The organism is Bradyrhizobium sp. SZCCHNR1043 (assembly GCF_032489675.1).
GTDB lineage: Bacteria > Pseudomonadota > Alphaproteobacteria > Rhizobiales > Xanthobacteraceae > Bradyrhizobium.
The window spans coordinates 113,414-327,510 of the sequence record NZ_JAUEYN010000010.1; the positions used below are offsets into that span (position 1 = coordinate 113,414).

Consider the following 214,097-nt stretch of genomic DNA (forward strand, 5'->3'; position numbering starts at 1 on the left):
GACAGCGACGTCTACTTGCCGATGAACTTGACGCCGACCGAGGCGCCGCGGCGCCACACCACCTGGCACTGGCGGCCCGTTCTTGCGTCGCGCGCGAAGGCGAGCCGGATGGTCGCCGGCAGCGCCGCCGCGTCCTGCAGGGTCAGCTTGGCGCCGGCGCTGGAAATGTCCTGAACCAGGCAATGGCGCACGGCGAACCCGCCATCCAGCGTGATCCACGCCGGCTGCTTCATCGATTTGCGGGCTTCCCGCTTCTTGGGCGCGGCCATCATCCTGCTCCTGCTTCGCCCGCTGCAGTACGGCAAGGACCCTAATGGACGGTTGACCGGACCACGTACTCGCCTGCGGTGCATGAGCGCAGACCTCGCGCCGACCGCATCTCGACGCGGACCGTGGATTTCAAGATCGGGGGATGGGTAAGGAAAGCCGGCGCGGAGTGGCGCTCCCTAGCGGAATCGAACCGCTCTCTCCACCGTGAAAGGGTGGCGTCCTAACCGATAGACGAAGGGAGCAATACGCACGATGCCAGAGGGCACGAGGCCCCGGTGCCATCGCCGCTTGCACGTTTCGGTAAAACCTTCAGCAAATCAGTCGCTTGAGGCGGTGACCTGCGAGGTCGGCTGAACCACCGACGGTGATTCCGTGCCGCGCGCCGAACGTATAGAGGCGTTTCGCCGGCCGGGCAAGCCACCCCTCGGCGGTCTTTCCGCGCCTCCTCCGGCCATGCTCAACGCGCCGCAAACAGCGGGGAGATGCCGTCCGTGTCGATGTAGACCACGCCCTCCTCGACCTTGACCGGATATTGCGCCAGCGCGCTCTCCGGCGGGTGGAGCGGCGTACCGGTGAAAGCATCCCACGTCCAATTGTGCACGGGGCAACTGAGGACGCGGCCGTCGAAGCCGGCCTCCTCCATCGGCGCCGCCGTGTGCGGGCAGACGCCCTGGAACGCCTTGAGCTCGCCATCGTCGGGCCAGGCAAGGATGATGAGCTGGGCGTCGGCGATGACGAGGCGCATGCCGCCTTCGTCGATGGTGTCGGCCTTGCAGACGCGGGTGAACATTCGCTGGCCTCATGCTCCATTGCGACCATCGCAATCGAAGGACCACGAGCAAAACTCGTTCCGCGGACCGCGCTGTACCCCGCGAGCCCGACAAGACCGTGGCACCCTTCTTGCTGCCTGCCCTGCAGATCTGGTCGAACGAGCCGACGTGTCGCAAAGGCGACAGACCGCTCGGCGGCGAGTTGCGGCGGAGTGCGACATGACCGACATGACCGAGCTGAGAACACGCAAGGAGCCGCTCAATCTCGCCATCGTGCATGTCGATCCCGACGCCTTCATCGCCAACCTCATGGGCTGGCTCGAGATCACCGCCTTCATCAAGGCGCAGCGCGCCGGAGAGGCCACGGTGCCTGCAGACGGCAAGACACCCGCATTGTCGGCGGCGCAATTGCAGAACGGCGGCGTCCACGAGGTCGGCAACGACGCGCTGTTCGCCTTCGCGATGACGGCGTCGCTGAAGGGCGACAAGGCCGCGGTCGACAAGGTCGAGACCGCCTTGCTCGATGGCATGGGCAAGGATTTTCCCGGCTCGTTCGCGCTGTGGCACTTTCGCGCCACGATCGATGCACCGACCACGCTCGACGATTTCGTCGGCCAGGCCGGCAAGAAGATGCTGACGGGCGATCTGCCGCCACCGCCACTGCGCGCCAAGGAATATTGGAGCGCCGGACTGCGCTTCTTCGAGAAGGCGCGCAAGTCGAACTTCGTCCACGAGATCATGTATCCTCTGGCGAAATGGACGCGGGCGCGCTGGACCGAGACGGCGGAGAAAGGCGTCGCCTTTCTGCATCACATCGAGGACAACGTCCCGGTGCTGCGCGAGGTGCTGGAGGAGCCGCGAAACGACCAGGCGTTCATCGCCAATGTCCTGCTGAGGCTCGCGCCCGCGGTCGATATGGAATTGAATGAGGAATATCAGGGCTTCCTGCGCTCGCTGGCACGGCGCAACTGACGCAAGGGTGCGGTGTCAATTCCAGCTGACCCGCCCACGCAAAAAGGCCGGCGGGCGTTACGCCGCCGGCCTCTTGTCGCGACTGCCGGCTCCGGCCGTCCGGTTCCGTCGCATTCCTGGGGAATATGCGAACAGGGTCGCGCGATCTGGTTAATGACAGGTTAACGCACGTATACCGGAATAACCACGATCCTGAGCTCTACAACCATGATCCCGGGTTTGCGTTCCGGCCATGAAGCAGCGCGAGGACCATCGAGCGGCGAGATCGGACAAGACCGTCAGCTCAGTTGCAAGGTGCGCTTCGTCTCACGGCGCAGCGCCTGCTCCTGGCAGCCCGACAGCCGGACGAGCTCCTGGGGATACATGTCGTAGCCGTGGCTGCCAAAGGCACTCTGCTGCGCCATCGGGACCTGCGCAGGCGTCCGGGCCGCGTCTGCCCCTCCCCCTGCATTCGACGAACCTCGGACCGGATCGAGCCCAGTGTTCAAAGCGGCCATAGCCAGCTCCGCGAAAGAGTGCCTGCCCCGGCTGGAACTATAGTCCACCAGCCACGGGGCGCAATTGGGCAAAACGCCATCAGCCGGCGGTGGCGCGCGCCTGCTCCGCCTCCTGTTCCCAGCGCAGGATGGTCCGCTCGAGATTGTGGAACTTCTCGGCGACGTCGCCGTCGAACAGCGGGTCCTTGCGGTCGGACATGCGGGCATCGATGTCGGCCCAGTCCTCCGCGCTCAGGGCGCGCAGCGCCGCGGGAAACAGCAGGGTCTCCTCCTTGCGCAGGTGCTCGCGCTGGCTGTCGATGAACTGGTGCACGGCGGCATGAAAGCTTTCGCGCAGGATCTCCTGGTCCGACAGCACCGCGTTCACGGCGTCGGCAAAGCCGCGCAGCCGCTGCGCCTCGGTCTCGTGCTCGTCGTCGACGTCGCCATAGGCTGCGGCCGCGGCAGGGTCGCGCTCGCGCAGCTTGTCGAAGATCATCTCCTCCTTGGGATGATGACAGCGCTGCGGATAGTCCTCGAAATAGGCGATGATGCTTTGCAGGATGTCGTAGTTCGGCCGCCGATTGTGATCGAACAGCTCCAATTCGTGCTCGAGCACCGACAGAAGCTTCTCGAGATTCTCGTGCTCCTGCAGCAGCGCTTCGATGATCCTAGCCATGGCCGCCCTCGCCTGTGCGCCGGCCGGGCCCTGCCGAACCGGCATTTTCCCTGAACACAAAAGACTACGCCCGCGCGAGCGCGGGCGGCATTGCGGCAGATCAAACTGACTGGCCGATGTGACAGGTCAGCGGGACGGGCTCACTCCGCGGCCAGCGCCTGCGGCGCCCGCGCAAGGCCGAGCCGGTCCCAAACGTCGACCAGCGCCTCGGCCAGGGCGTCGATCAGGCCGTCATCATGGTAGGGCGATGGCGTGATCCGCAGCCGCTCCAGGCCGCGCGGCACGGTCGGATAGTTGATCGGCTGGATGTAGATGCCGTGCTCGGACAAGAGCAGGTCGGACGCCGTCTTGCACTTCTCGGGATCGCCGACATGCACCGGCACGATGTGCGTGTCGGACGGCATGACCGGCAGCCCGGAGGCGTTCAGCACGGCCTTGAGTCGGGCCGCCCGATCCTGATGCCGGTCACGCTCCCACTGCGAGGTCTTGAGGTGGCGAATCGCGGCGGTCGCGGCGGCGCAGACCGGCGGCGGCAAGGCGGTGGTGAAGATGAAGCCCGGCGCATAGGAGCGGACGGCATCGATCAGATTGGCATTGGCGGCGATGTAGCCGCCGAGGCAGCCATAGGCCTTGGCGAGCGTGCCTTCGAGGATGTCGATGCGGGCCATCGCGCCGTCGCGCTCGGCGATGCCGCCGCCGCGCGGGCCGTACATGCCGACCGCATGGACCTCGTCGACGTAAGTGAGCGCGCCATAACGCTCGGCGAGATCGCAGATCCGGTGCAAGGGCGCGACATCCCCATCCATCGAATACAGGCTCTCGCAGACGATCAGCTTGGGCCGGTCGGGATCGGCCGCCCGCAGCAGCTCCTCGAGATGGGCGAGGTCGTTATGCCGCCAGACCTGCTTCTCGCTCCCGGCCTTGCGGACGCCCTCGATCATCGAATTGTGGTTGAGCGCGTCCGACAGCAGCAGGCAGTTCGGCAGCAGTTTTGCGATGGTCGAGATGCCGGTCTCGTTGGAGACGTAGCCCGAGGTGAACACCAGCGCCGCTTCCTTGCCGTGGAGATCGGCAAGCTCGCGCTCGAGCTCGATCAGCGGATGGTTGGTGCCGGCGATGTTGCGGGTGCCGCCGGCGCCGGTGCCCATGCGCGCGGCGACATCGACCATGGCGCCGATCACCTTCGGATGCTGGCCCATGCCGAGATAGTCATTGGAGCACCAGATCACGACGTCCTTCGGCCCCTCCGGCGAATGCCAGATTGCGCGGGGGAAACGGCCGGCGAGGCGCTCCAGATCGGCGAAGACGCGATAGCGCCGTTCCTGGTGCAACTGGTCGAGGGCACGCTCGAAATAGCTGTCGTAGTTCATCACCTGATCCGTCCTTCCCCTGCCCGCGTCCCGAACCTGCGTTCCGGCGCGCCCTTGGAGGCCTGTTCGGGGTCGGACCAAAGCGCAATCCGGCGCGTCCTTCGTTGATCCAGATCAGGGATCGCGCACGATGCCGGGCATCCGGATGCCGCTCGCCGCGGTCCGCGACGCCCCCCGGGAGGCGTTCAGGCGCGCAGCGGGTTCTCCGCATCGGCAACCTCGAGCCGCAGCGGCGCACCGGTGTCGAGGAAGGCAGACAGAGCTGCCTCGTACGGCGCGGGGTCGAGACCGCGCGCGGAGAGCCATTGCGGCTCGTAATAGGTTTGGCGATAGCGCTCCCCGGAATCGCAGATCAGCGTGACCAGTGAGCCCCTCTGTCCATCCTGCCGCATCTCGGCCGCCAGCCGGCACAGCGCCAGGAAATTGGTCCCGGTCGAGCCGCCGACCGGCCGGCGCAGCCGCCGCGTCAGCACGTTCATCGCCGCGACCGAGGCGGCATCAGGCACCTTCATCATGCGATCCACGACCCCCGGCACGAAGGATGGCTCGCAGCGCGGACGGCCGACGCCCTCGATCAGCGACGGCCGTTCGCACGTCCGGGCGCTGTCGCCGTTGCAGAAGGCGTCAAAGAACGCGGAATGCTCGACATCGGCGACGCACAGCCGCGTCGGGTGGCGGCGGTAGCGCAGATAGCGGCCGATCGTCGCCGACGTGCCGCCGGTGCCCGCGCCCATCACGATCCATTCCGGCAGCGGGCAGCGCTCGCCCTGCAGCTGGTTGAAGATCGACTCGGCGATGTTGTTGTTGCCGCGCCAATCGGTGGCACGTTCGGCGAACGTGAACTGGTCCATGTAATGGCCGCCGAGCCGGCTCGCGAGCGCAGCCGCCTCGGCATAGAGAAACCGGCCGTCATCGATGAGATGGCAGTTGCCGCCGTAATGCGTGATCGCGGCGATCTTCTCCGCCGAGGTGGTGCGCGGCATTACCGCGTAGAACGGCACGCCGATCATCTGCGCGAAATAGGCTTCCGATACCGCTGTCGACCCGGAGGAGGCCTCGACCACGGGCGTGCCTTCGCGGATGTGGCCGTTGCACAACGCATAGAGAAACAGCGATCGGGCCAGCCGATGCTTGAGGCTCCCGGTCGGATGGGTCGACTCGTCCTTCAGGTAGATGTCGATGCCCGCGAGCGCGGGCACGATCAGCCGGATCAAGTGCGTGTCGGCGGTCCGGCACTGGTCGGCCTCGATGGCCGACACGGCGTCGTCGACCCAGCCACGGCGATAGCGTGGACCACGGGCTCTGTCGGAAGCTGACCAAGGCGGCGAATTCATCGCGGCAACCGACCATGATCCCTTCGCCACATCAAGCCCGCCCGGCCGCCCATGCCGAGCAAGCTGGGGGCAAATAGCGGTTCGGCGCCAGCCGCCGAGCCTTGGCGCCGCAACGGAGCGAACGGCTTCGCATTTGCATCAGCGGAAAACGCTCGCATCGCTTGCAACTCATGGAATGCACGCGTGAATTTCGGAAGAATCTTTTGAATGACGGCGGGAATGGTCAAATATTTGCACGCTTTTGCGACCAAGCTGGGCATCATCGAACGGCACGACCGAGTCGAGCCTGCATCACGGGCGACCCACGCCTGCTCCGAGGGGCACCATGAGAGTTCTTTCGATTGTTCTGGTTGCGTGCGCGATCAGTCAGGCCGCTCTCGCTGAAGGTCTGGAATGCCGGCGTGTGGCCGACCCGACGCCACGCTTGAGCTGCGTGGAAACGCCGACGACCGCCCAGGCGCCAACCACCTCCCGCACCGACGCCTGGACCCCGGTCGAGCCGCGCCAGGAGGCCCCGGTGCGCGGCGGCGAGGCGACGGCGCCGAGAACCTCCCGGCCCCGTTGAGGCCAGCCGGGCGGCAGCCGACCGCGGCTGCACTCGGCCCTGCAACGGTCTCTCCCCAATCGAGCACCAGGGCGCGGTTCTTTCCCTTGAAGGGCGGCTCATTCTGCCGACATGTAGATCTTGCCGTGCGGCCACGGACCGATGTCAAATCCACCCCCGCGCGGGCGGTGGAGGGCCGGTTCGGCTCCGCCGCATTGGATGATCGGAGACCATGGCTTACTTGCCATCGCAAATGAACCTGCTCGAAGCCCTCGCGACCGTGATCGGCACCGCGGCGATCGCTCCCGCGCTGCTGATCCTCTGGCTGGTGGTCGCCGCCGGTGACAATTCAGGCCCCCCGCTCAAGATCTGGACCGCCTTCCTGCTCGGGGCAGCCAGCGTGCTGCTGCTCGGCATTGTCAGGATGCCGTTCCAGCATGTCGGGCTGACATTGGAGAATCCCTGGATCGCCCAGGCGGTCCGGGCCCTGTTCGGCGTCGCCTTGCCGGAAGAGCTCGCCAAGGTCGCGGTGATCGCCGCGCTATGGTCGCGGCGCCGGCAGGTCGGCAACGCCATGGACACGGTGTTCTATGGCGCGGCCGTAGGCCTCGGCTTTGCTGCCTATGAAAATCTCGCTTACCTCGTCCAGCATGCCGAGATGTGGCGCTCGTTGGCGGTGCTGCGCAGCGTGCTCACCGTGCCGTTTCACGGCGCGCTCGGCATCATTGCCGGTGCCTATCTCGCGATCGCCCGCACCAGTACGGCGCTCGGCGCCAACCGCCACAATCGCGAAGGGGCACGGCTGTCGAGCTGGGCGCTGGTGCTGGCCGCTCCCGTGATGCTGCATGCGGCCTTCGACTATCCATTGCTGTTGCTGCAGCGGGCGTCGACTCTCGACACCGCCGCGCGCCTCTGGCTCGGCGGCGTCAGCGTGCTGATCGGGTTCTCCTCGATCGGCCTCGCCGTACGGCTGGTGCGCCGGGTCGCCCATCACCACACGCCCCGCACCGAGGTGGCGCGGGCAAGACTGAGCCAGCTGCGCAGGATGTGGGCGCTGCTGCTGCTCGGCGGCGCCGCCGGCTTCGTCGGGCTCGGATTCGTGCTGACCTCGATTCGGCATTGGCTGCTCAACCCGGACCGCAACGTCGCCGGCGTTCTGGTTCCGCTGGGCCTCACCGCGATCATCGTCGGGATGGCCCTTCTGATTGTCACGACGACGATCTATGTTTTCGGCCGCAACCGGATGCGGACGACGGCATAATCCCGGCCCCGCCGCGCCATCAGAGCAACGAAACGCGCATCACGCGCTTGTCCCGGCCGTCGTTCCTCACCATCTGCGTGGGAAGGCGGACGCGGCATCCAGCCCGTGACCTTGCCCGGAGTGACGATCATGACCCTTCCGCAGGATACGATTCCGCCCGAGCTCGAGCGCATGAGGTCGCAAATGGGCGCAGCCGTGCGCACGCATTGGAAGGCCTTCCTGATCGAGGGCATCCTGCTCGCCGTACTCGGCCTGCTTGCGATGATCCTCACCCCGCTGGCAAGCCTTGCGGTCACGATCTTCCTCGGCTGGATGTTCCTGATCTCGGGCATCACGGGGCTCGCGCTCACCTTCTGGGCCCGCGGCATGCCGGGCTTCTGGTGGTCGCTGTTGTCGGCGGTTCTCGCCATCATCGCCGGAATCATTCTGGTGGCGCAGCCGGTTCAAGGGACGGTAACGCTGACCATCGTGATCGGCGTCTATTTCCTCGCCGAGGGCGTCGCCACCATCATGTACGCGCTGGAGCACCGCCGCGAGCTGTCCGGGCGCTGGTCGTGGCTGGCAATCTCGGGCGTGGTCGACATCGCGATCGCCGGCATCATCATTTCCGGGCTGCCGGGCACAGCGTTGTGGGCGATCGGTCTGCTGGTCGGCATCAACCTGCTGTTCGGCGGGCTGTCGATGATCGGCATGGCGCTCGCCGCGCGCAACGGCTGACGCCGGGGGACTCGATTTTCGGGATGACAAGCGGCCGCGCGGCCGCTATAGGATGGCCATGATCAACGCCGCCACCAGCTTCTATTGGTACTTTAGCTACGACAGCTCGCTGGCGGCGGGAGGATCGCGCTCAATCTGACACATTGCAGCAAGATATCCGAACGAGCCGCCAGAACCTGGCGGCTTTTTTGTTGCCGGCAGGTGCCCATCAAGACACCCAGGAGCCCGCCATGCTGAGCACCACAGACGATCTTCGTATCAAGGAAATCAAGGAATTGAGCCTGCCGGCGGAGGTGATGGGTGAAATCCCCCGCACCCTCACCGCGACCCGTGTGGTGATGGCGGCGCGCAACGCGATCCACGCCATCCTGACCGGCAGCGACGACCGCCTGCTGGTCATCGTCGGCCCCTGCTCCATCCACGATCCCGACGCGGCGATCGACTACGCCGGCCGCCTCGCCACCTTGCGCGAGCGCCTCGCCGACCGCCTCGAAATCGTGATGCGGGTCTATTTCGAGAAGCCGCGCACCACCGTTGGCTGGAAAGGCCTGATCAACGATCCCGGCCTGGACAATTCCTTCGACATCAACAAGGGCCTGCGGCTCGCGCGCAGCGTGCTGTCCGCCGTCAACAATCTCGGCCTGCCGGCGGGATGCGAATTCCTCGACATGACGACGCCGCAATACATCGCGGACCTCGTGGCCTGGGCCGCGATCGGCGCGCGCACCACCGAGAGCCAGATCCACCGCGAGCTGGCCTCAGGCCTGTCGTGCCCGGTCGGCTTCAAGAACGGCACCGACGGCAACATCCGCATCGCCGCCGACGCGGTGAAATCGGCCGCTCATCCGCATCATTTCATGGCGGTGACCAAGGGCGGCCGCTCGGGCATCGCGGCGACCACCGGTAACGAGGACTGCCACATCATCCTGCGCGGCGGCAGCGGCCCCAATTACGACGCCGCCCATGTCGAGCAGGCCTCGGCCGAGCTGATCAAGTCCGGACTGCCGGCGCGGCTGATGATCGACACCAGCCACGCCAATTCGAGCAAGAAGCCGGAGAACCAGCCGCTGGTCGCCGCCGACGTCGGACGCCAGCTCGCCGCAGGCGAGCAGCGCATCATGGGCGTGATGATCGAGAGCCATCTCGTGGCGGGTCGGCAGGACGTGAAGCCGGGCGTGGCGCTGACCTACGGCCAGAGCATCACCGACGGCTGTATCGGCTGGGACACGACGGTGGAGGTGCTGGAGCAGCTCGCCGAAGCCGTCGCCGCCCGGCGTGCGGCGCATCGCAACTCCCCGCGTGAGCGCTCGGCGTAGCACTCACGACCGATGAGCGGCGCGCGTCGGGCGCGCCGCAGGTCGCGCTCAGCAGCCGCGGCAGATGCCCTTGATCTTGCGATCGAGCTCGCGGTCTTCCTTGGTCATGCCGCTGAATGAATTTTCTTCGGCCTGCTCGGCCTTGGGCAAATCGCTCGGGCGGACCTGGCGGTGACCGACCGGCGCCTGCGGCGGCATGCCGCTCTTCGATCCGGTGCCGGCGGATGAGCCGCTGCCGCTCTGCGCCAGCGCGATGCCATCAGTCACGACCATCAGGAGCCCCATCGCGATCGCAAGTCTCTTCATGTTGCTCCTCCGTGTCAGCGGAATCGGCAGGACACTTCATCCCGCGGCGGGCGGATAGAGGTGCGCCTCGCCGCAATAGTCAATCACACGATAGCGCGTTTGCGCACCTGCCGCATGATCCTGCTCAACAGTTTCATCGGCAGTGAGGTATTGCGGCCCCACCGGCGCCTTGCCGTAGCCGCCGGGAATGTCGAGCACGTAGTCGGGCTGGCACAGGCCGGACACCCGGCCGCGCAGCGCTCGAATCAGGGCCTGACCTTGCGCCAGCGTGGTCCGCAGATGCGCCGTGCCCGGCGCGAGGTCGCCATGGTGCAGGTAATACGGCTTGATGCGAATCTCGACGAAGGCGCGCATCAGCGCCTCCAGGGTCGCCGCATCGTCATTGACGCCGCGCAGCAGCACCGACTGGCTGACCATGGGAATGCCGGCATCGATCAGCCGCGCGCAGGCCGCCTGAACCGCAGGGCTGAGCTCGCGCGGATGATTGGCGTGCAGCGCGACCCAGGTCGCGGCGCCCGGCACCTTCAGCGCCTCGACCAGCGCCGGCGTGATGCGCTGGGGATCGGCGACCGGCAAACGGGTGTGGATACGGATGATCCTGACGTGATCGATGCCGGCGAGATCGGCCATGATCTCCTTCAGCCGCCGCGGCGACAGCATCAGCGGATCGCCGCCGGTGAGGATCACCTCCCAGATCTCGTCATGTGCGCGGATGTAGTCGAGCGCCGCGCGATAGGCCTCCTCCGACAGCGCATTGTCCTTGCCCGGCCCGACCATCTCGCGACGGAAACAGAAGCGGCAATACACCGCGCAGACATGCACGAGCTTGAGCAGCACGCGATCGGGATAGCGGTGCACGATGCCGGGCACCGGCGCATGCGCGTCGTCGCCGATCGGATCGCCGCGCTCGCCGGGCGCCGCCTTCAGCTCGTCCATGCTGGGCACGAACTGGCGCGCGATCGGATCGTTCGGATCGTCAGCGTCGATCAGGTCGGCGAGATGCGTCGTCACCGCCACCGCATAGCGCTGCGCCACGCGCGCCAGCGCCGGCTGGTCCGCCGCGTCAGCCAATCCCTGCGCGACGAGATCCTCGGCGCTGCGCAATGTCGTCGGACGTTCGACCCTGTTCATCGCTCACCTGCCGGCGGCGTCCATACCACCTGGTCGATCCTCGTGGCGCCGGCCGCCAGCATCACCAGGCGGTCGAAGCCAAGCGCCACACCGCTCGCCTGCGGCATCGCGGCCACGGCGGCGAGGAAGTCCTCGTCGAGCGGATAGCGGTCGCCATAGCGCCGCTCCTTCTCGGCCATCTCCTGCTCGAAGCGGCGGCGCTGCTCGGCGGCGTCGGTGAGCTCGCCAAAGCCATTGGCGAGCTCGACGCCGCAGGCGTAGACCTCGAACCGTTCGGCAACGCGCGGGTCCGCCGCCACCCGCGCCAGCGCGGCCTCCGGCGCCGGATATTCATATAGCACGGTGAGGCGTCCCTGCCCGAGATGCGGCTCGACGTGCTCGACCAGCACCTTGCTGAACAGGTCCGACCAGGTGTCGTCGTCGCTGATCCGGATCTTGCCAGCGGCGGCCTGCGCCAGCGCCGCACGGTCGCCCGCGCCGTCGCGGATGGTCGCCAGCAGGTCGATGCCGGCATGGCGCTCGAACGCGCCGGCAACCGTCAACAGCTCGGGCTCGGCGAAGGGATCGGCGGTGCGGCCGCGAAAGGCGAACTGCCGGATTCCCGTCGCCTGGGCCGCGTGCGCGATCACCACGACCGTGTCGGCCATGATCGCGTCATAGGGCGCCTCCGCCCGATACCATTCCAGCATCGTGAATTCCGGCAGATGCAGGTCGCCGCGCTCGCGGTCGCGGAACACGCGGGCAAACTCGAAGATCCGCCGCTCGCCGGCCGCCAGCAGCTTCTTGCAGGCGAATTCCGGCGACGTTCGGAAATACCGCCGATGGCGGGTTCCGTCCGGCCTCGTCAGGTCGGTGCCCGGCGCGTGCAGATGGGTCTCGTTGCCCGGCGACACCTGCAGGATGCCGGTCTCGACCTCAATAAAGCCCTGCTCGTCGAACCAGGCCCGCAGCGCGCGGATGATGGCGGCCCGGGCGAGCAGGAACGGCCTGATGTCGGCGTGCCGCTGCGGCGACCACCAGGGCGAAGGCGCGGGCTCCCGGGACATCAGGGGATCGCCCGTTCGGGCCGCAAAAGACTGGCAACCCCGGACAAAATCAGTATGTTGCCGCCCGAAACCGCATTCCGCGTCGCGTGGCGCCCCGGCCCAGTCCGGCGCCCCTTTTTCAGTGTCAGGAAAACAGCTTTGAAAGTCATCGCCAGCTCTATTCGCAAGGGTAACGTCATTGAGCAAGATGGAAAGCTCTATGTCGTCGTCACCGCCGAGAACATCCATCCCGGCAAAGGCACTCCGGTCAGCCAGATCGAAATGCGCCGAATCAGCGACGGCGTGAAGATCTCCGAGCGCTTCAAGACCACCGACCAGGTCGAGAAGGCGACGATCGAGGAGCGCAACTTCACGTATCTTTACGAGGATGCCGACGGCTTCCACTTCATGAACCCGGAGACCTACGACCAGGTCCAGGTGCCGAAGGACGTGGTCGGCAACCAGGCCGCCTATCTCCAGGAGAACATGACGGTCAAGCTGTCGATGCACGACGTGGTCCCGGTGGCGATCACGCTGCCCCAGCGGGTCACGCTCGAGGTCGTCGAGACCGAGCCGGTCACCAAGGGCCAGACCGCGTCGTCGTCCTACAAGCCGGCGGTGCTCTCCAACGGCGTTCGCACCGGCGTGCCGGCGCACATCACGGTCGGCACCCGCATCGTCGTCATGACCGAGGACGGCTCCTACTGCGAGCGCGCCAAGGACTGAGACATCTCGAGGATCTGACGCCGGGGGGCGCGGGGGGATTTGGGGGCACGGGTCATCACACTCATCGCCGCCCTGGCGGCGATCATCACGCTGGCCGCGCCGTCCACGACGCGCGCGGCCGATGACTTTGCTCCGCCCGCCCTCACCATCAACCGCGCCGACTGGCGCGCGGCGCTGGACCAGCTCCGCTCCGAACTCAACGCGGCGCCCGAGGTCGCCGCCGACTCCGCTCTGTCCGCGCACCGGAGCAGCGTTTCGGCCGGTGATGCGCGGCGCAGGCCCGCGCTGGTCCAGCTCAACGGCGTGACCTCGACCATCTTCACGGGGATCGGACGCAGTCCGGTCCCCGTTTTGCTGCCGTTCGACGCCACCGCCTATCTCGCCTCGCGCCGCAGCGCCGCCATCGCGGCGCGCGGCCTGCCGCGCTATCAGGCCGACTTCCAGACCGACCTGTTCGATGCCGGCCCGTCCGGCTACGACGCGGTGTTCTCGCTGCCGCCGGAGGTGACCTCCGGCCTGCCGTCGCGCGTCTTCGCAAAACCGGTCGAGATCCAGATCACCGGATCACTCCTCACCTACGAGGTCGCCGATCCCGCCGGCGGCAAGGGCGAAGGCGTCAAGGCGCTGTCAGCGCAATATCCCGATCTGCGCCGCTTCATTCGCGAGGGCTATGTCCGCTACGCCTTCACGCGCTTCGGCGTGCCCTATGTGGTCTCGATCCAGTGCCTCGACAGCGCGCCGCGGCCGCGGCGGCTCGCCTGCCGCGAGGCCTATCCCATCGCCGAGCGCTTCCTCAAGGCACTGCGCATCGCCGGCGGGCAGCCGTCGCGCATCCCGCCGGAGATCGCGCCGCTCGCCGCCGAGCGCCCGGTCACGCTGGATGCCGATTTCACCTATCGGCCCGTTGGCGACATCGTCGCCAACAGCGGCGGACGCGGCCAGAGCGGGCGGGCCGACCGCACCGTCTATTCGCAGATCCGCTATCCGCTGGATGCGCCGGCCTATGTGCATTCGCAGTCGTTCGGCCGCCGGCGCGCGAGCGACAAATTCGACCAGCCGTGGAGCCAGTATCCCTGGCGCGACAATTTCTGCGAGGCGCGCAGCTTCAACGTCGGCCAATGCGCCAGCGGCTTCGGCCATCAGGGCCAGGATCTCAGGCCCGGTGCCTGCCCGGTGCGCCGCGACGGCGCCGACGGCTGCAACCCGTGGCGGCAGCGCGTGCTCGCCGTGCGCGACGGCGTCGTGATCCGCTCAACCCGGCAGCAGGCCGTGACGGTGCAGGTCAACAGCGGCACCGAGCACGTCCGCTTTCGCTACATGCACATGAATCCCGCGGCGATGGATGCCGACGGCCTGCTCAATGGCCGCAGCCTCCGCGAGGGCGAGCCGATCGGCGTGGTCTCGAACTATCTCGACCATCCCAACGGAACCACGCGCCATCTGCATTTCGACGTCCAGCTGTTCACGCGCGATGGCTGGATCTGGGTCAATCCCTACGTGACGCTGATTACAGCCTATGAGCGCCTGATCGGCGGCCGCGGCCGCGAGGTCGGGCTGGAGGAGATCGCCGCGTCGCCGCCGTCGCCGACCGGCGCACTCGGATCGTCGCCGCTCGGACCTGCGGCCGACGCCGCCGCCGTCGCGCGCGACCGGAACTGATCACCGGCGGACCCGGAACCGGAGCCGACCGCTCCGGGTTGTCTGGCCACGGAGGATCGCAGATGATGACAGCCAACCCGCATCGCAGAGCCGGACCGGCGCTCGTTTCAGCCGCGATTGCGCTGCTCTGCGTGGGGGCGCTGACAATGCTGGTGCGCGACCGCTGGCATCCGCCGGAGATCAAGTCCGCCGAGGCGGCACGGCATTCGACGACCGGCCAGGTCGCCCGCGCCGCCGGCGCGCGCGTGATGCCGACCGACCCCACCCTCGCGGTCGAGCCGAAGCCGGAAGGCCCCAAGCGGGCGCAGCCGGCGAATCCGTTCTGAGCGTGGCACGCGTGCTTATTAGTTCGAGCTGATTGCAAGCGGCATCTGTCTCGGCGAGATACGAGACGGGGAGACAGTCAACAGTCACGCCGACCACTTGTCCTCTTCGCGACGATGCTCCTCGGCATTGAGGCGGTCCGCAATCTCTTGCGCCATCGCCTCGTTCTTGGTCGTGGCGATCGGCTTGCCGTCCTGGCGCTGCACGCGCTCCTTGTCGGCTTCCAGCGGAAAATCCTCCGGCTTGAGCGGTTCGTCCGTCCCGGTCATGCGCGCCTCCTCTACCTCCCGCGCATAACCCGCCGGGCCGTGCCGCGGTTCCAGGCAACTCAGGACGCCGCCCGCGCCGGCCGCTCCGCCGGCGTCCAACGGAACGCGACGCCGTAGCGATTCCAGAGATTGATCACGCCGATCGCCGACGTCAGGAACACCAGCTCCGTTTCGGAGAATTCCGCCCGGGCCTGCGCATAGACCTCGTCGCTGACGCCGCCCTGCAGCGTGGTCAACGCCTCGGTGAAGGCCAGCGCCGCGCGCTCGCGTGCCGAGAATTGCGGCGCCTCGCGCCACACCACGACGAGATTGATCTTGTCGGCGGACACGCCGAGCTTCTCGGCCAGCAGCACGTGATGCTGTACGCAGAATGCGCAACCGTTGATCTGCGACGCCCTGATCTTGACGATCTCGAGCAGCTGCTTGTCGAGGCCGGCCTTGGCAGCCTGCTGACTCACCGCAAGGATGGCATCGTACAGCTCCGGCGCCTGGCTCCGGAACGTGGTGTACTCGCTGCGCGCATGTGACATGGTCTGTCTCTCATGTTATCAGATATCTGATAACTTATCAGGGCTCTGATGATATGCGCAAGGCACCGGAATTGACGACCTCGCGAGCGTCGCGAAAGGCAGCCCCCGCAAAGGCCGGCCCCGCGCGTCGGCCGAAGACAGCGGCCCGCCCGCCATCGCCCGGCGAGGGCAAGCGCGGCGAGGACGGCTACCTCGCCTATTTGCTGCGCCAGGCACAGGCCGCGGCGCGGCTATCGCTCGACCGCGCGCTCATCGCGACCGGACTGACCCATCCGCAATTCGTGGTGCTGACGATGCTCAAGGCCTATCCCGGGCTGTCCGGCGCCGACCTCGCCCGCGTCGCGCTGCTGACGCCGCAGACCGTCAACGTGATCATCGGCAATCTCGAACGCGACGGCGCCATCCAGAGAGCACCGCATCCCGTGCACGGCCGGGCGCTGCAATGGACCCTGACCCGGCACGGCCTCGCTCTGCTCGCCAAGGCCCGGCGCCGCGCCAGCGCGCTGGAGCGGCGACTCGCCGGCGACCTGAGCAAGCGGGACCTCGCGACCATCCGCCGTTGGCTGGCCCGCATCGCCGCCGAGCTCCACCAAGCGTGAAAGTTCCGCCCGTTCCGGGCTTTGCCGCCGGCCCGCATCAGCGGGTAGACTGCCCTCCATGACCCAGTCCGATTCACAGCCCGATACGATGACCCGCCGCGCCCTGCTCCGCTCCGGCATCGGTGCCGCCGCGCTGCTCGGCCCCGCCCTGGCGGCAGCGGCTGCCCCGGCCGAGTTCGAGGCTTGGCGCGACGGCTTTCGCGCCCGCGCGCTCGCCAAGGGCATCTCGCCGGCCACCTGGACCCGGGTCATGGCGCGGCTCGAGCCCGACATGACCGTGTTCAAGGAGTTGCGCAACCAGCCGGAGTTCAAGGAGCAGCTCTGGCAGTACATCAACCGTCGCGTCTCCGACTGGCGCGTCATCAACGGCAAGATCGCGCTGCAGAAGAACGAGGCGCTGTTCGCCCGCATCGAGAAGGACTTTGGCGTCGAGCGCGGCACGCTGCTGGCGCTGTGGGGCGTCGAGTCCGCCTATGGCGATCCGCTGGTGCAGCAGAACCACATGCGCCCGGTGTTTCCGGCGCTCGCCGCGCTCGCCTGGAACGAGCCGCGCCGCAAGGCCTATTGGGAGACCGAGCTCACCAACGCGCTGAAAATCGTCGATCGCGGCTGGAGCACGCCGGAGGAGATGCGCGGCTCCTGGGCCGGCGCGATGGGCCACACGCAATGGATGCCCGAAGTCTGGCTCAACGTCGGCTTCGACTATGACGGCGACGGCAAGATCAACCCGTTCGGCCGCCCCGACGACGCGCTCGGCTCGACCGCGCGCTATCTCGTCAACCGCGGCAAATATCACCGCGGCGAACATTGGGGCTACGAGGTGCGCGCGTCCGGCAACATGTCAGGAGGCCGCAGCTACGCGGCCTGGCAGGCAGCCGGCATCACCCGCGCCGACGGCCAGCCATTCCCACAGCCCAATGCCACCGCGCAGCTCTGGATTCCGGTCGCGGGCGGCCCCGCCTTTCTGCTCGGCCCGAACTTCTATTCGGTGAAGTCCTACAATCCGGCGATGAGCTACGCGCTCGCGATCTGCCATCTCGGCGACCGCATCCTGGGCGCCCCGCCGTTCCTGCAGCCCTTCCCCGGCTCCGAGCGTGCGCTGACCTTGGCCGAGGTGCAGGAGATGCAGAAGCGCCTGACCGCAGCCGGCTTCGACACCGGCGGCACCGACGGCCGCGTCGGCAACGACACCATGAAGGCGATCCGCGACTTCCAGGCCAAGGCGGGCCTCACGCCGGCCGACGGCTATGGCGGGCTCAAGGTGCTGGCGAAGCTCCGGCAGGGCGGGTAATCGCAAAGATGATCGTGTGGCATTCTTCCCCGAACACGATTGCTGAGAATCATATTTCGATCTTAGCTCTTGCAGAGACTGCGGCCGCTATTTGCCTGAGCATCTACCTCTATTCTGATGATGGTCATGCTGCGCACTTAATTGCACTAACTGCCTTGTCGCCAGCGGTGCTACTCCAGACCCAACGCTCAAATCAGCGCGCACTGCGATACGCGATCGGTCTTAATCGTTGGTTGACTAGAGCGTTCCATGCTGCATTCCCCAAGGAGTTTCCGAGTAGCGCATCTGTCGGCAAGTCTACAAGCCTCATGCGACTGCTGCTTCTCGGCATAGTGTTCCTCCTTCTCGAGATCTACATATTCGCTCTCTATTTCGTTTTCTGCACCTGTCTTGTCGCGCTTCTAATATCTGCAAGAGCTTTCGCTACTCTTCTTGAGCTAACTTTGAGGCCGATGGGGGCGATAGCCGCTGTACCTGACAACTGGCGGAAGATTGTTCTCTGCACTGACTTGACGACTCTACCTGAGCTGGCACCCGGAATAGAGGGGCTTGCGACGTTTTCAGAAATTTTTATTGTACGGTTTTCCGACGTTCCCCTTGAGCCTTCACTAGGTCGAGCAAGGCAGGCCGCGGGACTATTCTATTTGCTGATCTTTGTTTACGCGCCGGCCAGTGTCTATCGCTGGTCAATCAAAAGCACTTCGTTGATTTGGAGTCCGCTACTGTGGGCGTTCCGGCCTATACAGGCAGAGGAAGATCCTCTGCAGCTTGCTGAGCAAATTCAGGTCCTGACTGTCTACAGGATATCGCGGCTTTACTCGGCTGGGATATTGTTTCTTTTTGCAGCCAAACTCTATCTACTCTTGGCGTGGTCCTCTTTGAAGGAGCCAGCACAAAGCATCCCAGGTTGGGACACAATAGCCCACTATCTAGTGCCAGAGGCCATTCCAGGATGGCATATTGCCGCCGCCACGAATGCCGCTCTAACATGGCTAATCTTCTTAAAGGCCGAACGCTACACACTGGACCGAGCGCAGCATGAACGCTCACAGCTCTCTAACATACGCGTTTTCTTCGCTATCTCATTTACTACACGAAACCTTCTCACTATCTATACTGCGACCTGCACCCTATATCTTACAATCACTCTGGCTACGGCAATCGACGTCAGCAAGATTCGCATCATCGGATTTCCTTGGTGATACGAAGCTGCACGCAAGCGGACCGCAAAGCGGTGCAATCATGTCTTGCACCATTTTTACGCTAGGACCTTGCCGCCTTCGCAAGTCACTTCTTTAATCAAGCAGATCGCTGTTTTCCTCCCCTAGCCCGCCCATGCGCGCCCGTCACCACCTTCACACGAATGCGCACCGAGCCGCCTTTCGGCTGCTCCTCGATCTCGAACGCGCCGGTCTTGCGCACGAGATCGCTGAGCTTGCGGCAGCCATAGGTGCGCGGATCGAAGTCGGAGACCAGGTTGGAGAGCTGCTTGCCGACCTCGCCGAGCGCGACCCAGCCGTCCTCGCTTTCCATCTGCGTGATGACGTTCTTGATCATCGGCGTCGCCGCGGTGATGGGCAAAAGAGACTTGGGTGCCGCAGCCGTATCGGCGTCCTTGCTGGTCGCGGCGTCGCTGCGCAAATTCTCGGTGTAGATGAACCGGCGGCAGGCCTGCCGAAAGCTCTCCGGCGTCTTCTGCTCGCCGAAGCCGAACACGTCGATGCCCTGCTCGCGGATGCGCGCCGCGAGCCGGGTGAAGTCGCTGTCCGAGGACACCAGGCAGAAGCCGTCGAACCGTCCGCTGTGCAGCAGGTCCATCGCGTCGATCACCAGCGTGATGTCGGAGGCGTTCTTTCCCGTGGTGTAGGCGAACTGCTGCTGTGGCACGATGGCGTGTCTGGCGAGCGTGTCGGCCCAGGGCCTGGAGCGCGGGCTGGAGAAGTCGCCATAGATCCGGCGCACGCTCGCCTCGCCGATCTTGGCGATTTCCTCGAACAGCCCGTCCACGATCTTGGCCGAGGCATTGTCGGCATCGATCAGAACGGCAAGACGCGGCGAGCGAGGTTCGGACGGCATCGGATAGTCCTCAAAGTTGGCCCAGTTCTCATTCCCTTATACGCGCCCTTATACGCGGGCCGACATCCAGCCGAATGATTTTCTTGAGACGAATGGCAAGACCACGGGATGCGCAACCAGGCACTCCGCGAGTCGCGGCACGGCTGGCTGGGTGTGCGGAGACCGGCCGCTGACGCTCCCTCCGTTCGTACACGAACAAATTTGGGTTCCAGGCCTGTTCTGACGGTTGTTTTCACCTTCTCTTAATTTGCCTCGCACAACGATGCGGACGACCCAACGATGGGATCTGCGGCAGATGATGAAGGAAGGCACCTATTCGGCCTGGTTCAGGACCCCCAAAGGCCAGGGAACCGGCATCGTCGAGCTGGTGGGCGGCAAGGTCTGCGGCGGCGATACCGTGCTGAGCTATGCCGGCAGCTACGAGACGCATGGCGATCGGTTTACCGCCATCATCAAGACGAAGCGTCACGCGCCGGGACAGCCGTCGCTGTTCGGCCCCGACGAGCTGACGCTCAGCCTCGAAGGGTGCTGCAGAGGCACGCCCGTCACGTGCTCCGGCTATGCCGCGGAAGCTCCCGACGTGCCGTTCGAGGCGCTGCTGCTGTTCTCGGCGTCCGACGACGCCGCACCTCCGCAAACGCCCCGGCCGACGCCGAAATTCAGTCCCGATCATCTGCCGAAGCCGTCCTGGCGCTGAGCTGTCGCGGTTGTCGAGGAGCCCTGTGTCGCGCGCTGCGACCCGATCCCACGGAGGCTCGATCTCACCTGCTGAGACGTGATCCGATCTCAGATCGAGCGCGATCGCCATCGCATGCTCCTCACGGCACCGACGCGCTGATCCTGCTCACGAGATCGAGGACGCGCTGGGTTCGGACGCCATGCGGGTTGACGGCGAGATCGACCAGCTCGACCAGCACCAGGCGCTTCGACGGAACGACGACGACCAATTGCCCACCATAGCCATTGGCCAAGAAGGCGCTGACGCCCGGACTGCCCTTCGTGTACGTCCACCAGAGATAGCCATAGCCGCGTTCAGGCTGCTCGGTGTCCGACAGCCGCGTCGTCGATTCCGTCACCCAATGAGCCGGGATCAGCTGGGTCCCGTTCCAGCGTCCGCCGTTGAGATAAAGCACGCCGAACCGCGCGAGGTCGCGTGCGCTCATGTGAAACACGTAGGCGGGATGAGAGGACGAGTCCTCCTTCTGGTAGTGACCATCCTTCGTCGAAAAATCCTCCATGCCGAGCGGCCGCGCGATCCGCGTCTCGAAGCTTTTGAACACGTCGCCCAGGGATTGCCGATAGATCGTGCCGAGCGCATTGAAATCCCAATTGTTGTAGTACCAGAAGCTGCCAGGCGGATGGCTTCCGCGGGCAGGCCGGAGGTCCTTCATCCGCGGCGTCTCGTAGGCCGCGAGATGATAGACGCCGGAACGAGCCATCAACAATTGGCGAACCGTCGCGGTCTTCTCGGTCGGCGACAGGGCGTCGGGACGATCGTCGATCGCAAGTTCGGCAAGGGTGCTGTCGAGGTTGATCCGGCCCTCCTCGACCGCCAAGCCGTACAGGGCGCTGATGAGGCTTTTGCGCTCGGACCGGATATTGACCTTGGCGCCGATGTCACCCGACGACGCAATGATCTCGTCGTCTCTGACCACCATGATCGCCGTCGGCTTCTGCGCGTCGGCGAACTGCTGAACCTCCTGCGAAATCGCCGCGGTCCAAGGCTTTTCGCTGGGGTTTGCTGTCTGCCAGTGCAGGCCCGGTTCGGCATGCGCCCACGGCAAGCACAGCAACAGCACCACGAAGACACCAGACAGATATTGCATCGAACACCCACATTGTCGGACAGCCGCCCTCGTCGCGAAGATGACTCAGTGCGCCAAGATGGCAAATTGGCAAGAACGAGCGGCAGGTTGCAACACCGACGTCCCGTCGCCGCGTGCTCCTCAACGCCACAGCAAGCGAACGTCATGTCTCGCAGCGATGTCAGTCGGATGACCGAAACCGCTTTGGGAGGCGCAAGATTTCGCTTGCTTTTCTTACGAAAATCGGAAATTATATGACGGTCCCGTCCTCATGAGAGGGACGCTTCGCGATCGTCACGAACGTGGAGGATGGGATGCGGTGGCCGCGATCGTGTCGCAGCGTGCTCGATGTACGCGGACGAACGGCAGGTTGCGGACGTGAAATCGCGTGGTCCTGGCGCCCCGATGCTGGCGCCAAGTCTTTGGGGGATGATGATCCCGGAGACGACGGTGGCTATCAAGCCGAACACCGGGGAGATCGCGTATAAGCGTTAAGACCTCCGCGCAGGGAATGCCGGTTGAAACGGCTTTGCCTGTGGTGACTGCCGCCTGCTTTTTGTTTGCAGGCGGGCCATGGGTGAGGCCTTCACCCGGCATTCCCTGCGCCCTCTCTTCTCTAAGGATGAGGGTCTTGATCCAGCATCACTCGGGCGCAGATGCGCGGCGGGATTACAAAGACTTGCCCTGTAATCACGCGACGGCCCCCCGCACTCCGCTGTCGTCCCGGCCTCCGCGCGGTGTTGGGGCCGCTACCTGATCATCGCCGGTCCATGATCCGGCACGGCGACATCGAGCACGCGCAGTTGCACGCGCTCGACTCCCTGGTAGCGGTCGACGGTGAGCGTGCCGGCGACGTGCAGGATCTGGCCGCGATGCTGAACCAGCGCGTTGCCGAGCTTCTGGCCAACCGAGCGGAATGCGATGGCGTTCACCATGGCGCCGTCACCGGACTTGAAGCGCAACTTCAGATGCGCCTGCCCGACCTCGTCGGCATAGACCAGTTGATGCGATGGCAGCGCCACGATCGGCTCGGGATTGCCGCTGCCGAACGGACCGGCGCGATTGAGGGTCGCGACCAGCTCCGGCGTCGCGGCGCGCGCGCTGATCGCGCCGTCGATCAGGATCTCGTTGACGTGCCGTGCGTCGGCGACGTCGGCGGCGAGCGCGCTTTCGAGAAAGGCGCGAAACTCGGCCAACCGCTCCTTGCGCAAGGTGACGCCGGCGGCCATCGCGTGCCCGCCGCCCTTCATCAGGATGCCCTGCTCCACGGCATGGCGGACGGCCTTGCCAAGATCGACGCCCGGAATCGAGCGGCCCGACCCGGTGCCGATGCCGCCCGGCTCGAGCGCGATCGCAAACGCCGGCCGGGCAAACTTTTCCTTGAGCCTGGACGCGACCAGCCCGACCACGCCGGGATGCCAGCCCTCGGACGCCGTCACGATGACGGCGCCCTTGTCCTCCAGGCCGAGCGAGGCCAGCGCCTCCGCTTCGGCCTGCGCTTCGGCCTGCTGCTCGATGACGCGGCGCTCGCTGTTGAGGCGGTCGAGCTCGGCGGCGATGCGCGCGGCTTCGGAGACGTCGCTTTCCAACAGCAGCCGCACGCCGAGATCGGCGCGGCCGATGCGCCCGCCGGCATTGATGCGCGGTCCCAGCATGAAGCCGAGATGCCAGGCTTCGGGCGGACCGTTGAGCCGGGCGACATCCATCAGCGCGGTGTGCCCAACATGGTCGCGCCGGCGCATCGCGATCAGGCCCTTGGCGACGAACGCGCGGTTGAGCGCGATCAGCGGCGCGACGTCGGCGACGGTGCCGAGCGCGACGTGATGCAGCATGCTGAGCAGATCCGGCTCCGGGCGCGTGCTGCTCCAGAAGCCGCGGCCGCGCAGCTCGCGATTGACCGCAACCAGCGTGACCAGCGTCAGGCCGACCGCGGCGAGATAGCCGAGGCCGGAGAGATCGTCGGGCCGGTTCGGATTCACCAGAGCGTTAACCTCGGGCAGGTCCTCGCCGCATTGATGGTGATCGATCACCACCACGGACATGCCGAGCCGCCGCGCCTCCGCCAGCGGCTCGAGGCTGGTGGTGCCGCAGTCGACCGTCACGAGCAGCGTCGCGCCCTTGGCCGCGAGCGCGCGGATGGCGTCGACGTTCGGGCCGTAGCCTTCGAAGATGCGGTCGGGAATGTGGATCAGCGGATCGAGCCCGCAATGGCGCAGGTGCCAGGCGAGCAGCGCCGCCGAGGTCGCGCCGTCGACATCGTAGTCGCCGAAGATCGCGACCTTCTCGCCCTTGACCGCGGCGTCGGCAATGCGCTCGGCCGCCGCCTCCATCTGCGTCACCGTGAACGGATCCGGCATCAGCTTGCGGATGGTGGGATCGAGGAAGTCGTTGACTTGATCGAGCTCGACCTCACGCCCCGCCAGAACCCGGGCCAGCATCTCCGGCAGTTGATAGCGCTGCACCATCGCCAGCGCCCGCGCCGCACCGCGCGCATCCAGCCGGTCGCGCCACAATTTGCTGGTCAGCGACAGCCGCACGCCGAGAAACGCCTGCGGGGCGCTCAGGGGCAGTGCAAGGGCGGATGGTGCCATGACGCGCGGGGCCTCGCTTGCAGCGCAGCGATTCGAAACGGACGCCGTCGAATCTACAGCAACTGGCCTGCCTCAGCAGGTTCCATCCATGAAACCCACCAGAATCGTCCCAGAACTTGGCGGAACTCACAGGAAATTAGGGAAATGCCGCCCATATACGGCTGGTTGCCTAAAATTCGAGCTGCGTTCAATGGAGTGCATTAAACAGCCGTTAGGCGAACTCCGTAACATTTCAATCAATTATTACGTCCGATTTGTCCGCCCTCTTCGTGCCGACCAGGAGGCCGGCAACATGGAGTTCATTGCCGATGCTGACCGCGCCCGAGTTGAAGACGCAGCCCTCCGCCGCTCCGGCACAAACGACTCCCAAGGATGACGAGACCGACGTCTCGGCGCTGATCGCCCGGCTCACCGGCGAGGTCAATCAGATCGCCTGCGAGAAGACCAAGTCGATCCAGCAGATCACCAACCAGATGAAGATGCTGGCGCTGAACGCGCTGATCGAGAGCTCGCGGGTCGGCGCCCAAGGCGCGGGCTTCGCCGTGGTGGCCCAGGAGGTCCGCGCCGTCGGCCAGCTCGTCGAGACCATCGCGCGCGAGCTGGAAGGGCAGCTCACGACCCGCACGGGCAATCTGAAGAGCTCGATCGAGCGCATGACCGAGCGGGCGCGCGGCGAGCGCATGGTCGACCTGGCGCTGAATGCGATCGAGCTGATCGACCGCAATCTCTACGAGCGGACCTGCGACGTGCGCTGGTGGGCGACCGATTCGGCCGTGGTCGATTGCGCGGCGGACCCAGACGCCGCGCGCGTCGCCCATGTCTCCGATCGGCTCGCGGTGATTCTGTCGGCCTACACCGTCTATCTCGATCTGTGGCTGTGCGATCCGAGCGGCAAGGTGATCGCCAACGGCCGCGCCGACCGCTTCAACGTCGTCGGCCAGAGCGTCGCCGACACCAAATGGTTTCGCGAGGCGCGTGGACTGCGCTCGGGCGACGACTACGTCGCCGGCGACGTCGAGTGCCAGCCGCTGCTCGGCAACGCCCAGGTCGCGACCTATTGCGCCTCGGTCCGCGAGGACGGCAAGGCCCATGGCAAGCCGCTCGGCGTGCTCGCCATTCATTTCGACTGGGAGGCCCAGGCGCGCGCGATCGTCCAGGGCGTCCGTGTCAGCGAAAGCGACAAGGCCCGCGTGCTGCTGGTGGATTCGAATCTGCGCGTCATCGCGTCCTCGGACGGCCAGGGCATTCTCAGCGAGCGGGTGTCGCTGAAGCTCGATGGCAAACGCAGCGGCTTCTATCAGGACATCTCCGGGCGCATGGTCGCGTTCCACGCGACGCCCGGCTACGAGACCTACAAGGGTCTCGGCTGGTACGGCGTGATCGTGTCGGATGCGTGAGGCAGGAGGATCAGCAGCCCAGCCGGTCGGCGATGCCGCCGAAATCATCGGCGACGATATCCCAGGCGCCGGTGGCCTCGAAATCGCGGCTCTGCAGCGGGCCGTATTCGGTGGGGCGGGCGACAAAGGCGGTCTTGAGGCCGTAGCGTTGCGCCGCCTCGAGATCATTGTTGTGCGCGGCGACCATCATCACCTCGCCGGGCGAAAGGCCAAGGAGACGTGCGGCACCGAGATAGGTCTCGGGATCGGGCTTGTAGTGCGCGAACAGCTCTGCGGAGAGCACGAGGTCCCAGGGCAGACCCGCAAACTTCGCCATGTTGGTGAGCAGCGCGACATTGCCGTTGGAGAGCGGCGCGATGATGTATCTGGATTTCAGCCGGGTCAGCCCGGCGACACTGTCGGCCCACGGATGCAGCCGGTGCCAGCCGCGGGTGAGATGATCGAGATCGGCTTCGGTGAGGCTGGTGATGCCGAGCTGCGCGACCAGCGTCTCCAGCGAGCGCCGGTGCAGCACGTCGAGGATGACGTAGCCGCGCTCCGGATGCCTCCGGACCTCGTCCATCGACCCGACATAGAGCCCGCGCCAGCCATCGACCAGTGCGGTCCAGTCACCCTGGATGCCGCGGGTCTTCGACCACGCGGTAAAGTCGTTGATCAGGCTGGTGCGCCAGTCGACGACAGTGCCGAACACGTCGAACACCAGCGCCTTGACCATGGACAGATCGGACATGCTGAGCCGCTCTCCAATTTCGTCATTCCGGGATGCGCGCAGACCCGGAATCTCGCGCCACGGTCTCGAGATTCCGGGTTCACGCTCCGCGTGCCCCGGTACGACTGTGCTGGATCAGTCGAGGTGGAATTTCGCCAGCTGGCGGTGCTCGGCGCGGATGTAGCGCACCGTGCCGGTGACCGAGCGCATCACGACGGTCTCGGTCTCGATGACGCCGTCCTTGCGGAACTTGACGCCGGAGAGCAGCGAGCCGGTGGTGACGCCGGTGGCTGCGAACAGACAGTCGCCGCGGGCCATGTCCTCGATGCCGTAGATCATCTTGGGATCGCCGACGCCCATCTTGTGGGCGCGCTCGCGCTTCTCCTCGGTGTCGAGGATCAGGCGGCACTGCATCTGGCCGCCGATGCAGCGCAGCGCCACCGCGGCCAGCACGCCCTCCGGCGCGCCGCCGGTGCCGAGATACATGTCGACGCCGGTGTTGTCGGGATCGGCGCAGTGGATCACGCCGGCGACGTCGCCGTCGGTGATCAGGCGTACCGCAGCGCCGGTCGAGCGCACGCCCTGGATGATATCGGCATGGCGCGGGCGGTCCAGCACCAGCACCGTGATCGCGCCCGGCTCGACGCCCTTGGCCTTGGCGAGCCGGCGGACGTTGTCGGCAGGCGTCGCGTCGATGTCGACGACGCCCTTGGCGTAGCCGGGGCCGACCGCGATCTTCTGCATGTAGACGTCGGGAGCATGGAGGAGCGTGCCGCCATCGGCCATCGCCATGGTCGCGATCGCGCCGGGCATGTTCTTGGCGCACAGGGTGGTGCCCTCGAGCGGGTCGACCGCGATGTCGACCCTGGGGCCGGCATTGAGGCCGACCTTCTCGCCGATATAGAGCATCGGCGCCTCGTCGCGCTCACCCTCTCCGATCACGACCGTGCCTTCGATCGGCAGCTTGTTGAGCTCGCGGCGCATCGCATCCACGGCGGCCTGGTCGGCCGGCTTCTCCTGGCCGTGGCCGCGCAGCCGCGCCGCCGATACCGCCGCCCGTTCGGTCACGCGCACCAGCTCCAGCGTCAGGATGCGCTCGAGCAGCAATTGTTGCGGGACAGAAATCTGCGTCGACATCGGTCAACTCCTCAAGACGTCACGGCGGACATCCGCCATCAAAATCTACCGCTCGCACGCCGCCCCCCTGGGCGGCAGCCGGGTCAGGCGGTCGGCACGAATGGCCGTTCCCCGCCTGTCTACTCTCCCGGTTTGAGCATGAACCTATACCAAACGCCACGCGTTTGTTTGAGCAGGGACAAGCGGTTCCCTGTGCATCATGCGCTAGTTCTTCTCGATCCGGATCACCTGGGGCTTGCCGCTGATGACCTTGTCGCGCTGCACCGCCTGGAGCGCGCGATGCACGGCGTCCTCGTGGGTCGCGTAGGTGATCAGGATCACCGGGACCGGAGCGGACTTGCCGGCGGTCTTCGCCGGCTCGCTGCCGTTGGGATGGCGCTGCACGATCGATTCGATCGAGATCTTCTGCTCGGCGAGCCGGGTCGCGATGGTCGCTGCCGTGCCGGCATGGTCGCGCGCCATCAGGCGGATGTAGTAGCCGCCCTCGTGCCGCTCCATCGGGGCCTTCTCGGTCGCCTGCAGCTTATCGACCGGCCGTCCGAACGGCGCCGCGCGGATACCGCGCGCGACATCGGCGATGTCGGCGACGACCGCGGAGGCCGTGGCGGCGCCCCCTGCTCCCGGACCGACCAGCGTGATCGGCGGGATACCGTCGCCGTCGATCGTGACCGCGTTGGTCACGCCCATGACCTGGGCGATCGAGGAGGATTTCGGCACCATCGTCGGATGCACCCGCTGCTCGATGCCCTTGGCGGTGCGCACGGCAACGCCAAGCAACTTGACGCGGTAGCCGAGCTCGGCGGCCGCGCGCAGGTCCTCCGGCGCGATCGAGGAGATGCCTTCGACATAGACGGAGTTCTGCGCCACCTGGGTGCCGAAGGCGAGGCTCGCCAGAATCGCAAGCTTCTGTGCGGTGTCATGGCCGTGGATGTCGAAAGACGGGTCAGCCTCGGCATAGCCCAGGCGCTGGGCATCCTTGAGGCACTCGTCGAACGACAGCCCTTCCTGCTCCATCCGCGTCAGGATGTAGTTGCAGGTGCCATTCAGGATTCCATAGACGCGGTTGATGCCGGTGCCGGCAAGCCCCTCGCGCAGGGTCTTGATCACCGGAATGGCGGCACCGACGGCCGCTTCGAAGTTCAGCGCGCCACCATGCTTCTCGGCCGCCTTGGCGAGCTTCAGGCCATGCTTCGCAATCAGTGCCTTGTTGGCGGTCACCACCGACTTGCCGGCCTTGAGCGCGGTGTCGATCGCCGACAGCGCGGGATCACCCGCGCCCCCCATCAGCTCGACCAGGCAGTCGATTTCGGGATCACCAGCCAGTGCGATCGGATCCTTGGCCCATTTGATCCCGGACAGATCGATGCCGCGCTTCTTGGCCTTCGACCGCGCCGTCACGGCAACGACCTTCACCGGGCGTCCCGTCCGCTCGGTGAGCACGCGCCCCTGACGCTCGATGAGACGAACGACCTCGACACCCACGGTGCCGAGGCCCGCGATGCCCACTCTCAGGGGTGCGACCATGGAATCAAAGAACCTGTCGAAAGGAAAATACGGGAGGGTTCAACGCCGGTTGGCGATGGGAACGACGTTGTGCAACGTTTCGATCCCGCTTTCAAGGAAGCGGCGGACGCCGCGCGCGGCCTGCCGGATGCGCTGCTCGTTCTCGACCATCGCGATGCGGACATAGCCCTCGCCATGCTCGCCGAAGCCGACGCCCGGCGACACCGCCACGCCGGACTTCTCGACCATGAGCGTCGCGAACTGCATGCTGCCGAGGCTCTTGAACTTCTCCGGCAAAGGCGCCCAGGCGAACATCGAGGCCTCAGGCGACGGGATCTCCCAGCCGGCCCGGCCGAACGCCTCGACCAGCGTGTCGCGGCGCTTGCGATAGACGTCGCGCATCTCGCGGATGCAGTCGTCGGGACCGTTCAGGGCAGCCGTGGCCGCGACCTGCACCGGGGTGAACGCGCCGTAGTCGAGATACGATTTCACGCGGGCGAGCGCTGCGATGATGCGCTCGTTGCCGACGGCAAAGCCCATGCGCCAGCCGGCCATCGAATAGGTCTTGGACATCGAGGTGAACTCGACCGCGACGTCCATCGCGCCGGGCACCTGCAGCACGGACGGCGGCGGGTTCTTGTCGTCGAAATACACCTCGGCATAAGCGAGGTCCGACAGGATCAGGATCTCGTGCTTCTTCGCGAATGCGACGAGGTCGCGATAGAAGTCGAGGCTCGCGACATAGGCGGTCGGGTTGCTCGGATAGCAGACGATCAGCGCGAGCGGCTTCGGGATCGAATGGATGATCGCGCGCTCGGCTGCCTCGAAGAACTGCGGCGTCGGCTCGGACGGCACCGAGCGGATTACGCCGCCCGCCATCAGGAACCCGAAGGCGTGGATCGGATAGCTCGGATTGGGACAGAGAATGACGTCGCCCGGCGCGGTGATCGCCTGCGCCACGTTGGCAAAGCCTTCCTTGGAGCCGAGCGTCGCCACGATCTGGGTGTCGGGATTGAGCTTCACCCCGAAACGGCGATCGTAATAGGCGGCCTGCGCCCGGCGCAGCCCGACGATGCCGCGCGAGGCCGAATAGCGGTCGGTGCGCGGCTTGCCCAGGGTCTCCTTGAGCTTCTCCAGCACGTGCGGCGGCGCCGGCAGATCCGGATTGCCCATGCCGAGATCGATGATGTCGGCCCCGGCGTTCCGCGCGGCCGCCTTGGCCCGGTTGACCTGCTCGAACACGTAAGGCGGCAGACGGCGGATGCGATAGAAATCTTCCATGGGTCTCTCGGCTCCGGCAACCGGGGGCGGATTCGCCAGCAGAGCTGGCGCTGCGGCGACGCGGGCCATGCATTGAAACCGGTGCTGGATCAGGAGTTTAGCACGGGCTCGCGGCTTGGCTGGCAACGACACGCGGAGGTGTTGATGGCGGTGTTTTATCATGGCCGCCGCGCCACGCCAGACAATTACGCCGCTCAGAGCGGCCGATCTCCCAGCCCTTGGTCACCTGGCCGATCATTTGGGCCTGGTGGTGGTGCCCGCCGAAGCCTGGCGGTCACGCGCCGCGAGCAGCTCCTTTTCGATCTTGGCGCGCTCCTGCGGCGAAATGATCGGCGCATCGCGGTCGCGCGGCACGTCGTTGACGGGCAGATACCCGCCCGGCTCCTTGGGTCGGGCGACCGCATCCGCGTCGAGCGACGGCATGTCCGCGATTGGACTGGAGCACCCGGCAAGCGCGAGCGCGCCGAACACAACGAGCCCCGCAACAAGGGCGCGCCGTCCCGACCTCCAGCCTCGCCCCTGCGTCCCCACGCGCACGTCCCTCGGTCCCCAACATCCAGTCAACGGTCCCCAGTCCGACCGCAGCGCGGCGCATTTTGCCGCAGTACAACCAATTGTCACTCGAAACGTTACCGGCTTGAACAGGAATTTCATCCAGCTACGTGATCAACATGTCGGAAGCGAGAGATTTTTTCGCAACGCAACAATCAGAAATCGAATTTGTCGCAAACTCGCGGATTATTGATCTCGCGCGGTGACGAGACGGTCCCGACGCGATAGTGTGATCGAGCCATGACCGACGTTCAGAACAGCAGCAATCCAGAAAAAACATTCGATGCGGAAGCGTTCGCGATGAACATCGCGAAAGCCATGGAAAGCAGCGGCAAGGCGCTCTCGGCCTATCTGAAGCCGCGCGAGACAGGCGAAGTTCAGGACCGGCCACCGACCGAATTGACCGAGGTCGTCAAATCCTTCACTGCCGTCGCCGACTACTGGCTGTCGGACAAGGAGCGCGCCAGCGACATCCAGACCAAGATCGCCAAGGGCTATCTCGATTTGTGGGGCTCGGCCTCGCGCCGTCTCGCCGGCGAAGACGCACCCCCGGCCATTTCGCCCTCCCCGCGCGACAAGCGCTTCGCCGATCCGGAATGGAAGTCGAACCAGTTCTTCGATTTCGTGATGCAGGCCTATCTGCTGACGACGCAGTGGGCCCAGGACCTGGTCCACAATGCCGAAGGCCTCGATCCGCACACGCGCAAGAAGGCCGAGTTCTACGTCAACCAGATCATCAATGCGCTGGCGCCCTCGAATTTCGTCCTGACCAATCCGGAGGTGCTGCGGCAGACGGTGGCGTCGAGCGGCGACAATCTGGTGCGCGGCATGCAGATGCTCGCGGAGGACATCGAAGCCGGCAAGGGCTCGCTGAAGATCCGCCAGTCCGACCCGGGCAATCTCGAGGTCGGCGTCAACATGGCGACGACGCCGGGCAAGGTGATCTTCCAGAACGAGATGATGCAGTTGATCCAGTACGCGCCGACGACCGAGAACGTGCTGCGCACGCCGCTGCTGATCGTGCCGCCCTGGATCAACAAGTTCTACATCCTCGATCTGCGCCCCGAGAAATCCTTCATCAAATGGTGCGTCGATCAGGGCCTCACGGTGTTCGTGATCTCCTGGGTCAATCCCGACAAAAAGCTTGGGACCAAGACCTGGGATGACTACATGAAGGAAGGCCCGCTCACCGCGATGGACGTCATCGAGAAGGTGACGGGCGAGATGAAGGTGCACACGCTCGGCTACTGTGTCGGCGGCACCATGCTCGCGACCACGCTCGCCTGGCTCGCCGACAAGCGCCGCCAGCGCGTGACCTCGGCGACGTTCCTTGCCGCACAGGTCGACTTCACCCATGCCGGCGATCTGCTGGTGTTCGTCGACGAGACCCAGATCTCGGCGCTGGAGCGCGACATGCAGGCGTCGGGCGTGCTCGAGGGCAGCAAGATGGCGATGGCCTTCAACATGCTGCGTTCGAACGACCTGATCTGGTCCTATGTCGTCAACAATTACCTGAAAGGCCAGGCGCCGCAGGCGTTCGACCTGCTGCACTGGAACTCGGACGCCACGCGGATGTCGGCGGCGAACCATTCCTACTACCTGCGCAACTGCTATCTGGAGAACCGGCTGACGCAGGGCACGATGGTGCTGGATAACACGCTGCTGGATCTCTCCAAGGTGAAGGTGCCGGTCTACAACCTCGCCACCCGCGAGGACCACATCGCGCCGGCCGACTCCGTGCTGTACGGCTCGCAATTCTTCGGCGGGCCGGTGAAGTACGTGCTGTCGGGCTCCGGCCACATCGCCGGCGTCGTCAACCCGCCCTCCTCCGGCAAGTATCAGTACTGGACCAACGACCAGATCCACGACATCTCGCTGAAGGACTGGATCAAGGGCGCGCAGGAGCACAAGGGCTCCTGGTGGCCGGACTGGCGCGAATGGCTGAGCCAGCTCGATCCGGAAGAGGTTCCCGCGCGCGGCGTCGGCAGCGAGGCCTATCCACCGCTCGAGGATGCGCCGGGCTCCTATGTCCGCGTCCGCGCATAGCGTGATCCGCCGCGATTGACTATAACCGCTCCGTCCCGCCGGGACGGGACGGGAATCAGTTGAGGGGATCTCGATGACGCGCGAACTGTTCTGGCTGACGCTCACGGTCATTCTGACCGGCCTGCTGTGGGTTCCCTACATCCTGAACCGCTGCCAGGTCCGCGGCCTCACGGGCGCGATGGCCAACCCCTCCCGCAACGACAAGCCGCACGCGCCGTGGGCAACGCGGCTGATGTTCGCGCACGACAATGCGGTCGAGAACCTCGTGATCTTCGCGCCGCTGGTGCTGATCCTCAACGCGATCGACTATTCGACCAAATGGACCGTGCTCGCCTGCGCCGTCTATTTCTGGTCGCGGGTGGCCCACGTCATCGTCTACGCGATCGGCCTGCCCGTGTTCCGGACGCTGGCGTTCGTGGTCGGCTTCATCGCCCAGGCCATCCTGGCGCTCGCCATCTTCGGCTGGCTCTAGGCCGATCTGCTAGGGCAGATTGTCCCGCAGAAAGATATCGATGCGGATGCGCTCCTGGTCTGGACTGATCGGCTCCCCCGAGCAGTGCGCGAGCAGAATGCGCGCCGCCGAGCGCGCCTCGTGGCCGGGGTCCTGGTTGATGATGGCGTCCAGCGTTCCGCGGACCAGGAACCGCCGCGTGTGCTGGGTCAGCTCATGGGTGATCCAGACCACATCCCGGGCGCGGCCGGATGCCTCGAGCGCGTCGGCGATGCCACGGTTGCCGGCGCCGCAGCAGTAGATGCCGCGCAGATCCGGATGGCGGGCGAGCAGCGCGGCGGTCAGCTCCCGCGTGCGCTCGCTCTCATCGCGGCCCTCGATGGCCGGAAGCGCGAGCAGGTTCGGGTACTCGCTGGACAGGATCTGGTGAAAGCCGAATTGCCGCTCGGCATGATCGCGCAACGACAATGATCCCGCGATCACGGCAACCGTCCCCTCGCGGCCGCCGAGGTAGCGCCCCATCAGCGTGGCCGCCGTCCGTCCCGCGGCAGGGTTGTCGATGCCGACATAGTGCAGGCGGCGCGAGCTCGGGGCATCCGAGACCAGGGTCACCACCGCGACGCCGCGCGCGGTGAGCTCGTCGATCGCGGCGCGCACTCTGGGGTGATCCAGCGCGATGACCGCAACGCCCTGATAGGCCGGCGACAGGTTCTCCAGCGCACCGGCCAGCACGTCAGGATCGAACACGTCGACGTGGAGGATATCGATGAAGCCGCGCTGGCCGGCCAGCCACTCTGCCGTGCGCTGGACCTGCTCGGTCAGGATGGTCATGAAGCTGTTGCCGCCGGTCGGCAGCACGAAGGCAAAGCGGAAGCTCTGCCCGCGCGCGAGCCGTGCCGCTGCGACGTCGGCGCGATAGCCCAGCTTGGCAACAGCGGCCTCCACCCGGGCAACGGTCTTGGCACGCACGCCCTCGCGCCGGTTGATGACGCGGTCGACGGTGGCGAGCGACACGCCCGCCGTCCGCGCGACGTCCTCCAGCGTGGCCCGGACCGGTAACGGGTTCGCGTCAGCCGTCACTCGCGCGCCGCCCATAGCATGCCGCGGGTCATCAACGTCCGGATCTCCGGCACGTCGAGCTCGTAGGCACGGTGGCCGAGCGAGGAATAGAACACCCTGCCCGCGCCGTAACGCTTCTTCCAGACCACCGGCATCACTACCCCCTCGATCCATGGGGCGTGCTCTCCGGTGAAGGTCGTGGTCGCCAACACCTCGTTGGCCGGATCGACATGCATGTAATACTGCTCGGAACGGTGCTCGAAACTTGTCAGGCCCTTCATGATGGGATCGTCCGGCCTGGTCAAGTCGACCCGGTAGTCGATGATGTTGCCGGGATGGGCGACCCATTGCCCGCCGCACAGGAACTGGTAGTCGACCGAATCGCGGAAGGCATCGCACATGCCGCCATGATGGCCGGCGAGCCCGACCCCGCTGCGCACCGCCGCGCAGAGATTGAGCGCTTCCGCCTTCTCGATCTTGGACATCGTGTAGATCGGGATGATTAGCGACAGATCGTGGATCGCAGGATCTGCGAACGCGGCCGTTGTGGTCTCGATCCGCACCTCGAAGCCTTCCGCCTTGAGCCAGCCGCGGATCATCGAGGCACAGAGATCGGGGTCATGTCCTGGCCAGCCGCCCCATACAATCATTGCCTTGCGCATGTCTCTGTCCTCAGTCGATCTGTCCGGTGTCGCGTCCAACAGGCAACATCGCCGGCCGCTCCACGCGGCTCTCGATCCTGACCCGCCGGCCTTCGTTTGCGGAGGTCTGGAACGCCTCCATGACCTCCAGCACGTGGAAGGCGAGCGCACCGCTGGCCCGATGCGGCCGGTCGTTCACGATCGCGGTCGCCATATCGGCCACGCCGATGGAGCGGAACTCGCCGTCGACGTGACCATGCGTCAACGGCATCGTCTGCCAGTCCCCGCCGGTCTTGGCGACCTGGACCTCGCCGCCGAAGCGGTTCGGGTCCGGCACCAGCATGCTACCCTCGGCGCCATAGATCTCGATGGGCGCGTGCCGGTGCTTCGGAACGTCGAAGCTCATCGTGACCGAGACCACCGCCCCGCTCTCGAACTCCAGCGTGCCCGCGACGTGGGTCGCGACCTCGACCGGGATCAGCGTGCCGTTCATCGGTTGGCTGGTGACAAGGCGCTCTGATCGCGGGCGCGCCGTGGAGCCCATGACGCTCGCGACCGGGCCGAGCAGTTGCACGAGATCGGTGACGTAGTACGGGCCCATGTCGAGCATCGGCCCGCCGCCGCGCAGGTAATAGAAGCCCGGGGCCGGATGCCAGCGCTCATGGCCGGGACAGCCGAAGAACGCGCTGCCCGCCACAGGCCTGCCGATCGCGCCGTCGTCGATCAGCTTGCGCGCGGTCTGGTGGCCGCCGCCAAGGAACGTGTCGGGCGCGCAGCCGACCCGCAGGTTCTTCTGCGCGGCAAGCTCGATCACCTTGCGGGCTTCCGCGACGTCGATTCCGAGCGGCTTCTCGGAATGCAAGTGCTTGCCGGCATTCAGCACGGCGAGACTGACGTCGGTATGGGCGAGCGGCACGGTGAGATTGATGACGATCTCGACGTCGTCGCGCTTCAGCAATTGATCGACCCGCATCGCCGGCAGGCCGAAGGCTGCGCCCTGTCGCTCGGCTGCGTCGCAGCGCATGTCGGCGAGCGCCTTGATGTCCAGAACGGGGAAGCGCTGGGCCGCCTTCAGATAGGCGGTGCTGATGTTGCCGCAGCCGATGATGCCGATGCCGACTTTTCTCATTGTGGTCTCCGTGAGGTCCCGTTCATCCCTTGACCGCGCCCGATGTCAGGCCAGCAACGATGTGCTTCTGCGCCAGGAGGAACAGAATGATGGTGGGCAGGATGGTCAGGGTGATGAAGGCGAGGATCAGGTGCCACTCGGACGAATACTCGCCCTGATAGACCATGATGCCGAGCGGCCATGGATACAGCGCATCGGTGTTGAGCATCACGAGCGGCAGCAGATAGGCGTTCCAGCTGTTGACGAAGGTGATGGTGCCGACCGTCGCCAGGATCGGGCGCGACAATGGCAACGTCACGTAGCGGAAGAATTTTATATAGCTGCAGCCGTCGACCAGCGCGGCCTCGAGCAGCTCGTAGGGGATGTCCTTGAAGAAGCGGCGCAGCAGCAGCACGCTCATGGCGAGGCTGAAGGCGACCTGCGGCAGCGCGACGCCGAAATAGGTGTCGAGCAGCCCGAGATCGCGCACCTTGATGAACAGCGGCAACACCGCGGTCGCCGCCGGAAACAGCAGGCCGAGCGTCAAATAGCTCAAGAGCATCGAGCTGCCGTAGAATCGGACATGGGCAAAGGTGAAGGCCGCCATCGAGGCGACGATAAGAGTCAGGACGACCGTCAGCGTCGAGATGATCAGCGAATTGCGCAGCAGCTGCCAGTAGCGCCCGGACAACAGGATGTCGGCATAGTTCTGCCACTCCCAATGCTGTGGCAGGCCGAACGGGTTGACGCGCAGCTCCCCGAGCGACTTGAAGCCACCGAGCAGCGTCGCAAGCAGCGGCACCAGCACGAAGATGGCGACGATGGCGAGGAACGCTGCCTTGAACAGCACGGCAGGATCGAACGGCGCCCTGGTGGCCTCGGCACTATTCATCGCGCATGAACCATCGCTTGTAGGTGAAGGCAAAGGTCACGCAGATCACGAACAGGATGACGCCGATGGCGCTGCCGTAGCCGACCCGCATGCGGGAGATGCCGTTGTTGTAGAGAAAGCTCACCATCGTATTCGAGGAGTCGGCGGGTCCGCCGCGGGTCAGCGGCATGACCAGGTCGAACAGCTGCAGCGAGCCGACGATGGCGAAGAACACCGAGAGCCGGATCGTCGGATGGAGCAAGGGAATGACGATGTGGCGCAGGCTCTGCGACCGCGTCGCACCGTCGATCCGGGCGGCCTCGATCAGGCTCTTGTCGATGCTCTGCAGCGCGGCGATGAACAGCATCATGTGGAAGCCGAAATACTTCCAGACGATCACGATCAGCACTGCCAGCATCGCCGTGTCGGTCGAGGCCAGGAGATGCGGCGGGTCGGCGCCAAAGCTGCGCCAGATCGAGGCGACCAGGCCGTAATCGCCGTCATAGACGAAGCTGAAGATCAGCCCGGTCGCGATCTCGGCGAGGATATAGGGCATGAAGAACAGCATCCGCAGCGCCAATGCGCCGCGGAACCGCTCCGCAAGCATCAAGGCCAGCGTCAGCGCAAGCGGTAGCTGGACACAGAGCGAGACCGCGACGATCAGACCATTGTTGCGAAGCGCGAGCCAGAACGCGCGCGTCTCCAGCACGAAACGATAGTTGTCAAAGCCGATCCAATGGGTCGGCCTGCCAAACCCATTCCAGTTGAAGCCCGAGTACCAGGCGGCCTCGCCGATCGGCAGCACCACGAACAGCGTGAACAGCAGCAGCGCCGGCGGCAGGAACAGGATCAGGACGGTGAAGCGGCCGTCCCAGCTCGGGCCACGCACCGCGCGAGACGAGAGCGATGCCGGCGACACATCCATCGCCGGCGAGCCCGCGAATGGCCTTGCCACGTCAGTTGCCCTGCTTCCGCGCCGCCTCGATCGCCTTGGCGGCGTCCTGCGGGCTCATGCTGCCACCCGCGATCTCCGCGGAGACGTCGTTGACGACGCGACCGACCGAGGGGCCGAGGCTCTGGTCATAAAAGTTCTGGTGATAGTTCGACTTCGCCAGATTGGACGCGATCTGCTTCATGAAGGAGTTGTTGAGGCCGGCTTCAGCGCCCTGCACCACCGGGATGATGAAATTCCCTGCCGCCAGCCGTGTCTGCACATCTTTCGAGATGAAGTACTTCAGGAAATCGACCGCTTCCTTCGGCGAGCCCTTGGTGACCAGCCAGCCGGTGATGCCGCCGAGCGTATCCGTCGGCGCCCCCTTGCCGCCTTGCACGACCGGAAAATCGAACCAGCAGATCTTGTCTTCGCTCAAGCCGACCTTGTCGGCGGCGAGCGCCCGCTGGAGATTGTAGACGGAGCTGATCGCGAGCGTCATCGCCGCCTTGCCATCGCCGAAATAACCGAGCGCCTGTGGATTCTTGAAGCCAAGAAAGCCGTTCTGGAACGGCTGCAAATCGACGAGCTGCTTGAACAGCTCGCCTGATTTGACGAAGGTGTCGCCGGCAAAGCCGCCATTCTCGCCGCGCAGCGCCGCGTCGAATGCCGGCTTGCCGCCGATGCGCACCGCAAGATGCGTCCAGTAGAAGTGCAGCGGCCATTTGTCGGCGCCGCCGACCACGATCGGGGTCACGCCGGCCGCCTTCAACGTCTTTACGGCGCTCAGCAGATCGTCCCAGCTCTTGATCGCCGTGGGATCGACCTTCGCCTTGGCCATCAGCTCCTTGTTGCAGACGAAGCCGACCTGCGAGAGCGAGATCGGAAGGCCGTAGACGTGGCCGCTATCGGTGAATGCCGCGAGCGCCGCCGGAGTCACGCTGTCGCTGTAGCCTTTCACCTGCTCGGTGATGTCCTCGAGCACGCCAGCCTCGATCTGCGCCTTCAGAACCCCGCCGGCCCAGCTGTAGATGATGTTCGGGCGGTCCTTGGATTGCAGGATGGTCGGCAGCTTGGCCTTGTAGGCCTCGTTCTCGAGGAACTGCATCTCGATCTTGACGCCCGGATGCGACGCCTCATAGGCGCGGGCCACCTCCTCCCAGATCTTCACCTGGGCCGGATTGACCTCGATATGCAGCCATTTCACGGTCGTATCGGCGCTCGCGGCGTTGGCCCAGAGCAGGCATGCGGCAGCGGCGAGTCCCAGCTTCGCGAGCAGTCTCATCAGAAATCCTCCCAACCGTCTTTTTTGTTGCGGTAATCCTGTCCTCATTTTTTGAGGTACGCAACTGAAATTCTGACCGAGCAAACCTCAAACGTGTTCGCATTTGCGAACAGCTTCACGAGCAGACAGAGAGATTGCTAATTGGACTGAACAAGAATCGGCGGGCAGCCGCGCGCGCCTTTCGCCTGGAAAATGCGGAGCGGACGTCTGCCGCACCGCGAAGGATCTGCTGGAGATCGCCTGACGCTCAGGTGCAGCGCGCCTTGAAATCGGCGGCCACCAGTTTTGCCATCACGTCGTTGAGATGCGCCTGGTCGCGCGTCTCGATCACCAGCTCCAGCAAGGTCGCCTTCGCCGGCAGGTCGGAGAACGTGCGCTGGTGCGACACCTCGATGATGTTGGCGCCTGCGTCCGCCAGCAATGTGGAGACGGCAGCAAGCTGTCCGGGACGATCGACGATGTCGATCGACAGCTGCGTCAGCCGCCCCTCGCGCGCCAGCTCGCGGGTGAGGACAGAGGCGATAAGCCGGGTGTCGATGTTGCCGCCGCTCAGCACAAGCCCGACATTGCGTCCGGCAAACTGCGCGGGGTGCGCGAGCACGGCAGCGAGACCGACGGCGCCCGCGCCTTCGACGACCGTCTTCTCGATCGAGATCAGGGTGGCGAGCGCCCGCTCGATCTGCGGTTCGGTGACGAGCAGGATGTCGTCGACGAGATGGCGGATGATCTCGGTCGTGATCCGGCCCGGCGATTTCACCGCGATGCCCTCGGCGAGCGTGTCGCCGCGCATCGGTAGCTGACTGCTGCGGATGGCGTTGTACATCGACGGATAGAGCTCGGCCTGAACGCCGACGATGCGCAAGCCCGGCTTGATCGCGCGCGCCGCGACTGCCATGCCGGAGATCAGCCCGCCGCCGCCGATCGGCACCACGAGCGTATCGAGCTCGGGGACCACCGCGAGCATCTCCAGCGCCACCGTGCCCTGCCCCGCGATGATCAGCGGATCGTCGTAAGGATGGATCATGGTCATGCCGAGAGCCGCGCCATGCTCCCTGGCGAACGCGCCCGCCTCCTCCAAGGTGGCGCCGGAAATCACGACCTCGGCGCCGTGCCGCCTGGTGTTCTCCACCTTCACCATCGGCGTGCCCACCGGCATCACGATGGTCGCGGGAATGCCGAGACGCCGCGCGTTGTAGGCGACGCCCTGCGCGTGGTTGCCGGCCGACATCGCGATCACGCCGCGTTCGCGCTGCTCGGCGGACAGCGCATTCAGCCGGTTCAGCGCGCCGCGCTCCTTGAACGAGGACGTGAACTGCAGGTTCTCGAATTTCAGCCAGATGTTGCATCCGCAGATCTCGCCGAGCGTCCGGCTCTGGTTGCAGGCGGTCGCGAGTACGGCGCCGTGGATGGTCGCCGCGGCGGCTCGCACATCGCTCACGGTGACGGGCAGCGCATTCAGATCGGTGGGGGTCATGGGTCTGCCCATTCCTCAGCGTGCGTCGTTGCACAGCGCGGCCGGCGGAACGCCGGCCGTCGCATGATGTTGCCGATCGTGCCGGGCGCTTCCGCGACCGGATGATCCAGATCGATCTCAGCTGCCGAGATCGGGCAGCCCGAGCATCAGCCGCATGTTCTGCACGGCCGCGCCCGACGCGCCCTTGCCGAGATTGTCGAGCCGCGCCACCAGCACCGCCTGGTGATGCTTGTCGCTGGCGAAGACGTAGAGCTCGAGCTTGTTGGTCTCGTTGAGCGCCTCCGGCTCCAGCCGGCCGCTCTTGGCCGCCGCACCATCGAGCGGCATCACCGAGACGTATTGGCTGCCGGCATAGTGCTTCGCCAGGGCGGCCTGCAGGTCTGAGCCAGACGGCTTGCCCGGCAGCGTGTCGAGCTGCAGCGGCACCGAGACCAGCATGCCCTGCCGGTAGTTGCCGACCGAGGGAATGAAGATCGGCCGCCGGGTCAGCCGCGAATAGAGCTGCAGCTCAGGCAGATGCTTGTGCTCGAGGCCGAGACCGTACAGCTCGAAGTTCGGCGCGGTGCCATTCTCAAAGGCCGCGATCATCGTCTTGCCGCCGCCGGAATAGCCGCTCACCGCGTTCACCGTGACGGGATAGTCCTGCGGCAGCAGGCCGGCATCGACCAGCGGCCGCAGCAGCGCGATGCCGCCGGTGGGATAGCAGCCGGGATTGGAGACCTTCCGTGCATTCCGGATCTTGTCGGCCTGGTCGGCGGCCAGTTCGGGGAAGCCATAGGCCCAGTCCGGCGCGACCCGATACGCGGTCGACGCGTCCAGCACCTTCGGCGCGGCATTTCCCATGCCGTCGATCAGCGCCACCGTCTCCTTGGCCGCATCATCCGGCAGGCAGAGGATGACGAGATCGACCTCCGCCATCAGCGCCCGCTTGGCCGCTGGATCCTTGCGCTTGTCCTCGGCGATCGTCTTCACGACGATGTCCGGCTGGTGCCGGAGCCGCTCGGCGATTCCCAAGCCGGTCGTGCCCGAGCCGCCGTCGACGAACACGGCGCGCGCCGCAGCCCCGGAGGCGGTGTGAGCTTTCGGCAAGTTGCTATCGATCACGGTCATGACACGCTCCTTGAGGGGTGGGTTCCGCCGGCAAAGGCCTGGGGCCGCGCCTGCCGCATGAGAGACGATATCTGTTGCGAGCCGATGTCGGGCCGCTCGCCGAGCCGGGTTGCGACCGCCGCATAGTCGGCTTCGGACTTGTGCTGGTTGAGCTTGAAACTGCCTTCGACCTGGTCGATCGTCATCACGATGCCGACGATCGCCTTGCGCATCGCCTCAAGCCGGCCAGCGCTCATCTTGTCCGAGGTCCACGGCGTTTTCGGCAACAGCCTTTGCTCGAACTTGGCACTGACCGCATCCACCTGCTCTGCGAGTTCCGCCTCCGACAGGATGCGTGCCGGGCCGGTCAGATGTACTGCCTGATAAAGCCAGGTCGGCACCTGATCGGGCGAGACGTACCAGTCGGCCGACACATAGGCATCGGCGCCGTTGACGGCGAGCAGCCACGGCGTCGCGCCGTCGGCGAGCTTCGCCAGCGGATTGCCGCGGGCGACGTGGAAGAACGCCTGCGGCGTGCCGTCGTTGAGCGCCCCGAGATGAAACGGCACGGAGGACGCGATCGGCTTGGTGCCGTCCGACGCGCACACCGTGCCGAAGCCGCGCGCGTCTGCAAAGCCGAGGCTCGCGGCGCGATCGGGCTTGAAGGGTGGTGGCGTGTACATCGGAAACTCCTGCTGGACGAAGGAGCCGCCTGATCAATCGCGCTGCAAGGAGAAAGTCTGCCGCGGGATTCGGATCCGGCGGCAGGGGCTGTGATCTAGACGCAGATCATCGCCCGTACCGCGGGGGTACGACGGCGCATTTCGGCGATCATGTTGGTCGCTGCGTTGATCATGGGGGCAGGCCTATAAGGCCGCCGGGTTCCTGCGTCAAGCTCGCAAGTCGGCCCGGTTCCCGTTTTTAGGGCTGGCATCAGACCGCATGCCACAGCCATTCCATGATGCGCCCGATGATGTCGCCGAACAGCAGCAGCACCGCCGACCACACCAGCGCCGACACGAAGTTGGCGATCTGGAACACCATGTAGGGCATCTCGAAAATGCCCGCCGCCAGCGGCACCGATGCACGCAACGGGCCGAAGAACCGGCCGATGAAGATGCTCGGCACGCCCCAATCGCGCACGAAGGCCTCGCCGCGCGGAAGCATCTCCGGGTAGCGCGACAGTGGCCACATCTGGGCGACACGATCCTTGTAGCGGTAGCCGAACCAATAGGAGAGCCAGTCGCCGAGCGCGGCGCCGATGCCCCCGGCCAGCCATATCGGCCAGAAGCTGATCCCGGTGGCGCCGATCAGGGCGCCGATCGCGACCAGGGCGCCCCAGGCGGGAATCAGGAGTGAGACAAAGGCCAGGGACTCGCCAAAGGCAAGCAGCAGGACGATCGGAGCAGCCCAGGCCTGATGGTCGCGCACGAAGTCGGCAACCGCGCGGCCAAAATCTTCCATCTGCTCGACGCCTTTCTGCTCCGGGGCGCTTAAGTGCTTGAAGGCCTTCGCGGTTCCCTGGCGCAGACTGGTACGCCACCGAACCCGCCCACTTCAAGTCACAACAACCGGCTGAACCGCGTGAACAGCGTCGATCCGGCGATCGGAACCGGCCAAGACGTGGCGGGCCGGTGAACGTCGTTGTTTCCCGGGTCATTGTTTTATGCCGGTCCATGGCATAGTCAGGCCCAACGATTCGTTCCATCTTGCGCACACGCAACATCAGATTCCATGGGTAAGCCGTTGAAATCAGCTGCAAAAGCCAAGGCCAAGGGCGTCACGGACCCGTTGGCGGCGTTCGCCGCAAAGGGCAAGGCTCCGGCCAAGCCAGCCGCCCGCTCTGCGGGTGCCGAGGGCGATTACACTGCCCGTGACATCGAGGTCCTCGAGGGCCTGGAGCCGGTGCGGCGCCGCCCCGGCATGTATATCGGCGGCACCGACGAGAAGGCGCTGCACCACCTGTTCGCCGAGGTCATCGACAACTCGATGGACGAGGCGCTGGCCGGCCACGCCACCTTCATCGAAGTCGAGCTCGACGCCGAAGGCTTCCTCACCGTGACCGACAACGGCCGCGGCATTCCGATTGATCCCCATCCCAAATTTCCGAAGAAGTCGGCGCTCGAGATCATCATGTGCACCCTGCACGCGGGCGGCAAGTTCGATTCCAAGGTCTACGAGACCTCGGGCGGCCTGCACGGCGTCGGCATCTCCGTGGTGAACGCGCTGTCGACCCGGCTCGAGGTTGAGGTTGCCCGCAACCAGAAGCTCTACCGCATGGTGTTCGAGCGCGGCCACCCGAAGGGCAAGCTCGAGGAGGTCGGCAAGGTCGCCAACCGGCGCGGCACACGGGTGCGTTTCCAACCCGACCCGACCATCTTCGGCGCCAAGGCGACGTTCAAGCCGCAGCGCCTGTTCAAGATGGCGCGCTCGAAGGCCTATCTGTTCGGCGGCGTCGAGATCCGCTGGAAATGCGATCCGTCGCTGCTGAAGGGCATCGAGGACGTTCAGCCCGAGGCGACCTTCCACTTCCCCGGCGGCCTGAAGGACTATCTGGCCGCCGCGATCCATGCCGACACGCTGGTCCATCCGGATATCTTCGCCGGCAAGTCGGGCCGCACCGGTGGCCATGGCGGCTGCGAATGGGCGGTGGCCTGGACCGCGGACGCCGACGGATTCCTGTCCTCCTATTGCAACACGATTCCGACGCCCGACGGCGGCACGCACGAATCCGGCATCCGCAGCGCGCTGCTGCGTGGCCTGAAGGACCACGCCGAGCGCGTCGGCCAGGGCAAGCGCTCGGCCAACATCACCTCCGAGGACATCATGGCGGGCGCCGCCATCATGCTCTCGGTGTTCGTGCGCGAACCGGAATTCCAGGGCCAGACCAAGGACCGTCTCGCCACGGCAGAGGCCCAGCGCATCGTCGAGCAGGCCGTCAAGGACCCGTTCGATCACTGGCTGTCGGGCAATCCGGTGCAGGCGAATCGCCTGCTCGATTTCGTCATCGAGCGCGCCGAGGAGCGTATCCGCCGCCGTCAGGAAAAGGAGACGGCGCGCAAGACCGCGACCAAGAAGCTGCGCCTGCCCGGCAAGCTCGCCGACTGCACCGACGCGGGCACCGAGGGCTCCGAGCTGTTCATTGTCGAGGGCGATTCGGCCGGCGGCAGCGCCAAGCAGGCGCGCGACCGCAAGAAGCAGGCGGTGCTGCCGCTGCGCGGCAAGATCCTCAACGTGGCCTCGGCCGGCAAGGACAAGCTGACCGCCAACGCCCAGCTCGCCGATCTCGTGATGGCGATCGGCGCCGGCACCGGCACGTCGTATCGCGAAGAGGATCTGCGCTACCAGCGCATCATCATCATGACCGACGCCGACGTCGACGGCGCCCACATCGCCTCGCTGCTGATCACCTTCTTCTACCGGCAGATGCGGCCGCTGATCGACGAAGGGCATCTCTACCTCGCCGTGCCGCCGCTCTACCGGCTCACCCATGGCAGCAAGACGTTCTACGCGCGCGACGATGCCCATCGGGACGAGCTCCTGAAGCGCGAGTTCAATGCCAACGCCAAGGTCGAGATCGGCCGCTTCAAAGGTCTCGGCGAGATGATGCCGGCCCAGCTCAAGGAAACCACCATGGATCCGGCCAAGCGCACCCTGCTGCGCGTGGTTCTGCTGGCCGAGGATCGCGACGGCACCGCCGACTCGGTCGAGCGGCTGATGGGGACCAAGGCAGAGGCCCGCTTCGCCTTCATTTCGGAAAAGGCCGAATTCGCCAGCGACGAGCTGCTCGACGTCTAGCTTTTGACCCGATTTCACGCCTCGATTGCAGGTTCCATTCGCTCGCCTGGGCCTGCTTTTCTCTTTCTGTTTCAGTTGTTTACAGAAAGCTAAGGCGTCCCGCACCGCACTTTCCCCTCCGGTGTGGTCAACCGGCAACAGCTTTTGGGCACCAATCGGCTATAGTTCGGGCACATCTGGCGAGGGAATCGCCGCCGCAACCCGGCACCTGCGACATGACGATCTTGGGGAATTGAATATGAAAAAGCTTTTGCTTGCTGCCACTGCGCTGGTTGCGATCACGGGTGCCGCTTCGGCTGCTGATCTGGCGGCTCGCCCCTATGTGAAGGCTCCGATGATGCCGGTGGCGCCGAGCTGGACCGGCTTCTACATCTTCGGTGGTGCCGGCGGCGGCATCTGGGATGCAGACTCGCACACCAACTTCAACGGCGTGCCGGTGACGATCGATCAGCGCGTCGGCGGCGACGGCTGGTTCGGCACAGTCGGCGCGGGCTATGACTGGCAGTTCAACCCGACCTGGGTCTTCGGTGTGTTCGCTGACGGCCAGTTCGGCAGCCTGCGTGGCACCGTGCAGGATCAGTTCGCTGCCCTGACCGGCCGGATCAAGATGGAAACCGCCTGGGCCGCTGGCGCTCGCGTCGGCTACCTGGTTGCGCCGAACGTGCTGTCCTACGTCAACGCCGGCTACTCTGGTTCGCACTGGTCGGGCACCGGCCTGACCACCCTCACCGGCGCGGCGTCCGGCTTCCACACCGACTCGTTCAACCGCAATGGCTGGTTCGTCGGCGGCGGCGTCGAGAACAACCTGAACATCTTCGGCATCTCGGCGCCGGGCTGGTTCATGAAGACCGAATATCGCGCTGCCTATTACGACCGGAAGGACATCGCGGTCCGTACCGACGTCGGCAACCTCGTGACGACCGACTCCGTCAGCTTCAAGCCGTGGGTGCAGACCATCAGCACCTCGCTGGTCTACCGCTTCAACTGGACCGGCCCGGTCGTCAAGTACTGAGCCGAACGCACTCGATCTTTCAATAATTCTGCGAAAAGCCCCGGTTGATCCGGGGCTTTTTGTTTTTGGCTCGGATATTGGCGGCTGGAGCCGCTGGTCATCTGCCGCGCCGGCCGCTAGCCTCCTCGTCACAAAACTTCACAAAAAAGACGGCAGCAGCGTTTCCGATGCTGTGACGCGGTCGATGAGGGAGGAAGTGGCCATGCGGAAATTCCTGATGATCGGCGGCCTGCTTCTGCTCGCCATCGGCCTGCTCTGGGTCGGTCAGGGCACCGGGGTCGTGGCATGGCCGCGGACGAGCTTCATGATCAACCAGCTGCAGTGGGCAGGCTACGGCGTCGGCATGGGTGCGCTCGGCCTGGTGATGATCTGGCAGGGCACCTGCTGATCTCTGACCACAACAATGGAGACACCGCATGGCGGACCGTTTCGACCTGAGGGGCAAGGTTGCGATCGTGACGGGCGGCAACGGCGGAATTGGCCTGGGGATGGCGCGCGGGCTTGCCGATGCCGGCGCTGACATCGCCGTGGTCGGCCGCAACGAAGCCAAGTCGCAGGCGGCAGTTGCCGATCTGGCGGCGCGCGGCGTCAACGCCATCGCTGTCACGGCCGACGTCAGCAACAGGGACGACGTCACCGCCATGGTCGCGCGCGTGACCGGCGAGCTCGGTCGCATCGACATCCTCATCAACAATGCCGGCATGAGCATCCGCAAGCCGCCGCACGTGCTCGAGCTGGAGGAGTGGCAGGAGGTGATCGACACCAATCTCACCAGCGCCTTCCTGTGCTCGAAGGCCGCCTACCCGGCCCTCAAGGCGAACGGCGGCGGCAAGATCATCAACATCGGCTCGATGCTGTCGATCTTCGGCGCCAGCTTCGCGCCGGCTTATGCGGCCAGCAAAGGCGGAATCGTGCAGTACACGCGCGCCTGTGCCTGCGCCTGGGCGCCCGACAACATCCAGGTCAACGCGATATTGCCGGGCTGGATCGACACCGACCTGACGCGCGCGGCGCGCAGCCAGATCGACGGCCTGCACGACCGCGTGCTGGCGCGCACGCCCGCGGCACGGTGGGGTGACATCGACGATTTCGCCGGCATCGCCACGTTTCTGAGCTCATCGGCCTCGGACTTCGTCACCGGCACAGCCATTCCCGTCGACGGCGGCTATTCGATCATGGCGTAGCCGAGGCCTCAGCGACGAAAGCTCTTGATCTCGGAAACGCTGCCGTCACGATAGGCCAACTCCACCGAGACGAACTTCGTCGCCGGCGGCAATTTCAAATAGGGCGTGGCGTTGGATGGAATCGCAATGGGATCGCGCATGTCGCAGCCGGGCATGTTCAGGACCTTGTCCGGCACGGCCGTGTCGATACCGATGCGGACCTCGCGGATCGCGCAGCGATACGACATCAGGTGCGTGTAGTAGACTAGGAGACCGTTGAACTCGCGGAACGACAGCCAGCTCGTCGCCGTCATGTCGAGGATCTTGCGCTGGTCACGCACCAGCGCGGCCTCCGGCTCGAAGCGGATCGGGAACGGTCCCTGCATCTCGCCGGATGCATCGACATAGCGGACCTGGATGGTGCCCGCGGGCGCATCCGCCGACAGCTGGATCGAGGGATTGGGCATGCGCTTGCGCGTGCGCGGATCGAGCACGTCCATGAAGCCGGTCTCGCGAAAGTCCCCTGCCTCACCCATGCGCCAGGAAATACCGAGCGTCGGATCGGCGATCGAGAACGTGACGGTCCAGCCGCCATTGTGGCGCGAGAACATCGCGATCGGCGCGTTCAAGCTTTCGCTCGCCGGAGGGATGCGTGGCGCAGAGACGGGAGGCAGCGCCGCGAGCTTCGGCTGCGGCTCGGCCGGCTTGTCGGCCGCGGCCGGGCCCTTCGCCATGCCGTTGAGAAACACATCGTCGACCATCTGGTCGAAATAGACCGGAATCTGCTTGTGCCGCACGGTCTCGGCGAGTTCGCTGACCAGACGGCGGGTGCGCTGTGCGACCTGCACCAGATTGACGCCGGGCTGCGTCAGCTCCTTGGCGAAGGTGCGCGTGAACACCGAGTTCGGATTGGCGTCATCGTTGGAGAGCCGATCGAGCGCGGTCTGGCGCGGACCGGCCGAGAACACCGAGAATACGCCTTCGGGCAACTGCGTCATCGGGGCCAGGCCACCCCCGCCCGCCACCGCGCGGGTGCCCGAGCGCTCGAACGGATTGTTGCGGCAGGCGTCGAACACCAGGATCGAGGTGCGCGCCTTCTTGTTCTGCAGCCGCTCGATGACGCGGTCCGCGAGGATCGAGGCGTCGCGCACCAGCTCCTCCTGCCCTTCGGTCGCCGCCGGCACGTCGGTCGGCAGCAGGAAGTTCTGACCGGCAATCTCGAAGCCGTGGCCGGCATAGAAGAAGAATGCCGTGTCGCCCGGCTCGACGGAATTGTCGAACGCCAGCAGCGTCTGGCTGAACTGCTGGCGACTGAGATTCTCCGCGACCATGACATTGAAGCCGAGCTGCTTCAGCGTGTCGCCCATCGTGCGCGCGTCGTTGACGGCCTTCTGCAGCTTCGGAACGTAGCGGTAGTCGTTGTTGCCGATCACGAGCGCAACGCGCTTCTCGGCATGCGCGGCGGCCGGCGCCAGAACCACCGCCGCCATCGCCAGCCCGCACGCCAGCCACGTCCGCATCGATCTCATCGTCCGTCCCTGCCTTCATTGCGTGGGCTGCCGCCATCGATAGTCGGCGGCACGCCGCCACCGGTTCATCTCCGAGGCGCCCGCGGGCCGCTCCAACTCCCTGCCGAACACACGCCGCAATTCCGTCGACAATTCGACCAGAGCGCTTTCCGCCAACGGCCGGCCAGAGCTTCGGAGCAGCCGAATACGACAGCTCGACGACAGGTTGCCCGCAAATAATGCAAAAACATTAAGCTTTTTCGGTACTTCGTTCCCCTCTTCCATTGACTTTGCAGGATTCGCCCCTATCTTCCGCAGCAGCGCGGCCGGATCGCATCCGATTCCTGAGAGATTGACCGCAGGTCGGCGTTAGTCAGAAAACCCCCAGCTTCCTTAGAGCATGCCGTTTCGGGGTTGAGCGCGACCACAGCCTTTTACCCCTCGATTCCTAACGGCGGCGTCGAACAGAGGCCCCGTGCCTATCGGCGCGTGACATAGAGGCTCGATGTCTTTTTCCAATCTCGGCTTGTCCGACAAGGTGTTGGCTGCAGTTGCGGCCACCGGTTACACCACCCCCACGCCCATTCAGGAACAAGCGATTCCTCACGTCCTGGCGCGCCGCGACGTGCTCGGCATCGCCCAGACCGGCACCGGCAAGACCGCCGCGTTCGTCCTGCCGATGCTCACGATCCTCGAGAAGGGCCGCGCCCGCGCACGAATGCCGCGCACCCTGATCCTGGAGCCGACCCGCGAGCTGGCCGCCCAGGTCAAGGAGAATTTCGATCGCTATGGCGCCGGGCAGAAGCTCAATGTCGCGCTCCTCATCGGCGGCGTCTCCTTCGGCGACCAGGACGCCAAGCTGACCCGCGGGGTCGACGTGCTGATCGCCACGCCGGGCCGCCTGCTCGACCATACCGAGCGCGGCGGATTGCTGCTCACCGGGGTCGAGCTCCTGGTCATCGACGAAGCCGATCGCATGCTCGACATGGGCTTCATCCCGGACATCGAGCGCATCTGCAAGCTCGTCCCCTTCACCCGCCAGACGCTGTTCTTCACAGCAACCATGCCGCCGGAAATCCGGCGCATCACCGAAGCCTTCCTGCACAACCCGCAGAAGGTCGAGGTCTCCAAGCCGGCCACGACCGCCGTCACCGTGACCCAGTTGCAGGTCCCATCCGGACGCGAGGCGCATCAGAAGCGCGAGGTGCTGCGCAGGCTGTTGCGGAACGCCAAGGATCTCAACAACGCGATCATCTTCTGCAACCGCAAGCGCGACGTCGCCATCGTTCACAAGTCGCTGCAGAAGCACGGCTTCAGCGTCGGCGCCCTGCACGGCGACATGGACCAGTCGGCCCGCACGGCCGCGCTCGATCAATTCCGCAAGGGCGAACTGCCCTTGCTCGTCGCCTCCGACGTCGCCGCACGCGGCCTCGACATTCCGGAAGTCAGCCACGTCTTCAATTTCGACGTGCCGCATCATTCCGACGACTACGTTCACCGCATCGGCCGCACCGGCCGGGCCGGACGGACCGGCACCGCAATCTCGATCGTGGCCCCGGCCGACCAGAAGTCGATGGTCGCCATCGAGAAGCTGATCGGACAGGGCATTCCGACGATCGAGGGCGACTACGAGGTGCAGGAATCCTCGGGCGACGAGGACACGCGTGAGCGCCGTCCGCGTGACGCCTCGCGTCGCGGCAGCCGCGGCAAGGCGCGGGAGCGCGATGCGGCCCCTCGCGAGCGTGATGCAGCCCCGCGCGAGCGTGAGCCGCGGGCGGCAGCGCCGCGCGCCGCACAGGCAAATTCTCCTCGGCCTGCCGCGCCGAGCGCTCGCAAGGAACAGCCTCGTAACGAACAGCCTCGCAATGAAGCGCGGCGGCCGCGGCGCGACCTCGACAACGAGCCCGCTGATCACTCACATCTGCCGGCGTTCCTGCTTCGCCCGGTGAGGGCACCGCTTCCCTGAGCAAGCAAGATTCCGGGCTGTTCCAAATGCGGTCGCCCGGAACGTCGCGTCCGCAAAAAGATCAGCTGCCGCTTCCGTCAGACATGAGACCTAAGTCGACGACAGCGCTGAGCTATCAGCGAGGCGCACACCCGAGCGAACAGCTCCAGCCCGCTTCAGCAAGTTCCCAGAAGCGTCATATGTAGCTTATTGAACATATGAGGTGACGTTCCCGTATGCGTGGCTTGGGCGTATCCGGGACTCTACGGCCGTATTTACCCCTGGTTCACAAACGTCCTTTAGCTTGGCCGGCATTGTTTATTTCATTGCTGTGACGACGGCGACGCGGGCGATTGGGGAGAACCTGTGGTGGTCAATGCGCTTGACGAACACGAACGCACGATAGGCTTCGCCGAAGTCGCGCTCAGCCAGATCAGAACGCTTCGCCATTCGGCCAATCCGCGCAATTACGAGGTCTGGTACGTCTACGCGACGGGCTACAACGCACCGCTGAACGAGATCATCAACGAGACGCTGTCGCGCAACGGCAAGCTGTCGCAGTCCGATCTCGATCAGCTGTACGACTCCTACCTCGCGCAGCTCAAGACGTCGGATCGCATCGACAAGGTCGGCGCGCGCGTCGTCGGCGAGATCGACGACTTGGTGAACATGCTCACCGATGCTCTCGGCAGAACGGCGAGCTACGATGCGAGCCTCGCGGGCGCCGATCAGCGGCTCGCGTCGGCGACCAGCCGCGAGCAATTGGTGGACATCATCGAGGCGCTCACCGATTCGACCAGACAGATGCGCGAGACCAACCGGATCCTCGAAGAGCGGCTGACGCTGTCGAAGGACGAGATCAGCGGGCTGCAGCATAGCCTGGAGGTGATCCGGGCCGAGAGCCTGACCGATCCGCTCACCGGCCTCGGCAATCGCAAATATTTCGACCGGATGATCGAAACGACCGTGCAATCGGGGCTAGCGACCCAACAGCCGCTGTCGCTGCTGATGTTCGACATCGACCATTTCAAGTCCTTCAACGATTCCTACGGACATCTCACCGGAGACCAGGTGCTGCGCCTGGTCGGAATGACCCTGAAGCACGCCATCAAGGGGCAGGACATCGCGGCGCGCTACGGCGGCGAGGAATTCGCCGTCGTGCTGCCGAACACCTCGCTGCAGCACGCGCTGACAGTCGCCGATCACATCCGCCGCGCCGTGACGGCGAAGGAGCTGAAGAAGAAGTCGACCGGGGAGATCCTGGGACGTGTGACGATCTCGGTCGGCGTGTCGCTGCTGCGGGCCGGCGACGATACCGATACGCTGATCGAACGCGCCGACGCCTGCCTCTATGCCGCCAAACGCAACGGGCGCAACAAGGTGGTGTGCGAGAACGATCCCGAATACGCGACGACGACGCGAGGTCGGGTGGCCTGACTGCGACGGTGCCGGCGTTGCCCCGGCAGCAGCATCAACGCGTCCGCGATGATGGCGTGCGGGATTTCTGTCGGCCCGACGCTGCTGTCGCACTGCGCGTCTTGCGACCTGCCGCGGGCGCTTTGCGGATCGTCTTGGCGACCTTCCGCGTCTTGGCCGGCTTGGCCGTTTTCGCCGCTGGCTTGGTCGCACCGGGCTGCACCCCGCCACGTGCCGGACCCTGCTCGCGCCCGCGGCGAGATGCCGCCCGCTTCCTGGTCTGCTTGCTCAGGGCCGCTCTTTGCGCCGCTGCAAACGCATCTCGGGCCCATATCGCGAACTCGTCGGAGTCGTCGAACAGATGCGCCGGCACTTGCCAATACGAGCGCACCGTCATGGTCCGCGCGCGGGTCTCGTAGGAGAACGGCTTGGATCCGGCCTCCTCGAACCTGGCAAAGCTGGTTTCATCAGCACGGAGATAAAGGCCGCTGCGCAGCGCAAGCGCGAAGTTGATGCCGTCGGCGGAGATGCCGAAGCCGGAGAACATCCGCCGGATCGTGACCGGACCGAAACCGGCGAACAGATCGATCAGGAATTCGCGGTCCATCGCACCAGCTCTCGCCAACGCCCCAGTTGCCCGCCTGGAGTTTTCGGTCGAGAGGGTGGCGCGTGTCAATGTCCGCAACGCGACAGCTCCGGTGCCGCCCTGGCTGAAAGCGGACGATCAGACCTCGGCCGGCTTGAGCTGAACCGACTCGCCGCAGCCGCAGGCGCTGATCTGGTTCGGATTGTTGAACACGAACTGCGCCTGCATCTTGTCGGCCTGATAGTCCATCTCGGTGCCGAGCAGGAACAGAACCGCCTTGGGGTCGACCAGGATCTTGACACCCTTGTCCTCGACCACCTCGTCGGTCGGCCGGATATCATGGGCATATTCGACCGTGTAGGACTGCCCGGCGCAGCCGCCGTTCTTGACACCGACACGCAATCCGATGATCTCGGACTCGGCGCGATCAGTGAGCTCACGGATGCGCTTGGCCGCCGCATCGGTGAGCCGCATCACCTGCGGACGGGGCCGCGGCTTGGGCTTGGCGACAGGAGCTGTCGTATTCGTCGTGCTGGTCATGGCGTCATCCCGGCGGGGTATGTGATCCGCCCTTACTATTCAAACTTCGTGCCCGCTCGTCTCACCACATGTTCAGGACGAGCCGGGCCTCGTCGCTCATCCGGTCCGGAGTCCATTGCGGCTCCCAGACGATGCTCACATTGACCACGCCGACCCCCGGAACGCTGGCGATCGCGTTCTCCACCATCGTCGGCAGCTCGCCGGCCGCCGGGCAATTCGGTGTCGTCAGCGTCATCAGGACGTCGACGCTGCGGTCGTCCTTGATGTCGACCTTGTAGATCAGACCGAGCTCGTAGATGTCGGCCGGAATCTCCGGATCGAACACCGTCTTCAACGCGGCGATGATCTCGGCGGAGAGCCGCTCGGTCTCCTCCGGCGGCAGCGCCGACTGCGTTTCGACGGTCTGGGTTTTGACTTCGGCCGTGTCGGTCATGCAAACAATTCCCGCGCCTTGATCAATGCCTGTGCCAGCTGATCAACCTCTTCCCTCGTATTGTACATGCCAAACGAGGCCCGGCAGGTCGCCGTGACGTTGAATCTCTCCAAAAGCGGCATCACGCAATGCGTGCCCGCCCGCACCGCGACGCCCTGGCGATCGATCACCGTCGCAATGTCATGCGCATGCGCGCCCTTCATCTCGAACGAGATCACCGGGCCCTTGCCCTTGGCGGTGCCGATCAGCCGCAGCGAATTGATCTCGCGCAGCCGATCCTGGGCGTAGGTGAGCAGATCATGCTCGTGCGCCGCGATCCGCTCCTTGCCGACCGAATTGACGTAATCGATCGCAGCGCCCAGCCCGACCGCCTCGACGATCATCGGCGTGCCCGCCTCGAATTTGTGCGGCGGATCGCCATAGGTGACCCAGTCGCGCGCGACCTCGCGGATCATCTCACCGCCGCCATTGTAGGGGCGCATGGCAACGAGGTGGTCGTACTTGGCGTAGAGCACGCCGATGCCGGTCGGCCCGTACAGCTTGTGGCCGGTGAAGACATAGAAGTCGCAATCGATGTCCTGGACATCGATTGCGAGGTGCACGGCGGCCTGGCTGCCGTCGACCAGCACAGGGATGCCGCGCGCATGCGCTGATCGCACGACCTCCTTCACCGGAACCAACGTGCCCAGCATGTTCGACATCTGCGTGATCGCGACCAGCTTGGTTTTCGGCGTGAGCAGCTTCTCGAACTCGTCGATCAGGAAGTTGCCGTCGTCGTCGACCGGAGCCCACTTGATCACGGCGCCCTGGCGCTCGCGCAAGAAGTGCCACGGCACGATGTTGGAATGGTGCTCCATGATCGAGAGCACGATCTCGTCGCCTTCACCGATGTTCGGTCCGCCCCAGGAGGATGCGACGAGGTTGATCGCCTCGGTCGCGTTGCGGGTGAAGATGATCTCTTCACTGCGCCGCGCGTTGAGGAAGCGCGTGACACGCTCGCGGCCGCCCTCATAAGCTTCGGTCGCGGCATTGGCGAGATAGTGCAGGCCGCGATGCACGTTGGCGTATTCGCTGGTGTAGGCCTGCGTCATGCGGTCGAGCACGGCGCGCGGCTTCTGCGCCGACGCCGCATTGTCGAGATAGACGAGCGGCTTGCCGTAGACCTGCAGCGCCAACGCCGGAAAATCTTCGCGGATGCGGGCGACGTCGTAGGAGCCGTTTGAGACAGCGGGATGCATGCTCATGCGCGCGCCTCCATCCAGTCCTGGGCGGCGGCGATGACGCGCTCGCGCAGGCCATCATCCTCGATCGCCTCGATCGCCTCACCGACGAAAGCCTGGATCAGCAGCGCCTGCGCCTGCTTCTCGGGCAGGCCGCGGGCGCGCAGATAGAACAGCAGGCTTTCGTCGAGCGCGCCGGCAGTGGCGCCGTGGCCGCAGGAGACGTCGTCGGCGAAGATCTCGAGCTCCGGCTTGCTGTCGGCCTCGGCCTCGTCGGACAACAGCAGCGCCCGCGTCATCATCTTGCCGTCGGTCTGCTGCGCGTCGGGGCGCACGATGATACGGCCCTGGAATACCGAGTGGGCACGATCGTCGAGCACGGCGCGGAAGTTCTCGCGGCTGGTGCAGCCGGGCACCGCGTGATCGACCACCAGCGTCAGGTCGCCATGCTGCTTGTCGCGCAGCAGGTTGACACCGTTGATGATCAGCTCGCTGCCTTCGCCCTTGAGAGTAATGAAGCCCTGCAGACGACTGACGGCGCCGCCTGTTGTCATGTTGAAGATATTGAGTTTCGACCGCGCACCGACCTCGTACTTGGCTGAAGTGATGTTAACGGCGTCCCTGGCATCGCGCATCAGGCGAATGGTGGACAGCGCAGCGTCATCACCGAGGGACACGACCACGGCGTCATTGGCCTGATAGCCTGAGGCACCATCGGCTGCGATCGCGCTTTCGATCAAAGTCGCCTGCGCGCCGTTCCCCACCGAAAGATGCGAGCGGCTGGCACGCGATGCTTGCGATGCTGTCGCGATGTGAATGATCTGCAGCGGGTTCGAGAGCTTTGCACCATCCGCCACGGAGATCAGGACACCATCGGTCGCAAGCGCCCCGTTCAAGATGACCATGGCATCGTTGACGGTCGTTTCCAGCAGCCGCTCGCTGCCGGCGCTCTGCAGCGCCTCGCGCAGCGTGTGAACCTTGACACCATCCTCGGAGGCCGAAATATCCGAGAGCTCCGCCACGAACACGCCGTCGACCAGCACCAGCTTCCGAGCACCGTCGACGGCAACAGAAGCCAGCACGGCTTTGGCCCGCGCCAGCGCCGCCGCGTCCGGCGCGCCTGCCAGCGGCAGCACCTCGCGCATCAGCACACGAAGATCGGTGTACTTCCATTCCTCGATACGACGGTGCGGCAGGCCGGTGCGCTCGAAAGCCGCGAAGGCTTCGCGCCGGATATCAGCCACCTTGCCGATGCCGGGCAGACGGCCCAAAGCGGCAGAGAGCAAGCTGCTCGCCGCCGGACCGCTGTCGTTCTTGACCAAAGCTACGTTCATCACAGATCCATTCACGCAGCGATCAGGCCGCGTCTTCGAACTGGGCGTAACCGGACGCCTCGAGCTCCAGCGCGAGCTCCTTGCCGCCGCTCTTCACGACGCGGCCCTTCGACATCACGTGAACGACGTCGGGCACGATGTAGTTCAGCAGCCGCTGATAGTGGGTGATCACGATCATCGAGCGCTCCGGCGAGCGCAGCGCGTTGACGCCGTCGGCGGCGATGCGCAGGGCATCGATGTCGAGACCGGAATCCATCTCGTCGAGGATGCAGAGCGACGGCTGGAACAGCGCCATCTGCAGCACCTCGTTGCGCTTCTTCTCGCCGCCGGAAAAGCCGACATTGACGCCGCGCTTGAGCATGTCCTGCGGAATGCTGAGCGATTTCGAGATCTCGCGCACCTTCCTGAGGAAATCCGGCGTCGAATACTCCTCCTCGCCGCGCGCCTTGCGCTGCGCGTTGAGCGCGGTGCGCAGGAACGTCATGGTCGCGACGCCTGGAATCTCGACCGGATACTGGAACGCCAGGAACACGCCCTTGGCGGCGCGCTCGTCCGGCGCCATCGCCAGGAGATCCTCGCCCTTGAACAGGATCTCGCCGCCGGTGACCTCATAGCCCGGCTTGCCGGCGATGACATGGGAGAGCGTCGACTTGCCGGAGCCGTTCGGCCCCATGATGGCGTGCACCTTGCCGGCGTCGATCGAAAGCGTCAGGCCGTGGAGAATCTCGCGCTCCTCGACGCGGACCTGCAGATTGTTGATTTCGAGTAGTGCCATAATCTGTTTCCGCTCAACGCTTGCCCTGGAGCAACCGATCGATCGGGTCCGAGGGCGGATGATGTTGATGTCAGCAAGAGCGGGCCGCGCCGCGGACCCGCTCCCATGTGGTCTTAGCCGACCGATCCTTCGAGGCTGATCGAGATCAGCTTCTGCGCCTCGACCGCGAACTCCATCGGCAGCTGCTGCAGCACGTCCTTGACGAAGCCGTTGACGACGAGGCCGACCGCCTCCTCCTGCGAAAGGCCGCGCTGGACGCAGTAGAACAGCACGTCCTCGGAGATCTTGGACGTCGTCGCCTCGTGCTCGAAAGTGGCCGAGGAATTCTTGGCCTCGATATAGGGCACGGTGTGCGCGCCGCACTTGTCGCCGATCAGCAGCGAATCGCAGGCGGTGAAGTTGCGCGCGTTGGACGCCTTGCGATGCGCCGTCACCAGGCCGCGATAGGTGTTCTGCGAGCGGCCTGCGGCGATGCCCTTGGAGATGATCCGGCTGGTCGTGTTCTTGCCGAGATGGATCATCTTGGTGCCGCTATCGACCTGCTGATAGCCATTCGAGATCGCGATCGAATAGAATTCACCACGGGAATTGTCGCCGCGCAGGATGCAGCTCGGATATTTCCAGGTGATCGCCGATCCCGTCTCGACCTGGGTCCAGGAGATCTTGGAATTGTCGCCGCGGCAGTCGCCACGCTTGGTGACAAAATTATAGATGCCGCCCTTGCCTTCCGAATTGCCCGGATACCAGTTCTGCACCGTCGAGTACTTGATCTCGGCGTCATCGTGCGCGACCAGCTCGACCACGGCCGCGTGCAGCTGGTTCTCGTCGCGCTGCGGCGCGGTGCAGCCCTCGAGATAGGAAACGTAGGCGCCCTTGTCGGCGATGATCAGCGTGCGCTCGAACTGGCCGGTGTTGCGCTCGTTGATGCGGAAGTAGGTCGACAGCTCCATCGGGCAGCGCACGCCCGGCGGCACGTAGACGAACGAACCGTCGGAGAACACCGCCGAATTCAGCGTCGCATAGAAATTGTCCGAGGTCGGCACCACGCTGCCGAGATATTTCTGCACCAGCTCGGGATGCTCGCGGATGGCTTCCGAGATCGGCATGAAGATCACGCCGGCCTTCCTCAGTTCCTCCTTGAACGTGGTCGCGACCGACACCGAATCGAACACGGCATCGACCGCGATCTTGCGCGTCTCGGGGCTGCCAGCGCCGGGCACCGGCTCGACGCCTTCGAGGATCGCAACCTCGCGCAGGGGAATGCCGAGCTTCTCATAGGTCTTCAGGATCTCAGGATCGATCTCGTCGATCGAGGAGAGCTGCTTCTTCGGCTTCGGCGCCGAGTAGTAGTAGAGATCCTGGAAATCGATCTTGGGATAGTCGACGCGCGCCCAGGTCGGCTCGGTCATGGTCAGCCAGCGGCGATAGGCCTCGAGGCGCCATTCGAGCATCCAGGCGGGCTCGTTCTTCTTGCCCGAGATGAAGCGGACGGTGTCTTCGGAAAGCCCCTTCGGAGCCTTCTCGGATTCGATGACAGTCTCGAACCCATAGCGATATTGGTCGACGTCGATCCGCCTGACGCGGTCGACCGTCTCTTGTACGGCTGGCATTCCATCCTCCGCTCGCGGTTTCAAGGACCGCGGTGGACATCTTCTGGAACCGTCTTACGACGTTTCCTCGACGAAATCACGCCCTTAGAATCGCTCAAGCACGGTTTCGTCGCCACCTTTAAGTAGGGTCAATGACAGCTTTCGCCAAGCCTGGACGCAACGATCGACCTCCGCCTCCGTGGTGGACCAGCCGAGACTGAGGCGCACCGCTCCCTGGGCCGCTGCGGAACTGGCGCCCATCGCTTCCAGCACATGGGACGGCTGGACCTTGCCGGACGAACACGCCGAGCCGGAAGACACCGCGATCCCTTCGAGATCGAAGCCGATCACGGCCGTCTCGGCCTTGAGCCCCGGTGCGGTGAACAGCGTCGTGTTCGGAAGCCGCGCCGCTTCGGACGAAAATACCGTCACGCCAGCGGTCTGACGAAGGCCCGCTTCCAGCCGGTCGCGCAGCGCCGTGATCCGGGTCAGGTCCACCTCGCGCGAAGCCAGGGCAGCGCCAGCCGCGGCGCCAAATCCGGCAATTCCGGCCACGTTTTCGGTTCCAGCCCGGCGACCGCGCTCCTGGCCGCCACCGCGGAGAACCGGAATCGGCTCCTCCACGCCGGCGCCCAGGACCAGCGCGCCGACGCCCTTGGGTCCGCCGATCTTGTGCGCAGAGATGGTCACAAGGTCCGCGCCCATCTGCTTGATATCGAGGGGTACTTTCCCGAATGCCTGGATCGAATCGACGTGCAGCACGCCGCCCGCCTGGTGCACCATCTCGGCGACTTTCGAAACCGGTTGAAGCACCCCGGTCTCGTTGTTGGCGGCCATGACGGACACCAGCGCCGGCGGCCCGCCGGCCAGCAGGGCTTCCAGGCGGCCGAGATCGACCACGCCGGAGGAGTCGACCGGGATCGTCTGCACCGCTGATGGCGCGAACCGGCCGCCGGCCAGCACCGAGGCATGCTCGACCGCAGACACCAGCAGCCGCTCGACCGGGCCGGCCGGCGCGCGCAGGCCTGGGCTCAAGGCGAGCACATTGGCCTCGGTTCCGCCGGAGGTGAACACCACGCGGCGCGCGACGGTGCCGAGCCCCCGGGCGATCACCTCGCGGGCCTCCTCCGTCAGCCGCCGCGCCTTGCGGCCTTCGGCGTGAACCGACGAGGGATTGCCGACCAGATCCATCGCGGCGAGAATCGCCGCGCGCGCTTGCGGTCGCAGCGGGGTCGTCGCATTCCAGTCGAGATAGATCCTGTCGGCCATGGCTCGTTCTTATCAACTCGGGACACGAACGACCATCGCTCGCCCGCGCCATGATGATGCGCGACGGCCAGCGTGATATCGTCGGGCGCGAGATTGAGATAGCGGGTCCGGTGCCATGAACAAGCTTGTCGGCTCGATGCTGCGTCCGAATGATCGTACCTTCTACGCGATCATGGCCGGGCTCTCGCTCGGCATCGGCGTCGTCAACGCCCTTTCCGCCGCTCACGATGCCGTCAGGCGGGGCGCGGCCTATGATCTGGAAAAGCAGTTGCTGTGGGAAATGACGAGCATTGTCGTCATCATCCTGCTGGCGCCGCTGCCGGTCGCCACCGTTCGTTCCATCCGGCTGGGCCCGGCCGCCATGGCACGTCATATCGCGCTCGCCGTCGCCGCCATCGTCGCCTTCTCTGCGCTTCACATGATCGGCATGGTGACGCTGCGCAAGCTGCTGATGTGGACCGCGGGCGGCGCGTACGACTTCCAGCTCTCCCTTGCCACCATCGTGTACGAGTTCCGCAAGGACGTCATGACGGCGCTGCTCATCGGTGGCACGCTCTGGCTGCACGACGGCTATCGCGCGAGCGCTGTCCGAGAGCCGACACGGCGATCCGAGCCTCCTGCCCCCGCCACGCTCTGGCTGCGCGACGGCGCGAGTCGCATCCGCATCTCGCCGGCCGACATCCTGTGGGTGGCCGCGGCCGGCAACTACGTTGAATATGCCATGGCCGACGGCAGGCGGCATCTCATCCGCGGCACCTTGTCGGCCGCCGAGGCCGAGCTCGCCCGCTTCGCGCTCGTCCGCATCCACCGCGGCCGGCTGGTCAACATGGCCCGGGTCGCCGCGCTTTCGGTCCTGCCAACGGGCGATTTCGGCCTGACCTTCGACAACGGACAATCCGTGCAGGGCAGCCGCCGCTATCGCAGCGCCGTTGCGCAGCTGGAGCAGACGGCGTCGCTGCGCTGAACGGCCGGGCTGCAGACGAAAACGTCAGTATTTTCATAGAATTGCAGGCGCATTCGGATGACGTTCCGCGGCCGCTTCGCCCCGCCGCTGTATCGGCGGCCCGGTCTGTATCCCTGCCGCAGCCGCCTTGCCGGGCGTTGAAAATCCTTGCTTTTTGCCCCGCGCTCCATGCTAGAAGGCCAACTTCCAGTCACGCCAGCGCTGCTCCGTCCAAGCGAACGGATGGCGCTCGATCACCACTTGTCCTGCGGAATTCGTCGGCGAGGCGCCAGATGAAGCTCGGACGAAGTCGGTCGACGCTCTGCCAAGGATTCTCTGATGCCTGAAGTCATCTTCAACGGTCCGGCCGGCCGCCTCGAAGGCCGTTACCATCCGGCGAAGCAGAAGAACGCGCCGATCGCGATGATCCTGCATCCGCATCCGCAGTTCCACGGCACGATGAACCATCAGATCGTGTACCAGTGCTACTATGCCTTCGCGCATCGCGGATTCTCGGTGCTGCGCTTCAATTTCCGCGGCGTCGGCCGCAGCCAGGGCTCGTTCGACCACGGCACCGGCGAGCTGTCGGATGCGGCGTCCGCGCTCGATTGGGCGCAGACCATCAACCCCGAGGCACGCGCCTGCTGGGTCGCCGGCTTCTCGTTCGGCGCCTGGATCGGCATGCAGCTTTTGATGCGCCGCCCGGAGGTCGAGGGCTTCATCTCGATCGCGCCGCCCGCCAATCTCTACGACTTCTCGTTCCTGGCGCCCTGCCCGTCCTCCGGGCTGATCGTGCATGGCGAGCGCGACGCGGTGGTGCCGCCCAAGGACGTCAATACGCTGGTCGAGAAGCTGAAGACGCAGAAGGGCATCGTGATCGACCAGCAGGTCATCCCCGGCGCCAACCACTTCTTCGACGGCAAGCTCGAGCCGCTGATGGAAACCATCACCGCCTATCTCGACATGCGCCTCGCCAATGTGAGGTGAGGTCGGCGCGTCGTTGCAAAGCCCTCGGTCTGTAGGGTGGGCAAAGGCGCGTCCGACACTCCGTCAACGCGGATGGTCGCAACGCGCCGTGCCCACCATCTTCATTTGACGGCTCGGAGACGATGGTGGGCACGCCTGCGGCTTTGCCCACCCTACGAACTACGAACTGCCGCCACATCCTCCGCCGTCATCGTCCGCAGGCGGGTGATCCAGTGCGCCGCGGCTTCTCAGTTCGTCACCGGCGTCTCGGAATACTTGATCGTCCGCCTGCGCGGACGATGACGCTGTGAGTGGAGCCGGCACCTTCCATGACAACGTCGTGCCTCTCTACGCCGCCTGCTTCAACAAATACGCATCGTGCCGCGCGAGGAACGCGCGCAGTAGCTGCGGATAGTCGGCGCTGACCGCCGTCCTCACGCTCGGCCGCTGCGCGAGTTGATCGCGCCACGCCCGAACTTTCGGCGTGGACGCAAAGATGCCGAGATCACCGTACGCATCGAACACATCGAAGTAGCGGAAGATCGGCGCGAACACGGCGTCGACCAGGCTGAAACGCGCGCCGGCAAAATACGGCCCCTCGCCCAGCGCATCCTCGACGCGAGCAAACTTCGCCGTCAACGCCTCGCGCTTGGCGGCGAACAATGCGGCATCCTGCGTCGTCTCCAGGCCCCAGAGATCGCCGAGGATCGCAGAGCCGAACTCCATCCAGGCCCGATGCTGCGCGCGGACCAGCGCGTCCTCGGGATGCAGCCTCACAGCCGGCTGCGTGTCCTCGATGTACTCGCAGATCACGTTGCTCTCGAACAGCGCCACCTCGCCCTGGCCTAAGGGCACCACCAGCACCGGCACCTTGCCGAGCGGCGAGATCTTCAAGAACCAGTCGGGCTTGTTGGCGAGATCGATGTCGATCCGCTCGAATGCGACGCCCTTCTCGGTGAGCGCAATGACGGCGCGTTGCACATAGGGGCAGAGCTTGTGGCTGATCAGCTTCAGGACAGGCGCCATGACATCCTCGGCAGTTTGATGCAGATGCATCAAACTAGATGCATACGCATCGAACTGTCAAGATTCATGCAATTGCATGAATCAAGGGCGCGCAATCACCCCGCCGGTCATCGGAAACGGCACGCCTGTGGTGGTGGGATAGCTCAGCGGCAGGCCCTTCATGCCGCGGACCGCCAGAAAGCCAAACGCCTGGGCCTCGATCGCGTCCGCCGACCAGCCCAGCGCATCGGCCGATTCGACGCTCGCCGGCGCGACACGCTCGCGCAACATCCGCATCATGGTATGGTTGCGGGCGCCGCCGCCGCAGACGATCCAGCTCGCCGGCGGCTTCGGCAGCAGCGGGATGATGCGGGCAATCGCTGCGGCCGTGAACGCCGTCAGGGTCGCGGCCCCGTCCGCCGGCTTCACATCACCCAGCTTCAGCGCGGCAAAATCGTTGCGGTCGAGAGATTTCGGCGGCGGCAGCGCGAAAAAGGGCATTTCCAGCGCGCTGGTGATCCAGGCCTCGTCCGGGTTGCCCTGCTCCGCCACGCGGCCATCCTGATCGAATGCCTGTCCCGTGGTCCGGTGCATGAAGTCGTCGAGCAGCGCATTACCGGGACCGGTGTCGCAGGCGATCAGCACGTCGTCGCCGTCGATATAGGTGATGTTGGAGACGCCGCCGATATTGACGACGGCGATCGGCCCCGCGCGCGACAGCGATTGCGCCAGGGCGCGGTGATAGACCGGCACGAACGGCGCGCCCTGCCCGCCGAAATCGACGTCGGCAGCGCGGAAATCGTGCATCACCGGGATATGGACGGACTTGGCGAGCGCGGCCGCGTCGCCGATCTGCACGGTCAGGCGGCGTTCGGGGCGGTGCAGCACGGTCTGGCCATGAAAGCCGATGATATCGATGTCCTCGGGCTTGAGCCGGTGCTGCGCCAGGAACGCGGCGACCGCCTCGGCATGCGCCACCGTCACGACGCGCTCGGCGTCGCGCACCCGTCCGGGGCGCGCATCGCGCCGCTCGATCTGCACCGCATCGGCGAGCGCCTCGCGCAGCAGGCTGCGCTCCGCGGCGCTATAGGCCCGGTAGCCCGAGGGACCGAGGCTCTTGATCTGCCGCCCATCGGTCTCGATCAGGGCCACGTCCACCCCGTCGAGCGAGGTGCCACTCATGAGGCCAAGTGCGGTCAGAATCATTGCAGTCGAACCTAAAAACCCTGCCCTGCTTGCCAAGTACGGCCGATTTGAGGTCCCGCCCAGGCCGTGCACATGCTTGTACAAGCCCGGCGCATCTTATAATGCCACAACGCCCGTATCCGTGGCATGTGCCTCCCGCACGTCCCCGCGACAAGCGGTCAATACCGTAAACAAATGCTCAGAGTCGCCGACAATGACTGGCTTCAAGTCTGATTTCCTGAACGTGCTGCAGAGCCGCGGGTTCATTCATCAGTGCTCGGATTTCGAGGGGCTGGATGCCCTCGCCGCCAAGGGCCAGGCGACCGCCTATGTCGGCTACGACTGCACCGCACGCTCGCTGCACATCGGCAACTTCCTGACCATGATGATGCTGTACTGGCTGCAGCAGACCGGGAACAAGCCGATCACCCTGATGGGCGGCGGTACGACGATGGTCGGCGATCCCTCCGGCAAGGACGAGACCCGCGCGATGCGCACGGTCGAGGAGATCGAGGCCAACAAGGCGTCGATCCGCGGCGTGTTTGCCAAGGTGCTGCGCTACGGCGATGGCGCCACCGACGCCATCATGCTCGACAATGCCGAATGGCTGACGCAGCTGAAATGGATCGAGATGCTGCGCGACATCGGCCGGCACTTCTCGGTCAACCGCATGCTGACCATGGACTCGGTCAAGCTGCGGCTCGAGCGCGAGCAGGAGATGAGCTTCATCGAGTTCAACTACATGGTCTGCCAGGCCTACGACTTCGTCGAGCTGGCGCGGCGCACCGGCTGCCGGCTGCAGATGGGGGGCTCCGATCAGTGGGGCAATATCGTCAACGGCGTCGAGCTCGGCCGCCGCATGGGCACCGAGCAGCTGTTCGCGCTGACCACGCCGCTCTTGACCACCGCGTCCGGCGCCAAGATGGGCAAGACCGCGCAGGGCGCGATCTGGCTCAATGCCGACCAGTGCAGCCCGTATGATTTCTGGCAGTACTGGCGCAACACCGAGGACGCCGACGTCGTCAAGTTCCTCAAGCTGTTCACCACGCTGCCGCTGTCCGAAATCGAGAAGCTCGCTGCACTGCAGGGCGCCGAGATCAACGAGGCCAAGAAGGCACTGGCCGATGCGGCCACCACCTTGCTGCATGGCGAAGAGGCGGCGCGCACCGCTGCCGAGACCGCCCGCCGCACCTTCGAGGAAGGCGCCATCGCCGAGAACCTGCCGACGGTCGAGGTGCCGCAGGCCGAGCTCGACGCTGGCCTTGGCGTGCTCAACGCCTTCGTCAAGGCCGGCCTCGTCGGCTCCAACGGCGAGGCGCGGCGGCAGATCAAGGGCGGTGGCCTGCGCGTCAACGACGTTGCGGTCACCGACGAGAAGATGGCGCTGACGCCGGCTGCACTGACCAGCGAGGGCGTGATCAAGCTGTCGCTGGGCAAGAAGCGCCACGTGCTGGTCAAGCCTGCATAGCCGCATTCGTTTTTGCCTGCTTGTCAGGGAAGGCCGAAAGGCGCTCCCTGACGGCATGACGATCAGCGCGCCGCGAGAGCCTGCGCAAGCCGAGGAAACCCCGACAGCTCCACCACGAGTGCGCATGGCGTTCGTGGTGCTGGGTCTCTGCTTTGCGCTGTCGGTGATCGGCCGCGGGCTGGGAGAAAGCTTCACCGTCTTTCTCAAGCCGATCTCCGACAGCTTCGGCTGGGATCGTTCCGAGGTCGTCTCGATCTATTCGCTGACGGCGCTCGCCGGCGGCCTCGCCGCTCCGCTGATCGGGCGGCTGTTCGACCACTCCGGACCACGCGCCGTCTATGCGCTCGGCCTCCTGCTGCTTGGTTCAGCGTTCACGGCCGCCGCGCACGCGCAGGCGCTGTGGCAATTCCAGATCAGCATCGGCCTGTGCGTCGGCATCGGCATCGCGCTGATCGGCAACGTCCCCAACTCGATCCTGCTGGGCCGCTGGTTCGGCAAGAAGCTGCCGACCGCGATGGCGGTGATCTATTCCGCCACCGGCGCCGGCGTGCTGATCCTGCTGCCGGGCTCGCAACTGCTGATCGACGCGATCGGGTGGCGCAGCACATATCAGGCGTTCGGTGCCGCCGCCTTCATTCTGCTGGTGCCGCTGGCGCTGCTGCCCTGGCGGCTGTTTGCCGCCGGCGCGCCCCACATCACCAGGCCCGTCGCCGACGAGCTCGCCGACGATGCCTGGACCTTGTCGCGGGCGCTGCGCCATCACGCCTTCTGGGCGTTGTTCTCGACCTTCTTCTTCACCGCCGTTGGCATGTATGCCATCGCACCGCAGGTCGTCGCCTATCTGATCGACACCGGCTTCGCGCCGCTGCAGGCCGCCACCGCCTGGGGCTTCTCGGGCGTGGTGCTGCTGTTCGGCATGCTCGGCGTCTCGGCCCTCGATGGGCTGATCGGCCGACGGCCGTCGGTGCTGTTCTCCTACGCCGTATCGATCGCAGGAATCCTGATGCTGTGGGCGTTGCAATTCTCGCCGAACATCTTCCTGCTCACCGGCTTCGTCGTCTGCTTCGGCAGCATGATCGGCTCGCGCGGACCGCTCCTGTCGGCCACCGCGATGAAGATCTTCCGCGGCAGGCGGCTCGGCACCATCTACGGCACCATCACGATCGGCAGCGGGCTCGGATCCGCGCTGGGATCGTGGAGCGGCGGCGTCATCCACGATCTCACCCACGGCTACGGTGCCGTCATTCTGCTCGCGCTTGTGAGCGTCGTCATCGGCATGATCCCGTTCCTCGTGGTTCCTTCCCTCCGCACGTAGTTGCGGTCGGGCCATCCGCGCACGATGTGCTGGGACGCGCCTGATTGCCGCGTCAGTCCACATAGTGGACTCGGCTCGACAGATCCGCATTCATGATTAGTAAGCAGCTTGATGATAGTTGTTCCGGCAACAACAACGAAGAGGACGCCGTGACACTGCTCAGCCGCATGAAGTTCCGCACCAAGCTTGCGAGCATGGTGATCCTTGCGATCGCAACGGTGATCGCGATCGTGGCCGTCTCCGGTTGGCTCAGCCGCGCGCGCATGCTGGAGGACCGCATCACCCAGATGCATACGGCGGTCGACCTCGTCTACGGCCTCGCGGAGACGCTGCAGACGGAGGTCGCGGCAGGAAAGATGTCGGTGGACGAGGCCAAGAACAAGTTCCGCTATCTTGCGCGTCGGATGACGTTCAACAACGGCCAGGGATATCCGATCGCCTACAACGCGTCCGATTCGGCGCTTCTTCTGAACGCCGCCAACGAGAAGCTGGAAGGCAAGATCCTCGGCACCAAGGACGCCAACGGCGTCATGATCGCCGATGCGCAGATCAAGGCTGCGCAGCAGAAACCCGAAGGCAGCACGACGTCCTATCTCTATCCCCGGCCCGGCCAGACCGAGCCGCTCAGGAAGGTCGTCTTCGTCCGCAGCTTCGCGCCGTGGAACATCGTCATGAGCTACGGGCTCTATGTCGACGACATCGAGGCGGACGTCTATGCACTGCTGATGCGGCTCGCGGGGATCGGCGCGGCGCTGCTCGTGCTGCTCGGCCTCCTGTCCTTCCTGATCTCGCACAACGTGGTCGGCGGGCTGCATCGGCTGAAGGATCGCATGCAGGACATCGCCGGCGGGCGGCTCGAGCAGCCGGTGGCCGAGACCGAGCGTGGCGACGAGATCGGCCGCATGGCCGAGACCCTGGAGGTGCTGCGCAAGACGGCGATCACCGCGCGCATGCTGGAGCAGGAGCAGGCCGCATCCAAGCAGCGCAGCGAAGCGGACAAGCGCGACGCGCTGATTGCGATGGCCGACCGCTTCGATGCCTCCGTCGGCCAGCTCGTCGCCCTGATGGCGTCCGGCGCCGGAGAGCTCGAGGCGACGGCAAAATCGATGACCGGCACGGCAGAGAGCACCAATGCGCGCGCCACCGCCGTCAGCTCCGCGGCGACGGAAGCGAGCTCGCGCGTGCAGACGGTCGCCACCGCCGCGGAGGAGCTGACCTCGTCGATCACCGAGATCAGCCGTCAGGTCGCCCAATCCGCCGAGGTCACCGGACGCGCCGTCGAAAGCGCGCGCCACACCGACGGGATCGTTCGCGCACTGGCCGACGGCGCCAAGCAGATCGAGCACGTTGCCGAGTTGATCTCCAGCATCGCGGGCCAGACCAACCTGCTGGCGCTCAACGCCACGATCGAGGCCGCGCGCGCCGGCGAAGCCGGCCGCGGCTTCGCCGTGGTCGCGGCGGAGGTGAAGAGCCTGGCCAGCCAGACCGCGCAGGCCACGCAGGAGATCGGCGACCGCATCGCCCAGATCCAGAACGCGACCAGGGAAGCGGTCGGCGCGCTCGACGGCATCACCCTGACCATCGAGGAGGTGTCGGCGATCGCCGCGACGATCGGATCGGCGATCGAGGAGCAGGGAACCGCCACGGCGGAGATCGCGCGCAACGTCACCCAGACGGCGCAGGCCACCCGCGAGGTCACCGCCAACATCGGCGGCGTCTCGACGGCGGCCAATGAGACCGGAAGCGCCGCCGGCCACGTGCTGATCGCCGCCGGCAACCTCTCCAAGCAGGCCGAGCAGCTCTCCCGCGAGGTCGACACCTTCCTTGCGGGCGTCAGAGCCGCCTGACCGCTTCGATCCGCCACAATGGCGTCGCCAAACGCTGACGCGGCCAGCAGCGTCAATTGTTCGGCGGCAGCTCCGCCGGCGGGTATTGCTGCCTGCCGGTGTTGAAGTCCATGATCTTGCGCGTGACGCCCGGCAGCATCGCCGAGATCGGATTGATGCGCACCACCGGCTGGCTCGGCGTGCCGACGACCTCGTAGGTCACGCCGAACAGCCCCTCATTGCTGCCGCCGAGGAACAGGCCGACGATCGGGATCTGGTTGAACATGTTGTTCAGCCCGTACAACGGCACGATCGTGCCCGAAGCCCGGACCTGGTTGACGTTGTAGTCGATGCTGCCTTCGATGGTCAGGCCGAGCGTCGGTCCCTTGACCACGCCGTCGCGGATCGAGAGCAGCCCGTTCTGCCGCGTGAACTCCGCGCGCAGCATGGTGAAGGCGATGCCTTGCGAGGCGCCCTGTGCGGCGCCTGAGGCAGCGCGATCCAGCGCCTGCTCACCCCTGACGGTGAAGTTGCGAACGATCGCCAAGCCCTCCTTGGGGCTGGTGTCGGCCGTCGGCGGCTCCATCGCAAGCTCCAGCTCGCCGCCGGCCATCTTGGAATAGGTGTCGGCGAACCGCAGCAGCGCGCCGGCATCATTGGTCACCAGATAGATCACCTCGCGGCCCTGGCGGCGTGCCCGCGGATCGGCGCTGGGCGCCTCGCGGCCGATGCGCAGGTCGGCCGTCACCGGCGTGTCGCGGCCGACCTTTCCGCTCAGATTGAAGCTCTTGAAAGCACCGCCGCGCCTGGAGAGCTTGACGTCGACGCTGCGCAGCGCCTCGCCGTTGAAGCCGGCGACGGCGCCAAGCTTGACCTCGGCGTCGAAGTCGAGGTTCGAGCGCGCCTTGTTCTTGTCGGCGTCCTTGTTGGTGCCCGAGATCGCCGACTTCAGGAAGCCGCGGCCGTCGAACACCTCGCCACGCATCGACAGCTTCAGCACGCCGTCCTGGCCGCGCTCGGCCTTGAGCTGCGTCTTGTCGCCTTCCGACGGCGAATAGGTCGGAAAGTTGGCGTTCATCAGGTCGCCGTTCTGGTCGACTTCCAGCGAGCCCTTGATGGAGACGCCGCCGCCTTCGATGCTGATGTCCTCGAAGCGTGTTGATTGCTGCTTGGCGACAACGTTGAAGGTAGCCTTCCCCGATTTGCCCGGATTCTTCACCCAGCCCGGCAGCAGGTTGTCGAGCTTGAGCTGGGTCAGATCGGCCTCGACGCCGATGCGGCTGTCGCGATCGCTGGAGCCCGCGATCTTGCCATTGAGCTTGAGCGGCACGTTGCCGGTGATCGCGGTGCCCAGATCCATGCCGAGCCGGGCCCGGCTGGCATCGTCGAGGATCGCCTGCATCTTGATGTCGGCGTCGCCCTCGGTCGGCTTGCGATAGTCGAGCGTGGCCGGCTGGCCGTTGATCTTGACGTCGCCCTTCACCTGATAGCCGGCGGTGTTGGCCACGATCTTGAGCGTGTTGGCCTCGAGCTTCTGGTTCATCACCAGCTTGTCGGCGGCAAAGCCGTTGAGATCGGCCGTGACCGCGTAACTGGTGTCGGCCTTGGTCAGTTCGCCCTTGACCGGCATCGCGAGATTGACGCTGGCCTGGAACGTTCCCTTGGTCTGGTTGGGATCGATCGGCATCGACGACAGATCGTTGAGCCGGTCGGAGGCGAGGATCTCGGCGGCAGCGGCGACCTGCCCTTCGACGCGCATGCGTACCCGCGACGGCGACGGCTTTGGCGCCATGTCCGGCACTTCGAACACGACGTCGGAGAAGTTGAGCTTGCGTCCGGCCGGAGTATCCGCGACGCCCTGCCCGATCGTCACCGTCGCGGTGCGGCCGGTGACATGCGCCTTCACGTCGGCATCGCGCACCGACGGCAGGCCGTCGACCGGATGCACGGTGACATTGGTGGCGACGATGTTGACGTCGAGACCATCGTCGGGAATCGGCGGCCCCTTGCGCGGCAGGTTGCGCGTCGGCGAGTTGACCGCGACATCGATCCGCTGCACCGAGCCGCGTTCGATGCGCTCGATGATCCAGGCCCGCACCTCCGGCACGATCAGCGCCGGCCAGATCCGCTTCATCGCCAGCGCGGGCATCGGCGTCGCCGCGAAGCCGAGCTTCAGCCGCGGCTCGCCGGCATATTCGACGCTGCCGGTGCCGGCGACGCCAATCTCGCCGTTGGACACCTCGGCCTGCGTCAGCAGCACGCGCTTGCCCTCGGTGTCGAAGCGGAAGTTGATCGAGATGCGGTTGAAGATCAGCGGCGGCTCGTTTTCGATGGCGCCGAGCAGAATGGTGCCGCCGTTGAGACCCAGCCGCCAGTCGTTTGCGGTGTCGTTCGGCGGCTCGACATTGGCGTTGAGCGTGACGCGGTTGGCGCCCGAGATCACCTTCAACGGCGCGACCAGCACGCGGCGCCCGGCGTCCCATTCCATGCTGATCTCGGCGGAGTCGATCGCCATCGGATAGTCGGGCGTATCGGTGTCGATGATCTTGCCCGCGCCGATGTTGATCTTGCCGCGCAGATAAGTCGGCAGCCCGTCGCGCGCGAGCTCGCCCTTGATCTCGCCGCTCATGGGCAGGTCCGCCATGTAGGTGAGATCCTTGAGGCGCATCGCCAGCAGGATGTTGCTGGTGGAGACCTTGTCAGCCTTGATGTCGACCGTGCGCACGCCGTTGGCCTGCGGCCCGACCAGAATGCGCAGCTGCCACGGCTTGGCGCCCTCTTCGCCGAGGCTCAGCGCCACCCCGCCGCCGGACGGCCGGCGCAGGCTGAGGCTGATGTTCTCGAACGTCCATTTGTTGCCGCGCTGCTGGTCGTCGACGACCAGCACGCCGTTCTTCAACCCGATCTCGTTCAGGTTCTGGCCATCGAGCCCGGTCAGGCTGAGGCTGTCGAGCCAGTCGAGGCCGGCCAGCAGGCCGTTCTGGGGCGCGGCTGGCGCGGCGGCCGCAGGCAAAGTCGAAGTGGTCGGTGCTGACGGCTGCGAGCCGGCCTGCGGTCCCGGCGCATTGGGCGGTGGCGCGGCCTGTCCCGGCCGCGGGAATGTCGGCGGCAGGCCGGCGTCGCGCTTGGAGGCGACGCCCGTCGCCAGCGGCTTGTTGGTCTCACCCGTCGATACGGTGACGGTGCCGTCCGGCGTGATGCGGATCGCAAGCTCGGCGTCGACCAGCTTGAGGCTCTCGGCGCGCAGCTGGCCCATCAGCAGCGCAGCGCCGGACAGCCGCACCTCGGCCTTGGGCGCGCTGGCGACGATGGCGTGATCCTGATCGCGCACGATGATATCGCGGATCCGGACCGCGATCCGGATCCGGCCGGCGCGCTCGATCTGGGTGCCGCCGACCTCGACGGTGTTGCCGTGGCCGATATTGTCCTCGATCGCCGCCGCGAGCCACGGCGTCGCCAGATCGAGGCTGATCGGGCCCGCACCCAGCCGCAGCCACAGGCCGGCGAAGCCGAGCCCCACGAGCAGCATCAGCGATGCCAAGGTGACGACGACCCGCTTGACCATGCGGCCGCCCGGCACACGCGGGCGCGATCCGCCGAATCGACCGGTGCTCTCGCCCGAATCGGACCGCGACAACAGGCGGCGGGCGCGCTGCCCAGCCCTCTCGTCGGGCTCGGCGGCGGCCTCGTACTGGTCGGCCACATCCCAGTCGGCCTCATCCCACTGTTGGCCCTGGGTGTCCGCTTGCAGATGGGGCCGGTGGGGTGATGTCTGTCTTGCCATTGCCTCTCGGTGCCGGCCCCTCGTGTCCGAAACATTTCGTGCCAATCTGGCCTCGGCCAGGTCGGTCGCCGGTGTAGCCCCGCCCGTTCACGCAGCGCGCGTGCTCACTGCCGGCAGGGCCCGATCCCCCAATGATCCCGTCACGCTTCGGCGGGAGCTGTCAACACGCCTGCCGGCGGTACGCCGGCGGCGCGGACGACGCGCGAAATCCCCGTCACCATACCCCACCGCCGTCAGGTTTGCCCACCTGCTCGCGCCAGCGGACCGGCGCCGCTCCACCGCCGGACGAAATTTTTGGTGGAGCGTCTGATCCGGACGGTACGAGAGTCGTCATTGCACTGTGCTCGACTGCGCTGGTGCTCACGCCTGCTGGTAGCCATGATCTTCCCTTCATCGCAAGAGGCGTGATCCCCTGCGCGCCGCGAAGCACGGATGCCAGATCGATCCCGGGACACCGGACAAGAACCGAGATACTTTCATTTTTGAGCCGCCGAAAGCGACGAAAGGAAGGCGTATGTCAAAGGAATCACAAAAGAAATCCTCCAACCCGGCGTCCTACGGGGCGATTGACGGGAACCGGCTTGCCACCGCGGCCAAGAAGGCCACCAAGAAGACGGCCAAACCGACATTGACGAAAGCCGCCAAGACGACCTCCGCAAAGACCGCGACGACCAAAGCCGCGCCCACCAAAACCGGGGCGGCGAAGGCCAAACCCGCGACGCCGGCTGCGGCCGGAACGGGCCTCGCCGAGGGCGCCAAGGCGCCCGCCTTCAAGCTGCCGCGCGATGGCGGCGGAACCGTCTCGCTGGCCGACTATGCCGGCCGGAAGCTCGTGCTGTTCTTCTATCCCAAGGCCAATACGCCCGGCTGCACCAAGGAGGCGATCGACTTCACCCGCCTGTCGAAGGACTTCGCCGCCGCCGGCGCCGCCGTGCTCGGCGTCTCCGCCGATTCGGTCAAGGCACAGGACAATTTCCGCGACAAGCACGATCTCGCCGTGCCCCTGATCTCGGACGAGACGCACGAGATGCTGGGGGCCTACGGCGCCTGGGGCGAGAAGTCGCTCTATGGCCGCAAGTTCCTCGGCATCATCCGAAGCACCATCCTGATCGGCGCCGACGGCCGCGTCGCCAAAGTGTGGCGCAACGTCAAGGTCGACGGCCACGCCGATGCGGTGCTGGCGGCGACGCGCGCGCTCTGAGAATGCGCCTGACGGCGTTGGCGGAAAATTAACCATGCAGAGGTCAAATCGCTCCCGTAAATGACGCCGCTGGAATGACGATCTCCGGCCGGCGCGGGAGTGCCGATGTCGTATCGTTCCGGCCATCACGCCGAATATCCCCAGCACCATCCTCATGATCGCGGGCACGCCCACCACCATCGGCGTGCACCCGTCAGCCATCCGGCGCAGGTCGCGGCCGCATCGCAGGGCGACTACACGCTGGTGCATGCCGGCAAGCAGGTGCGCATCGGCCCCGTGGTGTTCTGGATCGTGGTCGGCACCGTCAGCCTGCTCGGCCTCTGGTCGGCGGCGACCGCGACCTATTTCGCCTTCCGCGACGACGTGCTGACGCGGCTGATCGCGCGCCAGGCCGAGATGCAATACGCCTATGAGGACCGCATCGCCGAGCTGCGCGCCAAGGTCGACCGCGCCACCAGCCGCCAGCTGCTCGACCAGGAACAGTTCGACCAGAAGCTCGACCAGATTCTGAAGCGGCAGACCGCGCTCGAGGGCCGCGCCACCGCGCTGGGTAGCATGCCCGACGTCACCGGCTCGATCCGTCTGCCGGCGCGCGGACCCGCGGCAACCGAGTCGGCGCCGTCCGCGCCAAAACCGTCGCCGATCAGCGACACCGTGATCTTCACCGCGCCGCCGGATCGCGAGGCCCGGCTCGAATCGCGCAGCCCCGTGATGGCGAATGCGCAGCCGAACCCATCGACCAAGCTCGCCGGCGTCGACAGCGTGCTGACGCGGCTGACGCGCTCGCTCGACCAGGTCGAGGCGCGGCAGATCGCGATGCTGTCCTCGGCCGAGGAGACGCTGGAATCGAAGCTGCGGCGGATGCGCGGCGTCATCACCGACCTCGGCCTCGACATGGGTCAGATCGAGGCGGCCGCGCCGAAGGGCGGCATGGGCGGCCCGTTCGTGCCGGTCAAGCTCGGCGCCGAATCTGGTCCGTTCGAGCGTCAGCTCTACCGCATCAGCATCACCCGCGCCCAGGTCGAGAAGATGAACCGCGCGCTGTCGCTGGTACCCTATCGCAAGCCGGTCATCGGCGAGGTCGAGTTCACCTCCGGCTTCGGCGTGCGCTCGGATCCGTTCCTCGGCCGTCCCGCGATGCATACCGGGCTCGACTTCCGTGCTGCCACCGGCGATCCGGTTCGCGTGACCGCGAACGGCAAGGTGGTCAATGCCGGCTGGGCCGGCGGCTATGGCCGCATGGTCGAGGTCGATCACGGCAACGGCCTCTCCACCCGCTACGGCCATCTCTCCGAGATCAACGTCAAGATCGGCCAGCAGGTGAAGATCGGCGACATCATCGGCGAGGTCGGCTCGACCGGCCGCTCGACCGGCCCGCATCTGCACTACGAGACCCGCATCGACGGCGAAGCCGTCGACCCGCAGAAATTCTTGCGCGCGGGGATCAGGTTGAGCGCTGGCTGATCAGCCCGCCACCAGCGCATCCAGAAAGCGCGACAGGTCGTCCCACAGTTCGCCCGGCTCCTCGAGTCCGATGCTGAGCCGCACCAATCCTTCCGCGGCATTCCACGGCCGCACCGTGCGGTCGGCGACCACATCCATCGGCGCGATCAGGCTGTGGGTGCCGCCCCAGGAGGCGCCGATCGCGAACAGGCGGACATGGCCGAGCGCCGGATTAATTCGCGCCGTGAACTCCGGCTTGATCACCAGGCTGAACACCGTGCTCGCGGCCTTGAAGTCGCGCGCGAAGATCTCGTGGCCGGGACAGGACGGCAGCGCCGGATGCAGCACGCGCGCGACCGCCGGCGCGGCCTGCAGGCGCTCGGCGAACTCGCGCGCGACCCGGCCGGAATGCGCCATGCGCACGCCCATCGTCTCGATGCCGCGCAGCGCCAGCGCCGCCTCGTCCGGCGAGACGCCGATGCCGAGCACGCCGAGCACCTCCTTCAGCGCTTTGCGCAGGCCGAGATCCCCAACCGTGATCGAGCCGAGCAGCAGGTCGGAATGACCGCCGACATATTTGGTCAGCGCCTCCACTGCGAAATCGACGCCATGCGCCAGCGGCTTGAACAGCAGCGGGCTCGCCCAGGTGTTGTCGCAACCGGTGAGCACGCCCCGCGCCCGCGCGGCCCGCGCGATCGCCGGCACGTCCTGCACCTCCATCGTGCCCGAGCCCGGCGACTCCAGCCAGACCAGCTTGGTGCTGGCGTCGATGAGATCGGCGATCCCGGCGCCGATCAGCGGATCATAGACGCGATGCGCGATGCCGCGCGAGGCGAGATAATTGGCGCACAGATGCCGCACCGGCGGATAGACGTGATCGGGGATCAGCACGGTGTCGCCGGGCTTGAGCACGGCGAGCATCGTGATCGCGACCGCGGCCTGTCCGGACGGCACCAGCACCGTGCGCTCGCCGCCATGCAGCGCGGTGATCTGCGCTTCCAGCGTCCGTGTCGTCGGCGTGCCGTGCAGGCCATAGGTGTAGCCGTCGAGGCCGCGCGCGGCGCGCCCGGCAAAGTCCTGCGGATCGTCATAGACGATGGTCGAGGCGCGATAGGTGGGAACGGCCAGCGACGTGAAGCCGTCATGCGACACGGCAGGGTGCTGAACGCAGCGGGTGAGATCGTGCATGGACACCTCGTGAGACAATGCGTGCAGCCATCGTAACGCAAATGCGCGAGGTCAGGGGGTCGGTTTCGATAACCGAAACTGGGGAGTGACCGATCCAACTGAGAAGAGGCCCGCCGCTTGGCGAAAGGTCATCTTGGGGCACCGTCATTGCGAGGAGCGAAGCGACGAAGCAATCCAGAGTCGCACTCGCAGCCCTGGATTGCTTCGCTTCGCTCGCAATGACGGCTGATCGACCGCCATAACGGACGCCTATTTCAGCGCCTGTGAGACGCGCCGCAGCGCCTCGTCGAGTTCGGGCAACGCGAGCACGCCAAAGCCGAGACGGAATACCCGCGCCTCGTCGCCAAACCACGATCCCGGACCGACGCGAGTCTCGCGATCGGCCAGCTCGCGATGAAAGCGCGCCACCGCCGCGTCCTCGAACATCTCGCGCCTGAGCCTGATGCAGCACAGCGCGCCCGCATCCGGCCTGATCCATTCGAGCAGGCGGGCATGGGCGGCAACGAAGCCGGCGGTGCGCGCCAGACCCTCGGCAAGATGACGGCGCCGCTCGCCCATGATCCCGTCGAGATTCCGCAGGATCGATCGCGCGATCGCCTCATCGACGACCGAGTTCGATATCGTGGTGTTGAACTTGCCGAGCACGAGCTGTGCGCGCAGCGCCTCGTCCCGCGTGATCACCCATCCGGTGCGGATGCCCGGCGCGCCATGGCATTTCGAGAACGACGCGCAGCTGATGATGCGCCGATCCAGCGCGACGACGCTCGGACGCGGCTCCGCCTCGCCATGCACGGCCTCGCGATAGGTCTCGTCGACCAGCAGGAACGCATCGGGGCAGATCTCGTCCATCGCCGCGAGCACCTCGCGCAGCTCGGCATCGGACAGCGCCACGCCGGACGGATTCTGCGGCGAGGCCAGGCTGACCAGCCGCGTCCGCGCCGTCAGCAACGAGCGCAGGCGGCCGACATCGAGACGATAGCCGTCATCGAAATGCAGCGGCAGGTCGAGAACGCGCAGGCCCACCGACGCAAGCACGTTGCGCGCGTTGGGAAACGCAGGACGTCCGATCACGACCTCCGCGCCGGGCGCGCTGAGAACGAAGGCCGTCAGGAACAGCGCCTGCATGGCGCCGACGGTGGTGATGACGTCGTCAGCGCCGACACCATGTCGCGCGGCGATCAGCTCGCGCAGCTCGGGGTGGCCTTCGGTCGGACCATAGCTCAGCACAACATCCGTCAGCGCGTCGCCGAGCCCGTCCGCGAGCAGGTCGTCAAGCCCAAGATCCGGGCCGATGCTCTCGGCGAGATCGTAGCGGACCGGCTGCGAGGTCAAGCTGATGATGTCGTTGTACGGGAAACGGCTGGGCACGTGCGGCATGGCTGAGCTCCGAGTGATGCGCTCAAGCTACCGCCCGGGGGACTGGGGATGACAGATACAGAGACGCCCGATTGCCACCAGTACAGATTTGCGATTGGATGATCTGTATGGACCAGCGCACCCCGTCTTCGCCGCTCTACGAAGCCCTCGCCGGCCACCTCACGGCGCTGGTCGACGACAACGTCCTGCGTCCGGGCATGCGCGCGCCCTCGGTGCGCGCCTTCGCCGCCCAGCACAGCGTCAGTCTGACCACGGCGGTGCAGGCCTATCGCCTGCTGGAAGATCGCGGCGTGCTCGAAGCCCGGCCGAAATCCGGCTTCTACGTCACGCAGCGGAGCCACCGGCAGCGCGCGCTGCCGACCGCGTCGCAGCCGCCGCAGCGCGCCAACCCGGTGGCCGTCTCCAGTCCCGTCTTCAGCGTGCTCGCCTTTGCCGGCGACCCGACCTATACGCCGCTGGGCTGCGCCCTCCCGAGCGCCGGCCTGCTCGCCGCCGAGCGGCTCGACCGTCATCTCGCCCGCTGCGCCCGCGTCCATGGCCGCCACTACAACATCTACGCCGATCCGCATGGCGATGCCGAGCTGCGCGCGCAGATCTCCGCGCGCGCACTGCGCCTCGGCCACGCCGTGCCGCCCGATGGCGTCCTCATCACCAACGGCTGCACCGAGGCGCTGAACATCGCCTTGAGCGTCACCACCCGGCCGGGCGACGCGGTCGCGATCGAATCCCCGACCTATTTCGGCCTGCTCCAGGTGCTCGAAGCCCGCGGCCTGCGCGCGCTGGAGCTGCCGACCGATCCGACCCGTGGCGTCGACGTCGCCGCGCTCGACAAGGCGCTCGGCGCGCGCCGCGTCGCCGCCTGCCTGCTCGCCTCGAGCTTCAACAATCCGCTGGGCACGCGCACCGACGATGCCAGCAAGGCCGCCATCATCCGCGTGCTCACGCGCCACGGCGTGCCGCTGATCGAGGACGACATCTACGGCGACATCAGCTTCGGCGACGACCGGCCGCGCCCATTCGCCGCGATCGCCCCGAAGGCCGACATCATCCTGTGCAGCTCGTTCTCGAAGACCATCGCGCCGGGCTATCGCATCGGCTGGCTCGCCTCCAACCGCCGCCACGATCAGATCCTTGCCGCGAAGTTCGCGCTGTCGCTGAGCGGCGCGGCCTTGCCGCAGAAGGCGATGGCGGATTTCCTCGGCTCCGGCGGCTACGACGCCCATCTGCGGCGCATCCGCAAGGTGTTCGCCGCCAACATGGACCGCATGCGCCGCACTGTCGACCGCAGCTTCCCCAAGGAGACGCGGATGACCGACCCCAGAGGCGGCTTCGTGCTCTGGCTGGAGCTGCCCGCGGATTTCAATTCCGACGCACTTTATGACCACGCCATCCGCGAACGCATCTGCTTCGTGCCCGGCAGCCTGTTCACGGCGACATCAGATTATCGCAACTGCCTGCGGCTGAGCTGCAGCCACGACTGGGACGCACGCATCGAGCGCAGCGTCGAACGGCTGGGGGAGCTGGCTCATGAGCCGCTCGCCTAGACACCGTTTCCTGAGAGCCGGCAATTGATGGGCGGTGGAAGTCTGGCCGTCTCCACCCTCGCCATGCTCCGCGAAAGCGGAGCATCCAGTATTCCGCGGCAGAAGATGCGAACCGCGACGTCTCGGCGTACTGGATCGTCCGCCTTCGCGGACGATGACAGCGATGGTTCAATCATGGATCTGCGCGAGCGGTCAGTTCAGCCCCGCCTAGCGCTTGGCCGGCAGCACGAACACTTGGCCGGGATAGATCAGATCGGGCCGGCGGATCTGCTCGCGGTTGGCACGGTAGATGACCGCATAGCGCGTGCCCTCGCCGAGCAGGCGCCGGCTGATGTGCCACAGACTGTCGCCGCGCGACACGGTGATCGTCCTGGCGCCACCGCCGCGGGCGGGTGATGCCGCCATGTCCTTGAGGTCGGCCGGCGATGCCGCCGCAAGCTGCGTGCGCGCGCCTGGAGCGCTTGCGCTCGCGGGAGCGGCTGCGCTCCCCTGGCCGGCGGCCGCGGGCAGCGAGGCCGTGGTCAGCGTCTCCGGTACGTTCAAAGGCACTTCCGCGCGGGCCTGAACCGTGCCCGACTTGGCATCCACCTCGTCGAGCCGCAACCGGTCCTTGCTGCCCCAGGCGGCGTCCTTGATGGTCGCCGCGAGACGACCGTCAGCACCGGCAATGGCCGAGCTGACCAGGCGATCGTTGAGATAGAGCCGCACCGTCGCGCCGGGCCGGGCCCGTCCACTGACGCGCAGATTTCCGTTCGGCTCGAAGTCCACGGCCTCTATCGCCACGGCCTGAGGCGTCGCCCCCTCAGGCTTCGACAGCACGCGGGTCGGCTGGTCCGGCGCGATCAACGCGACCGTAGGCGGTTGCTTTCGGGCGTCGACCACGACGGCCACGCTCTGCTTGGATGACACCTCGCGGCCGTCGAGCTGCCGTGACCGCAGGGTCAGGTCGAACGCTCCAGCCGGCAAGGGAGGCGGAACCATGGAGAATTGTCCCGATCGATCGGCAACCGTTTGCGCATGCGGTTCGCCGTTGCGCAGCAGTTCGACGGTCGCGCCGGGCGCGGCCCGGCCTGCGACCACGGTCTCCCCCGAGGGCTCCACGCTGACCACGTCGAACGACGGCTCGTCGCTGTCGAGGGCGGCTGGCGCGACCGGCGCCAACAGCGCTGCCAGACCGCTAGCCTGTTGTCGGGCAGTCGCCAGCGCGGCCGCAGCTTGCTTCGCGCCGCCCGGGTCTGCCGGCTCCTGCTCCACCACCGCGCGGCCCGGAGCCGCTGGGGCAGACGCCGCTCGCGGTGCTGCAGCATCCGTCGGGCTTGCGGCCGACGGCTCACGCTTGAAGATCGAAAGGTCGAGACCGATACCAGGCGCCAGCACGATCGCGGCAGCGCCCGCCGCGAGCGCGGCCACGAAACCGCCTGCCCAAAACACGCCTCGACTGATTCCGGTGCTCATGCGTAGCTCCGTCCTGTTCGCGGCGAACACGGAGACGACGGCTCCGCCAGCAGGATGCTCGGTTCGCCCTTAGCATCATGTTCGCCGAAACGCCATCATTCGGCTGAACGGGCCCATGCTCGGCATGCATCCCCTTTAGCCGAATACCCCCACGCCATTTGCGTCCAAGCGGTTTGGCCGGCGGAGGCGTGAGAGCTACACGGTCTCGCCTCCGCATTTGGCTCATCTCTCTTTGCGCCGCCCGGAGTGTACAAGGTGACCCTGTCGAGGTCGCACCTATGAAACTGGCCAATTCTTTATCGAGGCATGATGCGGGTCTGCCGCGGAACGGACATGGGGATAAGCTGGGCATTTCAGGCTTTCCTGACAGAGAGGGGTTGAGAACATAATAAGAACTTGATATGGAGACGTAAGTACGATTCCTCAAACTAGGCTTGGAAGTGAAAGTAGCTGGCTTATTTGCCGGGGTTGGCGGCTTCGAGCGGGGCTTGGCCGCGGCTGGTCACGAACCAAGTTTGCTTTGCGAGATTTGGGAGCCCGCCAGGGCGGTGCTCGCGACGAAGATGCCGGACGTTCCGCGCCCGAACGACGTTCGTGAGCTGAAGGCGCTTCCTCGAGAGATCGACTTGGTGGTTGGCGGATTTCCTTGCCAGGACCTCAGCCAAGCGGGTCACACTGCCGGGATTGGCGGTGCACGGTCTGGGTTGGTCAGCGAAGTGTTTCGGCTTCTCGATTGTGGGCGCGTTCCCTGGGTCGTATTGGAAAACGTGTCCTTCATGTTGCAGCTAGATAGAGGGAGCGCGATGCGCACTCTGGTCGAGTGCTTCGAAGAACGCGGTTATCGTTGGGCCTATCGTGTCGTAAATTCACTCTCCTTCCTGCCGCAGAGGCGCGAACGCGTGTTATTCGTCGCCACGACGACGGATGTCGATCCGGCAAAGGTCGTTCTGGCAGATGAAGCGGAACCTGGCGTGTTGCCAACCGACCTCGATGCCTACGCCCACGGATTTTACTGGACAGAAGGCATCCGAGGACTCGGATGGGCTCCCGATTCGATCCCCACGTTGAAGAACGGTTCGACGGTTGGTATTGCTTCGCCTCCGGCGATCCTGCTTCCGAGCGGCGACGTGATAACGCCCGACATCAGGGATGCAGAGCGCCTTCAGGGATTTCCGGAGAACTGGACGCGTCCTGCCGAAGACATTGCCCGAGCCTCGATCCGATGGTCGCTAGTTGGAAATGCTGTGAGCGTTCCCGTGGCCAAGTGGCTTGGAAAGCGTCTCAACCGCCCCGGAAATTATGAGATGAAGCGGGATGCAGAAATGCCGGCGAACGGCCGATGGCCGAGGGCAGCACGTTTCGACGGTGATCGTCGGCATGCGGTTCAGATCAATGCGTACCCGAAATGGGAAGAGCGACCAGCTTTGACCGATTTTCTTCGGCATGACGGAAAGCTGTTGTCGGCACGTGCCACGCGAGGCTTTCTTTCGAGAACGGAACGGGCAAAGCTACGTTTTGCCGACGGTTTTCAGGACCGGCTTCGCGGTCATCTACTCCGCATGGAGGCGCGTGAGAACGTGGTTCAGCGAGGCTTTGCAGTCGCTGCGGAATGAAGCGAATACGTCTCACCCCTGAATCTTCTGCCCGGATGGCGCGTATAAGGCAGCGGGGGACCAAGATCGAGACGGAAGTTGCAGTCGTTCTCCGCGAGCTCGGGCACTATTATCGCAAGAACGTAAAGAAGCTTCCCGGAAGCCCGGACTTTGCCAATCGTTCGAGGCGCTGGGCAATCTTCGTCAACGGATGCTACTGGCATCATCATACGAACTGCTCGAAAGCAACGATCCCCAAATCAAATCGCGGTTTTTGGACTGCGAAGTTTCGTGACAACCGGAGGCGAGATGCGCGATCGGTTATCAGTCTTCGCAAGGCAGGGTTTCGTGTGGTCGTCGTGTGGGAGTGTCAGCGGGAACGAATTCGGAACAGACTAGCTAAGGTCCTTGAACCGCGTCGCGTAGATGCCTGAGAGCCGATTGATCATGCTCTCGTAGTGGTAGATGTCGCCTTTTTGAGGCGCTGGGTCTTTTTCCAGTAGTTCGACCGGTCTCCCGTCGTTCGCCATATCAACCACGACGATTGCGATCGCATCGTAGCCTACATCCCCGGCTTTCGAGCGACGCGGAAGCTGCTTAATCTTGCCGATGGCGAGCTCAGCATCTCGTGGCTGTTTGTGGTGGCTCCATTGCGGATCGGAATATCTGTTCTTCTTGTTGAGATCAGGGCTGAGATAGGTCTCTGCAACATTTACCATCGTAAAGGCGACCGCGATTGCCTGATCGCTCGCTCCATGGACCGTGAGGTGAGACGAGTTCAGCTCGTCGTAGAGCCGCGGAAGGGCGCGCTGGTGAGCGGTCATGCAAGCCTTCGCCTCCAGCGCCATCAATACCGAACCAACGGGCGCTCGCGTCAATTCTGGCAACGATTCGAACAATGACTGCTCTTGTGCCGACAATTCGATCTGGCAGTCCTTTGCGTAACTTGCCAAGGTGTGCTTGGTCCTCAGCCCGCCGGGCGTGCAGAGCACGAGGTCGAGATTCTTCTTCCGATCCTGAACGAAGTCCCGCATTTCGTGATTAATACCGAAACACACTGCGCCTTCTTCGACATGTCGTCTCAGGAGCGGTGTCGTTGCCATTAGGTCAAAGATCACGCCCCAACACGCGACCTTGGAGTGGCGATCACTGCGCGAATGATACTGCCAAGCGTTTCCGTAACTATCGGTCAGATTTTCCGACGAGAGCGTTCTGACGAGAATTGCAGGCCCATTCATTATTTGCCTTTCCGCGAAACCACTCTCATACCTGATTCCTCCATCAGGAGCCGCCTGCCAAGAGCAAAGCTGCAAACCAGGGTCTCCGCAACTTGCGGATACGTCCGTGCCCGACACCAATCATGCGCCAAATTCGCGGCTTTCGGCCGATGAGGTGTTCCGGTCGCACAGTCAACCCCAACTTTCCTCTTTCGCTTTTACAGAATTCGTGTATGATCCGGCCATCCCGCCTCGTTGCGAGGGGCGTACGCGTCGTCACGGACGTTGGGGCGGGTTGCGGTGGACGTGGGCTGCGATGCACGACGGGCATGGCCGCTCGCGGACGACGAAGTCGCGTGGTCCTGGCGCCCCGATGCTGGCGCTAAGTTCGTGCCGGTGCCGATAAAGTCACGGCGCGGATGACGGGGGCAAGAAAGCCCGGTCCCCGGGGAGATCGCGTATAAGTTGTTAAAACCATTGCGCAGGGAATGCCGGCTACGGCTTTGCCTGTGGTACCTGCCGCCTGCATTTTTTTCGCAGGCGGGCCATGGGTGAGGCCTTCACCCGGCATTCCCTGCGCCCTCGTTTCGAGGGCTCGCTGCCCGAAGCTCGGACGCTTATGCGTCACGAGGCATTTCGCATGCGGTATCAATTGCTGGTTGTTTGAGGCGGTGCCCAGCTCCCGCCCCACTGCAATGCACAACGCGTAGTCCTACGGTGCCCATCTTTTACGCAACCTTTAACGGATTGGGGCCTCTTGTTAGTTCCAAGGTTGGCATTCCGACACCAAATACGACTGGGCAGCTGGAGTTCATATCCGTGCGCAAGAATCTACCCGTCACGTCCAACGAATACCCGATCACCGACGAGACGCTGATCGTCTCGCGCACCGATCTCAAGGGCAAGCTGACCTATTTCAACGACCAGTTCGTCGACGCCGCGGGCTTTACGCCGGACGAGCTGATGGGCCAGCCGCACAACATCATCCGTCATCCCGACATGCCGGAGGCCGCATTCGCCAACCTCTGGGACACGCTGAAGCAAGGCAAGCCGTGGGCCGGCGCCGTCAAGAACCGCCGCAAGAACGGTGACTTCTACTGGGTGCAGGCGACCGCGTCGGCGATCCGCGAGAATGGCGAGATCACGGGCTACACCTCCATCCGCACCAAGCTGCCGGCCGAGCAGCGCGCCGAGGCCGAGAAGGTCTACGGGCTGCTGAATCAGAACAAGGCGCAGGGCTACGCGATCAGCGCGGGCGTCATCCGCCGCCGCTCGGTGTTCGACCGCCTGTCGCTGTTCACGGGTACGCTCAGGGCGCGCCTGACGACCTTGGCCGCGGTGCTGGGCGTGTTCATGCTGATCATCGGCGCGGCCGGCCTGCTGTCGACCCGCTCCACCAACGTCGCCATGAAGTCGCTGTACGAGGATCGCACGATCCCGCTGGCGCAATTGCTCGAGATCAACGATCGCACCTTGCAGAACATGTCGTCGCAACAGTCCGCGGCGGCGAACGGCAAGGCCGGAAAACCGATCGACGGCATCAGGGCGCTGGTGGACGGAAACAGCGCCAGGATCACCAAGGTGTGGGCCGACTACATGGCGAGCTACCTGACGCCGGAGGAGAAGATCGTCGCCGATGCCTTCGCGATCAGGCGCAAGGCCTATCTGGAGGAAGGCATCAGGCCAGGATTGGCTCTGCTCGAGCAGGGCAAGTTCGACGAGGCGAGCCAGCATATCGCCACCAAGGGGCATGATCTGTTCGAGGCCGCCAAGCACGAGCTCGACAAGCTCGTTCAGATCCAGGTGAAGGAAGGCAAGACGCTCTACGAGGAGGCCGAGAGACAATATCTGGTGGTGCTCGCGATCATTTCGGTGATGATCCTGGCGGGTATCGGAATCGGTGCTACGTTCAGCCTGCAGAGCATCCGCGCGGTGCTGCGGCCGCTCAAGGTGCTCAACGACGCGATGCAGAACATCAGCCAGGGCAAGCTCGACAACCGCATCCCGGTGGAGCGCGACGACGAGCTCGGCGAGGCGCTGCGCAACCTGCAGACCGTGCAGGCGATCGTCCGCTTCAACAGCGAGGAAGTGAAGGCAGTGCAGCACTCGGCCGAGGTCAAGCGCAAGGCCGGAATGAACAAGCTCGCCAGCGAATTCGAAAGCGCGATCGGCGGCATCGTGCAGACGGTATCTTCGGCGTCGTCACAGCTCGAGACGTCCGCCGGCACGCTGACCTCGAACGCGACGCGCTCGCAGGAGCTCGCCACTACCGTGGCCGCCGCGTCCGAGCAGGCCGCGACGAACGTGCAGTCGGTCGCCTCGGCCACCGAGGAACTGACTTCGTCGGTGACCGAGATCAGCCGCCAGGTGCAGGAATCGGCGCGCATCGCCAACGGCGCCGTCGATCAGGCGCGCACCACCAACGACCGCGTCAACGAGCTCTCGAAGGCAGCTGCGAGGATCGGCGACGTGGTCGAGCTGATCAACACCATCGCCGGCCAGACCAACCTGCTGGCGCTGAACGCTACCATCGAGGCGGCGCGCGCCGGCGATGCCGGCCGCGGCTTCGCCGTGGTCGCGTCCGAGGTCAAGGCGCTCGCCGAGCAGACCTCGAAGGCCACCGGTGAGATCGCCCAGCAGATCTCGGGCATCCAGGCGGCGACGCAGGAATCGGTGTCGGCGATCCGGGAGATCAGCACGACGATCGAGCGGCTGTCGGAAATCTCCTCGACCATCGCCGCCGCCGTCGAGCAGCAGGGCGCGGCGACGCAGGAGATCTCGCGCAACATCCAGGAGGCGTCGCGCGGCACCACCGAGGTCAATACCAACATCGTCGACGTCCAGCGCGGCGCCTCGCAGACCGGCTCTGCTTCGGGCAACGTGCTGTCGGCGGCGCAGTCGCTGTCGCAGGAAAGCGACCGGCTGCGGCAGGAGGTCGACCGTTTCCTCGGCAACGTGCGGGCGGCCTGAGCCGCCCCGCGCTCACCGCCCGGTCAGCCGGATCGGGCGGCCCTGACTGATGAAGGCGTAGTGGCCGGCGCCGATGCCGCCGACCATCAGCGCCTCGACGACGGGCTCGGCGATCTCACCGGTCGCGGCCCAGTCGATGACGAAATTGGCGCCCGTGCCGCCGCGGGTGTCCTTGATGGGCACGAAGACCTCGACGGTCGCGAACGGCCTCAAGGCGACGGGCTCGCGCAGATGCGCCTCCACCAGCGTGCCGGCCGTATCGTAATAGTTGATGCGCCGGACGATCAGCGGCCGCTGCTCGGAGGCGTTGTGGATGCTCAGCGTCACCGAGAAATCGGCCTGGACCCGGCCCGGGGTCATCGCGACGCTGGAATAGACGGGGACATAGACGGCGCCCGTGACCGTGACGGGCTCCGCCGGAACTGGCGTCAGCGAGCTCGCGAAAGCGGTGGTCACGTCGTCGGCGGCCTGCGCCGGGCCGGCCGCAGCAGCTGCGATGAGCAGCAGCGCGAATGCGCCGGTCCGGATGTGACAGATTGCGGGTTTCCTTGCGCGGCGGCACGACATAAGTTGCCGCCTCGGGGGTTGCTTCATGCATGAACTGATCGGCGACATCACGCTCTGCATCCTGTTTGCGTGGGTGCTTGGACTGGCAGCGCATAAATGGCGCCAGCCCTCGATTCTCGCTTATCTGGTCGCGGGCTTCGCCATTGGCCCCTTCGGCACCGGCTGGGTCAAGTCCCAGGAGTCGATTTCCGTGATCTCGGAGCTCGGCCTGATCTTCATGCTGTTCATGATCGGGCTCGAGATCGACCTCAAGAAGATCATCCGCGCCGGCCCGGTGATTCTCATCGCGGGCGGCGTCCAGCTGCTCGGCGGCGCCGCGCTCGGCATCCTGTTCTTCGTCGCGATCGGCATGCGGATGGGCGCCGAGAGCTACGACGCACTCTATCTCTGCGTCGCCTGCGCGCTGTCCTCGACCGTCATTATCGTCAAGGTGCTGTACGAGAAGCGCGAGCTCGACACCCTGCCCGGCCGTATCACGCTCGGCGTGCTCGTGCTGCAGGACGTGTTCGCGATCCTGTTCCTGGCGGTGCAGCCGAGCCTCGACGACCTCCATGTCAGCGTGATCCTGCTGTCGTTCGCCCGCGCCGGCACGCTGGTCGCGATCGCCCTGCTCCTCAGCCGCTACGTCTTGCCGCCGGTGTTCCATCGCATCGCGCGTACCCCGGAGCTGATCCTGCTCGGCGCGCTGGCCTGGTGCTTCCTGATCGGCGAGATCGCAGAAAGGCTGCACCTGTCACGCGAGATGGGCTCGCTGGTCGCGGGCGTCTCGCTATCGACCTTCCCCTATGCGCTCGACGTCACCGCCAAGGTCACGACGTTGCGCGATTTCTTCATCACGCTGTTCTTCGTCGCGCTCGGCATGACCATCCCGATCCCGACGATGTCCGTTGTCGGGCTGGCGCTGGTGATCGCGCTGTTCACGGTGGCGAGCCGGCTGCTCACCACGTTCACGCCGCTGTACATGATGCGGCAGGGCCTGCGCGCCAGCCTGCTGCCGGCGCTCAACCTTGCCCAGATCAGCGAATTCTCGCTGGTGGTGATCCAGACCGGAGCCGCCGCCGGTCACCTCAAGAACGGCACGTCGAGCGCGGCGTCCTTTGCCTTCGTGCTGCTCGCGGTGCTCTCGACCTTCGTCATCGTTCGCTCCGATCCGATCGCGCGGCGAAGCATCCCGCTGCTCAAGCGGATCGGTCTGCGCGACCTCGATGCAAGCAAGGACGGCGAGGCCGGCCATGAGGGCGGACACGGCGCCGGACGGCCGATCGTTCTCCTCGGATTCTTCCGCACGGCAAGCGCGCTGCTCAGCGAGATCGAGCGCAACCAGCCGGCGCTGCTGGAGCAGATCGGCGTGGTCGATTTCAATCCGGTGGTGTTTCGCACCCTGTCCGATCGCGGCATCCAGGTGACTTATGGCGACATCAGCAATGTCGACACGCTGGTTCATGCGGGGGTCGGCCAGGCCGAGCTGATCATCCTGAGCATCCCGGATTCGCTGCTCAAGGGCGCCAACAACGAGAAGCTGGTGCGGCACGTCCGCAGCATTAATGCCACGGCCAAGATCGTCGCCACCGCCGACCTGCTCGCGGACGTCAATGATCTCTACGACGCCGGCGCCGACTATGTGACGGTGCCGAGGCTCAGCGATGCGCAGGTTCTGCTCAACCTGATCCAGGACGCCAGCGCCGGGCTGTTGTCGGAGCGCCGCAACGAGGCCGAGGCCATGCTCGCCGATCGCCGCGAGGTGCTGCCATGAGGCCGGCGCGCATCCATCTTCCACAGAATCTCCGATCCCGCTGGACTTGAAGCATGGCAAACACGAACGTTCACGTCGTCGATCACCCGCTGGTCCAGCACAAGCTCTCGCTGATGCGCGAGCGTGACCGCTCGACCAAGGGCTTCCGTGAGCTGTTGAACGAGATCGGCATGCTGCTGGCCTACGAGGTCACGCGCGACCTGCCGCTCGAGCTGGTCGACATCGAAACGCCGATCGCGCCGATGAAGGCGCCGAAGATCGCCGGCAAGAAGCTGACGCTTGCGCCGATCCTGCGCGCCGGCGTCGGCTTCCTCGACGGCATGCTGGCGCTGATGCCGTCCGCGCGCATCGCCCATATCGGCCTGTACCGTGACCCGAAGACGCTGCAGGCCGTCGAGTACTATTTCAAGGCGCCGCAGGACCTGACCGACCGCACCGTGATCCTGATGGACCCGATGCTTGCGACCGGCAATTCGGCCTGCGCGGCGGCCGAGCTGCTGAAGGCGCGCGGCGCCCGCGACATCCGCTTCGTCTGCCTGCTGGCGGCACCTGAGGGCATCGCGCAATTCGAGAAGGAGCATCCGGACATTCCGATCTGGACCGCCGCGATCGACGAGAAGCTGAACGACCACGCCTACATCGTGCCCGGTCTCGGCGATGCTGGCGATCGGATGTTCGGCACGAAGTGATCGTGCGCGAGCGGTTCAGCAGGACGGTCGCGGCGAAGGACGAATGACGCTGAAGATGCGACCATCGATCACCAGCAGCGCACTCCCGATCACCAGCGCACCGCCGATCTCCCGCAACGAGATGCTTTCGCCGAGCACCAGCGACCCGAGCAGGATGGTCGTCAACGGGATCAACAACGTCACCAGCGTCACGTTGGTTGCACCGGAGCGGCGCAGGATTTGGAAGAACACGATATAGGCGAAGGCCGTCGACAGCGCCGCAAGCCCGATGACCGCGAGCCAGGTCTGCAGTCCGGGAATTGGAAGACGCCATGGCTGGTCGACGACAGCGGCGATGGCCAGCATCATCACGCTGGAAGCCGAGAGCTGGAAGGTGGCGGTCGCAAGCGGCGGCGAATGGGCGAGATGGCGGCGCACCAGCAGCGCGGCGATACCGTAGCTGAGGGACGCGCCGAGACCGAACAGAATGCCGTAGCCGCCTCCCGAGCCGTCGAGCCCCGGCCCACCTCGCAGGATCACGACGCCGATGAAGCCTACGACCAGACCCGCTGCCCGCCGGGCCGACAGCCTTTCCTCTCCCACGGCGGCCATCACCACGATCGTGAACAGTGGCGTCGTCGCATTGAGGACGGAGGCAAGGCCGGAGGTGATGAACGTCTGGCCGATCACGATCAGGCAGAACGGCACGACATTGTTGAACAGCGCCACGGCGAAGAACGGTCGCCAGCCGGCACCCCCCTTGGGAAAGCCGAGCCCGCGCAGTCGCAACGCCGGCAGCAGGATCGCGGCCGCCAGCACGATGCGCAGCAGCACCAGGGTCAGCGGCGGCAATTCCTTCAAGGCAAGGCCGTTGAAGATGAAAGATCCGCTCCACAGCAGCGACAGCAGGCCGAGCAGCCACCAATCCCGCGCGTTCATGTTGTCGTTCAGGGATGTCATCACCGCAGCCGCTGTTCGATGTCCGCGCGAACGTTGCAGATGAAGCGGAGCAAGGTCCACCCGCTTTCCGTTGGCGCTGACGCCCGCCCTAGGACGGATCCTTCGGCCGCGAAACCAGCTCGATCATGCGGCCTTCGTCCTCATCAGGCATCGCCGCCTTCGCCCGGGCATAAGAATCCACGGCCGCCTGGGCCATGACCGGACGCTCGCCGAGCAACTCCTCTGCAAGCTGCAGCGCATAGGCTGCATCCTTGTGACGAAGCGCCGCGGTGAAACTCGCGTCGGCGAAGTTGCGCGCGATCATGCGTGGCGCGTGGCGCAGAACTTGCGGGCTCGCCACGACCCCGCCCTTGATCGCCTCCAGCACGAGATGCATGTCGAGCCCGGCCTGCTCGGCGATCGCGAGGCCTTCGGCGAGACCTGCGATCTGCATCGCGCCAAGCAGGTTGTTGATCAGCTTGTAGACTGTCCCGGCGCCCACGGGCCCGAAATGGCGAATGGTCGAGCCGATCGGCGCCAGATACGGCCGCGCGCGGTCGAGATCGGCGGCGTCGGCGCCGACCAGCAAGGTCAGCTTGCCGCTCGCGGCCGCGTCGGGCAGCCCGGTCACCGGGCAGTCGAGATAGGTCACGCCGCGCGCATCCAGCTCGCGCGACAGGCGCAGCGCATGGTCGCGCGACACGGTCGAGCATTCGATCGCGATCGTGCCGACCCGCATGGTGGCCGCGGCGCCATCCGGCCCGAGCCACACCGCGCGCGAGGCGTCGTCATCAGCCACCATCGTAACGACCGCATCGGCATCGATTGCCGCATCAGCTGGCGAGGTCGACCAGCGCGCGCCGCGCGCGATCAGATCCTCCGCCTTCGCCCGGCTGCGATTCCAGACCGCGACGGAATAGCCTGCGTCGAGATAACGACCGGCCATGCCATGGCCCATGCGCCCGAGCCCGATGAAGGCAACGCGCGCCACGCTCAATCGACGTCCTCGATCGCAGCGCCTGGCGTCGTGCCGAACGCGCGCTGCGCCAGCGTCGCCGCCATGAACTCGTCGAGATCGCCGTCGAGCACGCCGGCGGTGTCGGACGTCTGCACGCCGGTGCGCAGATCCTTCACCATCTGATACGGCTGCAGCACGTAGGAACGGATCTGGTGACCCCAGCCGATCTCGGTCTTGGCCGCCTGGTCGGCCGCCGCTTTCTCCTCGCGCTTCTTCAACTCGATCTCATAGAGACGTGCGCGCAGCATGTCCCAGGCCTGAGCGCGGTTCTTGTGCTGTGAGCGACCGGCCTGACAGACCACGGCAACGCCGGTCGGGATGTGCGTCAGCCGCACCGCCGATTCGGTCTTGTTGACGTGCTGGCCGCCGGCGCCGCCCGACCGCATCGTGTCGACGCGGACATCGGACTCCTTGATGTCGATCTTGATGCTGTCGTCGATGACAGGGAAGATCTGCACCGATGAGAACGAGGTGTGGCGCCGCGCATTCGAATCGAACGGCGAGATTCGGACCAGGCGATGCACGCCGGCTTCCGTCTTCAGCCAGCCATAGGCGTTATGGCCGGAGATCTGGATGGTCGCGGACTTGATGCCGGCTTCTTCACCCAGCGATTCTTCGAGATACTCGACCTTGAAGCCGTGGGTCTCGGCCCAGCGCGTGTACATGCGCAGCAGCATCTGCGCCCAGTCCTGGCTCTCGGTGCCGCCGGCGCCGGCATGGACCTCGAGATAGGTGTCGAACTTGTCGGCCTCGCCGGACAGCAGCGCCTCGAGCTCGCGCCGCGCGACCTCCTTCTTCAACTCCTTGAGCGCATTCTCGGCTTCAGTGACGACCCCCGGATCGTTCTCGGCCTCGCCGAGCTCAATCATCTCGATGTTGTCGCTGAGCTCACGCTCGACCTTGCCAATGCCGGTCAGCGAATCCTCCAGCGAGGTCCGCTCCTGCATCAGCCGCTGAGCTTTTTGGGGGTCGTTCCAGAGATTGGGATCTTCGGCGAGCTTGTTCAGCTCAGCGAGCCTTGCCGTCGATGTCTCGACGTCAAAGATGCCTCCTCAGCAGCCCGACCGACTGCTTGATCTCTTCTACGATTTTCTCGATTTCGGCGCGCATGTCGCTCTCTTCAGGCCACGGCTCGAAGCGCCGCAGCATCATCTCTCACAGGGGGATGTAACGGCGCTCGGCGCAAAGCGCAATCGCTCTGCACCGCACCAGCACAGTTTCGCCGGTCTAGTAGAGGCTACCGGTACCCGGACGGATGATGAAGCTGCCCGCATCAGGCTGGCCGCCGCCCTGCGACGGCATCACACGTCCATCGGCGTCGGCGACACCGATGACCGAGTAGTTGTCCGGCGGCGCCGTACCAGGCTTGAACGCCTCCATGATGGTACGGCCGCCGTCGCCCGGGCTCGCCCGCATGCCGGTCTTGGCGTCGACACGCACCAGCTTGATGCCGGCCGGGATCTTGAAGGGCGTGGCCGGCTTGTCGGCCAGCGCGAGCTTCATGAAATCTTTTGCGATCGGCGCGGCCAGATGACCGCCGGTCGCGGCATTACCCTTACCGAGCGGCCGCGGCTTGTCGTAACCCATGTAGATCGCGACGGCGAGGTCCGGCGAGAAGCCGACGAACCATGCGTCCTTGGCCTCGTTGGTGGTGCCGGTCTTGCCGGCGATCGGCTTGCCGACCTCCCTGAGCACGGTTGCCGTACCCGCCTGCACCACACCCTCGAGCATCGAGGTGATCTGATAGGCGGTCATCGAATCCAGCACCTGCTCGCGGCGGTCGACCAGTTGCGGCTCGCTCTGATTCTTCCAGCCGTCCGGCGCGTCGCAGCCGCGGCACTCGCGGGCATCATGCTTGAAGATGGTGTGGCCGTAGCGATCCTGGATCCGGTCGATCAGCGTCGGCTTCACCCGGCGGCCGCCATTGGCCATCATCGAATAGGCCGTGACCATGCGCATGGCCGTGGTTTCACCCGCACCGAGTGCGTAGGACAGGTAATTCGGCAGTTCGTCATAGACTCCGAACCGTTTGGCGTACTCGGAAATCAGCGGCATGCCGACGTCCTGCGCCAGACGCACGGTCACCGTGTTCAGCGACAGGCGCAGCGCGTTGCGCAAGGTCGTGGGCCCGAGATACTTGCCGTTGGTAAAGTTTTCGGGGCGCCAGACCTGGCCACCCTGCCCCTGGTCGATCTCGATCGGTGCGTCGACGACCTGGGTCGACGGCGTATAGCCGTTGTCGAGCGCTGACGAATAGACGATCGGCTTAAATGACGATCCGGGCTGCCGGTAGGCCTGCGTTGCCCGGTTGAACTGGCTCTGGTCGAAGGAGAAGCCGCCGACCATCGCGAGCACACGGCCCGTATTCGGATCCATGGCAACCATCGCGCCGGACACTTCGGGCAGTTGCTCGAGGCGATACTGGCCTTCGACCGGATTGCCTTCCTTGTACAGCGGATCCGCATAGATCACGTCGCCCGGCTGCAGCACCTGGGCGACCGACGTCGGCACCTTGCCACGGCCATTGGCCGTCGCAGCCCGCGCCCATTTCACGCCGTCGAGCGTGATCAGGCCAGTCTGGCGCTCCTTGCTGACGGCGCCGCCGAGCTCCCGCGGCGGCTGGAATCCGATGCGGGCGGACTGGTCACTGGTCTCGAGCACCACGGCCATCCGCCACGGTGAGATGTCCGAGAGCGATTTGATGTCCGCGAGCTTCACGCCCCAATCGCCCGAAGTATCGAGCTTGGAGACAGGCCCGCGATAGCCCTGCTCCTGGTCGTACCTCACGAGTCCGGCGACCATGGCCTTGCGCGCCATGACCTGGATCTTCGGATCGAGCGTCGTCCGGACGGACAGGCCGCCCTCGTAGAGCTTCTTCTCGCCATAACGCTCGAAGATGTCACGGCGCACTTCCTCGGCAAAATATTCACCTGCAAAGATGTGGGCGCCGGTGTTGCGGCTCGCGATCGTCAGCGGGTCCTTGCGCGCCTTGTCGGCGTCGGCCTGCTTGATCCAGCCGTTCTCAAGCAGACGATCGACGACGTAGTTGCGGCGCTCGATGGCGCGGTCGCGATTCCGGATCGGATGCAGGCTGCCCGGCATCTTCGGCAGAGCCGCCAGATAGGCGGCCTCGGCCACCGTCAGCTCGTTGACCGACTTGTCGAAATAGACCAGCGACGCCGCGGCGATGCCGTAGGCGCCGGAGCCGAGATAGATCTCGTTGAGATAGAGCTCGAGAATCTTGTCCTTCGAGTAGGTGCGCTCGATGCGCATCGCCAGCAGCGCTTCCTTGATCTTGCGGGCGAACGACACCTCGTTGGTCAGCAGGAAGTTCTTGGCGACCTGCTGCGTGATCGTCGAGGCACCCTGCGGGCGGCGATTCGAGCCGAAGTTCTGGGCGTAGACCACGGCAGCGCGCGCCATGCCGGTGAAGTCGATGCCGCCATGCTCGTAGAAGTTCTTGTCCTCGGCGGCGAGGAAGGCGTTGATGACGAGCTTGGGAACCGCCTGGATCGGCAGGTACAGCCGACGCTCCCGGGCATATTCACCGACCAGCGAGCCGTCGGCCGCGTGCACGCGCGTCATCACCGGCGGCTCATAATCCTGCAGCTGGGAGTAATCAGGCAGGTCCTTGGAAAAATGCCAGATCAGGCCGGCCGCTGCTGCCACACCGACCAGGAACAAGACGGTACCGGCCGCGAACAGGAAGCCCAAAAACCGCACCAGAAAGCGCATCGGCGAATATCCGTTCCAACTCTTGTTTCGTCTCTCGGCTCGGACGCGGCGCACCCACGGGCGCTACCGCCAAAAATCACACGGTCGGCTGCAATGCCGCGTGACCCATGCCAGAGAAACGCACGGTCAAGCCTATCACAAGTCTGCCGAGAAGGAATCTTCACTGATTCCGGGTGCCTCGCAGCACGTTTATAGGGATGTTGCTGTGGCCAAACTAGGGCTTTGCGCGTACCGGCCCCGGCTTGTCCGGCCTGTCGGGGCCCGCATTGGCGATGCGCTTGGCCAGAAAGGCATCGATCGCCCGCGCCATTGCGTCCGCCGTGCGCGACCGCCATGCGTCGGAGACCAAGTTTCCCATATCGCCCTTATTGGAGACATAGCCGAGTTCGACCAGCACGGATGGCACGTCGGGCGCCTTGAGCACGCGGAAACCGGCCGATTTGAGCGGACGCTTATGCATATGCACCGCCGTCTTCATGTCGTTCATCAGCAGACGGGCGAACCGGTTGGAAAACGTCCGCGTTTCCCGGCGGGCCAGATCGATCAGGATGTCGGCCACGTCAGCCGGCTCCTCCGTCAGATTGACCCCGCCGATCTGGTCGGCGCGGTTCTCGGCCTCGGCCAGCCGTTCCGCCTCGACGTCGGACGCCTTGTCGGACAGCGTGTAGATGGTCGCGCCCTGCGCAGTGCCCTCACCTCGCGGCAGCGCATCGGCGTGGATGGAGACGAACAGCGCCGCCGACTGCTTCTGGGCGATGCGGACCCGGTCTCCGAGCGGGATGAAGGTGTCGTCGTCGCGGGTCATGACCACGCGGAACTTGCCCGACCGCTCCAGCCGGTCGCGCAGCGCCTGGCCGAAGGCGAGCACCAGATTCTTCTCCGGCACCTCCCCGCCCTGTGTGCCGTAGTCGACGCCACCATGACCGGGGTCGATCACGATCACGGGCCGGGTGTCCGGCGGGCCATCCGTCGGAGGGGGGGCGATGGCAACCGTGGTCGGCGGCGGCCGGACTGCCGGCGGCGCAGGGTTTCCTGCGACAGCGACCGACGCCGTCGCCGAACTCGAATCGGCAGGCCTGGCGGCAAGACGACTGTCGCTGCCGATGGCGCGGGCGAAGGTCGCCTCGTCGACCTCCTCCAGTTCGAGCACCAGCCGCGGCGGCTGACCGTTGGCGGCATCAAGCACCGTGGAGTTGGCGATTCGGGCCGGGCCGGTGAGATCGAACACGATGCGGGACCCACCGGGCATCACCATCCCATAGCGGAACGCCTTCACCAAACCCCGGCCGCTGGTCCCGGCTCCGGTGGGCAGATGAAAGCTGACCTGGGGCAGGTCGACGACGACGCGATAGGGTTCGCTGAGCAGGAAGGCTCGAAACGGCACCGTCCGGTCGAGATCGAGCACGAATCGAGTCTGTCGGGAATCGCCGGCGACCCGCGCATCGGTGGCGATCGGGAACCCGGGCCCGACCACGGCAGGCGGCACCTGGCCGACCGGCCCACTCTGGGCGCGGGCCGGAATGACGGCCGCACATAACATTTGCGTGACGCACAGCGACGCGCATCCCAGCAAAGAAAGGTAATTCGCCCGGCCAGCTGCCAAATCGATGCCTCCGCGGGATGGTCTTACCGCAACCAATCCCAGGGGTTAACCGCCAAATTTTGTCATTTTCGTTAAAGGCCACCGATTGTTGCGGTTCCGCGACGCTTCGCTTGCGCGACCTGACCATTCCTCGTATGTACGAAGGGCTGAAGGCTAATCCTTACTGCCGGTTGTGTCGCGTTCAACCTCCCGGTGAAACGCCGGAAGCTTCGTGATCGAGGTGCTCGGTATCGGGTCCTCGATCGTCGCGGAGATTCCAGCGCCTTTCCGACGCTCCACCAAAGCCTGCGCGATCCCGCGCGGCCGCAACGGAGAGCCGGTCACGAGCCGAGTGGCGCCTGTCAGGCGCCTCCTCGCAGAGACCGCCCGGGCACCAGGTCAGACACGGTATAGCCTGATACCGCACCCGTGACAGGGTGGGTATTCGATCCAGGCAAGCGTTTCGGCGCAATCTGGCCTTCGGCAACAGAGCAAGGCGGCACCCGCTGCCGCCCACGTATTCCAGACGGGCCGACGCTTGATGCGCCAGACTGAGTTGCCAACCATGACCAGCGGACGATCCGCGCCGATGCGGGGCCAGACCCCTGCCCGGCCAATCGCCCCGCCGGCATCAGGGTTGGCGCGGCGCGACCAGCTGCGTTTAGGCCTTCCCCTCACCCCCGAATCAGGTGGACCGTCGCGTCATCCGACAGCGCGCCACGCGCTCGCGGCCAATCGCGCCCGTCGCCTCCAAGAGTTCCAATATGCCCAACAAGATGTTGATCGATGCTACCCACCCGGAAGAGACCCGGGTCGTTGTCGTCCGCGGCAACCGCGTCGAGGAATTTGATTTCGAAACGGCCCAACGCAAGCAGCTCCGCGGCAACATCTACCTGGCCAAGGTTACCCGCGTTGAGCCCTCGCTGCAGGCCGCTTTCGTCGAGTATGGCGGCAACCGCCACGGCTTCCTGGCCTTCAGCGAAATCCATCCGGACTATTATCAGATCCCGGTCGCCGACCGGCAGGCTCTGATCGAGGCCGAGGAGCGCGCGCATCGCGAAGCCGAAGAGGAAAGCGAGAACCGCTCCAATCGCCGCCGCAACCGGCACCGCAGTTCGCGACGCCGCGGCAGCGGCGAACGGGTTCAGAGCGAGATCGTCGAGGCCGCCGAGGCAGGCCTCCCTGCCCAGACCCAAGGGCATGAGGCCGACCACGAGGCGCATGAGCACCACGCCTATGCGCAGGACGATCAGCCGCACGCCGACGCGACCGATCCCAGCGAGGCGCAGGGCTTCTCCGAGGGCCCGGTCAAGGCCCAGGGTCAGGACGCGCCGGGCGAAGCTCACCACGGTGCAGCCGACGAATCGCGCGACCAGGCCGACGAGCCGCATGATGCCGTCGCCGCGCAGGACCGTGTGGCGGCTGCGGAACAGCCCGCCGGCGAAGCCGCGGACACCGCGGTCGCGCAGAACGGCGACGCGACCTCTGCCGAGGCGGCCAGCCCCGCTGTCGCCGCCGAAGAGCACGACGAAGAATATGACCATGCAAGCCATGATCATGACGAGCATGGTCATGACGACCATGACGATCACGATCACGACGAACATGATCACCACGATGACGGCGCGCCCGTAGCCGAGCATGACGGCAACGGCGTCACGATCGTGCCGGGCGACGACAACGGCGCCGAATCCGGGTCCGGCGACCACGAGGACGACGAGGACGACGGCGAAGAGATCGAGGAAGAGCTCGTTGAATCCGTCGGCGGCGATGACGTGCTGGAAGAAGTGCCTGAGCGCACCTTCCGCCCGCGCCGCCAGTACAAGATCCAGGAGGTCATCAAGCGCCGCCAGGTGATGCTGGTGCAGGTCGTGAAGGAGGAGCGTGGCAACAAGGGCGCGGCGCTGACGACCTATCTGTCGCTGGCCGGCCGCTACGCCGTGCTGATGCCGAACACGGCGCGCGGTGGCGGCATCAGCCGCAAGATCACCTCGGCGCAGGACCGCTCGCGGCTGAAGGAAGTGGTGCAGGACCTCGACGTGCCCGAGGGCATGGGCGTCATCCTGCGCACCGCCGGCGCCAACCGCACCAAGCCCGAGATCAAGCGCGACTTCGAATATCTGCTGCGGCTGTGGGAAACGGTCCGCGACATGACCTTGAAGTCGCAGGCCCCGACCCTGGTCTACGAGGAAGGCTCGCTGATCAAGCGCTCGCTGCGCGACCTCTACAACAAGGAGATCGACGAAATCCTGGTGGCCGGCGAAGCCGGCTATCGCGAGGCGCACGACTTCATGAAGATGCTGATGCCGACCAACGTCCGGGCGGTGAAGCAGTATCGCGACGGCCAGCCGCTGTTCTCGCGCATGGGCGTCGAGAGCCAGCTCGACGCGATGTTCTCGCCGACCGTCCAGCTGCGCTCGGGTGGCTACATCGTGCTCAACCAGACCGAAGCGCTGGTCTCGATCGACGTGAACTCCGGCCGCGCCACGCGCGAGCATCACATCGAGGACACCGCGCTCAAGACCAATATGGAGGCCGCCGAGGAAGTGGCGCGCCAGCTCCGGCTGCGCGACCTCGCCGGGCTGATCGTCATCGACTTCATCGACATGGACGAGAAGCGCAACAACCGCTCCGTCGAGCGCAAGCTGTCGGACTGCCTGCGGCAGGATCGCGCGCGCATCCAGGTCGGCCGCATCTCGCATTTCGGCCTGCTGGAGATGTCGCGCCAGCGCATCCGCGCCAGCGTGCTGGAAAGCTCGACCGAGCCGTGCGCGCATTGCGGCGGCACCGGCCACGTGCGCTCGGTATCCTCGGTGGCGCTGCAGCTCTTGCGCAGCCTCGAAGAGACGCTGATGAAGGGCGCGACCCACAACCTCGTGGTCCGCACCCGCACCGAGGTGGCGCTCTACGTGCTCAACCACAAGCGCGGCCATTTGCGCGACCTCGAGAACAGCTTCAAAGTGTCGCTCGCGGTCATCGCCGATCCGACTGTGAGCGGCCAGCAATCCTTCATCATCGATCGCGGCGAGCAGGTGCATACGCTCGAGGCCGCCAAGGCGCTGCTCGCGGCGCAGGCCTCCGCGCCGCCGCTGGTGGCCGAGGAAGTCTTCGACGACGAGGAGACGTTCGACATCGAGACGGAATCCGAGGTCGAGACCGAGGAGACCGAAGGTCTGTCCGAGGACGCGGCCGACGGCAGCGCTGCCGACGGCGAGCGGGACGGCGCGCGCCGCAAGCGGCGACGGCGCCGGCGCGGCCGCGGCGGCGAGACCCGCGAGGGCACGCTGCCTGAAGGAACGGCCGGACTGCAGCCCGCAGAGCCGGGCCTTGCCGCCGAGCAGTCAGCCGAGGACTCCGACGGCGAAGACGACGAGTCGGAGGAACAGCCTGCGTTCGCCCAAGGCGAGCAGACGGATCAGCCTGGCGGCGAGCGGCGTCCGCGCCGGCGTGGACGCCGCGGCGGTCGCCGTCGGCGCGGTGGCGCGGAAGAAGGTCTCGCCGCGTCAATCGGCGACGAGCTAGCGCCGGCTTCGGCATCGGAGGCAGAAGCCGCCGTGGCCGATTTCGACGGCAATGGCGCTTCCCGCCACGACGAGGAAGAGCCGGCCGAACCCGCGGCGCCGGTCCATGCGGCGGCCGCAGCCGAGGCCGACGAGCCCATCGCTGACGCCTCCGTGCCCGTGCCCCAGGCTGCTCCTCGACAACCCGAAGTGCAGCAGACCGAGGCTCCGAAGACGGAATCCGAGAAGACCCCGCGCCGTTCGACGGTTCGCGAGAAGGTCAGCTTCCTCACCGAGCCCAGGCCCGAGAGCGCGGTTTCGGCCGTCAACGTCGCCGAGAGCAGCGCGCCCGCTCCGGCTGTCGACGTCGCTGCGTCCGAGCCGGTTGCCACCGAGCCGGCGGCCACCGATTCCTCGTCCCCTGCGGCCCCGCGCCGGGCCGGCTGGTGGTCCCGCCGTTTCGGTGGCGGGCAGTAAGCCCCCCGCTTTCCGACGCTTCAATGCAAAGCGCCCGGCCAGATGGCCGGGCGTTTTCATATGACGTTCTTCCATGGCACCGAATGCGCCGACCGGCGCCGACTTCATGACGATGGCGATGACGCCGAACACCGCATGCGCTGTACCGTCGATCACGTCCCGCGGCCGCTGACCGCGCTCGCCGCGCGCCATCAGCGCGAAGCCGAACGGGATCGCGAACGGCAGCACCTGCAGGATGTCGCCGCGCGCCAGCGCGCCGACGCCCTGCCCGCCCTACGCGAGCCAGCGGGCGATCCGGGAGGCGGCCTCGCGCATGTCCTCGGCCGAACGCGCATAGGAAAAGCGCACGAAGCTGCGGCCGTGGATCGGATCGAAGTCGACGCCCGGCGTGGCCGCAACATGGGTCTCCTCCAGCATCCGCTTGGCGAAGTCGAAGCTGTCGGAGGTGAAGTCGGACACGTCGGCATAGAGGTAGAACGCGCCGTCGGCCGGCAGAAAGCGGGTCAGGCCGGCCTTCGGGAAACCCTCGATCAGGATGCGGCGGTTCTCCTGATAACCGTGCTTGATGGTCTCCATTTCGGTCCGGCCGTCGAACGCCGCTTCCGCAGCGATCTGCGACAGGGTCGGAACCGAAATCGCGAGGTTCTGCTGCAGACGTTCGATCGGCCGCGCCAGCGCATCCGGCACCACCATCCAGCCGATGCGCCAGCCGGTCATGCAGAAGTACTTCGAGAACGAGTTGATGATCAGGGCCTCGCTCGACAGCTCCGCCGCCGTCACCGCCGGAAACGCGTAGTCCAGACCGTGATAGATTTCGTCGGAGATGAAGCGGATGCCCGCATCGCGCGCGGCTGCGATGACGCCGCCCAGCGCCTCACGCGACATCATGGTGCCGGTGGGATTGGCGGGACTTGCCACCAGCACGCCCTTGAGCGGCGTCTTGCGGTGAACGGCAAGCAGCGCCTCGCCGGTCAGGGCGTGACGGTTCTCCGCCGTGGTCTCGATCAGCACCGGCTCGCAGCCCAGCGCCGTCAGGATGTGGCGATAGGGCGGATAGCCAGGCACGGTCACGGCCACGCGATCGCCGGGCTCGAACATCGCCAGGAACGCGAGGATGAATCCGGCCGAGGATCCCGTCGTGATCACGATCCGCGCCGGATCGATCTCGCAAGCGTGCGTCTCGCGATAGTGCCGCGCGATTCGCTGTCGCAGCGACAGCAGGCCGAGCGCCGAGGTGTAATCGATGCGTGCCTGATCGAGCGCAGCGTGCGCGGCCGCGATGGCCGCTCGCGGCGCAGGCGCCGCAGGTTGGCCGACCTCCATGTGGATGACATGTCCGCCGCCCGCCTCGATCCGCTCGGCCGCAGCCATCACGTCCATCACCATGAACGGCGGAACATTGCTGCGCGCGGACGGCGCCGTCAGGTTGGCGATCCGCTGTTCCAATGTCGGTATCACTGTCGCATCCACCATCGATATCTGCTATTGACCCCGGCTGTTCGGACCCGCTCCGTGAACCGGTCGAGGTCAGCCCGTGGGCCTCATTCGCCGCAGATGAGCCGCATTCCGCCGTTTGGTGGGCAATAGCCCGTCTCGAGCCTCGCGCCAATTGCAAAGATCGCCTGATGTCGCTCCGTATCGTGCTTCGCAAGAAACTGTCCGGCGGGCTTGCCGCGGTCGTCGCTGCGGCCGTGACGCTGGCGCCGCTCGCGCCTGCGTCGGCGCAGCAAGGCAAGGGACCGCCGATCCTGCGCGACACCGAGACCGAGGTCCTGCTGCGTGAATATACGCGGCCGATCCTGCGCGTCGCCGGACTCGAAAAGCAGAACATCCAGATGGTCATCATCAACGATGCGTCCTTCAACGCGTTCGTTGCCGACGGCCGCCGCATCTTCGTCAATTACGGCGCCATCCTGCAGTCGGAAAATCCGAACCAGCTGATCGGCGTTCTCGCGCACGAGACCGGCCATCTCGCCGGCGGCCATCTCGCCAAGCTGCGCCAGCAGCTCGCCACCGCCCAGACCCAGATGATCATCGCCACTATTCTCGGCGCCGGCGCCCTCGCCGTCGGCGCCCGCGGCGGCGGCAGCGGCCTCGCCAATGCCGGCGCCGCGACGCTGTCCGCGCCGGGCGAGGTCATCCGCCGCTCGCTGTTGTCGTATCAGCGCCAGCAGGAGGAGAACGCCGACCGTGCGGGGGTGAAATTCCTCACTGCGGCAGCGCAATCGCCGAAGGGCATGTACGAGACGTTCAAGCGCTTCACCAATGAGAGCCTGTTCGCCGCACGGGGCGCCGACCCCTATCTGCAATCACATCCGATGCCGGCCGATCGCGTCGAGGCGCTCGAGGGCCTCGCGCGCCAGAGCCCTTATTGGGACAAGAAGGACGACCCCGCGCTGCAGCTCCGCCACGACATGGTCCGAGCCAAGATCTCGGCCTTCATGGAACGGCCGGACACGGTGGCACGGCGATATCCCTTGTCGGACACCAGCCTGCCCGCCCGCTACGCCAGGGCAATCTCCACCTACCTGCATGGCGACCTGCGCAGCGCCCTGAGCCAGATCGATGCCCTGATCCAGGTGCAACCCAACAACGCCTATTTCTACGAGGTCCGTGGCCAGGCCCTGCTGGAGGGCGGCCGCCCCACTGAGGCGATCGCCCCGCTGCGCAAGGCGGTGCACCTGTCCAATAACGCCCCGCTCATCGAGATGTTACTTGGTCAGGCCTTGGTGGCATCCGAGAACAAAGCCTACACTGACGAGGCGATCTCGATCCTGCGCGCGGCAGTCGCGCGCGAATCCGAGGCACCGCTCGGCTATTCCCAGCTCGCGATGGCCTATGGCCGCAAGGGCGACTATGCGGAGGCGGATCTCGCCTCGGCGCAGGCCGCCTTCCTGCGTGGCGACAACAAGACGGCGCGCGAGCTTGCCTCGCGTGCGAAAACCCGCTTCGCGGTGGGGTCGCCGGGCTGGGTCAAGGCCGACGACATCGTCACGGCAAAGCCGCTTTCCGGCCAGTAGTGTGTCGGACAGCGGGGGTTGGCGCCCGTTGAAGTTTTGAATTACTGCTATCATCCGATCCAGAATATCAAGATACCGATCACGACCATCGACAAGGACCCGATCATTTGACCCAGAGGACCTCCTTCATGCCGTCAGTCCGCACGCTCATTCCCGCGATGTTGCTCGCGCTCTCGCTCTGCGGCGTGCCTCAGCTCGCGTCGGCGGAGAGCTTCTCCGACAGCCAGCGTGGCGAGATCGAGACGATCGTTCGAAACTACCTGATCGCGCATCCCGAGGTGCTCGAAGAGGCGATGGCCGAGCTGCAGAAGCGCCAGACGGCGGCCGAGGCGGCCAAGCACGAGGCCAGCATCAGCAAGAACGCCGAGACGATCTTCAACTCGCCGCGCGGTGTCGTGCTCGGCAACAAGGATGGCGACGTCACCTTCGTCGAGTTCTTCGATTACAATTGCGGCTACTGCAAGCGCGCGATGGCCGACATGATGGACCTGATGAAGAGCGACCCGAAGCTGAAGGTCGTGCTCAAGGAATTTCCGGTGCTGAGCCAGGGCTCCGTCGAGGCCGCGCAGGTCGCGGTTGCCGTTCGGATGCAGGCCCCGCAGAAATATCTCGACTTCCACCAGAAGCTGCTCGGCGGCCGCGGCCAGGCCGACAAGGCCCACGCGCTCGCGGTGGCCAAGGAACTCGGCCTCGACATGGCCCGCGTCGAGAAGGACATGGCAAGCCCCGAGGCCAAGGCGACGATCGAGGAGAACTTCAAGCTCGCCGAGGAGATGGGCATGAACGGCACGCCGAGCTACGTGATCGGCAAGCAGGTCGTGATCGGCGCCGTCGGCGTCGAGGGCCTGCGCGAGAAGATCAGCACGGCCCGCTGCGGCAAGGCGAGCTGCTGAGCATATCTGTCAAAGCGTCTCGCCATCACGAGATCAATCGAAGGCCGGCTGTATCAGCCGGCCTTCTGCTTTTGCCGTGAGCCGGTGAAGAAGCAAGAGACCGGTGGCGCCGCCGCCCTCGCCTATCCCGTCAGCTTCATGCCGAGCCGGGTTCGAAGTGCCTCGCGGATGTGGCCGCGTGCAATCGCCTCGGCCCGATCGGGATCGCGGATCGCGATCGCCTCGATTAGCTCACCATGCTCGGCCGCGGCCGTTGCCTGACGTCCTTCGGCCGCAAACGTTGTGGTTCCCAGCAGCGCTGTCGCCACATGCATGTCCTCGAGGGCGGCATCGAGATAGCGGTTGCGCGCGGCGCGCTGGATCGCACCGTGCATCAGCCGATTCAGCCGCGCGAGCTCGACGGCGTCGCCCTCCCCACTGACGAAGCGCGCATGAATGTCGCGCAGCGCCGCGATCTCGGCCGGCACGGCATACTGTGCCGCGAGCCGGGCCGCAGCGCCTTCGAGAATCTCCCGCATCGCGTACAGCTCGAGGATTTCATTCTCGTCGAGACTTCGCACGATCAGGCCGCGGCCACCAGCCGGCTGCACCCACCCCTTGGCCACCAGCTTGCCGAAGGCCTCACGGACCGGCGTGCGGCTGACGTTCAGCTTCTGGGCGACCTCGTCCTCACGCAGTCGATCGCCGGAGCGATAGAGGCCGTTCTCCAGCGCATGGCACAGCGCACGAAATACCGCCTCGCCGAGAGAGACGTTGTCACGATCGATGGTGAGCGATGGCGATTCCGAGGACATGGGGTCACTGTCTCACAACCTTGTTCCGAACAATAGTATCTCTTGCATGTGTCCGTATACAATAGTATACGAACACATGCCTCCGCAGCCGGCACTTCAGCACTGTCCATCATCGCTAGGCCGACGGCTGGCATGCCGATGGCGTGGCTGTGCGGACGCACGCCGATCCAGGGCCTGCCGCCTTGCGTTCGCAAGGGCCTGCGATGACTGATCAGAGCGATATCGTCGACCATCCCGTGACCTACGACGTCGTCGTGGCCGGCGGCGGCAACGCGGCCCTCTGCGCCGCCATTGCGGCACGGCGAGCCGGGGCCTCGGTCATCGTGCTGGAGGCCGCCTCGAAGTTCTATCGCGGCGGCAATACGCGCCACACCCGCAACATGCGCTGCGCCCACGACGCGGCGACCGCGACGTTGAGCGGCCCCTACACCGAGGACGAGTTCTGGGACGATCTCCTGCGCGTCACCGAAGGCCAGACCAACGAGCAACTGGCGCGCCTGATGATCCGCGAGTCCAAGGACATGCTCGACTGGATCGTCGAACAAGGCGTGCGTTTCCAGCCCTCGCTCGGCGGGACGCTGAGCTTAGGACGGACCAACTCGTTCTTCCTGGGCGGCGGCCGGGCGATGCTCAATGCGCTGTATCTCACCGCCGAGCTCCTCGGCGTCGACGTGCGCTACGAGGCCGAGGTGGTGGGGCTGGAGATGGACGACGGCCGCTTCCGCGCGGCGATCGTGCAGCACGGCAACGGCAGGATGCGCATCGGCGGCAAGGCGCTGGTGGCGGCCGCGGGCGGCTTCGAATCCAACATCGACAAGCTGGTCGAGGGCTGGGGTGAGATCGCCCGTAACTTCCTGATCCGCGGCACGCCTAACAATCGCGGCGCGGTGCTGGACATGCTGCTCGGCGCCGGCGTCGACAGTATCGGCGACCCGACCCAATGCCATGCGGTGGCGATCGATGCGCGGGCGCCCAAATATGACGGCGGCATCATCACGCGGCTCGACTGCGTCGTGTTCGGCATCGTCGTCAACAACAACGCTGAGCGATTCTACGACGAAGGCGAGGATGTCTGGCCGAAGCGTTACGCCATCTGGGGCCGCCTGGTCGCGACCCAGCCGAACCAGATTGCCTACATCATCTTCGACGCGAAATCGGCGAACCTGTTCATGCCATCGCTCTACCCCGCGATCGAGGCGGCCAGCATCACCGAGCTCGCCGGCAAGCTCGACCTCGATCCCGACAAGCTGACCACCACCGTCGCGCAATTCAACGCATCGGTGCGCGACGGCAGCTTCAATCCCGACATCCTGGACGATTGTCGCACCGAGAACTTGGCGCCGCCCAAATCGCATTGGGCGCGCCGTCTCGATTCAGCGCCCTTCTACGCCTATCCGGTCCGGCCCGGCATCACCTTCACCTACCTCGGCGTGCGCGTCGATCAAGCGGCAAGGATGATGATGAAGGCCGGCGGGCCAGCCGACAACATGTACGCCGCCGGCGAGATCATGGCCGGCAACGTGCTCGGCCGCGGCTATGCTGCGGGCATCGGCATGACGATCGGCAGCGTGTTCGGCCGCATCGCGGGCCGGGGAGCAGCGACACATGCAGCGCAGTGAGGCGTTGACCGAGGCGGATCGGCTGATGACGATCTGCAATTCCTGCCGCTATTGCGAGGGCCTCTGCGCCGTGTTTCCGGCCATGGAGATGCGCCGCGCCTTCACCGGCGGCGACCTCAACTATCTCGCCAATCTCTGCCATGCCTGCGGCGCCTGCTACGTCGACTGCCAATTCTCGCCGCCGCACGAATTCGACGTTCGCGTCCCGTCCGTTCTGACCCGGGTACGGCACGAGAGCTACGCCGACTATGCCTGGCCGCGCGCGCTGGCGCCGCTGTTCAGGCGCAACGGCCTTGCCATATCGCTCATCGCGGTCATCAGCATGGCCGCGTTCGTCCTCGGCTTCGTGGCCTTCAACGATCCCGCCGCGCTGTTTGCAAGCCGGCACGGCCCGGGATCGTTCTACGCGCTCATGCCTCACAACACGATGGCGCTGTTGTTCGGCGCCGCCTTCCTGTGGGCCATCATCGCCATCATCATGGGCGCTCGGGCCTTCTGGAATGACATCGGCGAGCCGAGCTCGACCCTGACGCGCTCACGTCCGCTGCTGCGCGCCGTTCGCGACGCAGGCAGCCTGCGCTATCTCGATGGCGGCGGCGTCGGCTGCTACAACGAGGATGAGCGGCCGCGCGACACCCGGCGGTTCTATCACCATCTGACGTTCTGGGGCTTCGTGCTCTGCTTCGCATCGACCAGCGTCGCGACGCTCTATCACTATCTTCTGCACCGCGAGGCGCCCTATCCGTTGTGGGATCTACCCGTCGTGCTCGGCACGCTCGGCGGAATAGGCATCGTGGTCGGTCCGCTCGGACTCTACGCCGCCAAGCGCAGGCGTGAGCCGGCGATGATGGACGGCGGCAGCCGCGGCATGGATGTCGCGTTCTTGGCGATGCTCGTCCTCACCGGCGCGACCGGACTCGCTCTCCTCGTGCTTCGCGAGACCAGCACGATGGGCGTGCTGCTCGCGGTCCATCTCGGTGCGGTGTTCGCGATCTTCATCACGATGCCCTATGGCAAGTTCGTGCACGGCCTCTATCGATTCTTGGCGCTCCTCCGCTACGCGCGCGAACGTCACGGCGCGTAGCTCGTGCGAGGTCGCCATCAACGCGCAACTGATCGCCGTCGTCATGCAGCATTCATGACCCTGAGCATCCGTTCATAAAGTTGCGATCTGCGACATTTTTCCGGAACGATCGGAGACGCACGGAACGACTCCTACCTCCTGCCGTTGTCGGCGCGGGCAGTGCCAATACGAGGAGGATAGAGGATGACCAATCGCTTGATGGTATCAGTTGCTGCAATCGCGCTCCTGGCGGGTGCAGGTTTTGCTCATGCGCAGAGCGCCGGCGGTGCGGGCGGGGCAGTTGGACAGTCCGGCGGCATGAACGCGCCCGGCGGCACGATGCATCGCGACAGCGCCTCGCCTGCGGCCGGCGGCGCGTCCGACATGCGCTCCAGCCAGTCGGATCAGAAGTCTGGTGCGACCAAGGGCCAGCGCGCCGAGGAAGGCATGAAGGGTCCGACTGCCAAGGGCGCGACCTCCGAGAGCGACAAGGCGGGCTCCAAGAGCATGAAGGCCGAGAGCCGCGACAGCAAGAGCGGCACCAGCACGAACGCCGAAACCAAGACCGGCAGCGACCGGTCGCAGACCACCACCGGACTGGCCGGCGCCGGCGCCAAGCTCACGACCGAGCAGCGCACCAAGATCACCAGCGTGATCCGCAGCCAGCGCGTCGAGCCGGTGACCAACGTGAACTTCAACATCGCGGTCGGCACCCGGGTGCCGCGCGACGTTCACTTCCACCGGCTCCCGGCCGAAGTCGTGACGATCTATCCGGAATGGCGCGGATATGACTTCATCCTGGTTCGTGAGCAGATCATCGTAATCGATCCTCGCACGCACGAGATCGTCGCAGTTCTCGACGCCTGATCCCGACCAGGCAGGCGATGAGGACATGGGGCGGGCAGCAATGCCCGCCCCATTCTATTGCGCAAATCTATTGCACAAAGAGCACGCAAGGGCGATCACACGCAGCCCCGTGTAGCCCGGTGGACAAACCTGGTTAATCAGCGATTTCGCACACTTAAGACGGTTTTTTCGTGTGACGGACCAAGCCTCGAACGGCCGGCCTGGCTGCCGAAAGGCTTCCCCTTGGCGGCTTTGTTACCTATAACGCCGCCCACTGCCGCCACACCGCCGGGATGGGAATGGCCGACGCCGCTCACAACACGATCTATGTCCTCAACGGACCCAACCTCAACCTGTTGGGCACCCGCGAGCCGGAGACCTATGGCCACGCCACCCTCGCCGACGTGGAACGGCTCTGCGTCGAGACGGCTGCCCGCTTCGGCCTGGTGGCGGAGTGCCGGCAGTCCAACCATGAGGGCGTGCTGGTCGACTCCATCCATGAGGCCCGCAGCCGCGGTGTGGTCGGAATCATCCTCAATGCCGGCGCCTACTCTCATACCTCCATTGCCCTGCATGACGCGCTGATGGGGGTGAAGATCCCCACCGTTGAAGTGCACATCAGCAACATCCACGCTCGCGAGAGCTTTCGGCACCATTCTTTCACCGCGAAGGCGGCGTTTGCCTCGATCTGCGGCTTCGGCATCGACGGCTACCGGCTCGCGATCACTGGCCTCGCCGCCAAGATCGGCGCCAAAGCCGATACGCAGACCGACATCTAGCGCAAGCCTGACGTCACAGTCCTCACGCCACCCAACGTTCCGGATCAGATCATGGCGCCCCAGCCCGACGACAAGACCATCGCGAAATCCGAAGACAGCCAGCTCATTCGCGAGCTCGCAGCGCTGCTGGATGAGACCAGCCTGACCGAGATCGAGCTGGAGCGTGCCGGCCTTCGCATCCGCGTTGCCCGCAACGTGACCGTTGCGGCGGCCGTCCATTCGTCCATCGGAGCGGTCGCCGCTGGCGTTCCCCTGGTCGCAGCTGCGACGGCGGCAGCCGCCGGCGCGGACCTGTCCAAACATCCCGGCGTGGTGCCCTCGCCCATGGTCGGCACCGCCTATTGGGCGCCCGAGCCCGGCGCCAAGCCGTTCGTCGAGGTCGGCTCCAAGGTGTCGGTCGGTCAGACCCTGATGATCATCGAGGCGATGAAGACGATGAACCAGATTCCGTCACCGCGCGCCGGGACGGTGACGCAGATCCTGGTCGAGGACGGCCAGCCCGTTGAGTTCGGCGAGCCGCTGGTGATCATTGAATAATTGCGAGTAGCGAATGGCGAATAGCGAATAGCCGTCCGTTCCCTATTCGCTACTCCCTATTCGCTACTCGCCACTCGCGCCCGAGGCACCATGTTCGACAAGATCCTCATCGCCAATCGCGGCGAAATCGCCCTTCGCATCCTCAGGGCCTGCAAGGAGCTCGGCATCTCCACCGTCGCGGTGCATTCCACCGCCGACGCCGATGCCATGCATGTCCGCCTCGCCGACGAAAGCGTGTGCATCGGCCCGCCGCCGTCGAAGGACAGCTATCTCAACATCCCCGCGCTGCTCGCCGCCTGTGAGATCACCGGCGCCGACGCCGTGCATCCCGGCTACGGCTTCCTCTCGGAGAACGCGCGCTTCGCCGAGATCCTCGCCGACCACAACCTGCACTTCATCGGACCCAAGGCGGAACACATCCGCCTGATGGGCGACAAGATCGAGGCCAAGAAGACCGCCAAGCGGCTGGGCATTCCGGTCGTTCCCGGCTCCGACGGTGCGGTGACGCCCGACCAGGACGCGATGGCGATCGCCAAGGAGATCGGCTTTCCGGTGCTGGTCAAGGCGGCCGCCGGCGGCGGCGGCCGCGGCATGAAGGTCGCCCACACCGAGGCGGACCTGCAACTGGCGCTGACCACCGCGGCCAACGAGGCCAAATCCGCGTTCGGCGACGCTTCGGTCTATCTCGAGAAGTATCTGCAGAAGCCCCGCCACATCGAGATCCAGGTGCTCGGCGATGGCCGCGGCGGCGCGATCCATCTTGGCGAGCGCGACTGCTCGCTGCAGCGGCGCCACCAGAAGGTCTGGGAGGAAGGCCCCTCGCCGGTGCTCGACCCGGCCAGCCGCGCCAAGATCGGCGAGACAGTCGCCAAGGCGATGCAGGAGCTGAAATATATCGGCGTCGGCACCGTCGAATTCCTCTATGAGGACGGCGAGTTCTACTTCATCGAGATGAACACCCGCATCCAGGTCGAGCATCCCGTCACCGAGATGATCACCGGCATCGACCTCGTGCTGGAGCAGATCCGCATCGCGGCCGGCGGCGACCTGCCGATGACCCAGGACCAGGTTGTCATCAACGGCCACTCCATCGAGTGCCGCGTCAATGCGGAAAATCCCGTCACCTTCCGGCCATCGCCGGGCAAGATCCTGCAGTACCATCCGCCGGGCGGCCTCGGCGTCCGCATCGATTCGGCGGTCTATCAGGGCTACGTGATCCCGCCCTATTACGACTCGCTGGTCGGCAAGCTGATCGTCCACGGCAAGACCCGGGTCGAGTGCCTGATGCGGCTGCGGCGGGCGCTGGACGAGATGGTCGTCGACGGCATCGAGACCACCCTGCCGCTGTTCCGGGCGTTGGTGCGCGAGCCCGCCATCATCGATGGCGACTACCACATCCACTGGCTCGAGCAGTATCTCGCCGGCCAGAACGCGGACTGAGCAGCACCTGAAGAATCCCGCGGCCCGGCGGGAACTCTTCGGTCTGCACGACGTTCTGCTCTGTCGGCGGTTCCGCTGAGGGGGCAGGTATTTCAATCGGCATGCGAGTGAGCGGTGGCGCCTGAGATCAGACAGAGGCGCACGCTAGGACAAATCCTGCTGTTGTCGGCGGGATTCCTGGTGCTGGTCGTCGTCAGCACGGCCTCGGTGCTGCTGGTCAACAAGGCCCGCAGAGACAGCGCCTGGGTGGTGCACACCATCGAGGCGGAGAACCAGATCAATGCGCTGCTGCTCGAGGTCCGCCGCGCCGAGAGCGGCGCCCGCGCCTACCTGCTGACCCAGGGCCCGGATTTTCTCAGAGATCACGAAGCCGCCGTTGCCGCGATCCGGCCCGTGCTCGACAAGCTTGCGACGCTCCTCGCCGACAACCAGGCTCAGGTGGCGAACCTCGCCAGATTGCGCAGCATCATCGAGACCCGATTGGCGCAATTCGACCGGGAGAAGGCTCTCGTCGCGTCCGGCGATCTTCCCAGTGCGGTGGCCCTGGTGCGCGATGCCGCATCGATCGACAGCAGCACGACCATGCGTACCACCGCCGAGGCGATGCGCACCGAGGAGGAACGCCTGCTGGCGGTGCGAACCACCAATGCCGACGAAAGCCAGCAGCTCGCGACCATCGTCACTGTCGCCGGTTCGGCGCTGGTCGTCCTGCTCGCCGTCATCTCGCTGCTCCTTGTGCGCCGCTCGACCAGCGCCCGCGACGAGGCCGAGGCCAAGCTGCGCGAGAGCAACCTCAACCTCGAAGCCACCGTCGACGAGCGTACCGCCGACCTGCGCGAGGCCAATGAGGAGATCCAGCGCTTCGCCTACATTGTGAGCCACGATCTGCGCTCGCCGCTGGTCAACATCATGGGCTTCACCAGCGAGCTCGACGAGCTGCGCAGCGACATCTTCCGGCGCATCGCGGCGCTCGCGCGCGCGGTGTCCGACGCGCCGCCGCCGGCCGAAGGCACCGAGCCGGAGCTGGAAGGCGCCGACAAGCAGCTCTCGGAGGATTTCTCCGAGGCGCTGGGCTTCATCAAGTCCTCGATCGCAAAAATGGACCGGCTCATCACCGCCATCCTCAATTTGACCCGCGAAGGCCGCCGCGAGTTCGTGCCGGTGCGCATCGACACCCGCGAGCTGATCGAGGGCATCGTCTCGACGCTCGCGCATCAGGCTGCGGAAACCAACACCACCATCCGCGTGGAGCCGCTGCCCGCCATCGTCAGCGACCGCCTTGCGCTGGAGCAGATCTTCTCCAACCTGATCGACAACGCGATCAAATATCTGAAGCCCGGCGTTGCCGGCGACATCGCCATTCGCGCCCGCACCAAGCTCGGTTTCGCCATCTTCGAGATCACGGACAATGGCCGGGGGATTGATCCCAGGGATCACCAACGTATCTTTGATCTGTTCCGCCGCGCCGGGACCCAGGACCGTCCGGGTCAGGGGATTGGATTGGCGCATGTCCGTGCGCTGGTGCGCCGGCTCGGCGGAACCATGTCGGTCGCGTCGGAGCTCGACCAGGGCAGCACGTTCACCATCACGCTCCCGATCAACTGGAACGCCTCAACTCGGAACTCAGACCGATGACCATGCCCGTGACGATCATCATGATCGAGGACGACGAAGGCCACGCCCGCCTGATCGAGCGCAACATCCGCCGCTCGGGAGTCAACAACGAGATCAAGCCGTTCACCAACGGTACAGATGCCGTGAAGTATCTGCTGGGTGCTGACGGCACCGGCCTCGATCACAAGGGGCAAGCATTGCTGATCCTGCTGGACCTGAACCTGCCGGACATGACCGGCATCGACATCCTCAAGATGGTCAAGCAGAACAGCTTCCTGAAGAGCGCGCCCGTGGTCATCCTGACCACGACCGACGACTCGCAGGAGATCAAGCGCTGCTACGAGCTCGGCTGCAACGTCTACATCACCAAGCCGGTCAACTACGAAAGCTTCGCCAACGCCATTCGCCAGCTCGGTCTGTTCTTCTCCGTCATCCAGGTTCCGCCCGCCGCATGAGCTCCGCCGCCCCCACGCTGCTCTACATCGACGACGACGCGGCGCTGGCGCGGCTGGTCGAGCGCGGGCTCAAGCGATTGGGCTTCACGGTGGAACACGCCGCCGACGGCAGCTCGGGCTTGCAGCGGCTGGAGCGCGGCGGGATCGACGTCGTTGCGCTCGACCAGTACATGCCCGGCTTCGACGGGCTCGAGACGCTGGAGCGCATCATGGCGCTGCCCGAACCGCCGCCGGTGGTGTTCGTCACCGCCTCGCAGGATTCCAAGATCGCGGTCACGGCCCTGAAGGCGGGCGCAGCCGACTACCTCGTCAAGGACGTGCAGGGCGAGTTCGTCCCGCTGCTGCAGGTCGCAGCCGAAGGCGCGGTGCGGCAGGCACGGCTGCAGAAGGCCCGCGACGAGGCGGAGGCCGAAGTGCGGGCGTCACGCGACCGCTACGCGGCGCTGGCGGCCGAACGCGAGGTCCTGCTGCGCGAGGTCAATCACCGCGTCGGCAATTCGCTGCAGATCATCGCCTCGCTGCTGCATCTTCAGGCCAACTCCAGCACCCAGGACGACGTCAAGGCCGCGCTCACCAATGCGATGGGCCGCGTCGCCGCCGTGGCGCAGGTGCACCGCCGGCTCTACACGTCTCAGGATCTCAAGAGCGTGCTGCTCAACCAGTATCTGGATTCGCTGCTCGACGACCTGCGCCGCTCGGCCGAGGGCAACCGGATGTCGCGGCTGACCCTGAAGGCGGAGCCGGTCGAGATCGACCCGGATCGCGCGGTCGCGATCGGCATCGTCGTCAACGAGCTGGTCATGAACGCGGTCAAATACGCCTACCCCGATGGGCCGGGCCCGATCCATGTCGAGCTGAAGCTTGCAGGCGAGGACATCGTGCTGTCGATTGCCGACGACGGCGTCGGCCTCAACGCAACCAGCGATCCGCGCTCGACCGGAATGGGCCAGCGCATCGTCAGCGCCATGGCGACCAAGCTCGATGCCACCGTCGGCCCCGATCCGAGCCATGCCGGCACCAAGATCGTGGTCCGCTTCCGCCTCGAAAAAGATGCTCCCAAGCCCGCGGCTGCTGGGGTCGGCTGAGAGCCGACGCAGGCGGCACGCGACCATCGCGCACCCGACGTCGGCCTGCTATGCTGATCCCATGAATACGCGCGACTCTGCAGCGTCCGAGATCACGCCCGAGGTGCTGCTGCGTGCCTATGCCTGCGGCATCTTCCCGATGGCCGAAAGCGCCGACGACCCGACCTTGTTCTGGGTCGAGCCGGAGCTGCGCGGCGTCATTCCGCTCGACGGCTTTCGCGTCGCCTCGCGCCTTGCGCGCACGGTGCGATCGGACACCTTCACCGTGACCGTGAACCAGGCCTTCAAGGCGGTGATGGATGGCTGTGCCGAGCCGCAGCCCGGCCGCGAGGACACCTGGATCAACAAGCGTATCCGCGAGCTCTACAGCGGCCTCCACGCGCTCGGCCATTGCCACAGCGTCGAATGCTGGCAGGATGGCGAGCTGGTGGGCGGCCTCTACGGCGTCAGCCTGGGCCGCGCCTTCTTCGGCGAGAGCATGTTTCATCGCACCCGCGACGCCTCGAAGGTCGCGCTGGTGCATCTCGTCGCGCGGCTGATCGCAGGCGGCTTCGAGTTGCTCGACACCCAATACGTCACCGAGCACCTCAAGACCTTCGGCGCCGTCGAGATCCCGCGCCGGCGCTACACCGTGCTGCTCGAAAAGGCCCTGAGGGGACCGGCCGCCAATTTCGCCAGGCTGGCGGTCGATCGGCCGATGCCGGGTACCGAAGCATTGGCGATCATCGCCGCGCGCGGCTGAGACCCGCTATCTGAACACTCCGCCGAACGGTCCGCCCGCCTGGGGCGGCGGCGGTGGTGGCGGCACCTGCTGGGTCTGATATTGCTGCGGCGGCGATGGCGGCCTGGGAGCCGCCTGCCTCTGCTGCGGCGGCCGCTTCTGTGCCGGCTGCGCCGTGGGCGTGGGCTTCTGATCGGGGGCTGCGCTGACCACCGTGGTCTGCGGCTCTTTGCAGTCGACCAGCCAGATGTCGTAGATCGGGTGCTCGACGCCGTGCAGGCCGGGGCTGGCCGCGAACATCCAGCCCGAGAAGATGCGCTTCACCTCGCCCTGCAAGGTGATCTCGTCGACCTGCACGAACGCGTCGGTGTTGGCGGCCTCGGTGGCCGGCCTCGTGTAGCAGGCGTCGGTCTTCACCCGGAGCGCGCCGAACTGCACGGTCTCGCCGATGTCCTCGTCGAAATTGATGATGCGGCCGGTGATCTTGTCGAGCCCGGAGAAGCTCGCCTTCTTGTTCACGATCTTCTGCGCCGGCGGCTCGGTCACGACCTCGTCGCCCGGCTGGATGGTGGCCGGCGTCTGCGGCACCGCGCCGTTCGGCGGGATCGCCGCATTCTGGGGTGCGCCGCGAGCCGGTGCCTGCCGCTGACCGGGCGCAGCCTGGCCGGGCGGCGGCACGGCCGCGACTGGGGGATTGTTCTGTGGCAGGATCGTCGTTCCCGGCGGCGGCGCCAGCGGCTGGGATTGGACCGGGCCCGGCAGGGCGGCGCCCTGCCCTGGCGGCGGACGGGTCGGCGCCGGCAGCACCCGGCCCTGCGGCAGCTCCGGGACCTCCTCCTCTTCCTCGGGAGGCGGAATTGGCTCGCCACGGCGCGGAATGTTGCCCGGCGGGCGCGGAACGGGATCGGAGAAAATGGTACCGATCTGCGCGCGCGCCGGCACGGACAGCGTGAGGGATGTGGCGGCCAGCAATGCCGCGATACCGGTCAGGACGATTGTTCGGTGCATCTCGCGCGGCTTTATCAGGCGAATCGGGGTTCGGGACAATCAAATCGCGTCATGACCCATCCGCCGCTCTCGATCAGCCCTCCCGTTAACATGTCGAATACGGCGGGGGAAGGGCGAGCTGCCAGCGCTCCGCGTGCTGGTCAGCCGGTTCATCCAATGAGATAGTCGTGATCAAGAGCCGGATCGGAACCGGCGTCAAAGGGAAGGAAACCGATGTCTGATTCGATCCGTCTCGACGGCCGAGTGGCCGTCGTTACCGGCGCGGCCGGCGTCATCGGCGCCGCGACCATGCGGCTGCTGGCCGCACGCGGTGCCCGCATCGTCGCGGTGGACCGGCGCGAGGCCGATCTCGCCGCCGCGACGGCCGCCCTGCCCGCAAGCGCCGAGGCGCTCGCCGTGGCCGCCGACGTCACCGACGAGGACCAGGTCGCGGCTTATGTGCGACAAGCGTGCGATCGGTTCGGCACCATCGACGTGTTCTTCAACAACGCCGGCATCGAAGGCGAGATCAAGCCGATCACCGCCTATCCGCTGGAGGCGTTCCGTCGCGTGCTCGACGTCAACGTCGTCGGCGTCTTCCTCGGCCTCAAGCACGTGCTTCCGGTGATGCTGAAGCAGAACCGCGGCTCGATCATCAACACCGCCTCGATCGCCGGCCTGATCGGCTCGCCGCAGATCGCCGTCTACAGCGCCAGCAAGCACGCGGTCATCGGCTTGACCAAGAGCGCGTCCTGGGAGTGCACCGGGACTAATGTGCGTGTGAACTGCATCTGCCCCGGGCTGATCGAGAGCCGCATGCTGAGCGCGATCATCGAAGGGCGCAGCGGCGCCGCGGTTCCGGCCGACAAGGTGGTCGATCGCGTCCCCGCACGCCGACTCGGCCAGGGCGCAGAGGTCGCCTCGATCGTCGCCTTCCTCGCCTCCGACGATGCCAGCTACGTCTCCGGCGCCGCCTACACCGTCGATGGTGGCCGCACCGCCGCTTGACGTCCCCTCAACGCACAGGTCGATTGCAATGCCCGTTCAGCTCGATGCCGATGCCGCCGCCGTCTACAAGGCGTTCCAGGAGGGCGGTCGGCCGGCCTATGAGACGCTGACACCGCAGGAGGCGCGGGACTACTATCTGGCCGCGCGCGTCGTGAGCAATCCCGAGCCGCCCGAGCTTGCGGACGTCAAGGACCTCGCCATCCCTGCCCCGCATGGCGCAATCCCGGCACGGCTCTATCGGCCAAGGGCGGTGCGGCAGACCAACGGTCTTGCGCCGGGATTGGTGTTCTATCACGGCGGCGGCTGGGTGATCGGCAATCTGGATTCGCATGACGTGGTATGCCGCGCGCTGGCGCACGAAGGCGAACTGATCGTGATCTCGGTCGACTACCGCCTCGCGCCCGAGCACAAGTTTCCGGCTGCGGTCGACGACGCCGTCGCGGCCATACGATGGATCGCCGACAATGCCGCCGCGCTCGGCATCGATGCCGCCAGGCTCAGCGTCGGCGGCGATTCCGCTGGCGGCAATCTCGCCGCCGTCGTCGCACTCTCGGCGCGTGACGGCAACGGCCCGAAGCTCTCAGGCCAGGTGCTGATCTATCCGGCCACCGACTTCACGATGAGCCATCCCTCCCACAGCGAGCCCGAGACCAGCGTGCTGCTGACGCATTCGGTCATCCGCTGGTTTCGCGACCATTATCTCAACAGCGTCGCCGACATTCACGATTGGCGGGCCTCGCCGGCGAAGGCGGGAAGCCTGGTGGGGCTACCGCCCGCTTATGTGCTCACCGCCGGCGCCGATCCGCTGCGCGACGAAGGCGACGACTACGCGCGGCGCCTGCGCGAGGCCGGCGTGGCGGTGACCTACCGAACGCATCCCGGCCAGTTCCACGGCTTCTTCACGATGGGCAAGCTGTTGGACCAGGCCAATGTCGCGGCGCGCGACATCGGCGTCTGGCTGAAGCAGCTCGACCGGCCCGGCGGCATCTGAGCGTTACCGCGCTGAGCTCAGAACGCAACGACCCGCGAGTTCGCGGGTCGTGCTCACATGCGGCCGAAGTCGTCTCGTGTGAGATCGGCTTGCTCGCGCTCGAGCAGCAGCTACATCCCGTGCAAGCCGGGCGGGACGACTGGACAGCTCACATCTCATTCCTCGCAGCAGGAGACTCCCGCATGAAGACCGTGAACCTCGCCGACAAGCTGAGCCAATTCTCAGGCCATTGGGACCCGCACGTGATCGCGGACTACAACGACAATGACGTGATGGTCGTGAAGTTCATGGGAGAATTCCCGTTCCATAAGCATGACACGACGGATGACTTCTTCCTGGTCCTGGAAGGCGAGATGGAGATGGACATTCAGGGACAGCCTTCGCGGACGGTGAAGGCCGGCGAGTTGTTCGTCGTCCCCAAAGGGGTCGTCCACCGGCCGCGCGCGGCCAAAGAGGTCAAGGTGCTCCTGATCGAACCCAAGGGCGAACCGAACTCCGGCGACTCCGACAGGGTGCCCGCGCCCAAGCCGCGCATCTGACTCGCCGGAAGACGTCAGAGCTTCGGGACTCCGCGAGCTTGAGATATCATTCAGAGCGGACAGGTGAGCAGGATGAACATTGAGCCAACTCTGGAGATTGCGCTGGCTTGGTTCAAGCCCGAAGAGTGGGAGGATATCAGGCGGATCTGTCCAGATCTGCACGACACCTACGAAGAATGGCTGGCCAGCGCTCAGGAGGTCATCGACACGATCGGCAGTCGCTCGGACGAGCGGATCGTGAAAGTGATCCTGACCGCGGCCGAGCTTCGGAAATGGCAACGTGCGACCGGGCGCAAAGTCGATGGCAGGGTTCGCTCACAGCTTGCCGCCAGGGGCGGCGCGCAAGATCCGCAACGAGCCCCCACAGCCGGCTCCCGAGCCCCGTTCTGGCTCAGAAGGCGGTCGCTGACGTTTGTCGCTCAGTTCGCTCAGTTCGCTCAGGCGGGCCACGGCAAGTTCTGAGGGCGCAACGGCCGCCCATGCAGCGGACGAAGCGGAGCATCGCCGAAATGTCCGCTGTTTTTGCGCTGCAACCGAGATAGTGTCCCGTCGCCCCGCAAGGACGGCTTGTGGCCGTCTGGCAGGCCCCTCCTCCGATAGGATCGCCCCGATGTTCGACCGCTTGACCCGCCAGCCCGATGATCCCCTGCTCGCTCTGATCGGCATCTTCAAAGCCGATCCGAGGCCGGACAAGGTCGATCTCGGCGTCGGCGTCTATCGCGACGAGGCCGGCCATTCGCCGATCTTCCGCGCTGTGAAAGCTGCGGAGCGCATCATCTGGGAGAGCCAGGACAGCAAGAGCTATGTGGCGCCGGAAGGCGACCAGCGCTTCCTCGACCTGTTGTGGTCGCTCGTCGGCGGCCCCGCGCCATCGGTCCATGCCGCAGGCGTGCAGACTCCGGGCGGCTCGGGCGCGCTCCGCCTCGCCGCCGATCTGATCCGGCAGGCCGGCACCGGCAAAATCTGGCTCGGCCTGCCGAGCTGGCCCAACCACGCCGGCATCTTCGCCGCGGCGGGGCTCGAGGTCGAGACCTATCCATACTTCGACGTGCCATCGCAGACCCTGCAGCTCGACAGCATGCTCGACGCGTTGCGGCGCGCTCAGCCGGGCGATGCCGTCCTGATCCATGCCTGCTGCCATAACCCGAGCGGCGCTCCCCTCAGCGCCGACGACTGGACGCGGATCACCGCCATGATCACAGCGCGCGGCCTCGTGCCGCTGATCGATTCCGCCTATCAGGGCTTCGGCGCCGGCATCGACGGCGATGCGGCCGGTCTGCGGATGCTGATCGCGGCCGCCCCCGAGGCGCTCGTCGCAGTGTCCTGCTCGAAGTCGTTCGGACTCTATCGTGAGCGCACCGGTGCTCTTTACGCCGTCGCGGCATCGCAGGCGGCGGCCGACACCGCGCGCTCCAATCTCGTCGCGATCGCGCGCACCAGCTATTCGATGCCACCGGACCATGGCTCGGCGATCGTGAAGACCATTCTCGGCAGCCCCGATCTGCGCCGCGACTGGGCCGAGGAGTTGGAGTCGATGCGGCTGCGCCTAGCGACGCTGCGCCGCTCCTTTGCCGAGGCGCTCGGCGGCCGCTGGTCGAACACCGTCGCCATCGGCGTGCAGGAAGGCATGTTCTCGCTGCTGCCACTTACCCCGGCGGAGGTGCTGACCCTGCGTGAGAAGAGCGGCGTCTACATGCCCACCTCGGGCCGCATCAATGTCGCCGGCCTGAAGCTGTCAGACGTGACGCGCGTCGCCGGCCTGTTCAAGTCGCTTTGAGCGAGCGCGGGCGAGGAATGACAGCGTGACCGAGATCGTCCAGGAACGGCACAAGCTCTACGAAGACGCAATGGCCCTGACGCTCGGCACGCTGTTCGTCTCGCTGGGCATGCTCATCTACAGCAAGACGGTGCTGCTGGTCGGCAGCACCGCCGGCCTGTCGTTGCTGCTGAGCTATATCAGCGGCTACGGCTTCGGCTTGAGCTTCTTCCTGCTCAACCTGCCCTTCTACGTGCTGGCCGTGAAGCGCATGGGCTGGCCGTTCACGATCCGCACCTTCCTGGCGGTCGGGCTTGTGGCGCTGTTCTCGCGCCTGACGACGTCCTGGGTGGAGATTGCGTGGATCGAGCCGATCTATGCCACCATCATCGGCGCCGGCCTGACCGGCACAGGGCTGCTGATGCTGTTCCGCCATCGCACGGGCCTCGGCGGCATCAACATCCTGGCGCTGTATCTGCAGGAGCACTGGAAGATCCGCGCCGGCTATTTCCAGCTCGCCGTCGATTTCCTCATCATGATCGCCGCATTCTTCGTCATCCCCGTGAACCGGCTGGCGCTGTCGATCATCGGCATCGTGATCGTCAACGTCATCATCGCGATCAACCACAAGCCGGGGCGCTACATGGCGCTGAGCTGAGCGGCCGAGCTCCAACCGCAAGGTCGATCTGCTCTCGTATAGCCCCACCGTGACACGCGCCGGATGCCGCATGGGTGCGCTGCACCTTGCCAGACGGCGCATTCCGTGGGATGAAAGCTCTGGTATGCCAGCAACCGAGGCAATGGGTTACCGCCTCCGTCCGCCCGTCCGGGGCGCCTGACGGGCTCTTCGGTGCGGCTGGATCGCCAACAAGAAACGCGAACGCAAAATCTCGAACCGATCTCTGGGGACGACCAAGGTATGGCACGCAACATTCTCATTCTCGGGGCCTCCTACGGCTCCCTCCTCGGCACCAAGCTGCTGATGGCCGGCCACAACGTGACGCTGGTCTGCCGTAAGAAGACCGCCGAGCTGATCAACCGCGACGGCACGGAGGTCCGCATCAAGCTGCGCGACGAGCCGGCGCATCGCTCGATCTTCTCGCGCGACCTGCCGGGCAAGCTCGACGCCGCCACGCCGGATAGCGTCGACCTGTCGCGCTACGACCTGGTTGGTCTTGCGATGCAGGAGCCGCAATACACCAACCACACCATCCGCGTGCTGATGGTGAAGATCGCCGAGGCCGGGCTGCCGTGCCTGTCGATCATGAACATGCCGCCGCTGCCCTATCTCAAGCGCATCCCGGCGCTCGCCAACGTCGACCTCGACGAGGCCTACACCAACCCCGCGGTGTGGGAACGCTTCACGCCCGGGCTGGTCACGCTGTGCTCGCCGGATCCGCAGGCCTTCCGTCCGCCGGAGGAAGCCGCCAACGTGCTGCATGTCGGCCTGCCGACCAACTTCAAGGCCGCCGCCTTCGAGGACGAAAAGCACAATGCGCTGCTGCGTGAGCTGGAGCGCGACATCGACGCGGTCAGGCTCGACGGCCAGGACGTGCCGGTGAAGCTGAAGGTGTTCGACTCGCTGTTCGTGCCGCTGGCGAAGTGGTCGATGCTGCTCACCGGCAACTATCGCTGCATCACGCGCGGCGAGCCGCAGGCCATCCGTGATGCCGTTCATGGCAATCTCGCCCAGTCGAAATCGATCTACGAGCACGTCGATGCCATCGCGCGCAAGCTCGGCGCAGATCCGAGCGACCAGGTGCCGTTCGAAAAATACGCCAAGGCGGCCGAGAGCCTGCTCAAGCCGTCGTCGGCCGCGCGCGCCGTCGCCGCGGGCGCGCCGTTCATCGAGCGCGTCGACCTTCTGGTGAAGCTGATCTCGCAGCAGCTCGGCATGCCCAATGCCGAGATCGACCAGACGGTGCAGACCGTCGACTTCAAGCTCAACGAGAAGATCGTGGTCGGCGGCTCCAGCGCGCAGTGAAGCGCAGGCGCCGACATCGTCCGTAACCAGATGTGACTTTGCATGAACGCGCGGCCAACGCATGGTTCGCGCGTTCATTGATTCACAGCGTTCGGATGAAGATGCCGTCCTTCGGGCCTCTCGCTTTTCCTCTGCAGGCCCTGAGCTGGCTCGGCAATCAGGGCACCCGCGCCATCGTCGCGGTGCTGCTGCTGGCGATCGCCGTGCCGCCGCTCGGCGAGCTGGCGCGACCCTACGTCACGCACGCGATCTTCCTGCTGCTCTGCATCTCGTTCATGCGCGTCGACGTCGCGATGCTAACAGCGCATCTGCGCCGCCCGCTGCTGGTGGTGGCCGCGACGGCCTGGACCACGATCGCCGTGCCGGCGCTGGTCGGCTCGATCGGGCGCATCACGGGCGTCGATGCCACAGCACCCGACCTGTATCTCGCGCTGATGCTGCAGGGGACGGCCTCGCCGATGATGGCCTCGCCCGCGCTCGCCGCGCTGATGGGGCTCGACGCGACGCTCGTTCTCATCACGCTGGTAACCTCGACCGCGCTGGTGCCGCTGACGGCGCCGCTGTTCGCCTATGTGTTTTTGGGCGAGACATTGTCACTGTCTCCGGCCGCGCTAGGGCTGAAGCTCGCCGCCATCCTTGCGGGCGCCCTGGCGGCGGCCGCCGCGATCCGCCTTGCCCTCGGCATCGCGACGATCCGCCGCCACCGCGCGCCGATCGACGGCGTCAACGTCCTCATCCTGTTCGTGTTCGCGTCCGCCATCATGGCCCATTTCCTGGCCGACCTGGCCGCCAGCCCGTTCCGCATGCTGGGACTGGCGCTGCTCGCCTTCACCGTGTTCTTCCTGTTGCTTGGTACCACGATGCTGCTGTTTCGTGGCGCGGGCCGCGAACGCGCCATGGCGCTCGGCATGATGGTGTCGCTGCGCAACATGGGGCTGATGCTGGCGGCGACCGAGGGTGCGATCCCGGGCACCACCTGGCTGTATTTCGCGATGAGCCAGTTCCCGATTCACCTTGCCCCGCAGTTGCTGCGGCCGCTCGCCGAGCGCCTGCGTCCCAAGGCGCTTCCATCTGGCGGGACCGATCACGGCTTGACCAGCCCTGCATCGGAATGAGGCAAAGCAGTAACGGCATGCGGCCGCTTCGGCATGACGCGACGGCCAGCCGCTTACTATCAAGGCCGACATGGTTGTTGCTGGCGTGCAAGGCCGGCGCTACGCTCCGTGGCTGTTGGTGCAGGAGGATTATGTGACCACGTCAGACGATCAGAAAATTTCCGAAGACCGCCGCGATGCGCTGCGCTACGCGCTCGCCATCGGCTCCGGTGCCGCGCTCGCGTCCGCCATGACGACGACGCCCGCCTCGGCGCAAGCGGCCGACAACACGCTCGACCGCGTCCGCGCCAACAAGGTGCTGCGCATCGCCGTGCTGCCGGGCGAGCTGCCCTATTTCAACAAGGACCTCGCCTCCGGCACGTGGTCGGGCTTCTCGATCGAGATGGCCAACGACATCGCCAAGCTGCTCGACGTGAAACTCGAATATGTCGAGTCGACCTACGGCAATTCGGTGCTCGACCTGCAGGCCGGCAAGATCGATCTCGGCTTCGCGCTCAACCCGACGCCGCAGCGCGCGCTGGTCATCGACTTCTGCGGCACGGTGTTTCCGCATCCGTTCGGCGCGATGCTGAAGAAGGGGATGGAGGCCAAGACCTGGGCCGACATCAACAAGCCGGAAGTGAAGATCGCCGTCGACGTCGGCTCGGCCAACGAGGCGGTGGCGCGCCGTTTTGCGCCGAACGCGACCATCAAGTCGCTGAAGTCGCGCGACGAGGTGATGCTGGAGATGGCCTCGGGCCGCGTCGACGTCGTCGTCAACGCGCTGATCCTGGGCCTCACCGCAATCGCCAAGAACCCCAATCTCGGCACCTACAAGATCCTGCAGTCGCCCTCGGTCGCGATCCCCTCCAGCATGGGCGTGCGCCGCGAGGCCGACAAGCGCTGGCGCGACTTCCTCGCGGTGTGGATCGACTACAACCGCGGCATCGGCCAGATGCGCGAATGGTTCGTCAAGGGCCTGGGGCTGGCCGGCGTCAAGGCCGAGGACGTGCCGGTCGAGGTGAATATCTAAGCGAAGCTACGCTCTCTCCTAGCGTCATTGCGAGGAGCGCAGCGACGAAGCAATCCAGGACCGCGCGTGCCGCCCTGGATTGCTACGCTTCGCTCGCAATGACGGAGGCATTCGATGATGTATCGCCTCACGCCTTGTCGTACGTCATGCCGCGCTCGAAGCGGCGGCCGAGCAGCGTCGCCGGAAACAGGATCGCGAAATAGATCAGCGCGATGATGGTGTAGACCTCGAGCGGCCGGTAGGTGTCGGCATTGATCAGCGTCGCGTTGTAGACGAGATCCGGCACCGCGATCACCGACACCAGCGAGGTGTTCTTCAACTGCGTCACCGACTGGTTGACATAAGGCGCCAGCATCGGCTTCAGGGCCTGCGGCAGGATCACGAGCCGCATCATCCGCCACGGACGCAAGCCGAGCGCGCGTGCAGCATCCCACTGCCCGCGCGGCACGCTCTCGATGCTGCCGCGCACGATCTCGGCATAGAACGCCCCGGCATAGAGCGACAGCACGGTGACGGCGGCGACATGCGCCGGAATGTTGATGCCGATCACCACCGGGAATGCGTAGTAGAACCAAATGATCTGCACCAGCAGCGGCGTGCAGCGGAACAGCTCGATATAGCCGATCAGCAGCCAGTCGATCACGACCGGACGGCGCAGCCTGACGATGCCGACGACGAGCCCGATCACCGAGCCGAGCAGGATGGTGCCGAGCGTGTACGCCATGGTCCAGGCGAGCCCCACCCAGAACAGATGGCTGTACTTGGCGAGGATGGCGAAATCCCAGGTATAGTTCATCGCAGCTCCGGCGTGACGCGGTCGCGGCCCCTCACAGATACCGGCTCGGAGCAAAGGCGGAGGCGTCGAACGACGGCGTCTCGCCCGCGATCATCGCGGCGATCGCCGCGCCCGTGGCCGGCCCCGTGGTGAAGCCGATGTGCTGATTGCCGAATGCAAGCCACAGGCCGGAATGGCGCGGCGCCGGCCCGATCATCGGCAGCGAGTCCGGCAAGGTCGGCCGCGCGCCGCGCCAGGGCTGGGCCACGGCCTCGCCGAACTCGACCACGCCGCGCGCCAGCGGCACCACCTGTTCGAGCTGGGCGAAATTCGACGGCGCATCTCGATCGGTCAGCTCGACGCCGGAGGTGACGCGCACGCCGTTCTCCATCGGCGTCATCAGGAAGCTGCCTTCGGCGTCGTGGATCGGACGGTGCAGCATGCGCGCCGGATTGGGTGTGAACTCCTGGTGATAGCCGCGCTCGAACGCCATCGGCACGCGGTAGCCGAGCGACCTGAGAATGTCCGGCGACCACGGCCCGAGCGCGACCACGACCTGGCGGGCGCGGATCTCGCCGTCGCCGAGCACGACGCGCCAGCCATCGCCGTCGGCCAGCAAGGCCCTGATCTCGGACTGGCGCAGCACGCCGCCCGCGCCCTCGAACATGCGCGCATAGGCCTTGGTGACGTTGCCGGGCGAATCGACCGACGCCGTCTGGCTATGCAGCAGGCCGACCTTGTAGACCGGCAGCAAATTCGGCTCGAGCGCCGAGATGCCCTGGCGGTCGAGCAGCTCGCTCTTGATGCCGTATTCGGCCAGGAACGCCTGCTCGGCCTTGGCGGCTGCGATCGCATCGCTGCGCCACGCCTTCAGCCAGCCGGTCTCACGGATGCGCTGCGGCTCGCCAGATCGGACGATCCAGTCGCGATGCAGCGTCAGCGACGCGCCGATCAGGCCATGCAGCGCGGTCGCGCGCGGCTTGACGCGGGACTCCACGGCATTGGCGAGGAAGCGCAGCACCCATTCGAGGTTGCGCAGAGTCCACGATGGATCCCAGCGCACGGCCGTACTCCGATTGCGGAGATAGGACGGCAGCGCTGAGAACAGCGAGGGCTTGTTGAGCGGCAGGATCGAGCCGGAGGAGAGAATGCCGGCATTGCCATACGATGTCTCCTCGCCCGGCGCCTTGCGGTCGACCAGCACCACCGAGAACCCACGCTCCCGGATGGCGTAGGCGGAGGAGACGCCGACGATCCCCGCTCCCAGCACGACCACGTCGGCTGTCTGCTGCATACGCTCCATCGTCTCTCGATCCATCCGCCGTTTACATCAGGGTCAGGCCGCCATCGACCGGCAGCACCGCGCCGGTGACGTGGCCGGCATCTTTCGACAGCAAGAAGGCGACAGCCGCGGCGATGTCGTCGGGCTCGGCGAGGCGCTGTTGCGGATTGGCAGACGCCGCCGTCTGCCACGCGGCCGGATCGAGCGAGCCGAGCCGTCCCGCATCCTTGCGCGTATAGCCGGGCACGACGACATTCGCCGTGCCGCCGCACGCAGCCAGCTCGATGGCCAGACATTTCACCAGCGCCTCCAGCGCCGCCTTGGCGGCGGCCGAGGCCGGGAAGGTGCCGCCCGGCACGAAGCGGTGCGCGACGAAGCTGGAGATCGCGACCACGCGCGCATGGGTGCTCTGCACGAGGTCCGGGAGCGCGGCGCTGGCAAGCTCATGAAAGGCCGCCGGCATCACTGCGAGCGAGCGGTCGAGCCCGTCGCGCGGCAGATCGCGAAAGCTGCGGCGGTCGGCAAAGCCAGCGGCATGCACCACCGCGTCGATCCGGCCGAAACGCGTTCGTGCCGCAGCCGCCAAACCGGTGGCAACGCCCTGCCTGGCCAGGTCACCGCAATGAAACTCGGCTTCGGCGCCGGCCTCCCGGCACGCCACGGCGACGTCCCGCAGACGCGCGAGACCCGGTTCGTCAGCCCCCTGCCCGTGCAGCATCACGGCCTGCCCCGGCGCGGCCAGGCGGCGCGCCACGGCAGCGCCGATGCCGGCCCCGCTGCCGGTGATGATGGTGACACGCATCGCGCCCTGGTCTGCCCCTCGTTTCGCGGGGCGGACTATAGGTCCCGGACCTGCCGATGCCAACACGCGGACGGACATGCGCCGATGTCCGCCGCGCGGGACTGCCTGTTACCTCAGACGTTCGGAACCGTCCGAGCGAAGCTGATAAAATCAGTTGCTCAGCATTTGGCGCCGACGCTGCACGTCTTGGTCGACTGGGAGATCGTGCCGCCGGCCGTGCGGCATGCGGCGGCATTGGCGTTCACGCAGGCCACCTTCACCGACGTGCAGCCCGCATGATCGTTCTTCACACATTGCGTCTCGCTATAGGTGCTCAGCACGCTGCCGCCCTTCTTGCAGACGCACATTCCGGTGAGTTCGGCCTTCGCCGCAAAAGCGCTGTCGAGACCGCCGACTGCGGCAGCAACGAATAAAATCAGGTAAAGCAATACGCGCATCGTATCCTCCATGAACAGTGGCAATGCGCTCACTATGAGCGCTTCCTGCATGTTATACAACTTTAAATTGTTTCGATTGCCGACGAGGATCTCTGCCCGCGGCTCCTCGTCCACTGATGCAGGTCAGGTGGTGACGCGTGCCGCGCGCCGCAGGGCCTGCGGCGGCTGACCGAAGGCGCGAATGAAGGCGCGACGCATCCGCTCAGGATCGCGAAAGCCGGTCGCTTCCGCCACCAGCTCGATCGGCTGATGCGAGGCCTGCACCCGATCGCGCGCCACTTCCAGCCGCAGACGCTCGATCGCCTTCGACGGCGTGGTGCCGGTCTCGGCGACGAAGGCGCGGGTGAAATGCCGCGTGCTCATGCCGGCACGCTCGGCGAGATCGTCGACGGTCAGCGGGGCATCGAGGTGCTCCCGCGCCCAGGTGAGCAGATCCGCAAAACGGCCGCTCGGCGCCTTCAGCTCCAGCAGCGAGGAGAACTGCGACTGCCCACCGCTGCGGCGATGATATAGTACGAGCTGCCGTGCCGTCTTCTGCGCGATCTCCTCGCCGTGGTCGTCGGCGACCATGGCAAGCGCGAGATCGATGCCGGCAGTGATCCCAGCCGAGCTCCAGACATTGCCGTCGCGGACATAGATGCTGTCAGGCTCGAGCTTCACATGGGGGTAGGCGCGCAGGAACTGCCGCGTGCGCTGCCAATGCGTCGTCGCGCGCCGCCCGTCCAGCAGGCCCGCTTCGGCCAGCATGAAGGCGCCGGAGCAGATGCTGGCAAGACGAGTGCCGCGCTGCGCGACCTTACGGACGAAGTTCAGCGTGCATGCGTTGCGGCTCGCCGCTTCGACGCCCTCGCCGCCGGCGATCAGCAGCGTGGTCAGCGCCGACACCGGACCGAATTTGCGCGCCAACATCTCGGCCCCCGACGACGACCGCACGGGTCCGGGCGTGGCAGCGACGACCCTGATCGATGGCGCGGCGCGCGCATAGCGCGAAGCGATCTCGAACACCGAGATCGGCCCGGCGGCGTCGAGCAACTGAAAATCGGGATAGATGAGCACGCCGATCATGGTGGATGGCTCCGTGATCTCAAGTCTGAGGTCCCAAGCCTGAGATCCCAAGTCTGAGTGCCCAGGTGTGAAATCCCAAGTCTGTCTGGAAACGAGGGAACTTTGGCATATCAGCCATCCAGCGGACCATGCAGAATGACGGCCGTCAAGCACCAGACCTGCGAGCACCGCCATGGCCCAACCGCTCTCGATCGCTCTCGTCCTGTTTCCACATCTGACCCAGCTCGATCTCACCGGTCCGGTGCAGGTGTTCTCCAGCGTGCCCGGCGCGACGCTGCATCTGGCGTGGAAGAGGATCGAGCCCATTCCGACAGACTCGGTTCTCACTCTGATGCCGACCACGACCTTCGCCGACTGTCCGCAGGCGGACGTGATCTGCGTTCCCGGCGGCTTCGGCGTCGACGCCATCCTCGATGACGACGAGGTCATCGGCTTCATCCGCCGCCTGGCCGAAAAGGCCAGGTACGTCACGTCGGTCTGCACAGGCTCGCTCGCGCTCGGCGCCGCCGGCCTGCTGGATGGCTATCGCGCGGCGACCCATTGGAGCGCGCGCGAGTGCCTGCCGCTGTTCGGCGCGACCGTCAGCACCGAGCGCGTCTGCATCGACCGCAACCGGATCACCGGCGGCGGCGTCACGGCCGGCATCGACTTCGCGCTGACCCTGGTGGCGCAGTTGGTCGATCGTCAGACGGCGGAGGCGATCCAGCTCCGGCTCGAATATAATCCGGCGCCCCCTTTCACCGCCGGTTCCCCCGACACGGCACCGCCCGAAGTGGTGTCACGCATGCTGGAGCGGATCGCACCTTCCCGGAAGCGGCGGATTGCGGCGGCGGAGCATGCGGCGGCCGCCCTCAGGACCAACCCGACGTAGCGCAGGCTTGGCAGGCTCCCGAAAGCAAAAAGAGGCCGCCCGGAGCTGGGGACGGCCTCTTCCGATCGGATCATCTTGAGCGAAATCGAATCAGCTGCCAGGAGTCCAGGGCTGATAATCACCGGTGGCCTTTGGCCTGCGACCGCTGGCCAAGGTCGAGCCGGCCGGGCGATACGCCAGAGCAGTCCCCGTCAGGTTCGGCTGATGCGGCTTTTCCCACTCGCGCGGCTTGTAGCTGTCCTGAGTCGGCGGCACGTCGACCATGTGATGCATCCAGGCGTGCCATTCGGGCGGAATGCGGCTGGCTTCGGCCAGGCCGTTGTAGATCACCCACCTGCGCTCGAAATGCAGCACCGGATCGATCTTGCCGCCGGCGGTCCGGTAATAGCGGTTGCCTTGTGCATCCTGCCCCACGAGCTCGCCGAACCGCCAGGTCCACAATTGCGTGCCGAAAGTCTGGCCGTTCCACCACGTGAAGAGCTTGAGAAAGAACTGTTTCATGGGCTTGGGGCCGGTTCTGTGAAGGTCCCGGCTCTGATGCCACCCCGCCCGCATCTTGTCCAGTGTTGCACCGCCTCCGCCCGCGACGATGTATCGGTTCGCGGCGGGGAACGACATCCGCGGCCTGCGGTTAGGTCATTTTCCCCTGATGGAGCGATAGCGATGACCAGACTGAAGACATGGAGCACTGCGGCGGCAGTGGCGCTGATTCTGCCGCTGGCGGCAGCGACGACGAGCTTTGCCCAGGGTCCCGGCGGCGGCGGTCGTGGTCCGGGCGGTGGTGGTGCCGCCATCGGCGGTGGCGGGGGCGGTGGCGGTGGCGCGGCTATCGGTGGTGGCGGCGGCGGCGCGATCGGCGCCGGCGGACGCGGCGGCTTTGCGGCCGGCCCGGGTGGCGGCGGCATGAGCGGCGGCAGCTTCGCCGGACGCGCAGCCGTTGGCGGCGCAGCCCTGGCGGGTCGCGGCCCGGCGGCCGGCGCCAACGTCGCCGTCAACACTGGTGGCGGCCGCGGCAACTGGAGCGGCGGCAATTGGAGTGGCGGCGGCTGGCAGGGCGGTCACCGTGGCGGCTGGCATCGCCGCGGCGGCGGCTTCTGGCCGGGTGTCGGCGTTGGCGTCGGGATCGGATTGGGTAGCAGCTATGCCTACTACAATGATCCGTATTATTACGGGCCCGACTATTACTCCGACTACTCGTACTATGACGACTCTGCGCCTGTCGCCGTCATCGGAACCGAAGGCGTCGACCCGAGCTATTGCGCACGCCGGTACCGCTCGTATGATCCGGCTTCGGGAACCTATCTCGGCTATGACGGTTTTCGCCATCCATGCCCGTAAGAATCTGACGTAGTAGCTGCGACAATAAGGCGGCGAGGCCATGCTCGCCGCCTTTTTCGCGCCGCATTGTTGTTTGTTCTGTGTCTGAAGCGCCACGTTGCAGGCTGATTTTCGCCCATATTCCAAAATGTGCCCCGCGACATGCAGATGATCCGCCCGTTCCGGTCCAATATCGTTTGAGCTCGTGATTCTGCCCGTACGGGCCGTTTCGCAGGCTGGATTGATATCTCTCGATGGGCACATGGATTTTCGCGGGACTCGCGCAGTGCAAACGCCGCGGGTGAACGGCTTGGGCCTGCCACCCGCGGACGCGCCAGGAACTTCGAACAAGGAGGCGCGCCTTGCCGACATATCTTCACTGCTTGGACGCAGCTGCATCGCAACTCGGATGCATGTGGCCGGCCGCGGTGATCCCCGGCCCAGCTGGCGGACATGTCGATGATTGAGAAACGCAGATGACCTATCAGCGCCTCGCATTGGGGCTCGGTCTTGGAACGCTGCTGGCGATCGGCGCTGCGTCCACGGCGCTCGACATCAAGTCGCGCCACGACGCGGCCTGGGTGAATTCCTCGCTCGACATCCTGCAGAAGACCTCCGATCTGCGCCTGCTGCTCCGCGAAGCGGAAGCGACCTCTCGCGGCTACGCGCTCATCGCTGACGATCAGTTCAGGACGGAGTTTGCCGATGTCAGCACGAGAATCCCGGTCGCCATGGCCGAGCTGCGGCGCGCCGTGGCCGACAATCCCGAACCGCTGGAGCTTCTGACCGAGACCGAAGCCCTGATTGCCCGCAGGGTCGAGCTCGCTGCGGAGCTGATCCGGTTGCGCGCCGCCTCGGATCGTGCGGGGCTCGAAGCGCTCAGAAGCCGCGCCGAAGGCCCGGCGACCATGAGCGAGATCACGGCCCATCTCGACCGTTTCGTTGCCGATCAGCGCAAGCTGCTGACGCAGCGTTCGATGACGTCGAAGGCCACCGGATCGCTGCTGCTCACGATCGACCTGTGCGGCCTCGCGCTGCTGCTGATCATCGCCTTCTACCTCATCCGGCGGACGTATCTGCACGATCGTGCGCTGCGCGCGTCCCTGGTCCGCTCCGAAGCCGAGGCCATCTCGCTGGCGGAAAAGGCCGAGCAGCAGCATCTCGACTTGATCGCCGCCCATGAGAGGCTGCGCCATTCCGCCGACATCCTGCAAAGCACGTTCAACAGCATGGCGGAGGGCGTGCTCGTCATCGATGCCGCGGACACCGTGGTATTCTCGAACCCCGCGGTCGAACATCTGCTCGGCTACAGCCCGGGAAAGAATCTGACCGACGTCCGCGCGCACCTCCGCGTCTACGAAAGCGACGGCGTGACGCCGGTCGCAGCGCACGACCTGCCGACGCCGCGAGCCTTGCGGGGCGAGAGCTTCGACCGCCGCGAGCTGATCGTCTACCGGCCCGACCGGGACGAGACGCTGCGGCTGATGATCTCCGGCCGCCCGCTGCGCGACGCCGCCGGCGGCATTACCGGCGCGGCGATGGTCTATCACGACATCACTACGGCGCACGAGACCGAGCGGCTGCTGCAGCAGGCGCAGAAGCTGGATGCAATCGGCAAGCTCACCGGCGGCGTCGCACACGACTTCAACAACATGCTGACGATCATTACCGGCACCATCGAGACGCTGGCCGACGAGGTGAAAGACCGCCCCGCCGCCGCGGCGACCGCCGCGCTGATCGGACAGGCGGCAGACCGCTGCACCGAGCTGATCCGGCATCTGCTCGCCTTCGCCCGCAAGCAGCCGCTGCATCCGCGCGACAGCGACGTCAACAGCACGATCCTCGACATCGCAAAGCTGCTGCGTCCGACGCTTGGCGAGCAGATCGAGATCAACTCGATCCTCGAAGAGGAGACGCTGATCACGCATATCGACTCGGCGCAGCTCGCCAACTCGCTGGTCAACATGGCGATCAACGCCCGCGACGCGATGCCCAATGGCGGCAAGCTGCTGCTGGAATCGCGCCGGGTGGAGCTCGATGAGGCCTATGCCTCAGCCAACGCCGGCGCGACTCCCGGATCCTATGTCATGGTCGCCGTCAGCGACACGGGTACTGGCATGTCGCCGGAGGTCCGCGACCGCGCCTTCGAGCCCTTCTTCACGACGAAGGAAGCCAGCAAGGGCTCCGGCCTCGGCCTCAGCATGGTCTACGGCTTCGTCAAGCAATCCGGCGGCCACATCAAGATCTACAGCGAGGAAGGACGGGGCACCACGATCCGGCTCTACATCCCTACACCCAAGGGACAGGCTGCGAGCCCCGCTCCGCCCGAGCCGCCGCCGCCGCGCGGCGAGGAGACGATCTTCATCGTCGAGGACGATCCACTGGTGCAGGATTTCGTCGTCACGCAGTTGCGGAGCCTCGGCTACAAGACCATCACCGCATCGACCGGGGTCGAGGCGCTGGCCAAGATCGACTCCGGCCAAAGCTTCGATCTCCTCTTCACCGACGTCATCATGCCCGGCGGCGTCAACGGCAAGGAGCTCGCCGAGGAGGCGCTGCGGCAGCGGCCCGGCACCAAGGTGCTGTACACGTCCGGCTATACCGACAATGCGATGGTCGAGCACGGCCGCCTCGACCAGGCGGCGCTGCTGCTCACCAAGCCCTATCGCAAGTCGGAGCTCGCCAAGATGGTGCGGCTCGCGCTGGCCGGCGCCGCCGCGGACGCCTTGGCCGATGATGCCTTGGCCGATGATGCCTTGGCCGAGAACGCCTTTTCCGAGGACGCGCCGACGCGCGCTCACTTCTCCTGACTTGACCATCGCGCGGATTGGAACTGCAATCATCACGGAGCTCGGCGCCACAAATTCCGATGGAAACCTACCCCATGCAATTGGCAGGACGCGACGCGCTGCTTACAACTCACGACATTGGCTGACCGAACTATTCGCCATACACGATAGGGCAAGTCATAGTCACGATGCTGCTTGATCGACCGAGCGCATCCCGCGCCATTGGAAGCCACCGATGATCCGCCGGCGCGTGGTCATCAGGCTCGGCCTTGGAACTCTGCTCGCGATCGGCGCCGCGTCGACGGGGCTGGACATCAAGGCGCGCAACGACACCGCCCTGGTCGAGCACACGATGGAGGTGCTGGAGAAATCCTCCGAGCTCCGCGTCCTGCTGCGGCAGGCAGAAGCGGCCTCGCGCGGCTTCGCATTGTCCGGAGCCGACCGGTTCATCACCGAGCTTCGGGAGACGAGCGGATTTATCCCTGCAGCCTGGGCGGACCTGCAGGGGCTCGTCCGGGATAATTCCTCGCAGCGCGAGCGGCTGCGATCGATTGACGGCATCGTGCAGCGGCACATCCAGCTTGCCGGTGAGTTGATCCGTCGTCACGCGGCGAACGATCGCGACGGCCTGCAGGCGGCGGCGGCGAGCGCAGCCGGTCCGGCGGCGATGACGACGATCAACCAGGCGCTCGACGCCTTCACCGACGACGAGCGCCGGCTGCTGGCGGACCGTGCCACGATCTCGCGACGGACCGGATCCTGGCTGCTGGCGATCGACCTCGCCGGCGTCGGGCTGCTGCTCCTGATGTCGGCCTATCTCGTCCGGCGCGCTCATCTTTCCGACCGGGCGCTGCGCTCGTCCCTCACCCGGTCGCAGGAGACCGCGACCTCGCTGGAAGCCCAGGCCGTGCAGCAGCGCGGCGATCTCGCCGCCGCCTATGACGAGCTGCGCCGCTTCTCCGCCATTCTCACGAACACCTTCAACAGCATGGCCGAGGGCGTCCTCGTCGTCGATCCCGAAGGCACGATCATGCTGTCGAACCAGGCGGTGGGACGTTTCTTGGGAACGAATGTGGGCGAGACCTTCGTCGAGATGCTGGCCGCAAACCAGTTCTACGAGAGCGACGCCGTCACCCGCATCGTCGACGAGGAGCTCCCGATCGCGTGCGCCTTGCGCGGGCTGTCGTTCGACCGCCGCGAGGTCGTGGTCAAGCCGACCGACGGCCGGCCGCAGTTTCGCCTGATGGTCAGCGGGCGGCCGCTGCGCAATTCCGCAGGTGCGATCAGCGGCGCGGCGCTGGTGTATCACGACGTCACCGACGTGCATGAGACCGAGCGCCTGCTGCAGCAGGCGCAGAAGCTCGATGCCATCGGCAAGCTCACCGGCGGCGTCGCGCACGACTTCAACAACATGCTGACGATCATCACCGGGTCGATCGAGGTCCTGATCGACGCGGTGCAGGACCGGCCGGCGGCGGCCGAGTTCGCGGCCCTGATCGGCAGGGCCACCGATCGCTGCACCGAGCTCATCCGGCATCTGCTCGCCTTCGCCCGCAAGCAGCCGCTACGTCCGCGCGACATCGACGTCAACGCCACGGTGGAGGACATCGCCAAGCTGCTGCGGCCGACCCTCGGCGAGCAGGTCGAGATCAGGACCGTTCTCGCCGACGAGGATCTCATCGCTCATGTCGATTCCGCGCAGCTCGCGAACGCGCTGGTCAACATGGCGATCAACGCGCGCGATGCGATGCCCGACGGCGGCAGGCTGCGCCTGGAGACGATGAAGATCGCGCTCGACGAGGCCGACGCAGCCGCCAATCCCGGCATCGTGCCCGGCTCCTACGTCATGGTCGCGGTCAGCGACACCGGCAGCGGCATGCCACGGGAGGTGAAGGATCGCGCCTTCGAGCCGTTCTTCACCACCAAGGATGCCGGCAAGGGCTCCGGTCTCGGCCTCAGCATGGTCTATGGCTTCGTCAGGCAGTCCGGCGGCCACCTCAAGCTTCAGAGCGAGCAGAACCGCGGCACGACGATCCGGCTCTATCTGCCGGCGGCTCAGGCGGTGCAGCAGATCGAGCCGGAGCACGAGCGGGCGCTGCCGCATGGCCGCGAGACGATCCTGGTGGTCGAGGACGATCCGCTGGTGCGCGACTTCGTGCTCGCCCAGTTGCAGGGCCTCGGCTACACCACCCTCGTCGCCTCGCAGGCCACGGAGGCGCTGGCCATCGCCGCGCAGAGCCAGCCCTTCGACCTGCTGTTCACCGACGTCATCATGCCCGGCGGCATCAGCGGCCGGCAGCTGGCCGAAACCATGATGACGACGCGCCCCGCGCTCCGGGTGCTCTACACCTCCGGCTATACCGACGATGCGATCACCGAGCATCGGCAGTTCGTGCCGGACGCGCTGTTGCTGACCAAGCCCTATCGCCGCGCCGAGCTCGCGCAGATGGTGCGGCACGCGCTGGACGGCAGGCCGGCTGACGCTAGCCGCGGGTCGCCATCGCCACCGCAGCCAGCGTGAAGGCCAACGCGGCCACCTGCCCTGCCCCGAGCGGCTCGCGCAGCGCGATCGCGGAGGCCAAGACTCCGATCACCGGCACCGCCATGGTGCCGATCGCCGCGACGGAAGCCGGCAGCCGCGACAGCGCCGCGAACCACGCGACATAGGCGACGCAGAACTGGATCACGGTGGAATAGAACATCAGCGCCCAGTCGAGCTGGTCGAGCTTCGTCCAGTCGGAGTGCTCGACCGCGAATCCGACGATCACGATCGGCACGCAGCCGATGCCGATCTGCCAGGCCGCCGCCGACAGCGGCGGCAGCCTGATCGGGAGCTTCTTGGCCATGACCGTGCCGAGCGCGAAGCCGAACGCGCCGCCGAGCACCATCAGGATGCCCGGCAGCTTGTCGCGGCTGGCGGTGAGCCCGTTGCTGCCCATGATCGAGGCCAGCCCCGCGAAGGCCAGCACCAGCGCGAGCACGCGCAAGAGCGTCGGCCGCTCGCCCAGGATCGGCCACGCCAGCAGCGAGGCCCACACCGGCATGGTGTAGGCGATCAGCGCCGCCTCGCTGGCCGGCAGCCACAGCAGCGCCAGCCCCATCAGCACCATCCAGGCGGTGACGTTGAGCATCCCGGCCAGGATGAGCCGCGGCCAGACCTCGCGCGGCACGTCAAGGCTCTGGCTGCGGATGACGGCCAGCAGCGCCAACAGCAGCGCGCCGACCACCCCGGTGGTGCCGCGCAGGGTCAGGGGCGGCAGCACGCCGACCAGGTGCTTGGTGACCGGCCAGTTGAAGCCCCAGCCAAGCGAGGTGATGGCGAGGAACATCAGCCCGGCGGGCGTGATCCGCCCGCTGGCCACTGGCTTGTCTGTCATGGAATCACCGGCGCCGTCCGTGGGACGATGAGCTTGCCGGCGTTTTTCCGGCCACACCAGGGATTGTGGGGCATGCCTGCCCCGCGAACGCTCCGTAGGCGCCCGTGAGTCCCGCCGATGCAAGCAAAACACGTCGTCCGCACGCGAATAAATCTGCCCCTGTGAACAGCGGGACGAAGCCCTGTGGACAGCGCTCCGGGCAAATTTTTTCGGTTTCGAATCCGCGAGGACTCGCCGATAGTTACGGCCATCACGGTACCGGCACGCGCCCTGGTTTTCCCGTACTTTCCCCCATATTTAGTGTTTGGTTAGGGAACCCCCACTAGTCCTTGACGGGGGAAGCGGAGTCGTCCTAGCTTCCGGCCCGGTTCGGCGCACAGTCAGTTTCGGGTCTGGCCGGCCGCTTCCCAGCAGGGTTCGAGGACAATCACGCTCTTTGGCCAGTCGGCCCGGCGTGCGGGGCCTCGTCTGTCCCAGGCTGGGACGGTGGCAGCCGGTGTCCCCTTAAGGGAACCCCACTAGATGTGGGGGCTCCCCTGCGGTGATGACGGAGCCGGATGGCGGGCGTGATGCGTTGAGAGCGTGATGCGTTGAGACGGCGGCGCGGGCAGCGGACGGGCTGCACGGGCCGGCGAGGAAAGACGGGGCGAGACGCCGGTCAACGGCGCAAGGCCTTCGCCTTCGAGGCTGAACAGATGCGGACCGGGCAACCGGTTGAACTGCGGCGGCAGACGAAGTTTCCGGCAGCGTCCGGGGACTTCCAGCCGTCGCCCTTGGATGCAATGATCCCGGCCGCCAAGCGCGGTCCGGCAAGAACTATTGGGGCTCGCGATGCGGATTGAACGGCGCAACACCACCGAAGGACAGTCGCCCTATGCAGGGATCGACTTCCGCCTGACCACGTCCGAGATCAAGAATCCGGATGGCTCCGTGGTGTTCCGGCTCGAGAATGTCGAGGTGCCCGAGTTCTGGTCGCAGGTCGCCTCCGACGTGCTGGCGCAGAAGTATTTCCGCAAGGCGGGCGTCGCCGCGCGCCTGAAGAAGGTCGAGGAAGAGAGCGTGCCGTCGTGGCTGTGGCGCTCGGTGCCGGACACCGAGGCGCTGGCCGCTCTCCCTGAGAACGAGCGCTACGGCAGCGAGCGCTCGGCCAAGCAGGTGTTCGATCGCCTCGCCGGCTGCTGGACCTATTGGGGCTGGAAGGGCAACTACTTCTCCTCGGAGGAGGACGCGGTGGCGTTCTACGACGAGCTGCGCTTCATGCTCGCCAAGCAGATGGTCGCGCCGAACTCGCCGCAATGGTTCAACACCGGCCTGCACTGGGCCTACGGCATCGACGGCCCCGGCCAGGGCCACTATTACGTCGACTACAAGACCGGCAAGCTGACCAAGTCGAAGTCGTCCTACGAGCATCCGCAGCCGCACGCCTGCTTCATCCAGGGCGTCGAGGACGACCTCGTCAATGACGGCGGCATCATGGACCTGTGGGTGCGCGAGGCGCGCCTGTTCAAATACGGCTCCGGCACCGGCTCCAACTTCTCGCGGCTGCGCGGCGAAGGCGAGCGGCTGTCGGGCGGCGGCCGCTCGTCCGGCCTGATGAGCTTCCTCAAGATCGGCGACCGCGCCGCCGGCGCGATCAAGTCGGGCGGCACCACCCGCCGCGCCGCCAAGATGGTGGTGGTCGACGCCGACCATCCGGACATCGAGGCCTATATCGACTGGAAGGTGAAGGAGGAGCAGAAGGTCGCCGCGCTGGTCACCGGCTCCAAGATCAACCAGAAGCACCTCAAGGCCGTGATGAAGGCCTGCGTCAATTGCGAGGGCTCCGGCGACGACTGCTTCGATCCCGAGAAGAACCCTGCCCTGCGCCGCGAGATCAAGCTCGCGCGCCGCGCGCTGGTGCCCGACAACTACATCAAGCGGGTCATCCAGTTCGCCAAGCAGGGCTACAAGGACATCGACTTCCCGATCTACGATACGGACTGGGACTCGGAAGCCTATCTCACGGTGTCCGGCCAGAACTCCAACAACTCGGTGTCGCTGAAGGACGACTTCCTGCGCGCGGTCGAGACCGACGGCGACTGGAACCTGATCGGCCGCACCAACAAGAAGGTCGTCAAGACGCTGAAGGCGCGCGACCTCTGGGAGAAGATCGGCCACGCCGCCTGGGCCAGCGCCGATCCGGGCCTGCACTTCAACACCACGATGAACGACTGGCACACCTGCAAGGCGTCCGGCGACATCCGCGCGTCCAATCCGTGCTCGGAATACATGTTCCTGGACGACACGGCGTGCAACCTGGCCTCGGCCAACCTGCTGACCTTCTACAACACGGAAACGAAGCACTTCGACGTCGGCGCCTATGAGCATCTCTGCCGGCTCTGGACGGTCGTGCTCGAGGTCTCCGTGCTGATGGCGCAGTTCCCATCGAAGGCGATCGCCGAGCTGTCCTACGAGTTCCGCACGCTCGGCCTCGGCTACGCCAATATCGGCGGCCTGTTGATGACCATGGGCCTGCCCTACGACAGCAAGGAAGGCCGCGCGCTGTGCGGCGCGCTGTCGGCGATCATGACCGGCATTGCGTATAAGACCTCGGCCGAGATGGCCGGCGAGCTCGGCCCCTTCCCCGGCTACAAGAAGAACGCCGCGCACATGCTGCGCGTCATCAAGAACCATCGCCGCGCCGCGCGCGGCGAGGCGACCGGCTATGAGGCGCTCTCGGTCGCGCCCGTGCCGCTCGATCACGCCCACTGCCCGCAGGTCTCGCTGGTCAGCCACGCCATCCAGGCCTGGGACGACGCGCTCACGCTCGGCGAGACCAACGGCTATCGCAACGCCCAGGTCACCGTGGTCGCCCCCACCGGCACCATCGGCCTGGTGATGGATTGCGACACCACCGGCATCGAGCCTGACTTCGCGCTGGTGAAGTTCAAGAAGCTGGCCGGCGGCGGCTACTTCAAGATCATCAACCGCGCCGTGCCGGCGGCGTTGCGCGTGCTCGGCTATCGCGAGAGCGAGATCGCCGAGATCGAGGCCTATGCGGTCGGCCACGGCTCGCTGTCGAACGCCCCCGGCGTCAACGCCACCACCCTGAAGGCCAAGGGCTTTACGGACGAGGCCATCGCCAAGGTCGAGAAGGCGCTGCCGACCGCGTTCGACATCAAGTTCGTGTTCAACAAGTGGACCCTGGGCGAGGACTTCATCGTCAAGCAGCTCGGCGTCACCACTGATGCGATCGCCGCCCCCACCTTCGACCTGCTGACGGCCATCGGCTTCACCAAGCGCGAGATCGAGGCCGCCAACGTGCACATCTGCGGCGCGATGACGGTCGAGGGCGCCCCGCATCTGAAGGCGGAGCATTACGCGGTGTTCGATTGCGCCAACCCCTGCGGCAAGATCGGCAAGCGCTATCTCTCGGTCGAGAGCCACATCCGCATGATGGCGGCGGCGCAGCCGTTCATCTCGGGTGCGATCTCCAAGACCATCAACATGCCGAACGACGCCACGGTCGAGGACTGCAAGGCGGCGTATCTGCTGTCGTGGAAGCTTGCGCTGAAGGCCAACGCGCTCTACCGCGACGGCTCGAAGCTGTCGCAGCCGCTCAACTCGCAGCTCATCGCCGACGACGAGGACGAGGACGATGCGGTCGAGTCCTTCTACGAGAAGCCGATGGCCGCGCGTGCCACGCAGGTTTCGGAGAAGATCGTCGAGAAGCTGGTCGAGCGCATCGTCGTGATGCGCGAGCGCGAGAAGATGCCGGATCGCCGCAAGGGCTACACCCAGAAGGCGGTCGTCGGCGGGCACAAGGTGTACTTGCGCACCGGCGAGTATGACGACGGCCGTCTCGGCGAGATCTTCATCGACATGCACAAGGAGGGCGCGGCTCTGCGCTCCTTCATCAACAACTTCGCCATCGCGGTGTCGCTGGGTCTGCAGTACGGCGTGCCGCTGGAGGAGTATGTCGACGCCTTCACCTTCACCCGCTTCGAGCCGGCAGGTCCCGTGCAGGGCAACGACTCGATCAAATACGCGACGTCGATCCTCGACTACGTGTTCCGCGAGCTCGCCGTCAGCTACATGTCGCGCTTCGACCTCGCCCATGTCGACCCCTCCGAGAGCAACTTTGACGCGCTCGGCCGCGGCGTCGACGAAGGCAAGCCGTCGGAGGACGGGAGCCAGCAGGCCGCGAGGTACGTGTCGCGCGGCCTGACCCGCTCCCGCACCGACAATCTCGTCGTGATGCGCGGCGGCTCTTCCTCACCCTCCCCTGCAGGGGGAGGGTCGATCGGAAGCGCAGCTTCCGATCGGGGTGGGGTGACTGTCACCGCCCTCTCCCATGCCCGCGCCGGCGATTCCGTCGAAGGCGCCACCGCCCTGAAGCAGGAGCCGCAGCACGACCTCTCGCCGACCGAGAAGCTCGAGGCGCTGCAATGGAGCAAGGCCGGCACGGCGAACACCCAAATCGCCTCCAAGGCCGAACGCCGCGCCGAGGCCAAGGCCAAGGGCTACGAAGGCGAGATGTGCTCGGAGTGCGGCAACTTCACGCTGGTGCGGAATGGGACCTGTATGAAGTGCGATACGTGCGGAAGCACGACTGGGTGTAGTTAATCAACAAGCAAGGGCAGCGTCGTCGTCGCGACGACGCTGCCCTTAAGCTCGTGGGAGAAATGGATGTCAAAGAAGCGTGACTACCATGTTGTGCCCAACAGCGAACACGGCGGCTGGGACGTACGGCGCGAAGGCTCCGAAAGGTCAAGCGGGCATTTCGATCGAAAGTCAGATGCTATGGAACGAGGCCGGGATCTAGCCCGAGATCGTAGAACAGAACTCGTCGAGCACGGGCGAAATGGCCGCATCCAGGATAGCGACAGCTATGGAAACGATCCAAATCCACCACGAGATCGGAAGCATTAGGTCCGATTAGAACATCTAGATCAATCCAATCCAAGTGTGGGCGTCGAGATGGTGATCGGCCAAGGAGCCATAGGAAGTTATCCGATAGGCGGCGGCCTTTCCCTGGACACACATCAGCGCCTTATTCAAGGCAGCACTACCGTCAAGCTGGTTGTCAGTGGGCTGATAATCCCGGAAAAGAGAGTCGGTGAAGGCATTCTACTTAAATCAGCATCGTCAATTTGGGACGAGATCGCTCGAAGACTCTCAAACGATTGGAATGTCGCTTATCAGCTGAGTCCGCAGACTTGGGAAGAAATCGTTGCCGGGGCATTTCACAAGTCCGGCTACGAAGTAGTTCTAACACCTCGGACCGGCGACCACGGGCGCGATGTTATCGCTGTGAAATCGGGCATCGGATGCATTAAGATTATTGGTTCTGTGAAGGCTTACCGACAAGACCGCTTGGTTTCCTACGATGACGTTCGTGCATTGATAGGGGTTATGTCGGGCGAACGCGATGTGTCTAAGGGATTGATCACCACGACGTCCGACTTCCCGCCAAATATTGAGAGAGATCCATTCATTGCTCCTTTCCTGCCAACACGCTTGGAGCTGGTGAACTTCAGGAAGCTTCAAAAATGGCTTACCGATCTGGATAGCCCGTCGTCAGCCTAGGTCGGACTAGCGGAGCGTAAATCGCCATTCGACTGGATTAGCAAGCGTAGGGCGGATTAGCGGAGCGTAAGCCGCCGCTTGACCGGAGCGGCGCGTTACGCTTCGCTAACGCGCCCTACGCCGCGAGCGCTGAGCTCCACCTCGCTCACCACATGCACCTCCACATCTTCTCCGATCTCCACGCCGACATGGCCGACATCAAGCGATCGAGGCGCTGCCCGGGGTCGATGTGGTCGTCGTCGCCGGCGATGTCTGCGAGGGGGCGGTGAACGGCTTTGCGGGGCTGCGCGAGATCGTGCCGGAGGGCGTGCCGATCGTCATCATGGTGATGGGCAACCATGAATATTATCACCGCACCTACCCCGAGGAGCTGAGGCTGGCGCGGGCCGGGACGGCACGGTTCGGCGTGCATCTCTTGGAGAACGAGGCGGTCGTGCTCGCGGGCGTGCGCTTTGCGGGCGCCACGCCGTGGATCGACTATGCGATCTTCGGCGCGGGCTCCGAGATCCACCCCATGGCCGTCTGCCGCGACCGGATGAACGACCATCGCCGTATCACCTGGCGTAAGCAGCCCTGGCTGCGCTTGCGGCCGCAGGAGGCGCTCGGCCTGCACCATGTTCGTGTTTGGCGAGACCGAGGCACTTGAACCCTGCCCGAACATCATACCGCGCCCCTGTACGATCCCGGGATTTCACGGAGGACCGGAACGATCGCCGTCAAACGGAAGTTTGCTACGAACCCAACAACGAAGGAGGTTCGTTCATGAAGATGGCAATGGTTTTGACGGCGGCTCTGTTCGCCGCTTCGCCGGTGTTCGCCGCAGAGACCGGCGCAAGTTCGCACGGCGCGTCGAAGAAGGCGCCCGGTCAACAGATGCAGCGTAGCAAGACGTCGACGGCGCCCGGCGCTTCGGAGTACGCGCCCGGTCACCAGAGCAACACCGCCGCCGGCCCGGGGCATTCCGAGAGCGCTCCCGGCCAGCGCATGACGACCACCGGCTCCAGCACGCATAGGAAGTAATGGGCGCGCGAACGGGATACGATCCCGCTTCCCGGCCCGCCTCTCGCGTGAAGACACAGAAAAGCCGTAAGCCTCTCAGTTCATCTTCCATGACATCCGAGGAGTCACATGCGCAAAGCGATCTTCATCTTGGCAACATCGATTTCAACCGCGCTGGTCATGCCTGCCAGCGCGGCGCCCCGCGCTCCCCTTCAGGTCGATCGCGGCGCTTCTGATCTCATCGAGGTGAGAGGCGGTCATGGCCATGGTCATGGTCATGGCTGGGGCCGCGGAGGCGGTCACCGGGCCTTCGGCTGGAGTCGCGGCCGAAAGGTCGGATGGCGCGGCCATCACTGTCCGCCGGGCCATTGGAAGAAGGGATGGTGCTGATCGGCCGACCACGCCACGCGCGCGGATGAGCGGATCGTGCTCGACCGCCCGGCGACGCTGCGGAGTCGTACCTACCGCGGCCCGGACGGGTGACATTGTTGGCACGCCGACGGCGGCGCTTTGCGCATCCCATCGACTCGTCGCGCTGAGCGATACAGCGCCCTCTCCCCTTGTGGGAGAGGGCATCTCCGCCCCGCCCACGGACTCGATTGGGTGAGGGGTATCTCTCCGCAAACGATGCGCGTGGAGGCAGACCCCTCACCCGACCGAGCTTGCCGACATTCCTGACATGCCCTCTCCCACAAGGGGAGAGGGCGCATTCATGGGCGCCGCGCGTTTTCTTCCACGCACCGCGATGATCAGCGCGCGTAGCCCGGATGAGCGAAGCGACATCCGGGACCGCACGACCTGCGCATGAGACCCCGGATATCGCTTCGCTCATCCGGGCTACTTAGCGGAAGCACACCGACGTATCGCCCGCCACGAACGAATTCCCCGGCATCGGCCGCAGCGGGGTCAGCTTGGCGTTGCTCGCCAGCAGCCGTTTAGAATAGGCGCCGAGCGCGGCATTCATGGTGTTGAGCCGATCCTGCGCGTCGGTGCGCTGCAGCGGCAGGGTGATCACGCCAGAGTTGTAGACCTCCGCACGCGACCATTGCTGGCCCTGCACGATGCGGCCGACGAGGCGCGACTTCAAATCGGCGGCGCTGTCGCCGGCGGCGCTCTTGGCCCCGACGACGTTCGGCGGCAGCAGGCTGGGGTTGACGATCCAGCCGCGCGGCTTGGCGACGTTGTTGCCGAACAGGATCAGCTCGTCGAGCGTATTGTTCAGCGCCACATAGTCGCGCAGCGGCAGGCTGGCGTCACCCGTGCCGGTCTCCTGGACGTGGCTCGCCAGATGCGGGCCGGTGGCGCAATAGGTGCCGAACGCGAGCTTCACGCCGGCGGAGCTCATGGTCATGTAGCTGCCGACGTCCGAGCCGCCCGGCGGCGACGGCGCGTCGTCGCCGCAGAAGGTGCCGTGCGACGAGGCATCCTGCAAGGAGTGCAGATAGAGCCCGATCCGGGCGATCTGCACCGGCACCGGCGGCTTCCTGGGGTCGTCGAACAGCACGCCGGTGGTCCGGCTCTTATCGTCCAGCCAGGACTTGAGCTGGGTGTAGTCGACGACGCCGTTGCTGTTGTCGAGCACCTTCGGTCCCGAGGTGATGTTGATGGCCGGTCCGATCGCGTAGTTCTCCAACAGCGGCACGTTGCCGCTGATCGACACGTTCGCCAGACATTGCGGGCCGCTGAAGTTCGATGACCCGTTCGGCGTCGTGAATCCGGCGGTGCACAGCAGACCCGGGGCCTCGTCGCCCTTCATGGCCCATTGCCGGAGATCGTACAGCGTGCCCTGATAGACGCTGTCGATGGTCACGGGATAGCCGGGCGGCGGATAGTGGAACGGATACACCGCCTGCACGCCGCTGGCGCCGTGCACGTCGGTGCCCTGCCCGTTCGGCGAGAAGTTCAGGAGATAATGATAGAGCGGCCCATCGGTGGTGTTGTTGGTGCGCTGGAAGCCGTTGAACTTGGCGGTGATGTAGCCGGCGCCAGAATTGGTCGATGTCGCCTGCCCGCCGCACTGATCGATCGGCGCATATTGCGCGTAGTCGGAATTCTCGTTGTAGGCAGCGATCCAATAGGCCACGTCGGCGCGATAGCCGAGCGCCTGGGCGATGAAATAGGTGGAGTCGGCATGAACCATGCTGCGGCCGGGCGGGATGACGGCGAACTGCACCGCCTCCAGCAGGCAGCCGCGGTTGAGCGCTTCCGCCGGATTGCGGCACGCGCTGGCCGGCGCGAGACAATTCCTCAGACCGCCCTTTACGCGCGGGACGCAGATGTCCTCCAGGAACGCGTGCGCGGTGCGCGGCGCGGTCAGCCCCCAGCCGAGAACCGCCGATCCCACGACGACGGAGAGGGTCGAAAGTGCAATGCCAATGCGCATGGAAACTCCTTGGTCATTCGAAATGCAGCAGGCGGGGAGGTGAATAGATGGCAAAACGCCATCGTCCGGCCGGCCGGAGGTTGAAACGCTGATCTTGTCCGCGATGCGCGCATCACGGATTCGGCAGGCCAGATTTGATCCGATCTCAAATAGATAATCAATCTATAGTTGTTTCCGTTATTCGTCTTGGACCGCACTGGCGGAGGCATGACGGCCCATTCGCCAGAGCCGGTCTCCGGCGCGTAGGGTGGGCAAAGGCGCGCCCCGCACGACGTTGGTGGGCCCGATCTCTCACGCGCCGTGCCCACCGCCCACACCCGCCGGCACCGATGGTGGGCACGCGCCGCCTTGCGGCGGCGCTTTGCCCACCCTACGGTTCGCCGGCCGTTGTTACGAGCGGAGCGACGTGACGCTCAGCGCAGACCGCCGGTGACGTGCAGCGTCTCGCCGGTGACGTAGGACGCGTCATCCGAGGCGAAGAAGGCCACCGCGGCGGCGATCTCCTCGGCCTTGCCGACGCGCGCGAGCGGCGTGGTCGTCTCGATCCAGTTGCGCATGTCGCCCTCGTGCAGGCCGGCAGCGACGACGCCCTCGGTCACGATCATGCCGGGATTGATGGTGTTGACGCGGATCTTGCGCGGCGCGAGCTCCTTCGACAGCACCGACGAGATGGCATCGACGGCGGCCTTGGTCGCGGTGTAGACGGCGGTGTTCGGCGGCGTCAGGGTCGACACGCCGGAGGAGATGTTGACGATGCTGCCGCCGGCCGGATTGAAATGCCGCGCGGCCTCCTGCGACACCAGGAGCAGGCCGAGCACGTTGACGTCGAACTGGCTGTGGAAGTGCTCCGGCGTGATGCCGTCGAGCGGCGCGAACGCGTAGACGCCGGCATTGTTGACGAGGATGTCGATCGGGCCCAGCGCCTTGACGGTCTCGGCGACGACGGTCTTGACGTCACCGGGATTGGCGAGATTGCCGTGCACGGCCACCGCCTTGCCGCCCTTGCCGGTGATCGCGGCCACGACGCGGTCGGCGCCCTCGCGGCTGGAGCTGTAGTTGACGGCGACCGCGGCGCCTTCCGCGGCAAGTCTGGCGGCGATCTCCGCGCCGATCCCCTTGGATGCGCCGGTCACCAGCGCCACCTTGCCTTCGAATCTCCTGCTCATCCTGCTCTCCTTGCGCCGCGGCGCTCTGTTCAATAGTTCAGAACTAGTGAACTATTGAACAGGCGCAAGGCCGTCGCTATATGTTTTTTCATGGCGCCATTGTTTCATCCGTCGCGGGAGGACATCACGTTGGCCGGCGTGCTCTCGGCGCTCGCCGACCCGATGCGGCTGCGCATCGTCAAGAGCCTGATGCAGCAGAACGACTGCATGTCCTGCTCGGCGGCGGCGCCCTGCCCCGACATGGCCAAATCGACGCTCTCGAACCATTTCCGGATCCTGCGCGAGGCCGGCCTGATCCAGACCACGAAAAAGGGCGTCGAGCACCGCAACGTCGTGCGCGAGGCCGACCTCAACGCAAGGTTCCCGAAATTGTTGAAGACGATCGTCGGCTACGCGGAGTAGGCGTAGAAACGTAGGGTGGGCAAAGGCGCGCCCCTCACGTTGATATGGGACATGCTGTATTCCGCGTCGTGCCCACCGGCCGCACCCGCCCGCCCTGATGGTGGGCACGCGCCGCCCGACGGCGCCGCTTTGCCCACCCTACGGTTGTCACTCATCGTCACTGCGAACGCAGCGACGCAGACAGAAGTGGACGCGTCCTACTTCTCCTCCTCCATCGTCACCGCGACGGCGCCGATGGCCGACAGCCGCACCTTGTCGCCTTCGACGTCGGCGACGAGGCCCTTGTCGATGAAGTGATGATGCCCCTTGTGGCTGCCCTCGCCGCTGTCCTTCTTCGTCAGCTTGATGCGATTGCCTTCGACGTGGTCGACGGTGCCGACATGCACGCCGTCGGCGCCGATGATCTCCATGTGTTCCCTGATGTCCTGCATGATGAAGGGCTCCGTGTCCGATGTGGAAGCATTTTCAACCTGTGGCTCGGGGAAGTGTTCCGGAACGGACCTCCACGCAGACGCTGTCGTAGGGTGGGCAAAGCGACGCCGCGAGGCGGCGCGTGCCCACCATCGGTGCCGGCGGATGCGGACGGTGGGCGCGGCGCGCGAAACATGCCGTCAGACAATGTCCAGCCGGGCGCCTTTGCCCACCCGACCGCCTCATCTGCCGTCATCGCGAGCGCAATGACGCCGGGAGAGGCCCGTGCGCGTCACCAGCCAATTCGTGTTTGTTCTCAAGCTGATTTGGCCTGTCCAGTCCTTCGGTGAAAAATAAATCACTTTCGCTTTTTCAAAAATCATGGTTGTCTACGCCCATCCCGGCCCGCCGAGAGGGGCGCATCGCGATCGTCACGAGACGTGGGCCGGAGATGCGGTGGCTGTGAGTGTGCCGCAGCGGGCTTGATGCCCGCCGACGAACGGCCCGCTTGCGGACGTGAAGACGCGTGGTCCTGGCGCCCCGATGCTGGCGCCAAGTGCGGTGGTGACGATGATCGCGCCGCGCGACGGTGGCTAAAAAGCCGGACACCGAGGAGATCGCGACATAAGCGTGAAAACCATCGCGCGGGGAATGCTGGGATGTCTCGGCTGAACCTGTGGTTCCTGCCGCCTGCATTTCTTTCGCAGGCGGACCATGGGTGCGGCCAGCGCCCGGCATTCCCCGCGCCCTCTCTGCTTCGGAGGGCAAACCAAGAGCAAGACTCGGGCGCAATCTGCGTCGCGGGATCGTCAGCGCATATCGTGCGCCGAACTCATCCGCTCACGGGGCTGTTTGACAACGTTTCAGCGCATGTCCTGACGACGACGCAAGGCGGCGTCGCCGCCACGATGCAGGCACCGGCTTCAAGCCTTGCGCACGGTCCCGAGGAAGCCCTCGACCGCCACGCGGAAACGATCGGCATCCGTCGACATGCGGCGGACGGAGTCGACCATTGCCGCGCCCGCATTGCCGGTCTGGCGGTTGAGGGCTGCGACCGAGCCGATCGTGTCGGTCACGGCGCGCGTGCCCTGCGCGGCGTGCTGGAAGTTGCGCGAGATCTCGGTGGTGGCGGCGCGCTGCTCTTCGACCGCCGCGGCGATCGCCGTCATCTTCTCGTCGATGCTGGAGATGTTGTGGCTGATGGCGTGGATCGCCTCGACCGACTCGCCGGTGGCGGCCTGGATCTCGGCGATCTGCCGGGTGATGTCGTCGGTCGCGGTCGCCGTCTGCGCCGCGAGATTCTTGACCTCGCCGGCGACGACAGCGAAGCCGCGGCCGGCTTCGCCGGCGCGCGCGGCCTCGATGGTCGCGTTGAGCGCCAGCAGGTTGGTCTGCGCGGCGATCGCGGTGATCATCTTGACCACCTCGCCGATGCGGTTGGCGGCGCGGTCGAGCATCTCGACCGTGGCGTTGGTCTGCGCCGCCTTCTCCACCGCCTGGCGCGCATCGGCCGCGGAGGCCTGCACCTGCGCGGCGATCTCGGAGACCGAGGCGGTCAGCTCCTCGGTGGCGGCGGCGATGGTCTCGAGATTGGTGGTCGCGGTCTCCGCGGCGCTGGCGACCGCGGCCGTCTGCTCGGTGGACTCATCGACCAGCTTGCGGACGTCGCCGGCGCTGGAATCGAGCTGGCCGGTCGAGTTGCCCATGCTGACGATGACCGCCTGCACGGTGTCGTCAAAGCTCTTGCAGGCGCTGTCGATCGCCTGCGAGCGCTCCAGCCGGCGGCCCTGGTCGAGCTCGCGCTCGCGCGACAGCTGCTCGGCGGTGGCGGCGCTCTCGCGCAGGCCCTCGAGGGCGGCTGCCATGGCTCCGAACTCGTCGGCATGAGCGAACTGCGGCACCGGCGTCTGGTAGTCGCGCTGGCCGATGCGCTGGATCGCCTGCATCAGGACGCCGACCGGGCGCATCAGGCGGACGCGCACCGCGCGCAGCGCCAGGCCGGCCACCACGAGCGCGGCGATGAAGGCGAGCGACTGTGCGATCAGGCTGCTCAGCGCTGCGGTCTTGATCTCCTCGGCGCGGGCGATCGAGCCGTCGAGCGCGGTCATGCCGATCGCGATGATGCCGGCGAACGGGCCCTGGCAGAACGCGTTCCATTCCGGCGCCGGCATCGCCGGCTTGCCGCTGCCGTCAAACCCCTTGGCGAGCTGGTCCATGCGCTGATGCGCGGCCTCGACCTCGGCGCGCGAGGTCTTCACGGCACCGGCGAGCGCGGTGCTGCCGCCCCCCGCCAGGAGGTCGTCGAGCCCGGACCAGCCGGCCGCGACGGTGCCGCGCCACTGCGCGATCGCGCCCTTCTGGGCGTCGTCGAGCGGCTTGGAGGCGTTGATGTTGGGACGCAGCGCCGAGCATTGCAGGCCGTAGCGGTCGCGGACCTGCCAGGCCAGCCGCCGCGCCTGCACCATCTTGGCGATCGCCGGATCGGTCATCCAGGCGCGATTCGAGACGGCGAGCGAGGCGGCGTTGGCGACGTCCAGCGTCTTGGTCATTGCCTGGTACCAGGCCTGCGTGCGCGCCAGCACGCGTTCGGCGCGCGGCTTCGCGGCCTCGTCGAACAGCAGCTTGAACTGCGGAACCGTGGCGGCCCAGCTCGACTTCAGCCTCGCCATGAGGTCGTCGCGCTCAGGCATGTCGACGCCGGCGAGCGCTGTGACGATGCCGTCATAGCCCTTGGCCTCGATGCCCTGATATTCGGTGAGCTTGGCGCGCGGATCGTCCTCGCTCAGCAGCACGCTCTGGATGTCGCCGCGGTGGGCACGCATGACGAGGACGTTCTGGAAGATCGCCTTGTCGGCCGCGGTCAGTTGCTCGGTCGCGACGCTCTCGCGATAGCGGCTCGCGGCACCGCTCATCAGGATCGCCGTGGACACCAGGATGCCCGCGGCCAGCACCGACAGCAGCACCATCAGCAGAGTACTGACCGATTTCCTCATCACGTACCGCCCCACACCGGAAAGTGGCAGGATGACGCCATTGCACAAATTCTTCCTTAACCATGGACCGGCACACCGGCGACCGAGGTAATCAGTTGCCGAATTCCCCCGCTCCACGACAACAAAAAATGCGCAAGCCGCAACGCGGCAGCCGTTGGCGCGCGCTGCGGCGCGATGCGAAGCGAATCGCAGGGCGTGGTGCGCAGTGGCTGGGCCGGACGGTGGGCGCGGCGCCGCGGTGGATCAAGATCACCTGCGGCGCCTTGGTGCTGCTCGTGACCTTCGCGCTGGTCAATCTGGCCTATCATGTCGTGCGCAAGCCGACCGAGCTGTTCGTGGTGACGGGTCATTCGCTCGACAAGGAGCCGGAGGAGACCTGGCGTCAATATGGCGCGCTGTTCCGTGAGAGCGCGACGCGATCGATCACGCCGGAGCTGCTCGCCGCCCTGGCGCAGACCGAGAGCTCGGGCAATCCGGTGGCGCGCACCTACTGGCGCTGGCGGTTCGCGTGGAATCCGTTCGCGCTCTATCAGCCAGCTTCCAGCGCCGTCGGCCTGTTCCAGATGACCGACGGCGCCTTTGCCGACGCCGCACGGTTCTGCATTCGGGATCACGAGGTGGTCAGCGACGGCTGCGGCTCGCCGAGCCTGTACGTTCGCGCCTGGCCGGCGCACGCGGTGGCGCTCACGGTGATCTCGCTCGACCGCCAAGTCGCCGCCGCGCTCGCACGGCAGCCCTCCGGCAAGCCGAGCGCGCAGCAGCGGCAGGATCTCGCGGCCGTCATTCATCTGTGCGGCGCCGGTCCGGCGGCCGGATTCGTGCGCCGCGGCTTCAAGCCGGCGGATGGCGAGCGCTGCGGCGACCATTCGGTCGCCGGCTATCTCGGCCGCGTCAATGCGATGAAGAAGCAGTTTCAGAAGCTCTCGGCAGCGGAGCGAAGTTAGCGCATGGCGCCCGCTCGGCAACATCGGCAGCCCACCCGGTTCCGCGTTAAGCACGTCGGATTTGCGGGTGTGTGCAAGGCGCGCGCGTTAAGACATTGGCAACGAACTGCCGCGCATTTTCTCCCTCCCATTAGTACAGGAGTCACCATGTCAGAGATCGGCATTCCCGGCGCGCGCATCCGGTCCTTCATCGAGCGGATCGAGCACCTCGATGGCGAATTGGCGGAACTGAACGAGCAGAAGAAGGAAGTGTTCGCCGAGGCCAAGGGCGAAGGCTTCGACGTCAAGATCCTGAAGGAGATCATCAAGCTCAGGAAGCAGGACCAGGACGAGCGGGACGAGCACGAGACGCTGCTCGATACCTACCTCCGGGCGATGGAAGCGGCCGAGACCGGGCCGGCCAGCAAAACCCCCGAGCGCAAGGCGGCGTGACACGCTGCCGACCGACGATGGCGGCGCGCTGCCGATCTGTGCCGCGCGCTGCCCTCCCCCGGGATTTTTCTTGCCCGGTTCCGTCCGAGCCTCTAACGCTGCGCTACACTCCTGCCCGCGCCCGAGGATGAGATGACCGACGCAATGACCTGCCCGCAATGCCGCTCCGAGCACGCCTATCAGGACGGAGCGCTATGGGTCTGTCCGGAATGCGGCCATGAATGGAGCGGCGACGCCGCGGTCGCGGCAGCGTCCAGCGACGATGCCAGCATCCGCGACGCCAACGGCAACGTTCTGGCCGACGGTGACAGCGTCATCGTCATCAAGGACCTGAAAGTGAAGGGATCGTCCTCGGTGGTGAAGGGCGGCACCAAGGTGCGCAACATCCGCCTGCAAGAAGCGAGCGACGGCCACAACATCGCCTGCAAGATCGACGGCATCGGCCAGATGAACCTGAAGTCGGAGTTCGTGCGCAAGGCGTAGTTCCGAGTGCTCCCGGAACATTCGCGACGCTATGGCGTTCGGATCAACAACGGGAGGATGGCCATGCTGACGGACGACCAGATCGCGACGCTTTCGGATATCGGCCAGGCGATCGCCTTCTCGCCCGACCGGCACGACGAGCTCGATGGACTGATCCGCGAAGGCTATGTCGCCAAGGACGGCGACATCTACGAGCTGACGGCGAAGGGGCAGAAGATCCTGACCGATCGAGGTGCCGGATTGAACGAGGCCTGACGCCACGGACGACCGAAGGGCCCCGGCATCTGCATCAAGGCGTAGATATCAGCCCGCCAAATGAGACGGGCTTCCGACTGATTCTCGTGTCCTGGGCATCGGATATTGGTCGCGCAAGTCTACGTGTTCGGCCCCGGCGTTCACCAAGGGACCCGGCCGTCCAATAGCCGCGAGCGCCGCAGGACTGCGCAGGCGGTGCCTGTTGTTTGGCACGGCAGACCCGGGTCAGCCTCGACCATCAGGCCGAAGGCACCGCATACAAGCAAATCCCGAATTCATCGGCCAGCCCGCGCGGGTCCGTTGCCGAATGCTGCGTGATCCAAGCAGTGAATCCATCACGCTTCTGTAGCCGTGAAGTGACACCCGTAGCAATCCGTTCCGTAGGAGCACGGCCCAGATTCATAACTTGGCATGAACTCTGCTTTCTCGATCCTGACCGGGTCCCACTCTATGGAGGCAGAATCAACGTGCTCGTCACTCTCGTCGCAATGCTATGCAACGGCCAGCTCTGCATGGAGAAGGTCGTCACCAACAGCGAGATGTCCGGCATCACGATGACATCCTGCGCCGTCAGCGCGCAGATCGGAATCGCAGACTGGATGTCCAAGGGTCCCTATCACGAGTGGCGTCTGCAGAGTTACAAGTGTGTCGCCGGCAAGTACGTGCCGAAGACCAACGCCTGATCCGCTTTGCCCGTCCGGCTGGCGCCCGGGTATCCGGGACCGGCCGGCCGGGCGCAGGACCTCTGCGCTGCTGTCGAATGTTCGACCCCAGCCGCGTCGCATTCGGGACACGCGCAGCAAAGAGAATGCGGCCGTTCGCGTGCCAACGAGCCCCGAATCGGCGAATTCGACGCGTAATGGCGCTGGCCCGCTTCGTGCAATGCCCCTCGCGACAATGGGGGATGACGTCATGCCGTTCTACAGCTTCCATTGCGCAACTTGCGCAGAGGATTTCGAGTTGCTGATCGGGATTTCTGAAAGGCCGGTCTGTCCGACCTGTGGCAGTCGCAAGCTGACCCGCCTGCCCTCGCTGCCGGCGCCGCCAGCGCGCAGCCCCGGCCTGATCAAGGCCGCGCGCAGCCAGGCAGCGCGCGAGGGGCATTTCAGCAACTACAGCCGCGCCGAACGGAAGAAACGCTAACCCGGCAGCGGCGGCCGGCCCTCAGCCTCAGTCCGATGTGATCTGCACCTCGGGCACGTCATCCTCGGGATCGTCGATGTCGAGGCCGTCCTCCTCATCCAGATCGATCCCGGAGAGGCAGATGTCACCGTCATCGATCACGAGCTCGACCGGAGACAGCGTCCGGCCCTGGCAGGGCCCGATGAAGCATTGCCCGGTATCGAGGTCGAACTGCGCGCCATGCTCGCCACAGACGAGGAAATTGCCTTCCTCGTCCATGAACTCGCCAGGATGCTTGTCGAGGCGAGCGCCCTGATGTGGGCAGGTATTCTCGAAGCCGTAGAAATTGTTGCCCTTGCGCGTGACCAGGATCGGCCAGGGCTTGGCGCTGCCATCGGGCTCGCGGCGCTGGAGAACGAAGCCCCGCGCCGCGCCATCGTCCACCTCATAGGTCGCGCAGATCGCAAACAGCGTGCTCATCATCCGCCTCTTTTCGCCTCGCCCGGCGTTTGGCGCATCCGCGACATCGCAGGCGCGCTGAAGAGGCTCGCAGCAAGCAGCATGCCAGCCAGGAGTGCCCGACAGGCAGATCGCGGGCCTCAGGCCGGTGGCATGCCGAGGCGGCCGATGCCGGGAAATTTCAGCGCCCGCCGTCGCAGATCGACGCCGAGAACTCCCCCGAAGATGTTCAGCTCGACGCCCTCGATCCACCCGACGGTGAGGCCGAGATAGCCGCCGAGCGATACGAACAGACCGGTCCCGGAGGCCGTGCGCCCCCACCAGCCGTCAAAGGGGAAGTCCTTGCCGATTGCGGTCGGCGGCAGCACGGCGTTCAGCTCAGGAACCGCGTTCAACGCCGCCTGCACGAAGGTGTTCGAATTGGGCCCCGGCCAGGCGTTGTAGTCGCCATGGGCGCGGAAGCGGTAGTTCTCGATCACGCTGCGGATCCTCGGGATCACCCGCTCGGCTTCTTCGCCGTCGACGGCCAGCACTGTCTCCGGCGATGCACCGAACCAGCGACCATCGGGCGCGAAGCCATCGACACGGATCGGCTCACCCCAGGCGGTGTAGTCGTAGCGGGTGTAGCGCGGGCCGCCCTTCTCCTTGACGACGATCCAGGTGTGGACCGCGAAGATGCCACGCCAACGCACCGTGCGCGCAGCGAACACGCGCACCACCGCGTCGGCATGCTGCGCCGGCGATGGCAGCAGGCCCGCGCTCGAACGGTCCGCGGCCTGCCAGCTGCCGCGGCGATCGCCGCGCAGATAGTTCGCGGTCGACAGCGTGATGGGCATGATGATGAGCAGCAGGAAGGTGAGCACAGGCCTTATCACGATAGGCGAGAACAATGGAGGCACTGAGGAATGACATCCATGTAGTCATCGCGCCCGCCGTCGCCAGCGCCGGCCGGCACGCCACCCTCACAATCCGGACACCACGCCAACGCTGAAGACTCAGTGCCGGCGGAAACCACCGCCCGGACCGGAACGCCCGCCGCCGCCGCGAGGGCCGCTGACGACGACACGCGCAGCACCCATGGCGGGGCCGCCCCCGATATGCGCCAAGCCGATTTGCGGCGAAGTCCCGACCATGCGCATGCCGCCCATCTGCGCGCGGGCGCTCTGCGGCGCACCGCCGCTCCGGCTCATCAGAGGCTGCACCATGGGTGGTGTTCCAGCTCGAGCGGGAGCACCAGCCACGACTGGAGGTGTGGCGGGGCCGGCGGCAGTCGCAGGTGGCACACGACCTTGCATGCCCAGAGGCGGTCCGGATTGTTGGCCTGTGCCGGCGACCGCGCCCGCTCCGGCGCCAGGCTGGATCGTTCCGCCGGGACCACGACCCGGCATTCCCGGGGTCATGCCAGGCTGAGGCGGATTTTGCGCCATGACCGGCGGATGGCGATGCCAGTAGCGGTTCCAGAACGCGTGCCGATGATACCAGGGCCGTCCGAAATAGAAGCTGCTCCAATAGGTGGTCAGCGTGAAGCCGACAGTCGGCACGTACTCGACATATTCGGGCAGGTAGACGTACTGCTCACGGTACAGATAGGCGAGTGTCCGCGCCGCGACCCAGCCGCGTTCGCCTCCGAAGCTGACATCGCACCACGCGCCGCCTTGAATGCAGCCATGGATGGTGATCCGGGCCCCGGCCGGAATGCGCTCGACGATGGGAAAACCCGGGCCAGGTCCTGCGCGCATGGCGGCCGCGGTGCGCACCAGGCCCGGCGCAGCCACCGCCAGCGAGGCGGGCGTGGCAATCAACAGCGCAGCAACGAGACACGTTCTGAGTTTCACCACGGACACCCTCCTGTCTGTTTGCCGGAGCGAGCTCGGGCGCGAGACTCTCGCGCCCGCATGCGCGGCTCCGGCATGCACTCGACAGGGATGGTTGCAGACTATCGCGGCAACCTCACGGCGCTCCGTTGTCGGAGAGAAGCTGCGCGGCTCCACCGAGAGCGCGGCGAAATGCTTCGTCGAACGTCACGCCACGGAATTGCCACCGATATTGCTTGCCCGCGCGATCGAGGCGCCATCGCGTGACCCAGCCCAGTTCGGCGTCGTCCCAGGTGAGATCACCGAAGAGCATGACCTCAGCTCCGGGAAACCATGACGCGACGGCCACGGGCTGGACACCGTTCAGCTTGGTCTTCTCAATAGCGGCCTTCGAGATCTCGGCGGCGCTTGGCAGAGCGATCTCGAGTCCACGCTTGACGGCAGCCGCGCGCAGTGCGTCGCGCTGCAGATCGGACGTCCGGTCGTCGGATGCAACGAGGAACGTGCGGCCGCCTGCCGTCATCGCCACGATCACGGCAATCGACGGGCGCGGCCCCGGCCACGGCTTGACGTTCAAGCTCGCCAGCAACTGATCGATCCGCGCGCGATCGAATGACACAGTCAGGTCATACGGCCGGTCGCGCGTGCCCTGCTCGTCGTGCTTCGGCTTGCCCGACATCTGATCGTGATAGTCGAAGCCGGTGACGAACTCCGCCGCTCGCGCCTCGAGTGGCGCGAGCCTAGCGTCATTCCTGAGCTGAAATGCACCGGATACCTTGATCAGCACGTCTTCTAGACATGCTGCAAAGGCTGCCCGGCGATTGTCCTCGCCCTGACCGGTCACGACCGTCTGCGCCTGGTACAGGTCGGTCGAGGCCGCATTCGCAACGGTGCAGGCCCCGACCGTCATCATCACCCAGAGCCCGAGACGCCAAGCGCCCAGCCCGCGGAGAACACTGTACTGCTGCATCGCGCCCTCGATCCGGCTATGTCGGCTATTTCTGCCGATCGAGCTTGATGATCGTCGGTGTGGCGGCGTCGGACGTCGAGAACGTCACCCGATCGCCGGCGTGGATGTTCTCGATCATGGCGCTGTCCTTGATCTTGAACTCCTGGTCCGCTCCCGCCGTGTTGGCGCCGACGGTCCCGTTGGGAACGCGCTTGATCGCGATCGTGCCGTTGAGACGGTTGATCCCCGTGACCATGCCCGCCGTGCCCTGCTCCGCCGCGAGAGCGGGCAGAGTCCCCGCAAACAGGGCGACCGTCGCCAGAGTAATGCCAACTGCTCTCATCGCTGTTCTCCTGCCTTGCTTTTCGCGCCAAACAAAACACCACGAAATCTTTGGTTCCCGGAACCTTCAGCTTCGTCGCTGACGACCTTGGGCCGTTTGACGCACCGCAATCAATGTCGCTGCGCCGTGCAGCTTTTTTGTTGCCCCCAAGCACTACGCCTACATACAAGATCCTGATCGTCTCCGCCCTGCGGACGACGCGCGCTCGACCGGGCGCAATCGCGAACCTTCTTCGACCGACACGGCTCGGCCCCCCTCATGTAGTGATTTGCGCGGATTTGTCATCAGACCAGCGCGTGATCAAAGTTTTCCTGCACTCGCAGTATCGACGCCCTGTAACGCCGAATTCATCAATGCGTCAGGATGCACCTTGACAGCGCAGACAGCCGGGAGGACGATCACCTCGTCGTGCATTTCCGGTGGCCGCTCATCATGGTGCCGGTGATGTTCGAACGACAACAACCCATCTGATTGCAGGGAGGTTCTATGACTCCACCTCCGTACCAGATCCGCTGAGTGCGACGGGACTCGCTTCGGACCATCGCATAGCGGCAAATCACGAACGGCACGCCGGGTCGCGGCTTAGTGGGCTGCATCAGCGAGGCATGGCCCCTTGCCCGCCCGGCGCTGTGCCGTCCATCTGGATCACTTCAGCGCGAGCTTGGTAGCTATCATTCGGGAGCGGCGGCTCGAGACCCAACACTCGGGCTGATACTGCGCAACGCGAACATTGGAACGTGTGATCAGCCGATCGCGTGCGATCAGGTGACCAATGCCAGCCGAGATATCGGCTCGCGGCATCGCCGCATTCCCAATGTCCCCGAAACGAAATCCATCATCGGCTGATGCGCGGCGGGCGCAGGCGTCACCCGCCGCCGACGCAATCTGCCGCAGCTACTTGCTGTAGTCGTAGAAGCCCTTGCCGGTCTTGCGGCCAAGCTGGCCTGCAGCCACCATTTCCTTCAGCAACGGCGCCGGACGATACTTCGGATCGTTGAAGCCGTTGTAGAACACCTCCATCACCGAAAGCATCGTGTCGAGACCGATCAGATCGGCCAGCGCCAGCGGACCGATGGGGTGATTGCAGCCGAGCTTCATGCCCTCGTCGATGTCGGCGGCGGTCGCGATGCCTTCCGAATATGCGAAGATCGCCTCGTTGATCATCGGGCACAGGATACGGTTCACGGCAAAGCCCGGGCTGTTCTTCGCGGTGATCGCAACCTTGCCGATCCGCTTGGCGAATTCGGCGGCGGCCGCATGGGTCGCATCCGAGGTCTGCAGGCCGCGGATCAGTTCGAGCAGCGCCATCATCGGCACCGGATTGAAGAAGTGCATGCCGATGAAGCGGTCGGGCCGATCGGTGGCGGTGGCGAGCTTGGTGATCGAGATGGAAGAGGTGTTGGTCGCGATCAGCGCCTCGGGCTTCAGGCCGGCACAGAGGTCCTTAAGGATCTTGAGCTTCAGCTCCTCGTTCTCCGTCGCGGCCTCGATGACCAGGTCACAGCTCGCCAGCTTCGCCTTGTCGGCAGTGCCGGTGATGAGCGACAACGCCCTGTCCTTGTCGGCGGCCGTCATCTTCTCCTTCTTGACCAGGCGGTCGAGGCTGGAGCCTACGGTCGCGAGCCCGCGCGCCACCGCCTGCTCCGAGATGTCGACCATGACGACCGGAACGCCCGCGGCGGCGCAAACCTGCGCGATGCCGTTGCCCATGGTGCCTGCTCCGATGATGCCGACCGTCTGAATCATTGCCGCTTCCTCTCAGTCTCGTATCCGCGGGGACCGCCCCGTCCTGCGCCGTTGCTTAACAGGCTATCGCCCGGCCGGGTAGACCCAACCACGACGAGCCAGACCGGGCCGGTTGCCCCACGGCTCGCCGGCGTCTGGAAGCGGACGCGTTGCCCGAGGTTCGTCCGCATGCGCAGGAACGGATGCAGCTTGCTCTGGTTGGTCTCGTGCTCGGCGAGATGAGCCGCGCCGGGCGCGGCAGCGGACCGCTGAACAGGAGCCACTGACCGATACGCAGGCACGGGTGACCGGGCGGTCGCCCCGCCGTCGCGTGTCACGCGGGAGCGCCACGCCAAATCCGTCGCCGTCATCGGAACGCCCGGTCAGGCCGACGGTTCTCCACGCAGCAACTGGCCGTGCCCAATCGAGGAGACCCCCGTGGCGACCGCCGAAACCACCGACCTTCCCCGCAGCCGACGGCGCAGATCGCACGGCATCCGATCCACCCGATGCTGGTGCCATTCCCTATCGTCTGCTTCATCGGAGCGCTCGTCACCGACATCGCCTATTGGCGGACCGCCGAAATCATGTGGGCGGATATCTCAGCCTGGCTGCTGCTGGCCGGACTGATCATGGGCAGGCTGGCCGGCATCGCCGGCCTCATCGACTTCCTCGAATTGGGCGCGGAGAAACGGAGGACGACATGGGACTGGCTCAATACGCCATCGTTGCAGTGAACGATCATTGGAGCGTGCTGCACGACGGCAACGCGCACGGCGACTATGCCACCAAGGAAGCAGCGTTCGAATCGGCGGCATCAGCCGCGACGCTTGCCATCAAGCAGGGTCATGAGGTGCATCTCAGCGTTCCGGGGAACGACCCAGATCGATCAAATAACTAATCAGCACGGCATCCTTGTTGTTGGTTCCAAAATGACCTCCAGGGATAGTGAATTGCACGGTAACGTGTGTTAGCGACGTCACAGGCTCGGCGCCGCACACTTCTGTTCAAAAGGAACAGGAGTTTCGCCATGAAGGTCAACCGGAACCGGCGCAAGCAGACAGCGTCGTTCGGCCAGCGGCTGCAACCGCTGCCCGCGAGGCGGCAGCGCGTCTTCCCGTGGGCCCCGAACGCGACATCATGCTGAATGCTGAAGAAGGCGATGCAGGCCGAGACGGCGGCGCATATCAACGAGCTGTTGAGTGCGCCCGTGCTGCACGCCGCGGGGCGTTAGGACACTCGCCTCGTCATCTGCCGCGACTGCGAAAGGAACCCGAACGCCGTCACGACGCTTTGCTCTCGAGTTCTTGTCTCGGCGAGAGGACGATGATGGCCCGGGTCGTGGTCGGCACATCGGGATGGCATTACGGGTCCTGGCGCGGCGCCTTCTTTCCGCAGGGCCTTCTGATCAGGCACCAGCTGCCCTACTACGCCAGCCAGTTCGAGACCACCGAGCTGAATGGCGTGTTCTACCGGACGCCGACGGAAGCCGCCGTCCGCGGCTGGCGCGATCAGACCGGCCCCGATTTCGTTTTTGCCTGGAAGGCCTCCAAGTTCATCACGCATTGGAAGCGCCTGTCCGCGCGCTCGGTCAACAGCATTGCGCTGATGGAGAGCCGGCTGTCGCTGCTCGGCGACAAGGCCGGCCCCGTGCTGTTCCAGCTGCCGCCGCAATTCGAAGCGAATCCCGAGCGCCTCGAGTCCTTTCTGCCGCTGCTGCCGAGGCACCGGCGCTACAGTTTCGAATTCCGTCACCCGAGCTGGTACACGCCGGCCATCATGCGCCTGCTGAGGGACGCGAATATCTCGCTCTGCCTGTCGGACCATCACGATGCCCCGGCGCCGTGGAAGCGCACGGCCGATTTCGTCTATGTGCGCGGACACGGCCCCGACGGCCGCTACAAGGACAACTATACCGACGCAACGCTCGCGACCTGGGCCAAACGCATTCGCGCCTGGGCGACGCACGGGATCGACGTCTACGTCTATTTCGACAACGACCGGAAGAGCGCGGCGCCCGCCGACGCTTTGCGGCTGCGCCGGTTGCTCGCGGCGTCCCCTCACCGGACACACAGCGCGGCGCGCGCGAGGTCGACAGAACATCGTGGACATCTCTCGGTTTAGGCCGCAACCAACGAGAGGAACCACCCATGCGACGCACACTCAGCACGCTTGGCTGCCTGGTACTCGCCGGCCCTGCCCTCGCCCAATCAGTCTGCGAAAAGACCGGGGTGAATTCGGCGCTCGGCATTGCGCCGAGCACGGAGGACTTCGTCAAGCAGGTCGCCATCAGCCGGCATTGCTGCGCGACGCCGCGGTCTCCTTCTCGATCAGTCCCGCTGCATTGGTGAAATACGCCTCGACCGCCTCAGACATCGCCTGCGCGACTTTCGGAGGATTGCCGAGTTGATCAATGCTCGATTCGATCCCGTTCGCGATCGACCGCGATCCGGCCTTGCGCGCGATCGATGCTGGAGTACTCGACCGCAGCCAGCGGGCGCTTGGCGCCGATCGCCGGGGCCCCGAGAACACAGGCAAGCGCCGTGATTGAGAGCATCGACACCGCAAAGAGCTGACCGACTCGCATGATGCATTTCCAGTTGATTGTTTTGATCAACTTAGGAAGCGGAGCCTGAGGGGGTCTTAAATCCGCTGACCTGGCGTGGCGCCAGATCGTCGCCGCTTCGCGTCGATTCCCGTAAATCAACGGGCTTCGACGGTGGTCCTCATCAGTTTTCATGAGAGTTCCACGACAGAGGCGCGAAGGGTTGGTCGGGATCGCGCGATGTTGCTCGTGCTTCAAGCATCGCTTGGGAGCACGGGCAGCGCAAGAAGCCGCGGCAATCTCTCCGACTCCGGGCCCGCGCTGGTTCCTCATGCAGTCCTCATGCAAGTGTAGAAAGATCCAGCGGTCAACGCGGTACAATGCTAACATAAGTTATTGAAGTCGCACCACATGGAACCCCAATAAACTAACTCGGGGGAACCGCTCTTTGAGTCATCTGGTACGCAAGCTCGAGAATTTCGTCCGCCTCTCTGCGGCCGACCGCCTGATGCTCAACCGCGCTGCGGCTCAGCGGGTAAGGACCTTCGCGCCACGCACCGACATCGCGCGCGAAGGCGAGAAGCCCAAGGACGTGCATCTGATCCTGAATGGCTGGGCCTGCCGCTACAAGCAGCTCGAGGACGGCCGCCGCCAGATCGTCTCGTTCTTCCTTCCTGGCGATATCTGCGATCTCAACATCTTCATTCTGCGCGAGATGGACCATTCGATCGGCACCATCACGCCGGTGTCGATCGCCGATCTGCCGCGCGAGTTCTTCGACGAGATCAGCGCCGGTTATCCGCGCATTGCGACGGCATTCTGGTGGGAGACGCTGGTCAATGCCGCGATCCAGCGCGAATGGACCATGAATCTCGGGCAGCGCACCGCGTCCGAACGCATGGCGCACCTGTTGTGCGAACTGTTCTTCCGGCTGCGCCTGGCGGGTCTCGCCGACGACAGCAGCTGCAGCTTCCCGCTCACCCAGGCCGATCTCGCCGAGGCGACCGGCCTGTCGAAGGTCCACGTCAACCGCACGCTGCAGGAACTGCGCGCCAGCAACCTGATCGTGCTCAAGGGCAAGATGCTGGTACTTCCGGACCTCGAGCGCCTGATGAGCGCAGGCCTGTTCAACGCGAATTACTTGCATTTGGACCGCGAAGGCCGTCAGCTCGACGCGAATGAGTGAGAGGTTCGGAGCGGCGCTTGCGCTATGCTGACCGGCTCGGCACTCTGCCGGGGAAACGGCGATGGTCGAACAGCGCATGGTTGACGGACCCTTCGAGCAGGAGATCGTGCAGCGCCTCGGGCTGATGCCCAACCTGTTCAGGTCGGCGCCGTCAGCGCCTGAGGCGACCCGACAGCTCTGGCAGTTCGCCAAATCCGCCTATCTCGACACCCCGCTGCCGGCCCTGTTCAAGGAGCGGCTCGCCGTCCATCTGTCGCGCCTCAACCATTCGCCTTATTGTCTGACCCGGCATTTCGGTTTTCTGGTCGGATTGGGCAAGCCCGCGGGCGACTCGGCATCCCGCCCCGAGACGATCGATCGGGCGCGTCAACTGCTCGCGCGGCCGCTCGCGGATCCCGTGCGCACCGCGGCGGCGCTGGGCCGGCTTGAGATTCTCCAGCCCCCGCTCGACATCCCGGAGCCGGGCAGCGACGGCGAGGCGGACCTGTTCGAGGCAGCGTCGGTGCTGTTCATGCAAAGTGCTGATTCCGACCGCTCGCGGCGCGCGATCCGACACGCGTTCGGCAACACCAGGTTCGATCTGCTGGCGGCCTTCCTCGCCTATCTGCGCACAGCGCATTTCTGGGCCGATGCTCACCTGCTCACGATCGATTCCGATGTGCTTGCCCTCGCACAGGCCGATCCTGAGCTCGCCGTCTGCCTCGGCTGCAGCGAGCTGCCGGACGCTGGGCCGCCCGCACAGCAGCCGCATTCGAATGGCGGCGATGCCAGCGATCATCGACTGCGCCGCCTCCTCGAGATCGATTCGGTCGGCGTGCTGTTCTTCGATCATGCAGCCGGCACCCTGATCGACGCCAACGAGGCCTTCTTGGCGATGACAGGCTATTCGCGCCAGGAGATCAACAGCGGCGAGCTGACCTGGAAGAGCCTGACCCCCCCGGAATGGATGCGCACTTCGAGCGACCAGATCGAGCTGCTGCGGCAGACCGGCCGGCTCGGTCCCTATGAGAAGCAGTATTTTCGCAAGAACGGCGAACGCGCCTGGATGATGTTCGCCGGCCGTGACCTCGGCGACGGCACCCTCGTCGAGCTCGTGATGAACATCGACGACCGCAAGCGCACCGAGGCCGCGCTGCGCGACAGCGAGGCGCGCTTCCGCCAATTCGGCGAAGCGTCCTCCGACGTGGTGTGGATCCGCGATGCCGAGACCCTGCAATGGGAATATCTCAGCCCCGCATTCGAGACGATCTATGGCGTCCCGCGCACCGCTGTGCTCCGCGGCGACCATCTCGCATCGTGGACCGAGCTCATGCTGCCGGAGGACCGGCCCCGCGCCCTCGAGAGCCTGGAGCGCGCCCGGCGCGGCCAGCGCGACAGCCTGGACGTCCGTATCATCAGGCAGCCGGACGGCGTCACGCGCTGGCTGCGCATCCGTAGTTTTCCCATGGTCGACGAGGTGGGACAGGTGCAGCGCATCGGCGGCATCACCCAGGACATCACGGCGCTGGTCTCGGCCTCCGAGCACCAGAAGCTGCTGCTCGCCGAGTTGCAGCACCGCGTCCGCAACATGCTCGCCGTGATCCGCTCGATCATCCGCCGCACGGGCGACTCGAGCGACAGTGTCGAGGATTTCGCCAGTCACCTCGAAGGCCGCATCACGGCGCTGTCGCGCATCCAGGCGGTCGTCACGCGCGATCCCCTCGCCGGTTTCGATCTGGCCGAGCTGATCGCCGATGAGCTGCGCGCCGGAGCCGCGCGCGAGGACAGGCAATTCTCGCTGTTGGGCCCCCAGGTGCGGCTGAAGCCGAAGGCGGCCGAGAGCATCGGGCTTGCCATGCACGAGCTCGCGACCAATGCGCTGAAATATGGCGCGCTGACGGTGCCGCGGGGCTTCATCAGGATCGAATGGCGGCTCGACAAGCACGACGCGGTCGACTGGCTGGTCATCGACTGGACCGAGACCGGCATGTCCGGACGCACGCTGAGTGCGCAGCGCCAGGGCTTTGGAACCGTGCTGCTGGAACAGATGCTGCCGTACGAGGTCGGTGCCCGCGTCGTGCGGCGCTTCGAGCCGAGCGGCCTCTGCTGCGAGATCCGGCTGCCCACCGACGACATTCTCAAGCGTTGACGGGCCGATCGAAGCTTCATTTCGCGGCACCGGTCGGCAACAATGGCCGGGATCTCGTCGGCGCGGAGAAATGCTGTCGGCATAGCCTTCGCGGTGCATTCGGGGTATGCTCCGCCTGCGGCCAGAGGTGGAGGTCGCATGGGTCGCGCAACCGCCATGTCTTCGCCTTGGTTTGGGCGGATATGACCAAGTGTCGATGAGATTGGGAATCGGCCGAGCGTCGACGCGACGGAACGATGATGGGACGTTCCTGAGCATGCGGCTCTGGCCAAGATGAATCACCGTGAACATGCAGGTGCGTGGGCACGAGGGACAACCGGTATCCAGGTTCTGTGCTGATGCGGCCGAGAGGCCGAGCGTCCTGTGGCGCCGTCGTCATCCGACGTTGGTGTCACGAAGCGTAGGTACGATGCAGCGTGAGTACGCGGAGCATTGGTGCACGAGGGCGTTGGTTAGGACGACACATCGGTACAGAGCCGAGCGCCGCCTGCGAGGCGGACGACAACGGAGGACGGAGCGTCAATGCTTGCAACGACGACCAAAGACGGCGATCAGCAGCCTCATGCCATGATCGATCCCGAGATCGTGCTGGCGGCCCGCGCGGATCGCACCGCCGCCGAAGCGGACAGGCGCAGCTCACAACGGCCGCCGGATGTCCCCTTGCCGAAGATCGACCCTGACTACAGGACGCAGGCGACGAGCGACCTCGCGGTCACCGGAGAGCGCAGCACGTTCGCCACCTGGGCCGTGCGCACCATTCTGGCGGTGCTGTTCGCCGTCGGCAGCGCGGTCGCCGCGGCGGCCTGGCAGAGCTATGGAGACCAAGCCCAGGAGATGATCGCGCATTGGATGCCGCGGATCACGCTGGCATCGAACGCCGACAAGGACGCCGCGGCACAGCCAGCCGCGACCGCGCCCCAGCAGACGGCCGCCGAAGCGCCGGCTGAGGCGCAGGAGCACGCAACGAGCGCGGTTGGCGCGACCGCGTCGCAGGAGCAGTTGCTGCAATCGATGGCCCACGACCTCGCTGCCTTGGGCCAGCAGATCGGCGAGCTGAAGACGAGCCTCGCACAGTTGAAGGCCGGGCAGGAGCAGATGGTCCGCGACATGGCGCGGGTCGCCGAGGCCAAGTCCAGCGACAGGCCCGCCGAGCGGTCGAGTGAGCGGACCGCGGAAGCGCGGTCGTTCGATCCGCGCGCCATCGAGCAGACGATCCGGCCGCGCCCGGCCCCACGCCCTGCGACCGCGGCCGTGACCCCGGCACTGCCTGGTGCAGCAGCTGTGCACCGGCCGCGCACGCCGCCGCCGGCCGCAGCCGGCATGGCTCCTCCGCCGCCTGCTCCGATGCCGCTGCCGTCGGCGCCGGTCGATCCGGACCAGCCCGTGGTGCGTCCGCCAATGCCGGTGCGCTGAGGGATCCGCACAGGCGCCCGCGCTGGTCCGCGCCGATCGACGCGGCGGTGATCGATTTCGTCGATGCACTTGTCGCGACGCGGCTTTCCGAGCTAAGGAACTGCGCCTGACAATGCGCATCGCCGAGGGGTTCATGAGCCTGACCGATCCGACCGTCCTGTCCGCCTCCGACCTCGCAGACCGCATCGCGATCCTGCGCGACAACATCCGCCAGATCACCGAGCAGGCCGCTTCGCAATCGGGTGCGGCCGACGAGGAGCGCAACGCCGACCGCCTCGCGCAGCAGAGCGAGGAGCTCGACGTTCTGCTCAAGGAGCAGGAGCGGCGGCTGAACAAATAGCCGGCCGGCCCCTTCGATCATTTCGCGCGTGCTGCACTGCGCTCGTTGTTGCCCGCGCGTCGCCCACAGGCTAGCCTCGCCGAAAACAAGCGGGAGGTAGCCAGAGGATGCGAAACGGTCTGCTTTACACGTCAACCCTTGCGGCATTGACCACTGCGGCATTGCTGGCGGCCCTGACACCGGGCAGCGCCGAGCCACGCCATATGTATACGACCATGGTGCTGGAGGCGTTCGCTACCAAGGTCGAATGTCCTGGCGTCGATGTCGTCTATCAGGATCTGGTCCAGAAGGCGCAGGACATGAAGATGCCTGACGGCACGACCGAGAAGGTGCGCAAGGCGATCGCCTATATGCACACCGGCGGCAAGATGGGCGAGAAGCAGGACGACGATCTGATGGCGGAGGTGGCCGTCGCCACGCAGGCCATCGACATGGATCAGCGCCGCCTCGGCATGACGAACTGGTGCGAGGAGCAGAAGAAGACGCTGGCTGGCTTCATCCGTCCCAAGGGCTGACCCCGGAGCGGCCTTGGGGCTGCCAACGGAGCGGAAAGACCGCACGGCACGTTTGCCGGCCATGGCCGAACGACGCGGCGTTCGTCGGTCTGCGCACCGCCATAGCGGGCACGGCACAGCCCCGCGGCGGGCAGGAGCCCGGATGACCGCTGCCGCTTGGCCTTGCAGCTGCTACGCAGCAGACATCCAGCCCGGAGCGAGCCATGCGCATCGAAACCGCTTTCCTGTTCGACCTCGACGGCACGCTGGTCGACAGCGTCTATCAGCATGTGCTCGCCTGGAAGACGGCGCTGGATGCGGAGAACATCGAGCTCTCGGTCTGGCGCATCCACCGCAAGATCGGCATGAGCGGCGGCCTGTTCACCAACCAGCTGCTGCGCGAGACGGGTTTTGCCATCGAGCCCGATCGGATCGAGCGGCTGCGGAAAGCGCATGCCGCGGCCTATCAGAAGCTCGGAGGCCAGGTCCGGCCCCTGCCCGGCGCACGCGAGCTGCTCGGCTTCTTGACCGATGCCGGCATCCCCTGGGCGATCGCGACCAGCGGGAGAATGGAAACGGCGGCCGTCAATCTCGCCGCGCTCGGCGTCGATCCCAAGACCAACGCTGTCGTGACACGCGACGAGGTCCGCTACGCCAAGCCTGATCCCGATCTGTTTCTCGCCGCCGCCGCCCGCCTCGACGCGCCGATCGAGCGCGCGGTCGTGATCGGCGACAGCATCTGGGACATGCTCGCCGCAACCCGCTGCCGGGCGCTCGGCGTCGGCCTGTTGAGCGGCGGCTATGGTTCGGAGGAACTGCGCCAGTCCGGCGCCATCCGCGTCTACGAGGATCCGGCCGACCTGCTCGGCCACATCGACGAGGTCGGCGGCCGGCGTTAGCCGGTCAACTCTGCGGGCCCGACAGCGAGATGTCGCGTTCGGCGCGGAACACGTTGGCATAGAGGTTGGCGATCCACTGGCGCCCCGTCGATGTCATGTTGAGATAGCGGATCTCGGTCTGGATGTGCGGGGCGACGCTGTTCCAATAGAACTGCGGATAGCGGTTGACGATATCGGCCGGTGACTCATAGCCGAGCTGCCGGTTGATGCCGACCTCCTCGAACTCGTAATATAGCGCGTTGGCCTTGCGGATGTAGTTGGGGTCGCCGAGCTGTCCGATCAGGTCGGCGGCGCGCACGATCGACTGCTCCTCGTCGAACTGCTGGCCGGCGAGCGGCGGAAAGCGCGTGCCCTCGATGGCGCGGGCGATGCGATCCTTGTCCAGCGGCGCCATGCCTTCGATGCGGTTGATCACGTACAGCTTCGAGCGGTCGACGTGATACGGCATCAGGCTGGCGTCGGAGGCGCCGCGCGGCAGGCAGATCTTGCGGCCGCCGCGATCGATGACGAAGCCGTCGACGTCGTCTTCCCTGAACAAGCCGCGGACATAGCCGATGTCGTGGAGCAGGCAGGCCAAGATGACGTGGACGTAGTCGTCCGCCGTCATGTGGCTGTGCAGCGCGCGGCCGCGCAGGATCTCGTGGCCGGCCAGCGTGACCAGCAAGGTGTGCTCGACGTTGTGATACAGCGCATCGCTGTTGCCGATGCATTCCAGCGCGATGCGCGCAGCCGCCGGAAGCATCTCGGTCAACTGGGTATGAGACGATCCGAAACGGCGTCGCATATAGGAGCTGAGGAAACGCTCCAACGCCGCTGCCGCGAGCTCCGGTAAGGTCATCATCGCCGCTGCCCCGCCTCAGACAGCCCAAACACAACGTCAAAAGACATAACGCCCGAAAACACAATCACGATAGCGCGGCTCGCGGCACGACTGAGACGTCAGGACGACACGGCTCAGGACGGCCAGCTTCGCACGGACACGCGCGAGATCGGCCCCCCGGAGCGTTCGAGCACCTTGACCGACGAGCATAGCCCAGGTTGCGGATATCGGCCACACCCGGACGAGCACACACCGGAAAACTGCGGGCCAAGCGACTGAATCTGACGCGATCGAGGTCGATCGCTAACGTCCCCGCACCGGCACCGGCGGCCGTGGCGGTCGTGTCTCACCGCGATAGGCCGGTCGCCGCGCAGGGGAACGGCGGGCCGGCGCGGCCGCCGGCGCATCGACCGACTGCAGATAGGTGCTCAAGGCCGACGCGGAGTCGTCGCTGCTGGTGTAGTGCTTCTGCAAGAACAAATAGAGCGTCAGGCGAAAGCGCCCCTTGGCGAGCCCACGTGCCGAGCGATGACAGGTGGCGCAGCTGTCCGCAAACAGCCGCGCGCCGGATTTGCCGGCATCGAGATCTTCCGCCTGTGCACTGCTGATGACAATCAGCAGCAGCGCGGCCGATCCAACAAGCCCCAGCCGCGCCCCGGCGCGCCCGCGCGCGTGGACGCGCTCAGGCGACATCAGCCCGCGGGCTTTCCTCCGCCTGCACACCCAGCGCATCGAGATCGACCAGCGCCGGATCGTCCGGCATCGGCTCGCTCTGCTGCTGTCCGCCGCCATGGACGTGCATCAGCGTCTGCACCCGGCGCGCGTTGAGATAGTCGACGTGCTGATGCGCGAGCGCCAGCGGCAGCAGGGCCTTCGGCAGCGCGGTCATGGTGAACGCGGCGACGCGCTTCACCTCCTCACCCTCACGCCAGGTCAGCGGACTCAGCGTGTAGATCATCTGACGGTCGGTCTCGGGCGCAGGCAGTTGCCTCACCTCGGGCGGCGCCAGCAGGGCCACATTGATGTTGCCGGCCCGCGTGCGGCTCGCGGCCGCGCGCAGCTCCCAGCAGATCAGCTCCGCGGCGGACAGCACCTCGCGTCGGATGTCATCGACATCGGACGCGAAGCGGCTGGCCTCGCTCAGCGCCGCACGGCCGCGCGTGACCGCATCGACGAGCGCCGCCGCACCGATCTCGAAGCGAGGAACCGCCTGCTCGATTGCGGTGGCGACGGCCTCGATGTCGTTGGCGGCGCGGTCGCGGTCGCGCTGTGCCACCGCGTCGGCGAAGGCGCGCTCCGCCAGGATGATCTGCTCGTCGCATTCGGCGACCGATGCGCGCAGCGCCTTGGCCTTCTGCTCGACCGCCTGCATCTTCGATTCGGCACGATCGAGCTGCCCGTTGCTGGCGCCTGCCTTGGCGAGCCGCTCCGCGGCGACGCGCTTCTCGTCCAGCGCCGCCTCGGCCACCCGGAGACGATCCGTCAGCCGCCGCCGCGCGGCCTGCTTGTCCTTCAGCGCACGCTCGAAGATCTCGACGGGGCTCAGCTCACGCTTGAAAAAGACCATGGCAATAATCCCTGGACGGCGGGCGCGCCGGCAACGTCGGTCAGCGGCGAATCCACTGCCGAATCATGTTGCCCGATTCTTGCGTGGAAAATGGGTCGGAAACCAGGATGAGATGCAGCACACGTTCCCCTTGACGAAACGTATCCACCGCCGGCTGCGGCCGGGCAGAGTCGAGCGAGGCCGCCGGAACGCGCGGCATATTCTAAAATTGGGATCCGATGTCAGCTCTGATGGGGACCGCGCATCATCCTCATGGCGTCCGAGATGTGGCGCCATTCGCGGGCCTCCTCGGCCTCGCCACTGGCCTCGCATTGCTGCGCCTTCTGCGCAGCTTGTGCGACAGCCGAGGCGCCGTGCATCTCGAGCATCTGCCGGGCGATCGCGTGGATCTGGACTTCAGACATCATGTCGAGCTCCTGTCGCCGGATCGAATGGTCCGCGACAACTTTCTCTACACCGATGCGTTCCGTGAGCTGGATCACCGCACGTCCGGTTCCACCGGCTCAGACTGCGCCCCGTAATTTACCTTACGTGATCAATCCGATTTCGCGCACGCCGCCGCACTGTTACTTCTGACTGAGATTCGCCGGATGGCGATTTGAGGAGACGGACATGACGCAGGTCTTCTTCCACTGCTCCAATCCCGATGAGTTCCTCGTCGATCGGCGTGGAACCGCGGTCATCGATCTCGCCGAGGCCTGTGATCACGCCGAGCGCGTCATGCATTCGCTGATCTCCTCCGAAAGCGACGAGGATTGGCGCGACTGGGTGCTGCACATTTCCGACGATCTCGGCGAGGAAATCATCGCCATGCCGTTCGCGTCGGTGCTCGGCCCGATGCATTGAACGGAGCTGCGCGCCCTGCCGCGGCGCTGAGACATTGTGTCCGCATTAGGGTTACTGGCTCCCTCACAGGTTCCGCTCCTCGCATTCTTATCGCCACATTTGTCCGCCATTTCGGCGCTGATGCGACGGAGGGGACATCTCATGACCAGACTGCTGGCGACCGCGGCCTTGGCGCTGACACTGACGGCATCGGCGGCGATGGCCGACGAGCACCGCGGCGGCGATGCCGCACTGGGCGCCTTGTCGGGCGCCGTCGTATTCGGACCGGTGGGAGCCGTTGCCGGCGCCGTCGTCGGCTATACCGCAGGTCCTTCGATCGCGCGCTCCTGGGGCTTCCGCCGCTCGCGTGCAGCCCGGTCGCAGCAGGTCCGGCGTCCAGTCAGGGACAGCCAGGCTGCGATGACCGAGCCTCAGCAGCAGCCGCAGGCCGCGCCGCGCAGCGCACCACCGCCTGCACGGACCATTGCTGTCGCTCCGCCGGCGCCGCGCGGCCCGGTGGCGCCGCCGGTGCAGACACTCGAGTAGACCGCTGGTAAATCAGTAGCCGCGGGCGCGATCGACGACGTTCAGCAACGTCTCTCCGCGCAGCAGACGCCGCGCATTCTCCGCCACCTGCTGCGCGATCACCTCCCAGGAGGCGATCGCCGCCATGTGCGGCGTCACCAGCACGCCCGGCTCGCGCCACAGCGCATGGTCCGCGGGCAATGGCTCATGCTCGAAGACGTCGAGCACGGCGCCGCGCAGATGGCCGCTGCGGAGCAGCGCGACCAGATCCTCCGTCACCAGATGCTCGCCGCGGCTGCACAGGATCACCGCGGCACCCTTGGGCAGCCGGCCCAGGCGCCCGGCATTGAGCAGGCCCACGGTCGAGGCCGTCAGCGGCAGCAGCGAGACCAGGATCTCCGTCTCACCCAGGAAGTCGTCGAGCGCATCGGCGCCGCTATAGGTCCGCACGCCGGCGAGCGCCTTGGGCGAGCGCGACCACGCGCTCACCGCGAAGCCCAGCTCGACCAGACGGATCGCCGCCGCGGAGCCGAGTTCGCCGAGCCCGAGAATGCCGACCCGACGGTCCTTCGCGGCACGCTGCTCGTACCGACGCCACACGCCGTTGCGCGCATTGCTGACCACGCGATCGAAGTCGCGGTGGAAATACAGCGTCCCCCACAGCACGAACTCGGTCATGGCCGCGGAGATATCGGGATCGACGATCCGGCACAGCGGCACATCCGGCACGGTCGGATCGGACAGGATGTTGTCGACGCCCGCCGCGATCGAATGGATCAGCTTCAGCTTCGGCATCGTCGCGAGCGCGCCGGGCTCCGGCTTCCAGCACACCGCAAGCTCGGCATCGCGTGCCGCCGACTCCGGCCATGACGCGACGGTCACGCCCGGCAGCTCGCGCGCGAGCAGCGCCTGCATCGGATCCATCAGTCCGGGACGGCTGAGAAGCGCGACCGTGATCATGCCGGCCGCAGTCCGCACCATTGCGCGACGAACATCGCAATGGACAGCGTGGTCTTGCGCACGCTGTCGAGATCGACACGCTCGTCGAACGCGTGCGGACCGATGCCATAGGGCCCGTAGCACAGCGCCGGGATGCCATAGTCGACCTGATAGTAGCGGGTGTCGTTGACCGCCGTAGAGAGCCGCACGTCGAGCGGCTTCTCGAATACCCGTGCATGTACCTCGGCCAGCGCGGCCTCGGCGGCGCTGCCGGGCTCGCACACCGCAGGATCGGCCTGGAAGCCGCTCCACACCAGCTCGACCGGATTCTCCGACAGGAAGCTGTCTGCGGCCTGCGCCTTCGCGAGACACTGCTCGATGCCGGCCATGGCCTGCGCCGGCGTCTCGCCCGGCAGCACGCCGAGCCGGCAATCGAGGTCGCACCAGGCCGGCGTCGAGCTCGCCCAGTCGCCGCCCTTGATGATGCCGACGTTGAACTTGATCGGATCCTTGACCGCAGCGAACCAGGCGTTCGACTTGGCACGCGCGTTGATCTCTTTCGTGTGCTCCTGGAAGGCGCGGATCAGATGCATCGCCGAGAGGATCGCATTGGTGCCGGTCTCGGCATAGGCGACGTGCACCGGCGTGCCGCGCACGCGCAGCCGGAACCAGATCGCGCCGACCTGCGCGCGGGTCAGCGTGTGGCCGGTCGGCTCCGGGATCAGGCAGGCGTCGGCCGTATAGCCGCGCATCAGAGTCGAGAGCGCGCCGTTGCCCGTGCTCTCCTCCTCGGTCACGGTCTCCAGATGGATGCGCCCGTCCGGCACGAAGCCGGCGGCCTTGATGGCGTCGAGCGCGAAGATCATCGCGGAGACACCGGCCTTCATGTCCTGCGCGCCGCGACCGATCATCCAGCCGTCACGCACGATCGCCTGATACGGTGGATCGTTCCAGAGATCGGTCGGGCCCTCGGGCACGACGTCGATGTGGCCCTGCAGGATCAGGCTGCGTCCCTTGCCCGCGCCGTCCAGCGTCGCCACCACCTGCTTGGAGCCGTCGAGTGCGATGCTGTCCATCGGCGCCGCCTTGGGATGGCGCATCAGGTCGACGTCTTCAAGGCTGAAGCGGTCGACCTGATAGCCGCGGGTCTCGAACTCGCCGGCCAGCCAGTCCTGCACCGGCGCCTCTTCGCCGCGCAGGCTGCGGAACTGGACGAGTTGCTGCAGGAAGGCGACCTGCTTGGCGAAGTTGGCATCAACAGCGGCGGCGAGCCGCTCCATCACGTCATTCGGCACAGCCGCCGCAGCGTCAGTCACGTCTCAAACCTCCAGCCTTCCCATTCACCTCGGCCGCGCGTCAGGCGGCCAGGCACTTCTCCAGGATCGCGAGCCCTTCGTCCACGATCTCGTCGGACGCGGTCAGCGGCACCAGAATGCGGATGGTGCTCGCGGTGACGCCGCAGGACAACAGGATCAGTCCGTTCTCGTGTGCGACGCGGGTCACGCGCTTGGTCATCTCGGAATCCGGCTCGTCGCTGCCGCGCTGCTTCAGGATATCGAATGCAACCATCGCGCCAGGACCGCGCGGCCCGGAAACCGGAACCAGGTTGTTGGCGCGCGAGAAGCGCTCGATCGCCGCGCGCAATCGGTCGCCGATCGCATTGGCGCGGTCGAGCAGCTTCTCCTGCTCGAACACGTCGAGCACGGCGAGCGCCGCCGCGCAGGCCAGCGGATTGCCGCCGTAGGTGCCGCCGAGGCCGCCCGGCTCCGCGGCGTCCATGATCGCGGCACGTCCGATCACGCCGGACAGCGGCATGCCGCCGGCGAGACTCTTGGCGACGCAGATCAGGTCCGGCTGCACGTCGTAGTGCTCCATCGCGAACATCTTGCCGGTGCGGCCGAAGCCGGTCTGCACCTCGTCTGCGATCAGCACGATGCCATGGGCGTCGCAGATCCGGCGCAGGCCCCGCATCAGCTCCGGCGGCGCCTGGTGGAAACCGCCCTCGCCCTGCACCGGCTCGATGATGATGGCCGCGACCTGCGAGGCGTCGATGTCGGCCTTGAAGATGAAGTTGATGTAGGACAGCGTGTCCTCGACCGACACGCTGCTGCCGGCGATCGGGAACGGCGCGTGCCAGACCCCGGGCAGCGGCGGTCCGAAATGCTTCTTGTACGGCATCACCTTGCCGGTCATGGCGTTGGCGAGCGCGGTGCGGCCGTGGAAGGCGCCGGTGAAGGCGATGATGCCGCTGCGCCCCGTGGCCGCGCGCGCGATCTTGATCGCGTTCTCGGTCGCCTCCGCGCCGGTCGTCAGCAGGATCGACTTGGCCGGCCCCCAAATCGGCGCCAGCGCGTTGAGCCGTTCGCTCAGCCGCACATACGGCTCGTATTGCAGCACCTGGAAGCAGGTGTGGGTGAAGCGGTCGAGCTGCGCGCGGATCGCGGCAACGACATGCGGATGGCAGTGGCCGGTGTTGAGCACCGCGATGCCGCCGGCAAAGTCGACATAGCGCTTGCCCTCGACGTCCCACACCTCGCTGTTGAGGGCGCGGTCGGCAAACAGCGGCGTCGCATAGCTCACGCCCCTGACGACGGCCTCGTGTCGTCGCGCCAGCAGGTCTTCGTTCGCAGCCGAAATTACAGCCATGGCTCAACTCCTCGTGGGAAAAATCGAGCAGAAGGCTACGCCGAGAGCCGTCGCGATCAATCAGCTTGTTCCCGATGACAAGTGCCTGCAATGCACCAGACCCAGCGGGATGAGCGCGCGGCTACGCGGCGAGCACCTTCTTCAGCCACGCCCGCAGCGCCACGATCGCGGGCTCGTCCCAGCGCTCCCGGAGCGCGACGAGCTGATAGGCTCCCATGTGGAGTGCCGAGGGGATCACCTCGACCAGCGCACCGCTGCGCAGATCATCGGCGACCAGCACCTCGTTGGCGAGCGCGACGCCCTGGCCGAAGCGGGCGGCTTCGATGGCGAGATGCGCGTGCCACAGCCGCTGCCCGCGCAACGTGACCGGCTCCCGATACCCCGCCAGCTCGAACCATTGCTCCCATTGCGCGGTGGATTCCTCGTGGATCAGCGAGGCCCTGGCGAGGCCCGGGAGTGTCGCGATCGCCGGAAACCTTGCCAGATAGGCCGGGCTTGCGACCGGGAATACACGTGGGCGCACCAGCTCCTCGGCGACCACGCCGCCGCCCCGGTCGATCGCCTCGGCATAGACGATCTCCGCATCCGCTTCGCCGCGCTGCAGGTCGGGGTGCGCCAGCGTCGGCTGCAGATTGATGTCCCAGTTGCGCGGCGGGCCGCTCAGCTCGGGCAGCCGCGCCAGCAGGCGGCGATTGGCGAGGCCTGGAATGCACCAGATGTTCAGGGTCGGACGCGCTGCGGGCCGCACCGAAATTGTCGCGCGGGCGATGATGTCGAAGGCCTGGCTGACCTCGGCATGAAACTGGCGCCCGGCCTCGGTCAGCGCGAGGCCCCGCCCCTCGGCACGCACCAGCGCCACGCCCAGGCTGCGTTGCAGATTCTGCAGATGACGCGAGACCACGGTGTGGCTGACGGCGAGTTCGTCGCCTGCGGCGCGCACGCTGCCCTTGCGGCCGACGGCCTCGAAGGCACGCAGCGCGATCAGGGAGGGCAATCGAGGTCTCGTCATGCTCGCACAGTTCTCAGCCTGCGCGATCCCCCTCCCCGCCCTCAAGCGGGAACCGCCACGATCCGTCTGTCGCGCGGCTGATGTCGGAGCGCCGGCTGCCTTGGCGGCGTCCGTTGACCGCACGAGGCGCTCCGGGCGGAGCGCCGCATCGCGGTCACGAGGGCGCTTGCGCGCGTCATGCCGCTCTTACCGTCAGCATCGGCGCAACGCCAGCCCAGAGAAAGCCACACTCGCGGGAGCGACCTCCGCGGACGTCTTAACGTGGCAAGCCGCGTCGCAAACGATCCTTAAGCCTGCGGCCATGGCAGTCCGCCGTTTGCCAAAAAGTTTCCACAATTCGACTTTGAATCGGCAGTGCTTCGAGCAGGAGAACCCCCAAGATGCGGATCAGCCAAATGATCTCCGTCGGTTCGCTGGCAGCCCTCGTCGCGACGGCCGCCCCCGCACTGGCGAAAAGCTCCCAGACGCCCAAACCGGATGATCAGGCCACATCGTCCCTGCCGTGCCGCGCCTACCAGCAGGCTCCCGACGGGACATGGATGGAGCGGCCCTGTCAGGGCCAGGGCGCAAGCGCGCCGGCGCGTCAGCGCGCGGTCACCAACGGGGCCGGCAGCGCGGAACAACGTTAGCGGACTTGGTTAGCGGACTTGTGGTTAGCGGACTTGTGGTTAGCGGACTTGGCACGAGAGCCGGAGCGCCTGCGCTGGTGCCGCGCTCAGTAGGGCGGCGCCCTGCGCGCCCGCTGCTCCCTGCCCGCCTCGACCCACCACAACAGATCGTCGGCAAAGCGCGGAAACGCGCGCTCCAGCGCCTGGCCGGAATCGCCGGTCGGCTTGCCGTCGGCAGATAGCGACTGACCGATCGGGCCGACGGCAAGCGTGCTCGACACCACCACCATCCCCATCTCCGACAACGTGCCGTGCCACGCGGTGGCGGCGCGTGCCCCGGAGAGCCGGCCGGCGGAATAGCTCGCGATCGCCGCCGGACGCCAGAACCATTCCTCGAGAAAGTGGTCGGTGAGGTTCTTCAGTCCCGGCTGCATGCCCCAATTATATTCGCCGGTGACGAACACGAAGCCGTCGGCGGCACGGATCTTGGCCGCAAGCTCGGCCATGGCCGCTGGCGCCTGGCCGGGCGGATATTCCTTGTACATGCGGTCGAGCATCGGGAGGCCGACCGCCCTGGCGTCGATCAGCTCGACGTCCTGGTCCTTGGCGCGCAACCCGTCCACGACGAATTGCGCGAGCCGGATGCCCATCCGGTCGGAGCGATAGGAGCCGTAGAGGACGAGGATGCGGAAGCTCATGGCGCGTCAACTCCTGGCCGGACGATCCGCGCCAGACTACCACGCCGCATTGCCATCGAGGTCATTATGGTCACGCCGCGGAACGCTGGACCGGCGGCGCGTGGTTGGCGGAAACGAGGCTTGGCACGCTCAGCGCGTCACCGTGGCCGAAGCGGAGCGCTCGGATGGCCGGCCGAACACGCTGCGGCAACCGTCGCTGAGGCTGGCGCGCTGCTTCATCATGCAGGCAATGATGCGGTCGCGATCGGGAATCTCCGACGAGCACAGCCGGAACACGTCGCCGGTGCACAGCCGCCGCTGGTCGTCCTCCGTGAAGGCATGGCCCGCGCGCGGGCTGGCGACCATCGCCAGCGCAAGCCCTGCCATTGCCACATTCCAATTCCGCATCCTGAACAGATGAGTTCGCATCGCCGTCCCCAATTCGCCCGCTGTTTGTCCGGTTCACCCGCTGCTTTCGCTGATGTCGCGAAGCAGTTGCCGCCGCAGAATCAAATGATGACACGTCGCGGCGCGCCTTCAACAAGCGCTCTCGTTCCTGCACCACAATTTTGCGGCCTGTTGCATCTTCGACTCCTTTTGCGCTGCCGGACCCCGTGAGACGCCGCCAAATTGTCATTAGGCGAACGCAATCCGGCCCAGCCGCGCTCACACTCTCACGGCGTAGTGGCGGCGTGCTGATGGTGCTTCGGACCATCACGTGTCCCGAGTTTAGGTGTGGGAGTCAGGTTCATGGCGTACACGATGGTGGCTGAGCGGGAGCAGCAGACAATCCGCAAGCAGCGCGAAAGCGCCCTCATCGTTCTCGCCAACGCACAGGTGATGGAGGCGGAAGGCTGGCAGGTCGTCATCACCGACGAGGACGGCAACAGCCTGCCGCTCGCCGAGTTCGAAGCTGGCATCTCGCAGAAATTCTCGTCCTGGTACAAGGCCAAGCAGCGGCCGGTGGTGCCCACCACCATCCCAGCCCCCAACCTGTTCTCGACGCCGGCCAATGACGACGCCGAGCCGGAGGCCATCGTGGCCGCCGAACTCGCCGCCGAGCAGGTCGAGACGGCCGAGGTCCAGGAAGCTGCGGTCCAGGAGATCGCCGAGGACGATTTCGAAACGGCCGAGACCGCCAACGCTCCGACGGCCGAGAAGGCCGAGCGCGAGGAGATCGCACTCGACGCCGCCGAGATGGCCGACTGATATCGCCGCCGCGCCGCAGCATCAGCGAGAGTCACTCGCCGCCTTCGTAGAACAGCTCCAACGGCAGCCCGACCTGGGCCTCGCCGATCCATTGACGCGCAATGATGTTGGACGGCCCCGCGCGTGCACCGCGGTATACGCATGCGATCGGCCAGCGGTGTCGACCGTAGCCACAGCGACCGCCGCATCAAAGATCAAGCCAGCCGCAGACCTTGCGCCACGATCTTGCGTCCTTGGATGGCGCGGCTTCCTTGCGCGATTGGCCTGCGCCGGGCGACTAACAAATACGCTCGCATCGCGGCTCTCGGTCGAACAACGATCATCGCAACGAAGAAACCGGTTGCCCGCCGGGCAAATCAAGCGGCATTTCCATCTGACGGCGTCGCTCCAGAGGCTGAATCGACGAGAAGCGCGATGCGCGCAGAAGCGATTTTCAGCAGGCCCATCAAGCTGATTTGGCCTGTCCAGTCCCATCGTCAGAAATATTCCGCTTTTCCTAAATCGGATTCAGTGCTTTTGTCGTGCCATCTCTCGCTCGCAAGAGGGGCGTATCGCGGTCGTCACGGACGTGGAGCGGGAGGAGCGGTGGACGCGATGGCAGCGCAGCGCATCCTTGCGCCGACGAACGCTGATGTCGCGTACGGTCAAGTCGCGTGGTCCTGGCATCCCGACGCTGATGCCCCCACGGTGGCGCGCCCAAAGCGCGTTGTCGTGCACGGTGACCAGAAAGCCCGGCGCACCGGGGAGCGCGCGAAGCAGCCGTTAAGATCATCGCGCGGGGAATGCCGGTTGCCCGGCGGAACCTGTGGTGACTGCCGCCTGCTTTTTTTCTGCAGGCGGGCCATGGGTTGCGGCCAGCATCCCGGCATTCCCCGCGCCCTCTGCCGTGCGGAGGGCAAGACGAATGGAATCACTCGGACGCAGGATGCGTCGCGAGATCGCGAGATCGCGAGATCATGGGTGGATGATGGCGGATGGCGGGAGGCGCTTGTTCGCGAGGCGCCTCAACACACACGTCATCACTCCGGGGCGCAGCGCGAGTCCGGATCCATATGCCGCAGCAGAACTTATGAAACGAGATGGAGTGACCAGCATGCCTCACATGCCCGCTCTGGATTATGGATGCCGGGCTCGCGCTACGCGCGCCCCGGCATGACGATGGAGCGAGGTCATGGCCCATCCCACGGCTGTCATGCCCCGCGCAGGCGGGGCATCCAGTACGCCGCGGCCTTTCGGTCGATCACTGCCGTCCCGGAATACTGGATCGCCCGGTCGAGCCGGGCGATGACGCCGAGCAGGAATTCTCAGCCCGGAAGGCCGCGCGAGGTCGTTGTCTCAAACGCGTCTCGTCTGCATCACAACAGCTTCGCGCTCACGAACAGCGTGCGCACGGCGTTGGTGGCCTGCACCGTCATGATCGCGTTGTCGGCCGCGGCCTGCAGCGCGGCCATGGCCTGGTCGTGCAGCGACTTGAACTCCATCCACTCGACGGCATTGAGGCTGGTGAGGAACTGATGGGCCTGCCCGACCGTCGAAATCACGACTGGCTTGCCGTTCACCTTGATGTTGAAGGTGGTACGCAGACGCGTTTCCGAGTTTGCGGGATCAATCATGGGGACCTTCCGGAAGATGCGACGGGCGTCACCGCCGAGGTCGCGCCGAGGCCCAGCAACAAAACGTCACTCGGTCTTTTGCGCGGTCCGCGTCGGGGTGCCAGCCTCGAGCCCGACGACGACAACGAGTCGGTTGAACTCGCCGTCATCATACGCCTTCAGGAAGCGATCGTAATTCTTGATCGAGACGCAGCCGTTCGAATCACCCTCCGGACCCAGCATATAGGGGTGGGTCAGCAATCCGCTCCGGCCCAGGGTCGATCCTTCCACCACGTTCATGCGCAGGGCGCGCACGCCGTGAAACGGTTTTTCGCGCGGCTTCAGGTCATAGGTGGCGGGTGGGGTCGCGCCAACCATGCGCTGATTGACGTGCTCTGGGTCGTCGCGCAGGCTGCCCATGCCGGAATGGGCCTCGAGCCCGATGCCGGACGGCAGATACACCATCCTGGCCTTGATGTCGTACACGGCGGTCTTGTCATAGCCGAGCGCGCCGAGATCGATCCCGGAGCGCACGATGCCGCTATCCGGACCGAGCGAGGCGAACTTGGTCGGGCTCGGCAACAGGTCGGACAGCTTCTGCAGGATGGAGCGATCGTCGACACGTCCGACCGCTTCAGGCGCACTGGCCGAAACCAGGCTGGTCGGCAGGTTGGCGACGGACGGGCGCGGTCGTGGCAGCGGCACGCCCGGTGCAGGCATCGTGACGGTATTGCCCTCCGTCAGCATCGGCCGCCAATCGCTGTTGCTGGGGTCGCGTCCGCCCGAATCGCGCGCTTCCATGCCCTTGACCAGCGCGGCCCGGGCATCGAGCAGTTGGCGGTCGATCGCGCCGCGAAGGGCGAAACGGTCGAGCGCGCGAATCGCGTCTTTTTCCGAATAGGCCGTGGCCGAGGCAGAGGCCGGCGCGAAACGTGTCTCGAAGGTGATGGACGGCGCGCCGGCGGCCGGCAGCGCCGCGGTCGCAAGCGACGTCTCCTCGCTGTTGGCGCCGACCCATGCAGCCGCGCCCGCCGCGATCGCAAGTGCTGCAAGCACGAATGCGATCGCTTCGGAGCGCCCGAAGCGGCCTTGCGACAACAGAACGTCTACGCTTGCTTCACTGGAAGCCATCACGTCCCCGATATACCCCCTTTTTCGGACCACCCGGGAAAGGTGCCCGACCCCAAGGGGTACGATTCGACCCGTCATGACATAGGATGGCAAGAGTGCGGCATAATCTAGACAAACGCCAGCCCGGAGTGCCACGGCGCCTCCGGGGGATTGGGCCCGCCCTGGCGCCGCCATGTCTTCCCAGAACAAGAAATTACCTCGATCATTCAAATATTTGGAGCAGCCAATGAAGGCGGATTGTGATGCTCTCGGCCGATTTGTCGACGCACAGAATTCGATTTATTCGCGTGTGACCGCCGAACTTGCGGCCGGCGCCAAGCAAAGCCACTGGATGTGGTTCGTGTTTCCGCAGGTCGAAGGGCTCGGCCACTCCGCCATGGCCCAGCGCTACGCGATCCGCTCCCGTGCCGAGGCCGAGGCCTATCTGACGCATCCCCTGCTCGGCCCGCGACTGCTCGAATGCACCCGTCTGGTGCTCGCGGTGCAGGGCAAGTCGCTGCGCGACATTCTGGGTGTCCCGGACGATGCCAAATTCCGCTCCTGCATGACGCTGTTCGATTCGATCAGCCCGAACGGGATCTTCGCTCGGGCGCTCGATCGCTATTGCGACGGTGCGCGGGACCCGGCGACGCTCGCGTTTCTGCAGCACCGCACCGCATGAGCACACGGTTACCGCAGACGCGCATCTCGGCCTCATCCGGCCGACACGGCAATGAACCAGCTCTGCCGTGCGGCCGGATTTCGGGTGACAAGCCCGAACAGGAAACTTGATCGCGCCAAGATTTGCGGCTCCCATCCGCCGCGTTGTTTGTCCCAAGGAGACACACTCATGAAGAAGTTTTTCCTGATTGCCGCGCTCGCGACCTTCGCCGCCGGATCTGCCTTCGCCCAAGACAGCTGTGAGACCAAGGCCGTGGGCAAGGACGGCAAAGTGCTGGCCGGCGCCGCCAAGACCTCGTTCATGAAGAAGTGCATGGCCGAGACCTGCGAAACCAAGGCGGTCGGCTCCGACGGCAAGAAGCTCTCCGGCGCGGCCAAGACCAGCTTCATGAAGAAGTGCGAGGCCGGCGGCTGACGCGCTGGCGGCTGACGACACTGGCGCCCCGCCATGATGCTTGGCGGGGCAAGCCATGCCGGCGGGGTCCAAGCCGTTCGACATCGAGGTGCTCGCCTCCCCGCGTCGTAGGACCGGCACACTGTTGAACCGAGGGGAACCCGCAGGACACCACTGCATGTCGCCCGCCCTGGCGGGCCCATGCGAGATCATCATGCTCACCGCATCCGCCCTGCTCTGGACCCGTGTCGCCGCCGGCATCTTCGGCTTTCTCGCCCTCAATTCCGGCTACGGACTCTGGCTTCAGCGCAAGAAGACCAGCGGCGGCCGCGACTGGCCGGTCGTCGAGGGGGAGATCGTGGCCTCGGCGGTGTCTGTCGCGGCGACGCATCGGTCCGCAGATGACACCGATGCCAAGCCTGACATCCGCTACCGTTACGAGGTGTTGGGCAAGAGCTACGAAGGTCGCCGCATCCGTTTCGGCAGCCCGAGCCGCGTCACGCGCCTGCAAGCCGACGAGATCGCCGGCAAATATCCGCAAGGCGCGAAGGTTCGCGTTTTTTACGATCCGAAACGCCCCTCGCAATCGGTGCTCGAGCCCACCAATGCCAGCGGCACGGCGGCGCTTGTGGCGCTGTTCGTCGTGCTGTCGGCCGTGACCGCCGTGTTGGTGGCGCATTCGCTCGCCGGCAAGGTGCTCACGACCGAGGCTGGCGTGCCGTTGTTCGCCTTCCTGATGCCGTTCGCCCTGTTCGGCTTCGGAGCCGTCGCACTCGCCTCCTATTGGAAGCTGCGGCAGGAGCGCCTGGCGAGCCGCTCCTGGCCGACTGCGCCGGGGCGCATCACGCGCTCCGGCGTGACGATGGAGATCACACGACGTGAGGACGATCGCGGACGAGAAACGGAAGAGGAGCGTTTCCGGGTCACGATCGAATACAGCTACACGGTGAATGGTCGCTCTTTCCACAGCACGCATTGGAACTGGGGCTGGACCGCGCTGCATTCCGACAGGTCGAGCGCTGAAGCCGTCGCCGCCAAATACCCGGTCAACACCGACGTCACCGTCTACTACGATCCGTTACAACCCGAGACGGCCGTGCTCGATCCCACAAACAAGAGCGGCGTCACGGCGCCGCTCTGGGTCGGCATCTTCGTGATCGCGATCGGCGCGCTGTTCCTGTTCGTCTTCACCCACGTCCAGATGAGCTAGCTTGGGATGATGCGAACAAAGCGCAAGCAGAGCACGAACGACGAGTATGGCCGCGTCGTCAGCTGCGCAGGCCCGGCGCTTCGTGGCCGCTGCGGGCGACATACTCGGTATAGCCGCCGCCATACTGATGGAGGCCGTCAGGGGTCAGCTCGAGCACGCGGTTGGAGAGCGCGGCGAGGAAATGACGGTCGTGCGAGACGAACAGCATGGTGCCCTCGAAGCTCGACAGGGCCGCGATCAGCATCTCCTTGGTCGCCATGTCCAGATGGTTGGTCGGCTCGTCCAGCACCAGGAAGTTCGGCGGATCGTAGAGCATCTTCGCCATCACCAGCCGCGCCTTCTCGCCCCCCGACAGCACCCGACATCTCTTTTCGACGTCGTCGCCGGAGAAGCCGAAGCAGCCGGCCAGCGCCCGCAGCGAGCCTTGACCAGCTTGCGGAAACGAATGCTCGAGCGACTCGAACACGGTCTCGTCGCCGTCCAGCAGGTCCATCGCATGCTGGGCGAAGTAGCCCATCTTGACGCTGCCCCCGATCGCCACCGAGCCGTCATCGGGCTCGGCGGTGCCGGCAACCAGCTTCAGCAAAGTCGACTTGCCGGCGCCGTTGACGCCCATCACGCACCAGCGCTCGCGGCGCCGGATCATGAAGTCCAGCCCGTCGTAGATGCGGCGGCTGCCATAGCTCTTGGACACGTTCTTCAGCGCCACCACGTCCTCGCCCGAGCGCGGCGCGGGCAGAAAGTCGAACGCCACGGTCTGGCGCCGCTTCGGCGGCTCGACCCGCTCGATCTTGTCGAGCTTCTTGACCCTGCTCTGCACCTGCGCCGCGTGCGAGGCCCGCGCCTTGAAACGCTCGATGAACTTGATCTCCTTGGCGAGCATCGCCTGCTGGCGCTCATATTGCGCCTGCTGCTGCTTCTCGTTCAACGCCCGCTGCTGCTCGTAGAAATCGTAGTCGCCGGAATAGGTCGTGAGCTGGCCGGCGTCGATCTCGATCACCTTGTTGATGATCCGGTTGATGAACTCGCGGTCGTGCGAGGTCATCAGCAGCGCGCCCTCGTAGCCCTTGAGGAAATGCTCCAGCCAGATCAGGCTCTCGAGATCGAGATGGTTGGACGGCTCGTCGAGCAGCATTACGTCGGGCCGCATCAGGAGAATGCGCGCCAGCGCGACGCGCATCTTCCAGCCGCCGGACAACAGGCCGACGTCCTTGTCCATCATCTCCTCGGAGAAGCCGAGGCCAGCCAGCGCCTCGCGGGCGCGGCTGTCGAGCGCGTAGCCGTCGAGCTCCTCGAACCGCGCCAGCACCTCGCCATACCGCGCGATGATGTCGTCCATCTCGTCGGCACGGTCCGGATCGGCCATGCCGGCCTCGAGCTCCTTGAGCTCGGCCGCCACCGACGACACCGGCCCGGCGCCGTCCATGACCTCCGCCACGGCGCTGCGACCGGACATCTCGCCGACATCCTGGTTGAAATAGCCGATCGAGACGCCGCGATCGATCGAGACCTGCCCCTCGTCGGGCTGCTCGCGCCCCGAAATCATCCGGAACAGCGTCGTCTTGCCGGCCCCATTCGGGCCGACCAGTCCGATCTTCTCCCCCTTCTGAAGGGCGGCGGAGGCTTCGATGAAGAGAATCTGGTGGCCGACTTGCTTGGAGACGTTATCGAGGCGGATCATGAGGGCTCAGGCGGTGGACAGGTTGCCGCCGCTCTTAGTCGATGCGCGCCGCCGGTGGAAGGCGCAATTTTGCAGCGCAACTCACGCCTTGAGCGGAGCCGGTCAGCGGCCTGGAGGCCGAAAATCCTGGTTGCCGAACGGCTTGTCGGTCGGAATGCGGATCGCGACGTAGCCCCGATCCATCGACGCGTGGCATGCGTTGCATCCCGACGTCAATTCGGTCACGGCGGAAGCGAAGCGCTTGCCATCCTTGGCGGCTATGGCGTCCGAGATCGACTGGATCGGCTGGCCGAGCGTGGTGACGTTGTCCACCGGCAGGCCTGAATAGAAGACCGCAGCGTCAGTCAGGCTCTGCCTCAACTGGGCAAGCTCATAGGACGCGAGATCCCAATTCTTGGACTGTCCCGCGAACCAGAGCTTCGCGTGTCTGACCTGAATCAGATTCATGATGTCGCCGAGCCGCGGCAGATATTGTTCTGCATTGGACTGCGACTGCGCTGCAGCCAGGGAGATGGCCGAACAGGCGACCAGAACGCCTGAAACCCACTTGCGATAGCTCATTCCATGCCCCGCTTCCAAACAAACCGCTACGGAAGACATACCGCTGCGATCGAAACCGGACTTGCGATTGATCAAGGCCAAGGCCGCCTCCGATCGTTCGAGCCCGCCAGACGAATGATCCGCCGAAGCGGCTGCCTCGGCGGATCATCATATCAGCCCCCGGCCCCGGGGTGTTGTGTTCGGCGTCTTAGGCTGCGGCTTTCGCGCCGGTCGGAACCATCGCGATCGTCTTCAGGACCTGAGACGCGATCTGGTAGGGGTCGCCCTGGGAGTTCGGACGGCGGTCTTCCAGATAGCCCTTGTAGGCGTTGTTCACGAAGGAATGCGGCACGCGAATCGAGGCGCCGCGGTCGGCCACACCCCAGCTGAAGGTGTCGATCGAGGCGGTCTCGTGCTTGCCGGTCAGGCGCATGTGGTTGTCCGGACCGTACACCGCGATGTGGTCGGCACGAGCTTCCTTGAAGGCGTCCATCAGCTTCTCGAAATACTCCTTGCCGCCGACTTCGCGCATGTACTTGGTCGAGAAGTTGCAGTGCATGCCCGAACCGTTCCAGTCGGTGTCGCCGAGCGGTTTGCAGTGGAACTCGATGTCGATGCCGTACTTTTCGGTCAGGCGCAGCATCAGATAGCGGGCCATCCACATCTGGTCAGCAGCCGTGCGCGAGCCCTTGCCGAACACCTGGAATTCCCACTGGCCCTTCGCCACCTCGGCGTTGATGCCTTCGTGGTTGATGCCGGCCGCGAGGCAGAGGTCGAGATGCTCTTCGACGATCTTGCGGGCGACGTCGCCGACGTTCTTGAAGCCGACGCCGGTGTAGTACGGGCCCTGCGGGGCCGGATAGCCGTATTCCGGGAAGCCGAGCGGACGGCCGTCCTTATAGAAGAAGTACTCCTGCTCAAAGCCGAACCACGCGTCTGGATCGTCCAGGATGGTGGCGCGGGCGTTCGACGGATGCGGGGTCTTGCCGTCCGGCATCATCACTTCGCACATCACCAGCACACCGTTGGTGCGGGCGGCGTCGGGATACACGGCAACCGGCTTCAACACGCAGTCGGAGCTATGGCCTTCGGCCTGCATCGTCGACGAGCCGTCGAAGCCCCAAAGAGGCAGCTGTTCCAGGGTCGGAAAAGAGGAAAATTCCTTGATCTGTGTCTTGCCGCGCAAATTCGGCACCGGCTTGTAGCCGTCGAGCCAGATGTACTCGAGCTTGTATTTCGTCATTGAGCCTCTCTGTCTTATCGAAAGGTGGGAGCCCAGCAATCGAAGGCTCCCCGCTTACCCGGCCACGATCGGCCAGCGCACTCTTAAGCATGGAACGTGCCAAATCCCGCGACGTCCCGTCGCGTGGACGGAGACCAATCGGGGCGGAGCCGGCGGCGGATTTTGCACGTCAGGGGTGCGGCAAAGCAGCGCGACCGGGATTGCACGGAGCGCATGGCGGAGAAAAGAGCCTGTCGAAAACCCGCTTGATTCCTTAGCATTTGCGGCGATGCGCAAGAGAGGCCGAACAAGCCGTCAGCACCTCCCGGACATTTTCGAAAAGACTTGAGCTCCGCTTCGCAACCTTTGGTCCAGCCCAAGTGTTGGTCAGCGGCACGTTGCTGCGGAGGGAGCACAAGAAAAAATGCCTGTAAAACGCGCAACATGTGATTTCGTTTTGATCATGTTGCATTCCCTCCGGGCAGCACTGATATCGAGACTGGTCACCACAAGACAACGAGTCGGGCGCAACCTGATGTGTGGCCCGCTGGAAGGAGACTGAGGAATGGACACAAATGTGGACGAGGGATCCGCCAGGATCTACCAATTTCCGCGCGGAGGGCGAGCGGGTCTTGCGCCCCGCCAATCCGGATCATCGCCCGCGCCGCTGATCGCGCCGTCGATCCAGCCGACGATCTATAGCGGCAGCTGGTATCATGACGAGGCGATCCAGGAAGCCAAGCCGGCGTGGGATCGCTGATGTCAGTCCGTACCGTGACGCCATCACGCCTTTGCTGAAGGGTCGGACCGACAAGGTTCCGGCCCTTTTTCTTGCGCTGCCGTCTGCATGTCTCTCGCCGCTCCTGACGGTCGCCGGCGGACTCGACCTGCCGGGTTAAACAAGCCGCCGTCGTGACCCGTTTCATGGTCTTCCCTGTCCTGTCGAAGGGCTGTGCCTGCGGCGTCGCGTCCGTCGATGAAACAGCGTTTCACATCGAAGCCCGCGTCCCCTAGAACAAGACGATGTCCGCCTATCCACTTCGCCATCTCGGCCTTCACGGCGCCAGCAACTTCAGAGATCTCGGCGGATATCCCAGCAGGGATGGCCGGCACGTGCGATGGCGGCGGCTGTTTCGGTCGAACCATCTCGGACAGCTGACCGAGCCCGACGTCGCGGTCCTGCGGGAGCTCGGCATTCGCGCAGCGTTCGATTTACGCGGTCGCAACGAGCGCGCGGCCGGCCTCTGCACGATCGCCGAGATCACCGTGCACTCCGTGCCGATCGAGCCGAGCGTCGTGCCGGCGCTGCGGGCCCTGGCGACACGAGGACAGCTCACGACCGACCATGCCTTGGAGCTGATGCGCGAGTCCTACCGCAACTACATCCGCAACTACACGCCGCGCTTCCGCGCGCTGTTCCAGCATGTTCTCAATGAGGACGTCCCGTTGGTGATCCATTGCACGGCCGGCAAGGACCGCACCGGTGTGGCCTGCGCGCTGGTCCTACACGCGCTCGACGTTGCGGATGACGTCATCCTGGAAGACTACCTGCTCACGAACCAGCTCTATCGTCGCGAGACCGCGGCTCACCCAGATCTTCCCGCTGATGTCGTCCAGACGATCGGGATGGTCCAGGCGTCGTTCCTCGCAGCTGCGTTCGACGCCATGCGTGATGACTTCGGCGACGTCGACACCTACCTGCGCGACGGTCTCGGCATCGACGACGCAGCGCGGAAGACGTTACAGGAGCGCTATCTCACGCCGTAAGTCGGTGTGGCGCGAATACGCTTGAGCCCGATCAGGCCGCTTCGATATCGGCTGTCTCGGCGGCTTCCATTGCGTCGAGATCGGCAATCACCTCCTCGAATGCGGAAATCGCCTGCTGAACCGCCGCGATCTGCATCAATTCCCAACCGGTCACCGGACCTGCCCGGTTCTGCAGGGCGACCACCAGATCCCGCCGCTGCTCCTTCAGTTGCACCAGCGGCAAACCATGGTCCGGCAGATGTCTCATCATGTCAAAGCTCCAACGCCCCTCAAGCGGCATAGCGACAGGCTAGCGGGCTGCGCTGGCAATCCACTTACGAAAGTCCGGCAAATTTTATCGATCAGGCCAGCGCAACCGGCACCGTCAGGATGGCGCTGGCCAAAACGTCGCTGATCTTCGCGGTGGCGGCTTCGCTCACATGCAAGCGGTCACCGTGCCCGTCGTCGAGCGCCGACAACGGAATCTGGCCGGCCTCATACCAGCTCTTCATCAAATTCCAGCGCCCGAAGAGGTTGACGTTGGCCGCAGACGTGACCTTCTCGATCCGTCGCTGAATGTCCTCGGCACGCGCCAGCCTGTTCGGCACCGTCACGATCGCAGCCGTGTACTGCAGGTCGATCACGATGACGTCGATGGACAGCGCCGTCAGCCATCGAACGCCGACGCGCAGCGCCGCCTCGACGTCATCGGGACTGTAGACCTCGGGTCTGTAGGCGGCGTTGGTGCCGACCTGCCAGATGACGAGCGAGGGCTGCTCCGCAATCACGTCGCATTCGAAGCGCGAGAGCTGGTCCGGGGATTCCTGTCCGCCCACACCCCGATTGAGGACGTCGATCATGCAGCCGAAATTGGCCTTGCGCAGCGACTGCTCGATCCGGGCCGGAAAAGCGATGATTCCGTTGGTGCCCGCGGTGGAAGATGAGCCCAGCGCCACGATCCGGGTCTTGCGCTGCGCATCCAGACTCTGTCTGAAACGTTTGATTGGACAAGAAAAACTGGTGGGGACGTCAGGAAATTCGAGAGAGCCTGTCGCGGTCATGGTCACCTCTGACGAACCACGCCTTCTGATTGCAATTCCATGCCCCGGCCGCCCGGCCATTGCAACTCATCGGCAGGATCATAGTATAGCAAGCGGCGCTGTGGGGCGCGTCAACGGAGACCAGGGACGGAATGAACGGAGCAGTGATTGTCATAACGGGTGCGCAAGGGGCGCTCGGGCGCAGCGTGGCCGATCTCGCGCTCGCACGGGGCGCACATGTGGCCGGGATCGACCATGCCCAGGCCGAAATCCCGGCGAGTGACGACCGCATCGAGCTCGGAGGCGTCGATCTCTCCGACCCCGAGCAGGCAAAGGTCGCGATCGACTCCGTCGCCGCCCACTTCGGCACTCTGGATGCGCTGATCAACATCGCCGGCGCGTTCGCGTTCGAGACGACCGCCGATGGCGACGATTCCGTCTGGGAGACGATGCATGCGCGAAACCTGATGACCGCGCTGCACGCATCGCGCGCGGCTATACCGCATCTCGTCCGCTCCAACACGGGCCGCATCGTCAACATCGGCGCCATGGGCGCGCTCCAGGCCAGTGCCGGCATGGGCCCCTATGCGGCCTCCAAGTCGGGAGTGCATCGCCTGACGGAAGCGCTCGCGGCCGAATGGAAGGGCAAGATCACCGTCAACGCCGTCCTGCCGTCGACGATCGATACGCCGGCCAACCGCGCCAGCATGCCCAAGGCCGATTTCGACAAATGGGTGACGCCGCAGGAACTCGCAGAGGTCATTCTGTTTCTAGCCAGCGACGCCGCGAGCGGTGTGACCGGCGCACTGATACCGGTTATCGGCCGGGTGTAGCGAAGCCAGCCGGTTACCCCGACTTGGCGCTGACATCACGGGACTCGGCGGGCTAGACTCGCGCGCGCTCTGAGTCGCACACATCGGACGGCCCCTTGGAAACCGCGCTCTACCTTCCCGTCAAACGCTTCCTCGAAAACCTCGGCTTCTCGGTCAAAGGGGAAGTCGGCGGCTGTGACGTGGTGGCGCTCAAGGGCGACGACCCGCCGGTGGTGGTCGTCTGCGAGCTGAAGCAGGTCTTCAACTTGGAACTGCTGCTGCAGGCGGTCGACCGGGCCGGTGCCTGCGACGAGGTCTGGATCGCGGCGAAGCTGTCGGCACGCGGCAAGGGCCGCGAGAGCGACGCACGCTATCGCAATCTGTGCCGCCGGCTCGGCTTCGGCATGCTGACCGTGACCTCAGCCGGAGACATCGAAGTGCTGGTGCAGCCGCCCACCACCGCGCCGCGCAAGAATCCCAAGAAGCGTTCGCGTCTTGTGATCGAGCATCAGCGGCGCAAGGGCGACCCCGTCGCGGGCGGCTCGACCCGCGCACCCATCATGACGGCCTATCGGCAGCAGGCGCTGGCCTGCGCTTCGGCGCTGTCGGACGGGCCGAGACGCGTCCGCGACCTCCGCGCGGACATTCCGGATGCGCCGAAGATCTTGCAGCGTAACGTCTATGGCTGGTTCGACCGCGCCGAGCGCGGCGTCTATGTCCTCACGAAAGCCGGGCTCGCGGCCTTGCGCCGCTGGCCCCAGGATATCCACATGACGCAGGCAGCGTTGCCCGATCGCGACATGGTGAACGCATAGCTGGGCTGCCTCGCGGAATATATATTGCAATGCAACAATCCTGCTTCTAGGTATCCGGGACGATTCACGAGGCCCCCATGAGCGAAGATTGGAACACCAAGTACGGTCCGCGTCGCGTTAGGCGTGATCCCCCGACACTGGAAGAAGCGATCTTCGCTGCGTCAGGCATCACCGACGACGTCCAGGCTCAGGCCGAGATCGCGTCGGCGCTGATGGGTCTGCCGCTCGAGCAGGTGCTCCCCGAGGTCAAGAAGGCAGTCCGCGTTGCCGCGCGCACCAACACGCGCGTCATCACGGCCGACCAGGGCACGCAGCAGCGCGCCGTCGTGGTCGAGCGCCGCACCCTGCGCCGCTTCAATTTCGACAAGCGCACCGGCACCTGAACGCCCTCCGGGGCGCATCGGCCAATGCAATCAAACGAAAAGGCGCGGCAGCGGTGATCGCTGTCGCGCCTTTGTCGTCGCAGCAACGGCTCGGCTCAGGCGGCGCGCTTGTCGCCGTACATCCGGGTCACGAGCTTCCAGCAGGCGCGATTGAGGGTGAAGAACGCCCGCGCTGCCGCGATGGGTGCTTCGATCACGAGCTTCGCCAGCTCATCCTGGGGCTGCTCGGTCAGATCGATCGTGCCGGTCGATTCGCCGTGACGGAACGCCAGATGCGCACCGAACTTGGCTGCCAGCGCCCGCATCGCATGGTTCTGCGATCCGGTCGTCACGCGAAGCTTGCGATAGCCCTTCCACCGCGCCTCCGAGATCACGCGCTGGAATAGCAGGCTGCCGACCCCACGGCGACGCACGCAAGCCTCCACGCTGAACGCAATCTCCGGAAGCCCGTCCTCGGACTGCTCCGGCGGATGCAACTCGGCGGCGCCGCGCACCAGGCCGTTTTCCATGTAGGCGACGACGATCGTGCCGTCGGCCGCACAGCGGGCCGCGTAGCGTTCGATGAAACTGTCATCGAGGAAGCCGTTGAATCGATCGTGCCGGCTTTCCGCATCGAGCCGCAACAGATGATCGCGCAGCAACGGCAGTTCCTCGTGCTGGCTGAGCGTCCGCACATAGCCGAAGCCCGGCCGGGGACGAAAAGTATCTACCTGTGACACTGCCTGAGACTCCTCTCGAGAGCCCTCGCACAGACGTCTTTCCCTAGACAGGAGCTATATTGTGCATCGCAACATTCATTGCAAGCCCCATGCTCTACGGAGAGAACATGCGGCCATGCAAGGATCGCGTGAGTTAACGATTCGTTTGTGTACGAATTATCACAGCACGAGCTGAGTCTGGGTCACGATCGCGACCAGACGCCCGTCCTCGGTTTCCACCCGGGTCTGCCATACCTGGGTGCGGCGGCCGCGATGCACGGGCGTGGCGGTTGCCGTCACCACAGTCCCCTCCTTGGCGCCGCCGATGAAGTTGGTCTTGCTCTCGATCGTGGTGGTGCCCTTGGCATCCAGCGGCAGGTTGATCACGGTCGCGGCCGCGCCGACCGAATCCGCCAGCGCCATGACGGCGCCGCCATGGATGGTGTGATGCAGGGTGCAGAGATCCGGCCGCACCTGCATCTGCGCCACGACGCGATCGGCGCTGGCCTCGGTGAAGGTGACGCCCTTCAAGTCCGCGAACGGCATCTTCATCGCATTGATCTTGTCGAGTGGCGTCATGCCTTCCCTCCCCCGTTTGATCGGACGACCCGTCTTCGCGGGTCAGCGCCGCATCTGGATGCGCCGGGCTTCGAACCCGAAGCAATGACCTGAAAGGTCATTGCTTCAGTCCGATCGTACCGCCGCTCAGCTCAGGCCTTCTCGACCCCGCACCACTCCGCGATGAACAACGCCATGGTCTTGGTGACCTGGCGCAGCGAGTCGAGCTCGACATATTCGTTGAAGCCGTGCATCGCGGCGCCGGTCGCGCCGAAGCAGAGGCTGGGGATGTTGTAGTTGAGCCCGTAGAAGCGGGTATCCGTCAGCGCCGTGAAGACGAGATCCTGGACCTCGCCGCCGTAGACGGCGGTGAATGCCTTGCCGAACGCCGCCTCCGGCTCGGCCGAATTGGTCAACTCGTAGCCTTCGGACAGGAAGCCCGACCACTCGACGACCGGCGGATTGTTGGAGAGAAAGCGATGATCGCGCGAAGCCGCGGCGACGCAGGCGAGGATCTCGTTCTGGCAGTCCTTGACCGACCAGCCCGGCAGGATGGCGATGCGGCAATCGACGTCGCACCAGGCCGGCACGCTCGAGGCCCAGTCGCCGCCTTTGATGATGCCCGGATTGAAGTTGATGGGATGATTGAGCGTCTTGAAATGACGGTCGCTCTTGGCGCGCTTGTTCCAGTCCGCCTCGAGCTTCTCCAACGCATGGATCAGATGATAGCTCGCCTGGATCGCATTGGCGCCGACGCCGGCCTCGAACACATGCGCCGGGAAGCCGCGCACCTTCAGGCGGAACCAGATCACGCCCACCTGAGAACGCACCATCTTGCCGCTGGTCGGCTCCGGGATGAAGCAGGCATCCGCGCGGTAGCCGCGCTGCAGGGTCGACAGCGCGCCGACGCCGGTGCTCTCCTCCTCGATGACGGATTGGATGTGAATGCGCGCCGTCGGCTTGAAGCCGGCAGCCTTGATGGCATCGAGCGCATAGAGCGCGCCGATGGTGCCGGACTTCATGTCGCAGGCGCCGCGGCCATACATCCGGCCGTCGCGGATCACCGGCGAGAACGGCGGCGTGTCCCACATGTCGAGCGGACCGGCCGGCACCACGTCGCAATGCCCCTGCAGGATCAGCGATCGCCCGGCCGACGTCGCCGGCCGGTAGGTTCCGACCACGCTGCGTGCTCTCGAGAAGTCGTGCTCGATCGGGCCGTAGCCGCGCATCTCCTCGAGATCGTCGAGATCGATGTGCCAGTCGTCGACCTCGTAGCCGCGCGCGCGCAGGAGATCGCTGAACATGTCCTGGCACGGCCCTTCGGCGCCGCGGGTCGAGGGGATGGCGACGAAGTCGCTCGTGGTCGCAAGCTGCCGGTCGAAGTCGGCATCGACGGCGTCGACGATGCGCTGCGTAATGTCCTGGGTGATCATGCCTGTCGAGGTTCCAATTGCCGATGACTGCAGCAAATCACAATCTCATGCAGAGTTGCACCGGATTCGCCGCTGCTTTCAGAATCGCAAGGCCGCCCGTACATTCGCGCATACGAAAATGACCGCAACATACTTTGGAATTTGGCATGTCGGATCACCGCAATATCCTTTATTTCCTCCTCGGCATTCTCAGCGCGGCGATCATCGTGCTCGGCTACAATTTCTATCAGGCCAAGAAGCAGCCGGAGGGTGTCCAGATCAATATCGGGCCCAACGGCCTGAAGATCGAAGGAAAGTGATGCGTTCTCAAATCTCCTCGTTCGCGAATGTCGCAGCCCGCCCTCTCGGCGTCCTCGGTCTCTTGCTTTTGGTTGCCGCACCCGCGCAGGCGCAATATGTCGGGCGCGAGCAGGACGTCACCGATCTCCGGCTTGGCCAGCGCGTCCTGGTCGATGACGGCACCTGCCCCGCTGGCCAGGTGAAGGAGGTCTCCGGCTCCAAGATGGCCGAAACCGGTATTGTCCGCACCACGAAATGCGTGCCGCGCTTCGGGCCGAAGAAGAAGTAGCTGATCTCGTTTGATGCGGCTCTCGCCGCCGACCTCCGGCGCGTGACCTTCCGCACAGTCCCGTAGCCGCGCATCGACGATGCTCCTGCCCGTGGACAAGCGGGGACGCAGCATGTCGATGTCAGCGGTGCAGGATCACGGCTTCTTCGAACCGGCAGACCGGCCGCAGCCGGTCAAGGCCGATTTCAGCCGCTACGCCCTGCTCGGCTATCTCTCGGTGGCGCTGGTGTTCGGCGGCTTCGGCGTATGGGCCGCGTACGCCCCCCTCGATCGCGCGGCGATCGCACCGGGCACCGTGTCCGTCTCCGGCGATCACAAGGTCGTCCAGCACCGTGAGGGCGGAATCATCCGGGACATCCTGGCCAAGGAGACTCACGCCGTGCATCGCGGCGACCTGCTGTTCCGGCTGCAGCCGACCGAGGCACAGGCCAACACGGATCTCCTGCGCAAGCAGATGGATGCCGCACTCGCCGAGGAGGCGCGCCTGCTCGCCGAGCGCGGCAATGCGCGGATGATCACGTTTCCCGACGCGCTGCTCAACCGCCAGAACGTGCCGGAGGCGGCGCTTGCCATCGCCGACCAGCAGCGGCTGTTCGTCGAGCGCCGCAATGGCCTGATCAGCCAGATCAACATCCTCAACTCGCAGATCGCCCAGCAGCAGCAGGAGCTCGCCGGCCGCGACCGCCAGCGCGCCGCGCTCTCCGCGCAGCTCGCAAGCTTCGAGACGCAGATGAACAACGTGCGCCCGGCGGTCGCCGCAGGCTATTATCCGCGCAACAAGTTCCTCGAGCTGGAACGCGAGCGCGCCCGCGTCGAAGGCGATCTCGGCCAGGCGCAGGCCGACGTGGCGCGGCTGACGCAGACGGCGGCGCAGACGCGCCTGCAGATCGATCAGACGCTGCAGAAATATCTGACCGAAGTCGGCCAGCAGCTCGACGGCACCCGTGCCAAGCTGTCGGACCTGCGCGAGAAGCTCGTCATCGCCGAGGACGTGCTGCGCCGGGTCGACATCCGCGCCGAGCGCGACGGCATCGTCATGAACATGAAAGTCCACACCGTGGGCGCCGTCGTGAAGCCAGGCGATACGCTCGCCGAGATCGTCCCGGTCGGCGAAGGCGTCGACGTGATGGCGCACGTCTCGCCGCGCGACATCGAGAGCGTCGCCATCGGCCAGAGGGCCGAGGTGCGCTTCTCCAATTTCTCCTCGCGCACGACGCCGACGATCTTCGGCAAGGTCTCGAGCGTCTCGGCGGATGCGATGTCGGACGAGGCGAACAAGCAGAGCTACTACTCGGCGCGGGTCGTGATCGACTATTCGACCATCCCGCCCGAGATCGCCGAGAAGATTCTGCCGGGCATGCAGGCCGACGTCATCATCTCCACGGGAGAGCGCACCGTGCTCGAATATCTGGTCGGGCCGCTGCTCAACACGCTCGCCAAGACGTTCCGTGAGAAATGAGCCGAGAGCACCTAGGCCGACGGCACCGGTGGCGCGCCCGCGACGACAGCAAGGTCGCGGGCACGCCGCACGCCGATGGCGTCCAGCTCGCTGCCCTGCTCCGGATCGGCAAGCCTCTCACGTGTCGCTCCATCCAGATCAGCAAGGCCGGCAGCTGTCGCTACGCCCCCGGACATCGCGAGCTGCCAACCTCTGGTCTCCGCCAATTCAGCCAGACGCGCCGGCCACTCCGTCCCGAGCCCGAGCACAGCCACCTGCGATGTGCGTCCAAAGGTCAGTTGCCCGACGACGATGTCGCCAAGGTGAGCACCAATCGTCAACTCGACGGGCCGACCGATCTCCGCGGCGATCTTTTCGTTGACGCGGTCCATGACCACGTCCATGGCGCCGATCGCCTGCAGCGCATCGCGGCAGCCTTGTTCTGCTCCCTGCTCCTCACCGAAGACGGCGAGGACGCCATTGCCGAGGAAGCGGTCGATGCGCCCGGAATGGGCTTCGATCGCCCTGCCAATGGCGCCGAAGATCTCGTTCATCATGAACCCGAGGTCGGAGGGCAGCCGGTCGCGCGCAATGGTGGCAACCGGACGGACGCGGACGTGGACCAGGCATACCGCACGGCGCTCGGCGGGAAGGTGGTCGACGAGGGGCGCCCTCTCCGCTTGATCGCCGCCGAGGAGACGCGTGATCGTCAGCGGCGCCGCCGGACGAATCTGGCAGGCCAGCCGCACATTCGCCGGAGCCGCCAAGTCGGCGAGCATGACGCGCTCCGCGTGGCCGGGCGGCGCCAGCGTCTCCGCACCTTCATCAACCCGGACGCTGCAAAGACCGCAGCGGGCACGGCCGCCGCAGTCGGACCGCTGCGAGAGCTCGTTGCTGCCGATGATCTCCAGCAGCGTCGGACCGACCGCGGCCCGCACCGTCGCGCCACCCGTGAAGGCAATGACGATCTTCGGCGCCGCGAGCGACGCGACGTAGCGGAACACGATGATCGTCACGCCTGCAACGAGCAGCGCGACGACTGCGATCTGCGCCGAAATTTGCAGCAAGGCGATCCACCTCCCGTCGAGTTCGCTCGGCCAATGGGTGACCTGGCGCATCTGCTCGGCCATGCCGGGATTGCCGAGCAACGCGGCGACGGCGCGCCCGGACACCACGAAACCCATCAGCGCCGCCATCGGCACCGCGACGGCGAGGACAAACAGCAGCGGCTGGACGAGGCGGTACCAGCTCCGGAATTTCAGCCAGTGATGCAGGCCGACGCAGCCGTGGATCCAGACCAGCAGCAGCAGCGCGGTCTGAATCCAGGCCGCCTTGGGCCACATCAACGCCAGCGCATAGAGGTAGCCATCCTGAACGCCAAACAGCGCATGAGCGATGTGGGTCTCGATGACGTGCGGCAGCAACAATAGCGGGATCGCAAATCCCGTGGCGATCTGAACAAACTCCCACGAGGACAGCCGCCACGTGCCGCGCTGAACCGTCTTGACGAAAGCAAGCACGGCATGCGCGAGCAATGCCGCCGCCAGCACGATCATCCCCGGCCACGATCGGGTGACGACCAGCCGCCATTCCTGCACCTCGTCCATCGCCTCGAGGCTGAACAGACCCACCGCATGGTTGAGAAAATGCGTCGCGGCGAACGCAAACAGGACGAGGCCCGACACGAGCCGGATGTTCTGGGACGTTACGGCAGGCATGAGGTCACTGTGATTCAGGCAAGCTGCGAAATCTGAGCACGGCTGATCCATCCGGTAGCGGCTGCAACCGGCCAACTCAAGCGCTGGCAGATCAGCCTCGAGCTATGTGAGGTCAATCACGGTCGACGACGGGCGCCCCAGGCGAAGTTCTCCAGCACCATCGCAAGGGGATCCGACATGACGAGCACCACCCGAAGCCCGCTGGGAACCGCGCTCCGCGCCTGCTTTCCCGCGCTCACCGCGACCTTCGTGCTCAGCCTCTTCATCAATGCGAGCATGCTCGCCTCACCCCTCTATTCCATGCAGGTCTACGACCGCGTCCTCACCAGCCGCAATCTCGGCACGCTGGTCATGCTGACGCTCATCGTCGGTGTTTTCCTGGTGCTGTATGGCGTCCTCGAATTCGCCCGTTCCGGCGTTCTGGCCCGGGCCGGCGTGCAGTTCGAAGGCACGCTGCGCCACCCGCTGTTCGAGACGATGATGAAGGCGGAGCTGTCGCCGCGGCATCGCTTCGGCCAGCAGATCATCCGTGACGCCGAGACCATCCGCGACTGCATCTCCAGCGGCACCGCCGCCATCGCCTGCGATCTGCCGTGGACGCCGGTGTTCGTCGCGCTGTGCTTTCTGCAGCATGCCTATCTCGGCATCCTCTCGCTGCTCGGCGCGATCGTGCTGTTCTCGCTGGCGCTGCTCACCGAATTCTACACGCGCGCCAGCGTCGAGCGCACCAACGCGCTGGCCAACGAGGCCTCGCGTTTCGTCGCGGCGGCGCTGCGAAACGGCGAGGTCGTGCGCGGCCTCGGCATGGGCGACATCGTCATGGACCGCTGGAGTTGCCGTCAGTCAGCGATGGTCGAAGCCCACAGCACCCTCGTCGAGCGTGGCGCGGCGATGCATTCCGTCACCAAGTTCGCGCGCATGGCGGTGCAGACCTCGCTGCTGTGCATCGGCGCCTGGCTCGCGATCGAGCAGCAGATCTCGCCCGGCGCGATGATGGCGACCTCCATCATCATGGGCCGCGCCCTGGCCCCGGTCGAGCAGGTCGTTGGCCAGTGGAAGCGCATCATCGCATTCCGCTCCGCCTATCGCAGGCTGGAGGAGCTGTTCCAGGCCTTGCCGGTCACGGCTGCACCGACGGCGCTGCCGACGCCGCGCGGCGAGATCGACGTCGAGAACGCCGTGGTGTGGCCGCCGGCGGCTGGCCGCCCCTCGGTCAAGGGCGTCAGCTTTTCGCTCAAGGCCGGCGAGAGCCTCGCGATCGTCGGCGCCTCCGCCAGCGGCAAGTCGAGCATGGCGCGCGCCATGGCCGGGGTCTGGCCGCTGCGCGAAGGCGTGATCCGTATCGACGGTGCCGCCTACAGCCAGTGGGACCCAAACCGGCTTGGCAAGCATATCGGCTACCTGCCACAGGACATCGAACTGTTCTCAGGCACCGTCGCCGACAACATCGCCCGGCTCGCGAAGGTGGATGAGGCCGCCGTCGTCGCTGCCGCCAAGGCCGCCGGCGCGCATGAGGTCATCCTGCGCCTGCCCAACGGCTACGACACGCCGATCGGCGAAGGCGGCGTGGCGTTGTCCGGCGGCATGCGCCAGCGCGTCGGCCTGGCCCGCGCGCTATACGGCGATCCGCGGCTCTTGATCCTCGACGAGCCGAACTCGAACCTCGACGAGGACGGCGAGCGGGCGCTGGCGCAGGCCATGGCCCAGGCGAAGGCCGCCGGCCGAACCGTGATCGTCGTCACGCACCGTCCGCAGCTTCTGGCGCATGTTGACCGCATCATGGTGATGGCCTTCGGCAAGACGCTGGCATGCGGCCCGCGCGACGAGGTGATCGCCAAGATGCGCGGCCAGCGTGTCGTCGTCGCCCACGACCGGGCGACGGCCAGCGCCGCGGCCTGAACGGACCCCAATGCAGATCGCACACCGCAAGGAGCCAGCCATGATCAAGTTCACATCGCACGCACGGACACTCCAGCTGGCGCTCGCGACCGCCGTCCTGCTGCCGATGTCGGCTTCAGCGGAGACACCGATGACCGCGCGTCAGATGCTGGCCCACGCGCAAACCCAAGCTCTCAACGTCCCCGGCGACATCAAGCAGCCGGCGCCGGACAGCAGTGAAAGGATCGTCAGCGAGTCCGCCGCCTCGGGCGGTGCTTCCATCGCAGCCCCGCTTCCGGTAATCGAGCCGCCGACGCCGATCTCGGCGCCAGCATCGACGCTCACCGCATTGGCCGTGCCCGTCCCGGCACCTGAGGGGGCTTTGTTGCAATCGCGTACCAACTCACTCACGGCCGCCGCGCCCGCTGCCGAAACAGCCAAAGCGTCGAATCCAGTGCTCGCAACTCCGCCCGTGGCGGCCACCACTGAAACACGCCCTGTGGCACCGGCCGCGACGCCGCCCGCCACGGCCGCAGCTTCACCGGCCGTCGTCCCCGCAGTCGCTCCTGCTGCCGCGCCGACCCAGCCCGGTCTGACGGCCACGGCGCCCACGCAGACGACGCGGACGAAAGCGGCGACCTTGCCATCCGCCGAAAAGACTGCACTTGCGCGGCATCAGCCGACGAGTGCCGATGCGTCAGCGGCCCGCCCTGCTCCCAAGCCGCGTGCGAGATCGTCGAGGCACAGCGACGACGACGCCATCAGCACGCGGATCTCGCGCATCATGCGCCGGCCGGAGGTGCAGTCATTGATGTCGCAGTATGGCCTGGACTGACAACCAGCATCGCCGGACGATGGACGCCGATCGACGTCAGGTCCGGCGGCTGATCAGTTGGCCGGATCGAACATGCACTGCAGGGCAGGCTTCGCGATCTTGGTGAACGTAGGACCGATCTCGGCCTGCTTCGGCGCGGGCACCCAATCGGTCTCGATGGTCGGCACGCCGGTCTCACTGATGCCGCGCAGCAGCGCCTCTCGCAAGTCGGCATCCTCCACCATCGCGGCCGCATGATCATGCAGGCAGGAGCAGACAGCTTCAGGATGCGCCCACCGGTCAAGCATATGAGGCGCACATTGCCGTACGAACTCGCTGCGCAGATCGGACAATCGGGTCGTTATCCGCGCCTCGACGGAGGACCAGAAGAGGCACGACAGCACGGCAAGCGTTGCAGCACCCAGTCGAAAACGCATGGTGGACCGCTGGTATTTGTTTTTCGTCATGTCATCCACGCGGGCCCGGACGACACGATTCGCATGTCGCTGACGCCAGCATCGGTTTCATATCCGCTTCACGTTTCAAGCGGCCTGCGGCACAGGCCCAAAATGGTTTCATGGCCCCGCCGCTTCGTTTCATCGCGACCGACCCGACGACACAAAATACAATCAAAACGAGAGTGATCTAAAACCCCAAGCAGAAGAATGTTTCACTTGCCTTGGGCGAGCCAGCGCCCTCCGGGGCAGCCGTCAATTCTGCCGATGGCGAGCTTCTTAACGACCTTACGTTAACTGTGGCCGGCAGGGAGAACCTCCCAGCTCACCACGGCAACCCAGCAGCGCGCGGCGCGTTGGGAGACGACGTTGCTCCCTCAGGGTCACCATGGACAAGCGCTCGCACACACCCAAACCGAAGGTATCACGCCGCAGCTCCCTGGCTGCACCGATGGCGCAGCAGCGAACCGAGAGCTACGCCGGCTCGACGCCACAGAGCCTGGTGCGGCTGATCGGCTGCCACGATCCTGCCAAGCACAAATTGCCCGGCAAGGCTTTCGGCAGCCGATCGTCTCTTGGCAAGTCCCTTATTGAATGAAATCGCCGCACTTCTGGACCACGCCGTCGTCGGCTTTGCCCCAAGGCATGACCGGAACGGAGGAGGTCGAGTTCTTCGGCGATCCCTCGATCAGCCTGTCTGAGTAAACCATGTAGACGAGCACGTTGCGCTTGGCGTCGCAGCCGCGAACGATCTGCATCTTCTTGAAGAACAGCGACCGTCGCTGCCGGAACATGTCATCGGCCTGTTCGAGCTTGCGTTTGAACCTGATCGGGCCGATCTGCCGGCATGCGAGCGAGATGTCGGAGACCTCCTCGGCCAGGCCCAGCCAACCGGCATAGCCGCCCTTCTGCGGCACCGTGAAGTGGCAGGCGACGCCCTCTACCTCTGGATCATCAACGCCATAGGTCGCGAGCTTGTCATTCGGGCTGAGCAGTTTGAACACGGTCGACCGACGGAAGATCAGATCCGGCTCGTCTGCGGCGTATGCTGAGATCACAGGCGAGGACAATCCGATAAGCAGTAGGCAAACGAGGGTTTTCAGCCACAGATCAAACCGTTTGGTGGCTCTGAACGACATGTCGGTCTCCGTTATACCGCCGATGCTCGGCATACCGCCCATGTAGGGACACAAATGCCTGCAAGGAAGGCGCTCCAGCCCCTGACCTTCCACTACCCCGTTTAACGGGATGTGAGGCTTTTCTGCTACGATTGGAACGAAATCACGCAGGGCAGAAGCCCAAGCTGGTGAACGCAGACTCCGTCTGCGACACTAAAGACCAGATGGTTCTTGAGGATTTGCCGGAATGCTCTGCGTTCGTGCAGCCGCCAGGGGGCGGTTCTATTGTGCAGCAATCGTTTCAGTCCCGCTTGCCATAGCAGTGACCTCACAGGCTGGCGCAGCGTCTTATTACTACTGGAACGACGCGCAGCCCATCACCATTGCTCCGACCGTACGCCCGGCCGCTCCGCGCAAGCCCAAGGCGCGCCACCTTGAGACGCTGACCAAGACCGAGAAGGAGGCTGCCAAGCCGCAAGCGCCGCTCACGATCGCGGTGTCGATCAACAAGCAGCAGCTGAAGGTCTACGACGCAAACGGCCTGTTCGCGGAAGCACCCGTCTCGACCGGCATGAAGGGGCATTCCACGCCGATGGGCGTGTTCAGCGTCATTCAGAAGCAGAGATACCATCGCTCCAACATCTACAGCGGCGCCCCGATGCCGTTCATGCAGCGCATCACCTGGTCCGGCGTCGCGCTCCACGCGGGCGTGCTGCCGGGCTACCCGGCGTCGCATGGCTGCATCCGCATGCCGGCAAGCTTTGCAGCCCGCATCTATGGCTGGACGCGGATGGGATCCCGGGTCCTGGTCACGCCGAGCGAGGTGGCTCCTGCGAGTTTCTCGCATCCGATGCTCGCTGCACTGAAGGCGCCGCAGCCGAGCGCATCGGTGCAACCCAATGCGACTGCGCCCGCAGCGATCAAGTCGGACAAGGGCACCGCCATCACCACCGCGATCACAGTCGCGACGACGGATCTGCGCGCCACGATCGGTCATGCCGAGAGCCCCCGCTTCGAAGGATCGCCAACCGCGTCGGGCCAGGTGCGGACCGCCGATGCCACCAACGCCAATGGGCTGCCACCGAAGATCTCGGACGCTTCGCCAAGCGCCGAACCACCGCGTTCACCCGCGGCGGAGGTTCGGAGCGATGCTGCCGATCTGAAGCCCAGTGTCGCCGAGACCATGATTGAGCACGCGACCGCCGACGCAGAGGCCAAGCCAGGCGCCCCGGCCGGGGTCAGGATCGAGCAGCAGGACGAGGCCAAGTCTGCCCCCAGCGAAGTCGCTCCGGCGAGGCAGCCCACGACTGCTGCGCAGGTGGCCGCTCCGGCTATCGAGAGGCCGGCTGCGGCGTCGGCGAATGCCGAAGCCACCGGTTCAACCGAGCTCAAGCCTGCTGATTCCAAGTCGGCTGAGTCCAAGCCTGCCGACGCCGCGATCGCGGACCAGCCTGCGCCGCCGCCCACACCGGCGGCAGAGGCACCGGCGAAGCCAGTCGACCCCAACGATCTCGCCAAGGATCAGTCGCGTGTTGCCGCACCGGACAAGCCGATTGCGCCCAAGCCCGAGTTGAAGCGCAACAGCCAGATCGCGATATTCATCAGCCGCAAGGATTCGAAGCTGTACGTGCGGCAGAACTTCGCTCCGGTGTTCAACACCCCCGTCACCATCGCACCGGGCGACAAGCCGCTCGGCACCCACGTGTTCACCGCGACGGCTGACAAGGCCGATCCGGCGACGATGCGCTGGTCGGTCGTCTCGCTGCCCTCCTCGGCGCGGAGCGCCGCGGCGACCGATGTCGCGGCCAAGGCGGCCCGGCGCGGTAAGAGGTCCGCGGGCGCCGATGCCGAGCTGAAACAGGTCGTTCCGCTGAGCAGCGCAGCCGAGGCGCTCGATCGCATCACCATTCCCGCCGACGTCATGGCGTGGCTCGGCGAAGCCCTGTCGACCGGAAGTTCGCTGATCGTCTCCGATCAAGGCATCAACCAGGGCGAAACCGGCGAGGGCACGGAGTTCATCCTTTCGCTGCGCTGACGACCGACGACGTCCCTCTTTCCGCCCCACGGCAGGGGTATCCCGTGCCGGAACGCAGTCTGATCCAGCGCCACGTCGCGGCCGTTCAAGCAGCGGCCGGTCGAGCGCGGGCACATTCATGCTGACGGGGCTGGCTCTGCTCAGGGAGATTCACAATGATCGATCGCAGGATGGTTGTTCTCGGCATCGGCGCCTCGTTGTCGGGCGCGACGCTCACGTCGCAGGCCGCTCATGCCGACAATGCGGTGAGCAAGATGACCGCCTATCGCTTCTCCTTCCCCGCGCTGGCCGGTGAGCCGATCCGGCTCGCCGATTTCGCGGGCAAGCCGGTGCTGGTGGTCAACACGGCCTCCCAGTGCGGCTACACCCCGCAATACACCGGCCTCCAGAAGCTGTGGAGCGAGTTCCATGAGCGCGGGCTGACGATCGTCGCCGTGCCCTCCAACGACTTCAACCAGGAGCCCGGGATCGCGGGCGACATCGCCGAGCTGGCCAACAAGGAGTACGGCGTCACCTTCCCGATGACCGCAAAAGCGGTGGTCACCGGTTCCAACGCCCACCCATTCTACCGCTGGGCCGCCGAGGCGCGGCCCAAGGAAACGCCGCGCTGGAACTTTCACAAATATCTGATCGGCCGTGACGGCTACATCGCCGACGTTTTCGCCTCCTCGGTCGAGCCGACGGATACGCGGGTCAAGACCGCGGTCGCCCGGCTGCTGGCGGACGGCTGAGCAACACTCGGCAGGAATGCGGCGGAAGCCGGCAACTTCCCCCGTGTTTTTGCCTCGTTTCCTTTTGGCGCCCATCCGGCAGCTGGGCTAGTATCCCCAACCGGATAACGGAGCGACTCTCGACGCTGGCGCTCCCGTTGCAACAACCCCGAGGAAACACGATGCGGATTGCAGCAGGATTGGTGTTCGCGAGTTCTTTGGCGGCTTCGCTGTTGACGTCTGGCGCGGCCTGGTCGCAGGCGCAGCGCACGGCGGCGGCGCCGACCCCGGCTGCTGCTGGTCCCGCACCGGCCCCTGTTCCCGCCGTGGCCGCCCAGACGCAGCCGCCGCGCGCACCCTGCATGAACCCCGAGGCGCTCGGCGTCGGCCGCACCGTCGAGATCGACACGACAGGCGGTCCGGGATTCGGCTTCGAGCACTTCAAGGACCTCGACTTCCTCAAGGATCATGAAGTGGTCCTGACGTTCGACGACGGCCCATGGCCGGAGAACACGCCCAGCGTGCTCAAGGCGCTCGCCGACCAGTGCACCACCGGCATCTTCTTCATCATCGGCAAGCATGCGACCTATTATCCGGAAATCCTGAAGCAGGTTTACAATGCCGGCCACACGGTCGGCACGCACACCTGGTCGCACGCGGCGCTGACGAACAAGAAGCTGACCGAGGATCAACGCAAGGAAGAGATCGAGCTCGGCATCAGCGCAGTGAAATGGGCGCTCGGCGGCAATTCGCCGGCGCCGTTCTTCCGCTTCCCGGCATTGCAGCATCCGCCGGAGATCGTAACCTATCTCGGCACCCGCAACATCGGCATCTTCTCCTGCGATCTCGACTCGTTCGACTTCAAGGCGCGCAATGCGCAGGCGGTGATCGACGTCACCTTCAAGAAGCTCGACAAGCTCGGCAAGGGCATCATCCTGATGCACGACTTCCACAAGCACACCGCCGAGGCCCTGCCCGAGCTGCTGCGCCGCCTGAAGGCCGGCGGCTACAAGGTGGTCGCGATGCGCGCCAAGGCGCCGGTGCAGTCGCTGCCGCAGTATGACGAGCAGCTCAGCAAGGTCGCGAAGCTGCCGACGGTGAGCCAACGGCCGGTCTCGAGCGTTGTGACGACAGTGTCCGAATGAGACAGGATTCCTTTCGTCAGTGACCAAGCTTCGTCTCGAAGGTTACGTGATCGTGTCGGCCGACGGGATGTTGGCCGACGCGAGCAATGCGATGCCGCCCGCCCTGAAATTTCCCGGCGACGCCGCATTCTTTTCCCAGGCCCTCGATGGCGCCGATCTGATCGTCCACGGCCGCAACTCCTATGAGGACCAGCCGAATTCGCCGAAGCGCCGGCGCATCGTCGTGACCGGCAAGGTCGCGGGGCTGGCGCCGGATCCGGAAAAGCCGCTCTCCACCCTTTGGAATCCGGCGGGTGCCTCGTTCGAAGCCGCCTGTGAAGCCGCGGGCGTCGGCTCTGGCACGGTGGCGGTGATCGGCGGCCCCGTCGTGTTCGAGATGTTCATGGACCGCTACGAGACCTTCTTCCTGTCACTGGCGCCCCACGTCTCCCTGCCCAGCGGCGTGCCGTGCTTTCCCGGCGTCGGTCCCGACCGTTCGCCGCAGCAGGTGCTGACGGCCCACGGCTACACGCCCGCCAATCAGCTGATGCTCGATCCCGCCCACGACGTCAGCGTGACCGCCTGGAAACGCACCGCTTAGAGCTCCCTCTAGATGTCTCCATACGCGCTCTGCTCCGGCGCTTTCGGGCCCTTGCCGTAGCCGAGGATCATGAACAGCGCGCCGATGATCGACAGGTTCTTCAGCGCGTCGATCAGGGTCTTGGCGTTGTCGGGCGGGGCCTGGTTCCAGAAGTCATGGAAGTAGAAGATGGTCGCGCCGACGAACACGATCATCAGAGCCGCGAAGAAACGCCCGAGAAAATTGAGCGCGATCATCACGCCGGCGAGCACCTCGAACGCACCGGCCGCGATCGCCAGGATCTGCGGCATCGGCATCTTGGCGGCGGCCTCGAGCTGCGCCGCATAGGGCGCGAGCATCGTGGGAATCGTGACCTTGGCGGCGATGAGATCGGCGGTGGCGGGAATGCCGAACAGCTTGGTCGCGCCCGTGTAGATGAAGATCACGGCGAACAGAACGCGCCCGAATGTAATGAAACCCGGCATTCTCGCCCTCACGGATCAACTTCAAACGATGTGTCGTCGGCCCACCGGGCCGGATATGTGACGTCGCGAACGCTTTTCAACAATAAAGGCGGGCGGAATACGACCGAAACCGGACGAATTCCGCCACACTTCGATCACGCCAACAACGTCACGCAAACAGCGTCGGCTGCGCCCTCCCCGCCCGTTCCTGGGCTTCGACCGCGGCCACCGCCGTCATGTTGAGAATGCCGCGCGCCGTCACCGACGGCGTCAGGATGTGCGCCGGGCGCGCCGGGCCGATCAGGATCGGCCCCACCGGGACCGCATCCGCCAGCACCTTGATCATTTGATAGGCGACGTTGGCGGCGTCGAGATTCGGCATGATCAGGACATTGGCCGAGCCTTCGAGATCCGAATGCGGCAGGATCGCCTTGCGCGCAGTCGCCGACAGCGCGGTGTCGCCCTGCATCTCGCCGTCGGCCTCGAGGTCGGGACGATGCTGCTTCAGCAATGCCGTCGCCTGCCGCATCTTGCGCGAGGACTCGGTGTCGTAGCCACCGAAATCGGAATGCGAGACGAAGGCAATCTTCGGCTTGATGTTGAATCGCGTGACGTGGTTGGCCGCGAGCGACGCCATCTCGGCGAGCTCTTCGGCCGTGGGATCCGGCCGCACCTGGGTATCGCCGATGAAATAGGCGCCCTTGCTGGTGATGGTGAGCGCCAGCGCCGCGTAGTCGCTGACCCCCGGCATGAAGCCGATGATCTCACGGACGTGGCGCAGATGGCTCATGTAGCGCCCTTCGACGCCGCAGATCATCGCATCCGCCTCGCCCCTGACGACGGCGAGCGCCGCGATCACGGTGGCGTTGGTGCGCACCACCGTGCGCGCCGCATCCGGCGTCACGCCGCGCCGTCCCGCGACCTCGATGTAGCTCTGCACATAGGAGCGGTAGCGCGGATCGTCCTCGGGGTTGACGAGGTCGAAATCACGCCCGGCCTTGATCGACAGGCCGAAGCGCTTGATGCGGGCCTCGACCACGCTGGGACGACCGACCAGGATCGGCCGCGCCAGCTTCTCCTCCAGCACGACCTGGGTGGCGCGCAGCACACGCTCGTCCTCGCCCTCGGCATAGATCACGCGGACCGGCTGCGTCTTCGCCTTGGCGAACACCGGCTTCATGACCAGGCCAGAGCGGAACGCAAAACGTTCCAGCAGCGCGGTGTACTCGTCGAAATTGGTGATCGGCCGCGTCGCGACGCCGGACTCCATCGCCGCCTTCGCCACCGCCGGCGCAATGCGCAGGATCAGGCGCGGATCGAATGGCGAGGGGATCAGCGAACCCGGACCAAAACCCTGCGTCTCGCCGGTGTCGAAGCCGCGGCTGACCGCGTCCGACGGCGGGTCCTGGGCAAGCTGCGCGATCGCGTCGACCGCCGCCTGCTTCATCGCCTCGTTGATGGCGGTGGCGCCGACGTCGAGCGCGCCGCGGAAGATGAACGGGAAGCAGAGAACGTTGTTGACTTGGTTCGGGAAGTCCGAGCGCCCGGTGCAGATCATCGCGTCCGGCCGCGCCGCGCGCGCCTCCTCCGGCATGATCTCCGGGTTGGGATTGGCCAGCGCCATGATCAGCGGTTTCTCGGCCATCTGCTTGAGCAGCTCCGGCTTCAGCACGCCGCCGGCGGACAGCCCGAGGAAGATATCCGCGCCGCCGATCACCTCGGCCAGGGTCCGCTTGTCGGTCTTCTGCGCATAGACCGCCTTCCAGGGGTCCATCAGCGTGTTGCGGCCCTCATGGACGACGCCGTCGATGTCGCAGACCCAGATGTTCTTGCGCTGCGCACCCATCGAGACCAGCAGATTGAGGCAGGCGATCGCGGCGGCGCCGGCGCCCGACGTCACGATCTTGACCTCGGAGAGCTGCTTGCCGGCCAGCGACAGCGCATTCTTGATCGCGGCGCCGACGATGATCGCGGTGCCGTGCTGGTCGTCATGGAAGACCGGGATCTTCATGCGCTCCTTGAGCCGCGCCTCGATCTCGAAGCACTCCGGTCCCTTGATGTCCTCGAGGTTGATGCCGCCGAAGGTGGGCTCCAGTGCCGCGACCGTCTCGACCACCCGATCGATCGTGTCGGCCGCGATCTCGATGTCGAACACGTCGATGCCGGCGAATTTCTTGAACAGGACCGCCTTGCCCTCCATCACCGGCTTGGACGCCAGCGGGCCAATATTGCCGAGGCCGAGCACGGCGGTACCGTTGGAGACGACGGCGACCAGGTTGGCGCGCGCAGTCAGCGTGGCGGCCTCGGCCGGGCTGTTGGCGATCTCGGTGCAGGCGGCGGCAACGCCCGGCGAATAGGCCAGCGCCAGGTCGCGCTGGTTGGCGAGCGGCTTGGTAGCCTGGATCTCCAGCTTGCCCGGCCGTGGCAGCCGGTGATAGGCCAGGGCTGCGGAACGAAGATCTTCAGAATAGGACGACGACATACGTGCTCCAGCGTTTCCGACCCGGATTTTTGGTCTCTTGAGTCTCGGTCAGACGTCGGTTTTTCCGGCCGGTGGAAGTGCATGTGATGCACGTTGGGCGGCTTTCATGCAACATCCGAAACCATGTTCGCCGGCATCCCGGGCCAGCGATTCCCCAGTTCGCAGAAGCACATCCCTACTCCATCGATTTCATTGAGACCATCATCACTTGCTGCCTAAGCCTTGGGCGGAGCACATCAAATGACCCGTATCCTGATCGGAATTCTCACGGCTGTTGCGCTGGCCGTCGCCGGCTTCGTCGGCGTGCCCTGGTACGCCCAGAGCCGCGCCGAGCGCGAGGTCGAGGCCGGCTTTGCCCAGATCCGGCAAAGCGGCGCCACGGCGACCCATGGCAAGGTCGCCTTCGACCTGTGGAGCCGCAAGTTGACCATCGCCGACGTCAAGCTCGAATCGGCCGCCCAGCCGCCGGCCAGCGTCACGCTCGGCACCATCACCGCGACCGGGCTGAGCCAGCCTGATTCCGAGCATGTCACGGCCGCCAGCATCGAGATCAGCGACATCGCCATGGCCGGCCAGATCCCCGGCCCGTCGCCGCTCCGGCTGAGCTACAAGCTGCCGCAACTGCTGGTGAAGGATTATGCCGGCCCGGCGCGGTTCGCCGCGCTCCCGGCCGGCGCCGGCATGCTCGAGACCTCCCGCGCGCTCGCCCAACAGCTCGCCACCATCAGCGCCACCTCGGCCACGGTGCCGCGGGTCACCGGCACGATGGAAGGCGGCCCCTCGGTCGGGCCGACCGAGTTCGGCTATTCCGGGCTGGTGGTGGACGACATCAAGGGCGGCCGCATCGGCAACTACAAGATCCAGGAGGTCACCTTCAGCACCGCGGCGCAACCGCCGAACGGCAAGGTCGAGACGGTGCGCGGCCGCATGCTCGACGTCGTGACCAAGGACATCGACGTCAACGCCATCGTCGCTCTGCTCGCGCCCGAGTCCGCCACCGACGATCGTGTCGTCCGCCTGAGCGGCGTCGCCGGGGCAGGCCTCTACGAGATCACGTCCGATCTCGGCATGCGCATGCACATCGACAGCCTCACGATGGACCAGTTCGGCGTGCGGCCGTCGCGCATCCAACTGCCGGCGCTGGTCGCCGCCTTGACGCCGACCTCGCCGCGAACGAGCGCCATGACGCCGGACCTCATCGACAAGGTGGCCAGCATCTATGACGGCGTCCTGTTCAAGAACGTCGAGGTCCGAGGCCTCGCGGTCGAGACTCCCGACGGCCCGGTCAAGGTCGCGCTGACGCGGTTCGACCTCGACGACGGCAAGGGCGACGTCGCGTTCGAGGGCTTCGACGGCCGAACCCCGAACGGACCGGTCAAGCTCGGCCGCTTCGCCGTGAAGCGCTTCGACATGGGCGGCCTGCTGCGCCACACCGCCAAATTCGCCGTACCGGGAGCCAAGCCCGGTCCGGCCGAAGCCCTGGCGCTGTTCAAGCTGATCGGCGGCATCGAGCTGAAGGCGCTGACGACGTCCTACAAGGCGAGCACCAAGCCGGTCCAGATCGACAATTTCAGCCTCGACTGGGGCCAGTTCGTCGGTCCCATCCCGACCCAGGCACACCTGGTCGCCAAGATGGCCGGACCGCTCGATGCGTCCAATCCGGCCTTGCTGCCGCTTCTGGTCGCCGGCATCGACACCGCCGCTTTCGACGCCGATCTCGGCCTCGGCTGGACCGAGAGCTCGGGCGCGTTCGCGCTTCAACCGTTCAAGCTCGAGGTCAGCAACCTCATCGCAGCCTCGGCCAGCATGTCGCTGTCGCAGGTGCCGCGCGACGTGTTCACGATCGATCTGCAGCAGGCGACGACGGCCGCGGCGCAGATCGAGGCCAGCGGGCTGGAATTGACCCTGCGCGATCTCGGCGCAGTCGACGTGCTCGTCGCCAATTATGCGCGCGGTCATGCGATCACGCGGGACGCCGCGCGCAAGGCGCTGGTCGACAGCATCAAGGCGATCGGCGCGCAGGTCGCGGCCGACAACGTCGATGTCGCCGGTGCCGTCGATGCCATCAGCCGCTTCGTCGAGCGGCCGCACCAGACCTTCACGCTGAAGCTCTCGCCGCGCGCCAAGGTCCCGGCCCTGCAGCTCGCCCAGCTCATCGCCATCGACCCGCCGAGCGCGCTGGCGCAGTTCAAGATCGAGGCGCAGACCGCGCCGTAACTTGAGCCGTGACGTGGAAGGAGGAGCGAGTACCCGCCTCTCTCCTCCGTCATTCCGGGGCACGCGCAGCGCGAGCTCGGAGTCCATAGTCCCGACTCTGCGCGAGGATCGAGACGCCTGAACGCACGACATTCTTCACCAACTACTGTTCGGGAGTATGGATTCCGGGCTCGCGCTGCGCGCGCCCCGGAACGACGACGGAGGGATTCCGCATGGGCTGACATCGGCGCCGACGGTGAGGACCGCGCGGGACCCATGACGTCCGCTCTCACCATGTCGTCGATTCATGCGCATGAACTCAACCCGCGCCTCCACGATCTCGCGGCTTTCTCCGCCCGAGTTCGTCCGGTCGTTCGGCCCTCTCTCATTCGAAGAGGGCGCAGGGAATGCCGGGTGAAGGCCTCACCCATGGCCCGCCTGCGAAAAAAATGCAGGCGGCAGGTACCACA

198 protein-coding genes, 1 tRNA gene and 4 pseudogenes are annotated in these 214,097 nt (G+C 65.7%); 104 read left to right on the forward strand and 99 right to left on the reverse strand.

What is annotated here, in order from left to right; all coding sequences use genetic code 11:
- Positions 1–11 precede the first annotated feature (11 nt).
- From QX039_RS18660 to QX039_RS18670, 3 genes are all read right to left on the reverse strand, one after another.
- Positions 12–269 (reverse strand): PilZ domain-containing protein, encoded by a 258-nt coding sequence (locus QX039_RS18660; protein WP_315712079.1) that lies wholly within the window; start codon positions 267–269, stop codon positions 12–14.
- Between the two features lie 168 nt (positions 270–437).
- A tRNA-Glu gene (locus QX039_RS18665) sits at positions 438–512 on the reverse strand.
- 215 nt (positions 513–727) lie between these two features.
- Positions 728–1,060 (reverse strand): Rieske 2Fe-2S domain-containing protein, encoded by a 333-nt coding sequence (locus QX039_RS18670; protein WP_315772165.1) that lies wholly within the window; start codon positions 1,058–1,060, stop codon positions 728–730.
- A gap of 199 nt (positions 1,061–1,259) precedes the next feature.
- Between QX039_RS18670 and QX039_RS18675 the strand changes: the two genes are divergently transcribed.
- Positions 1,260–2,012 carry a hypothetical protein gene (locus QX039_RS18675; RefSeq protein WP_315737853.1) on the forward strand — a complete coding sequence of 251 codons (753 nt, stop codon included), beginning with the start codon at positions 1,260–1,262 and terminating at the stop codon, positions 2,010–2,012.
- A 278-nt stretch (positions 2,013–2,290) separates the two neighbouring features.
- On the opposite strand, the gene QX039_RS18680 is transcribed toward QX039_RS18675, so the two are convergent.
- The 4 genes from QX039_RS18680 to QX039_RS18695 form a co-directional block, all read right to left on the reverse strand.
- On the reverse strand, positions 2,291–2,416 hold the full coding sequence (locus QX039_RS18680; protein ID WP_315737852.1) for a hypothetical protein: 126 nt from the start codon (positions 2,414–2,416) through the stop codon (positions 2,291–2,293).
- Between the two features lie 172 nt (positions 2,417–2,588).
- Positions 2,589–3,167 (reverse strand): hemerythrin domain-containing protein, encoded by a 579-nt coding sequence (locus QX039_RS18685; RefSeq protein ID WP_315772167.1) that lies wholly within the window; start codon positions 3,165–3,167, stop codon positions 2,589–2,591.
- 140 nt (positions 3,168–3,307) lie between these two features.
- Positions 3,308–4,537 carry a 5-aminolevulinate synthase gene (gene hemA, locus QX039_RS18690; protein WP_315772169.1) on the reverse strand — a complete coding sequence of 410 codons (1,230 nt, stop codon included), beginning with the start codon at positions 4,535–4,537 and terminating at the stop codon, positions 3,308–3,310.
- A 185-nt stretch (positions 4,538–4,722) separates the two neighbouring features.
- The gene (locus QX039_RS18695; protein ID WP_315772171.1) at positions 4,723–5,871 is read right to left on the reverse strand and encodes a PLP-dependent cysteine synthase family protein; all 1,149 of its coding nucleotides are present in this window, start codon (positions 5,869–5,871) and stop codon (positions 4,723–4,725) included.
- Between the two features lie 776 nt (positions 5,872–6,647).
- Between QX039_RS18695 and QX039_RS18700 the strand changes: the two genes are divergently transcribed.
- The 3 genes from QX039_RS18700 (at position 6,648) to QX039_RS18710 (ending at position 9,709) form a co-directional block, all read left to right on the forward strand.
- A complete protein-coding gene (locus tag QX039_RS18700; protein WP_315737848.1) occupies positions 6,648–7,676 on the forward strand; it encodes a PrsW family intramembrane metalloprotease in 1,029 nt (342 codons plus the stop codon).
- 129 nt (positions 7,677–7,805) lie between these two features.
- A complete protein-coding gene (locus QX039_RS18705) occupies positions 7,806–8,393 on the forward strand; it encodes an HdeD family acid-resistance protein (protein WP_315737847.1) in 588 nt (195 codons plus the stop codon).
- A 230-nt stretch (positions 8,394–8,623) separates the two neighbouring features.
- Positions 8,624–9,709, forward strand: a complete 1,086-nt coding sequence (locus QX039_RS18710) for a 3-deoxy-7-phosphoheptulonate synthase (RefSeq protein ID WP_315737846.1) — start codon at positions 8,624–8,626, stop codon at positions 9,707–9,709.
- A 48-nt stretch (positions 9,710–9,757) separates the two neighbouring features.
- Here the strand turns inward: QX039_RS18710 and QX039_RS18715 are convergent, their stop codons facing one another.
- From QX039_RS18715 to epmA, 3 genes are read right to left on the reverse strand one after another with little or no spacing between them, the layout of a single operon-like run.
- The gene (locus QX039_RS18715) at positions 9,758–10,015 is read right to left on the reverse strand and encodes a hypothetical protein (RefSeq protein WP_315737845.1); all 258 of its coding nucleotides are present in this window, start codon (positions 10,013–10,015) and stop codon (positions 9,758–9,760) included.
- A gap of 36 nt (positions 10,016–10,051) precedes the next feature.
- Positions 10,052–11,146 (reverse strand): lysine-2,3-aminomutase-like protein, encoded by a 1,095-nt coding sequence (locus QX039_RS18720; protein ID WP_315772173.1) that lies wholly within the window; start codon positions 11,144–11,146, stop codon positions 10,052–10,054.
- Positions 11,143–12,192, reverse strand: coding sequence for an EF-P lysine aminoacylase EpmA (gene epmA, locus QX039_RS18725; protein ID WP_315772174.1), 1,050 nt, complete (start codon positions 12,190–12,192; stop codon positions 11,143–11,145). Before epmA ends, QX039_RS18720 begins: the two co-directional genes overlap by 4 nt.
- Positions 12,193–12,330: 138 nt before the next feature.
- On the opposite strand from epmA, the gene efp reads away from it, so the two are divergent.
- The 3 genes from efp to QX039_RS18740 all read left to right on the forward strand — a co-directional run bounded on the left by efp (position 12,331) and on the right by QX039_RS18740 (position 14,882).
- Positions 12,331–12,897, forward strand: a complete 567-nt coding sequence (gene efp / locus QX039_RS18730) for an elongation factor P (RefSeq protein ID WP_315712097.1) — start codon at positions 12,331–12,333, stop codon at positions 12,895–12,897.
- 39 nt (positions 12,898–12,936) lie between these two features.
- A complete protein-coding gene (locus QX039_RS18735; protein WP_315772176.1) occupies positions 12,937–14,556 on the forward strand; it encodes a M23 family peptidase in 1,620 nt (539 codons plus the stop codon).
- A 62-nt stretch (positions 14,557–14,618) separates the two neighbouring features.
- Positions 14,619–14,882, forward strand: a complete 264-nt coding sequence (locus QX039_RS18740) for a hypothetical protein (RefSeq protein WP_315772179.1) — start codon at positions 14,619–14,621, stop codon at positions 14,880–14,882.
- 84 nt (positions 14,883–14,966) lie between these two features.
- On the opposite strand, the gene QX039_RS18745 is transcribed toward QX039_RS18740, so the two are convergent.
- Both QX039_RS18745 and QX039_RS18750 read right to left on the reverse strand, forming a co-directional pair.
- Complete coding sequence (locus tag QX039_RS18745; protein WP_315712101.1) at positions 14,967–15,149, reverse strand: hypothetical protein; 183 nt, start codon at positions 15,147–15,149, stop codon at positions 14,967–14,969.
- Positions 15,150–15,208: 59 nt separating this feature from the next.
- Positions 15,209–15,679, reverse strand: coding sequence for a carboxymuconolactone decarboxylase family protein (locus QX039_RS18750; RefSeq protein ID WP_315772180.1), 471 nt, complete (start codon positions 15,677–15,679; stop codon positions 15,209–15,211).
- A gap of 53 nt (positions 15,680–15,732) precedes the next feature.
- Between QX039_RS18750 and QX039_RS18755 the strand changes: the two genes are divergently transcribed.
- From QX039_RS18755 to QX039_RS18765, 3 genes are read left to right on the forward strand one after another with little or no spacing between them, the layout of a single operon-like run.
- The gene (locus tag QX039_RS18755) at positions 15,733–16,278 is read left to right on the forward strand and encodes a MarR family winged helix-turn-helix transcriptional regulator (RefSeq protein ID WP_315737838.1); all 546 of its coding nucleotides are present in this window, start codon (positions 15,733–15,735) and stop codon (positions 16,276–16,278) included.
- 58 nt (positions 16,279–16,336) lie between these two features.
- Positions 16,337–17,569: a lytic murein transglycosylase gene (locus QX039_RS18760; RefSeq protein WP_315772182.1), complete on the forward strand. Its 1,233-nt coding sequence runs from the start codon at positions 16,337–16,339 to the stop codon at positions 17,567–17,569.
- A gap of 8 nt (positions 17,570–17,577) precedes the next feature.
- Positions 17,578–18,771 (forward strand): hypothetical protein, encoded by a 1,194-nt coding sequence (locus QX039_RS18765; RefSeq protein WP_315772184.1) that lies wholly within the window; start codon positions 17,578–17,580, stop codon positions 18,769–18,771.
- 97 nt (positions 18,772–18,868) lie between these two features.
- On the opposite strand, the gene QX039_RS18770 is transcribed toward QX039_RS18765, so the two are convergent.
- Entirely contained in the window at positions 18,869–19,645 is a 777-nt protein-coding gene (locus tag QX039_RS18770; protein WP_315772186.1) for an NYN domain-containing protein, read from the reverse strand.
- A 295-nt stretch (positions 19,646–19,940) separates the two neighbouring features.
- Between QX039_RS18770 and QX039_RS18775 the strand changes: the two genes are divergently transcribed.
- Positions 19,941–20,342: a hypothetical protein gene (locus QX039_RS18775; RefSeq protein ID WP_315737835.1), complete on the forward strand. Its 402-nt coding sequence runs from the start codon at positions 19,941–19,943 to the stop codon at positions 20,340–20,342.
- A gap of 121 nt (positions 20,343–20,463) precedes the next feature.
- Here QX039_RS18775 and QX039_RS18780 read toward each other — a convergent pair whose 3' ends face one another.
- Both QX039_RS18780 and recJ read right to left on the reverse strand, forming a co-directional pair.
- Positions 20,464–21,471 carry a serine hydrolase gene (locus QX039_RS18780; RefSeq protein ID WP_315737834.1) on the reverse strand — a complete coding sequence of 336 codons (1,008 nt, stop codon included), beginning with the start codon at positions 21,469–21,471 and terminating at the stop codon, positions 20,464–20,466.
- Between the two features lie 728 nt (positions 21,472–22,199).
- Entirely contained in the window at positions 22,200–24,041 is a 1,842-nt protein-coding gene (gene recJ / locus QX039_RS18785; protein ID WP_315737833.1) for a single-stranded-DNA-specific exonuclease RecJ, read from the reverse strand.
- Positions 24,042–24,349: 308 nt separating this feature from the next.
- Here recJ and QX039_RS18790 point away from each other — a divergent pair, with 308 nt between their 5' ends.
- Positions 24,350–25,438 (forward strand): methyl-accepting chemotaxis protein, encoded by a 1,089-nt coding sequence (locus QX039_RS18790; RefSeq protein WP_315772188.1) that lies wholly within the window; start codon positions 24,350–24,352, stop codon positions 25,436–25,438.
- 10 nt (positions 25,439–25,448) lie between these two features.
- Here QX039_RS18790 and QX039_RS18795 read toward each other — a convergent pair whose 3' ends face one another.
- The 5 genes from QX039_RS18795 to QX039_RS33075 all read right to left on the reverse strand — a co-directional run bounded on the left by QX039_RS18795 (position 25,449) and on the right by QX039_RS33075 (position 30,491).
- Positions 25,449–26,168 (reverse strand): haloacid dehalogenase type II, encoded by a 720-nt coding sequence (locus tag QX039_RS18795; RefSeq protein ID WP_315772190.1) that lies wholly within the window; start codon positions 26,166–26,168, stop codon positions 25,449–25,451.
- A gap of 114 nt (positions 26,169–26,282) precedes the next feature.
- Entirely contained in the window at positions 26,283–27,284 is a 1,002-nt protein-coding gene (glpX, locus tag QX039_RS18800; protein WP_315737830.1) for a class II fructose-bisphosphatase, read from the reverse strand.
- A 204-nt stretch (positions 27,285–27,488) separates the two neighbouring features.
- On the reverse strand, positions 27,489–28,808 hold the full coding sequence (locus QX039_RS18805; protein WP_315737829.1) for a homoserine dehydrogenase: 1,320 nt from the start codon (positions 28,806–28,808) through the stop codon (positions 27,489–27,491).
- A 39-nt stretch (positions 28,809–28,847) separates the two neighbouring features.
- Positions 28,848–30,068, reverse strand: a complete 1,221-nt coding sequence (locus tag QX039_RS18810) for an LL-diaminopimelate aminotransferase (RefSeq protein ID WP_315737828.1) — start codon at positions 30,066–30,068, stop codon at positions 28,848–28,850.
- Between the two features lie 234 nt (positions 30,069–30,302).
- The gene (locus QX039_RS33075; protein ID WP_409997747.1) at positions 30,303–30,491 is read right to left on the reverse strand and encodes a hypothetical protein; all 189 of its coding nucleotides are present in this window, start codon (positions 30,489–30,491) and stop codon (positions 30,303–30,305) included.
- Positions 30,492–30,860: 369 nt separating this feature from the next.
- Between QX039_RS33075 and QX039_RS18820 the strand changes: the two genes are divergently transcribed.
- Both QX039_RS18820 and QX039_RS18825 read left to right on the forward strand, forming a co-directional pair.
- A complete protein-coding gene (locus QX039_RS18820; protein ID WP_315772192.1) occupies positions 30,861–32,666 on the forward strand; it encodes a class I poly(R)-hydroxyalkanoic acid synthase in 1,806 nt (601 codons plus the stop codon).
- Between the two features lie 73 nt (positions 32,667–32,739).
- Positions 32,740–33,138 (forward strand): MAPEG family protein, encoded by a 399-nt coding sequence (locus QX039_RS18825; RefSeq protein WP_315737826.1) that lies wholly within the window; start codon positions 32,740–32,742, stop codon positions 33,136–33,138.
- Positions 33,139–33,147: 9 nt separating this feature from the next.
- On the opposite strand, the gene QX039_RS18830 is transcribed toward QX039_RS18825, so the two are convergent.
- The 10 genes from QX039_RS18830 to QX039_RS18875 form a co-directional block, all read right to left on the reverse strand.
- The gene (locus QX039_RS18830; protein WP_315755568.1) at positions 33,148–34,197 is read right to left on the reverse strand and encodes a LacI family DNA-binding transcriptional regulator; all 1,050 of its coding nucleotides are present in this window, start codon (positions 34,195–34,197) and stop codon (positions 33,148–33,150) included.
- Entirely contained in the window at positions 34,194–34,838 is a 645-nt protein-coding gene (locus QX039_RS18835; protein ID WP_315712128.1) for a ThuA domain-containing protein, read from the reverse strand. Before QX039_RS18835 ends, QX039_RS18830 begins: the two co-directional genes overlap by 4 nt.
- A 10-nt stretch (positions 34,839–34,848) precedes the next feature.
- Positions 34,849–35,946: a Gfo/Idh/MocA family oxidoreductase gene (locus tag QX039_RS18840; RefSeq protein ID WP_315772195.1), complete on the reverse strand. Its 1,098-nt coding sequence runs from the start codon at positions 35,944–35,946 to the stop codon at positions 34,849–34,851.
- 22 nt (positions 35,947–35,968) lie between these two features.
- The gene (locus tag QX039_RS18845) at positions 35,969–36,817 is read right to left on the reverse strand and encodes a carbohydrate ABC transporter permease (protein ID WP_315772197.1); all 849 of its coding nucleotides are present in this window, start codon (positions 36,815–36,817) and stop codon (positions 35,969–35,971) included.
- Positions 36,810–37,751: a sugar ABC transporter permease gene (locus tag QX039_RS18850; protein ID WP_315772198.1), complete on the reverse strand. Its 942-nt coding sequence runs from the start codon at positions 37,749–37,751 to the stop codon at positions 36,810–36,812. The genes QX039_RS18845 and QX039_RS18850 overlap by 8 nt, the downstream gene beginning before the upstream one ends.
- Position 37,752: 1 nt before the next feature.
- Positions 37,753–39,012: an extracellular solute-binding protein gene (locus tag QX039_RS18855; protein WP_315772200.1), complete on the reverse strand. Its 1,260-nt coding sequence runs from the start codon at positions 39,010–39,012 to the stop codon at positions 37,753–37,755.
- A 247-nt stretch (positions 39,013–39,259) separates the two neighbouring features.
- Positions 39,260–40,486: a threonine ammonia-lyase gene (locus tag QX039_RS18860; RefSeq protein WP_315772202.1), complete on the reverse strand. Its 1,227-nt coding sequence runs from the start codon at positions 40,484–40,486 to the stop codon at positions 39,260–39,262.
- Positions 40,487–40,603: 117 nt separating this feature from the next.
- Complete coding sequence (gene argC / locus QX039_RS18865; protein ID WP_315737819.1) at positions 40,604–41,596, reverse strand: N-acetyl-gamma-glutamyl-phosphate reductase; 993 nt, start codon at positions 41,594–41,596, stop codon at positions 40,604–40,606.
- Positions 41,593–42,258 (reverse strand): FMN-binding negative transcriptional regulator, encoded by a 666-nt coding sequence (locus QX039_RS18870; protein WP_315737818.1) that lies wholly within the window; start codon positions 42,256–42,258, stop codon positions 41,593–41,595. The genes argC and QX039_RS18870 overlap by 4 nt, the downstream gene beginning before the upstream one ends.
- A 250-nt stretch (positions 42,259–42,508) precedes the next feature.
- The gene (locus QX039_RS18875) at positions 42,509–43,039 is read right to left on the reverse strand and encodes a DedA family protein (RefSeq protein WP_315737817.1); all 531 of its coding nucleotides are present in this window, start codon (positions 43,037–43,039) and stop codon (positions 42,509–42,511) included.
- 270 nt (positions 43,040–43,309) lie between these two features.
- Between QX039_RS18875 and parE the strand changes: the two genes are divergently transcribed.
- The 4 genes from parE to QX039_RS18895 all read left to right on the forward strand — a co-directional run bounded on the left by parE (position 43,310) and on the right by QX039_RS18895 (position 47,569).
- Positions 43,310–45,373: a DNA topoisomerase IV subunit B gene (gene parE / locus QX039_RS18880; RefSeq protein ID WP_315737816.1), complete on the forward strand. Its 2,064-nt coding sequence runs from the start codon at positions 43,310–43,312 to the stop codon at positions 45,371–45,373.
- A 238-nt stretch (positions 45,374–45,611) separates the two neighbouring features.
- On the forward strand, positions 45,612–46,385 hold the full coding sequence (locus tag QX039_RS18885; protein WP_315737815.1) for a porin family protein: 774 nt from the start codon (positions 45,612–45,614) through the stop codon (positions 46,383–46,385).
- A 202-nt stretch (positions 46,386–46,587) separates the two neighbouring features.
- Positions 46,588–46,773: a hypothetical protein gene (locus QX039_RS18890; protein WP_315712631.1), complete on the forward strand. Its 186-nt coding sequence runs from the start codon at positions 46,588–46,590 to the stop codon at positions 46,771–46,773.
- A 28-nt stretch (positions 46,774–46,801) separates the two neighbouring features.
- A complete protein-coding gene (locus QX039_RS18895; protein WP_315772204.1) occupies positions 46,802–47,569 on the forward strand; it encodes a glucose 1-dehydrogenase in 768 nt (255 codons plus the stop codon).
- A gap of 8 nt (positions 47,570–47,577) precedes the next feature.
- Here the strand turns inward: QX039_RS18895 and QX039_RS18900 are convergent, their stop codons facing one another.
- Positions 47,578–49,077, reverse strand: coding sequence for a caspase domain-containing protein (locus QX039_RS18900; RefSeq protein WP_409998872.1), 1,500 nt, complete (start codon positions 49,075–49,077; stop codon positions 47,578–47,580).
- Positions 49,078–49,561: 484 nt separating this feature from the next.
- Here QX039_RS18900 and QX039_RS18905 point away from each other — a divergent pair, with 484 nt between their 5' ends.
- Together QX039_RS18905 and QX039_RS18910 are read left to right on the forward strand one after the other, a co-directional pair.
- Positions 49,562–51,022 carry a DEAD/DEAH box helicase gene (locus QX039_RS18905; RefSeq protein ID WP_315772208.1) on the forward strand — a complete coding sequence of 487 codons (1,461 nt, stop codon included), beginning with the start codon at positions 49,562–49,564 and terminating at the stop codon, positions 51,020–51,022.
- Between the two features lie 348 nt (positions 51,023–51,370).
- Positions 51,371–52,438 (forward strand): diguanylate cyclase, encoded by a 1,068-nt coding sequence (locus tag QX039_RS18910; RefSeq protein WP_315737811.1) that lies wholly within the window; start codon positions 51,371–51,373, stop codon positions 52,436–52,438.
- 34 nt (positions 52,439–52,472) lie between these two features.
- Here QX039_RS18910 and QX039_RS18915 read toward each other — a convergent pair whose 3' ends face one another.
- From QX039_RS18915 to QX039_RS18950, 8 genes are all read right to left on the reverse strand, one after another.
- Positions 52,473–53,024, reverse strand: coding sequence for a TfoX/Sxy family protein (locus QX039_RS18915; protein ID WP_315737810.1), 552 nt, complete (start codon positions 53,022–53,024; stop codon positions 52,473–52,475).
- Positions 53,025–53,141: 117 nt separating this feature from the next.
- The gene (locus QX039_RS18920; RefSeq protein WP_315772210.1) at positions 53,142–53,543 is read right to left on the reverse strand and encodes an iron-sulfur cluster assembly accessory protein; all 402 of its coding nucleotides are present in this window, start codon (positions 53,541–53,543) and stop codon (positions 53,142–53,144) included.
- A gap of 61 nt (positions 53,544–53,604) precedes the next feature.
- Entirely contained in the window at positions 53,605–53,976 is a 372-nt protein-coding gene (locus tag QX039_RS18925) for an SUF system Fe-S cluster assembly protein (protein ID WP_315772211.1), read from the reverse strand.
- Entirely contained in the window at positions 53,973–55,220 is a 1,248-nt protein-coding gene (locus QX039_RS18930; protein ID WP_315772213.1) for a cysteine desulfurase, read from the reverse strand. Before QX039_RS18930 ends, QX039_RS18925 begins: the two co-directional genes overlap by 4 nt.
- Complete coding sequence (sufD, locus tag QX039_RS18935) at positions 55,217–56,530, reverse strand: Fe-S cluster assembly protein SufD (protein ID WP_315772214.1); 1,314 nt, start codon at positions 56,528–56,530, stop codon at positions 55,217–55,219. The genes QX039_RS18930 and sufD overlap by 4 nt, the downstream gene beginning before the upstream one ends.
- A gap of 22 nt (positions 56,531–56,552) precedes the next feature.
- On the reverse strand, positions 56,553–57,305 hold the full coding sequence (sufC, locus tag QX039_RS18940) for a Fe-S cluster assembly ATPase SufC (protein WP_315712154.1): 753 nt from the start codon (positions 57,303–57,305) through the stop codon (positions 56,553–56,555).
- A gap of 113 nt (positions 57,306–57,418) precedes the next feature.
- A complete protein-coding gene (gene sufB, locus QX039_RS18945) occupies positions 57,419–58,915 on the reverse strand; it encodes a Fe-S cluster assembly protein SufB (RefSeq protein WP_315737805.1) in 1,497 nt (498 codons plus the stop codon).
- An 84-nt stretch (positions 58,916–58,999) separates the two neighbouring features.
- Positions 59,000–60,163 (reverse strand): cysteine desulfurase family protein, encoded by a 1,164-nt coding sequence (locus QX039_RS18950; RefSeq protein ID WP_315772217.1) that lies wholly within the window; start codon positions 60,161–60,163, stop codon positions 59,000–59,002.
- A 172-nt stretch (positions 60,164–60,335) separates the two neighbouring features.
- Here QX039_RS18950 and QX039_RS18955 point away from each other — a divergent pair, with 172 nt between their 5' ends.
- Together QX039_RS18955 and QX039_RS18960 are read left to right on the forward strand one after the other, a co-directional pair.
- Complete coding sequence (locus QX039_RS18955; RefSeq protein WP_316219518.1) at positions 60,336–61,127, forward strand: LytTR family DNA-binding domain-containing protein; 792 nt, start codon at positions 60,336–60,338, stop codon at positions 61,125–61,127.
- Positions 61,128–61,445: 318 nt separating this feature from the next.
- Positions 61,446–62,093: an alpha/beta hydrolase gene (locus QX039_RS18960; protein ID WP_008971476.1), complete on the forward strand. Its 648-nt coding sequence runs from the start codon at positions 61,446–61,448 to the stop codon at positions 62,091–62,093.
- Between the two features lie 327 nt (positions 62,094–62,420).
- On the opposite strand, the gene QX039_RS18965 is transcribed toward QX039_RS18960, so the two are convergent.
- Complete coding sequence (locus QX039_RS18965; RefSeq protein ID WP_315737802.1) at positions 62,421–63,098, reverse strand: glutathione S-transferase family protein; 678 nt, start codon at positions 63,096–63,098, stop codon at positions 62,421–62,423.
- Positions 63,099–63,179: 81 nt separating this feature from the next.
- Positions 63,180–64,283: an anhydro-N-acetylmuramic acid kinase gene (locus tag QX039_RS18970; RefSeq protein WP_315737801.1), complete on the reverse strand. Its 1,104-nt coding sequence runs from the start codon at positions 64,281–64,283 to the stop codon at positions 63,180–63,182.
- Positions 64,284–64,476: 193 nt separating this feature from the next.
- On the opposite strand from QX039_RS18970, the gene tyrS reads away from it, so the two are divergent.
- The 3 genes from tyrS (at position 64,477) to QX039_RS18985 (ending at position 68,892) form a co-directional block, all read left to right on the forward strand.
- Entirely contained in the window at positions 64,477–65,730 is a 1,254-nt protein-coding gene (gene tyrS, locus QX039_RS18975; RefSeq protein WP_315737800.1) for a tyrosine--tRNA ligase, read from the forward strand.
- A 55-nt stretch (positions 65,731–65,785) separates the two neighbouring features.
- Entirely contained in the window at positions 65,786–67,045 is a 1,260-nt protein-coding gene (locus tag QX039_RS18980) for an MFS transporter (RefSeq protein ID WP_315737799.1), read from the forward strand.
- A gap of 149 nt (positions 67,046–67,194) precedes the next feature.
- Entirely contained in the window at positions 67,195–68,892 is a 1,698-nt protein-coding gene (locus QX039_RS18985; RefSeq protein WP_315737798.1) for a methyl-accepting chemotaxis protein, read from the forward strand.
- 52 nt (positions 68,893–68,944) lie between these two features.
- Here QX039_RS18985 and QX039_RS18990 read toward each other — a convergent pair whose 3' ends face one another.
- A complete protein-coding gene (locus QX039_RS18990; RefSeq protein WP_315772221.1) occupies positions 68,945–72,655 on the reverse strand; it encodes a DUF3971 domain-containing protein in 3,711 nt (1,236 codons plus the stop codon).
- A gap of 514 nt (positions 72,656–73,169) precedes the next feature.
- On the opposite strand from QX039_RS18990, the gene QX039_RS18995 reads away from it, so the two are divergent.
- Complete coding sequence (locus QX039_RS18995; protein WP_315737796.1) at positions 73,170–73,856, forward strand: peroxiredoxin; 687 nt, start codon at positions 73,170–73,172, stop codon at positions 73,854–73,856.
- A 105-nt stretch (positions 73,857–73,961) separates the two neighbouring features.
- On the forward strand, positions 73,962–75,320 hold the full coding sequence (locus QX039_RS19000) for a peptidoglycan DD-metalloendopeptidase family protein (RefSeq protein WP_315737795.1): 1,359 nt from the start codon (positions 73,962–73,964) through the stop codon (positions 75,318–75,320).
- On the opposite strand, the gene QX039_RS19005 is transcribed toward QX039_RS19000, so the two are convergent.
- Positions 75,321–76,487 (reverse strand): trans-sulfuration enzyme family protein, encoded by a 1,167-nt coding sequence (locus QX039_RS19005; protein WP_315737794.1) that lies wholly within the window; start codon positions 76,485–76,487, stop codon positions 75,321–75,323. It lies immediately after the preceding gene.
- Positions 76,488–76,736: 249 nt separating this feature from the next.
- The gene (locus QX039_RS19010) at positions 76,737–77,864 is read right to left on the reverse strand and encodes a pyridoxal phosphate-dependent aminotransferase (RefSeq protein ID WP_315737793.1); all 1,128 of its coding nucleotides are present in this window, start codon (positions 77,862–77,864) and stop codon (positions 76,737–76,739) included.
- A gap of 107 nt (positions 77,865–77,971) precedes the next feature.
- Between QX039_RS19010 and QX039_RS19015 the strand changes: the two genes are divergently transcribed.
- Positions 77,972–79,408 carry a PLP-dependent aminotransferase family protein gene (locus QX039_RS19015; protein WP_315737792.1) on the forward strand — a complete coding sequence of 479 codons (1,437 nt, stop codon included), beginning with the start codon at positions 77,972–77,974 and terminating at the stop codon, positions 79,406–79,408.
- A gap of 207 nt (positions 79,409–79,615) precedes the next feature.
- On the opposite strand, the gene QX039_RS19020 is transcribed toward QX039_RS19015, so the two are convergent.
- Positions 79,616–80,863 (reverse strand): LysM peptidoglycan-binding domain-containing protein, encoded by a 1,248-nt coding sequence (locus QX039_RS19020; RefSeq protein ID WP_315737791.1) that lies wholly within the window; start codon positions 80,861–80,863, stop codon positions 79,616–79,618.
- Positions 80,864–81,303: 440 nt separating this feature from the next.
- Between QX039_RS19020 and QX039_RS19025 the strand changes: the two genes are divergently transcribed.
- Both QX039_RS19025 and QX039_RS19030 read left to right on the forward strand, forming a co-directional pair.
- On the forward strand, positions 81,304–82,476 hold the full coding sequence (locus QX039_RS19025) for a DNA (cytosine-5-)-methyltransferase (RefSeq protein WP_315738310.1): 1,173 nt from the start codon (positions 81,304–81,306) through the stop codon (positions 82,474–82,476).
- Positions 82,477–82,511: 35 nt separating this feature from the next.
- Entirely contained in the window at positions 82,512–82,889 is a 378-nt protein-coding gene (locus QX039_RS19030) for a very short patch repair endonuclease (protein WP_315772259.1), read from the forward strand.
- Here QX039_RS19030 and QX039_RS19035 read toward each other — a convergent pair.
- Positions 82,851–83,693, reverse strand: coding sequence for a hypothetical protein (locus QX039_RS19035; protein ID WP_315737789.1), 843 nt, complete (start codon positions 83,691–83,693; stop codon positions 82,851–82,853). The genes QX039_RS19030 and QX039_RS19035 overlap by 39 nt on opposite strands.
- A gap of 798 nt (positions 83,694–84,491) precedes the next feature.
- On the opposite strand from QX039_RS19035, the gene QX039_RS19040 reads away from it, so the two are divergent.
- The gene (locus QX039_RS19040; RefSeq protein WP_315737788.1) at positions 84,492–86,642 is read left to right on the forward strand and encodes a methyl-accepting chemotaxis protein; all 2,151 of its coding nucleotides are present in this window, start codon (positions 84,492–84,494) and stop codon (positions 86,640–86,642) included.
- A 12-nt stretch (positions 86,643–86,654) separates the two neighbouring features.
- Here the strand turns inward: QX039_RS19040 and QX039_RS19045 are convergent, their stop codons facing one another.
- Positions 86,655–87,209, reverse strand: coding sequence for a DUF3124 domain-containing protein (locus QX039_RS19045; RefSeq protein WP_315737787.1), 555 nt, complete (start codon positions 87,207–87,209; stop codon positions 86,655–86,657).
- A 25-nt stretch (positions 87,210–87,234) separates the two neighbouring features.
- Here QX039_RS19045 and QX039_RS19050 point away from each other — a divergent pair, with 25 nt between their 5' ends.
- The gene (locus QX039_RS19050; protein WP_315737786.1) at positions 87,235–88,962 is read left to right on the forward strand and encodes a cation:proton antiporter; all 1,728 of its coding nucleotides are present in this window, start codon (positions 87,235–87,237) and stop codon (positions 88,960–88,962) included.
- Positions 88,963–89,015: 53 nt separating this feature from the next.
- Positions 89,016–89,651 carry a uracil phosphoribosyltransferase gene (upp, locus tag QX039_RS19055; RefSeq protein WP_315737785.1) on the forward strand — a complete coding sequence of 212 codons (636 nt, stop codon included), beginning with the start codon at positions 89,016–89,018 and terminating at the stop codon, positions 89,649–89,651.
- A gap of 15 nt (positions 89,652–89,666) precedes the next feature.
- Here upp and QX039_RS19060 read toward each other — a convergent pair whose 3' ends face one another.
- The 5 genes and pseudogenes from QX039_RS19060 to QX039_RS19080 form a co-directional block, all read right to left on the reverse strand.
- Entirely contained in the window at positions 89,667–90,590 is a 924-nt protein-coding gene (locus QX039_RS19060; RefSeq protein WP_315737784.1) for a DMT family transporter, read from the reverse strand.
- 88 nt (positions 90,591–90,678) lie between these two features.
- Positions 90,679–91,584 (reverse strand): annotated as a pseudogene (locus tag QX039_RS19065) (NAD(P)-dependent oxidoreductase); the annotation flags it as partial.
- Positions 91,563–92,697 (reverse strand): peptide chain release factor 2 gene (prfB, locus tag QX039_RS19070; RefSeq protein ID WP_315737783.1). Its coding sequence is split into 2 segments (ribosomal slippage): positions 91,563–92,627 and positions 92,629–92,697, totalling 1,134 coding nucleotides; the frame shifts between segments, so codons are not numbered across the junction. The gene prfB and the pseudogene QX039_RS19065, both read right to left, overlap by 22 nt.
- A 117-nt stretch (positions 92,698–92,814) precedes the next feature.
- Positions 92,815–95,322: a penicillin-binding protein 1A gene (locus tag QX039_RS19075; protein WP_315737782.1), complete on the reverse strand. Its 2,508-nt coding sequence runs from the start codon at positions 95,320–95,322 to the stop codon at positions 92,815–92,817.
- 214 nt (positions 95,323–95,536) lie between these two features.
- A complete protein-coding gene (locus QX039_RS19080; RefSeq protein WP_315738309.1) occupies positions 95,537–96,862 on the reverse strand; it encodes an N-acetylmuramoyl-L-alanine amidase in 1,326 nt (441 codons plus the stop codon).
- 806 nt (positions 96,863–97,668) lie between these two features.
- Between QX039_RS19080 and QX039_RS19090 the strand changes: the two genes are divergently transcribed.
- Entirely contained in the window at positions 97,669–100,881 is a 3,213-nt protein-coding gene (locus QX039_RS19090) for an Rne/Rng family ribonuclease (RefSeq protein WP_409998873.1), read from the forward strand.
- 72 nt (positions 100,882–100,953) lie between these two features.
- Here the strand turns inward: QX039_RS19090 and QX039_RS19095 are convergent.
- Together QX039_RS19095 and QX039_RS19100 are read right to left on the reverse strand one after the other, a co-directional pair.
- Positions 100,954–101,142 (reverse strand): annotated as a pseudogene (locus tag QX039_RS19095) (cation:dicarboxylate symporter family transporter); the annotation flags it as partial.
- A 12-nt stretch (positions 101,143–101,154) separates the two neighbouring features.
- Positions 101,155–102,354, reverse strand: coding sequence for a pyridoxal phosphate-dependent aminotransferase (locus tag QX039_RS19100; RefSeq protein WP_315772226.1), 1,200 nt, complete (start codon positions 102,352–102,354; stop codon positions 101,155–101,157).
- Positions 102,355–102,506: 152 nt separating this feature from the next.
- Between QX039_RS19100 and QX039_RS19105 the strand changes: the two genes are divergently transcribed.
- Positions 102,507–103,901, forward strand: a complete 1,395-nt coding sequence (locus QX039_RS19105; RefSeq protein WP_315772228.1) for a M48 family metalloprotease — start codon at positions 102,507–102,509, stop codon at positions 103,899–103,901.
- A gap of 128 nt (positions 103,902–104,029) precedes the next feature.
- Positions 104,030–104,794: a DsbA family protein gene (locus QX039_RS19110; RefSeq protein WP_315772229.1), complete on the forward strand. Its 765-nt coding sequence runs from the start codon at positions 104,030–104,032 to the stop codon at positions 104,792–104,794.
- A 122-nt stretch (positions 104,795–104,916) separates the two neighbouring features.
- Here the strand turns inward: QX039_RS19110 and QX039_RS19115 are convergent, their stop codons facing one another.
- Entirely contained in the window at positions 104,917–105,588 is a 672-nt protein-coding gene (locus QX039_RS19115; protein WP_315772230.1) for a GntR family transcriptional regulator, read from the reverse strand.
- A 203-nt stretch (positions 105,589–105,791) separates the two neighbouring features.
- Here QX039_RS19115 and tcuA point away from each other — a divergent pair, with 203 nt between their 5' ends.
- From tcuA to aat, 10 genes are all read left to right on the forward strand, one after another.
- Complete coding sequence (gene tcuA / locus QX039_RS19120; RefSeq protein ID WP_315772232.1) at positions 105,792–107,207, forward strand: FAD-dependent tricarballylate dehydrogenase TcuA; 1,416 nt, start codon at positions 105,792–105,794, stop codon at positions 107,205–107,207.
- Positions 107,194–108,291, forward strand: coding sequence for a tricarballylate utilization 4Fe-4S protein TcuB (gene tcuB, locus QX039_RS19125; protein WP_315772234.1), 1,098 nt, complete (start codon positions 107,194–107,196; stop codon positions 108,289–108,291). Before tcuA ends, tcuB begins: the two co-directional genes overlap by 14 nt.
- Before the next feature lie 183 nt (positions 108,292–108,474).
- Positions 108,475–109,137 carry a DUF1236 domain-containing protein gene (locus tag QX039_RS19130; protein WP_315772236.1) on the forward strand — a complete coding sequence of 221 codons (663 nt, stop codon included), beginning with the start codon at positions 108,475–108,477 and terminating at the stop codon, positions 109,135–109,137.
- A gap of 278 nt (positions 109,138–109,415) precedes the next feature.
- On the forward strand, positions 109,416–109,895 hold the full coding sequence (gene aroQ, locus QX039_RS19135) for a type II 3-dehydroquinate dehydratase (protein ID WP_315755619.1): 480 nt from the start codon (positions 109,416–109,418) through the stop codon (positions 109,893–109,895).
- Positions 109,896–109,946: 51 nt separating this feature from the next.
- Entirely contained in the window at positions 109,947–110,432 is a 486-nt protein-coding gene (gene accB / locus QX039_RS19140; protein ID WP_315737772.1) for an acetyl-CoA carboxylase biotin carboxyl carrier protein, read from the forward strand.
- A 90-nt stretch (positions 110,433–110,522) separates the two neighbouring features.
- Complete coding sequence (gene accC, locus QX039_RS19145; protein ID WP_315737771.1) at positions 110,523–111,872, forward strand: acetyl-CoA carboxylase biotin carboxylase subunit; 1,350 nt, start codon at positions 110,523–110,525, stop codon at positions 111,870–111,872.
- Positions 111,873–111,986: 114 nt separating this feature from the next.
- A complete protein-coding gene (locus tag QX039_RS19150; RefSeq protein ID WP_315737770.1) occupies positions 111,987–113,507 on the forward strand; it encodes a sensor histidine kinase in 1,521 nt (506 codons plus the stop codon).
- Positions 113,504–113,941, forward strand: coding sequence for a response regulator (locus tag QX039_RS19155; RefSeq protein ID WP_315737769.1), 438 nt, complete (start codon positions 113,504–113,506; stop codon positions 113,939–113,941). Before QX039_RS19150 ends, QX039_RS19155 begins: the two co-directional genes overlap by 4 nt.
- Positions 113,938–115,026, forward strand: coding sequence for a sensor histidine kinase (locus QX039_RS19160; protein ID WP_315737768.1), 1,089 nt, complete (start codon positions 113,938–113,940; stop codon positions 115,024–115,026). The genes QX039_RS19155 and QX039_RS19160 overlap by 4 nt, the downstream gene beginning before the upstream one ends.
- A 61-nt stretch (positions 115,027–115,087) precedes the next feature.
- Entirely contained in the window at positions 115,088–115,768 is a 681-nt protein-coding gene (aat, locus tag QX039_RS19165) for a leucyl/phenylalanyl-tRNA--protein transferase (RefSeq protein ID WP_315737767.1), read from the forward strand.
- 6 nt (positions 115,769–115,774) lie between these two features.
- Here aat and QX039_RS19170 read toward each other — a convergent pair whose 3' ends face one another.
- Positions 115,775–116,755 carry a DUF2155 domain-containing protein gene (locus QX039_RS19170; protein WP_315737766.1) on the reverse strand — a complete coding sequence of 327 codons (981 nt, stop codon included), beginning with the start codon at positions 116,753–116,755 and terminating at the stop codon, positions 115,775–115,777.
- Positions 116,756–116,968: 213 nt separating this feature from the next.
- Between QX039_RS19170 and QX039_RS19175 the strand changes: the two genes are divergently transcribed.
- The 9 genes from QX039_RS19175 (at position 116,969) to QX039_RS19215 (ending at position 125,139) form a co-directional block, all read left to right on the forward strand.
- Positions 116,969–117,742 (forward strand): SDR family oxidoreductase, encoded by a 774-nt coding sequence (locus QX039_RS19175; RefSeq protein WP_315712210.1) that lies wholly within the window; start codon positions 116,969–116,971, stop codon positions 117,740–117,742.
- Between the two features lie 28 nt (positions 117,743–117,770).
- Positions 117,771–118,733 (forward strand): alpha/beta hydrolase, encoded by a 963-nt coding sequence (locus QX039_RS19180; protein WP_315737765.1) that lies wholly within the window; start codon positions 117,771–117,773, stop codon positions 118,731–118,733.
- A gap of 182 nt (positions 118,734–118,915) precedes the next feature.
- A complete protein-coding gene (locus QX039_RS19185) occupies positions 118,916–119,272 on the forward strand; it encodes a cupin domain-containing protein (protein ID WP_315737764.1) in 357 nt (118 codons plus the stop codon).
- 72 nt (positions 119,273–119,344) lie between these two features.
- Positions 119,345–119,734, forward strand: a complete 390-nt coding sequence (locus QX039_RS19190) for a hypothetical protein (RefSeq protein WP_315737763.1) — start codon at positions 119,345–119,347, stop codon at positions 119,732–119,734.
- Between the two features lie 148 nt (positions 119,735–119,882).
- On the forward strand, positions 119,883–121,049 hold the full coding sequence (locus QX039_RS19195; RefSeq protein ID WP_315737762.1) for an amino acid aminotransferase: 1,167 nt from the start codon (positions 119,883–119,885) through the stop codon (positions 121,047–121,049).
- Between the two features lie 25 nt (positions 121,050–121,074).
- Entirely contained in the window at positions 121,075–121,686 is a 612-nt protein-coding gene (locus QX039_RS19200; protein ID WP_315737761.1) for a YitT family protein, read from the forward strand.
- 261 nt (positions 121,687–121,947) lie between these two features.
- Positions 121,948–123,012, forward strand: coding sequence for a ketopantoate reductase family protein (locus QX039_RS19205; RefSeq protein ID WP_315737760.1), 1,065 nt, complete (start codon positions 121,948–121,950; stop codon positions 123,010–123,012).
- Positions 123,013–123,113: 101 nt separating this feature from the next.
- Positions 123,114–124,127 (forward strand): Na+-dependent transporter, encoded by a 1,014-nt coding sequence (locus tag QX039_RS19210; protein ID WP_315738308.1) that lies wholly within the window; start codon positions 123,114–123,116, stop codon positions 124,125–124,127.
- 133 nt (positions 124,128–124,260) lie between these two features.
- Positions 124,261–125,139 (forward strand): transporter substrate-binding domain-containing protein, encoded by an 879-nt coding sequence (locus tag QX039_RS19215; RefSeq protein ID WP_315737759.1) that lies wholly within the window; start codon positions 124,261–124,263, stop codon positions 125,137–125,139.
- 127 nt (positions 125,140–125,266) lie between these two features.
- Here the strand turns inward: QX039_RS19215 and QX039_RS19220 are convergent, their stop codons facing one another.
- The 5 genes from QX039_RS19220 to QX039_RS19240 form a co-directional block, all read right to left on the reverse strand.
- Positions 125,267–125,935, reverse strand: coding sequence for an amino acid ABC transporter permease (locus QX039_RS19220; protein ID WP_315737758.1), 669 nt, complete (start codon positions 125,933–125,935; stop codon positions 125,267–125,269).
- Positions 125,936–125,966: 31 nt separating this feature from the next.
- Positions 125,967–127,217: an FAD-dependent oxidoreductase gene (locus QX039_RS19225; RefSeq protein WP_315737757.1), complete on the reverse strand. Its 1,251-nt coding sequence runs from the start codon at positions 127,215–127,217 to the stop codon at positions 125,967–125,969.
- Positions 127,218–127,239: 22 nt separating this feature from the next.
- On the reverse strand, positions 127,240–127,998 hold the full coding sequence (locus QX039_RS19230; protein ID WP_315737756.1) for an SDR family NAD(P)-dependent oxidoreductase: 759 nt from the start codon (positions 127,996–127,998) through the stop codon (positions 127,240–127,242).
- 158 nt (positions 127,999–128,156) lie between these two features.
- Positions 128,157–128,486 carry a hypothetical protein gene (locus QX039_RS19235; RefSeq protein WP_315737755.1) on the reverse strand — a complete coding sequence of 110 codons (330 nt, stop codon included), beginning with the start codon at positions 128,484–128,486 and terminating at the stop codon, positions 128,157–128,159.
- 72 nt (positions 128,487–128,558) lie between these two features.
- Entirely contained in the window at positions 128,559–129,500 is a 942-nt protein-coding gene (locus QX039_RS19240; RefSeq protein WP_315737754.1) for a GlxA family transcriptional regulator, read from the reverse strand.
- A 172-nt stretch (positions 129,501–129,672) separates the two neighbouring features.
- Between QX039_RS19240 and QX039_RS19245 the strand changes: the two genes are divergently transcribed.
- Positions 129,673–130,371 (forward strand): DJ-1/PfpI family protein, encoded by a 699-nt coding sequence (locus QX039_RS19245; RefSeq protein ID WP_315737753.1) that lies wholly within the window; start codon positions 129,673–129,675, stop codon positions 130,369–130,371.
- A gap of 90 nt (positions 130,372–130,461) precedes the next feature.
- Here QX039_RS19245 and QX039_RS19250 read toward each other — a convergent pair whose 3' ends face one another.
- Positions 130,462–130,872: an NADH:ubiquinone oxidoreductase subunit NDUFA12 gene (locus tag QX039_RS19250; protein WP_315738307.1), complete on the reverse strand. Its 411-nt coding sequence runs from the start codon at positions 130,870–130,872 to the stop codon at positions 130,462–130,464.
- A 162-nt stretch (positions 130,873–131,034) separates the two neighbouring features.
- On the opposite strand from QX039_RS19250, the gene QX039_RS19255 reads away from it, so the two are divergent.
- From QX039_RS19255 to QX039_RS19265, 3 genes are all read left to right on the forward strand, one after another.
- On the forward strand, positions 131,035–131,709 hold the full coding sequence (locus QX039_RS19255; protein ID WP_315737752.1) for a BA14K family protein: 675 nt from the start codon (positions 131,035–131,037) through the stop codon (positions 131,707–131,709).
- Between the two features lie 455 nt (positions 131,710–132,164).
- Entirely contained in the window at positions 132,165–134,498 is a 2,334-nt protein-coding gene (locus QX039_RS19260) for a CHASE3 domain-containing protein (RefSeq protein ID WP_315737751.1), read from the forward strand.
- A 214-nt stretch (positions 134,499–134,712) separates the two neighbouring features.
- The gene (locus tag QX039_RS19265; RefSeq protein ID WP_315737750.1) at positions 134,713–136,998 is read left to right on the forward strand and encodes a CHASE3 domain-containing protein; all 2,286 of its coding nucleotides are present in this window, start codon (positions 134,713–134,715) and stop codon (positions 136,996–136,998) included.
- Here QX039_RS19265 and QX039_RS19270 read toward each other — a convergent pair.
- Positions 136,961–137,854 (reverse strand): DMT family transporter, encoded by an 894-nt coding sequence (locus QX039_RS19270; RefSeq protein ID WP_315737749.1) that lies wholly within the window; start codon positions 137,852–137,854, stop codon positions 136,961–136,963. The genes QX039_RS19265 and QX039_RS19270 overlap by 38 nt on opposite strands.
- A gap of 831 nt (positions 137,855–138,685) precedes the next feature.
- On the opposite strand from QX039_RS19270, the gene QX039_RS19275 reads away from it, so the two are divergent.
- The 5 genes from QX039_RS19275 to QX039_RS19295 all read left to right on the forward strand — a co-directional run bounded on the left by QX039_RS19275 (position 138,686) and on the right by QX039_RS19295 (position 144,442).
- Positions 138,686–142,459 (forward strand): vitamin B12-dependent ribonucleotide reductase, encoded by a 3,774-nt coding sequence (locus QX039_RS19275; RefSeq protein WP_315772237.1) that lies wholly within the window; start codon positions 138,686–138,688, stop codon positions 142,457–142,459.
- Between the two features lie 63 nt (positions 142,460–142,522).
- Positions 142,523–142,765 (forward strand): DUF2188 domain-containing protein, encoded by a 243-nt coding sequence (locus QX039_RS19280; RefSeq protein WP_315737747.1) that lies wholly within the window; start codon positions 142,523–142,525, stop codon positions 142,763–142,765.
- 48 nt (positions 142,766–142,813) lie between these two features.
- Positions 142,814–143,422, forward strand: a complete 609-nt coding sequence (locus tag QX039_RS19285) for a restriction endonuclease (protein WP_315737746.1) — start codon at positions 142,814–142,816, stop codon at positions 143,420–143,422.
- Between the two features lie 229 nt (positions 143,423–143,651).
- Positions 143,652–144,068, forward strand: a complete 417-nt coding sequence (locus tag QX039_RS19290; RefSeq protein ID WP_315737745.1) for a hypothetical protein — start codon at positions 143,652–143,654, stop codon at positions 144,066–144,068.
- A 116-nt stretch (positions 144,069–144,184) separates the two neighbouring features.
- Positions 144,185–144,442 (forward strand): hypothetical protein, encoded by a 258-nt coding sequence (locus QX039_RS19295; RefSeq protein ID WP_315737744.1) that lies wholly within the window; start codon positions 144,185–144,187, stop codon positions 144,440–144,442.
- 820 nt (positions 144,443–145,262) lie between these two features.
- On the opposite strand, the gene QX039_RS19300 is transcribed toward QX039_RS19295, so the two are convergent.
- Positions 145,263–146,804, reverse strand: coding sequence for a hypothetical protein (locus tag QX039_RS19300; RefSeq protein ID WP_315737743.1), 1,542 nt, complete (start codon positions 146,802–146,804; stop codon positions 145,263–145,265).
- A gap of 413 nt (positions 146,805–147,217) precedes the next feature.
- Positions 147,218–147,970, reverse strand: a complete 753-nt coding sequence (locus tag QX039_RS19305; RefSeq protein ID WP_315737742.1) for a glucose 1-dehydrogenase — start codon at positions 147,968–147,970, stop codon at positions 147,218–147,220.
- A gap of 90 nt (positions 147,971–148,060) precedes the next feature.
- On the opposite strand from QX039_RS19305, the gene QX039_RS19310 reads away from it, so the two are divergent.
- Entirely contained in the window at positions 148,061–148,372 is a 312-nt protein-coding gene (locus tag QX039_RS19310; protein ID WP_315737741.1) for a helix-turn-helix domain-containing protein, read from the forward strand.
- 197 nt (positions 148,373–148,569) lie between these two features.
- Here QX039_RS19310 and QX039_RS19315 read toward each other — a convergent pair whose 3' ends face one another.
- Both QX039_RS19315 and QX039_RS19320 read right to left on the reverse strand, forming a co-directional pair.
- The gene (locus QX039_RS19315) at positions 148,570–148,803 is read right to left on the reverse strand and encodes a DUF2171 domain-containing protein (RefSeq protein WP_315737740.1); all 234 of its coding nucleotides are present in this window, start codon (positions 148,801–148,803) and stop codon (positions 148,570–148,572) included.
- 903 nt (positions 148,804–149,706) lie between these two features.
- Entirely contained in the window at positions 149,707–151,776 is a 2,070-nt protein-coding gene (locus QX039_RS19320; protein WP_315741160.1) for a methyl-accepting chemotaxis protein, read from the reverse strand.
- A 128-nt stretch (positions 151,777–151,904) separates the two neighbouring features.
- Between QX039_RS19320 and QX039_RS19325 the strand changes: the two genes are divergently transcribed.
- From QX039_RS19325 to QX039_RS19350, 6 genes are all read left to right on the forward strand, one after another.
- On the forward strand, positions 151,905–152,720 hold the full coding sequence (locus QX039_RS19325) for a transglycosylase SLT domain-containing protein (RefSeq protein WP_409998874.1): 816 nt from the start codon (positions 151,905–151,907) through the stop codon (positions 152,718–152,720).
- Between the two features lie 147 nt (positions 152,721–152,867).
- Positions 152,868–153,152: a DUF2312 domain-containing protein gene (locus QX039_RS19330; RefSeq protein WP_315712263.1), complete on the forward strand. Its 285-nt coding sequence runs from the start codon at positions 152,868–152,870 to the stop codon at positions 153,150–153,152.
- Positions 153,153–153,284: 132 nt separating this feature from the next.
- A complete protein-coding gene (locus QX039_RS19335) occupies positions 153,285–153,635 on the forward strand; it encodes a zinc ribbon domain-containing protein YjdM (protein ID WP_315741159.1) in 351 nt (116 codons plus the stop codon).
- Between the two features lie 63 nt (positions 153,636–153,698).
- The gene (locus QX039_RS19340) at positions 153,699–153,890 is read left to right on the forward strand and encodes a hypothetical protein (RefSeq protein ID WP_315741158.1); all 192 of its coding nucleotides are present in this window, start codon (positions 153,699–153,701) and stop codon (positions 153,888–153,890) included.
- 467 nt (positions 153,891–154,357) lie between these two features.
- Positions 154,358–154,573 carry a hypothetical protein gene (locus QX039_RS19345; protein ID WP_315741157.1) on the forward strand — a complete coding sequence of 72 codons (216 nt, stop codon included), beginning with the start codon at positions 154,358–154,360 and terminating at the stop codon, positions 154,571–154,573.
- 229 nt (positions 154,574–154,802) lie between these two features.
- Positions 154,803–155,033 (forward strand): zinc ribbon domain-containing protein, encoded by a 231-nt coding sequence (locus QX039_RS19350; protein WP_315741156.1) that lies wholly within the window; start codon positions 154,803–154,805, stop codon positions 155,031–155,033.
- 27 nt (positions 155,034–155,060) lie between these two features.
- On the opposite strand, the gene QX039_RS19355 is transcribed toward QX039_RS19350, so the two are convergent.
- From QX039_RS19355 to QX039_RS19380, 6 genes are all read right to left on the reverse strand, one after another.
- Complete coding sequence (locus QX039_RS19355; protein ID WP_315741155.1) at positions 155,061–155,495, reverse strand: Rieske (2Fe-2S) protein; 435 nt, start codon at positions 155,493–155,495, stop codon at positions 155,061–155,063.
- A 116-nt stretch (positions 155,496–155,611) separates the two neighbouring features.
- Complete coding sequence (locus QX039_RS19360) at positions 155,612–156,334, reverse strand: DUF3750 domain-containing protein (protein ID WP_315741154.1); 723 nt, start codon at positions 156,332–156,334, stop codon at positions 155,612–155,614.
- Positions 156,335–156,466: 132 nt separating this feature from the next.
- The gene (locus QX039_RS19365; RefSeq protein WP_409998875.1) at positions 156,467–157,306 is read right to left on the reverse strand and encodes an SH3 domain-containing protein; all 840 of its coding nucleotides are present in this window, start codon (positions 157,304–157,306) and stop codon (positions 156,467–156,469) included.
- Between the two features lie 115 nt (positions 157,307–157,421).
- Entirely contained in the window at positions 157,422–158,255 is an 834-nt protein-coding gene (locus tag QX039_RS19370) for a DUF2066 domain-containing protein (protein WP_315741152.1), read from the reverse strand.
- 25 nt (positions 158,256–158,280) lie between these two features.
- On the reverse strand, positions 158,281–158,577 hold the full coding sequence (locus QX039_RS19375) for a copper-binding protein (protein WP_315741151.1): 297 nt from the start codon (positions 158,575–158,577) through the stop codon (positions 158,281–158,283).
- 894 nt (positions 158,578–159,471) lie between these two features.
- Positions 159,472–160,323, reverse strand: a complete 852-nt coding sequence (locus tag QX039_RS19380) for a 3-hydroxybutyryl-CoA dehydrogenase (RefSeq protein WP_315741150.1) — start codon at positions 160,321–160,323, stop codon at positions 159,472–159,474.
- Positions 160,324–160,718: 395 nt separating this feature from the next.
- On the opposite strand from QX039_RS19380, the pseudogene QX039_RS19385 reads away from it, so the two are divergent.
- The 4 genes and pseudogenes from QX039_RS19385 to QX039_RS19400 form a co-directional block, all read left to right on the forward strand.
- Positions 160,719–160,976 (forward strand): annotated as a pseudogene (locus tag QX039_RS19385) (DUF2231 domain-containing protein); the annotation flags it as partial.
- A gap of 29 nt (positions 160,977–161,005) precedes the next feature.
- The gene (locus tag QX039_RS19390; RefSeq protein ID WP_315741149.1) at positions 161,006–161,203 is read left to right on the forward strand and encodes a hypothetical protein; all 198 of its coding nucleotides are present in this window, start codon (positions 161,006–161,008) and stop codon (positions 161,201–161,203) included.
- 428 nt (positions 161,204–161,631) lie between these two features.
- Positions 161,632–162,426, forward strand: coding sequence for a DUF72 domain-containing protein (locus QX039_RS19395; protein WP_315741167.1), 795 nt, complete (start codon positions 161,632–161,634; stop codon positions 162,424–162,426).
- A 26-nt stretch (positions 162,427–162,452) separates the two neighbouring features.
- Positions 162,453–162,596: pseudogene (locus QX039_RS19400) on the forward strand (DUF305 domain-containing protein); the annotation flags it as partial.
- Between the two features lie 116 nt (positions 162,597–162,712).
- On the opposite strand, the gene QX039_RS19405 reads toward QX039_RS19400, so the two are convergent.
- Positions 162,713–163,042, reverse strand: coding sequence for a hypothetical protein (locus QX039_RS19405; RefSeq protein WP_315741148.1), 330 nt, complete (start codon positions 163,040–163,042; stop codon positions 162,713–162,715).
- Between the two features lie 253 nt (positions 163,043–163,295).
- Here QX039_RS19405 and QX039_RS19410 point away from each other — a divergent pair, with 253 nt between their 5' ends.
- From QX039_RS19410 to QX039_RS19435, 6 genes are all read left to right on the forward strand, one after another.
- A complete protein-coding gene (locus QX039_RS19410; protein WP_315712288.1) occupies positions 163,296–164,033 on the forward strand; it encodes a Crp/Fnr family transcriptional regulator in 738 nt (245 codons plus the stop codon).
- A 61-nt stretch (positions 164,034–164,094) separates the two neighbouring features.
- Positions 164,095–166,161, forward strand: coding sequence for a PAS domain S-box protein (locus QX039_RS19415; protein ID WP_315741147.1), 2,067 nt, complete (start codon positions 164,095–164,097; stop codon positions 166,159–166,161).
- A 522-nt stretch (positions 166,162–166,683) separates the two neighbouring features.
- A complete protein-coding gene (locus tag QX039_RS19420; protein ID WP_315741146.1) occupies positions 166,684–167,574 on the forward strand; it encodes a hypothetical protein in 891 nt (296 codons plus the stop codon).
- A 133-nt stretch (positions 167,575–167,707) separates the two neighbouring features.
- The gene (locus QX039_RS19425) at positions 167,708–167,914 is read left to right on the forward strand and encodes a hypothetical protein (RefSeq protein ID WP_315712292.1); all 207 of its coding nucleotides are present in this window, start codon (positions 167,708–167,710) and stop codon (positions 167,912–167,914) included.
- 107 nt (positions 167,915–168,021) lie between these two features.
- Positions 168,022–168,429, forward strand: a complete 408-nt coding sequence (locus tag QX039_RS19430) for a hypothetical protein (RefSeq protein WP_315741145.1) — start codon at positions 168,022–168,024, stop codon at positions 168,427–168,429.
- A 203-nt stretch (positions 168,430–168,632) separates the two neighbouring features.
- Positions 168,633–169,307 carry an HAD family hydrolase gene (locus QX039_RS19435; protein WP_315741144.1) on the forward strand — a complete coding sequence of 225 codons (675 nt, stop codon included), beginning with the start codon at positions 168,633–168,635 and terminating at the stop codon, positions 169,305–169,307.
- A 4-nt stretch (positions 169,308–169,311) separates the two neighbouring features.
- On the opposite strand, the gene QX039_RS19440 is transcribed toward QX039_RS19435, so the two are convergent.
- From QX039_RS19440 to QX039_RS19455, 4 genes are all read right to left on the reverse strand, one after another.
- Positions 169,312–170,148: an HD domain-containing protein gene (locus tag QX039_RS19440; RefSeq protein ID WP_315741143.1), complete on the reverse strand. Its 837-nt coding sequence runs from the start codon at positions 170,146–170,148 to the stop codon at positions 169,312–169,314.
- Positions 170,149–170,430: 282 nt separating this feature from the next.
- On the reverse strand, positions 170,431–170,820 hold the full coding sequence (locus QX039_RS19445) for a cytochrome C (protein WP_315741142.1): 390 nt from the start codon (positions 170,818–170,820) through the stop codon (positions 170,431–170,433).
- A complete protein-coding gene (locus QX039_RS19450; protein ID WP_315741141.1) occupies positions 170,810–171,694 on the reverse strand; it encodes a hypothetical protein in 885 nt (294 codons plus the stop codon). Before QX039_RS19450 ends, QX039_RS19445 begins: the two co-directional genes overlap by 11 nt.
- Positions 171,695–171,915: 221 nt before the next feature.
- The gene (locus QX039_RS19455; protein ID WP_315741166.1) at positions 171,916–172,098 is read right to left on the reverse strand and encodes a hypothetical protein; all 183 of its coding nucleotides are present in this window, start codon (positions 172,096–172,098) and stop codon (positions 171,916–171,918) included.
- A gap of 208 nt (positions 172,099–172,306) precedes the next feature.
- Here QX039_RS19455 and QX039_RS19460 point away from each other — a divergent pair, with 208 nt between their 5' ends.
- The gene (locus QX039_RS19460; RefSeq protein WP_315741140.1) at positions 172,307–172,540 is read left to right on the forward strand and encodes a DUF6894 family protein; all 234 of its coding nucleotides are present in this window, start codon (positions 172,307–172,309) and stop codon (positions 172,538–172,540) included.
- A gap of 141 nt (positions 172,541–172,681) precedes the next feature.
- On the forward strand, positions 172,682–173,065 hold the full coding sequence (locus QX039_RS19465; protein ID WP_315741139.1) for a hypothetical protein: 384 nt from the start codon (positions 172,682–172,684) through the stop codon (positions 173,063–173,065).
- A gap of 12 nt (positions 173,066–173,077) precedes the next feature.
- Here QX039_RS19465 and QX039_RS19470 read toward each other — a convergent pair whose 3' ends face one another.
- The 4 genes from QX039_RS19470 to QX039_RS19485 form a co-directional block, all read right to left on the reverse strand.
- Positions 173,078–174,004 (reverse strand): glyoxylate/hydroxypyruvate reductase A, encoded by a 927-nt coding sequence (locus QX039_RS19470; protein WP_315741165.1) that lies wholly within the window; start codon positions 174,002–174,004, stop codon positions 173,078–173,080.
- Positions 174,001–175,299 (reverse strand): ArgE/DapE family deacylase, encoded by a 1,299-nt coding sequence (locus QX039_RS19475; RefSeq protein WP_315741138.1) that lies wholly within the window; start codon positions 175,297–175,299, stop codon positions 174,001–174,003. Before QX039_RS19475 ends, QX039_RS19470 begins: the two co-directional genes overlap by 4 nt.
- A 40-nt stretch (positions 175,300–175,339) precedes the next feature.
- Positions 175,340–176,629 carry a 4-aminobutyrate--2-oxoglutarate transaminase gene (gene gabT, locus QX039_RS19480; RefSeq protein WP_315741137.1) on the reverse strand — a complete coding sequence of 430 codons (1,290 nt, stop codon included), beginning with the start codon at positions 176,627–176,629 and terminating at the stop codon, positions 175,340–175,342.
- 121 nt (positions 176,630–176,750) lie between these two features.
- The gene (locus QX039_RS19485) at positions 176,751–177,638 is read right to left on the reverse strand and encodes a LysR substrate-binding domain-containing protein (protein WP_315741136.1); all 888 of its coding nucleotides are present in this window, start codon (positions 177,636–177,638) and stop codon (positions 176,751–176,753) included.
- A 380-nt stretch (positions 177,639–178,018) separates the two neighbouring features.
- Between QX039_RS19485 and QX039_RS19490 the strand changes: the two genes are divergently transcribed.
- Complete coding sequence (locus QX039_RS19490; protein ID WP_315741135.1) at positions 178,019–178,267, forward strand: hypothetical protein; 249 nt, start codon at positions 178,019–178,021, stop codon at positions 178,265–178,267.
- Between the two features lie 86 nt (positions 178,268–178,353).
- Here the strand turns inward: QX039_RS19490 and QX039_RS19495 are convergent, their stop codons facing one another.
- Entirely contained in the window at positions 178,354–178,944 is a 591-nt protein-coding gene (locus QX039_RS19495; RefSeq protein ID WP_315741134.1) for an NAD(P)H-dependent oxidoreductase, read from the reverse strand.
- 129 nt (positions 178,945–179,073) lie between these two features.
- A complete protein-coding gene (locus QX039_RS19500; protein WP_315712310.1) occupies positions 179,074–179,310 on the reverse strand; it encodes a hypothetical protein in 237 nt (78 codons plus the stop codon).
- 363 nt (positions 179,311–179,673) lie between these two features.
- Here QX039_RS19500 and QX039_RS19505 point away from each other — a divergent pair, with 363 nt between their 5' ends.
- Positions 179,674–180,132, forward strand: a complete 459-nt coding sequence (locus QX039_RS19505) for a hypothetical protein (protein WP_315741133.1) — start codon at positions 179,674–179,676, stop codon at positions 180,130–180,132.
- 1,355 nt (positions 180,133–181,487) lie between these two features.
- On the opposite strand, the gene QX039_RS19510 is transcribed toward QX039_RS19505, so the two are convergent.
- On the reverse strand, positions 181,488–181,745 hold the full coding sequence (locus tag QX039_RS19510; RefSeq protein WP_315712312.1) for a hypothetical protein: 258 nt from the start codon (positions 181,743–181,745) through the stop codon (positions 181,488–181,490).
- A gap of 66 nt (positions 181,746–181,811) precedes the next feature.
- Complete coding sequence (locus QX039_RS19515) at positions 181,812–182,855, reverse strand: DUF2778 domain-containing protein (RefSeq protein WP_315741164.1); 1,044 nt, start codon at positions 182,853–182,855, stop codon at positions 181,812–181,814.
- Positions 182,856–183,081: 226 nt separating this feature from the next.
- Here QX039_RS19515 and QX039_RS19520 point away from each other — a divergent pair, with 226 nt between their 5' ends.
- From QX039_RS19520 to QX039_RS19530, 3 genes are all read left to right on the forward strand, one after another.
- The gene (locus QX039_RS19520; protein WP_315741132.1) at positions 183,082–183,516 is read left to right on the forward strand and encodes a DUF1810 domain-containing protein; all 435 of its coding nucleotides are present in this window, start codon (positions 183,082–183,084) and stop codon (positions 183,514–183,516) included.
- 168 nt (positions 183,517–183,684) lie between these two features.
- On the forward strand, positions 183,685–183,930 hold the full coding sequence (locus QX039_RS19525; protein ID WP_315741131.1) for a hypothetical protein: 246 nt from the start codon (positions 183,685–183,687) through the stop codon (positions 183,928–183,930).
- A 193-nt stretch (positions 183,931–184,123) separates the two neighbouring features.
- On the forward strand, positions 184,124–185,119 hold the full coding sequence (locus QX039_RS19530) for a DUF3592 domain-containing protein (protein ID WP_315741130.1): 996 nt from the start codon (positions 184,124–184,126) through the stop codon (positions 185,117–185,119).
- Between the two features lie 58 nt (positions 185,120–185,177).
- On the opposite strand, the gene QX039_RS19535 is transcribed toward QX039_RS19530, so the two are convergent.
- The 3 genes from QX039_RS19535 to QX039_RS19545 form a co-directional block, all read right to left on the reverse strand.
- Positions 185,178–186,800 carry an ABC-F family ATP-binding cassette domain-containing protein gene (locus QX039_RS19535; RefSeq protein ID WP_315741129.1) on the reverse strand — a complete coding sequence of 541 codons (1,623 nt, stop codon included), beginning with the start codon at positions 186,798–186,800 and terminating at the stop codon, positions 185,178–185,180.
- A 102-nt stretch (positions 186,801–186,902) separates the two neighbouring features.
- A complete protein-coding gene (locus tag QX039_RS19540; RefSeq protein WP_315741163.1) occupies positions 186,903–187,361 on the reverse strand; it encodes a hypothetical protein in 459 nt (152 codons plus the stop codon).
- A gap of 187 nt (positions 187,362–187,548) precedes the next feature.
- Entirely contained in the window at positions 187,549–188,583 is a 1,035-nt protein-coding gene (locus tag QX039_RS19545) for a glutamine synthetase beta-grasp domain-containing protein (RefSeq protein WP_315712320.1), read from the reverse strand.
- A gap of 544 nt (positions 188,584–189,127) precedes the next feature.
- Here QX039_RS19545 and QX039_RS19550 point away from each other — a divergent pair.
- Both QX039_RS19550 and QX039_RS19555 read left to right on the forward strand, forming a co-directional pair.
- A complete protein-coding gene (locus tag QX039_RS19550; RefSeq protein WP_315741128.1) occupies positions 189,128–189,322 on the forward strand; it encodes a DUF2735 domain-containing protein in 195 nt (64 codons plus the stop codon).
- Positions 189,323–189,585: 263 nt separating this feature from the next.
- Positions 189,586–190,329, forward strand: a complete 744-nt coding sequence (locus QX039_RS19555) for a tyrosine-protein phosphatase (protein WP_315741127.1) — start codon at positions 189,586–189,588, stop codon at positions 190,327–190,329.
- A 31-nt stretch (positions 190,330–190,360) separates the two neighbouring features.
- Here QX039_RS19555 and QX039_RS19560 read toward each other — a convergent pair whose 3' ends face one another.
- Positions 190,361–190,579, reverse strand: a complete 219-nt coding sequence (locus tag QX039_RS19560; RefSeq protein ID WP_012044361.1) for a hypothetical protein — start codon at positions 190,577–190,579, stop codon at positions 190,361–190,363.
- Positions 190,580–190,670: 91 nt separating this feature from the next.
- On the reverse strand, positions 190,671–191,429 hold the full coding sequence (locus QX039_RS19565; RefSeq protein WP_315772240.1) for an SGNH/GDSL hydrolase family protein: 759 nt from the start codon (positions 191,427–191,429) through the stop codon (positions 190,671–190,673).
- Between the two features lie 71 nt (positions 191,430–191,500).
- Here QX039_RS19565 and QX039_RS19570 point away from each other — a divergent pair, with 71 nt between their 5' ends.
- The 3 genes from QX039_RS19570 (at position 191,501) to QX039_RS19580 (ending at position 193,358) form a co-directional block, all read left to right on the forward strand.
- Positions 191,501–192,181 (forward strand): SDR family oxidoreductase, encoded by a 681-nt coding sequence (locus QX039_RS19570; protein ID WP_315741126.1) that lies wholly within the window; start codon positions 191,501–191,503, stop codon positions 192,179–192,181.
- Positions 192,182–192,276: 95 nt separating this feature from the next.
- Entirely contained in the window at positions 192,277–192,975 is a 699-nt protein-coding gene (locus tag QX039_RS19575; RefSeq protein WP_315741125.1) for a DUF2161 domain-containing phosphodiesterase, read from the forward strand.
- A gap of 77 nt (positions 192,976–193,052) precedes the next feature.
- Positions 193,053–193,358: a hypothetical protein gene (locus QX039_RS19580; RefSeq protein ID WP_315772242.1), complete on the forward strand. Its 306-nt coding sequence runs from the start codon at positions 193,053–193,055 to the stop codon at positions 193,356–193,358.
- A 95-nt stretch (positions 193,359–193,453) separates the two neighbouring features.
- Here the strand turns inward: QX039_RS19580 and QX039_RS19585 are convergent, their stop codons facing one another.
- From QX039_RS19585 to QX039_RS19595, 3 genes are all read right to left on the reverse strand, one after another.
- Positions 193,454–194,110, reverse strand: coding sequence for an N-acetyltransferase family protein (locus QX039_RS19585; protein ID WP_409998061.1), 657 nt, complete (start codon positions 194,108–194,110; stop codon positions 193,454–193,456).
- Between the two features lie 126 nt (positions 194,111–194,236).
- A complete protein-coding gene (locus tag QX039_RS19590; protein ID WP_315772243.1) occupies positions 194,237–194,635 on the reverse strand; it encodes a PaaI family thioesterase in 399 nt (132 codons plus the stop codon).
- Positions 194,636–194,766: 131 nt separating this feature from the next.
- Positions 194,767–196,047: an ArgE/DapE family deacylase gene (locus QX039_RS19595; RefSeq protein ID WP_315772244.1), complete on the reverse strand. Its 1,281-nt coding sequence runs from the start codon at positions 196,045–196,047 to the stop codon at positions 194,767–194,769.
- Positions 196,048–196,193: 146 nt separating this feature from the next.
- Here QX039_RS19595 and QX039_RS19600 point away from each other — a divergent pair, with 146 nt between their 5' ends.
- The 3 genes from QX039_RS19600 to QX039_RS19610 all read left to right on the forward strand — a co-directional run bounded on the left by QX039_RS19600 (position 196,194) and on the right by QX039_RS19610 (position 198,074).
- Positions 196,194–196,346: a hypothetical protein gene (locus QX039_RS19600; protein ID WP_315712328.1), complete on the forward strand. Its 153-nt coding sequence runs from the start codon at positions 196,194–196,196 to the stop codon at positions 196,344–196,346.
- The gene (locus QX039_RS19605) at positions 196,346–196,615 is read left to right on the forward strand and encodes a DUF6719 family protein (protein ID WP_315772245.1); all 270 of its coding nucleotides are present in this window, start codon (positions 196,346–196,348) and stop codon (positions 196,613–196,615) included. The genes QX039_RS19600 and QX039_RS19605 overlap by 1 nt, the downstream gene beginning before the upstream one ends.
- A gap of 112 nt (positions 196,616–196,727) precedes the next feature.
- Positions 196,728–198,074, forward strand: a complete 1,347-nt coding sequence (locus tag QX039_RS19610; RefSeq protein ID WP_315741120.1) for an HlyD family type I secretion periplasmic adaptor subunit — start codon at positions 196,728–196,730, stop codon at positions 198,072–198,074.
- A gap of 11 nt (positions 198,075–198,085) precedes the next feature.
- Here QX039_RS19610 and QX039_RS19615 read toward each other — a convergent pair whose 3' ends face one another.
- Positions 198,086–199,771 carry an adenylate/guanylate cyclase domain-containing protein gene (locus QX039_RS19615; protein WP_315772246.1) on the reverse strand — a complete coding sequence of 562 codons (1,686 nt, stop codon included), beginning with the start codon at positions 199,769–199,771 and terminating at the stop codon, positions 198,086–198,088.
- Positions 199,772–199,948: 177 nt separating this feature from the next.
- Between QX039_RS19615 and QX039_RS19620 the strand changes: the two genes are divergently transcribed.
- The gene (locus QX039_RS19620) at positions 199,949–201,670 is read left to right on the forward strand and encodes a type I secretion system permease/ATPase (protein WP_315772247.1); all 1,722 of its coding nucleotides are present in this window, start codon (positions 199,949–199,951) and stop codon (positions 201,668–201,670) included.
- A 40-nt stretch (positions 201,671–201,710) separates the two neighbouring features.
- Positions 201,711–202,484, forward strand: coding sequence for a hypothetical protein (locus QX039_RS19625; protein ID WP_315772249.1), 774 nt, complete (start codon positions 201,711–201,713; stop codon positions 202,482–202,484).
- 53 nt (positions 202,485–202,537) lie between these two features.
- On the opposite strand, the gene QX039_RS19630 is transcribed toward QX039_RS19625, so the two are convergent.
- The gene (locus QX039_RS19630; protein WP_315772260.1) at positions 202,538–202,900 is read right to left on the reverse strand and encodes a hypothetical protein; all 363 of its coding nucleotides are present in this window, start codon (positions 202,898–202,900) and stop codon (positions 202,538–202,540) included.
- 406 nt (positions 202,901–203,306) lie between these two features.
- Between QX039_RS19630 and QX039_RS19635 the strand changes: the two genes are divergently transcribed.
- Positions 203,307–203,516: a hypothetical protein gene (locus QX039_RS19635; protein WP_315772251.1), complete on the forward strand. Its 210-nt coding sequence runs from the start codon at positions 203,307–203,309 to the stop codon at positions 203,514–203,516.
- Here QX039_RS19635 and QX039_RS19640 read toward each other — a convergent pair.
- Positions 203,506–204,057, reverse strand: coding sequence for a CreA family protein (locus QX039_RS19640; RefSeq protein WP_315741115.1), 552 nt, complete (start codon positions 204,055–204,057; stop codon positions 203,506–203,508). The genes QX039_RS19635 and QX039_RS19640 overlap by 11 nt on opposite strands.
- Before the next feature lie 226 nt (positions 204,058–204,283).
- Between QX039_RS19640 and QX039_RS19645 the strand changes: the two genes are divergently transcribed.
- From QX039_RS19645 to QX039_RS19660, 4 genes are all read left to right on the forward strand, one after another.
- Positions 204,284–206,071: a L,D-transpeptidase gene (locus QX039_RS19645; protein WP_315772253.1), complete on the forward strand. Its 1,788-nt coding sequence runs from the start codon at positions 204,284–204,286 to the stop codon at positions 206,069–206,071.
- A gap of 155 nt (positions 206,072–206,226) precedes the next feature.
- Positions 206,227–206,802, forward strand: coding sequence for a glutathione peroxidase (locus QX039_RS19650; RefSeq protein WP_315741113.1), 576 nt, complete (start codon positions 206,227–206,229; stop codon positions 206,800–206,802).
- Positions 206,803–206,963: 161 nt separating this feature from the next.
- Positions 206,964–207,926 (forward strand): polysaccharide deacetylase family protein, encoded by a 963-nt coding sequence (locus QX039_RS19655; RefSeq protein ID WP_315741112.1) that lies wholly within the window; start codon positions 206,964–206,966, stop codon positions 207,924–207,926.
- Positions 207,927–207,945: 19 nt separating this feature from the next.
- Positions 207,946–208,506, forward strand: coding sequence for a dihydrofolate reductase (locus QX039_RS19660; protein ID WP_315741111.1), 561 nt, complete (start codon positions 207,946–207,948; stop codon positions 208,504–208,506).
- Positions 208,507–208,514: 8 nt separating this feature from the next.
- On the opposite strand, the gene QX039_RS19665 is transcribed toward QX039_RS19660, so the two are convergent.
- Together QX039_RS19665 and QX039_RS19670 are read right to left on the reverse strand one after the other, a co-directional pair.
- Positions 208,515–208,970 carry a DoxX family protein gene (locus QX039_RS19665; protein ID WP_315741110.1) on the reverse strand — a complete coding sequence of 152 codons (456 nt, stop codon included), beginning with the start codon at positions 208,968–208,970 and terminating at the stop codon, positions 208,515–208,517.
- Positions 208,971–209,118: 148 nt separating this feature from the next.
- Positions 209,119–211,431: an NADP-dependent malic enzyme gene (locus tag QX039_RS19670; protein ID WP_315741109.1), complete on the reverse strand. Its 2,313-nt coding sequence runs from the start codon at positions 211,429–211,431 to the stop codon at positions 209,119–209,121.
- Positions 211,432–211,671: 240 nt separating this feature from the next.
- Here QX039_RS19670 and QX039_RS19675 point away from each other — a divergent pair, with 240 nt between their 5' ends.
- Entirely contained in the window at positions 211,672–213,648 is a 1,977-nt protein-coding gene (locus tag QX039_RS19675; RefSeq protein ID WP_315741108.1) for a hypothetical protein, read from the forward strand.
- Positions 213,649–214,097 lie beyond the last annotated feature (449 nt).

What these genes read in the sequence shown, in the direction of transcription:
- QX039_RS18660 (WP_315712079.1), bottom strand. Translation starts at nt 269, where the DNA reads ATGGCCGCGCCCAAGAAGCGGGAAGCCCGCAAATCGATGAAGCAGCCG.
- QX039_RS18670 (WP_315772165.1), bottom strand. Translation starts at nt 1,060, where the DNA reads ATGTTCACCCGCGTCTGCAAGGCCGACACCATCGACGAAGGCGGCATG.
- QX039_RS18675 (WP_315737853.1), top strand. Translation starts at nt 1,260, where the DNA reads ATGACCGACATGACCGAGCTGAGAACACGCAAGGAGCCGCTCAATCTC.
- QX039_RS18680 (WP_315737852.1), bottom strand. Translation starts at nt 2,416, where the DNA reads ATGGCGCAGCAGAGTGCCTTTGGCAGCCACGGCTACGACATGTATCCC.
- QX039_RS18685 (WP_315772167.1), bottom strand. Translation starts at nt 3,167, where the DNA reads ATGGCTAGGATCATCGAAGCGCTGCTGCAGGAGCACGAGAATCTCGAG.
- hemA (WP_315772169.1), bottom strand. Translation starts at nt 4,537, where the DNA reads ATGAACTACGACAGCTATTTCGAGCGTGCCCTCGACCAGTTGCACCAG.
- QX039_RS18695 (WP_315772171.1), bottom strand. Translation starts at nt 5,871, where the DNA reads ATGAATTCGCCGCCTTGGTCAGCTTCCGACAGAGCCCGTGGTCCACGC.
- QX039_RS18700 (WP_315737848.1), top strand. Translation starts at nt 6,648, where the DNA reads ATGGCTTACTTGCCATCGCAAATGAACCTGCTCGAAGCCCTCGCGACC.
- QX039_RS18705 (WP_315737847.1), top strand. Translation starts at nt 7,806, where the DNA reads ATGACCCTTCCGCAGGATACGATTCCGCCCGAGCTCGAGCGCATGAGG.
- QX039_RS18710 (WP_315737846.1), top strand. Translation starts at nt 8,624, where the DNA reads ATGCTGAGCACCACAGACGATCTTCGTATCAAGGAAATCAAGGAATTG.
- QX039_RS18715 (WP_315737845.1), bottom strand. Translation starts at nt 10,015, where the DNA reads ATGAAGAGACTTGCGATCGCGATGGGGCTCCTGATGGTCGTGACTGAT.
- QX039_RS18720 (WP_315772173.1), bottom strand. Translation starts at nt 11,146, where the DNA reads ATGAACAGGGTCGAACGTCCGACGACATTGCGCAGCGCCGAGGATCTC.
- epmA (WP_315772174.1), bottom strand. Translation starts at nt 12,192, where the DNA reads ATGTCCCGGGAGCCCGCGCCTTCGCCCTGGTGGTCGCCGCAGCGGCAC.
- QX039_RS18740 (WP_315772179.1), top strand. Translation starts at nt 14,619, where the DNA reads ATGATGACAGCCAACCCGCATCGCAGAGCCGGACCGGCGCTCGTTTCA.
- QX039_RS18745 (WP_315712101.1), bottom strand. Translation starts at nt 15,149, where the DNA reads ATGACCGGGACGGACGAACCGCTCAAGCCGGAGGATTTTCCGCTGGAA.
- QX039_RS18750 (WP_315772180.1), bottom strand. Translation starts at nt 15,679, where the DNA reads ATGTCACATGCGCGCAGCGAGTACACCACGTTCCGGAGCCAGGCGCCG.
- QX039_RS18755 (WP_315737838.1), top strand. Translation starts at nt 15,733, where the DNA reads ATGCGCAAGGCACCGGAATTGACGACCTCGCGAGCGTCGCGAAAGGCA.
- QX039_RS18760 (WP_315772182.1), top strand. Translation starts at nt 16,337, where the DNA reads ATGACCCAGTCCGATTCACAGCCCGATACGATGACCCGCCGCGCCCTG.
- QX039_RS18765 (WP_315772184.1), top strand. Translation starts at nt 17,578, where the DNA reads ATGATCGTGTGGCATTCTTCCCCGAACACGATTGCTGAGAATCATATT.
- QX039_RS18770 (WP_315772186.1), bottom strand. Translation starts at nt 19,645, where the DNA reads ATGCCGTCCGAACCTCGCTCGCCGCGTCTTGCCGTTCTGATCGATGCC.
- QX039_RS18775 (WP_315737835.1), top strand. Translation starts at nt 19,941, where the DNA reads ATGATGAAGGAAGGCACCTATTCGGCCTGGTTCAGGACCCCCAAAGGC.
- QX039_RS18780 (WP_315737834.1), bottom strand. Translation starts at nt 21,471, where the DNA reads ATGCAATATCTGTCTGGTGTCTTCGTGGTGCTGTTGCTGTGCTTGCCG.
- recJ (WP_315737833.1), bottom strand. Translation starts at nt 24,041, where the DNA reads ATGGCACCATCCGCCCTTGCACTGCCCCTGAGCGCCCCGCAGGCGTTT.
- QX039_RS18790 (WP_315772188.1), top strand. Translation starts at nt 24,350, where the DNA reads ATGCTGACCGCGCCCGAGTTGAAGACGCAGCCCTCCGCCGCTCCGGCA.
- QX039_RS18795 (WP_315772190.1), bottom strand. Translation starts at nt 26,168, where the DNA reads ATGTCCGATCTGTCCATGGTCAAGGCGCTGGTGTTCGACGTGTTCGGC.
- glpX (WP_315737830.1), bottom strand. Translation starts at nt 27,284, where the DNA reads ATGTCGACGCAGATTTCTGTCCCGCAACAATTGCTGCTCGAGCGCATC.
- QX039_RS18805 (WP_315737829.1), bottom strand. Translation starts at nt 28,808, where the DNA reads ATGGTCGCACCCCTGAGAGTGGGCATCGCGGGCCTCGGCACCGTGGGT.
- QX039_RS18810 (WP_315737828.1), bottom strand. Translation starts at nt 30,068, where the DNA reads ATGGAAGATTTCTATCGCATCCGCCGTCTGCCGCCTTACGTGTTCGAG.
- QX039_RS33075 (WP_409997747.1), bottom strand. Translation starts at nt 30,491, where the DNA reads ATGCCGTCGCTCGACGCGGATGCGGTCGCCCGACCCAAGGAGCCGGGC.
- QX039_RS18820 (WP_315772192.1), top strand. Translation starts at nt 30,861, where the DNA reads ATGACCGACGTTCAGAACAGCAGCAATCCAGAAAAAACATTCGATGCG.
- QX039_RS18825 (WP_315737826.1), top strand. Translation starts at nt 32,740, where the DNA reads ATGACGCGCGAACTGTTCTGGCTGACGCTCACGGTCATTCTGACCGGC.
- QX039_RS18835 (WP_315712128.1), bottom strand. Translation starts at nt 34,838, where the DNA reads ATGCGCAAGGCAATGATTGTATGGGGCGGCTGGCCAGGACATGACCCC.
- QX039_RS18840 (WP_315772195.1), bottom strand. Translation starts at nt 35,946, where the DNA reads ATGAGAAAAGTCGGCATCGGCATCATCGGCTGCGGCAACATCAGCACC.
- QX039_RS18845 (WP_315772197.1), bottom strand. Translation starts at nt 36,817, where the DNA reads ATGAATAGTGCCGAGGCCACCAGGGCGCCGTTCGATCCTGCCGTGCTG.
- QX039_RS18855 (WP_315772200.1), bottom strand. Translation starts at nt 39,012, where the DNA reads ATGAGACTGCTCGCGAAGCTGGGACTCGCCGCTGCCGCATGCCTGCTC.
- QX039_RS18860 (WP_315772202.1), bottom strand. Translation starts at nt 40,486, where the DNA reads ATGACCCCCACCGATCTGAATGCGCTGCCCGTCACCGTGAGCGATGTG.
- argC (WP_315737819.1), bottom strand. Translation starts at nt 41,596, where the DNA reads ATGACCGTGATCGATAGCAACTTGCCGAAAGCTCACACCGCCTCCGGG.
- QX039_RS18870 (WP_315737818.1), bottom strand. Translation starts at nt 42,258, where the DNA reads ATGTACACGCCACCACCCTTCAAGCCCGATCGCGCCGCGAGCCTCGGC.
- QX039_RS18875 (WP_315737817.1), bottom strand. Translation starts at nt 43,039, where the DNA reads ATGGAAGATTTTGGCCGCGCGGTTGCCGACTTCGTGCGCGACCATCAG.
- parE (WP_315737816.1), top strand. Translation starts at nt 43,310, where the DNA reads ATGGGTAAGCCGTTGAAATCAGCTGCAAAAGCCAAGGCCAAGGGCGTC.
- QX039_RS18885 (WP_315737815.1), top strand. Translation starts at nt 45,612, where the DNA reads ATGAAAAAGCTTTTGCTTGCTGCCACTGCGCTGGTTGCGATCACGGGT.
- QX039_RS18890 (WP_315712631.1), top strand. Translation starts at nt 46,588, where the DNA reads ATGCGGAAATTCCTGATGATCGGCGGCCTGCTTCTGCTCGCCATCGGC.
- QX039_RS18895 (WP_315772204.1), top strand. Translation starts at nt 46,802, where the DNA reads ATGGCGGACCGTTTCGACCTGAGGGGCAAGGTTGCGATCGTGACGGGC.
- QX039_RS18900 (WP_409998872.1), bottom strand. Translation starts at nt 49,077, where the DNA reads ATGAGATCGATGCGGACGTGGCTGGCGTGCGGGCTGGCGATGGCGGCG.
- QX039_RS18905 (WP_315772208.1), top strand. Translation starts at nt 49,562, where the DNA reads ATGTCTTTTTCCAATCTCGGCTTGTCCGACAAGGTGTTGGCTGCAGTT.
- QX039_RS18915 (WP_315737810.1), bottom strand. Translation starts at nt 53,024, where the DNA reads ATGGACCGCGAATTCCTGATCGATCTGTTCGCCGGTTTCGGTCCGGTC.
- QX039_RS18920 (WP_315772210.1), bottom strand. Translation starts at nt 53,543, where the DNA reads ATGACCAGCACGACGAATACGACAGCTCCTGTCGCCAAGCCCAAGCCG.
- QX039_RS18925 (WP_315772211.1), bottom strand. Translation starts at nt 53,976, where the DNA reads ATGACCGACACGGCCGAAGTCAAAACCCAGACCGTCGAAACGCAGTCG.
- QX039_RS18930 (WP_315772213.1), bottom strand. Translation starts at nt 55,220, where the DNA reads ATGAGCATGCATCCCGCTGTCTCAAACGGCTCCTACGACGTCGCCCGC.
- sufD (WP_315772214.1), bottom strand. Translation starts at nt 56,530, where the DNA reads ATGAACGTAGCTTTGGTCAAGAACGACAGCGGTCCGGCGGCGAGCAGC.
- sufC (WP_315712154.1), bottom strand. Translation starts at nt 57,305, where the DNA reads ATGGCACTACTCGAAATCAACAATCTGCAGGTCCGCGTCGAGGAGCGC.
- sufB (WP_315737805.1), bottom strand. Translation starts at nt 58,915, where the DNA reads ATGCCAGCCGTACAAGAGACGGTCGACCGCGTCAGGCGGATCGACGTC.
- QX039_RS18950 (WP_315772217.1), bottom strand. Translation starts at nt 60,163, where the DNA reads ATGGCCGACAGGATCTATCTCGACTGGAATGCGACGACCCCGCTGCGA.
- QX039_RS18955 (WP_316219518.1), top strand. Translation starts at nt 60,336, where the DNA reads ATGGCCGGGCTCTCGCTCGGCATCGGCGTCGTCAACGCCCTTTCCGCC.
- QX039_RS18960 (WP_008971476.1), top strand. Translation starts at nt 61,446, where the DNA reads ATGCCTGAAGTCATCTTCAACGGTCCGGCCGGCCGCCTCGAAGGCCGT.
- QX039_RS18965 (WP_315737802.1), bottom strand. Translation starts at nt 63,098, where the DNA reads ATGGCGCCTGTCCTGAAGCTGATCAGCCACAAGCTCTGCCCCTATGTG.
- QX039_RS18970 (WP_315737801.1), bottom strand. Translation starts at nt 64,283, where the DNA reads ATGATTCTGACCGCACTTGGCCTCATGAGTGGCACCTCGCTCGACGGG.
- tyrS (WP_315737800.1), top strand. Translation starts at nt 64,477, where the DNA reads ATGACTGGCTTCAAGTCTGATTTCCTGAACGTGCTGCAGAGCCGCGGG.
- QX039_RS18980 (WP_315737799.1), top strand. Translation starts at nt 65,786, where the DNA reads ATGACGATCAGCGCGCCGCGAGAGCCTGCGCAAGCCGAGGAAACCCCG.
- QX039_RS18990 (WP_315772221.1), bottom strand. Translation starts at nt 72,655, where the DNA reads ATGGCAAGACAGACATCACCCCACCGGCCCCATCTGCAAGCGGACACC.
- QX039_RS18995 (WP_315737796.1), top strand. Translation starts at nt 73,170, where the DNA reads ATGTCAAAGGAATCACAAAAGAAATCCTCCAACCCGGCGTCCTACGGG.
- QX039_RS19000 (WP_315737795.1), top strand. Translation starts at nt 73,962, where the DNA reads ATGTCGTATCGTTCCGGCCATCACGCCGAATATCCCCAGCACCATCCT.
- QX039_RS19005 (WP_315737794.1), bottom strand. Translation starts at nt 76,487, where the DNA reads ATGCACGATCTCACCCGCTGCGTTCAGCACCCTGCCGTGTCGCATGAC.
- QX039_RS19010 (WP_315737793.1), bottom strand. Translation starts at nt 77,864, where the DNA reads ATGCCGCACGTGCCCAGCCGTTTCCCGTACAACGACATCATCAGCTTG.
- QX039_RS19015 (WP_315737792.1), top strand. Translation starts at nt 77,972, where the DNA reads ATGGACCAGCGCACCCCGTCTTCGCCGCTCTACGAAGCCCTCGCCGGC.
- QX039_RS19020 (WP_315737791.1), bottom strand. Translation starts at nt 80,863, where the DNA reads ATGAGCACCGGAATCAGTCGAGGCGTGTTTTGGGCAGGCGGTTTCGTG.
- QX039_RS19030 (WP_315772259.1), top strand. Translation starts at nt 82,512, where the DNA reads ATGGCGCGTATAAGGCAGCGGGGGACCAAGATCGAGACGGAAGTTGCA.
- QX039_RS19035 (WP_315737789.1), bottom strand. Translation starts at nt 83,693, where the DNA reads ATGAATGGGCCTGCAATTCTCGTCAGAACGCTCTCGTCGGAAAATCTG.
- QX039_RS19045 (WP_315737787.1), bottom strand. Translation starts at nt 87,209, where the DNA reads ATGTCGTGCCGCCGCGCAAGGAAACCCGCAATCTGTCACATCCGGACC.
- QX039_RS19050 (WP_315737786.1), top strand. Translation starts at nt 87,235, where the DNA reads ATGCATGAACTGATCGGCGACATCACGCTCTGCATCCTGTTTGCGTGG.
- upp (WP_315737785.1), top strand. Translation starts at nt 89,016, where the DNA reads ATGGCAAACACGAACGTTCACGTCGTCGATCACCCGCTGGTCCAGCAC.
- QX039_RS19060 (WP_315737784.1), bottom strand. Translation starts at nt 90,590, where the DNA reads ATGACATCCCTGAACGACAACATGAACGCGCGGGATTGGTGGCTGCTC.
- QX039_RS19075 (WP_315737782.1), bottom strand. Translation starts at nt 95,322, where the DNA reads ATGCGCTTTCTGGTGCGGTTTTTGGGCTTCCTGTTCGCGGCCGGTACC.
- QX039_RS19080 (WP_315738309.1), bottom strand. Translation starts at nt 96,862, where the DNA reads ATGTTATGTGCGGCCGTCATTCCGGCCCGCGCCCAGAGTGGGCCGGTC.
- QX039_RS19090 (WP_409998873.1), top strand. Translation starts at nt 97,669, where the DNA reads ATGCCCAACAAGATGTTGATCGATGCTACCCACCCGGAAGAGACCCGG.
- QX039_RS19100 (WP_315772226.1), bottom strand. Translation starts at nt 102,354, where the DNA reads ATGGTGGATGCGACAGTGATACCGACATTGGAACAGCGGATCGCCAAC.
- QX039_RS19105 (WP_315772228.1), top strand. Translation starts at nt 102,507, where the DNA reads ATGTCGCTCCGTATCGTGCTTCGCAAGAAACTGTCCGGCGGGCTTGCC.
- QX039_RS19110 (WP_315772229.1), top strand. Translation starts at nt 104,030, where the DNA reads ATGCCGTCAGTCCGCACGCTCATTCCCGCGATGTTGCTCGCGCTCTCG.
- QX039_RS19115 (WP_315772230.1), bottom strand. Translation starts at nt 105,588, where the DNA reads ATGTCCTCGGAATCGCCATCGCTCACCATCGATCGTGACAACGTCTCT.
- tcuA (WP_315772232.1), top strand. Translation starts at nt 105,792, where the DNA reads ATGACTGATCAGAGCGATATCGTCGACCATCCCGTGACCTACGACGTC.
- tcuB (WP_315772234.1), top strand. Translation starts at nt 107,194, where the DNA reads ATGCAGCGCAGTGAGGCGTTGACCGAGGCGGATCGGCTGATGACGATC.
- QX039_RS19130 (WP_315772236.1), top strand. Translation starts at nt 108,475, where the DNA reads ATGACCAATCGCTTGATGGTATCAGTTGCTGCAATCGCGCTCCTGGCG.
- aroQ (WP_315755619.1), top strand. Translation starts at nt 109,416, where the DNA reads ATGGCCGACGCCGCTCACAACACGATCTATGTCCTCAACGGACCCAAC.
- accB (WP_315737772.1), top strand. Translation starts at nt 109,947, where the DNA reads ATGGCGCCCCAGCCCGACGACAAGACCATCGCGAAATCCGAAGACAGC.
- accC (WP_315737771.1), top strand. Translation starts at nt 110,523, where the DNA reads ATGTTCGACAAGATCCTCATCGCCAATCGCGGCGAAATCGCCCTTCGC.
- QX039_RS19155 (WP_315737769.1), top strand. Translation starts at nt 113,504, where the DNA reads ATGACCATGCCCGTGACGATCATCATGATCGAGGACGACGAAGGCCAC.
- QX039_RS19160 (WP_315737768.1), top strand. Translation starts at nt 113,938, where the DNA reads ATGAGCTCCGCCGCCCCCACGCTGCTCTACATCGACGACGACGCGGCG.
- aat (WP_315737767.1), top strand. Translation starts at nt 115,088, where the DNA reads ATGAATACGCGCGACTCTGCAGCGTCCGAGATCACGCCCGAGGTGCTG.
- QX039_RS19170 (WP_315737766.1), bottom strand. Translation starts at nt 116,755, where the DNA reads ATGCACCGAACAATCGTCCTGACCGGTATCGCGGCATTGCTGGCCGCC.
- QX039_RS19175 (WP_315712210.1), top strand. Translation starts at nt 116,969, where the DNA reads ATGTCTGATTCGATCCGTCTCGACGGCCGAGTGGCCGTCGTTACCGGC.
- QX039_RS19180 (WP_315737765.1), top strand. Translation starts at nt 117,771, where the DNA reads ATGCCCGTTCAGCTCGATGCCGATGCCGCCGCCGTCTACAAGGCGTTC.
- QX039_RS19185 (WP_315737764.1), top strand. Translation starts at nt 118,916, where the DNA reads ATGAAGACCGTGAACCTCGCCGACAAGCTGAGCCAATTCTCAGGCCAT.
- QX039_RS19190 (WP_315737763.1), top strand. Translation starts at nt 119,345, where the DNA reads ATGAACATTGAGCCAACTCTGGAGATTGCGCTGGCTTGGTTCAAGCCC.
- QX039_RS19195 (WP_315737762.1), top strand. Translation starts at nt 119,883, where the DNA reads ATGTTCGACCGCTTGACCCGCCAGCCCGATGATCCCCTGCTCGCTCTG.
- QX039_RS19205 (WP_315737760.1), top strand. Translation starts at nt 121,948, where the DNA reads ATGGCACGCAACATTCTCATTCTCGGGGCCTCCTACGGCTCCCTCCTC.
- QX039_RS19210 (WP_315738308.1), top strand. Translation starts at nt 123,114, where the DNA reads ATGCCGTCCTTCGGGCCTCTCGCTTTTCCTCTGCAGGCCCTGAGCTGG.
- QX039_RS19220 (WP_315737758.1), bottom strand. Translation starts at nt 125,935, where the DNA reads ATGAACTATACCTGGGATTTCGCCATCCTCGCCAAGTACAGCCATCTG.
- QX039_RS19225 (WP_315737757.1), bottom strand. Translation starts at nt 127,217, where the DNA reads ATGGAGCGTATGCAGCAGACAGCCGACGTGGTCGTGCTGGGAGCGGGG.
- QX039_RS19230 (WP_315737756.1), bottom strand. Translation starts at nt 127,998, where the DNA reads ATGCGTGTCACCATCATCACCGGCAGCGGGGCCGGCATCGGCGCTGCC.
- QX039_RS19235 (WP_315737755.1), bottom strand. Translation starts at nt 128,486, where the DNA reads ATGCAGGAAGCGCTCATAGTGAGCGCATTGCCACTGTTCATGGAGGAT.
- QX039_RS19240 (WP_315737754.1), bottom strand. Translation starts at nt 129,500, where the DNA reads ATGATCGGCGTGCTCATCTATCCCGATTTTCAGTTGCTCGACGCCGCC.
- QX039_RS19245 (WP_315737753.1), top strand. Translation starts at nt 129,673, where the DNA reads ATGGCCCAACCGCTCTCGATCGCTCTCGTCCTGTTTCCACATCTGACC.
- QX039_RS19250 (WP_315738307.1), bottom strand. Translation starts at nt 130,872, where the DNA reads ATGAAACAGTTCTTTCTCAAGCTCTTCACGTGGTGGAACGGCCAGACT.
- QX039_RS19255 (WP_315737752.1), top strand. Translation starts at nt 131,035, where the DNA reads ATGACCAGACTGAAGACATGGAGCACTGCGGCGGCAGTGGCGCTGATT.
- QX039_RS19260 (WP_315737751.1), top strand. Translation starts at nt 132,165, where the DNA reads ATGACCTATCAGCGCCTCGCATTGGGGCTCGGTCTTGGAACGCTGCTG.
- QX039_RS19265 (WP_315737750.1), top strand. Translation starts at nt 134,713, where the DNA reads ATGATCCGCCGGCGCGTGGTCATCAGGCTCGGCCTTGGAACTCTGCTC.
- QX039_RS19270 (WP_315737749.1), bottom strand. Translation starts at nt 137,854, where the DNA reads ATGACAGACAAGCCAGTGGCCAGCGGGCGGATCACGCCCGCCGGGCTG.
- QX039_RS19275 (WP_315772237.1), top strand. Translation starts at nt 138,686, where the DNA reads ATGCGGATTGAACGGCGCAACACCACCGAAGGACAGTCGCCCTATGCA.
- QX039_RS19280 (WP_315737747.1), top strand. Translation starts at nt 142,523, where the DNA reads ATGTCAAAGAAGCGTGACTACCATGTTGTGCCCAACAGCGAACACGGC.
- QX039_RS19285 (WP_315737746.1), top strand. Translation starts at nt 142,814, where the DNA reads ATGGTGATCGGCCAAGGAGCCATAGGAAGTTATCCGATAGGCGGCGGC.
- QX039_RS19295 (WP_315737744.1), top strand. Translation starts at nt 144,185, where the DNA reads ATGAAGATGGCAATGGTTTTGACGGCGGCTCTGTTCGCCGCTTCGCCG.
- QX039_RS19300 (WP_315737743.1), bottom strand. Translation starts at nt 146,804, where the DNA reads ATGCGCATTGGCATTGCACTTTCGACCCTCTCCGTCGTCGTGGGATCG.
- QX039_RS19305 (WP_315737742.1), bottom strand. Translation starts at nt 147,970, where the DNA reads ATGAGCAGGAGATTCGAAGGCAAGGTGGCGCTGGTGACCGGCGCATCC.
- QX039_RS19310 (WP_315737741.1), top strand. Translation starts at nt 148,061, where the DNA reads ATGGCGCCATTGTTTCATCCGTCGCGGGAGGACATCACGTTGGCCGGC.
- QX039_RS19315 (WP_315737740.1), bottom strand. Translation starts at nt 148,803, where the DNA reads ATGCAGGACATCAGGGAACACATGGAGATCATCGGCGCCGACGGCGTG.
- QX039_RS19320 (WP_315741160.1), bottom strand. Translation starts at nt 151,776, where the DNA reads ATGAGGAAATCGGTCAGTACTCTGCTGATGGTGCTGCTGTCGGTGCTG.
- QX039_RS19325 (WP_409998874.1), top strand. Translation starts at nt 151,905, where the DNA reads ATGCGCAAGCCGCAACGCGGCAGCCGTTGGCGCGCGCTGCGGCGCGAT.
- QX039_RS19330 (WP_315712263.1), top strand. Translation starts at nt 152,868, where the DNA reads ATGTCAGAGATCGGCATTCCCGGCGCGCGCATCCGGTCCTTCATCGAG.
- QX039_RS19335 (WP_315741159.1), top strand. Translation starts at nt 153,285, where the DNA reads ATGACCGACGCAATGACCTGCCCGCAATGCCGCTCCGAGCACGCCTAT.
- QX039_RS19340 (WP_315741158.1), top strand. Translation starts at nt 153,699, where the DNA reads ATGCTGACGGACGACCAGATCGCGACGCTTTCGGATATCGGCCAGGCG.
- QX039_RS19350 (WP_315741156.1), top strand. Translation starts at nt 154,803, where the DNA reads ATGCCGTTCTACAGCTTCCATTGCGCAACTTGCGCAGAGGATTTCGAG.
- QX039_RS19355 (WP_315741155.1), bottom strand. Translation starts at nt 155,495, where the DNA reads ATGATGAGCACGCTGTTTGCGATCTGCGCGACCTATGAGGTGGACGAT.
- QX039_RS19370 (WP_315741152.1), bottom strand. Translation starts at nt 158,255, where the DNA reads ATGCAGCAGTACAGTGTTCTCCGCGGGCTGGGCGCTTGGCGTCTCGGG.
- QX039_RS19375 (WP_315741151.1), bottom strand. Translation starts at nt 158,577, where the DNA reads ATGAGAGCAGTTGGCATTACTCTGGCGACGGTCGCCCTGTTTGCGGGG.
- QX039_RS19380 (WP_315741150.1), bottom strand. Translation starts at nt 160,323, where the DNA reads ATGATTCAGACGGTCGGCATCATCGGAGCAGGCACCATGGGCAACGGC.
- QX039_RS19390 (WP_315741149.1), top strand. Translation starts at nt 161,006, where the DNA reads ATGGGACTGGCTCAATACGCCATCGTTGCAGTGAACGATCATTGGAGC.
- QX039_RS19395 (WP_315741167.1), top strand. Translation starts at nt 161,632, where the DNA reads ATGGCCCGGGTCGTGGTCGGCACATCGGGATGGCATTACGGGTCCTGG.
- QX039_RS19405 (WP_315741148.1), bottom strand. Translation starts at nt 163,042, where the DNA reads ATGAAAACTGATGAGGACCACCGTCGAAGCCCGTTGATTTACGGGAAT.
- QX039_RS19415 (WP_315741147.1), top strand. Translation starts at nt 164,095, where the DNA reads ATGGTCGAACAGCGCATGGTTGACGGACCCTTCGAGCAGGAGATCGTG.
- QX039_RS19420 (WP_315741146.1), top strand. Translation starts at nt 166,684, where the DNA reads ATGCTTGCAACGACGACCAAAGACGGCGATCAGCAGCCTCATGCCATG.
- QX039_RS19425 (WP_315712292.1), top strand. Translation starts at nt 167,708, where the DNA reads ATGAGCCTGACCGATCCGACCGTCCTGTCCGCCTCCGACCTCGCAGAC.
- QX039_RS19430 (WP_315741145.1), top strand. Translation starts at nt 168,022, where the DNA reads ATGCGAAACGGTCTGCTTTACACGTCAACCCTTGCGGCATTGACCACT.
- QX039_RS19435 (WP_315741144.1), top strand. Translation starts at nt 168,633, where the DNA reads ATGCGCATCGAAACCGCTTTCCTGTTCGACCTCGACGGCACGCTGGTC.
- QX039_RS19440 (WP_315741143.1), bottom strand. Translation starts at nt 170,148, where the DNA reads ATGATGACCTTACCGGAGCTCGCGGCAGCGGCGTTGGAGCGTTTCCTC.
- QX039_RS19445 (WP_315741142.1), bottom strand. Translation starts at nt 170,820, where the DNA reads ATGTCGCCTGAGCGCGTCCACGCGCGCGGGCGCGCCGGGGCGCGGCTG.
- QX039_RS19450 (WP_315741141.1), bottom strand. Translation starts at nt 171,694, where the DNA reads ATGGTCTTTTTCAAGCGTGAGCTGAGCCCCGTCGAGATCTTCGAGCGT.
- QX039_RS19455 (WP_315741166.1), bottom strand. Translation starts at nt 172,098, where the DNA reads ATGTCTGAAGTCCAGATCCACGCGATCGCCCGGCAGATGCTCGAGATG.
- QX039_RS19460 (WP_315741140.1), top strand. Translation starts at nt 172,307, where the DNA reads ATGACGCAGGTCTTCTTCCACTGCTCCAATCCCGATGAGTTCCTCGTC.
- QX039_RS19465 (WP_315741139.1), top strand. Translation starts at nt 172,682, where the DNA reads ATGACCAGACTGCTGGCGACCGCGGCCTTGGCGCTGACACTGACGGCA.
- QX039_RS19470 (WP_315741165.1), bottom strand. Translation starts at nt 174,004, where the DNA reads ATGATCACGGTCGCGCTTCTCAGCCGTCCCGGACTGATGGATCCGATG.
- gabT (WP_315741137.1), bottom strand. Translation starts at nt 176,629, where the DNA reads ATGGCTGTAATTTCGGCTGCGAACGAAGACCTGCTGGCGCGACGACAC.
- QX039_RS19485 (WP_315741136.1), bottom strand. Translation starts at nt 177,638, where the DNA reads ATGACGAGACCTCGATTGCCCTCCCTGATCGCGCTGCGTGCCTTCGAG.
- QX039_RS19490 (WP_315741135.1), top strand. Translation starts at nt 178,019, where the DNA reads ATGCGGATCAGCCAAATGATCTCCGTCGGTTCGCTGGCAGCCCTCGTC.
- QX039_RS19495 (WP_315741134.1), bottom strand. Translation starts at nt 178,944, where the DNA reads ATGAGCTTCCGCATCCTCGTCCTCTACGGCTCCTATCGCTCCGACCGG.
- QX039_RS19500 (WP_315712310.1), bottom strand. Translation starts at nt 179,310, where the DNA reads ATGGCAGGGCTTGCGCTGGCGATGGTCGCCAGCCCGCGCGCGGGCCAT.
- QX039_RS19505 (WP_315741133.1), top strand. Translation starts at nt 179,674, where the DNA reads ATGGCGTACACGATGGTGGCTGAGCGGGAGCAGCAGACAATCCGCAAG.
- QX039_RS19510 (WP_315712312.1), bottom strand. Translation starts at nt 181,745, where the DNA reads ATGATTGATCCCGCAAACTCGGAAACGCGTCTGCGTACCACCTTCAAC.
- QX039_RS19515 (WP_315741164.1), bottom strand. Translation starts at nt 182,855, where the DNA reads ATGGCTTCCAGTGAAGCAAGCGTAGACGTTCTGTTGTCGCAAGGCCGC.
- QX039_RS19520 (WP_315741132.1), top strand. Translation starts at nt 183,082, where the DNA reads ATGAAGGCGGATTGTGATGCTCTCGGCCGATTTGTCGACGCACAGAAT.
- QX039_RS19525 (WP_315741131.1), top strand. Translation starts at nt 183,685, where the DNA reads ATGAAGAAGTTTTTCCTGATTGCCGCGCTCGCGACCTTCGCCGCCGGA.
- QX039_RS19530 (WP_315741130.1), top strand. Translation starts at nt 184,124, where the DNA reads ATGCTCACCGCATCCGCCCTGCTCTGGACCCGTGTCGCCGCCGGCATC.
- QX039_RS19535 (WP_315741129.1), bottom strand. Translation starts at nt 186,800, where the DNA reads ATGATCCGCCTCGATAACGTCTCCAAGCAAGTCGGCCACCAGATTCTC.
- QX039_RS19540 (WP_315741163.1), bottom strand. Translation starts at nt 187,361, where the DNA reads ATGAGCTATCGCAAGTGGGTTTCAGGCGTTCTGGTCGCCTGTTCGGCC.
- QX039_RS19545 (WP_315712320.1), bottom strand. Translation starts at nt 188,583, where the DNA reads ATGACGAAATACAAGCTCGAGTACATCTGGCTCGACGGCTACAAGCCG.
- QX039_RS19550 (WP_315741128.1), top strand. Translation starts at nt 189,128, where the DNA reads ATGGACACAAATGTGGACGAGGGATCCGCCAGGATCTACCAATTTCCG.
- QX039_RS19555 (WP_315741127.1), top strand. Translation starts at nt 189,586, where the DNA reads ATGTCCGCCTATCCACTTCGCCATCTCGGCCTTCACGGCGCCAGCAAC.
- QX039_RS19560 (WP_012044361.1), bottom strand. Translation starts at nt 190,579, where the DNA reads ATGATGAGACATCTGCCGGACCATGGTTTGCCGCTGGTGCAACTGAAG.
- QX039_RS19565 (WP_315772240.1), bottom strand. Translation starts at nt 191,429, where the DNA reads ATGGCCGGGCGGCCGGGGCATGGAATTGCAATCAGAAGGCGTGGTTCG.
- QX039_RS19570 (WP_315741126.1), top strand. Translation starts at nt 191,501, where the DNA reads ATGAACGGAGCAGTGATTGTCATAACGGGTGCGCAAGGGGCGCTCGGG.
- QX039_RS19580 (WP_315772242.1), top strand. Translation starts at nt 193,053, where the DNA reads ATGAGCGAAGATTGGAACACCAAGTACGGTCCGCGTCGCGTTAGGCGT.
- QX039_RS19590 (WP_315772243.1), bottom strand. Translation starts at nt 194,635, where the DNA reads ATGACGCCACTCGACAAGATCAATGCGATGAAGATGCCGTTCGCGGAC.
- QX039_RS19595 (WP_315772244.1), bottom strand. Translation starts at nt 196,047, where the DNA reads ATGATCACCCAGGACATTACGCAGCGCATCGTCGACGCCGTCGATGCC.
- QX039_RS19600 (WP_315712328.1), top strand. Translation starts at nt 196,194, where the DNA reads ATGTCGGATCACCGCAATATCCTTTATTTCCTCCTCGGCATTCTCAGC.
- QX039_RS19605 (WP_315772245.1), top strand. Translation starts at nt 196,346, where the DNA reads ATGCGTTCTCAAATCTCCTCGTTCGCGAATGTCGCAGCCCGCCCTCTC.
- QX039_RS19610 (WP_315741120.1), top strand. Translation starts at nt 196,728, where the DNA reads ATGTCGATGTCAGCGGTGCAGGATCACGGCTTCTTCGAACCGGCAGAC.
- QX039_RS19615 (WP_315772246.1), bottom strand. Translation starts at nt 199,771, where the DNA reads ATGCCTGCCGTAACGTCCCAGAACATCCGGCTCGTGTCGGGCCTCGTC.
- QX039_RS19620 (WP_315772247.1), top strand. Translation starts at nt 199,949, where the DNA reads ATGACGAGCACCACCCGAAGCCCGCTGGGAACCGCGCTCCGCGCCTGC.
- QX039_RS19625 (WP_315772249.1), top strand. Translation starts at nt 201,711, where the DNA reads ATGATCAAGTTCACATCGCACGCACGGACACTCCAGCTGGCGCTCGCG.
- QX039_RS19630 (WP_315772260.1), bottom strand. Translation starts at nt 202,900, where the DNA reads ATGCGTTTTCGACTGGGTGCTGCAACGCTTGCCGTGCTGTCGTGCCTC.
- QX039_RS19635 (WP_315772251.1), top strand. Translation starts at nt 203,307, where the DNA reads ATGGACAAGCGCTCGCACACACCCAAACCGAAGGTATCACGCCGCAGC.
- QX039_RS19640 (WP_315741115.1), bottom strand. Translation starts at nt 204,057, where the DNA reads ATGTCGTTCAGAGCCACCAAACGGTTTGATCTGTGGCTGAAAACCCTC.
- QX039_RS19645 (WP_315772253.1), top strand. Translation starts at nt 204,284, where the DNA reads ATGCTCTGCGTTCGTGCAGCCGCCAGGGGGCGGTTCTATTGTGCAGCA.
- QX039_RS19650 (WP_315741113.1), top strand. Translation starts at nt 206,227, where the DNA reads ATGATCGATCGCAGGATGGTTGTTCTCGGCATCGGCGCCTCGTTGTCG.
- QX039_RS19655 (WP_315741112.1), top strand. Translation starts at nt 206,964, where the DNA reads ATGCGGATTGCAGCAGGATTGGTGTTCGCGAGTTCTTTGGCGGCTTCG.
- QX039_RS19665 (WP_315741110.1), bottom strand. Translation starts at nt 208,970, where the DNA reads ATGCCGGGTTTCATTACATTCGGGCGCGTTCTGTTCGCCGTGATCTTC.
- QX039_RS19670 (WP_315741109.1), bottom strand. Translation starts at nt 211,431, where the DNA reads ATGTCGTCGTCCTATTCTGAAGATCTTCGTTCCGCAGCCCTGGCCTAT.
- QX039_RS19675 (WP_315741108.1), top strand. Translation starts at nt 211,672, where the DNA reads ATGACCCGTATCCTGATCGGAATTCTCACGGCTGTTGCGCTGGCCGTC.